Here is a 170,465-nt window from a genome sequence, read left to right on the forward strand (position 1 = left end):
GCGCTTTTTATATTCCGCCGCCATGCCGGGATTGAGATGCATCTTGAAGGCGTGCTTTTCGTAGCCTGAATCTTCGATCATGCTTTGCGCTGCCTCCACATGCGGAACAGAATCGGCAGCGCGATCACCACGATCAGCAGCGCACCGATGAAAATCGACATCACGATCCCCGGCACATTGAGCAGCCCGAGCCCGAAGGTCACAAGGCCCATGATCAGCGCCGCCAGCACCACGCCGACAATGGTGCCCGACCCGCCAAGGATCGACACCCCACCGAGAACCACCATGGTCACCGCTTCAAGCTCAAAGCCCTGCGCGATGGATGGCCGGGTCGAGCCCAGCCGCGCCGTCAACAGCACCGCCGCCATGCCGCTCATCAGACCCGTCAGGCAGAACAGCACGAACTTGATGCGATCGACGCGCACGCCGGAAAACCGCGCCGCCGTCGCATTATTGCCGATGGCAAAGACCCTGCGGCCGAAATTGGTGTGGTGCAGCAACACATAGAAGATGACGGCGCAGACAAGGAACAGCACCAGTTCGAACGAGATCACCCAGAACACATAGCCCTGTCCGAACCAGGAAAAACTGGCCGGATAGCCCTTAAAGCTCTGATCGCCGAGGACGATATAGGCCACCCCGCGAAAGAGGCTCATCGTGCCGATGGTCACGACGATGGAGGGCAGTTTCAGCCCGGTCACCAAAAACCCATTGAACGCCCCGCACAGAATGCCGACGCCAATCCCCACCCCCACCAGCACGGGCGTATCCGCCCCCGCCTGCAGCGCCAGGCCCATGAGCGTTGAGGCCAGCGCGATGATCGAGGCCACCGACAGGTCGATTTCACCGGTGATGATGACCAGCGCCATGGCCAGCGCAATCAGCGCCTTCTCGGTGAAGTTGAACGTCATGTCGCTCAAGCTCCACTCATTGAGGAAGTAGGGCGAGGCAAACGAATTGGCGATGAAAATGGCCAAAGCCACGAGGATAAGCAGGCTTTCCCAGCTCAGCACGGCGGATTTGACGGGGTTGTCGAGCCGATCCGGAAGCTGGCGGCCGGTTGCGGTCTGGTCGGTCATGCGGCGGCTCCCGGCGCGAGAGTGGAAATGGATAGGGTTGAGCGTGCCGCCACCCCCTCCCGGCCTCCCCCATCAAGGGGGAGGTGCAGGGACGGTGTATGAGGCAAAATCTCGCCCCCAACTCGATGCGACACCTCCCCCTTGATGGGGGAGGTTGGGAGGGGGTGATGCGATGTTGCGGCTATGCTCATCATGCCCCCGCCTCCGCCTTCTTGAGAATAATCCGCCCCTTGGTCCGTTCACTCCGGCCATTGAGCACCACGGCGATCAGGATCGCCGCCCCCGAAATCGCCATCTGCCAGAACGGCGAAACCCCAATCACCGGCAGGGCATTATTCACAACCCCGAGGAACAGCGCCCCAAGCAAGGCTCCGGCCACAGTGCCGATGCCTCCAGCAATCGACACCCCACCAATGACGCAGGCAGCAACGATGGTCAGTTCATAGCCGCCGGCCACCTCCACCGAGGCGATCACATAGCGCGAAATCCAGAGATAGCCGCAGAGCCCCGAAATGGCGCCCGCCAGCACGAAAGCCAAAAACTTGGTCCGCCCCACATTGATGCCGGTGTAAACCGCCGCCGTGGGATTGACGCCGATGGCATAAAAGGCCCGGCCCGCCGCCGTGCGGGTCATCAACAGGTAGACGAGCGCCGCCACGACAATGGCAAACCAGCTCAGGATCGGCAGGCCGAGGAAAGAGCCGCGCTGAAGCTGGATGAAATCCTGGCTCATCTGCGCCGCGTTGACCCAGGCGCCGCCCGAAATGACAAAAACGAGGCCACGGAAAATTGTCAGCGTGCCGAGCGTCACGACGATGGGCGGAATATCGAGCTTCCAGACGAGGATACCGTTAAAGGCCCCCAGCGCCGAGCCGATCACCACCGACCCGGCGATCAGCAGCGGGATCGGCACGCCGGGTGCCGCCGCATTGATCATGGCGACAATCATCCCCGTCAGCGCCAGATTGGACGCCATCGAAAGGTCGATGGAGCGGGTCAGAATGACCGCCATCTGCCCCATCGCCAGCATCATCAGAATGGATGTGTCGTTGAAAATCGTAAGCAGGTTGCCCGGCTGGGAGAAGCGCGGGAAGCGCAGGGTCACGAGCGCGATGACGGCTAGAATGCCGAGTGCCAGCCAAAGCTCGCGGGTCTTGAAAAGCCGGGTCATGCCGCTTTCCCTTCAGCGATACCAGCCGCCAGACGCACCAGCGTCTCGGGCTGCAAATTCTTGTTTTCAAGCGTCTCGATAATCAGCCCCTCGCGCATGACAACCACCCGGTCGCTCATGCCCAGAATTTCCGGCAGCTCCGACGAAACCATGATCACCGAGAGCCCCTGGCTCACCAGTTCGCCCATGAATTCATGCACTGCGGCCTTGGACCCGATGTCGATGCCCTTGGTCGGCTCATCGAGAATGATCACCTTGGGCAGCGTCGCGAGCCATTTGGCGATGACGACCTTCTGCTGGTTGCCGCCCGACAGCGTCGACACATTCTGGCTCAGGGACGAAGCGCGCAGGTCCAGCCGCTCGGTATAGGTCCGCGCCAGCTTGTACTCCTCCGCCATGCGGATGAAGCCACGAGAGCTGGTCTTGTCCAAACTCGGCAGCGACACATTTTTGAAGATCGGCTCGCCGGTAATGACCCCCTGCTTGCCGCGCTCTTCGGGCACATAGACGATCCCCGCCTCGACCGCATCGGCTGGCGATTTCGGCGCAATGGCCTTGCCATCGAGCACCATGGTGCCCGACGCAATCTGCGTCATGCCGAACACGGCCTGCATGACTTCCGAACGCCCGGCGCCCACCAGCCCATAAAATCCAAGAATCTCGCCCTTCTTCACGGCGAAGGAAATATCCTCGAATTCGGTCGGATGGCTCAGCCCCTTCACCTCAAGCACCGTCTCGCCAATCGTGGCACTGCGCGGGGGGAAGATATGGTCCACAGAACGCCCGACCATGAGCTTGACGATCTCGTTTTCCGGCGTGTCCTTGATGAACCCCTTGCCCACCATTTCGCCATCGCGGAACACGGTGAACCGGTCGCAGATGCGGTAGATTTCATCGAACTTGTGCGAGATGAAGAGAATGGCTTTTCCATCCTTCTTCAGCAGTTCGACGAGGACATAAAGCTCCTCGATTTCCTTCTGGCTGAGAGCTGCAGTCGGCTCGTCCATGATGACAACCTGCGCATCGACGGAGAGCGCGCGCGCCACCGCGACGAGGTGCTTCTTGGCAATGCCCAGTTCTTTCAGAGGAATACCGGCATCGATCCCCGCCGCCATGGAATCGAGCGTCTTCTGCGCCTCCGATTTCATGGTCTTCCAGTCGATCAGGCCAAACCGATTGCGCGGCGCGTGCCCGAGATAGATGTTCTCGGCAACGCTGAGTTCATCAAACAGCACTGTTTCCTGATGGATCGCGGTAATCCCCGCCGCCGTCGCCGAAATGGCCGTCGGCAGGCTCACGACCTTCCCCCCAACGCGGATTTCGCCTTCGTCGGCCTGGTAAATCCCGGTCATGGTTTTCACCAGCGTCGATTTACCCGCGCCGTTCTCGCCGATCAGCGCCGTCACCTGCCCAGGAAACAGCTCAAGCGACACATTGTGCAGCGCGCGAACACCGGGAAAGCTCTTGGAAATACCCGTCAGGGTCAGGATGGGGTCTGTCATTTACGTGTGTGTCCTTAGCCGCCGGCCGCGGCATCGATCACCACGTCATTCCCGCGAAAGCGGGAATCTCAATCGCCGAAAAAGAGATTCCCGCTTTCGCGGGAATGACGCCGTGGTTTGAGAGGGCCCGGCACCGAAGCGCCGAGCCCAGATTGAAAATTAGTAGATCTTCGAAAACTCTTCGATGTTGGACTTGTCGAACTGGAACGGGGCAGCCATGGCGGCCGAGTTCGTGTCGTCGAGCGTCACTTCGCCGACCTTGCCGATCGAGAAGACCGCACCGGGCTTGGCTTCTTCGCCCTTGATCAGGTCATTGGCGAGGTAGACAGCCGAGTAGCCGAGGTCGATCGGGTTCCACAGAGCCACGGCCTGGCTCGCACCATTGTCGATGAACTGCTTGAACTCGGACGGCAGGGCGAGACCCGTGACGTTGATCTTGCCGATCAGGTTCTGGTCGGTGACAACCTGAGCCGCAGCAACGACGCCAACGGTGGTCGGCGCGATGATGGCCTTGAGGTTGGGATAGGCCGCGATCAGGCCGCGGGCTTCTTCCGTCGACTTCACCGAATCGTCATCGCCATAAACGGTCGCGACGAGGTTGATGTTCGGGAACTTCTCGGGAATGACCGCCTTGGCCGCTTCGATCCAGGCATTCTGGTTGGTCGCGGTGGACGCAGCCGAGAGAATGGCAACGTCGCCGCCTTCAGGCAGGTAGTCCGCCGCCAGCTTGATGATGGTTTCGCCGATCAGCGCGGTTTCAGACGGGTTGAGGTGGATCTGGCGGCCTTCGGGGGCAACGCCGGAGTCCCAGGACACAACCTTGATACCGCGCTGCATGGCACGCTGCAGAACCGGCACCAGAGCGTCGGGATCATTGGCCGAGATGGCGATGGCGTCGACCTGCTGAGCGATCAGCGAGTTGACGACTTCGATCTGGGCTTCGGCCGTCGCGGCGGTCGGGCCGGTATAGATGACCTCGATGCCGCCGAGTTCGGCCGCCGCTTCCTGGGCGCCCTTGTTGGCGGCGTCGAAGAAGCCGTTGCCGAGCGATTTGACGACCAGCGCGATGCGGGTCTGGGCATAGGCCGGCACGGCCAAGAGGATTGCCGCGGCAGCCGTTGCTGCCATCAGTTTGAACAGTTTCATAAGAGTCCCTCCCTGGGATGATCTGCGTTTTTTCTCATGCCACCGCGGCGGCCTGAGCAGTCGTGTCCGCGACGATGAGTTTCACGCCTGCCGTTTCCAGCATTTGGCGATCTTCGTCGCGGATGCCGCTATCGGTAATGACAGCGGCAATTCTATTGAGCCCGCACAAGATAAGACTTGAGCGGCCCATGAATTTGGAAGAGTCGGCAAGAACGATCAGCTCGTCCGCCTGCCCGATCAGCCCAAGCTCGGATTGCACGACCATGGGGTCGGCCTCCATCAGCCCATGGGCGCCGATCCCCTGACAGCCGATGAACATGCGCTTGGCATAAAAGTGTGATGCCACCACCCCGCCAAAGGGCGAGAGGATGACGTTCTGCTCGCGATAGACCGTACCGCCGGGAATGACGACAGGGTTGCGCGAGTTGTGAATGAGGTACTCCGCAATCGCAAAGGAGTTGGTGAAGACGCTGACCCGCTTGTTCGTCAGGTAATGCACCATCTGATAGGTCGTCGTGCCGCCATTGATGATGATCGGCTCGCCATCGCTGCACAAATCTGCAGCAGCGCGCGCGATTGCTCGTTTTTGAGCAATATTGATCGTTTCATTGACGGAGAAGGGCCGCCCCACCAATCCGCCCTGTTCCGGCGGGTTGATCGCCTCGGCGCCGCCACGCACCCGGCGCAGTTTGCCCTGCTCATCGAGCGAGGCGATATCCCGGCGGATCGTGGCTTCCGAAGAGCCTGTCACTTCACACAATTCAGCCACCGTCACCACGGGGTGCGATTGTGCAGCGGCTAAAATAACGCGGTGGCGTTCCGTTTCGTGCAAGGCTGATACTCCCTGAACGCAGTGCTTTCACTCTTTCCAAGCAGAGTCAATCATCAATCGACATGTTTCGGTCATAACCGCGCACGAATGACGATACATGATCGTTTCTGATTGACAGCGTATACCGTTCTATGGCCATCTCCGGCCAAATGTACCTGCGGGCTTCAAGGACTTCTTGAAAGCACCCCACCCCCGATTGTCACCCCGGCGCAGGCCGGGGCCCATCCTGAGATCTCGAGATGGATCCCGGCCTGCGCCGGGATGACAGCGGTGGGTGGGGGCAGAACTCAGCCAACCGGCGCATCCGGTGATGCGCTCACTACCTTCGGGAGGAACTTCCATGTCCACCGCGCCCAAGCGCCTTGAAAACAAGTGGGACGACGCAAAAGCTGCAGCGATGAGCGAGCCGGAGCGTCTGGTCTACCGTTCGAACATCCTCGGTTCGGACAAGCGCGTCACCAATTACGGCGGCGGCAATACCTCCTCCAAGATCATGCAGAAAGACCCTCTTACGGGCGAGATGGTCGAAGTCCTGTGGGTGAAGGGTTCGGGCGGCGATAGCGCCTCGATCAAGCTCGATGGCTTTTCGACGCTTTATATGGACAAGCTCCGCGCCCTCAAGGGTCTCTACCGCGGCCTCGAGCACGAAGACGAAATGGTGGGCTACCTGCCCCACGCGACGTTTAACCTGAACCCGCGCGCCGCTTCCATCGACACCCCGCTCCATGCCTATGTGAACCACCCTTACGTGGACCACATGCACCCCGACGCGATCATCGCCATCGCCGCCTCCAAGAATTCCAAGGAACTGACCAAGCAGATCTTTGGCGACAGCATCGGCTGGTTGCCGTGGAAGAAGCCGGGTTTTGAGCTCGGCCTGTGGCTCGGCAAATATTGCGAAGAGAACCCCAATTCCAAGGGCCTGATCCTTGAGAGCCACGGCCTCTTCACCTGGGGCGATACCCCCAAGGAATGCTACGAAACCACCATCGGCATCATCAATCAAGCCATCGAATGGTTTGAAAAGGAAACCGAGGGCAAGACCATTTTCGGCGGCCCCGCCACAGAGGCGCTCGATGCCGACGCCCGTCGCGCCGTTGCGGCCAAGCTGATGCCAAAAATCCGCGGCTTCATCTCCGAAGACAGCCACAAGCTCGGCCACTTCGACGATAGCGCTGCCGTGCTCGAATTCGTCAATTCCAGGAACCTGCGTCCGCTGGCGGCTCTCGGCACCTCCTGTCCCGACCATTTCCTCCGCACGAAAATCCGCCCGCTGGTCATCGACTTCGACCCGGCCAACCCCGATGTTGACGCCGTCATCGCCGGTCTCGATGCCCAGATCGCCGCATACCGCGTCGACTACCAGGCCTATTACGACCGCTGCAAGCACGACAATTCGCCCGCCGTGCGCGATCCCAATGCCGTCGTTTACCTGATCCCCGGCGTCGGCATGCTGACCTTCGCCAAGGACAAGGCCACCGCGCGTATCTCCGGCGAGTTCTATGTCAATGCCATCAACGTGATGCGCGGCGCCTCGACCGTCAGCGAATACCAGGGCCTGCCCGAGCAGGAAGCCTTCGACATCGAATATTGGCTCCTTGAAGAAGCCAAGCTCGCTCGTATGCCCAAGCCAAAGTCGCTCGCTGGCAAGATCGCCCTCGTCACCGGCGGCGCCGGCGGCATCGGCAAGGCGACGGCCGCTCGTCTCCTCCGCGAAGGCGCCTGCGTCGTCATCGCCGATATCGACCAGACCGCGCTCGACAGTGCCACCGCCGAACTGTCCGGCGTCTTCGGCGCCGATTTCGTTCGCCCGGTGAACATCAACGTCACCAAGGAAGAGCAGGTCCTCGCCGGTTTCGCCCACGCCGTGGTCGAATTCGGTGGCCTCGACATTCTCGTGTCCAACGCCGGCCTTGCCTCCTCGGCGCCGATCGAAGAGACCTCGCTCGAACTCTGGAACAAGAACATGGACATCCTGTCCACGGGCTATTTCCTCGTGAGCCGCGAAGCCTTCCGCCTGTTCCGCCAGCAGAAAATCGGCGGCAATGTCGTCTTCGTCGCGTCCAAGAACGGTCTCGCCGCTTCGCCCAACGCTGCAGCCTATTGCACCGCCAAGGCCGCCGAAATCCACCTGGCCCGCTGCCTTGCCCTCGAAGGCGCGGAAGCACAGATCCGCGTCAATGTCGTCAATCCCGACGCCGTGCTGCGTGGCTCGAAGATCTGGGCCGGCGAATGGCTCGAGCAGCGTGCATCGACCTACAAGACCGACAAGGACGGCCTTGAAGAGATGTATCGCCAGCGTTCCATGCTCAAGCGCTCCGTCTTCCCCGAAGACATCGCCGAAGCCATCTACTTCTTCGCCTCGGAAGCCTCGGCCAAGTCCACCGGCAACATCATCAACGTCGACGCCGGCAACGCCCAGTCGTTCCCGCGGTAAGCACAGAGAGGCCCCCTCACCCGTCTCGGCCTGCGGCCGATCCACCCTCTCCCCAAGTGGGAGAGGAATAGAAGGCAAGCACCGCACCATTCTTCTCCCTCTCGGGGAGAAGGTGGCGCGCAGCGCCGGGTGAGGGGGCCTTCTTCCTAGGAGGAGCAAAAAAATGACCGAACACATCATCGACGCATCCATCGTCGCCGCCGACAACGCCAAGCGCGAGGCCGATCTTCGCCGTGACTACGAAACCCTTGGCGAACGCCTCGACCGCCGCGGCATCGCCATCGACGCCATCAAGGCAAAGGTCGCAAAGTTCTCCGTGGCCGTCCCCTCCTGGGGCGTCGGCACCGGCGGCACGCGCTTTGCCAAATTCCCCGGCAAGGGCGAACCGCGCGACATCTTCGACAAGATCGAAGATTGCGCCGTCATCGCCCAGCTGACCCAGGCGACCAAAACCATCTCGCTCCATATCCCGTGGGACAAGGCCGATCCGAACCGCCTGAAGCAGGCCGCCAGCCGCTTCAACCTCGGCTTCGATGCGATGAACTCGAACACCTTCTCGGACGCCAAAGGCCAGATCCAGAGCTACAAGTTCGGCTCGCTCTCGTCCTACGACAAGGGCACCCGCAACCAGGCCATCGAGCACAATCTCGAATGCATCGAGATCGGCAAGACCGTGGGCTCAAAAGCCCTGACCATCTGGGTTGGCGACGGTTCCAACTTCCCCGGCCAGGTCAATTTCGCCGACCAGTTCGCCGCCTACCTCGACTCTGCCAAGGCGATCTATGCCGCCCTGCCGGACGACTGGAACCTCTATACCGAACACAAGATGTACGAACCGGCCTTCTATTCAACGGTCGTGCAGGATTGGGGCACCAATTACATCATCGCCAAGGAACTGGGCGACAAGGCCCTCTGCCTCGTCGATCTCGGCCACCACGCGCCCAATGTGAACATTGAAATGATCGTCTCCCGCCTTGCCCAGTTCGGCAAGCTCGGCGGCTTCCACTTCAATGACAGCAAGTATGGCGACGACGATCTCGACGCCGGCTCGGTCGATCCCTACCGTCTGTTCCTCGTCTTCAACGAGCTCGTCGATATCGAAAACCGTGACGCAAGCTTCCACCCGGCCCACATGCTCGACCAGAGCCACAACGTCACCGACCCAATCGAGTCGCTGATGCTCTCGGCTTCCGACGTGCAGCGCTCCTACGCCCAGGCACTTCTCGTCGATCGTGCGACCCTCAAGGCCGCCCAGACCGACAATGACGCCCTGACCGCCACCCAGCAGCTGCGCCACGCCTTCCGCACCGATGTCGAGCCCATCCTCGCTCTCGCCCGCTATGAAGCCGGCGGCGCCATCGATCCGCTAGCCGCCTACCGCGCCTCCGGCTACCGCGCCAAAGTCGCCGAAATCCGCCCCGCCGTCGAAGGCGGCTCCGGCGGCATCGTCTAAAGTTTCCAACGCTCCTCCCGAGTGACGGAAGAGAAGGCCCGGTGAGCAATTACCGGGCCTTTTTGTTTGTTGACTATCAACTGCTGTAGCTAGGTGCCTGCCACAGGAGTGGAGCTCCCCTCGCCCCTTGCGGGAGAGGGACAGCAATTCTGCGTCCAGCAGAATTGCAGGGTGAGGGGTTCTATCCTCCGCAATGAGTTCTGCGGTTGCACCGCATTACCCCTCATCCCAACCGAATTCGCGAACGCGAATTCGGTGACCCTTCGGGCACCTTCTCCCGCTAGGGGAGAAGGGAGACCCGGAACGCCAGGGGTGTAAGGCGACCCTAAGCCTTCACCAGCCCCCCAAAATAATCCAACCCATAGGCCTCCACCCCACCGACCAAAATCACCTCGCGCCCCCGAAACTGCCCAACCCCGCCCTCGCTTTTATCGACATATCGCCCATGCGGCCCCGTCCAATCGAACCCACCGAGAAACCGCCCCTCGCCATACATAGCGGTCAGCGCCCCCTTGATCGTCTCCCCGGCCCCCACGGCATCGATCAAATCCGGCCGCAGCACATAGCCATAGTAGCTCATCGCCCAGACCGGCTCGGCGCCGCGCCAGAGCACTTCCTGCCCCAGAAAATCCGTGCCGCCAAAGTAGCTGTCGAGATAGCGCCACGCGCCCTCGGACCAGCCGAGGTCATGGGATCCCATCCGCGAAGCCGGCGCCTTGACGCCGCCCCCGACATAGGTCGCAGCCTTGGCGCGCACGATGACGCCATTGAGTTCGTCGCGCTTCATTTTGCCTCCTCACCAGGTCGTTCGGGGAGGTCTAGCCGCGGTCCGCGACAGCTTGTGTCAGGATTTTCACGCTAGCGGCGCAACGCGCCTCTCGACGGTAACAGTCTGCTAACATTAAGCGGCTTCGCGCATGAAGGCCGTCGCCCCCAGCATCCAGTCACGGAACAGCTTGACCTTGGGCGCATTGCGCCGGTTTTCGGGATAGACGAGGTAGTAGCCGCGCCCCGCCGGCGCCAGCAGCTTGAACGGCTGGATCAGCCGGCCCGACGCGATTTCGTCGCGAAAAAGCGCCGGCGTCAGCATGGTAACACCGCGCCCGGCCATGGCCGCCGTGCCAAGCAGGCTCTGCCAATTCAGCATGCTCATCGGCCGCCCCTCGGCCGAAAAGCCCGGAACGCCGGCGATTTCGAACCACAAGGCCCACCATTCGTCCTGCGGATCGAGCATGGGCAGTTTCAAAAGGTCCGCCGGCTCCTTGACGCCACCGATGCTCTCAGCCAAAGCCGGACTAAGGAGCGGGGTGAAATCGGCCTTGAGCAGAAGGTGCGAGATCACCCCCTTTTCCGGCGCCGCCGCCAGCGTACGAATGCCGATATCGAACTCGTCATTGAGCAGATCGACCATATTGCTGGTGCTGTCGAGCCGCACGGCGATATCGGGATTGTCGATCTGAAACAGCCCCAGATTCTGCGCCAGCCATTGGCTGGCAAAGGTCGGCACGGTGGTGATCGACAATAGGCCATCGACCTCGCCCCGCGTATCGGCAAAGGCTTCGCGCATGATTTCAAAAGCCTGCCGCACCTGCGGCGCGAGGCTGTTCCCCACTTCGCTCAGCGCCACCTGCCGCGGCTTGCGCAGAAATAACGGCGCGCCGACACGCTCCTCAAGCAGCTTGATCTGATAGCTGACCGCCGCCTGAGTCATCCCCAATTCCTCGGCCGCGCGGGTAAAGCTGAGATGCCGCGCCACCGCTTCAAAAGCCCGGATCGCATTGAGGGGAGGCAGGGACATGGATAAATCCTCCTTATGTATTGGTGCTGACGTTTAGTTGGATATCAGCCGCAATCAGGCGCATTTTCTGGTTCATGTCAACCAGACGAGGACGCTGACCATAAGGCCAGCGAATGTATCAAATGTTCGCCCTGCCCAGTTTTCTTGGTTTCCTCCTGCCGCTCCCGGCCCTGCGCGAAAGCAACCGCCCGGCTGCCCGCTCGCCGCATCGCCATCGCGCCATTCATGCCCTGCGGCTCTCCCGGCATATCCTGAAGGATGCCGGCATCGAGGACTATGACACCATTCTCAATGACCCCCGCTGGGTCCAGCGCCCCGATCTTGAGCGCTGAGGCTTGAGCTTTGCCGCGACAGCGGTAAAACAATGCCATGTCCAAGACCACGCCCGCCACGCAGGCCCTCATCAAGGCCGGCATAAATTTCACCCTCGCCAATTACGATTATGACCCGAACGCCGAACGTGTCGGGTTGCAGGCCGCCGAAGCCATGGGCGTGTCGCCGGGCGAGGTGTTCAAGACCCTCATGGCCGAACTCGACGGCAAGCCGATCTGCGCCATCGTGCCTTCCGACGAGGAGGTCAATATGAAGAAGTTGGCCGCCGCGCTCGGCGGCAAGTCCGCTCACATGATGAAGCCCGCCGACGCCGAGCGTCTGACGGGCTACAAAGTCGGCGGCATCAGCCCTCTCGGGCAGCGAAAACCGGTCCCCACCGCACTCGACGAAATGGCCCAGCTCTACGACGAAATCTTTCTCAACGGCGGCCAACGCGGCTTGCAGATCCGCATCAAGCCGGACGATCTGGTCAAGGCGCTTGAGTGTATTGTGGCGGATTTGACGCGGTAAATAGCACGAGCGCCGAAGCACCCCCTCCCATCCTCCCCCATCAAGGGGAGGTGCTGTATCGAGTTTGGGATGAGATTTCGTCAAGACCACCGGCCGGACACCTCCCCCTTGATGGGGGAGGGTGGGAGGGGGTGGAGCAACACGCTCGACACCTACAGAAGGCTCTTCAAAAACGACAAAAGGCGCCCGGGAGGACGCCTTCATCATTACTACCGATTTGCCTAAAGCTTAGGCGGCGTAGGTACCGCGCGCGATCGACTTGATGTCGGAGCGGGTGATGCCCAGGTCGTTCAGCTGGCGCGTGTCGAGCGAGTTGAGCTCGCGCAGGGTGCGCTGGTAACGGGCGAAATCGGCGATCTTCTTGGCAATGTTCATTTTAATTCCCCTTCGTTTGATGACCTCTATGTAGACCGGAGGGGTCGTGATTAGTAGATGGACCTTCTGCACATCCGTTATGCACTCAGCGCACAGAAATAAGGCATATGGTTCATATTCGGTTTAGGTGGATTTCTGACCGAATTCCCCGGCCTAGTCGACCAGCCCCACCCAATCCATTGAATTAAAAAGCAAAAACCGGGTCCTGCTCGCGCAAAACCCGGTTTTGTAATTTTTGACCAAATGGTACGACCCATGCGCTAGCGGGCGATCGGCTCCCGCCCTTCCTCACGCGCTATGCGTCTATCCTCGCGCATTTCGAACCACATGGCGTTGAGAATGCCAAAAGTACAGGCAAGGCCGAGGCCGAGAATCCAGGAAAAATACCACATCGTCTCTCTCCTAGTAGGCGTTGGGGTTGTTGTTGAGGCTGGTCGTCGTCACCGGACCGCGCATCACCCGGAAGACATAGCCGGTATAGAGGATGATGATCGGCAGGAAGAACGCAGTCACCAAGAGCATGATGAACAGCGTCGTGTGGCTCGAAGATGCATCCCACAGCGTCAGCCCGGCCTGCGGCACGCTCGAAGACGGCAGCAGGAACGGGAACAGCGACAGCCCGGCCGTCGAGATAACGCCGAATATACCGGCACTGGTCGCAAGCAGCGGCACCAACTTCCAGCGGGCATTGAGCCCCAACACCGCCATTGCCATGCCGGCAAACCCGATTACCGGCGCGGCAATCATCCAGGGATAGGCGCCGTAATTGCTCAACCAGCCGCCACGCACCAATTCCACCGTCTTGGCGAGTGGATTGATCGGCGCATTGGGATCGACCACGCTGGTAATGACATGACCATCGATACCGAAGGCCACCCAGACGCCGCCGAGAGCAAAGAGAACGATCGTCCCCAGCGCCGCCCAGATGCCGATAGTCCGCGCCCGTTCGGCCAACAGCCCGTCCGTGCGACCCACGATCACCGAAGCCCCCTGCGTCACCAGCATGCCAAGGCTCACAAGCCCACAGAGCAGAGCAAAGGGCGTCAGCAGCAGGAAGAAATTGCCGGTATAGAAAGAGCGCATCGTATCGTCGAAGTGGAACGGCGCCCCGAGGATGACATTGCCCACCGCCACGCCGAAGATCAGCGAGGGCACCGCCCCGCCGATAAACAGCGCCCAGTCCCATGTCGCCCGCCAGCGGGCGTCGGCAATCTTGCCGCGGAACTTGAACCCAACGGGCCTGAGGATCAGAGCCAGCAAAATAACGATCATCGCCAGGTAAAAGCCCGAAAAGCTCACGGCATAGAGCGGCGGGAAGGCGGCAAAAATGGCGCCGCCGCCCAGCACCAGCCAGACCTGATTGCCTTCCCAGGTGGGACCAACCACGTTGAGCAGCACGCGCCGCTCATCATCGGTGCGCGCCGCAAAAGGCAGCAGCGCGCCGACGCCGAGGTCCCGCCCACCCATGATGGCAAAGCCGATCAGCAACACACCGAGTAGCAGCCACCAGATGAGCCGCAGGGTTTCATAGTCGAGTGGAATGGTGCTCACGATCCGAGCTCCTTAGTCGCGGGGGTAGCGGGAAGAGCGGCGACAACGAAGTCGTCGACATCCGGACTATCGATAAAGAAGTGATCCTTGGGCCCGGCTTTGACGATTTTGACCATCAGCATGATCATGATGACGAACAGCACCGTATAAAGCAGCGTGAAGAAGCTGAGCGAAATCACCAGGTCCCAGAAGTTGAGCGTCGAAGCCGCATAGAAGGTTGGCAACACCCCTTCCACCACCCAGGGCTGGCGGCCGAATTCGGCGATGAACCAACCCGCCTCGATGGCGACCCACGGCGTCGGCAGCAGGAAAAAGCTCAGCCAAAGGAGGTTCTTGTTGCTGTCGAGCTTGCCCGTAGACGCCTTCCAGAACCAGAACGCGAAGAAGGCGATAAAGAAGAACCCAAGCCCCATCATGATGCGGAAGGTCCAGAACAGCGGCCAGACATCGGGCACGGTGTCCTCCGCCGCCATGGCGATTTCGGCGTCCGTGGCGTTGCCGACATCCTCGCGATATTTTTTGAGCAAGAGCCCATAGCCGAGATCGGCCCAGTGCTCGTCAAAGATCGCGCGCGCGTCCTGGTTCGTGCCATCGGCGCGGATGTCTTGCAGCGCATCATAGGCAATCATGCCCGAACGGATACGCAACTGCGCATGCTCGGTCAGTTCCTCGATGCCCAGCAATTCCTCGTCCAGCGAACGCGTGGTGATGAGGCCACCGACCCACGGAATCTGGAGCGAAAAGCTCGGCGCGCCGCCATCTTCGCCCGGTAGCGCAATCACCGTCCAGGGCGCAGGCGCCTCTTCGGTGTGATAGCTCGCTTCAAGCGCCGCGATCTTCATCTTCTGGTGCTCGGTTGCGACATAGCCGCTTTCGTCACCCAGCACGACGACCGAGAGAGCGCCGGCCAGACCGAAGCTCGCCGCCACGACCATCGAGCGCTTGGCGATCTCCACATGTTTGCCGCGCGCCAGATAGAAGGCCGAAATGGCAAAGATGAACACAGCGCCGCAGACATAGCCGGCGCTGACCGTGTGCACGAACTTGGCCTGCGCGACCGAGTTGAACAACACCGCCATGAAGTCGGTGACTTCCATGCGCATGGTGTCGGGATTGAATTTCGACCCCACCGGGTTCTGCATCCAGCCATTGGCGATGAGGATCCACAGCGCCGAGAAATTGGTGCCGAGCGCGACGAGCCAGGTCACGACCAGATGGCCCACCTTGCTCATACGGTCCCAACCGAAGAAGAAGAGACCGACAAAGGTGGCCTCGAGGAAGAAGGCCATCAGCCCCTCGATCGCCAGCGGCGCGCCGAAGACGTCGCCGACATAGTGGCTATAATAGCTCCAGTTCATGCCGAACTGGAATTCCATGACGATGCCGGTGGCGACACCCATGGCGAAATTGACGCCGAACAGCGTGCCCCAGAAAATCGTGGCCTTGCGCCAGATTTCTCGGCCGGTCATCACATAGACGCTCTCCATGATGGCCATCAGCATGGATAGCCCGAGCGTCAGCGGCACGAAGATGAAGTGATACATGGCGGTGGCGGCGAATTGCCATCGCGAGAGTTCTACGACAGTCATGTCGATCATGGCAGGTCCTGCCTTGCTGCTGCTATGGGCAGCCACGAACGGACTGCCTCTGCCTCTCTCATCGCGCAACGCGGCAATACGCGCCTTGACCTAGATCAAGGTGCGTTGCACGACATCATCCTAACAAAACCAATAAGACCGAGGCCCCCGAGCCTCGCATCCTAGCCAAGCAAAAACCAAGTGACCCCGCAAGACAAAGCTGCCGGCAAGGCCCTATCGCGATTGCAACGCCATGGCCGTGCGGCCCTATGGCTGGCGATAGCGCTGCCGCTGGTCTCGGGTGGCCTCCTCGTCTGGCAGGCCTCCAGCCTTGCCAATGTCATCGGCCGCGCCATCGAGGGCGGCGAGACCATCGACGCGCTCCTGCCAAGCGTCGCGCTCATCCTCGCCCTCCTCGTTTTCCGCGCCGGCCTTTCGGCACTGGGCGATTGGCTCGGCACCTTGGCCGCCGAAAACATCAAGCGCGATCTCCGCGACTCCCTGTTTTCTTCGCTCCTTGCCCGCTCACCACGCCGTCAGGATCAGCCGGCTTCTGGCGCTGCGGTCACGGCCATTGTCGATCAGGTCGAAGCGCTTGACGGCTTTTTTGCGCGCTATCTGCCTGCCTCGGCTCAGGCCGCGCTCTTGCCGCTGGTCTTTGGCGCCATTATTTTTCCGCTCGATTGGGTCGCCGGCCTCCTGTTCCTCGTCAGCGCGCCGCTCATTCCCCTTTTCATGGCGCTGGTCGGTTGGGGCGCCCAGGCCGCCACTGACCGGCAGGCCCAGGCCCTCACCCGCCTTTCCGGCCGTTTCGCCGACCGCTTGCGTGGCCTTCTCACGCTCAAACTGTTCGGCCGCGAAGCCGCCGAAGTGCATGGCATCGTCTCGGCCAGCGAGACGCTACGCCGCCGCACCCTAAAAGTGCTCGCCATCGCTTTCCTCTCCTCCGCTGTCCTCGAATTCTTCGCCGCCCTCGGCGTTGCCGGCGTGGCTCTTTATCTCGGCCTCACCTTCATCGACTTCCTGCACCTGCGCTCCTCGCCCCTGACTTTGGAGCTGGCGCTGTTCCTCCTCCTGATGGCGCCCGAGGTCTATAATCCGCTGCGTCTCCTTGCCGCGCATTACCACGACCGCGCCTCCGCCAAGGCGGCCCTCGTCGAAATCGAACGCCAGCTGGGCGAACTGCCCGCCGAGCCGACGCCCCTCGCCGACATCGCCCCACAATCGGGCAAGGCCATCGCGCTTGATCTCTCCGGCCTCACGCTCCGCACCCCCGATCGCCAGCGCGTCGTCCTCGCCGATAGCGCCCTCAAGATTGCCGCCGGCCAGCACGTCGCCATTCTCGGCCCCAGCGGCCAGGGCAAATCGACCCTTCTCGAAGCGATTGCCGGCCTCCGCGCCGCCGAAGGCGATATCCTGCTCGATGGCCGCACCCTCGAGAGCTGGCCCGAGGAAGAGCTGCGCGCCCGCACCTTCCTCCTCACCCAAAAGCCGCGCCTGCTTCACGCCAGCATTGCCGAAAACATCGCCCTCGCCCGGCGCGATGCCACGCGGCAGGATGTCGAACGCGCGGCCGAACGGGCCTGCATTACCCAGTTCGCCGCCGCCATGCCGCGGGGCCTCGATACCCTCATCGGCGAAGACGGCATCGGCCTTTCCGGCGGTCAGGCCCAGCGCGTCGCGCTGGCCCGCCTGTTCCTCCGCGATGCCGGCCTCATTCTCCTTGATGAACCCACCGCCCATCTCGACGCGGCGCTCGAAGCCGAAATCATCTCGGCCATTCTCGACTACGCCAAGGGCCGCACGCTTGTCGTCGCGACCCATTCGCATGCCGTCGCCACGCGCCTCGGCAAGGCTTGGCGCATTGCCGGCGCCTCCCTGCTGCCGGTAGTCCTCCCCACGCATCAGCAAGGTGTCGCATGAGTGTCTTTGCCATGCTCGCCCCGCTCTTCCGCCGCCGCCTCGGCGCGCTGTCGCTGGCCCTCCTCCTTTCGGCCATCACCCTTGCTGCCGGCATTGCCCTTCTCGGCACCTCCGGCTGGTTCATCACCGCCACGGCGCTGACGACGCTCGGCCTCGGCTTCAATCTCTTTGTGCCCTCGGCCCTCGTCCGCGCCTTTTCCTTCATCCGCATTCTCGCCCGCTATGGCGAGCGGTTCGTCGGCCACAACGCCACCCTGCGTCTCCTCTCCGATCTACGCGGTTGGCTCTTCGCCGCGCTTTTCCCGCGCCTGCCGCTCTCGGATCGTTCCATTCGCCACGGCGACCTCGTCAGCCGCCTGACCGCCGATGTCGATGCGCTCGACGTCGCCTTCCTCGTCGCCATTGGCCCGATGCTCGGCGCCCTGCTCATGGGCGCCGCGGTCACTGGCGTGCTGATCGTCTTCCTCCCCTCCGCCGCCCTCGTCTATGCCCTTGCCGTCGCCAGCGCCGTCTTCCTCGTCCCTGCCGCTCTCGTCATCTCGGCGCGAAAGGTCGGCCGCGAGGTGGTCAGCGCCGCCGCCGACACGCGCATCTCCGTCTATGACGCCATCAGCGGCCACGCCGATCTCACCATTTTGGGCGTTTTGGGCACCGCGAGAGACCGCTTCTCCGCCTTCGCCCGCCGCCTCTCCGAGCGCCGCCTGACCCTTGCCGCTCTTACCGGCGCTGCCGCCATGGCCGTACAGGTGCTCGCCGCAATCGCTCTCATCGGCACGCTCTGGACCGGCCTCGTCGCCCACGAAGCGGGCGCCCTCGACCCCGCAGTCTTCGTCGGCTTGGTCCTCGCCGTCCTCGGCAGTTTTGAAGCCACCGCCGTCATCATCCGCAGCGTCGGCAAATCCGCCGCCGCCCTCGCCGCCGCCGAACGCCTCACCGCCCTCGCCAACCTGCCGCCGGCCATCGTCGAACCCGACCTGCCCCTGCCCTTCCCCGAAGGCCAGAAGATCGGCTTTTACGACGTGCATTTTTCCTATGATAGCGGCGCGCCTGTTCTCAACGGCGTCACCCTGACCATCGTCCCCGGCGAGCGCGTCGCCATCACCGGCCCCAGCGGCGGCGGCAAATCGACGCTGCTCCGCCTGCTCCTGCGTCTCAACGAACCACAATGCGGCGACATCCGCATCGGCAGCACCGCGCTCCACGATATCGCCAGTGCTCAGGTCCACGCCCATATTGCCCTCCTCAGCCAGGACAGCCCAGTCTTCATCGACACGATCCGCAACAATTTGCGCATCGCCCGCCCCCTCGCCGATGACGAGGCCATCTGGGCCGCGCTCGAAGCGGCAAAACTCGACACATTCGTTGCCGCGCTACCCGAGGGCCTCGATACGGTCCTCGGCGAAGCCGGCCGCACGCTCTCGGCTGGCCAGATGCGCCGCTTGTGCCTCGCGCGCACCCTGCTCTCGGACGCGCCGATCATCCTTCTCGACGAGCCCACCAATGCGCTCGACCGCGCCAATGAACTCAGCTTTTTCGAGACACTCGCCGAAGCCACCAGGGGCCGCACGGTCATCATGGTCACCCACGCCACCATTCCCGACTGCACGGTGGATCGCGTTCTCGAAATGCGGAATGGCAGACTGTCGGGATAACTTACGTCACCGCGCTTGCCGTCACCCCCTCCCATCCTCCCCCATCAAGGGGGAGGTGTCGTATCGAGTTAGAGGCACTGTCTCGCCCCACCCACAGTCCTGCACCTCCCCCTTGATGGGGGAGGATGGGAGGGGGTGCTGGGAGCCCGGATCTCCGTGAAAACCCCTTACCCGCAGCGCAGCCGCAGTTGCGCCAGATCGGCAATCGTCACATGCCGGTAATTGGCGATCTCGATCACCTTCTCGGCCTTGAGTTTGGTGAGCTGTCGACTCACCGTTTCGATGGTCAGCCCCAGAAAGTCGGCAATATCCGCCCGGCTCAACGGCAGGTCGAACGTTACCAGCGCTTCCTCCTCCGTCGGGTCGATATGGGTCGCCAAAAGGTACAAAAAGCTCGCCACCTTTTCGGCCGCCGTCTTGCGCCCCAGCGTCACCATCCAGTCGCGCGCCTCGTCAAGCTCACGTAGCGCCTGCATCATGATCCGGTGCTCGACCGGGCCACCCGCCGTCATCAGCGCCTCGAGCGGCGCCTTGGGGATCATGCACAGTTCAACGTCCGACGCCGTTTCCGCCGTCACCCGGCTTTCGCTGGCAAAGGGACGGCCCAGTAGATCGGGCGCAAACTGCAGCCCCACCACCTGCTGGCGCCCGTCTTCGAGCACCTTTGTCAGCTTCACCACGCCTTTGAGCACATTGGCATAGGCCGCGATCGGCATGGCGTCTGCCATGATCTCCTGCCCCGGCTCGCGCCGCACGCGCCGCGTATGCTTGGAAATGGCAAGCAGCTGCTCGGCGCTCATGGCCCCGCAAATACCCTGATGCCGCGCCTCACAACTCTGGCACAGGATCGGCAATTGCGAATTGTGGATGTCTTTGCGAACCGTCTGCATGGATCAAGCTCCTGACAGCGCATGAAATAGGCTCGCAGCGCTCAGAATATAATCAGGAGATTTGTCGCTGTGCCAACAGGTCGCATCGTTGAAGCCACAATTGTTTTCCCGACGACATCACCGGTGAGGAAAAGAAGTCTCTTCGCCTCTTGACCTTACCATGATGGGAAGGTCTATCTACATGAGGACGGAGTAAGAACCCATGACAGCACACGTCCATCACACCCATTCGCCTACCCCTGTTGCCATCGATATCGAAGGCATGACCTGCGCCTCCTGCGTGTCGCGGGTGGAGAAGGCGCTTCTAAAGGTTCCCGGCGTCGAGGCGGCATCAGTGAACCTTGCGACCGAACGCGCCACCGTGAGCGGCGGGCAAACCGAAGCCTTGCTGAAAGCCGTCGAAAAGGTCGGCTACAAGGGCAGCCTGCGTCAGCCCGATCACGCCGCGCACGATCATAGCCACCACCACGACGAAGACGCGGCCATCCTCCGCCGCGACGTCATCATCGCCGCCATCCCGACCGTGCCGCTTTTCGCGGTCGAAATGCTCGGCCACCTCTACATGCCCTTCCACATGTGGCTGATGTCCGTCGGCTCGATGGACGTCCTCTACGTCACCTATTTCATCCTCGCGAGTTTCGTGCTCTTCGTCCCCGGTCTGCGCTTCTTCAAGGTCGGCATCCCCGCCCTCCTCCGCGGCGCGCCCGAGATGAATTCGCTCGTCGCCCTCGGCGCCGGTGCAGCCTGGCTCTTCTCCACCGTCGTCACCTTCGCCCCCCAGCTCGTGCCGGCCGAAACGCGCTATGTCTATTTCGAAGCTGCCGCCGTCATCGTCACGCTGATCCTTGTCGGCCGCTGGCTCGAAGCCATTGCCAAGGGCCGCACCGGCGAAGCCATCCAGCGCCTCGTGCGCGAACAGGCGAAAACCGCCCGCGTCGAGCACAATGGCATGGTCCATGAAATGCCGATCGAACAGGTGAAGGTTGGCGACATCATCGTCGTCCGCCCCGGCGAAAAGATCGCCGTCGATGGTGAACTCGTTGACGGCACCAGCCACGTCAACGAATCCATGATCTCCGGCGAACCCCTGCCCGTCTCAAAGAAAGCCGGCGACACCGTCATCGGCGGCACGCTCAACACTTCGGGCAGTTTTCGTTTCCGCGCCACCAAGGTCGGCGGCGATACCATGCTGGCCCAGATCATCCGCATGGTCGAAGAGGCCCAGGGCGGCAAGCTGCCGATCCAGCGTACCGTCGACCTCATCACCGCCTGGTTCGTGCCCGCCGTCATGGCCCTCGCCGCGCTCACTTTCATAGTCTGGTTCGTCTGGGGGCCCGATCCCGCAGCAACCTTCGGCTTCGTCAATGCCGTCGCCGTGCTGATCATCGCCTGCCCCTGCGCCATGGGCCTTGCCACGCCGACGTCCATTATGGTCGGCACCGGCCGCGCCGCCGAGCTCGGCGTGCTCTTCCGCAAAAGCGAAGCCCTGCAGCGCCTGCGCGATGCCGATGTCGTTGCCTTCGATAAGACCGGCACGCTCACCGAGGGCAAGCCTGTTCTCACGGACCTCATCCTCGACGATGATTTCGAGCATGACGAGGTTCTGTCGCTGGTCGCCGCCGCCGAAAGCCGCTCCGAGCATCCGATTGCCCTGGCCATCGTTGCCGCTGCCGCCAAGGCAGGCCTAACCCTGCCCGAGTTGGAAAACTTCGACTCCGACCCCGGCCACGGCGTCGTCACCACTATTGGTGGCCGCAAGGTACAGGTCGGCTCCGCCCGCATGATGGCAGGTCTCGACCTGTCCGACTTTGCCGAGACACTTCAGCGCCTCGCCGACGAAGGCAAGACCCCTGTCTTTGCCGCAGTGGATGGAAAAATCGCCGCCGCCATCGTCGTCGCCGACGTCGTAAAACCCTCCAGCAAGGCCGTCGTCGCGCGCCTTCATGCCATGGGCCTCAAAACGGCAATGATCTCGGGCGACAACAAGCGCACCGCCGCCGCCATAGCCGCCCAGCTCGGTATCGACGAGGTGCAGGCCGAAGTCCTCCCCGCCGACAAGGTCGCCGCCATCAAGGCTCTCCGCGGCGGCGGCCGCACCGTCGCCTATGTCGGCGACGGCATCAATGACGCCCCGGCCCTCGCCGAAGCCGACATCGGTATTGCCGTCGGCACGGGCACCGACGCCGCGATCGAAAGCGCCGACGTCGTCCTCCTCGGCGGCAATTTGCAGGGCGTGCTCAACGCCCTGACGGTCAGCCGCGCCACGATGAAAAACATCTGGGAGAACCTCTTCTGGGCCTTTGGCTACAATGCCTTGCTCATTCCGGTTGCCGCGGGCGTTCTCTATCCCGCCTTCGGCATTCTGCTTTCGCCCATGCTCGGCGCTGGGGCCATGGCCCTCTCCTCGGTCTTCGTCGTCGGCAACGCCCAGCGCCTGCGCGCCATCAAGGGAGAACATGCATGAATATCGGCCAGGCCGCCGACGCCTCGGGCGTATCGGCGAAAATGATCCGCTATTATGAGCAGATCGGCCTCATTCGCCCGCCCTCGCGCACCGGCAGCAATTATCGCGTCTATGGCGGCGACGAGGTGCACGTCCTGCGCTTCATCCGCCGCTCGCGCACCCTGGGGTTTTCCATCGAGGAAACCAGCGCCCTCCTCGCCCTCTGGCAGGACAAGACCCGTGCCAGCGGCGAAGTGCGTGACATCGCCTCAGGCCACATATCGGCGCTCGAAACCAAGATTGCGGAACTGGAATCCATGGTCGGGACATTGAAGCATCTCGTCCATTGCTGCCACGGCGACAACCGCCCCGATTGCCCCATTCTCGACGACCTCGCCGGGACACATTCCAAGACCAAAGGACACTGACATGGCCGACAAAACCATTTTCACCGTCAACGACATGACCTGCAGCCACTGCGTCGGCACCGTCCGCAAGGCGCTCGAAGAGGCGCTCCCAGGCGCCGAAATCAGCGTCGACCTCGATACCCACAAAGTGAGTTTTACTGGCGACCGCGCCAAGGGCGAAGAGGCGATCAAGGAGGCGGGCTACACGCCGGAAGCGGTCTGAACCACCGGCCCCAACCGAATTCGCCACGGCGAATTCGGTGCCCCCCTCGCCCCTTGAGGGAGAGGGACAGGATTTTCGCGTTCAGCGAAAATCCAGGGTGAGGGGTATTCTATCCTCCGCAGAGGAGCGAGTGAGGTCACCGCAAGAATACCCCTCATCCTCCCCTTCGGGGCACCTTCTCCCTCAAGGGGAGAAGGGAGAACGCGGCTCCCGTGGTTTACTCCCAATCCCCCTCCACAAACCGCCCAAGCTTATCAAGCAGCTCATTTGTCCCCTCTTCCCTCAGCCGCCCGCCATCATCGAACCCATCGAGATAGGCGCCCATTTCCGTCATTTTCAGCACCGTGAAATCGCCATCCGCGGTCAGCTCAAACGTCGAGACCGACACCGAAATCCGCACGTCGTCCAGCGTCATGAAATAGGAATAGACGATCCGCTCATTGGGCACGATGTCCTGATAAACCGCCCGAAACGCATGCACCGGCCCGCCTACGGGACCACCAATGCTGGTTTCCACCCCGCCAATGCGGAAATCCATGGTCTGTTCGTCCTTGCCCCAGGTCTCGGGCGGGGTGAACCACTGCGCCTTGGCGCCGGGCTCGGACAGCGCGCGATAGACCCGCGCCGCGCTCGCCTTGTAGCGGCGCTCCAGCACAAAGGTCGCGTGGCTGACGCTGCGCTGTTTTTCGCTCATTTGCCCTCTTCCTCGTCGGCCGTCGCCGCCAGATATTCGCCCAGCCGATCGAGCCGGTTTACCCACAGGGTCCGGCGTTCATTGAGCCATTGCTCGGCCTGGCTCAGCGCTTCCGGCTCGATCTTGCAGGTGCGCACGCGCCCCACTTTCTGCGAGGAAACCAGCCCGCTCGCTTCCAGTGCCTGCAGGTGCTGCACGACGGCGGGCAGTGACATGTCGAAGGGTTTGGCCAGTTCACTGACCGAGGCCGGACCGCGGCTGAGGCGGTCGATCATCGCCCGCCGCGTCGGGTCGGCCAGCGCCTGGAACATCAGGTCGAACTTGGGATTTTGGTTAAGCATGGAATTAAGTAACAATTCCGCCAGTTGCGTGTCAACGGCGCTTGACCTTGCCATCTGGCAAGCCCGCAATTGTGTGGGGCATAACCAAAAGGTGGCCCAATGAAAACCGCTTCCCTCGCTCTCGCCTTCGCCCTTTTCGCCCTTCCGGCCCACGCTCAGGACGCCCATGCCGGCCATGGCGCAACCGCCGCCAGCGAGTCGGCCGCAACCATCGGCTATCGCGACGCCAATGCGCGCATGCACGAGGGCATGGACATTGAGTTTTCGGGCGATGCCGACGCTGATTTCATCCGCAGCATGATCCCGCATCACCAAGGCGCCATCGACATGGCCCGCGTCGTGCTCGAACACGGCAGCGATCCCGAGGTCCGTAAGCTAGCCGAAGAGGTCATCACGGCTCAGGAAGGCGAAATCGTCTGGATGCAAGAGTGGCTGAAAGCCAAGGGCCTGTAAGACCGCAAAGCGCCGTCCCCGACACCACGCACAAACTCGATTGTCACCCCGGCGAAGGCCGGGGCCCATCCTGAGATCTCGAGATGGATCCCGGCCTTCGCCGGGGTGACAGCTGGTGGTACCCTACCCCACCCGCGCCACGGAGTTTCGCACGATCAACTCGGCCCTGAGCAGCACCTGTTGCTCGTGCGGCTTTTCGCCCGCCAGCAGTTGCAGCAGCAGTTCCATCGCCGCCTCGCCGATCCGGTGGCGCGGCTGCTTCATCGTCGTCAGTGAGGGCGTCACAAAACTCGAAAACGAAATATCGTCAAAACCCATGATGGAGAACTGCCGCGGCAGATCATAGTGCCGCGCATTGAGCGAGATGATCACCCCGAGCGCCGTCGCGTCGTTGACGCAGAAGAACGCCGTCGGCAGCACATCGCGCACGAACATCAGTTCCGCCGCCGCGCGCCCGCTCTCGGTCGTGCCATCGCCATCGATGATCATGCGCGGATCGACCGCGATCCCGGCCCCCGCCAGCGCCTTGCGATAGCCCTCTTCCCGCAGGCGATTGACCTCGCGGCTGCCTGATCGCCCGACAAAGGCGATGCGCTTGTGCCCCTGCGAGATCAGGTGCTCGGTGGCTATCCGCGCGCCCTCAAAATTGTCGACACCGACAAAGGGCACGTCGGCATTGGGCACCGGCTCGTTGACCGCCACCATGGGCGGCAAGCGCCCCTCCGTCCCATCTTGCCCAAAGCCATAGGGCAAGTGTCCGGTGAAAAGGATCAGCCCATCCGCCTGATTGGAGCTGATGAAGCGCAGATAATCCGTCTCGCGGCTAGCGTCGTTCTGCGTATTGCCGATGAGTACGCCATAGCCGCGCTTGCTGGCCTCGGTTTCGAGCCCCACCAGAATATTGGAAAAGTTCGGGTCGCCCACGTCGGGCGCGAGGATCAGAATCATGTTGGATCGCCGCATGCGCAGCGACCGGGCCATGGCATTGGTGGTGTAGCCGGTGCGGGCGATCGCCTCGGTCACCTTGCGGCGCGTTTCGTCGGCAACCTTGGTGGGCTCGTTGAGGGCGCGACTGACCGTGGCGATGGATACGCCGGCAAGTGCCGCAACGTCTTCTATCGTAGCCAGTTTCTGGTGCTGCACTCGTAAAGCCCCGCACACAACTGGCGCCCGTTTCCCTGCCTCTAGCAGATGCAACGCGGAGCGCCAGACCCTCCCCAGAGGCTTACCCTCTTTTGCCTCTGTGTAAACCTTTACATCATTCATGAAAACCTTTACATCATCACATCAGGGACGAAGAGCCGGGTCAACGGGCCGCGTCCAGGGGAGGGGTTTTGCGATGTCATCAGCCGAAGGCACACTTGCGCCTGCCGTTCTGTCGGCCAATCGCATTTCCAAATCCTTTGGCGAAATCCCGGTGCTGTTCAGCATCGATTTCGACATCAAGCCCGGCGAAGTGCACGCCATCATCGGCGAAAACGGCGCGGGCAAATCCACCCTCATAAAAATCCTCTCGGGCATCGAACAGCCGACCTCGGGCTCCATCACCTATGATGGCGAAACCGTCACCTTGCCGCCCGATGGCAAGGCGGAAGCCATGGGCATCGTGCTCATCCACCAGGAACTGAACCTGGCCGAACACCTCACTGCCTCTGAGTCCATCTTCCTCGGCCGCGAGATCAAGCGTTTCGGTTTTCTCGACCTCGGCGCGATGCGCAGCAAAGCCGCTGAACTGATGGACACGCTGCACGTCCGCGTCGATCCCGATGATCGCATCAACACCCTCTCGGTCGCCGACAAGCAAATGGTCGAGATCGCCAAGGCCATCAGCCGCGATGCGCGGGTCCTGATCATGGACGAGCCCACGGCCGTCCTCTCAGTCGCCGAAACCCAGACCCTTTTCGAGCAGATCCGCCGCCTCACTGCGCGCGGTGTCGCCGTCATCTTCATCTCGCACAAGCTCGACGAGATCATGGAGCTGGCCGACCGCGTCACCGTTCTCCGCGACGGGCAGTTGATCGCCACCGTCGGCACCGAGGCACTGACCCCCGACTCCATCGCCCAGATGATGGTCGGCCGCGAACTCTCCAACCTCTATCCACCCAAGCACGAACCCGATGTCGATGCGCCCGTCGTCCTTGGCGTGCGCAATCTCACCGCCAAGGGCGTTCGGGATATTTCCTTTGACCTGAAGCGCGGTGAAATTCTCGGCTTTGCCGGCCTTATCGGCTCGGGTCGCACCGCTGTCGCCGAGGCCATTGTCGGCCTCACCCACCGCACCGGCGGCGACATAACGCTCGATGGCAAACCGGTCAATTTCACCCAAGTGGCCCAGTCGGTCGATGCAGGCCTTGCCTATATGACCAAGGACCGCAAGGGCAAAGGCCTCTTGCTCAATATGGGTCTGCGGCCAAACCTGACTCTCCTCACGCTCAAAAAACACATCAAGGGCGGCTTCCTCGATGGGGCGAGCGAAGACCGCGCCCTCGAGCGCGCCGTCCGCCGGTTCGATATCCGCGCCCGCGATGCTTCCGTCGCCGTCGGCCGGCTTTCCGGCGGCAACCAGCAAAAGCTTATGCTGGGCAAGACCATGGAGAGCGAGCCCGAGATCGTCATCATGGACGAGCCGACCCGCGGTATCGATGTCGGCACCAAGCAGCAGATCTATCACATCATCGCGGCCCTCGCCGCCGAGGGCAAATCGATCATCCTCATCTCCTCGGAAATGCAGGAAGTGATCGGCCTTAGCCACCGCGTGGTGGTGATGCGCGAAGGCCGCCTGACGGGCGTGCTTGAAGGCGCAGAAATAACCGAAGCAGAAATCATGCGGTACGCCGCGGGCATCAAGCAGAGTGGAAACGATGAGCGTATCAGCGCCTGATATTCCGGCAAAAACCAAGCGCGGGTTTCGCCTCGATCTCAAAACGGTCGGGCCGCTGCTTGCGCTCGCCCTTCTGGTCTTGCTCGGCATCTCGCTCAACGAGAATTTCCTGAGCTACAATAACCTGACCAATGTCCTCGCGCGGTCGAGCTTCATCGGCATCATCGCCATCGGCGCCACCTTCGTCATCACCGCCGGCGGGCTAGATCTCTCCGTCGGTTCCATGGCCGCGGTCATTGCCGGCGTCATGATCATGGTGATGAATTGGCTGATCCCCACCATGGGCATCGGCTGGGGCGTGGTGCTGGCCGGCATGGCCACCGGCATTCTCCTCGGCGGCGTCGCCGGCACGTTTAACGGCATGATGATCACCCGAGGGCGCATCGAAGCCTTTATCGTCACCCTCGGCACGATGGGCATCTTCCGTTCGCTCGTGACGTTCCTTGCCAATGGCGGCACACTATCGCTCAATTTCCAGGTCGCCGACGTCTATCGCCCGGTCTACTACGACGGCCTTCTGGGCGTGCCGTGGCCGATCATCGTCTTCGCGCTCGTGGCCATCGCTGGCGAAATCACCATGCGCTACACCGCCTTCGGCCGCTATTGCGCCGCCATCGGCTCCAATGAGCAGGTGGCCCGCTATTCCTCGATCAATGTCGATAACGTCCGCCTTCTGACCTACATCCTGCAAGGCGTTCTGGTCGGCGTCGCCGTGTTGCTCTATGTGCCCCGCCTCGGCTCGGCCTCCAGCACCACGGGCGTCCTCTGGGAACTCGAAGCCATTGCCGGCGTGATCATCGGCGGCACCACCCTCAAGGGCGGCTATGGCCGCATCTGGGGCACCGTCGTCGGCGTCGTCATTCTCGGGTTGATCGGCAATATCCTTAATCTCCAAAACCTCATCAGCCCCTATCTCAACGGGGCATTCCAGGGCGTCATCATCATTCTCGCGGTCATGCTGCAACGCGGCCGCAAGAACGCCTAGAGCGCTTTCGGCAAAAGTTTACATCGCCCAAAAAGGGCATTTCGGGAGGACTACGAATGAAACTGGCAAAATCCCTTCTGGCATCGGCCGTTATCGCCGGCAGCCTCACGGGCGCAGTCATTGCCCAGGACAAGGTGACCATCGGCGTTTCCGTGCCGGCGGCCGACCATGGCTGGACCGGTGGCGTCAATTACTTCGCCCAGGACGCCATCAAGCGCCTCGGCACCACCTATCCGAACGTCGAGTTCGTCTTCGCTTCGGCGCCTGATGCGCCCAAGCAGATCGCCGATATCGAAGACATGGTTTCCACGCGCGGCATCGACGCCCTCGTCATCCTGCCCGGCGATCCGGACGCCATGACCTCGGCCATCAAGCAGGTCAAGGACGCCGGCAAGTTCGTCACCGTCGTTGATCGCCAACTCTCGATCGATGGTGTCGAAGACCTCTATGTCGCCGGCGACAATCCGGGCCTCGGCGCCAATGCTGCTGCCTATATCAAGGAACAGCTGCCCGAAGGCGGTAACATCGTCATCCTCCGCGGCCTGCCGATCCCGATCGATCAGCAGCGTTTCGATGGTTTCATGTCGGGGATCGAAGGCTCCAACATCACCGTTCTCGACGACGAATTCGCCAACTGGAACCGCGATGACGGCTTTAAGGTCATGCAGGACTTCCTGACCCGCTTCCCCGACATCAAGGCAGTGTGGACCCAGGACGACGACATCTCGCTCGGTGCCATCGAAGCCATCAAGCAGGCTGGCCGTGACAAGGATATGTTCATCGTCGGCGGCGCCGGCATGCAGCAGATCCTGCAGGCCGTGGCCGATGGCTCTGCCCTGACCCCGGTCGATGTTTCCTACAGCCCGGCCATGATCGCCACGGCGATCGAGCTGACGACGTCCCACCTTGTGGGCGGCGTCCACGTCAACGGCCGTTTCGTCCTCGAATCGACCCTGATCACCAAGGACAACGCTGCCGAGTTCCTCGATCCTAACAGCCCGTTCTAAGACGAACTGAAACAGCAAAAGCAAAGGGCGCCTAGGCGCCCTTTGTCGTTTCAGCAGTAGCTCCCACCATGAGGGCTACTGACCGCCAAACACCCCTAGGCAATCGCCGCCAGTTCGCGTTCCTCTTCCCATTCCATCCGCCCCGGCCGGCCCAGCAAAAAGCCCTGCGCCTCGTTGCAGCCTTCGAGCCGCAGCACGTCGAGTTGTTCGCGCGTCTCGACACCCTCGGCTAGCACCGGCACGGAAAGGCTGCGGCCCAGCGCCAGAATGGCGCGCACGATGGCCTTGGACTGCTCGGAATGTTCGACCTCGGCCATGAAGGAGCGGTCGAGCTTGATCTTGTCGAAGGGGAAGCTGCGCAGGGTTTCGAGCGAGGAATAGCCCGTGCCGAAGTCGTCGATGGCAATGGAAACGCCCATGGCGCGAATCTGGCGCAGCGCATTGAGCGCCCGCTTCTTGTCCGAAATGATGGCGGTTTCGGTCACTTCCAGTTCCAGCCGCTCCGGGGCAAGGCCGGTTTGATAAAGCACCATTTTGACGAGATCGACGAGATCGGCCTGGGCCAGTTGCAGCGCCGAAACATTGACTGCGATCTTGTAAGGATCAGGCCAGCTGGCCGCTTCCTCACAGGCCATGCGCAAGACCCAGGCGCCGATGGCATTGATGGCGCCGCATTCTTCGGCCACCGGAATGAAATCGGCGGGCGATACGGGGCCATGCCCCGGCCGGTCCCAGCGCAACAAGACCTCAAAGCCGGTAATAGCGTCCGTCGCGACCGATTTCTGAACCTGATAGGCCAGATCGAAGCCGCCGATATCGATCGCCTCCCAGAGGTCCTTGGCCATGGAGCGGCGCTGGCGCGCGCTCTCGTCCATGCCGCTTTCATAGTAGCAGATACGGGCCTCGAAATCGGCCTTGGCCCGATACATGGCGAGGTCGGCATTGCTGAGCAATTTTGAGCGATCCGCGCCGTCCTGCGGATAGGTGGCGACCCCGATGCTGCCGCTCGTGGCCACTTGAATATCCTGATAATCGACTACGCCGAACAGCACGCCCTCGATGCGATGGAGGAAGTCGCGCAACTGGTCGATGCTGCCAAAGGGCTTTAGCGCCGCAAATTCGTCGCCACCGAGGCGCGCCACGACTTCGCCGGGCTTCAATACGGCGGTGAAGCGTTCGGCGAGAACGCGCAACACCTGATCGCCGGTCGCGTGGCCATAGCTGTCATTGATGTCCTTGAAGCGGTCGAGGTCCACGGCGACCACCCCGACCTGCCCGCCCTCTTCGCCGGCCTCACTCAAAGCCCGTTCAAAGAGATCATCGAACCGGGCGCGATTGGGCAGACCCGTCAGCGTGTCATGCTGGGCGAGATGGGCAATAGCCGCCTCGCTGCGCTTGCTCTCGGAAATATCCTCCATCAGCGTCACCCAGCGCCCGTCGCCGGTCGGGTTGTGCTGCACGCGCAGGAAGCGCTGACCATCGAAGCTATGCACGGTCTGGCCGCCCCGCGCCGCCAGTCCGCGATGTTCGGCGGCAAGGGCCGCGGCGAGATCGGGCCGCGCCGCCGCATCCCCGGATGCGACCCGGCGGCTTGCCACCTCGCAAATCACCTCGAGCGTCCGCCCTTCAAGATCGGTCCCGGCCGGTAGCGAGAGCAGTTCGACCAGCCGGTCATTGTAGAGCAGCACGCGGCCGTCGGCCGAAAACAGCGCCAGCCCCTGCCCCATATGCGTCAGCGCCAGTTCAAGCTTCTGGCTTACCGAGGCAAGCCGGTCAGCATCGGCCTTTTGGCGCAGGTCCTCGCGCTCGGTCCGGCGACGGTCGGCTTCATCGAGCACGATACTGCCCAGCGCCGCGCCCAGAATAAAGAGCGTGATCAGCGCCACGATGACCGACATCACGCCGCCATCGATTTCCGCGCCGTCATGCAGCAGCGGCAGGCAATTGCTGAAATCCGCCGCGCCCATGGCGGTAAAATGCATGGCGCAGATCGCCAGCGTCAGTAGACCCGCGCCGGAAAACAGGCGTGCGCGCCCCGCGCCCATGGCCGTGACTACGGCAAGGCCGGAGATGACGATACCGGCCAGGATCGAGAGCCCCACAAGCCCATTGTTCCAGAGCAATTGTCCCTCGAGCAGCAGAGCCGCGATGCCGACATAGTGCATGGAGGAAATGCCGACGCCGATCACCGCGCCACCCAGAAACCGGTCGGCGGTTCCGGTCGCGCGGATCGCCATGGCAAGGCCGGCGCCGCAAATCCCAATGGCAATCAGCAGCGAAACGCCGGTGAGCAGGATGTCATATTGCAGCGCAAAGCCCGGCCGGAAGGCGAGCATGGCGACAAAATGCGTCGACCAGATCCCCAGCCCCACCGAAAGAGCCGAGACGGTCGTCCAGATCAGCCGCGCCCGCTTCTCCATTCGCATCGCGTGGCGCAACAGGCTTACGCAGGCATAGGCTGAAAGCAGGCAGACCAAAGCGGCAAGCGCGACGAAAACGAGATCATGGCCGCGGAAGAAAAAATCGAGAACGGCAAGCACGGCACACATCCGTAAAGTTACGGAGCGGACACTAGAAAGCCGCCCATTACGGATCGGTTACGCCGAACGCCTTTCGATCGGAATGCTGAACCGCCGGTAAAGTCGCGTTGCTAAACCGTGCCCTCATAGGCAATCACCGGCCCACCTGGCCCCTCGATCAGGCGGGCCCGCACGCCATAGACCTCGGCCAGCAGGTTTTCGCGTAAAACCTCGGCCGGCCGTCCTTCGGCCACCACCTGGCCCATATGCATGACCACCAGCCAATCGCAAAAGCGCAGCGCCAGATTGAGATCGTGCAGCGCCAGCAGCACCGTACCACCGGCCCCGGCAAGCTCGCCCAGAAGGTCCAGCACCTGCAATTGGGCGCGAATATCGAGATGGCTCGTCGGCTCGTCGAGCACCAGCAATTTCGGCTCCTGCGCCAGCGCCCGGGCAATATGCACCCGCTGCTGTTCCCCGCCCGAAAGCGTGTTGAACTGGCGCGTGGCAAAGCCGGCCATATCCACTTTTGCCAGCGCGCCCGCCACCAGTGCCTCGTCGTCGGCCCCGAGCCCCGCGGCCCACGTGGAAATATGCGGAATGCGCCCCAGCGCCACGACATCGGAAACGCTGAGCCGCTCCTCGGTGCTCGCCGATTGCTCGACATAGGCGCAGATACCGGCCCGCTCCCGCCTCCCCATAAGCGCAAGGTCCGCGCCGTCGAAATTCAGCGACCCGGCTTCCGGCCGCTCCAGACCCACGATGGCCGAAATCAGCGTCGATTTCCCAGCCCCGTTCGGCCCCACCAGCCCCGTCACTTTCCCCGCCGGCGCTGAAAAACCAGCATTGCCGACAATGCTCTTGCCGCCGCGGCTGATATCGACACCCGCAATTTTCAGCCCCTCCCTCATGTCACCCGCCTGAAGCGCATGAGGATCAGGAGGAAGGCCGGGGCCCCGACCAGCGCGGTGACAATGCCCACCGGCAATTCGCGCGGATCGAACAGCGTCCGCGCCATGGTGTCGGCCCAGAGCATGAAAATGGCGCCGACCAGCATGGAGAGCGGCAGCAGCCGTCCATGGCGCGAGCCCACCGCCAGCCGCACCGCATGCGGCACGACGAGCCCGACAAAGCCGATGGCCCCGCCAATGGCCACCATCACCCCTGTCAACAGCGCCGAAGCGCCGAGCAGCATCCAGCGCAGCCGCGCCACATCGACCCCAAGGCTCGCCGCCGCCTTGTCGCCAAAGGCAAAGGCATCGAGTCCCCGCGCCGAAATCAGCATGACCGGCGCGCAGACCAGAAGGCTCACCACCACCAGCCCCGCATCGAGCCAGCTCGACCCACTCAGCGAGCCCATGAGCCAGGAGAGGATTTCGCGATAGGAATCCCCCGTCGCCGACCAGAAAATGATGAAGGAGGTCGCAGCGGAAGCCAGAGCCGAAATGGAAATGCCCGCCAAAATGGCCCGCACCGGCGTCGCCCCACCCAACAAATGTGCAATGAACAGCGCCAGCACCAAAGCCGCCAGCGACCCCACAAAGGCCCCGATCGGCACCAGCAGCGCAAAACCCATCACCACCAGCGTCACCGCCCCCAGCGCCGCCCCGGATGACAGCCCCAACAAATACGGATCAGCCAGCGGATTGCGCGTCAGCGCCTGCATCACCACCCCAGCCAGCGCCAGCCCCGCCCCAACCCCCATGGCCGCGATGACCCTTGGCATGCGCAGGTCCCAGACAATAGCATCGCGCAAGCGCGACACCGGGCTGTCGGGCACGAACCCAAGATGGTGGAGGATCGTCGTCCAAACCTCGGTCGGCGTGATGTCGGCCGGGCCGAAGGTGACGGCAATGGTCGCACTTGCGATGAGCAGGAGCCACAGCGCGATATAGGCGGTGGTTTGGAGCGAGCGGGTCAAACGGAGCGTGGGGCAGACACCCCCTCCCAACCTCCCCCATCAAGGGGGAGGTGCAGATCGCGTTTGTGGCAACGTTTCATCGCATCCACAGGTGCGGCACCTCCCCCTTGATGGGGGAGGTTGGGAGGGGGTGACGCCGATCTCGCCCGGATCGCCAAACCTAAAACCTCAACCCAGCCAACTGCCCAGCCATATCCACCACCGCCGGGACATTCCTGATCCCCGCCTCGGACGCCGGGAACGGCACAACCAGATAGCGCTGATTGATCACCGCATCGAGTTTTGACGTAATCGGATTTTCCGCCAGCAGCTTCTTCTTCGCCTCCGCCGAGTTCCAGGCCGCATCGACCAGCACGATCACATCGGGATTGGCATCGACCACCGCTTCCCAACTCGCCGCCGTCCAGCCCTCGTCTACTCCGGCAAAAATATTCGTTAGGCCCAGCGCTTCCAGCATCATGGCCGGCGCGTTGCTCCCCGCGCCCACATAGGGTGCCTTGGTGCCCGAGGAATACCACACGGCGCTCAGCCCGCGCGTATCCCCCGTGACCCCAGCCAATGCCGCCTGCTGCTCTGCCACGAGCGCCCCCGCCCGGTCCTCGACATCAAAAATCGCCCCCATCTCGGCGATCTCGGCAAAGAGATGATCGAAACTCAGCTTTGCCGGTTTCACCGACCGACAGGCCGCTGGCGCCACATAGGACGTTACCCCAAGCTCAGCCAGCATCGGCCGCTCGCCGGCACCGTCGGCAGCAAAATTGCTCTCCCAGCCGCCATAGACGAAGTCCGGCTCGGTTTCGAGCACCACTTCCTGCGAAGGCAGTTTTTCCGACAGCACCGGAATGTCACTCCCGCCCAGCCCTTCGGGCAACGGCCCATCAAGGAACGCGAAGCCCACCACCTTGTCTCCAAGCCCCAGCGACAGCAGCAGTTCCGCCGCCGTCGACTTGATCGCCACCACGCGCTGTGGCGCCGCCTCAATGGTCAGCGGAAAGCCGCAATTGTCGAGGCTCAGCGGATAGTCGGTGGCTGAGGCCGGCACGGCAAGAAATCCGGCCGCCGCGGCGGCCAGCAGAGAAAGTGAATGACGCATGGTTCAGTCCTGCTTCTGCTCTTTCGAGCGTGCCTTTGAAGTATTTTTGGATTTCATCTCCGCCATCGCGGCGTCATAGCCAAGCTGATAGGCCTCGGCCGAGCCAAAGCGGAACATGTCGTCGTCGCCGGTTCGCACCAGGGTTCGCGCGCCCGGCGCATCGAGCCCCAGCACCAGCCGCCCCATGCCGCGGATCACCGCCACGGGAATGCCCGATGTCTTGCCTTTAACCAGATCCGCCGCCCCGGCCAGTTCGTCGGCGACCACCGCCATGGTCACATGCAACGGCCGCCCATTGGCATCATTGGCTCCGCGCAAATCATCGGTCAGCTGCAGCCCCGCCGCGCCGATGGCCAGATCCGTCTGCCCCACCCGCCAGGGCCGTCCCACCGTATCGGTCACGACAATCCCAAGCTCGACGCCAAATCTTTCCCGCAGCCCCGCACAGAGCGCCCGCGCCGAGCGGTCCGGGTCTTCCGGCAATTTCAGCGCAAAGCCCTCGGGCACATTGGACATGTCCAGCCCCGCCGCCGCCATGATCATGCCCTGCTTGGTTTCAACGATCCGCGTCACCCCGCCCGGATGCACTCGCTCGGCCACCACACGCACCGTGTCGTCAGCAATCGCCTTTTCGCGGTCCATGGCCGGCACCATTCGCCCTTCGGCCTTGGACACGATCTTGCTGGTCACCACCAGAATATCGCCGTCGGCCAGAGCATGCCCGGCGCCCATCCCGGCAATCGCCCCGCCGATCAGCGCCACGAGATCATCCCCGGCGGCAATTTCGGGAATGCCCGTCACACCCCAGGCGCTGAATGTTGGCACCGACATTTTGCTCTCCGTTAGCCCAGCGCCTTGAGGCGCGGCAGAATTTCCTTGGCATAGAGCGCCAGGAACCGGCTCTGGTCCGTGCCCGGCGCATGAAACACCAGATGATCGAACCCATAATCCATATAGGTCTTGATCGCGGCCACGTGCTCCTCGGGATCGCTCGACACGATCCAGCGCTTTGCCACCCGCTCGATCGGCAGCGCGTCCGCCAGCTTTTCCATCTCCCCGGCATCCTGCACCGAGTGTTTTTCTTCCGCCGACAGCGACAGCGCCGCCCAGTTCCGCGTATCGTTCAGCGCCCGCTCCGCATCGGTATCGAACGACACCTTCACCTCGATCATCCGCTCGAACGGTTTTCCCGACCGCGCCGATTCCTGCCGGCCTATCGCGACGTTGGGCAACAATTCATCGACATAGAGCGACGCCCCCTTGCCCGAGGTACAGATGAACCCATCGCCCTCGCGCCCGGCAAATTTCGCATTCAGCGGCCCGCCTGCCGCAATATAGATCGGCACCATGTCCTCGGGCTTGTCATAGATGGTCGCATTGACCGTCTTATAATACTGTCCCTCGAAGCTCACCCGATCCTCGCTCCAGAGCTGCCGGATCAATTTGATCGCCTCGCGCAACCGCGCCGAACGCTCCTTCAACTCGGGCCATTCGATGCCCGTCGCCGGCACTTCATTCAGCCCCTCGCCCGTCCCGACGCCGAGAATGACGCGCCCCGGAAACATCGCCCCCAGCGTCCCAAAAGCATGCGCCACCACCGACGGATGCAGTCGGAACGTCGGCGTCAGCACCGAAGTCCCGAGCACGATCTTTTCCGTCCGCGCCAATGCCGCCGCCATCCAGGCCGGCGCAAAGGGCGCATGTCCATCCGTATGTTTCCACGGCTGAAAATGATCGCTGATAAAAACGGAATCAAACCCCGCGCCTTCCGCCTCCACGGCAAATTGCAGCAACTTGTTCGGCCCAAACTGCTCCGCCGAAGCCTTATACCCAAAGCGCATTTTTTTGGTCCTCCAGAGTAGGTGCCAAGGCCACCACCCCCACCTAGCCTCCCCCTCTTAGGGGGAGGAACATATCGAGTTTGCCGCGACGTCCGTAAACCACCGGCAGATCCCTCCCCCTACCAGGGGGAGGCTAGGTGGGGGTCCTACCCCCTACCGAAACGCCGGAATGACATGCCGCCCGTACCCGGCAATGATCTCTTCCTCATCGCCACTATCGAGATAGATATTGAACTGTGTCACGCCCGCCGCTTCAAGCTCGCGGACCTTGGCCACATGCTCGTCCGGCTCGCCCAAAACGCAGAAACTCTCCACCACATCGTCGGTGATGAAATCGAGGAACGGATTATCCGCCTGCCCGTGCTTTGAATAATCATAGCCCCGGCGCTTTTCGATATAGCTCGTCAGGCTCTGCGGAACCTTGCCGCTCTCCGAGCCGTATTTTTCCACGATATCAGCCACGTGATTGCCCACCATGGCCGGGAACCATTTTACCTTCTCGATCGCCCGCTTGCGGTCGCCAAAATAGGCCGGTGCCGCCGCCATCGAGCGATAATTGGACATATCCTTGCCCGCCGCCGTGCCTGCCTCGATGCACTGGTCGGTGAACCATTTGCAAAGCCCGGGATCGGCAATCTGCAACACCACCCCATCGGCGCTCTCGCCCGCCGTCTTCAGCGCCAGGGGACCATAGGCGGCAATCCAGCTCGGCATTTCGTGGCCCACGGCCCAGGGAAATTTCACCGGCGCGGGGATTTCGCCATAGGAAACTTCCTCGCCACGCACCATGGCCTTGGTCTTGTCGATAAACTCGGCCACCCGCGCCAGCGTCGCCGGCTTCTTGCCCATGACGCGCATGGAGCTATCGCCGCGCCCCACCGCCAGATCAAACCGCCCGCCGCTCTGCTTGGAAAGCGAGCCAAAAATAGACGCCGCCACCGACCAGTCGCGCACATCAGGATTGGTCACCAGCGGCCCGAAGCGCAGTTTGCTCGTGTGCTCCATGCACATGGCAATCGCGGCATAACAATCGCGCCAGAGAATGTGCGAGTCATAGAACCAGCAATAATCGAAGCCCGCATACTCGGCCGCCCGCACCAGATAGCGCGCCCGGTCCGCCTCGATGAACCCCTTGAAGGTAATGCCGAATTCCATAGTCCCGTCCCCACGTTCCCTTCGGCCAATAAATTTGACCAGACGATCAAATTTTGACCGGACAATGCCGATTGTCAACGGCCTTTATCGCGGGAAACCGAGCGGCAGGGATCGCGTCTTCCTGGCAAATATGCGACTTGCCGAACCGATATCGCGGCCCTTGGGCTATCCTACGTGAATGCATGGTTGTACACCCCGAAAAAGCGGGAGCACCAATATGGCCTATTCGGTTGACCAGGTTTTGGACGAGGCCGGCGCCGGCCGTTTCCAGCGGCGGCTGCTCGGCATTTTCGGGCTCGTCTGGGCGGCCGATGCCATGCAGGTTCTGGCCGTCGGCTTTACCAGCGCTTCCATTGCAACGAGCTTCGGCATTTCCGTGCCCGAAGCCCTGCAGATCGGCACGCTGTTCTTCCTCGGCATGCTGATCGGCGCCAGTCTTTTCGGGCGCCTCGCCGACCGCTTCGGCCGCCGCCGCGTGCTGCTGATCACCGTTGCCTGCGATGCCGTCTTCGGCCTCCTCTCGGTGTTTGCGCCCAATCTCTTTGTGCTCTTCGCGCTGCGCTTTCTCACCGGCATTGCCGTCGGCGGCACCTTGCCGGTCGACTATGCAATGATGGCCGAGTTCCTGCCCGCTAGGAACCGCGGCCGCTGGCTCGTCATTCTCGAAGGGTTTTGGGCCGTCGGCACCGTGGCCGTCGCCCTCGCCGCCTGGACGGCCAGCCTTTATGTCACGACCGACGCCTGGCGCTGGATTTTCGCGGTCACCGCCCTGCCGGCCCTGATCGGCATCTGGCTGCGCCTCTGGGTCCCGGAATCCCCGCTCTATTTGCAGCGCCGCAATCGCCCGGACGAGCTCAAGGCGGTCCTCAACACCATTCTCGTGACCAACGGCAAGGCCGCGCTGCCGTCCGATGCCGTCATCGCGCCGCCTGCGGCCGAACCCATGGAGGGTATTTTCACCCCGGCTCTCCGCCGCCGCACCATTTCCATTCTGCTGGTCTGGTTCCTGGTGTCGATTTCCTATTATGGCATCTTCACCTGGCTGCCGGCGCGCCTCGCCCAGGATGGCTTTGGCTATGTGCGCGGCTATGGCTTCCTCGTCCTCGTCGCTTTTGCGCAAATCCCCGGCTATGCCCTTGCCGCCTGGGGCGTCGAAGCGGTGGGCCGCAAGCCGACCCTCGTCAGCTTCCTCTTCCTCAGCGCCGCCGGCTGTATCCTCTTTCTCCTTGCCAGCGACACCTATGTCGTCGGCGCCGCCATTCTCCTGATGAGCTTTGCGCTTCTCGGCACCTGGGGCGCGCTCTATGCCTTCACGCCCGAACTCTATCCCACCGTCTCCCGCGCCACCGGCATGGGCGCCGCCGGCGCCATGGCGCGCCTCGGCGGTCTCTTCGCCCCTTCGGTCATGACCCTGGTCTTCGTGCAGAATTTCACGCTTGCCATCGGCCTTTTCGCCGGCCTTCTCGTCCTCGGCGCTCTGGCCGCCACGTTCGTCGATACCGAGACCCGGCAGAAAGCGCTGACCTGACTTGGCGGCATGATTTTCCGGAGTTTTTCACACCGCTGATCATAACGCACAAAAGCTTGCGCGAAGCGCTTGAACCCACCGGCCCCGCCAGCTATAACGCCGCTCGTCGCGCATCGCCCTGGTCCGCCAGAGCATCCCGAGCGACATCCCTGACGGAGTATAGCGCAGCCTGGTAGCGCACCTGCTTCGGGAGCAGGGGGTCGAGTGTTCGAATCACTCTACTCCGACCAATCAAGCCCGGCCTCTCGCGAGGTCGGGCTTTTTCATGCCGACATCGCCCCCGTTCGGGATCAAATCCACCAAATTCGCCTCTACGCTCCCGCTCGGGAGCAAAAGATTGAAAAGGCCGTCGAGACGTGATAATGCTCCCGCTCGGGAACTACAGGACCTCCATATGCCGACGAGCGCCCCACCACAGGTCTCCACCGGAATAACCGGCAAGGTGCATCTCACTGCCAGAACGCTCCCTGACCTCGGAGCGCTCGTCACCCATACCCGCAAAGCCAGGCACTACTCGCAGCAGGACCTCGCCGATATCGCCGGCGTGGGCCGCAGGTTCTTGTCCGAACTCGAAGGCGGTAAGGCAACGGCCGAGATCGGCAAGGTGCTTCAAGTGCTCACCGCCCTCGGCATCGATGTCGAGCTTAGGGTCCGATGATGAAACTCGACGTGCGCCTTGATGGCTTTGACGCCCCGATCGGCCACCTGTCCTCCGACGACAAGGGCGCCGTCAGCTTTGCCTATGAGAGCGCCTACCTCGAGCAAAATGCCCCTGTAGCACTCTCCCTCTCGCTGCCGCTGGGCACGAACCCCTTCGACGACTTCGCCACCCGCGCCTTTTTCGACAACCTGCTCCAGGAGCGCGATACGGCTCGTGCCGACATTATCGCCAGATATCGCCTCGCCAATGACGACATCGCCGGCATCCTCTTCCACCTCGGCAAAGATTGCGCCGGCGCCGTTTCGGTCCTGCCCGAGGGCGCCCCCGCAACCAAGATGCCGGGCCGCCTCGACCGCGATTATCGCGCCTATAGCGACCAGGAACTCGCCGACATCCTAGAGGCCCTCTATAGGCGGCAACCCCTGCCGCAAGAGCTTGTCGACCCCTCCCCGCTTGCCGGCGTGCAAAGCAAGATCGCCGTCACGCGCCTGCCCGATGGGCGGCTTGCCGAGCCCCAAAACGGCGCACCGACGACCCATATCCTGAAAGTGCCGCAGGAAAGGCATGAGCGCGACGCAGCGCGCGAACACGTTGCCATGACCTTGTCAGCGGGCTTCGGATTTGAAACGGCGAAGACTGAGCTCCTGGACGTCTCGGGAATTCCCGCTTTGCTCGTCGAGCGCTTTGATCGCCGGACGCAGAATGGCAGCGTCACGCGCGTTCATCAGGAAGACTTCGCGCAGGCCCTCGGGCTTCCGGCCCGGCTGAAATACCAGCGTCCCGAGCGCGGCGCCAATGGCTTTCATGCAGCAGCCGTGCGCGATATCCTCGATCGAACGACCGATCCCGCCGGCGAACGCCTGAAATTTCTCAGCATCACTCTATTCGATATCCTCATCGGCAATGTGGATGGGCACGCCAAGAACTTTGGCCTGTTCCACCTGCCGGGCGGCCGGCTGATGACGACGCCGCGCTACGACGTCATGCCCACCATGCTCGACAGGCGAACCACCGATGAATTCGCCTACTTCCTTGGCGCCGCGACCGCACTCGACAAACTCGATGGCCCGGCCCTCGACCAATTCATGATCGATCTTGGCTTTGCCTCTGCGGCCGGCCGCAAGAGAATTCTTGGGCAAGCGCTCGACCGAACCATCGATGCGCTCAATGCAGAGATCACCGGGCTTGGACGCGACGACAAGGACTTCGGCGACCTGCTCGGCACCAATATTCGCACGCTCTGTCAAAACCTTCAGCGCGAGGCGCCGATCCCTGCGCGCGACCGGGATACCTTCGTCAGGTAAGCCGATCTCCTCCCGGGGTGTCATCTTCAGGCATCCCGGCTCGCTTCCGTCGCCCGCGCCAACTCAAAGGATTCCTCGTCGGTGAGTTGATTGGGCTTCGGCGCCAGTTCGCCCCATTGCGCCTGCCACAACTCGTCGCTCTGTAGCATGATCGCCACCTCGGAAAATCCATGCAGGGTTTTGGCTGCTTCCGCTGCCGCAAGTGCTTCGGCAGCCGAGGGGTAAGCCACTTCGTCGGCATCGACGTCGCCGCGAGAAGGCCACCAGACCGCCGCCACGATCTTGCCCTCGGCATCCCGCTCTATGCCTACCGTCACCGCATCCGCGGCGTCTTCGCCAATGGCGAGCGTTCGATATGTCGTCATGTCATCCTCGCTTTTGCAGCAACAAGCGCGCGGACAGGCATTTGTTCCCGCCGCACTGACCGCCACGCCGGAACCACCCTGCCCCCGCCCGCATTGCAGGCACACGCGATTGGAGGCCGGAATGCTGCGCCAGAATGTGATTTGGGATCGTATGCGGGCCGACGAGATCAGCGAGGCGCCGGGGCTCCACTATTCCTCCGATGCCGATAGCGGCTGGCACCGTCAGCGGCGCGGCAAGGGCTTTTCCTATATCGACGACAAAGGCCAGGCGCCCTCCCCCGAGCGCCGGAAACAGATCGAGGCCCTCGTCATCCCGCCAGCCTGGACTGACGTTTGGATCTGCGCCGACCCACAGGGCCATATCCAGGCCACAGGACGCGACGAGCGCGGCCGCAAGCAATATCGCTACCACGCCGATTGGACCGCCTCGCGCGCCAATACCAAATTCGACAATCTCGTGCCCTTTGCGCAAAAACTGCCGAGCCTCCGCCAACAGGTCGAGGCCGATCTACGGCGGCGGAGCATGGGCCTTGATCGCGTCGCCGCCTCCGTCGTCTGGCTCCTCGACAATAGCCTCATCCGCATCGGCAACCCGACCTATGCGCGCGACAACAAGAGCTTTGGTCTGACGACGCTGCGCAATCGCCACGTCGCCATTTCCGGCCAGACCCTCAAATTCCGCTTCAAGGGCAAATCGGGCAAGGAATGGAACCTGCAACTGGTCGACCGGCGCATGTCGCGCATCGTCAAATCCTTGCAGGACCTGCCCGGCCAGCACCTCTTTCAATATGAGGACGAGACCGGCTATCGCACCATCACCTCGCGCGACATCAACGATTACATCGCCGAGCATGCCGGGCCCGATTTCAGCTCCAAGCATTTTCGCACCTGGGCCGGTACGGTGCGGGCGTATGGCCTCCTCGCCGGCCAACCGGTGCCCGAAAGCAAGACCGCAAAGACCAAGGTGCTGACCGGCATTGTCGATGTCGTCGCCAATCGGCTGGGCAATACCCGCGCCGTCTGCCGCCAGAGCTATATCCACCCCGCGGTCTTTGAAAACTGGCAGGCCGGCGCGCTGAAGCTGGCGCCGCGCCTTCGCCCCATCGACGGTCTCGATGAAGACGAGCGCGCCGCACTGGCCTTTCTCAAGCGCCTCGGGCCCTGAAACAAAAAGGGCCGGCCCTTAGGCCAGCCCCCAAATTCCAAATATCGAGAGCGCTTAGCGCTTGCGGCCCATCAGGCTCCAGACGCCGGTCACGGTCAGCGCAGCCAGAGCCATCTTCAGCACGTCCCAGATGAGGAACGGCTGCACGGCGCCGGCCCATGCCGAAGCGACGACATTGGTCTGGTCGACCCACTGTGCCTGGCCCGAAAGCAGCAGCAGCCAGGCAAAGCCCAGCGCCAGCAGCACCGCTTCGCCAACCAGCATGGCGCCGAACAGCGTCAGCGGCTTGGCCGAAGCGCCGCGATCGGCGGCAAAGCCGATGATCCCGGCCATGAAGAGGAAACCGAGAAGGAAACCGCCGGTCGGTCCCATGAGATAGGGCAGGCCACCGCCAGCGGCGAAAACCGGCAGGCCCATGGCGCCCTGCGCCAGGTAGAGAGCGACGGTAGCGACGCCGATGCGCGCGCCGAAGGCAGCGGCAAGAGCGGCAATGGCAAGGCTCTGCAAGGTCACCGGAACCGGCCAGACCGGCACGTTGATCTTGGCAGCAATCGTGATCACCAGAGTGCCGAGCACCACGGTCGCGAGGTTGGTCGCGAGCTTTGCTGCATCGGACTTGGGCTGGAAGGCGCCGAGCAACGTATTGGGCGTGGTCAAAGTGACGGCCATTTCATACCTTTCTTGCAGAAGCCACGGTTGCGCCCTTGGGCGCGCCGTGTTCGATCGACATGTTCTAATCTGTCATTTTTGTTGGCGCAATGGTTCCGCTTTCCCCCCTCGCATTCGATACCAGCTTTCGCCCCGCCATCGGCGCCCGCGTGGACCTCGCCCCCGGCCTCGCCCGCATAACCGCGTCCAATGCCTCGCCCTACACCTTTACCGGCACCAATAGTTTTCTCATCGGCGTGGACAAGGTGGCGCTTGTCGATCCGGGCCCCGAAGATGCCACCCATCTCGAATCGCTCCACCGCGCTATCGCCGGCCGCCCCGTGACCGCCGTCCTCCTCACCCACACCCATCGCGACCACAGCGACTCTGCGGCTGGTCTCGCCCAACGCTACGGCGTCCCCCTCTGGTTCGGCGGCCAACATCGCCTCTCGCGCCCCCTCCGCCCGTTCGAACGCAACCCCATCAAGCGCTCCTGCGACTGGGATCTCATCCCCGACCGCACCCTGCACGATGGCGAGACAATTGAAGCCGGCGACTTGACCATCACGGTCCACACCACCCCCGGCCACTGCGCCAATCACCTGGCCTTCGGCCTGCCTGAAACCGATATCCTGCTCTCGGGCGACCATGTCATGGGCTGGAATTCCACCCTCGTCGCCGTCCCCGACGGCTCGATGGCGGATTATTTCGCCTCGCTCGAAAAAGTCATCGCCCTCCCCTACCGGCACTACCACCCCGCCCATGGCGGCCCCATCGCCGACGGCCCAGCTCATGCGGAGGCGCTCAAAGCCCACCGCCAGATGCGCAACGACCAGCTCCTCGCCGCCGTCGGCAACGGCGCGAAAACCCTCGGCGCTGTGGTCAAGGCGATCTACCCGACCCAGCCCCCAAAAATCCGCATGGCCGCAAGAATGACCATGCAGGCGCATGTCGAATACCTCGAAGAACGCGGCGCACTAAAAGTCAGCCGCAGAATTTTCGGAATGCGATTGGGTTTGGCGTAGACGCCGAGCCTTCCCTCGCCCCTTGAGGGAGAGGGACAGATTTTCTGCGTTCAGCAGAAAATCAGGGTGAGGGGTATTCTCTCCTCCGCAGAGGGGCTTGTAGGAGGGGACATAATACCTCCTCCCAACCGAATTGGGGCACCTTCTCCCTTACGGGGAGGAGAACTTCGCAGAGGTGTCAGTTCCGCTGAAACCCAACCGCGCCTTCGCGCCCCGTCTGTCCACGATGCCGCAGCATATGATCTGCCAGCACCAGCGCCATCATCGCCTCGCCCACCGGCACAGCGCGAATACCGACACACGGATCATGCCGCCCCTTGGTGATGATATCGACGTCCTCGTTCCCCACCGTCACCGTCTGGCGCGGCGTGATGATCGAGGATGTCGGCTTCACCGCAAAGCGGCAGACAATCGGGTCGCCATTGGAAATGCCGCCCAAAATCCCGCCAGCATGGTTGGACAGAAAATACGGCTGATCGGCCCCCGCCCGCATCTGATCGGCGTTTTCGACCCCCGTCAGCGCCGCCGCCCCAAAGCCATCGCCAATTTCCACGGCCTTCACCGCATTGATGCTCATCATGGCTGAGGCGAGATCCGCACTCAGCTTGCCATAGACCGGCGCACCCCAGCCCGCCGGCACGCCCTCGGCCACGACCTCGATGACCGCACCCACCGAATTGCCGTCCTTGCGGATGCCATCGAGATAGTCGGCCCAAAACGCTGCCGCCTTGGGATCGGCGCAAAAGAACGGGTTTTCGCCCACCTGATCCCAATCGAAATTGTTATAATCGATCTTGTGCGGCCCGACCTGCACCAGGCTGGCACGAATGGTCACCCCAGCCAGCACCTGCCGCGCCACGGCGCCCGCCGCAACCCGCGCCGCCGTTTCGCGCGCCGAAGTGCGCCCGCCGCCGCGATAGTCGCGAATGCCATATTTCTGGTCATAGGTGAAATCGGCATGGCCCGGACGATACTTGTCGCGGATTTCCGAATAGTCCTTGGAGCGCTGGTCGGTATTCTCGATCACCAGCGAAATCGGCGTCCCCGTCGTGCGCGGCCCATCGGTGCGCTCGTCCTCGAACACGCCCGAGAGGATTTTCACCTCGTCCGCCTCGCGCCGCTGCGTCGTATATTTGCTCTGGCCGGGCTTCCGCCGATCAAGATCGCGCTGGATGATTTCCGGGGTCAGCGTGATGCCCGGCGGGCAGCCATCGACCACCACGCCCAAAGCCGGCCCATGGCTTTCGCCCCAGGTGGTGAAACGGAAAAGCTGCCCGAACGTATTGAAAGACATGACCTGCCCCTTGTTGCCAGCGGTTCTAGGGACGGGAAGGCATCAGGTCAATCGACCTCGACATCCCAGGTGTTTTCCGCCGGATAAAGCGTCATCCGTCCGCCGGCGAAATGGGCAATGACACCCTGCGGAGGCGGCCAGTTCATTACTTCCTTGCGCGATGTGCCTTCCACCAGGTGCCAGAGCACCCGCAAGACGCCCCCATGGGCGACGACCACCGCGTGGTGGGTCAATTCCCGCGCAAAATCGAGCAGCCGAACCGCCACGTCGTCATAGTTCTCGCCATCCTCTGGGCGAAAATGCCAATAGCTCTCGTCGCGCTCGCCCGGCGCAAAGGCGGCCTGTTCGCGCGCGATTTCGGCATGCAACCGCCCCTCGAAAGCGCCGAACGAAATCTCGATCAGCCGCTTGTCGTGGATCACCGGCGGCAATTCCACCGCGAACGCCGCCCGCATGCGGTCCATGGTCTCCGAAGCCCGGCTCAGCGGGGAGGCAAACCAGTTGAGCGAGGCGGGATCGACCCCATCGCGCTCCAGCATTTCGCGCAGCAGCACGCCATTGGCGTCCGCCTGCCTCTGCCCCTTGCGGTTGAGCGGAATATCCTTGCTGCCCTGATAGCGCTGTTCGCGGTTCCAGTCGGTTTCGCCGTGGCGAGCGAAGTAAAAGTCCGGCCAATCGTGGGCAGTCATGTGCATAAACGCGCCAGCGCGGCGCGACCTTCAGCTAGAAGAAAGAGACGCCGCCACCCTAACCAATTTCGCCCGACATACCAGAGGGCAGCAGCGGAAAGCCGCTATGCGGCCAGCCTTGGTCTGGAGTCCTCAGGCGCCTTGTGGCAGAGGTGTGTCACCTGCCTTTTCGAGGTTCCCATGCCGCTCTCATCCGCCGAAATCGCCGCCGCTCTTAAAACCCTCGTTGGCGCCGATGCCGTCATCAGCGACACGGCCAGGATGGGCGCCTGGCTCAACGAACCGCGCAAACGCTTCCACAAGACCGCCGCCGCCGTCGTCACGCCGCCCAGTGTCGAAGCCCTGCAAGCCGTCGTCCGCTGGGCCAATGAAAACCGTGTCGGCATCATCCCCCAGGGCGGCAATACCGGCCTCGTCGGCGCGCAGGTTCCCCTCTATGGCACCGAAGTCATCGTCAGCCTCGCCCGCCTAGACCGCATTCGCTCCGTCGATACCGCCGCCGGCGTCATGACCGCCGAAGCCGGCGTTATCCTTGAAAACGCCCACAAGGCCGCCGAAGCCCAGGGCGCCATGTTTCCACTCTGGCTCGCCTCGCAAGGCTCGGCCCGCATCGGCGGCGTCCTCTCGTCCAATGCCGGCGGCGTCAACGTGCTCACCTATGGCAATGCCCGCGAACTCACCATGGGGGTCGAAGCCGTTCTCGCCGATGGCCGCCTCTACCGGGGCCTCAATGCGCTGAAGAAAGATAATACCGGCTACGACCTCAAGGACCTGCTCGTCGGCGCCGAAGGCACGCTGGGCATCATCACCGCCGCAACCCTCAAAATCTTCCCGCTGCCGGAAGACCACGAAACCGCCCTCGTCAACGTCGCCTCGCCCGAAGCCGCATTGGACGTTTTCCAACTGATGCGCCAGCGCCTCGGCAGCCGCCTCAATGCCTTCGAGCTGATCCCTCATATCGGCCTCGATTTCCAGCTGCGCCACGGCATGCTCGACGCCGACCCCACCGCCAGCCCCTCCTCCTGGTATGCGCTGATCGAGGTTACCCGCATGCCCGGCACGCCACCCGGCGCCCTCCAGTCCGCCCTCGAAGCGACCTTCGAAAAATCCCTGATTTCCGACGCCGTCATCGCCGAATCCCTCGCCGACCGCACCCGCATGTGGGCCTTTCGCGAGCAAATGAGCGAGTGCCAATCCAAGGAAGGCGCTTCGATCAAGCACGACGTCTCCGTGCCCATCGCCGCCGTCCCCGCCCTCATCGCCCTCGGCTCAGCCGCCGCCCAACGCCTCTCCCCCGGCATCCGCCCCGTTCCCTTCGGCCACATGGGCGACGGCAACATTCACTTCAATTTTTCCCAACCCGCCGGCGCTGATTCCAAGGCCTTCATGGCCCAATATGACGAGGCCCTCCACGAGGTCATTTATGAAGTTGTCCTCAAACTCGGCGGCTCCGTCTCAGCAGAACACGGCATCGGGCAGCTGAAAACGGACCTGCTGAAACAGGTAAAAGACCCCGTGGCGCTGGAGATGATGCGCGCCATCAAGACCGCGCTCGATCCCAATGGGATTCTCAATCCGGGAAAGATGCTGGGCTTCGAGCCGTCCTGAAAGGCATATTGCTCCGGTGGAGCGATATGAGGCGAGAAGGCCATGAGAGCTACGCTCGAATGGCGGGGGATCACCAACCGATGATGGTGTCGTCGTAGCGCTGCAGCACGCGATCCACGGTGACCAGCCGAAGCCCCTCCACCCGCGCCTGGGCGAGCATCAGGCGATCAAAGGGATCACCATGCAAATGCGGCAGGCCGCTGACTGCAATTGCATGTTCCGCTAGCACAGGTAGTAGCGCGAACGCGGCCTGCTCGAAATCCTTGCGCGCGAATTCAGCCGTGATTGGCATCCTGTCACCGCGTCCGAGTGAGGACTTGATGGCGATTTCCCAAAGCACCACTACCGAGACGAAAACCTCGTTGGCTGGATCGGTGATTAAATCCTGCACGCTCCCCGGAATGCGGTTTGGGCCGACGATGCTCCAGATCGCTACATGGGTATCAAGAAGAAGACGCATCGTCGTCGCCTTTACCCGGCGGGAAGATGTCGCCCTCCTGCATGATTTTGGCGATCTCGACGCTCGTCCGATCCCACTCGTCCCAGTCGATAGGATCGTATTTGCCCTCGGCCAATCCCAGCCGCCTTGGTTCCAGCCGCTTCTCGGCAATCGGCACGATCCGAGCTGCAGGCTTACCATTGCGTGCAATGATGATCTCAGCCTCCGCGCCGCTTTCGACAGCTTCGACAAGTTTTGAGAGCTGTGTCTTCGCCTCAAGCATATTGACTGTGGTCATCGCCCGACCTTCCTTAGCTAAGCTTAGCTAATGTAGTCCTGCTCCAAGGCTCATGCAAGCCGGTCACCCGAATGTGCCTTCTTGTAGGGCCAAGACGCCTGCCCCATCTCTCCCCCATGCTCCTCAATATCAACTTCCTCGACGACACCACGCGTCCACCCGTTCCGGTTCTCGAAAACCTCACCGAGGCCCAGCGCGCGCCCGGCCAGCATCTGCGCATGATCCACGATCACCTGCGCGACAATATGGTCACCCTCGGAAAACTCATCGAGCGCGCCAATGCCCGCCAGGCCACCCTCGCCGACATCGCCGCCGAGACGGACAATATGGCGATGGTCGCCAATTACCGGCGTTTTGGTAATCTCTGCGGCCAGCACTGCGGCATCGTGAATACCCATCACACGATCGAGGATCATCACCTCTTCCCCGTGCTCGCCCAGCAAGGCCCCGCCTTCAAAGCCATCGCCGACCGGTTGACCGCCGAGCATGTCGTCGTCCACGAACTGCTCGAACGCCTCGTCGATGCGCTCAATGCCCTTGCCAGGGAACCAAGCGAAACCCGCTTCCACGACGCGCGCGAAATCTATCACACGCTCGAACGCGTGCTCCTCTCCCACCTCGGCTGGGAAGAAGAAGCCATGGGCGACGCGCTGGGGTATTTTGAGATCATGTAGGCCCCTCACCCGTCTCGGGCTTCGCCCGATCCACCCTCTCCCCAAGCGGGAGAGGAATGGTGCCCACCTCTTATTCTTCTCCCCCTCGGGGAGAAGGTGGCCCGAAGGGCCGGATGAGGGGGATGTCAAAGCTAAAACAAATCCATCTGCCCACCACCGCCGACAACCTTCTTCGCCTTCACCACCACCGGCTCCGGCTTCTCCTCAGTCACTTCCACGATCAGCCCAGGATCATCATCCCGCGCCGAATTGACCCTTGTGGACACCGGATGAAACTTCAAAATCCCATCCTCGAGCGGCAGCGCCATCTGCGCTGCGTCCTCGGCCCGCACCTCGCGGACATTGAGCCAATCGTCGATCTGCTGGCGCCCCATAAGGATCGCCGGCATCCGGTCATGCACCACCGAAAGCTGCCGATTGGCCGGCACGGTAATGGTCGCAACGCTGTCGACCTCTTCACCCTCCGGCCCGCTCCAGGTCGCATAAAGCCCGGCCAGCGCCATGGGCTCACCGTCGGCGCGGGTGATATAATAAGGCCGCTTCTTCTTGTCGGGCCCCGTGTGCCATTCATAGTACCCACTCGCCGGCACCACGCAGCGTCCATGCTTCAGCGCATCGCGAAAGGCCGGTTTCTCGCGCATGCTTTCGGCCCGTGCATTGATCAGCAGTGGAAATTCGCGCGGGTCTTTCACCCAGCGCGGCACCAGACCCCAGCGCGCAAAATGCCCCTCCCGCCGTCCGCCCTCTTCCCAGATGGCGGCCACCGGCTGGGTCGGCGCCACATTATAGCGCGGCATCATCGGCAGCGTGTTCAGCAGTTGAAAGAGCTGCGCCATCATTTCGGGCGGCAAGGTCACCGCATAGCGTCCGCACATATTTTCTCTCGCTCGATCGCGCCCCCGCTTTCGCGGGAATGACACGGAGGATTAGAAACGGTTTGAGGGTACAAGTAGTGCCAGAAGTTCCGAATCGCAAACCAGCTCCGGCCATGACCGACCAACCAAACGCCGCCAGTGTCGGCATCGTACGCCACGGCAAAATCCTTCTGATCAAGCGCGCCTTTGCGCCCTACCAGAACCTCTGGACCTTTCCGGGCGGCCGCATGGAGCCGACCGAAACCATCGAGCAATGCGCCATTCGCGAGGTGCAGGAAGAGCTTGGCCTCACCGTCCGCAATCCGCGCCACGTCATGACCCAGTCCCTCGGCCGCGACGGCACCTATCGCCTCGCCGTCTTCACCACCACGGACTATGTGGGCACGGTGAAACCCTCCAACGAAATCCTCGACCACAAATGGGCCGATCCGGGCATGCTGATCGCGCTCCGCACCACGTCCCGCCTCGATGACGTGATCAAAGAGTGTTTTAAAACCCTGGGCCAAAGCTGGTAGATGGCCGGGATGATTACCTTGCTTCCGAATGATCGAGCTTGCGGCCCCACCCCCTCCCTCCTCCCCCCTCAAGGGGGAGGTGTCTGGCCGGTGCAAGAGGCGGCATGCAGTCACACACTCGATCGGCACCTCCCCCTTGATGGGGGAGGATGGGAGGGGGTGTCGGCACCAGCAGTTCTCAAGAAACTGCTCCTCCCCCTCCTCCTCGCCCTCTCCCTTTCTACCCCCGCTCTCGCCATCGACCCGCCCTATCAGCGCCAGATGGAACGCCTCGCCGAGGTCATGGGCTCGCTCTATTACCTCCAGCCCCTGTGCAAAACCGGCACTGAGGATTGGCGCGCGCAAATGTCCGAGTTGATCGCCCTCGACGAGCCCGACGAAGACCGCCGCCAGCGCCTCGCCGGCGCCTTCAACTCGGGCTATACCGGCTTCTCGCGCCTCCACCGCAATTGCACGCCGGCCTCGCGCGAGGCCCTCAGCCGCCTGCTCTTTGAAGCCCAGCAGCTTGCCCGCACCATCCATACGCGCTTTGCCGAATAGGCGGAGCGGGAAAAAGCTGCAATTGCCTACCTCCCGTTAACCTTCGGCTTACTTCTGCCGCGCCAATGGATGGGGTGCGTGCTACGGGATCAGGTATGAGCACCACCAAGTCAATCTTCTCGCCCGCCTCTGGCCAGGGTCCGTTCGAACAGGGCCAGGCCGAGCGTCAGATCGCGCTCGAATACCTGGCCGAGGCCTGGAACGAAGCCGAGGAAGATGGGCTCGAAACCGCCGCTTTGGCCCACGCTTCGCTCTTTGCCGCCCTTGCCACTTTCGTGCGCATGCATGGCGATGAAGCGACTGCCGAGCTTATCGCGCAGCTGCCCGACCGTATCCGCACCGGCGAATACAATCTCGAGCGCATCCTCCAGTAACCTCGTCCCGCCCTATTCGCCCATGGCGTGAGCGCGTTCGATCGCCAGCTCTTCCTTGGTCTTTGCCGGCGCGTTCTTGTCCTTCTTGGGTCCGCGCAGCAAGAGGATCAGCGGAATGGACGCCAGGCTCAACAGCAGCATCAGCCAGAAATCGTCGAGATAGGCGAGCATCGCCGCCTGTTTCTGCACGAGCCCGTTGACCATGGCGATGATCTGCCCACTCCCCGCAATCAGCCCCGGCATCTGCGTCTGCACTGCCATGGAATCGACCGTCAGCCGCTCGGCCAGTTCGGCATGGTTCACCTGCATCATATTGGCCAGCACCACCGAGACCAGCGAAATGCCGATCCCCTGCCCCATATTGCGCACCAGCGCGAACATGGCGGTGGCGTCGGCCCGCATCGCCGGCGCAATGGTCGCAAAAGCCATGGTCGAGAGCGGCACGAACAAAAAGCCCATGCCAAAGCCCTGCAGTGCCCCGGTGATGATAACGGGCCAATAGTCCATATCCGGGCTAAAACTGGTCATCTGCCAGAGCGAATAGCTCATCAGCACTGCCCCGATCAGCATCATGATGCGTGGATCGACCTTGCCGCTCGTCCGCCCCACGATCATCATCGAAACCAGCGTCGCCGCCCCGCGCGGCGCCATAAGCAGGCCGGTGAAAATCACAGAATAGCCCATCAGGTTCTGCAACATCGGCGGCAGTAGCGCGAGACCCGAAAACAGCGTGATCCCCATCACACCCATCAGCACCGAGCCGAGCGAAAAGTTGAAATCCCTAAACATTTTGAGGTCGACGAAGGGCTGCTTGGCCGTCAGCGAGTGCACAAGGAATACCCAGAGCCCGGCAATGACGATCCCCAGCTCGATCCAGGTTTCGACCGAATGGAACCAGTCATTCTCTGCCCCGCGATCGAGCATCAATTGCAGCGCGCCGACACCGAGCGCCAGCATGCCAAAACCGAAGAAATCGAAGCGCCGGTTTTTGACTTCGGTCTGGGGCATGAACAGCACCAGCATGGCGACGCAGAGCACGCCCACCGGCACATTGACCAAAAACACCCAGCGCCAGTCAAAGCTCTCGGTCAGCCAGCCGCCGAGCGAGGGCCCGATGATCGGGGCGACCATGATGCCCATGCCATAAATGGCCATGGCCTGGCCGATGCGTTCCTTGGGATTGATGTTGAGCAGCACCGTCTGCGCCAGCGGCGCGATCATGGCGCCGCACACGCCCTGCATCACGCGAAACAGCACCATTTCGGGCAGGCTCGAGGCAATACCGCAGAGCGCCGAGGCCACGGTGAACCCGATGACCGCGAACAGAAACAGCCGCCGCTGCCCCAGCCGGTCGCTCATCCAGCCGGTCATGGGCGTCGCGATAGCCGCCGCCACGATATAGGAGGTCAGAACCCAGGTGATTTCATTCTGCGACGCGCCAAGCGAGGCAGACATATGGGGCAGCGCCACATTGGCGATGGTGGTGTCGAGCACCTGCATAATGGTGCCGAGCATCAGCGCGAGAGTGAGCATGCCCTTGTTCTTGACGACAAGCGCGGGCTGGGAAAGCGTTTCGGCCATGCTGGCCTCCTGAGGGAAAAGGCGGACGGGCCCTTGGGCCCATCACATCAGAGCGGCTTGGCAGAACCGGTCATGCGCTCAAGCGTATTGGCGCCCGTATCGACGCTGACCAGCGCCGACATGCCCGAGCGCAGCAGTTCGGCCGATACGTCCCCATCAAAATCGACGCGCACGGGTATGCGCTGGGTCACCTTCACCCAGTTGCCGGTGGCGTTCTGGGCCGGGATCAGCGAAAATTCCGAGCCGGTCGCGGCGCCGATGCTGGTCACCGTGCCTTCAATGGCGTGGCCGGGAATAGCGTCGACCATCACCTCGGCATGCATGCCGACGTGAATGCCGGAAAGCTGGGTTTCCTTGAAATTGGCCTCCACCCAGCTCGACCGTGTTTCAACGAGGCTCGCAATGGTCGTGCCCGCGGCAACGAACTGGCCGACATTGAGGCTCGCCACCTGGCTGATCACGCCATCGGTCACCGCCACCACCTGGGTCTTGGCCAGATTGCGCTCGGCCAGGCTCACCTGCGCCAGCGCCGTCTTCACCGCCGGATGATCGTCCGTTGCAATATCGGCCTTGCCGCCGAGCGCCGCCGCCGCATTGTTCACCTGCTGCTGCGCCGTCGATACGGCATTGTCGGCCTGCTGCAATGAGAGTTTGGGGGTATCCAGCGTTGCCGTCGAAGCAATGCCCTGCTTGACCAGGCTGTCCTGCCGGTCAAAGGTCGACTGCTGGATGGCGAGCACATCGTTCGCCGCCTTCAGCGCCCGTTCGGCCGTGGCATAGGCCACTTTCAATTGCTCGACATTGACCCGCGCCGTGCCCAGAGCCGCATTGGCCTGTTCGAGCGCGATTTCATAGGGTTCGGCATCGATGGCGAAGATCGGGTCGCCGGCATGGACTTCCATGTTCTCGCTGACATTGACCGCGGTGATGCGACCGGCCACATCGGCCGAAATCGCCACCTTGGCCTGCTGCACATAGGCATTGTCGGTCTCTTCGAACCGGCCACCGGTCAGGTAGAAATAGCCGCCCGCAGCAACGAGCAGCACCGGCACGCTGACCATCAGCAAGAGACGGCCGGAGCGGCGCTTCTTCTTTGCCGGCTCCGCTGCGGTCACGGCGGCATCGACTGGGGTCACCTCACCAGCCTTGGGTTCGGGAGCATGGGCGTTCATCAGACTTCGTCCTTCGTTTCGGCGTCGCCGCCGGCAAGATTGTCTCGAATTTGTGCAAGACCCTCGATCAGGGCCTTCGTCGCCGTCGGCTCCATGCCGGCGATGGCGGTCTTGTAGAGTTCCACCCCGAGGCTCTCGACCATCTGGTAAAGCGCCAGCCCCTCGGCGGTCAGCGTCACGATCTTGGCGCGTCCGTCCTGCGGGTCGGGTTTGCGGCGCACCAGCTTGCGGTCCGAAAGCCGCTTCAAAATCGCGCTCAGGGTCATCGGATCGGTATCGATCGCCGCGGCCAGCGCCACCTGCGACATGCCGTCCTCGCGCCCGAGCTTGGTGATGATCCGCCATTGCGGCAGCGTCAGATCATGGCCGCGCGTCTGCTCCTCGAGCTGGCGGCGAAAAGCCTTCCCAACCTCGTGGATCAGATAAAAGATCGGCGCTGTCTCCATGCTTTTCATCGGGCGGGCCCAAATTTAATAAGCGGGCATATAATACGTCCACTTACTAAATGAAAGCGCGTCTTTGATGAATCAGTCATGCGCGGAACGCGGGGGCGGACGAAGGCCCCCCTCACAGTTGGGGCGCGCCTCTCGCCACCCCCACTCGATGTCACCCCGGCGAAGGCCGGGGCCCATCTCCCGCCGAACGGGAGCCGCGCCAGTGTAGGGAAACCGCTTCATCTCAGGATGGGCCCCGGCCTTCGCCGGGGTGACAACCTGTGAGAGGACCTACCCCAGAGCGGGCAGCGACTCTAAAAACCGCATCGGCTGCCCCTTGCTCGGCGCCGTCAATTCACCCTGCCACATCACCTTGTGCCCGCGCACCACCGTGCCGACCGGCCAGCCCGTCACCTCAACCCCATCATAAGGCGTCCACCCCGCGCGGCTCTTGATCCACTCATTGGTGATCGTCTCGCGCCGCTTCATATCCACAATCGTCAGGTCGGCATCATAGCCCACCGCAATCCGCCCCTTGCCGGCAATGCCAAACAACCGGTTCGGTCCATGGCTGGTCATATCGACAAAGCGCTGCAAGCTCAGTTTTCCCGCATTCACATGATCGAGCATGGTCGGCACCAGCGTCTGCACGCCCGTCATCCCTGAATGGCTGGCGGGATATTCATGGTCCTTTTCCTCGCGCGTATGCGGCGCATGATCGGACCCCAAAATATCGGCCACGCCATTGGCGACGCCCTTCCAGATGCCCTCCCGATGCGCCTTGTCGCGCACCGGCGGGTTCATCTGCGCATAGGTCCCAAGCCGCGTGTAGGCCGTCTCGTCCAGCGTTAGATGGTGCGGCGTCACTTCTACCGAAGCCACATCCTTATGCTCGGCCAGATAAACCATCTCTTCCTTGGTCGAGATATGCAGCACATGGATACGCTTGCCGGTTTTCCGCGCCAGATTGACCAGCCGCGTCGTGCAGCTCATCGCCACCTCGGGCGAGCGCCACACCGGATGGCTCGACGGATCGCCCGGCACGCGCAGGTGCTTACGCTCCTCGAGCATATATTCGTCTTCCGAGTGGAAGGCCGCGCGCCGCGAAATCGCGCGCAAAATGGCCTCAACCCCGGCATCGTCCTGCACCAGCAGCGAGCCCGTTGAAGACCCCATGAACACTTTCACACCGGCACAGCCCGGCAGCTTTTCGAGCATGCCGAGTTCGCCGACATTCTCGTGCGTCCCGCCGATATAGAAGGCAAAATCACAATGCATACGGTTCGTACCCGCCGCGATCTTGGCCTCGAACGTCTCGCGGCTCGTTGTCAGCGGATTGGTATTGGGCATTTCGAACACGCCCGTCACCCCACCCATGACCGCGCCGAGCGAACCGCTCTCCAGATCTTCCTTATGCGTCAGCCCCGGCTCGCGAAAATGCACCTGCGTATCGATCACACCGGGCAGAATATGCAGCCCCTTGCAGTCCACAATCTCTGCCGCATCGCCAGAAACGGCCCCCAGCGCCACGATCTTCCCGCCCTTGACCGCAATGTCGGCAAAACCCTCGCCGTCATGATTGACCACGGTCGCGTTCTTGAAAATCGTGTCATACTGCGCCATGTCTGCGGTCTCCGCTGGTTCCGGTTCAGGGCTGGTTTAGCGGAGGAAAACTCCGTGAGGCAAGGCATCATGACCATTCATCTGCGCAGTGACCGCGTCCTCTTCCGTTTTTCCGGTCCCGATGCGCATCGCCTCATCAACGACGTGGTGACTGGCGAAATCCCAGCCACCGGCAATGGCGAGGGTGAAGTCGCCGCCGCCTGGGCACTCCTTTCGCCGCAAGGCAAGATTCTTGCCGAGGGTCTGGCCGGACATGCGCAGGACGCGCTCTGGCTCGACGTGCATGAGTCGGTTGCCGACGACTTCTTCAAGCGTATGAAAATGTACCGGCTTCGCGCCAAGGTCGACATTGATGACCTGCGCGAAACGCACCGGGTAGGCTTCGCCCAGGATGTAGAACCCGAAGGCTTGCGCCACACCGACCGGCTGGGACCCATCGACATGGGGTGGCGCGTCATTGCACCAATTGAAGCCATTGCAGATTGGGTGCAGGACGACACTGCCTACCATCAGGAACGTATCGGCGTGGGCATTCTCCACCAGGGCAACGACTTCCCCGCCAACGACACCTTCGCCCACGATATCGGCATGGACATCCTCGACGGCATCGACTTCGTCAAAGGCTGCTATGTCGGCCAGGAAGTCGTCAGCCGCATGAAGCACCGCGGCACCGCCCGCCGCCGCCCCGTCATCGTCTCGGGTATCGACGCCCCCGCCGGCACCGCCGTCATCGCCGGCGGCCGCGAGGCCGGCACCATTGGCCAGGTGGTCAACGGAACCGCCGTCGCCATCCTCCGCCTCGACCGCATCACCGATGTCGCGGCAGCGACCGTCGATGGCAAACCGGTCACCCTCGCCCTCCCCATCTGGGCCACCTATCAGTTCGGCGAAGCTGTCACCGAAGACGCCGAATAATTTCGTTCTCCCGGTTAGACGGTGGCTCCCTCACCCCCTCCCATCCTCCCCCATCAAGGGGGAGGTGCAGAAGTGGTGCTCTTGGCGAGATGGTGCCCCAAACTCGATGCAACACCTCCCCTTGATGGGGGAGGATGGGAGGGGGTGTCGGCTCGCCCGGATCTCCAGGCGTAAACACAGAGACACTCCCCACCCTTTCACCAATCCTTCTCGAATCGGCCGCATCTGTTAGTGTCGACGGGAACAGTCTGCTAACGAACTCGACCCCTATGGCCCGCACAAGTTCACGTGCCTGGCAGCGCATGCTGTCGGGTCGTCGCCTCGATATTCTTGACCCTTCCCCCGTCGATGTGGAGCTTTCCGACATCGCGCACGGCCTCGCGCGCGTTGCCCGCTGGAATGGCCAAACCATTGGCGATTATCCCTTTTCCGTCGCGCAGCACTCCGTCCTCGTGCTCGAACTATTCCGCGCTGCAAACCCCGAGGCGGCGCCCGCGCACCTTCTCCAGACGCTCCTCCACGATGCGCCCGAATATGTCATGGGCGACATCATTTCCCCCTTCAAAACGGCGATGGGCGGAAACTACAAAGACGTCGAAAACCGTCTGCTTTCAGCCATTTACCTGCGCTTTTCCCTGCCGGCCACCCAATCTGTTCCCTTAAAGAAACAGATGAAAAAAGCCGATCAGGAAGCCGCCTATTTCGAAGCCACCAGCCTTGCCGGTTTCGACCCGTCCGAAGCGGTAAAATTCTTCGGCGAACCGGGGGTTGCGGCCTTTGAGATCGAGCAGTTCGACCGCCTGATCCAGCCCTGGCCGACGCGTCAGGCGCATGATCGCTTCATCGCCAGTTTCGAAGCCATCGCCGAACTTATCCCCGTCCCCTGAACCTGTGGCAGAATTAACCAAGGCGTAAGGAAAGGGTCGCATTGACGCGCCATCATGGTTACTGATCCGTTAATAGTGTGCGCTCGCACTGGATCAGAATGGGACGCCTGCCATGAACCTGCCGACCCTGCCCACGCTTTTGAGCCTGATCACAGCCGCTTTTGTGCTGTCCCTCGCCTCCGTCCGCGCCGATGGTTTCGACCCCAGCAAGCTGTTGATCCTCGGCGACGACAATGGCGTTCGTTACGAGGATTGGGTGTCTACCGACCCGCTCGACACGCAGGTGGTCAAGAAGATCGAAGGCGGGCGCGTGAGCTATGTCACGATCAAGCGCACCTCCACCGGCACCTATTCGAGCGACGGCATCGAGTCGCCTCACGTGCAGTATCCGGGCGTCATCGAACCCGATAACCCACGGAATAGCTTCAGCTTTTCAAGCTGGAACAATGGCCAATGGACCCGCCTCAAGACCTATAGCGGCAATTCCTACGTCTCGATCTCGACCTACAAGACGCATCGCGGCGAAACGCGGACATCAACCTGCATCTCGACCGCAAGCTATTGGTATTGCTAACCAAATAGCCAGCCGCGCTTGAACTTGTAGAAGACGTGCAGCCCGATCTGGGTCACCTTTTCCATGCGCGGAGCCCAGGTGGGGCGCACATAGGTCGCGTGGTAGTGCGTCGCATTGCCCACTTCGGTCAGATAAAGCTCGCCATTGAGATAGCGATCGGCAATGTCCTCAGCCTGCGCCCATGGTTCGCGCTCGTTGATGACTTCGGGAATACCGTCGCAAGCGAATGAGAACTGGCAGGCATTGCGCTTGCTCTGGTTTTGGTAAACCACGCCGCAAATGGTATCGGGATAGCGATGATCCTTGACCCGGTTCATCACCACCTGCGCCACGGCGACTTGGCCACGATAGGCCTCGCCGCGCGCTTCAAAATAGATCGCCGTCGCGAGGCACCACTTTTCACGATCGGAAACTTCAACCGCCGCCGTCGTCGAAAAAGCCCCGGTAACCGGGGCATTGGCGCGGGCATAGGCCAATTGTTCGGAGGCCATAGCGGGGATCGGATCGGTCGGGGTTAGCGAAGCGGTCTGCGGCGCGATGCCGGCAATGGCGTCGAGCGCCGCGGCGGTCGCCGGATCGATCGAGGCCACCGACATGCGCGGCCCCACTTCTTCGGGCGCATCGCCAATGTCGGCAATCCGCGACTGGCCCATCACGTTGGGGTCGCCCGCAAGATCGCGTAGCGAAGCGATACGGATACGGGCTTCCTCAAAGTTCTGCGTAAAGGCAGCAATGTCGATTGCCGGCTTATAGCGATCGGTCTTTTCGGAGCGATTGGGGCCGGTAAAGCTAATTGAATCAAACAGATGATCGACAGATCCGGTGATCACCGGATCGGCGCCGGAATAGCTCAGGCTCGCAAGGGCGAGTTCAGGTTTTGCGCTTGGGGTCTGTGGCAGATCGCCAGACGGGCCAAAGGCGGCGCCGGCAAGGCCTGCATAAGCCAGGGACGCGACAACGCCCAACGCCATCGTCCTGGCGAGGGGCAATCCCCGGCGAACCGCTCTAGCCGCGTGCTGGCGCACGACCGGCCGGTGTGGATGGGCCATAAAACTCTACTCAACGCTACGCAACACGAACAAGACCGGCAAAAGTGACGCTAAAATGCCGACGTTTGTGATGATCTCTGATTAAGGTTAGCGCCGAGTAAAGAGGCAAACAGGCACGCAAAGGGTCAAAGCGCGGCCATCAGGGGGCAGAAATGTGATTGGCGGATTTGTCGCAGTACCCTGCGCATCGGTGAAAAGCGCGAAGCGATTTTCAGCCCGATGTCGCGGCGCATCTGGCGGAAAGCGCGAAGCGATTTTCGCCAGATGTCGCTTAAGAACAGGCCGCCCTGACGGGCTCGATCTGTTCGAGCACGCCGGCAAGATTGAAGCGCACCGAGAGCGACCGCGAATTGACCGGCGTCACCCGTGTCGTCAGGTTCTGCGCCCCGGCCAGCATATCGAGAAAAGCCAGCGTATCTGCGGTATTGTCGATCACCAGCGCCGTATTGGTCGCATTGACCAGCAGCGTGCGGCTGCGCGGCGATTGCAGATCCGCCTGCAGCGTAATCCCCGCATCCCGCCCCAGCGCCGACATGGTGTTGCCAGCATAGGCAAAGGAAGCGCTCAGCGTGCCCGCGTCGCAGGTAATGGTCATGGTCGCCGGCATGCGGCCGCTCGGCCGGGCCGGAATAAGCTGTTCGGATTCAAAGCTGACGCTCAGCGCATCCCCAGCATCAGCGCCATGGCGGAAAATTCCGTCATAGCAGGCAAGTCTTTCCGCATCCACGCCAATTGGGGCGCATTGGGCACCAGATTGAGCGAAGGCCGGGGCCGCAAACATGGCGCCAAGCACAGTCAACGCCGCGAAAGCCTCAATCCGATTTACCAGCATTATTCCCCCAGTTCTTCTCGCCAGTCTTGTGTCACGTTCTTATATCGTGACCAATACCCGCGATTGAAATGGGCTCATTGAAAAGTGTGCCGCGTCAGGTTGCCGCTTGCGCCAGCGTCAGCCGTGCCACCGGCACGCGATAGGGCGCGCAACTGACATAGTCGACCCCCAGCCCCGAGAAGAACTTTAGGGACACCGGATCGCCCGCATGCTCCCCGCAAATGCCGATTTTCAGCCGTGGATTGGCCGCCCGGCCGCGCTGGATGGCGATGGAAATCATTTCGCCCACGCCCTTTTCATCAATGGTGACAAAGGGATCGCGCTCATAGATGCCCTTGCGCTGATAGACCGTCAGAAAGGTCGGCGCATCGTCGCGCGAAATGCCAAAAGTCGTCTGCGTCAGGTCATTGGTGCCAAAGGAAATGAAATCGACCATGCCGGCAATATCCCCGGCCCTGAGGCAAGCGCGCGGCAATTCGATCATCGTCCCGAAGGAGAATTTCACCTTCTCGGATTTGTTGAGCCCCGAATTGGCGACGATGGCCATGGTGCGTTCGCGCACCCAGGCGACCTCGCTGGCCGTCGAAACAAAGGGCACCATCACTTCCACCGGAATAGGCTTGTTCAGCCGCTCGCTGGCCTCCCGCGCCCCGGCAATCACCGCCTGCATCTGCATCTGCAGAATTTCGGGATAGGTGATGGCCAGCCGCACGCCACGATGCCCGAGCATCGGATTGACCTCGGCAATGCGTTCGAGCCGCAGCCGCAGCGCCCGCACCGCCACACCGAGCGAAGCCGCCGTCTCCTCGATCTCTTCATCGTTACGCGGCAAAAACTCGTGCAAGGGCGGATCGAACAGACGCACCGTCACCGGCAGCCCACCCATCACCGAGAACAGCGCCGAATAGTCGCCGGTCTGGAAATCGACGAGGCCGTTGACCGCCAGGCTACGCGCCTCTTCGTCCTCAGAGAGGATCATGCGCCGCAGCGCCACCAGACGTTCGGGCGAAAAGAACATATGCTCGGACCGCGCGAGCCCTATGCCTTCCGCACCAAAACTCAGCGCCGTTGCCGCGGATTCGACCGTTTCCACATTAGTGCGCACCGCAATCGATCGGCTGGCATCCGACCAGCCAAGCAGCGTCCCGATATTGCCCCCGATATGCGGCTGGGCCAGCGGCAGCGTGCCGAGATAAATCGAGCCATCGCTGCCATCGATGGTCAGTCGATCACCCGGCCGCAATTCGCGCGACCCGATGCGACACACCATCTCCACCGTATCGACCGACAGCGTCCGCACGCCCGCCACGCAGGGTTTTCCGGTGATACGCGCGATCACGCCCGCATGGCTGGTCATGCCGCCACGCGCCGTCAGAATACCCGTCGCCGCCTTCATGCCCTCAATGTCGGCCGGCCCGGTTTCATTGACCACCAGAATGCAATGTTTTCCGCGCGCCCGCAGCCGCGCCGCATCCTCGGCGGAAAATGTAATGATGCCGCTCGCCGCACCCGGCGAGACGCCAAGCCCCGTGGCAATCGGGGTGACATCCTCGGTCGATTTGATGCGCGGATGCAGCAATTGCGGCAGGCGGTTGGGATCGACGCGGCTGACGGCATTGTGCGGCGACCAGATCTTGCTGTGCACGCGATCGACTGCCGCTTCGAGTTCCGCCGCCGCCGAAGCCTGCACTGGCCGCGCCGAGAGAAACTGCACCTTGCCCTTCTGAATGGCGACGAGGCAGGCCATGTGCCGCCCGGCCTTGGCATCGAGCAGCGAAATCAACGACCCCACGGATTCGGGCAAGCGCGGCAGCGGCGCGCCATTGAGCGGCGCCGGGCCCAGCGCGCCGGTCGCGGCATTGCGGGTGAGAAACTGCTCGAGCTCGCCCTCGGCCGTCGCCTGAATGAGCACGATCTGGCGGGCGCGATCGTCTTCGCCGCGAAAATTCGCCCAGCCGCCCTGTGAAAAACCATAGCTTTCAAAGGCCTGCTTGATGGCCTTGGCCAGCGGCCGCGTCGGATCGACGGAGTCTTCGGGCGCCGTCGGTGCGGCAATGCCGATGCGTGCCGGCTGCAAGCCGCTATTGTGGCTACCCGCGGACGTGCGCACCACCAGCAAGGGCGCCTTGCCGTCCTTGGTCACGAGCTTGAAGAGACAGGCGATCCAGTGGGTGCGCAGCCGCGTATCGAGCCGCGTGCGCTCGGCCTGCAAGGCATCCCAGGCCGCCCGGGTAATCGCAATGGTCGGAACGGTCGGAAAACCAGCCTCGCCGACGCGAAAAATCCACCGCGCCTTGCCGGCAAGCAGCTTCAATTGGGCGGCGGTGAGGTTTGCCTTCCCCTCGGCGGGGGCAATCGCAAACATTTCCTGCGCAAGACTCACCGTAAAACCGTCCCTGACATCATTGTGACCTCATACTGCCTCAGGCTTCGGTGCGGCTGCAACAGCACTTGACTTGGCCCGACGCGGAAAGCATCTGATCTCTCATGGAAAAACGGCCACATCTCGATATTCTGTTATGCGCACCGCGCGGATTTTGCGCGGGCGTCGATCGCGCCATCCAGATCGTGGAGCTGGCGCTGCAGAAATACGGCGCTCCGGTCTATGTGCGCCATGCCATTGTGCATAATAAATATGTGGTGGAAGGCCTTAAGGCCAAGGGCGCCGTCTTCGTCGAAGAGCTCGACGAAATCCCCGAAACCGAGGCGCCCGTCGTCTTTTCCGCCCATGGCGTGCCCAAAAGCGTGCCGGCCGACGCCAAATCGCGAAACATGTTCTTCCTCGATGCCACCTGCCCGCTGGTCAGCAAGGTGCATGTGGAGGCCTCGCGCCATTTCGAGGAAGGCCACGAAATCGTGCTTATCGGCCATGCCGGTCACCCCGAAGTGATCGGCACCATGGGCCAGTTGCCCGCAGGCGCCGTCACGCTGATCGAGACGGTCGCCGATGCCAATGTCTTCACCCCGAAAAATCCGGAAACCCTGGCCTTCGTGACGCAGACGACGCTCAGCGTCGATGACACGCGCGAAATCGTCGCGGCGCTCCGCGCGCGCTTCCCGGCGATCAACGGGCCGCACAAGGAAGACATCTGCTACGCCACTACCAATCGCCAGGAATCGATCAAAGCCGTGGCCCCGCTGGTCGACGCGATGATCGTTGTCGGTTCGCCGCACTCGTCCAATTCGCAGCGCCTCGTCGAAGTGGCCCTGCGCAGCGGCTGCAAGGTCGCGACCCTCGTTGATCGCGCCAGCGAGATCGACTGGTCGCTTTATGGCGATATAAGAACTCTCGGCGTCAGCGCCGGCGCCTCGGCACCCGAAAGCCTGGTCGAAGAGGTGATCGACGCCTTTGCCGCGCGCTATGAGGTTGCGGTCGAAACCAAGACCACGGCGGAAGAGAACATCGCCTTCAACATCCCCAAAGTGCTGCGCAATCTCGAAGTGGCCTCGGGGCGATGATCGATCTCTTCGAGACCGAGCGCCTTGTCCTGTCGGGCTGGCGCCAAGATCAGCTTGATGATCTCATGGCGCTGCATGGCAATCCCAACATTTCCCGCTATCTCAGCGTTTCGGGAGCGCCCTGGACGCGCGAACAGGCAGCATCCGCCCTGTCGCACTGGATCGAGCTTTTTGAAAAGCACCAGTTCGGCAAGCTGCGGCTTCGCCGGAAATTCGATGGGGCCTTTGTCGGCAGGGCCGGTTTCGGCATTTATCCCCCTACTGGTGAACCCGAGATAGGCTATGCGCTCCTCGAAGAACATCATGGGCAAGGCTATGCGAAAGAAGCGGCGGCGGGATTGCGAGACTGGTTCTTCGCCAAGAACAAGGGCGAGCATTTCATCGGCATGGCCGACGTCCGCAACGCTCCCTCCCTTGCCATCCTCGGCAAGATCGGGATGCAAAGGACCCATGTCGCAACCGACCATGTCGGCATCACCTGCCAGTTTCATGTCTTGAGGCGCCCCAGCAATGTCTGAGCCGGTCATCATCCACACCGACGGCGCCTGTTCGGGCAATCCCGGCCCCGGCGGCTGGGGCGCCATTCTGCAATTTGGCCAGCACCGCAAGGAATTGAAGGGCGGCGAAGCGCTGACGACGAACAACAAGATGGAGCTGACCGCGGCCATCGAGGCGCTCAACGCCCTCTCCCGGCCCTGCACAGTCGAAATCCATACCGACAGCCAATATGTGAAAAACGGCGTCCAGAGCTGGATCCACGGCTGGAAGAAAAACGGCTGGCGCACCGCCGACAAAAAGCCGGTGAAAAACGTCGAACTCTGGCAGGCGCTCGATGAAGCCACGAGGCGCCACGACATTTCCTGGCACTGGGTCAAAGGCCACGCCGGCGACGAGCTTAACGAGCGCGCCGACGAACTCGCCCGCGAAGGCATGGCCCCCTTCAAGCAGAAAAAGGCGCCCGAAAGCTTCGCACCGCCTTTTTGAGCTGTTTCGCTGCTCCCCAGTAGTCCTCATGGTGAGGTGCGCCGCAGAGCGGCGCCTCGAACCACGAGGGCGTGGCACTACAGCATCGGGACATGCCCTCGCCCTTCGAGGCTCGCCTTCGGCCAGCGCCTCAGGATGAGGACTACTGTACCAACGGCAGCGCCCTAAGCCCGCTTCGGCAACACGCCCTTGATCGCCTTCAAGCCCGGCGCGATCACATATCCCGCCACCGGGATCAGCAACGCGCCGAGGACCAGGCCAAAGAAGAAATCGACGAATGCCGTGGCAAACCATCCGGCCACGGCTGCAATGGCCGGAAACGTATGTTCCGCCCAATGCGCCGCCGTTTCGATGACCACTTCCGGCCCGTTGAGCCCGAACTCGTAAAGCCCATGGGCCACGATCGACCCACCGACCCAGGTCATCGCGGCGGTGCCGATAACGCTCAGTACCTGCATAAAATAGGGCATGCCGACGACGAGCCCACGCCCAAAACCACGACCCACCGGCGTGCGGCCATTGCGGGCCATGAACACGCCAAAATCGTCGCCTTTGACGATCAGCGCCACCGCGCCATAGACGGCGACCGTGATGCCAATGCCGGCCAGTGCCAGAATGGCCGCGCGCGTCCAGAAATCGGGCACTTCGATGGCCGCGAGGATGATGGTCATGATCTCGGCCGAGAGGATAAAATCGGTCTGGATGGCGCCGGCAACCTTGCTGTCCTCAAGGCTCTGCGGATTGAGCGCAGCCGGTTCGAGCCCCGCTTCATGATGCTCCGCCTGATGCGGGGCGAACATATGAAAGACTTTTTCGGCGCCCTCGTAGCACAGATAGGCGCCGCCGATCATCAAGAGCGGCGTAATCAGCCAGGGCGCGAAAAAGCTCAGCAGCAATGCCGCCGGAAGCAAGAACAACAGCTTGTTCTTGACCGAGCCCCACGCGATCTTGCCGACGATCGGCAATTCGCGATCGGCAGAAAAACCCTGAACATAGTTCGGGGTCACCGCCGCATCGTCAATAACGGCGCCCGCCGCCTTGACGCCGGCCTTGGCGGCCTGCCCGGCGACGTCATCGAGTGACGCGGCCGCGACCTTGACGAGGCCGGCCACATCATCAAGCAAAGCAAGAAGGCCGACACTCATCTTTTGGTCCTTTATCCCGCGACTTTACCGAAATCGGCGACGAGGCGCATGGTATCGCGCAGACGCGCCAGAAGGTTGAGGCGATTGGTGCGCACGGCCGGATCGGCATCGTTGACGAGCACGGCCGTAAAGAACGCATCGACCGGCGCGCGCAGCGTCGCCAATTCGCCCATGGCGCCCTTGTAGTCATCCCTGGCGACATGGCTGGCGACGGACGCATGAACGGCATCGACGGCAAAGGCCAGCGCCTCCTCTTCCGGCAGCTTCAGCGCCGTCTGATCGACCGCACCGGCATAGGATTTTCCGTCCTTCTTCTCCTCGGCTGCCAGGATATTGGCAGCGCGGCGATAGCCGGCGAGAAGGTTCTTGCCGTCGTCGCTGGAGAGAAGGCTCGAAAGTGCCTCGGCACGCTGCGTGATCTGCAGGATGTCGTCGCTGTCGGCAGAAATAACCGCATCGACAAGATCATGCCGCGCCCCCGCATCACGCAGCGACACTTTTAGGCGGTCATGGAAGAAGGCGAGGAGATCGGCATCGACCTTAAGCGGGAATTTCAGCCCGTTTTCGGTGATGATGCGAATGACACCCAGAGCGGCGCGGCGCAGCGCGAAGGGGTCTCTTGAACCGGTGGGCTTTTCGTCGATCGACCAGAAGCTGGACAGCACATTGAGCTTGTCCGCCAAGGCAACAACAATCGAAACCGGCTCGGTCGGCACGCGATCCGAAGGGCCGAGGGGCTTGTAGTGCATTTCGAGCGCATTGGCGATTTCGGCCGGCTCGCCCTGCGCGGTCGCATAGTAGCGCCCCATCAGGCCCTGCAATTCAGGGAATTCGCCGACCATGCCGGTGACCAGATCGGCCTTGGCGAGCATGGCCGCGCGCTTGGTCTTGTCGACATCTGCGCCCACAAGCGGGGCGATTTCAGCCGCGAGCTTCACCAGCCGTTCCACCATAGCGAACTGCGTGCCGAGCTTGGCGTGGAACACCATGTCTTCGAGTTTTGGCAGACCATGCTCAAGCGGAATGGCGAGGTCGCCCTGATAGAAGAAGGCCGCATCGCTCAGGCGTGCGCGGATGACGCGCTCATTGCCTGCGATAACAACCGCGCCGCCATCGGACGGAATGGTATTGGCGGTGATGATGAAATTGGGCGCCAGTTTTCCCGCTGCGTCGCGCAGGCAAAAACACTTCTGGTTGGCGCGGATGGTGGCGATGATGACTTCTTCGGGGAGTTTCAGGAATTCGGGATCGAACGACCCCATCATCACATTGGGCCACTCAACAAGACCGGCCACTTCCTCAAGCAGCCCCTCGTCCTGAATGACGGTCAGCCCCTGCGCAAACGCGAGTTGATCGGCATCGCCGCGAATGATGTCCTTGCGCCGGTCGATATCGAGCACGACCTTGGCGCGTTCGAGCGCGGTCACATAGTCATCGAAACGCTTTACGCGGATCGCGCCGGGCGCGAGGAAACGATGGCCAAACGTCGTCTGCCCGGCTTCGATCTGGTTGGATGCAAAAGGGATGACAACCGGCTCGTCGTTCTCGGTGCCAAAGGTCGCGGTGATGGCGCGCAGCGGGCGCACCCAGCTGAAATTGCCCGTGCCCCAGCGCATCGATTTTGCCCAGGGGAAATCGGTCAGAATTTTCGGCAGGATGCCCGAGAGCAGTTCCACCGCATCGGCGCCCGGCTTGTTGATCACCGCGACATAAAAATCGCCCTTCTTGGGATCGCTCTCGACCTTGGCTTCGTCGAGCGCAGAAAGCCCGGCCGAGCGCAAAAACCCGTCCACGGCCTGCTGCGGCGCGCCGACCTTGGGGCCCTTCTTTTCCTCGCGCGTATCGGGCGAGCGCACCGGCAGGCCCGATACGGTCAGCGCCAGGCGGCGCGGCGTCGCAAAGGCGCGGGCGCCCTCATAGACGAGACCCGCATCGACCAGGGCATTGGTCACGGCTTTCTTGAGGTCTTCGGCCGCGCGGCGCTGGAAGCGGGCGGGGATTTCCTCGGAGAAGAGTTCGAGCAGGAGTTCGGGCATGAAGGGCAACCGGAGTTCGAAGGCGTAGGGGTGATTAGCGTGGCGCGGCGGGCCTGTCCACATGGACGAGGCAGGAGAGCGGAAGAATTGGCTTACCAGCCACCACCTCCGCCACCGCCGCCCCCACCACCGGAAAAGCCGCCACCGCCACTACTGGAGCCGGACGAACTGGCCTGCACCGGCTGCGCGGCGATCATGGCAGCCGCCATGCCGGACGAAGCGCCCGCAATGGCATTGGTCAGCGAGCCCGATGAAAAGCCCCCTCGTGGCCCATAATACCAGCCCGGCGAATAGCCTTGACCGGCATCAGCAACCGCATTGCGCGCCAATTCGCCTTCAAAATGCTCAGACCAGGGCTTTTCGACCCCGAGCGCAATGGCATAGGGCAAAATCCGTTCGAACCGATCCACCGTCATGGGCGGCTCGTTGCTGATATTGAGCCGGTTCTTTTCCGCGGTGTCGAGATAGAGTTTGAACCCATCGATCTCGTCCATCACCTTGCGGCCCTGCACCGTCGGCGCCCGCATCAAAACCGCAAAGATGGCTGTTATCAGCACCATCGACCCGGCGGCGAGCGCGGCAGAATTGATGGTGAGGCTTGAAAACGTCTCGATCATGCCACCGACGAAATTGAACGCAAAAATGCCGACGATCAAACCGGTCAGATAGCGCTGCCATCCGCCGGTGCGCAGCGCGTTGAACACGATCGAGCCGATAACCGCTGCAAAAATGCCGCCCACAAACGCGACGACGAGCCAGACAGGCTCCAGCACGTCGAGCGCCACCATGCCGATCAGCGCCAGGATCATCAGCACAACGCCGAGCACGGCAAAGCCGGTATTGTGGTTGAACCAGACATTGCGGTTTTCCCGCTGCAATGCGGCCATGAACTCGTTGCGCTTGGTCGCCAGCCCCGGCCCGCTCGATTTATCGACCGTAACACTGCCCTTGTCGGCAAAGTAGCGAAACAGCACTTCCTCGCCCGCGGGGAGGCGGCCATCGGGCTCTTTCCCCGTCACCTTGACGGTCAACGCGTCTTCGGAATTGTCGATGGTCACAAGGCCACGCACGCCGAGATTGAAAATCGCTGCGGTCATCGCAGTCCAGCCGGAATTGGCAAAACCCCATTTGTGCACATAGTGCGTCAGGGCCGGCGAGAAGTCCTTGGGCGGATGAAAGAGCGGGATGATCGTGCCCTTGGGCGGATCACGTCCCACCCGCCACCAGGCGCCAAAACTATAGGCAAGCAGCAGCAGCACGGCGACGACCGGCAGCCAGACCTCGCGCAGGTCCGACGCCTCCTGTAAGAGTGCATCAACACCCTGCGGATATTGGATCACGCCCTTCTGGAAGGATACGGCAAAGCTCATCCCCTCCCCCGCGCCGAGCGCGCGCTGGGTGCGGAAGGTGGCTTGGCTGTCCGAATTGCGGGTGATGGTCACCGCCTGCTCGGTGGACCCGGCAACGCCGGTATAAGCCGAGAGATCGGAGATCACCGCACCATCAGGCAATGTCACCCGCGCGACTGATTTCAGGATCGGAAAATCCCAGTAGTTCCCGGTGGCGTTCCAATAGAGCTCGTCATGATCGGCAAAGCTCCGCGCCATCCGGTCCATCACATAGGTGATGACATAGCGATGCTCGCCGATCGTCAGCAGGCGATCGGAATCGCCGATCCAGATGCGCTGGAAATTGCCCATGCGCTCGACCCGAAAAGTCTCGGCGACGTCATCGCGGGTCACCCCTTCGACATCGAGCCCGACCCGGATCTTGTTGCCCGAGGGCCCGAGCAGAACGATGGGAATGTCGCGATAGATGCCGCGCCGGATCTGGTTCCCCTCGGCGCGCACATCGACTGTCTCGACCACATGCACCGCGCCATCCGCGCGCAGCGTCACATCCGCGGCAAAAGCGCGAATCTCCTCCCGCGCTGCCGCCGGCAGAGCCAAAGCCAGCGCGAGGACGAGCGCAAAAAACAGTCTGCCGAGGGCGTTCGTCATGCTTCAATCACTTCGCACTTTGCCTGAAACAATCCACGTCGTCCCACACACCGGCTGTCATCCCGGCGAAGGCCGGGACCCATCCTGAGATCTCGAGATGGGCCCCGGCCTTCGCCGGGGTGACAATCGAGTTCACGGACGGTCTATCTGAACAATGAAGCAATTTAGAATTTTACGCTGGGAACCTGCCGGTCGGCTTCGTTCTCGAGCTCAAAGTACTGCGCCTTGATGAACTTGAAGGCATTGGCGATCAGGTTCGATGGGAAGGATTCCACCTGAACGTTGAGGTTCCGCACCGCGCCATTATAGTAGCGCCGCGACATCTGGATTTCGTCTTCCACGGTTTGCAGCGCCGTCTGGAATTCGAGGAAATTGGTATTGGCCTTGAGATCGGGATAGGCCTCCGCCGTCGCGATCAGGCGCCCCAGCGCCGACGACAGCTGGCCTTCGGCCGCAGCGCGCTGTTCCGGCGTCCCATTGGCAGCGGAGGTCGCCGCGGCGCGGGCATTGGTGACGGCTTCGAGCGTTTCGCGCTCGTGGGTCATATAGCCCTTCACCGTTTCAAGTAGGTTTGGAATGAGATCGGTGCGGCGCTTCAATTGCACATCGATGCCCGACCAGCCTTCCTCGACCATCTGCCGGTTTTTCACCAGTCCATTGTAGATCGTGATGGCATAGCCGGCGGCGCCGACCACCAGCGCAAGAATGACCCATTCCATAGCAGCGTCCCTCAAAGCATTTGGGCCGGACACTGGCAGTTTGCTCAATACCTTGCAATGGGCGCAGCGAGCCGGGCTTGACTTCCCCGGCGCAATCCCTAGCTTTAAGGACATGAACAGTTCGCGCCCAAGCCATTGCTGCACCATCCTCCTCGCAGGATAGATTCCCTAGGCATGCGCGCGCCGGAGCCTGCTTAGGGTTTCAGGCACTTTCGCCACCCGGCTCCCCCAGTTCACCTCACATTCAAGACCGCTCCATCCGCTGCGCATTTGCGCGGCCCGGAGCCATTAGGATTTTCTAAAATGAACGAAATTCGCAGGGACCTTGCGCCCGCTATCACGCTCGGCCGCGCGGACCACACAAAACTCAACGCCCTCGCCATGGCCGGCCTTGAGCGTATGCCCGATCTTGCCGACCGCCTGCTCGAAGAGCTTGAGCGCGCCAAGGTCGTCGCCGATGAAAAACTGCCCGAAGGCGTCGTGCGCATGGGCTCGTCGATCACCTATGTCACCAATGAGGGCAAGGAACAGACCGTCACGCTGGTATATCCCGCAGACGCCGATATCGAAGCCGGCCGCGTATCCGTGATGACACCGATCGGCACCGCCCTTGTCGGGCTCAAGGCCGGCCAGTCCATCACCTGGCGCGACCGCGCCGACCGGCGCCACAAGCTGACGGTAGTTTCAGTGCTGGCGCCGCAGGTAGCGTAAAATCAAAGGCGCTGCGATATTTCGCAACGCCTCCAAAAACACCTTCTGTCATCCCGGCGAAGGCCGGGACCCATCTTGAGATCTCAGGATGGACCCAGGCCTTCGCCGGGGTGACATCGAGTTTGAATTGAATGAAGTGGGATAAACCCTACTCCGCGCCGCCGCCCGAGGTCTGCAACCACGCTTCGCCGCAGGCCTTGGCCAGTTCGCGAATGCGCAGGATATAGCTCTGCCGCTCGGTGACCGAGATCACGCCGCGCGCATCGAGCATGTTAAAATTGTGCGAGGCTTTGACGACCTGCTCATAGGCCGGAATGGCCATGGTCTGGCGATTGCCCTCGGCGCCCTTGGCGAGAATGGCGCGGCATTCCTTTTCCGCGTCCTCGAAGTGGCGGAAGAGGATTTCGGTGTCGGACGCTTCGAAATTGTACTTCGACTGTTCCTGCTCGTTCTGCAGGAACACATCACCATAGGTGACCTTTTCATCGCCCTCACGGCCGTTGAAATTGAGGTCGTAGACGTTTTCGACGCCCTGCACATACATGGCGAGGCGTTCGAGCCCATAGGTGATTTCGCCCGGCACCGGGGAGCATTCAAAGCCCGCAACCTGCTGGAAATAAGTGAACTGGGACACTTCCATCCCGTCGCACCAGCATTCCCAGCCAAGGCCCCAGGCGCCCAGTGTCGGGCTTTCCCAGTCGTCTTCGACAAAACGAATGTCGTGCAGCGCCTGATCAAGGCCGATGGCGGCCAGCGAGTCGAGATAGAGCTGCTGGATATTGTCCGGCGACGGTTTGAGGATCACCTGGAACTGATAATAGTGTTGCAGCCGGTTAGGGTTTTCGCCATAGCGCCCGTCCTTGGGGCGGCGCGAAGGCTGCACATAGGCGGCCTTCCATGGCTTTGGTCCCAGCGCGCGCAGCGTCGTCGCGGTGTGGAACGTACCGGCGCCCATCTGCATGTCATAGGGCTGCAGAATGACACAACCCTGCTCAGCCCAGAAATTCTGCAGCGTCAGGATCAGACCCTGGAAGGAATTCTTCGGGTCCATGTGGGCGGGGCGAGAGGTCATCGGGCAAGGGTCCGGCAGGAATAAGCGGGCGGACCGTATTCGCCAGACCCTTTGCGGTCAACGGGTTGCCGCAGCGCAGGCGTGGATTCAGCTGCGCTTGTCGTCTTTCCGCCCATTGGGCCGGAACGTGCCATCGTCACCGCGCTTGAGATCGATGACATCGGGCCGCTGACGCTCGGCCAGATCGCGCTCATGGCGCAGGCGCTTTTCCTCTTCCGCGTCCTTGTCGAACTTCTGCGTCCAGTCCTTCCAGATGCGGCGAATGCCGAAATAGACCATCAGCGCGAGTACGGTGAATATCAGGATGCGCAGCAGCATGGCGGTCTCTGTCTATAGGCCCAGGCGCGCCCAAAGCGCGCGATCGTCGATTGTGGTCGTCACATCGTCTACCATGTTCGCGGCCGAAAAGCCGAGACGCGGTAGCGCAAAGAACGGCCGCTTAGCCGCAATGGGTTTGAGCACGATATCGCGACCATAGCGTTCGCGGAGGGTCGCATGCAGCTCGCCGATACTGTCGACCAGGCCCAGTTCGACGCCGCGCAGGCCCGGCCACCATTCGCCGGTGAACAGGGTATCGTCATCGGCCTTGAGTTTGCCGACCCGATGGCGCTTCACGTGGTCGATAAAAACCTGATGAATATCGAGTTCGAACCGCTTGATGCGCTCCACGTCCTCGCTCTTTTCGGGGAGGAAAGGATCGAGCGTCGATTTGTTGCGCCCCGCGGTATGCACGCGCCGCTCCACCCCGAGCTTTTCCAATGCTCCGACAAAGCCAAACGTCGCCATGATGACGCCGATAGAGCCGACGATCGAAGAAGGGTCAACGATGATCTCGTCGCCCGCCACCGCAATGAAATAGCCGCCTGACGCCGCCGCATCCTCGACAAAGACCAGCACAGGCTTGCCCGTTTCGTCGGCCAATTGCCTTATGCGATTGGAAATCAGCCGGCTCTGCACCGGCGAACCACCGGGCGAATTAACGACAATGGCCACGGCCGGCGCTGCGCGCATGTCGAAGGCGCGTTTGAGCAGCGGCTCGACGGATTCGATATTGAGACGGCCCGGACGCAGCTCGGCGGCAATGACGCCATGGAGGCGAACGACCGGAATGGTGGTGGGACGGCGAAACAAACGGACGAACCAGTTCGGCTTGCGGGCAGATGTTCCAGCCATGTCCTCTCCTTGATTTCCCAGTGATTTAGGCATGGCTGGCGGCAATTACCAGTCGAGCACGGCTGTCCCGCGAAAAACCGCCTCGAATTCGGGCTGGTATTCCCGCCCCGTCGCGCCATGAAGCGCCCTGCTGGCCAACAATGTCAGCGGCACCCGTGACCCCTTCACCCCGCGCACCAAAAGACGCGTGACGTTTTCGCCGGGACGCGGGGAGATCGGCAAAACGGTGAGCGCACCGAATCGCGGCGCAAGCGCTGCAAGCAGCGGCACCATGCCCCGTGCGGGATAGATGATGGTAAAAACGCCATCGCCCGCCGCACAACCCGCCGCGCAGCGCACCCAGGCATCAAGGCTATCTTCGGCCATGTGCCGGGCATCTGCCTTGCTGGCCTCGGGCGCCAGCGTTCCCTGCCCGGCTTCGAAATAGGGCGGGTTGGCGATCACCGCCTCATAGTGATTGCTTTTAAGCCCCGCCGCAGTCCGCGCCGCCGGGCGGTCAAGAATATCGAGAGCCAGTACGTCGGCCCGCGTTTCAAAGCCGTTTTCGACGATGTTCTGGCGCGCCAGATCGAGCGTTTCCGCGTGCCGCTCCAAAAGCGTCGCCGTCTCCGCCCGCCCCAAAGCCAGCGCCGCGAGGGACGCCGTGCCCACCCCGGCTCCAAGATCGAGCAGGTTTTTCGTGCCCGCCCGCACGGCGGCCCCGAGGAGAACGCTGTCCGACCCGGCGCGAAAGCCGTGGCGTGGTTGCGACAGAGTGATCCGGCCCGCCAAAAAGGCATCGCGCGTTGTGGTTTGGTGTTTTACAAAGTCAGTTGGCTGGTCTAGGGACATCGCACCCTGAAAGCTGGTTCTGCGCGAGTTTACATGCGCTGATATGGCGGGCTCAACCGATTTGCCGCCGGTGGCAAACGAGGACGGTAATGGCGGTCTCAGTTCTGACCCAAAAGAAAAACATGCCGACAGGCAATCCGGTCGACAAACTGCTTGTGGCGACCGCCGACGACATGGCCAAGGTCAATACACTGATCCTGAGCCGTGCGGAATCGCATGTCGAAATGGTCCCCGAACTTGCCCGCTATCTCATCGAGAGCGGCGGCAAGCGTCTGCGCCCCATGCTCACCGTTGCCGCCGCCCTGCTTTTTGGCAAGGGCGAAGGCAATGAAGTCAATTTCGCCGCCGCCGTTGAATTCATGCACAATGCCACCCTCTTGCACGACGATGTCGTCGACGAGAGCGACATGCGCCGCGGCAAGCCGGCCGCCCGCATGGTCTGGGGCAACAAAGCCTCCATCCTTGTCGGCGATTTTCTTCTCGGCCAAGCCTTCATGATGATGGTCGAAACCGGCGATATCGGTTCGCTCGGCGTCCTCTCGGCCGCTTCTGCGGTCATGGCCGAAGGCGAAGTGTTCCAGCTCGCCAAGACCGGCGACCTCACCACCACCGAAGCCGATTACGCCGAAGTGATCCGCGCCAAGACCGCAGTCCTCTTCAAGGCGGCCTGCGAAGTGGGCGCCATTTCGGGCGGCGCCGATGCAGAAGGCCGCGCGGCTCTCGCGCAATATGGCCTTGAACTGGGCAATGCCTTCCAACTGGTCGACGATGCGCTCGATTATGGTGGGCAGTCCGGCGCTCTCGGCAAGAATGTCGGCGACGATCTGCGCGAAGGCAAGATGACCCTGCCGGTGATCCTGGCCCTTGCCGAAGGCAGCGAAGCCGAACGCGCCATCATCGCCGGCGCCCTCGGCAAGGTCGATGCATCAGACCTCGAAGTCAGCCAGGTCGTCGCGATCTTCAATCGCCACAACACGCTTGGCCGCACGCTCGACAAGGCCCGCGCCCATGCCGCCGCAGCAGTGGACGCACTAGCGGGCCTCCCGGAGAGCGAGATGAAGACCATCCTCGCCGAAGTCGTCATGCACAGCGTCAGCCGCGCGTCCTAGTCACGGCACGATCAGCGGCGCCGCGGCGACCCAGTGATCGGGATTGCGCTCGCGCATGACCTGCGCCGCCTGATGCGCCTGGCCTTCCGACCCGAAGAGGCCAAACACCGTCGCCCCCGAACCCGACATACGCGACAGGATACACCCCTGCGTCTCAGCCAAATCGTCAACGATATAGCCGATCTCCGGCACCAGTTTCACCGCCGGTGGCTGCAGGTCGTTGCGCGTTTCGGCCAGCCACAGACCGAGTTGCGCCGGCCGCGTCAGCGGTTCGGGCAAGGCCGGCATCGGATAATTGTCGTGCGCCCTGAGGCGCCGGAACACATCGGCCGTCGCCACCGGCACCAGCGGATTGACCAGCACCACATAAGAATTGGGAAAGGCCGGTAGCGGCGAGAGAATTTCGCCAACGCCCCGCGCCACCAGCGGCCGGCTCATGAGGCAGGCCGGAACATCGGCACCGAGCGTCGCCGCAAGATCCGCCAGTTCGCCAAACGGCACTGGCGCGCTCGCCATGCGCACGAGGATGCGCAAGGCCGCCGCCGCATCGGCCGAACCGCCGCCGATCCCCGCCGCAACCGGCAGGCGCTTGACCAGATGCATGCTGAGCCCCTCGGGCACCAAACCCGGCCAGCGCTGACGAAAGGCGCCAACCGCCCGCATCACCAGATTGGTGCCGCCCGTTCCAAGCGCTCCCGCAAAAGGTCCTGAAATTTCGAGACTATCGGCGGATGCCGCTACGGCCTGCAACTCGTCCGCCACATCGGCAAAAACGATCAGGCTTTCGAGGTCGTGATAGCCGTCCTCGCGACGACGCGTGACATGCAGCGCCAGGTTGATCTTGGCTGGCGCTGCTTCGACAAAAACTTCCGTCATGCTGGCGGACTATTCCGTCGCGGTTGCCGGGGTCAGGCCATCGACAAGTTTGGGGCCGACGCGTTGGGCAACATTGCCCACTTCATCGACCGATTTAGCGACCTTCCACTGGAACTGGGCTTCGAGATGCCGCCCGGCCTTCCAATAGGCGTCGCCCAAGTGATCGTTGATCTCGGCATCGTTGGGCCGCAGCATCACGGCGCGTTCGAGCGTCTCGACCGCCTCGTCGATACGGTCAAGCTTGTAAAAAGCCCAACCAAGCGAATCAACGACATAGCCATCTTGCGGCTGCGCCTCGACGGCCTTCTCGATCATCCCGAGGGCTTCATCGAGGTTCATGTCCATGTCGATCCAGGAATAGCCGAGATAATTGAGCACCGAGGGCTGATCGGGATTGAGCTTGAGCGCCTTGAGGAAATCGGCCTCCGCCTGCGGCCAGTGCTTGGCGCGTTCATTGGCAATGCCGCGCACATAGTAGAAGCGCCAGTCGGCCGGTGCTTCGCCACCGGTGATCTCGAGCGCCTTGGTATAGGCCTCGGCCGCGTCCTCATATTGCTCGTCATAGCGCAGCAAATCGCCCAGCACCGAAACGGCGTCGAGATCGCCGGGGCGCGTGGCAACGATATTGCGCAGCCGCCGCAGCGCCTCGGCACGATCGCCCATGGCATCGAGATTTTGCGCAACGCGCACAACCGCCGTCGGCTTCATGGGCGAGGATGACGGCACGGCATCATAGATGGCATTGGCCGCGTCATGCTGGCCTTCGGAATCGAGCAGGAGACCGGCGGCAAGGCCGATGACATCGGCATTGGGATCGAGATAGTGCCCGAGGCGCAGGAAGACCAGCGCCAGGTCCTTGCTGCCATCGCGCGACAGCGCGACGCCAATGCCATGGAACATTTCAGCGGCGCCCAACTGCACATTGGTCGCAAAAACGCCCGGACGGCGCTTGGCTTCGACGGCTTCCTTGACGACGGTGACGAGCGGATGGGTGAGGCCCTGATCCTCAAAGGTGGCGATCACTTCGGCCGCTTCATCGAACCGGCCATCATTGGCCAGCATGCGGGCATAGACTTCCACCATGCGCGCGACATAGGGCTCGTTCTCAAACGCCTTGGCGGCAAGCTCCAGCGCTTTTTCCTTCTTCCCGGCAATCTCGGCCATCAGCGCCCGGTGGAAAACCAGGAAATCCTCAAGCCCGGTATCACCGAGCTTGGCCAGGATCGCATCCGCCTCATCGTAGCGCTTCTCGCCCACCATCGCCCAGGCGCGCAGAATGCTCGCCGTAATGCCGGTAAAAGTGTCCTGCGAAATTGTTTCGAGCGCAGTGCCCGCCGCACTGTAGCGGCGCTCTTTGAGCGCCTCGGTGGCGATCACCAGTTCGGCAAGCTCGTTCTGGCCCACGAGTTCCTTGAGCCGCTTGGCGACCTGGGCCGATTGCCCGATCTGCCCATTGGCGGCAAAGGCAATGAAAGAGCGCTCGACCAGCACCGGATTGTCCCAGTCGCTCTGCGCCGCCTGGTTGAAATAGCGGGCGGCCTCGCCGGTGCGCAATTCTTCGAGGGCCTGGCGCCCGGCGAGATAGGAGCCGGTTGCGCTGGGCTTGAACAGCTGCATCATGTCGAGCAGATTGGTGGCGCTCTTCTGAGCCGAAGCCGTGGGCACCAAAGCCAGTGCGATAACAGTCGCCAGAATGGGCAGGGCCAGTCGGTTCGAAAGCATGGTCACGTTGCAGAATTCTCCCAGAGCATGTCTCCCGAAAGTGGGCGCCGGTTTCGGGGCAAAGACATGCGAAAAACAAACGCCGCTGCCGGCACGCTGTGGTCGCAAAGATTGTCCGTTTTACGACTGCGCCGCAAGGCCGCGCGCGTTATGCGCGGTCACATTCCGCTGTAGTTGGGGCCGCTGCCGCCCTCGGGCGGCACCCAGGTGATGTTCTGGGCCGGGTCCTTGATATCGCAGGTCTTGCAGTGAACGCAGTTGGCCGCGTGGATGCGAAAGACCGGCTCGCCGTTTTCGCTGGCCATTTCATAGACCCCCGCAGGGCAATAGAGTGGCGCCGGCTCGCCATATCGCGGCAGGTTTTCGCGCACAGGAATGCCGGGATCCTTCAGCTTCAAATGAACCGGCTGATCCTCGTCATGCGCCAGATTGGCGAGAAAAACCGAGGAGGCCCGATCAAATGTCAGCTTGCCGTCAGGGCGGGCATAGCGCCGTCCGTTGACCGCAGCGCGCGGCTTCAGTTTTGCAAAATCCGCCGCGCCATGCGAGCGCAGGTTAAGCGGCGAGCGGCCAAAAATAGCCGAAATCCACAGATCGGCCCCAATGGCGAGCGACCCCGCGATCGTCCCCAACCGCGACCAGAGCGGCTTGGCATTGGCGACGCCCTGCAATTCGCGCGCAATTCCCGTGCGCATGATGCTAGGCCCGAAGGCCGCGACCAGATCATGCTGCCGCCCCTTCTCAAGCGCTGCACCCACCGCATCGGCCGCGCCGATGCCGGAGAGAATGGCATTATGAATGGCCTTCAACCGCGGCGCATTCATGAAGCCGGCCGAACAGCCGATCAGCCCGCCACCGGGAAAAGCGAGCGTCGGGATCGACTGCCATCCGCCCGCCGTCACCGCCCTTGCGCCATAGCTGATGCGTGTGCCGCCTTCGAGCAGTTTTGCGACAGACGGATGCAGCTTGAAGCGCTGGAATTCATCGAAGGGGGACAGCGTCGGGTCGGCATAGTCGAGATAGGTGACTTGTCCGACATAGAGCCTGTTGTTCTCGGCGTGATAGACGAAGCCACCGCCCGCGGTCGCATTGTCGAGCGGAAAGCCGAGATAATGATCAACCTGCCCCGCACGGTGTTTTTCCGCCGGAATTTCCCAGATTTCCTTGATGCCGAGGCCATATTTCTGCGGCTCGCGAGCAAGGCTAAAATCGCCAATGATTTGCTTGGCCAGCGATCCGCGCGCGCCCTCGGCGATCAGCGTATATTTGGCTTCGAGCGCAATGCCCTCGGCAAAGCCGGCTTTGGGATTGCCCTCCGCATCACGTCCGAGATCCCCAGTAATGACGCCGCGCACCGGGCCATTGCCCGTGCGCAACACGTCCACCGCCGCCGTCATCGGGAAAATATCGACACCCAGTTCGGCCGCCTGTTCACCCAGCCACTGCACCAACCGCCCAAGGCTGACAATCACCGCGCCGGGCGTCTTGAGCTGTGGGGGCACCAGAAGATGGGGCAGAGCGAAATCGCCCTTTGCCGTCAGATAGTGAAACCTGTCCTCTGTGACACCGGGCCCGACCGGCGCGCCCTTCAGCCGCCAGTCCGGGAGCAGCGCATCGAGCCCTGCCGGGTCCATGACCGCACCCGACAGAATATGCCCGCCGATCTCGGCCGACTTTTCCACCACTGTGACGCTGAGTTCAGGATGGCGCTGTTTGAGCCGAATTGCCGCTGCAAGGCCCGAAGGACCGGCGCCGACAATAAGAACGTCGGTCGAAATCGTCTCTCGATTGCCAGCTTCGGCCATAGTCCAACCCTCAACGTCGGCAGGCGACTGGTCGCCTCCGATGCGGTGTGACATAACGAGCCCCATGTCTCAAGGTCGAGAACTCAACAAGGCTGAACTGCTTGCCGTGCTGGACTGGTATCGCGCCGCCGGCGTGGATCTGGCCGTGGGCGAGGATCCGGTCGATCGCTTCGCGCAACCGGCCCCCGCGCCCTCTCCCGCTCAGGCTCTCCGCCAGGCTGCGGCTGCCCCAGCCCAGCCGCCACAGCCCGCCACCGCCGCCATTATCGGGGACCCGTCCGAAGCGCGCAAACTCGCGGCCTCAGCCGCTACGCTCGATGAATTGCAAAAGCTTCTCGACGCCTATGATGGCTGCAGCCTCAAATTCCGCGCCACCCAGCTGGTCTTTGCCGACGGCAATCCAGAAGCAAAGATCATGCTGATCGGCGAAGCTCCCGGCGCCGAAGAAGATCGTCAGGGCAAACCCTTTGTCGGCCGCTCCGGCCAGTTGCTCGACCGCATGCTCGGCGCCATCGGGCTCGACCGCACAAAAGTCTACATCGCCAACACCGTTCCCTGGCGCCCGCCCGGCAATCGCACCCCGACGCCCGAAGAAATGGAACTGTGCCTGCCCTTCCTCAACCGCCAGGTCGAACTGGTCGCCCCCCGCCTCGTCATGACGCTCGGTGGCCCCGCCATGCAGACCGTCTTCAAGACCACCGCCGGCATCATCAAGATGCGCGGCCGCTGGCAGGACGTCGCCATCGGCACGCATCAGGTCGACGCCCTCCCCACGCTCCACCCGGCTTATCTTTTGCGCAACCCGGCCGCCAAGCAGCAGGCCTGGGCTGATCTGCTGAGCCTGAAGATGAAGATGGTAGAGCTGGGGTTGAGCTGAGGGCCTAACTGGCTTTCGCGAGCGCCGTCACCCCCTCCCATCCTCCCCCATCAAGGGGGAGGTGTCACCGAATTCGCTATAGCGAATTCGGTTGGGGCCGGTGGTTTTGACTGAGCCGTGCCCCAAACTCGATCTGACACCTCCCCCTTGATGGGGGAGGATGGGAGGGGGTGGAGCGGCAACCGCCAAAGCCCAGTCAACTTTTTGCCCCGCCTCCCCATTTCCGCCCTATCGCTCCGCCTATGTCGCGCTATGGTCACCTCTCGGTGATTTGCAACGTTTCGCTGCCACTATTTTAGAGCGCCATGGCTTCCGTCATCAAAATCTACGCCCTGTTCCTCGGCTCGGCCCTGTTGATGTTCGGAGGTGGCCTGCAAGGGCTCCTGCTCTCGGTGCGCGGCGCCGAGGAAGAGTTTTCCCTCCTCGCCCTTGGCTTGATCGGCACCGGCTGGTCGGTCGGCTTTGTCGCCGGCTCCATCGCTGTCCCGATGATCGTGCGCAAGGTTGGTCACATCCGCGCCTTCTCCGTCATGGCCGCCATTGGCACGGTGACGATCCTCCTCAACCTCCTCTGGATCAACGATGTCAGCTGGATCGTGCTGCGCGCGCTTTCCGGCTTTTGTTTTGCCGGCGCCGCCATGATCGTTGAAAGCTGGCTCAATGAGGTCGCCGACAACAAGAGCCGCGGCACCATCTTTTCGATCTATGTGACCATCAACTTGACCGCCTCGACGGTTGGCCAGATCGCCATGTCGGTCACCGGTACCGCCGGCTATATTCCCTTCGTCATCGGCGCCATCGCCTTTATCTGTGCGCTGATGCCGCCGGCTCTGACCTCGAGCCCACAACCGCGCCCCCTCGCCTCCGCCAAGCTCGATCTGCCGCTTCTGATCAAAACCTCGCCCGTCGCCGCCGTCGCGGCCTTCTGCTGCGGCATGGCCAATGGCGCCTTCGGCACGCTGGCGCCGGTCTATGGCTATGAACAGGGGCTCGATGCCTCGGGCATTGCCCTGCTTTTCGCCATCGCCGCCATTGCCGGCGCCGTCGCGCAAATTCCCTTCGGCCGCCTCTCCGACCGCATCGATCGGCGCCAGGTCATGGTGGGCCTTGCAGCCGGCGCCTCCGTCGTCGGCCTTCTTATCGTCATCATCAACCCCAGCGCCGGCTGGCTGATGTATGTGCTGTTCGGCCTTTATGGCCTGGCCGCCAATCCGCTCTATCCAATCGCGGTGGCCCACGCCAACGACTTCGCGCGGGATGGCGACTTCGCCAAGATCGCGGGCGGCATGCTGCTGATCCTCGGGCTCGGCCTTGCTGTCGGCCCGGCGATCGCCTCCATGCTGATGAGCAATATCGCGCCCATGGCGCTCTTCATCATCACCGCCATTTTCCATGCCGCCGTCGCCGGCTTTGCCTTCATGCGCATGCGCGTCCGCAAGAGCGTCGATGCTGCCCATCGCGCGCCGTTCCAGCCGATGGATCGGCAGGCAACGCCCGAATCTATTGTGCTCGATCCACGGGCTGATAGTGATGCCGAGGACGAGGAGATCGTGCGGCACGAGCCGGCGGTCCCCGAAGAGCTGATCGAAACCACGGAGCCAAAGCGTGTTCAAGACGGAACGGTTTGAGGATCGGGCCTTCAAGCCCCTGTCCATCGCAGTCATCGCCGTTTCCGACACGCGGACGCTCGAAACCGATACCGGCGGCGCGCTCCTAAAGTCCCTCCTCGAAGCCGATGGCCACACCTGCTTCGACCGGCAAGTCGTCCGCGACGACATCCAGCTTATCCGCGCCGCCGTCCAGGCCTATGTCGCCAATCCCAAGGTCGATGTGATCCTGACGACCGGCGGCACCGGCTTTTCCGGCCGCGACGTCACGCCTGAGGCCGTCGAACCGCTGTTCGACAAGCGGATGGAAGGCTTTTCCGTGCTCTTCCATCAATATTCCTCCACCACCGTCGGCACGAGTTCGATCCAGTCCCGCGCCACGGCGGGCCTCATCGGCACCACCTTCGTCTTCTCTCTCCCCGGTTCGCGCGGCGCCTGCCGCGACGCCTGGGAAGGCATTCTCACCCAGCAACTCGACTACCGGCACAAACCCTGCAATTTCGTCGAGCTGATGCCGCGCCTCGACGAGCGCTGATACAAAAAGGCCGGGCATTGCCCGGCCTTTTCTCGTTTTATCAGTGACCCATTGCCGGGCCGCCGTGACCGCCTTCCGGCCGTTTCACGAAGAACGCCGCGACGATCATCAGCAGCGACACGATGGCGCCGCAGAGGAAGCCGCCGCGAATACCGGCCGCCAATGCGTCCACACCGTCAAGACCAGCCGCAACCCCCGCCGCCGATTGCAGGCTCATCACCGCCACAAAGAGCGCAATGCCCGCCGCGCCCGCCACCTGCTGCACCGAACCCAGAATGGCGCTGGCATGGGAGTAGAACTTCGGCGGCACCGAGCTCATCGACGCGGTAAAGAGCGGCGTGAAGGTAAAGGCGAGGCCCACGCTGAGGACGATATGCCCGGCAACCACGGCCCAGACCGGGGTATGCTGGCTGACCAGCGTCAACGCCCACATTACGGCCGAAACCGCAATGACGCCGGGCACCAGCAGCGGCCGCGGCCCAACGCGGTCATAAAGACGGCCAACCACCGGACCAAGCACACCCATCAAGAGGCCACCGGGCAGCAAGAGCATGCCGGTCTGCAAGGTATCAAGGCCGAGCACCTTCTGCGTATAGATCGGCAACAGAATGGAACTGCCGAGCAGCGCCACCATGGCAATCGCCATGGTGATCAGCGCAAAAGTATAGTTCCGATGCTGCAGCGTACGCAGATCGAGCAGCGCCTTGTCATCGTTCTGCAAACCGAACTGCCGCCAGACGAAAGCCGCCATAGCCACGACACCAACAGCAATCGGCGCCCAGGCCGGAATGGCCGAACCGTGTTCCGCGCCTTCGCCTAGGCTCGACAGGCCATAGACGATGCCGCCAAAGGCAAAAGCCGAGAGGATCACCGAAAGCACATCAAGCGGCGCATAGCGCGGCGTCGAGACATTGCGGATGCGGCTCGCGCCAATCACCAGCGCCAGGATGGCGATAGGCAGGGTGAAATAGAACATGAAGCGCCAGTCGAAATGGGCGAGAATAAACCCGCCGATCGTCGGGCCGACGGCCGGCGCCACGGACATGACGATTGAAATATTGCCCATGACCTTGCCGCGCCCTTCGGGCGGCACCAGCGACATCACCGTGGTAATCAGCAGCGGCATCATGATGGCCGTGCCGACCGCCTGCACGACGCGGCCTGCGATCAGCAATTCGATCCCCGGCGAGAGCGCGCAGATCAGCGTACCAAGGGTAAACACCGACATGGCGACCATATAGATCGGCCGCGTGTTGAGTCGCTGCAGCAGGAAGCCGGTGATCGGAATCACCACGGCCATGGTCAGAAGAAAGGCCGTCGTCAGCCACTGCGCCAGGCTCGCCGTGATCCCGAGGTCGGTCATCAGATGCGGGATGGCCACGCTCATGATGGTTTCGTTGAGAAACACCACGAAGGTCGAAACGAGCAGCAGCCCGATAACCAGCCGGTTGCGCGCCGCGTTGTCAGGATGATGGGGAGCGCTTTGCTCAAGCGCGTCGAATGTTGCTGTGTCTGTCGTCATGTCCATACCCTCACTAAAGCGCGTGACACCCTTGCGACGCATGGCATCGCTCGAGTTCGACAGCGCTTTCCAATTTCTCTGCGACAAGGCCTGTCAGCAGCCATCAGTTCAGACCGCGCTTAACTAATCCTGGCGGGAATGGTGGTCAATGCTAAATTTTTTGCTTAACTGATGTGCCCCATTTTCGGGGGAAACCTGCATAGGCCCGGCTAAAGCGATCGTCCAGACGCAATTCGCGCAAGGCTGCAATGCGTGCCGAAAAATTGAGAACAAAATATAAACATCGTTCTTGTTGTGTTCTAATTCGGTTGCTAGATTTGAAGGGCGCCAACGAGGTCGATTCCAGACCGCAGCGGCGGCAGCAGGAGATTTGCCATGGCCCTCTATCAGGCCCCCAGCTTCGAAGCGCTCGAACGTCTCAGCCAAAGCCGCGACGCCGATCTTGCGCGCCGCGAATTGCTCGATAGCGATCGCATTCGCGGGCGCGGCGCGCAGACCAACCGCTCCGGGCGCTTCGAAACCCATGCGCGCGAAAATTTCGACGATGGCTGGGGCAGCGTCGAAACCCTGCCGACCTTCGAAACGGTCGAGCACACAGAGCGCGCCAGAAGCATCATCACCACCAATGACAGCCCCGATATCGGCTTTGATCGCTCGATCAATGCCTATCGCGGCTGCGAGCATGGCTGTTCTTATTGCTATGCCCGCCCGTCCCACGCCTATCTCGGCCATTCCGCCGGCGTCGATTTCGAGCGCGAAATCTACGTCAAGACCAATGCCGCCGAGGCCCTGCGCAGTGAATTGGGCGCAAAATCCTATCGCCCCAAGCCCATCGCCATGGGCACCAATACCGACCCCTATCAGCCCTCCGAGCGCAAGCATAAGCTGACCCGGGCCATTCTTGAAGTCATGCTCGAAACCCGCCACCCGGTGATGATCACCACCAAGTCGGCGCTGATCCTGCGCGATCTCGACCTCCTCACCGAATTGGCAAAACTCGGCCTCGCCAAGGTCGCGATTTCAGTGACCTCGATGGATCATAAACTCAGCCGCAAGATGGAGCCCCGCGCCTCCTCCCCCTCCCGGCGCCTTGAAGCCATAAGGCTTTTGAGCGAGGCGAGCGTCCCCACCGCCATCTTTGCTTCACCCATGATCCCGGCCATCAACGACATGGAGCTCGAACGCATCCTCGATGCCGGCAAGGCGCAAGGTGCACTCGCCGCCTCGATGATCCTCCTCCGCCTTCCGGGCGAAGTGCGCGACGTGTTTCGCGAATGGCTGTTGCGCCATTTCCCCGACCGCGTACGCCACGTCCTCTCGCTCGTCCGCGACACCCGCGGGGGGCGGGACTATGACTCGCGCTTCGGCACCAGAATGACCGGCGAAGGCCCCTACGCCACCCTTTTGCGCCAGCGCTTCGAAAAAGCCCGCGAACGCTACGGCCTCGACGTCAAACTACCGGGCCTCAGAACCGACCTCTTCGTCCCCCCGACGCTCGAGAGCAAACAGATGAGCTTGTTTTAGGCTCTTCTGATTTACGCTGACACGTATTCACTCTCGATTGTCACCCCGGCGAAGGCCGGGGCCCACCCTGAGATCGCGAGATGGGTCCCGGCCTTCGCCGGGATGACAGAAGGTGGGTGGAGAAGTATCTGCGACCGACGTTCTGCCGTTGACTGGTAAAACGATCTGACAGATTGCCGGGACAAGCCGGCAATGACGCCAACTAAGCGCTCAGCGCCTCGCTCGCCCCAACACGCTCCGCAATAAACCGCAGCATCTGCGCATCCCGATAATCCCGCGCCGCCAGCGTCGCACCAGCCTCCAGCAACTGCGCCGGTTCCAGCCCCGTCGCCATGCCGATCGTCGCAATCCCCGCCGAAGTCGCCGACTTCAGCCCCGTACGCGAATCTTCAAAAGCCACGCAGTTCTCGGCCCTGGCCCCAAGAATCCGCAGCCCCTCCAGATAGGGCAGCGGATGCGGCTTGCCGTGTGCCAGTTCGTCGCCGATCACCAGCCCCTTGAACCGGTGCCGCGCCCCAATGCTATTCAGCAATTGCTCGGCATTATCCCGGGGCGCATTGGTCACGGCCACCGCCGGCAACCCAATCGCATCGGCCCAATCGAGCAGCGCAAAAAGCCCATGCACCGGCTCGACGCCCTCGGCGGCCAGCGAACGGAACAGGGCTTCCTTTTCCATCATGATTTCCCACTGCCGCTCCGGGGTTTCATGCGGCAAAAACTGCGCGCCAATCGCCTCATTGGCTAGCCCCTGCAGTTCGCGGCCGAAGCGTTCGCGGTCAAAATGGTGCCCATAGGGCGCAAAGGCGCGATTAAAAGCTTCGAGGTGCAGCGGATCGCTTTCCACCAGCGTTCCATCGATATCGAAAAGGAGGCCAGCGCCGGGTAGAAGAGTCATGAACAGTCCTTGCTTGAGCGCGCGCAAAGCACACCAAGAGGGCGCATTCGTCAACACGCAGTTCGCCGCATCAGGCGCTCAGTACTGCTCCACTTTGCGCGCATTGCTCGCCATGAAATCGAGCGACCCCATCACCCCCTGCAGCGACAACCAGATATCGGCCGGCTGCTCCTCTCCCGTCATCGGCACGACGAGTTTGAGCGATGCGCGCTCCTTCATCCGCTCGATCAACCGCGCTTCGAGTTCGGCATCGGCCACGAAATACTGGTTGGTGACATTGAACCGCGTTTCGATGTGCTCACCCATATTGAGCATGACCGGACCATCGCCGGCAAAGAGCAGCCGCATGGGCCGGCTTTCGTCATATGCCCCCTGATCCGCCGCCACGGTGATGGCGAGATCCAATTCGCCATCGAGCCGATTGCGGATCAGCGTCAGTTTGTAAGCCGGCAGATTGGCGCTGTTCAGCGCCTGGCTGCCGGTGCTGGCAAAGCACGAATAGCCATAATAATCCGTGGAATCCTCATTTATGGTGTCAGGACAAGACGCCAGCCAGTCGCGAAAATATTCGCGCCATTCGCCATAGGAATGATGAAAAGGTTCGGCCGCTGCGGGCACGGTCAGCAGCAGCAGGGCGGCAAGGCGTGCGACATAACGCATAAGAGCACTCTCGTCTTTGCCCCCCGGCCAGACTCTTATATCAGTGACCCCGGAAAAATGACCAGAGGACGACAGGCGTGGCTATCGAGAAGATAAACAGCCTCAATGTGATGCTTCTCGACGAGATCGGGCCGCGACTCGGTTCCGAGCAGGACGCGCTCGACGTCATCGGCGCCACCTATGGCCTCGATGTGGATGCCGTTGCCATTCCCGTATCGCGCTTCGCTCCCGATTTTTTCGTCCTCGGCAACAAGCAGGCTGGCCACTTCATCCAGAAACTGCAGAACTATTCCCTGCGCCTCATTATCCTCGGCGATCTCACCGAGGCCATGGCGAACAGCAAAGCCCTCACCGATTTTGTCGGCGAGACCAATCGCATCGGGCACCATTTCTTCGCTGGTGATCGCGCCGCCATGGAGGCCGGCTTCGGCCGGACCCGCTGATGGTTCGCAAAACTGTCATAACGGTCGAAACCACCACCGAACTCTTCGCGCCTGAAGCCGCCTTCCCCGATTTCAGCCATGAGCAAATGGCCTATGACCGCGGCGCCCGCTCTGTCGTCGGCGTCGATGAAGCTGGCCGCGGCCCCCTCGCCGGCCCCGTCGTCGTCGCCGCCGTGCGTCTCGATCCCAATCGCATCCCACAGGGCCTCAACGATTCCAAGAAACTGACGCCCGAACGCCGCGCCGAACTGTTCGAGGAAATTTTGGCCGTCGCCGACGTCGCCATTGTCAGCGCCCCACCTTCCGATATTCTCAATCTCAATATCCGCGGCGCCACCCTCGCCGCCATGACCCGCGCCGTCCGCGCGCTCCCCTGCACCGCCGACTGCGTGCTTATCGATGGCCGCGATATTCCGCCCGGCCTCCCCTGCCCTGGCATTGCGCTGATCGGCGGCGATGGCCGCAGCGTTTCCATCGCTGCCGCCTCCATCGTGGCCAAAGTCATGCGCGACCGCATGTGCGCCATCATGGATTGCGACGCGCCCGATTTCGGCTTTGCCGGTCACAAGGGCTATGGCACCGCGGCCCATCTCAAGGCCCTCAATCGCCACGGCCCCAGCCGCCACCACCGCTCGGCCTTCGCCCCGGTGGCGGCGCTTCTCATCCAAAAAGCCACCGTCACAATCGAGGGTTAACCCCTCGCTAACCCCTTACAAACGCTCCATTAACCCTGACGAAGTACAAAGGCATGGTTAGTACTGCGTTAGGGATAGTTGCATGTTGCGTACCGCGCGTACGGCCCAGTCGGCCGATGCGGAGGAGGCTTCCCGCCTTCCGATCGACACCATTCTCGTGGGCGATTGCATCGACCATATGAATGCCTTGCCGGCCGGCTCCGTCGATCTCATCTTCGCCGACCCCCCATATAACCTGCAGCTGGAACAGGGCCTTACCCGCCCCGACCAAAGCAAGGTCGATGCGGTCGACGACGATTGGGACAAGTTCGATTCTTTCGCCCATTACGACGCCTTTACCCGCGGCTGGCTGAAAGCCGCGCGTCGCCTGCTGAAACCGGATGGCGCCATCTGGGTCATCGGCTCGTACCATAATATTTTCCGCGTCGGCACGGCGCTCCAGGATCTCGATTTCTGGATGCTCAACGACGTCATCTGGCGCAAGGCCAACCCGATGCCGAACTTCCGCGGCACGCGGTTCACCAATGCGCATGAAACCCTAATCTGGGCCTCGAAAAGCCAGAAGAGCCGCGTGACCTTCAATTATGAAGCCATGAAGCTTGCCAATGACGACACGCAGATGCGGAGCGATTGGCTCTTCCCGATCTGCACCGGCTCCGAGCGCCTCAAAAACGAAGACGACGACAAGGTCCATCCGACCCAGAAGCCGGAAGCCCTGTTGTTCCGCATTCTCAACGCCACGACCAAGCCGGGGGATATCGTCCTCGACCCCTTCTTCGGCACCGGCACCACCGGCGCCGTGGCCCGCAAACTTGGCCGCCACTTCATCGGCATTGAGCGCGAAGAGACCTATATAGCCGCCGCCCGCAATCGCATCGCCTCGATCCGCCCCGCGGTATTTGACGCACTGCAATCGGTCACGCCGAAGCGCAAGGAAACCCGCATTCCCTTCGGTTCGCTGGTCGAACAGGGATTGATCGAACCGGGCGCGCAACTTTTCGACTTAACGAAACGTTACTCTGCCATGGTTCGTGCAGACGGCTCGCTCGTCTCGGGTCCGCACCAGGGGTCGATCCACAAGGTCGGCGCGCTGGTTCAGGGTTCCGAGGCATGCAACGGGTGGACCTTCTGGCACCACGACTATCTTGGCGTCGCCGAGCCCATCGATGTCCTCCGGGCCAGTGTTCGCCAAAAACTTGATTTGCTTTCTGCCTGATCCTGACCTCCAATCATGTCTCAGGCTCTTAACTGGCCGCCGGTTTGCCCCGGCGGCCTTTTTGTTTTCTGGGCATTACCTTGTTCCCGCGCTGTGCCGATACTAGGTTAAGGCCACCCAAAGGAACGAGGCCGGACATGAGCAGTTTCAACGATCAGGTGATAGCTGACTTCAAAGAGAGCAACGGCAAGCCGGGAGGCTATTTCAAAGGCTCCCCAGTGCTCCTGCTCCATTCCATCGGCGCCAAGAGCGGCGCTGAACGCACCCAGCCCCTGATGTTCCTCCAGGAAGACAAGGACACCTGGTTCGTTTTCGCCTCCTTCGGCGGCGCCCCCAATAATCCGGCGTGGTATCACAATGTCATTGCTCATCCCGAGCTGGATATCTCCGTTGGCGACGGCACCACCATCACCCGCATACCCGTTCGCGCCCGCATCCTCGAAGGCACCGAGCGCGACACCACCTATGCACGGCAAGCCGCCCTCTTCCCCCAATTCGCCGGCTATGCCGAAAAAACCACCCGCGAAGCCATCCCGGTTATTGAGTTGACAAAGCGCTGAGTTGACGCGCGCCGGGGCGGACGTGCCAGTCGGCCCTCCCCCGGTGCTCGTAATCGTGCTAGGGCGAAATCAGTTCAACCGTCGGAAAATATGTCCGATACCGCCCCGCGTCGCGGGTCAGCAGCGGCAATCGGCTAACCGCCGCATGGGCGCCAATGAAAAAATCGGGCAGGACACCGCTTCGTGCCCCGCCTGCCTTGCGATATTGCGCAAAAGCCTTGCCGGCGAGAAACAGCGCCGGACGCGGCAGGCCAACCATTTCCAGCCCAGCCTTGGAAACGAAGTCATCCAGCAATTCAATCCGCTCATAGCGGACGCCGAGTTCGGCATAGACGACATCATTGATAAAAAGTGGACCGTGCAGGCTAGCCGCCTCTAGCGACGCGATCGACCAATCGACCCATTGCGGGTCGGCGGTTACCAGGTCGAGCAGCACATTGGTATCGACCAATGTCACGGCTCGCCCCGCGTCAACGCCATGATCTCTTCAGTCGCCATCCCCTCGCCGGCATGTCCGCGAAGCTGGGCAAACCGGCTGGATGGCGCGGGCGTCGCCGGCTCGATGACGATGTGACCGTCAGCGGTACGACGGAAATCCACGCGGCTGCCCGGCACGATGCCCAAGTGGTCCCGTACGGATTTTGGAATGGTCACCTGACCCTTGATCGTCACGGTCGTACTCACGGCACACCTCGGTAATACCTATTTCAAAATAGGTATTACATAACCACTCAAAAATCAATGGGGGCTTTCCTTACCCACCCCCGCCTGCGCCATAACTTCCCTGAACAACACCGACACGTCTCTCTGCTCTATCCGACGAGAGCAAAGGTCCATTTTGCGGATGATCCACATACATTATCCAAAACTTAACGACCTCATGTTTTGGTAAGATAAATCATATTCGCGTTTTACTTGCCCACAAAACCTTTGCTCTTTGGGAGATTTATCGGTGTCTATTGTTGGTGGTTTTTCGTCGCAGGGTGAAAGCAGCTGGAGAGTTCTTGTCGATTCTCCCGCTTCCGCTCTGTCCCAAAGCGCACAATCGGGTGGCGGGGGCGCTTCGGCAAAGCCGGCCGGCAGTGCCACGCTTCTGTCCCTTTCCGATGCCGCCAAAGACGTGATCGCCAAGGGCGATGCCTTTGAGGGCCTGAAGCCTGCCCATAGCGACGCGGAACTCGCCGAGATCGGCAAGCAGATGCGGGGACAATTGGTGCTGTCGCGTCTCGAGCGGACCAATCCCGCAGGGGCCGAGGCGCTGCGCGAGGCAATGGCCAACGGAACGGTCAAGACGCAACTCGCCGCCGATGTTCCGGGCGTAAACTACAAGTCGAAGGAAACCTTCACATACGATGCCAGCGGCAACGTGAAGTCGCAAATGGTCGGCGTCGACTATTTCAAGCCGTCGGCCCACATCCAGGCCATCATCGACGCCGGGCGCGGCGCCCCGATGTGGCAGAGCGGCGTCGGCGACGTTTGGATCACCTGGTGATCGAATAGAGCACCGGACTGGCGGCCCGTCCTACCCCAGCCCCGCCTGCGCCAGCACTTTCCTGAACAGCGTCGGCAAGGCCTCGCCCTTGAGCGCCGATGGCTGGCTCCACCAGCCATTTTCGAGACCGTCCGCCGGCACGAGCGAAGACCACACTTCCAGCTCCAGCCGGAAATGGGTGAACACATGCACCACCTGCCCGCGATGTCGCCATTGGCCCGAAACGGGATAGGCAACTTCGGACAGGTCGGATGACCATTCCGACGTCGGCACTTCGGTCATGCCCCCGAGCAATCCCTTGCCCGGCCGCGATTGCAGGTAAACATCGCCGCTCTGGTCCGTCATCACAAAGGCATGGCCGCGCCGCACCGGACGCTCCGCCTTTTCCGGCTTGATCGGATAAAGCGTCGGCGCACCTTCGCGCGTTCCCAGGCAATCACGTTGCAGCGGACAGATCAGGCACGAGGCCACGCGCGGCGCGCAGATGGTCGCGCCGAGATCCATCATCGCCTGGGCAAAATCGCCCGCCCGCTCCGGCACACTTGCTTGCAGGGCCGAACGCAATTCGTCCTTCGCCTCCCGGACCGGCACGGGCAGCGTGTAAAATCGCGCCAAAACCCGATCGAGATTGCCATCGAGCACGGCAATCCGCTCGTCAAAGCAGATCGCCGCGATCGCAGCGCTCGTATAGGCGCCGATGCCCGGCAGGGTCTGCAAACCTTCCGAACTCTTCGGAAACACCCCACCATGGTTTTCAACCACCGCCACGGCGCAGGCATGGAGATTTCGCGCCCGCGCATAATAGCCAAGCCCGGCCCATTCGCGCAGCACCGCATCGAGCGGCGCAGCGGCCAGGTCAAAAACCGTCGGCCAGAGCTGGGTAAACCGCAAAAAATACTTTTGCACCGCCGCAACCGTCGTCTGCTGTAGCATCACCTCGCTGAGCCAGACGCGATAGGGACCGGCATGCACACCCTTGGCCCGATCCGCCGGCGAAACGCGCCAGGGCAAAGTGCGCGCATGGCGATCATACCAGGCGAGCACGGCGTCGGCGTCGATGGGGTGGGGGGCAAGGAGAGGCATGGCGGATGGATATATTTTTGGGGGTAGGGCTTCAAGTCCGACAAAATTGTGCGCGCCGTCACTCCCTCCCATCCTCCCCCATCTAGGGGGAGGTGCAGACCGGTGACCTTGAACATATCGCGCGTCACACTCGATGCGACACCTCCCCCTTGATGGGGGAGGATGGGAGGGGGTGGGGCCACACACCCCGCTTGCGTCTCCCCCGCCCCAGCGCTACTCCCAACCTCATGGCCGAAAAGGAACTGCCCGAACCAAAACGCAGGAACAAGACACTCAGCGTTGCTGACGTGCTTTCGGGCGCGCTCGATCCGGTGCTGAAAAAGCGCGGTTTTGCCACCCGCGATATCATCACCCATTGGCGCGTCATCGCGCCGCCGCCTTATGACCAGACCACCATGCCCGATAAGCTCGTCTGGCCGCGCAGTGCCGGCCATGGCCACGAAGGCGCGGTGCTCTATCTCCGCTGCGGCCCTGGCCAGGCCCTCTTCGTCCAGCATGCCGCGCCCGAAATCGCCCAGACGGTCAACCGCTATTTCGGCTATCACCTCATCAACGAAGTGCGCCTCTCGGCCGAGCTATTCACCCCCGGTTCAGGCGCAAAGGTTCAAAAGAACAGGCAACCGAGCCAGAGCGACATCGCAAAGGTCGGCACCGCGGTCGAAAAGATCGAGGATACTGATCTGCGGGAAGCGTTGCGGGTTTTGGGCCTGGCGCTCTCCGGCAGATCGGACAAAAGCAGATAAGCATCCCTCCGAAAGTAGTTGCCGGTTTCGGGATCAGGACAGGTGAAGCGGATAGAGTGTTCACCCCCAAGTGATAATCATGCCCACTTGCCGACACCAAGCCCATGTGTAGTGTCGCGCATAACAATAATCAGGAGCCTGACACGTGAAGTTCAACCGCCGTGAGACCCTTATCCTTGCCGCTGCCGCCTCTGCGCTGAGCCTTTGCGGCCTGAGCGGGGCGCAGGCCGCCGAAGGCGACGTTGTCGATCAAGCCAAGCTGCTCGCGCCGGCCGGTGGTATCGCCGACAAGGTGCTGGGCAATCCCGACGCTCCGGTCACGGTCATCGAATATGCCTCGCCCACTTGCCCGCATTGCGCGACCTTCCACAACACGGTCTATGAGCCCTTCAAGGCCGAATATGTCGATACCGGCAAGGTGAAATTCATCCTGCGCCCCTTCGTGCGCAATGTGCTCGACGCCGCCATCTTCATGCTGGCCGAGGCCGCGGGCGAAACCAATTACCACAATATCATCGGCACCTATTTCAAGACCCAGGGCGAATGGGGCGTTTCCGAAACCCCGCGCGACGCGATCTATACCATTGCCACCCAGCTCGGTTTTACCAAGGAAAGTTTTGACGCTGCCTTGACGAATCAGGACCTGTTCACTGGCATGGAAGCCATGCGCGAACAGGCGCTGAACGAATTCGGGCTCCAGGGCACGCCGACCTTCTATGTCAATGGCAAGACGCTTTCCGGTGACAAGACGCTCGAGCAGCTCGCTGCCGAGATCGACCCGCTTGTGCCCGCCGATTTCGTCGCTCCTGCCGCTGGCGCTGCTGCAACCCCTGCCCCGGCAACCGACGCAATGGCTCCTGCCCCAGCCGCCGACGCACTGGCGCCCGCGGCTCCGGCCGACACCATGTCTCCGGTCGCGCCGTCCGACACCATGTCGCCGGCCACCCCTGCGCAATAATCTCCGCATACTCGATCGGCACCTCCCCCTTGATGGGGGAGGTTGGGAGGGGGTGTTGGCAAGCTCAGCACCCCGTCTGCTTTTCATGCGGTTGAGCCCATGAAATTCTCCCGCCTCAAACTCCACGGTTTTAAAAGCTTTTCCGACGAAACCACTCTCGTCATGGAGCCTGGCCTCACCGGCATTGTCGGCCCCAATGGCTGCGGCAAGTCCAATCTTGTCGAAGCCATGCGCTGGGTCATGGGTGAAAACTCATACAAGGCCATGCGCGCCTCCGGCATGGACGACGTCATCTTCTCCGGTTCCGGCAATCGCCCCGGCCGCAATTCGGCCGAAGTGACGCTGGTCCTCGACAATGCCGACCGCACCGCTCCCGCCGCCCTCAACACCGCCGACGTCCTCGAAGTCACCCGCCGCATCGAGCGCGAGGCGGGCTCCGTCTATCGCGTCAATGGCAAGGAAGTGCGCGCCCGCGACGTGCAACTGCTCTTTGCTGACGCGTCCACCGGCGCCCATTCCCCCGCCATGGTCCGCCAAGGCCAGATCGGCGAGTTGATCGCGGCAAAACCCACCGCCCGCCGCGCTCTCCTTGAAGAAGCCGCCGGCATTTCCGGCCTCCATTCGCGCCGCCACGAGGCCGAACTCCGCCTCCGCGCTGCCGAGAGCAATCTTGAGCGCGTCGACGATATTATCGGCCAGATCGGCACCCAGCTCGAAACCCTGAAACGCCAGGCCCGCCTCGCCATCCGCTATCGCGGCCTGTCCGGCGACATTCGTCGCGCCGAAGCGACGCTCTTCCACATCCGCTGGGTCGCCACCCGCGCCGCCGAAAAAGACGGCGAAGCTGCGCAGGCCGTTCTCATCCGCAAACTGGCCGACGCCACCCATGCCGAGCGCATGGCGCAGAAAAACGTCGAAGAGGCCGAAGCCGCCCTCGCCCCCTTGCGCGAACGCGAGGCCGTCACCTCAGCCATTCTCCAGCGCTACAAAATTCTCTTCGAGCAATTGAGCGAAGAATCGCGCCGCCTGCAGCAGCGCCGCACCGAACTCGAAGAACGCCTCCGGCAAATCTCGCAGGACGGCAGCCGCGAACGCGAACTGGTCGCCGAAAGCGAAGCGAGCCTTGCCGCTTATGCGGAAGAGCAGGAACGCATCGAGGCCGAAGAAGAAGAGGCCATTGAAAGCCTCGAAGCCGCTCGCCGCGAAGCCGACGAGGCCCGCGCTGCCGCAGCCTCTGCCGAAACCGAATCGCGCCTCCTTTCCGACCGCCTCGCCCAGATGCGCGTCCGCCGCGGCCAGGCCCAGCGCGCCGTCGCCGATGCCGATCTCCGCCTCGAACGCCTGACGCGCGAAATCGCCGGCGTCGAAGCCGACATGGCCAAAATCGCCGAAACCATTGCCGGCGACGAAACCCTGATGCGCCATCAGGACGCGCTCGAAACCGCCCACGAAGAAGCCGAGATCGCCGAAAGCGCGGCTCTCACGGCCGAGGAAGAAGCATCAGCCGCCCAGCAAAAACTCGACGAAATGCGCCCGCGCCTCGCCGAACTCGATGCCCTCGTCACCGGTCTCGAAGCCGAAGCGACCACCTTGGGCAAAATGCTCAATGTCGGCTCCAGCCTCTGGCCCGCCATCGTCGACGAACTAAAAGTCACACCCGGCTACGAAACCGCCCTCGGCGCCGCTCTCGGCGACGATCTCGACGCCTCTTCGGATGCCGGCGCTCCCCTCCACTGGTCCATCGCCATCGAAGGCTATGACGATCCGCCGCTGCCGCAGGGTGCGGAACCACTCTCGCGCTATGTCACCGGCACGCCGCTCCTCAAACGCCGCCTCGATCAGATCGGGCTTGTCAGCGATATCGTCGGTCCCGGCCTCATGCCCGCCCTTTGGCCCGGCCAGCGCCTCGTTACGCTCGACGGCGCCATGTGGCGCTGGGATGGTTTTGTCGCCGCCGCCGATGCCCCAACCGCCGCCGCCCTCCGCCTTTCGCAGCGCAATCGCCTCGCCGAACTCGACGAGGAAGTTTTGCGCGCCAAGGCCGAGCGCAACGCCTTCCGCCGCGACATCGACAGCCAAACGTCCGCCCTCGACCTCGCCCGCCAGGCCGAACGCGGGTGCCGCGAAGACTGGCGCAAGGCCCAGCACGCCATCAGCCTCGCCCAGACCGAACTCGACCGCGCCCTTCGCGCCCAGGGCGAACTCGCCTCCCGCCGCTCCGCCCTCGAAGAAGCTCATACCCGCCTCCACGGCAATCTCACCGAAGCCGAAGCGGTGCGCGAGGAAGCCGCCGTCATCCTCGAAGAAGCAGGGGAAGAAGACGATCTCGTCCATCGCCTCGAAGAAGAGCACGAGCGCCTCGCCGCCTTGCGCGAACGCGCCGATCAGGCCCGCCTGAACCTCGGCAATTTCGAAAGCGCCGCCCGTATGCGCGCCTCCCGGCTCGATCAACTGGCCCGCGACCGCGCCGCCTGGCAACGCCGTTTCGATGGCGCCGCCGCCCAGCTCGCCACCCTCGACCAGCGCACATCAGCGGTAAAAGCCCAGCTCGACGAACTCGACGCCGCTCCCGAAGGCTTCGCCGACCGCCGCGCCCAATTGGAAGACCAGATCGAAGACGCGAACCTCGACCATTCTGAAGCCAGCGACCGCTTCAACGCCGCCCAGACCGCCTGGCGCGACCACGAAAAGTCACTGCGCGGCGCCGCCGATGCCCTTTCCGAAGTGCGCATCGAATTGACCCGCATCGAAGAGCGCCTAAAGGGCACCATGGCGCAGCGCCAGCAGATCGAGCGCCAGGTCGAAGAAAGCCTCGGCATTCCCGCCAGCCGCACCCTCGAAGTTTCAGGCATCCGCCCCGAAGAAGCCCTGCCCCCCGAAACGCCGACCGAACAAAAGCTCGAACGGCTCAAAGCCGAGCGCGAGCGCCTCGGCGGGGTCAATCTCTCGGCCGAAAAGGAAGCCGAAGAGGTTCAGGAAAAGCTCGATACCATGGTCGCCGATCGCGACGACCTCATTGAAGCCATCGCCAAACTGCGCGGCGGTATTGCCGCCCTCAACCGCGAAGGCCGCGCGCGATTGAATGAAGCCTTCGGCAAGGTGAACGCCTATTTCCAGGAACTCTTCACCACCCTTTTTGGCGGCGGCACGGCCGAACTGACCTTTGTCGAAAGCGACGATCCGCTCGAAGCCGGCCTCGAAATCATCGCCCGCCCACCGGGCAAAAAACCGCAGACCATGACCCTCCTCTCCGGCGGCGAACAGGCCCTCACCGCCATGAGCCTGATCTTTGCCGTCTTCCTCACCAATCCCGCGCCCATCTGCGTCCTCGACGAAGTCGATGCCCCGCTCGACGACGCCAATGTCGAGCGCTTCTGCAACCTCCTCGACTCGATGCGCCAGCGCACCAATACGCGCTTCATGGTCATCACCCACAACCCGATCACCATGAGCCGCGTCGATCGCCTCTTCGGCGTCACCATGGCCGAACGCGGCGTGTCGCAACTCGTGTCCGTCGATCTGCAGACGGCGGAAAGTTTCCGCGAAGTGGTTTGAGGCACGCCATAAGCGCTTGACCCGGAAATTCAGCGGTATACGCTGGGATGCATCGAAACCCAATACCGCCCAATGGAGGGATTCATGGCAAACGGCGAGCGCACTCAAATCTCTCTTCGCGTGCCCAGCGACATGATTGACGCCTTTGAACGCATAGCCGGGGCCCTTGATCGCGATCGGACCTGGGTCATGTTGCAGGCGTTCCAGTTTTACCTCGATCGAGAGGGTCAGGAAATTCTATCGGACGCCGAGGGCATTGCATCGGTTGATCGCGGCGAGACCGTGGACTGGAATAGTGCCAAGACGCGCATTGACGCCGCGATCGCCCGTGGTGCGGCCGCTCACGTCAAGAAAGCCGGATAATGCCGCGCGCCATCCGTATCTCGGAAGAGGCGTTGCGCTGGATGGTGCGAGAAGCTGAAAGAATTGCGGAAGATTTCGGCTCGGCGGCCGCAAAGGACTTCCAGACCAGGATCGACAGTGCGCTCCAACAGCTCGCAGAGTTTCCTGGCATGACAGAGCGGGGCAAGATCCCCGGCACTCGGACCTTCGTCGTCAACAGGCGGACGATCCTGACCATTGTCGAGCGCGATGGTGATCTCGTCGTTGCCGCCGCACGCAGTCATCGCCAAGACGAGGACGGCAGGCGGTGAGTTCGGTGATGTAAGCGGGGCGATTCTGGACTGAGGGACGGCGTCCCCATCTCTAGGAATCTCCTTCCCAGCCACGACTCCACCACAATTGAGCTGTGGACAGCATGCCGCACCCTTGGATTTCGTTGAAATCGCACGGCAAATCAAAGACTTACCAGATCGTTACGTGCCTTGACACTATTTGGGGCCGCCACTATGTTGCGCCCGACCTGAATAGGCACCTGGACAAATCCGGGAAAAGGCAGGCCAAGGGGGAGTAAGCGGATGGAAAAACCGCCCAAAATCCAGGGCCAGCCGGAAAATGCCAGCGAGGCGACGCGTGATCTTGCATCGCGCATTGCTTCAGCCAAGCGGGAACGGCACCTTGAGGACAATAGATCCGCGGGTAACGATCCCAAGCAGATGAGCGGAATGGCGCGCGGCATGCGCATCGGAACCGAATTCATCGCTGCAATTCTGGTGGGGACCGGCTTTGGCTACCTCATCGATCTTGGCCTGGGAACCAGCCCCTGGGGATTGCTCATCATGTTCTTGGTGGGCTTTGCCGCTGGAATACTCAATGTCACCCGTGTGGTGGCGCAAATGAACGCCGCTTCGCCTCTCCCGCCCGTTTCGGCCGGGGCAGACGAAACAGAAAAATGATGACGTTTAGAGGGCTCTATCTTGGCCGGTACTGATCCGATCCACCAGTTCGTCATCCAGGACATGTTCCCCATTCACCTCGGTGGTGATGGCACTGCAGGCAGTGGCCTGAACATCTCCTTCACCAATTCTTCGCTGTTCATGGTAGCGACGGTCGCGGTTATTTCGCTGTACCTGATCCTGACCACCTCGGCCAAGCGCGTCGTTCCCGGCCGCGCCCAGCTCGTGAGCGAACTGCTCTATGGGTTTGTGGCCAATATGGTGCGCAGCGCCGCCGGCACCTCGGGCATGGTCTTCTTCCCGCTGGTGTTTTCGCTCTTCACCTTCATTTTCGTCGCCAACATGTTCGGCATGGTGCCCTATTTCTTCACCGTCACCAGCCATATCATCGTCACCTTCGCCCTCTCGATGCTGGTCTTCCTGACCGTCGTCATCTACGGCTTCCTCAAGAACGGCCCGAAGTTCCTAAAGCTCTTCGTTCCCTCGGGCGTGCCGGGCTATATCCTTCCCATCGTGGCGCCGATCGAGTTCATCTCGTTCATGAGCCGCCCGATTTCGCTCTCTGTGCGTCTGTTCGGCAATATTCTGGCCGGTCACATCACGCTCAAAGTCTTCACCGGCTTCATCGTCACCATGAGCTCGCTGGGTTTCCTCGGCATTCTTGGTTCGGCGCTGCCGATGATCATGGCCATTGCGCTCACTGGCCTCGAATTTCTCGTCGGCTCGGTTCAGGCCTATGTCTTCGCGGTCCTGACCTGCATGTATCTCAACGACGCGATCCATCCGTCTCACTAACTACCAGTCACGGCGGGCTGTTCCGCCAGAACCCCGCTAAAGTCGCTTGAAAGGACTAAAAAATGGAAGCTGAAGCCGCAAAGTTCATCGGTGCCGGTATTGCTTGTTTCGGTATGGCCGGCGCCGCTATTGGCGTGGCCAACATCTTCGGTAGCTTCCTGACGGGCGCCCTGCGCAATCCGTCGGCTGCTCCCAGCCAGTTTTCGAACCTGATCTTCGGCTTCGCCGTGACCGAAGCTCTGGGCATCTTCTCGTTCCTGGTTGCTCTGATCCTGCTGTTCGTCGCCTAATTCCGGCGCGACAAATTTTACGCAGCCGGGGCTATTCCCGGCTGCGCCTTCTTGTCCGGCCATGGCCGGTTGACCGGATTTTACGGGACCTCACCTGATGGTAACGCAAGTTTACGCCCAGGAAGCGGCTGCACCGGCCGTAGAGCATGTGGACGCAGCGCCTGGCGCCGCCGATATCCATGCCGATCCGACCGCTGACACCCATGCCACCACCGAAGCTCATGGTGGCGAGCATGATTCAGGCGTTTTCCCGCCCTTCGACCCCGCGACCTTCCCCAGCCAGTTGCTGTGGCTCGCCATCACCTTTGGCCTGCTCTATGTGCTGATGAGCAAGGTTGCCCTGCCGCGCATCGGCAGCATTCTTGAAAATCGCAAGAGCATTGTCGACGCGGACCTCGCGGCCGCCGATGCTTCGCGCCAGAAGACCGACGCCGCCATCGCCGCCTATGAGGCTGCCTTGGCTGATGCGCGCTCCAAGGCCCAGGGTATTGCCAACGAGACCCGCGAAAAGATCCAGGCCGACCTCGCTGCCAAGCGCAGCGCCGTCGAAACCGATCTGACCGCCAAGGTCACCGAGGCCGAAACCCGCATCGCCGCCACCAAGCGCGATGCCCTGACCCATGTCGACGAGATCGCCACCGAAACCGCCCAGACCGTCGTCGGCCAGATCATCGGCGATGTGTCGGCCGACAGCGTCCGCGCTGCCGTCGCCAAGGCCAGCAAGGAGTAAGCGGCAATGGAACTCGATAATTCCTTCTACGCTCTCGTCGCCCTCGTCATTTTCCTCGCGATGGCACTCTATTTCGGCATCCCGCGTATCGTGGGCAAGATGCTCGACGGCCAGATCCAGAGAATTGCCGACGAACTGGCTCAGGCCAAGAAACTGCGCGAAGAAGCTGCCGCCCTCCTCGTCGAATATGAGCAGAAGCGCGTTGCCGCCGAAAGCGAAGCCCAGGGCATCATCGCTGCCGCCCAGGAAGAAGCCACCCGCTTCACCGCCGAAGCCCAGGCGTCGCTCGCCGATCTCGTGACCCGCCGCACCAAGGCTGTGGAAGACAAGATCGCCCAGGCCGAAGCCCAGGCCGTCGCCGAAGTCCGCGCCCGCTCCGCCGACCTCGCCGTCGAAGCTGCCCGTCTCGTCCTCACCGACGAAATGAACAAAAAAGGCAACCAGGTCGTCGACAAAGCCATCGCCGACGTAGCCGGTCGCCTGAACTGATTTTTTGGATTTTTAGAATTTGAAGGCGGGCCCTCGGGTCCGCCTTTTTTGTTTTGAAAGTACCCCTCATCCGCCCTTCGTGCCCCTACTCTCATAAGGGGAGAAGGGGCACCGCGCCTCCCCACCCACCGCACCTCCCCTCGCCCCTTGAGGGAGAGGGACAGGAATTTCTTCGTTCAGAAGAAATTCCAGGGTGAGGGGTATTCTATCCTCCGCAGAGGAGCGAGTGGCTCCCACCGCAAGAATACCCCTCATCCCAACCGAATTCTTGAATTCGGTGACCTTCGGGCACCTTCTCCCTCAAGGGGAGAACGGCTCCCTTGGCACAAAGAAACTCTCCTTCCGTGAACATCGCCACACTCCGCGTTGACGCCACGGCAAAACTTCCCCATGGTGCCCGGGACTGCGGGAGAGACTGGCTGAAAACGCCAGCGCCGAAGGAGCAACCGCCCCGGAAACTCTCAGGCAAAAGGACCGCAGTCGGGTCACAACTCTGGAAAGTAGGCTCTTCGGAGCCTCCCCGAAGGTAGCAACCGGCGCTCAGCTGGGAAATCTCTCAGGGCAAGGACAGAGGGGGCACGCATTCCCGCCGTTTGGCGGAGCCTTGTCGTGTCGCCTTGAACCAGAGAGTGCCCATGGCCGAAGTGCCTTCAGACGATCTCAAGCACACCCCGCTCTATGAGCGCCACGTCACCGCCGGCGGCCGCATCGTGCCCTTTGGCGGCTATGCCCTCCCCGTGCAATATCCCACCGGCATCATGACCGAGCACAAGTGGACGCGCGACAATGCCGGCCTCTTCGATGTCAGCCATATGGGCCCGAGCTTTCTCGTCCTCAACGCCCCAACGGGCGACGCCGAGGCCGATCACGCCGCCATTTCCGCGCTGATCGAGCCCCTCATCTGCGGCGACATTCTCAATCTGAAACCCGGCCAGATCCGCTACACCCTGCTCCTCAACGACAAGGGCGGCACGATCGACGATCTGATGGTCGCTCGCACCACCACGCCGGGCACGCTCTTTATCGTCGTCAACGCCGGCACCAAGGATGGCGACTTCGCCCGCATTGCTGCCGCCGCCGGCGACAAGGCGACACTAAAACGCGCCGACGATGGCGCCCTCCTCGCCCTCCAGGGTCCCGAGGCCGTCAACGTCATGGCCGCCCTGATCCCACCCGCCGCCGATCTCGGCTTCATGCAGTTCGGCACCTTCGAGTGGAATGGCGTTCCCCTCACCATCTCCCGCGCTGGCTATACCGGCGAAGACGGTTTTGAAATTCTCGCCCCCGCCCACATGTCCATCGCCCTCTGGGACGAATTGCTGACCGACCCGCGCGTAAAACCCATGGGCCTCGGCGCCCGCGACAGCCTCCGGCTCGAAGCCGGCTTGCCGCTCTACGGCCACGACCTCGACGAGACCGTTTCCCCCATCGAAGCCGATCTCGGATTTGCCGTCTCGAAACGCCGCCGCGAAGCCGCCGATTTCCCCGGCGCCGAGCGCATCCTCGCCGAACGCGACGGCAAGCTCACCCGCAAGCGTGTCGGCCTCCTCGTCGAAGGCGCCCCGGCCCGCGAAGGCGCCGAAATTCTCGACGCATCCGGCAAAACTATCGGCACCGTCACCAGCGGCGGTTTCGCGCCCTCGCTCGGCAAGGCCATCGCCCTCGGCTTCGTCCCGCCAGAGCTCACCGCCATTGGCACAAAACTTCAGGTGTCGGTGCGTGGTCGCGCCCAGGCCGCCGAAGTCGTGCCGACACCCTTCGTTCCCCACCGCTATTTCCGCAAAGCAGTCTGAGGCCCCCGCCATGACCACGAAATTCACGCCCGATCACGAATATATCCGCGTCGAGGGTTCGACCGGCATTGTCGGCATCACGCCCTATGCGCAGGAGCAGCTCGGCGACATCGTCTTCGTCGAACTCCCCGCCGTCGGCAAGGCGCTCAAGAAGGGCGACGAAGCCGCAGTCGTTGAGTCTGTCAAAGCTGCCTCTGAAATCTACGCGCCAGTAACCGGAACCGTCGTCGAAGTTAACAGTCTGCTAACCAATGAGCCCGGGTTGGTGAACACGGATTCCGAGAATGCCGGCTGGATGTTCAAGATCGCCATCACTGACGCGAGCGAACTCGACACCCTCCTTGATGCCGACGGCTATGCCGAACTAACCCTCTGACGCCCGGATTTTCATGCGCTACCTTCCCCATTCTGCCCATGAACGCGCCGACATGCTCAGCGTCATCGGCGCCGCCGATATCGACGCGCTGTTCTCAGCCGTACCCAAATCGGCCCTCAAATCCTTCGATTTGGGCCTGCCGGCACATCAGCCGGAATTCCTCGTCGAAGCCCATATGCGCGCCCTCGCGGGCAAGAATCACGCGGCCGGCGACGGCCCGTTTTTCGTCGGCGCCGGCGCTTATCGCCACCATGTGCCAGCGACAGTCGATCATTTAATCCAGCGTTCCGAATGGCTTACGGCCTATACGCCGTACCAGCCGGAAATCTCGCAGGGCACCCTGCAGATGCTGTTCGAGTTCCAGACCCAGGTCGCCAAGATCACGGGCATGGATGTCGCCAACGCTAGCCTCTATGACGGCTCCACCGGCACCGCCGAAGCCGTCCTCATGGCCCGCCGACTGACGCGCAAGAACAAGATCGTCCTCTCCGGCGGCCTCCACCCGCACTATCGCGACGTCGTAAAATCCTATCTCAAGGACGATCCCGACCTCGTCTGCCTCTCGCCCTCCCCCGAGGGCCAGGGCGATATTCTCCAGCAGATCGACGGCAACACCGCCGCCATCGTCATCCAGACCCCCGATTTCTACGGCCATCTTCGCGACCTCAAATCCGCAGCCGAAGCCGCCCACGCCCAGGGCGCGCTGCTGATTGTCGTCGTCACCGAAGTCGTCTCCCTCGGCCTCCTTGAGGCTCCTGGCGCACTTGGCGCTGATATCGTCGTGGCCGAAGGCCAGTCGATCGGCAATGCGCTCAATTTCGGTGGTCCCTATCTCGGTCTTATGGCGACGCGGAAGGAATTCATCCGCCAGATGCCGGGCCGGTTGTGTGGCGAAACCGTTGATGCCGATGGTAACAGAGGCTTCGTCCTGACCCTCTCGACCCGCGAGCAGCATATCCGCCGCGAAAAGGCGACGAGCAATATCTGCACCAATTCCGGCCTCTGCGCCCTCGCCTTCTCGATCCATATGGGTCTGTTGGGTGAAGCCGGCTTTGTCCGCCTCGCCCGTCTCAACCACTTCAACGCCATCAAGCTGGCCGACGCCCTTGAAGGCGTGCCGGGCGTAGAGGTGCTCAACAAGACTTTCTTCAACGAAATGACCATGCGCACGCCCCAGCCGGCTGCCAGTCTCGTCGAGCGCCTTGCTCGCCGCGGCATTCTCGCAGGCGTCCCGGTCAGCCGCCTGCTGCCCGCTGACAGAAGCGTCGACAACCTCATCATCCTCGCGGCAACGGAACTGACCACCGACGCGGATATTGCCGCCCTCGCTGCCGCCCTGACGGAGGAACTGGCATGAGCATGAATACGCAAGGCCGCCCCACGGGCGTCGGCACTGTCGGCACCGGCGCTTCGGGCTCGGCGCTCATCCCCGATGAACCACTGCTGTTTGAAATCGGCGACACCGAGCATTCCGGCGTCGATCTGCCCGACGTCACTCTGAGCAATGACCGCCTCGGCGGTTTCGGTCGCAAGACCAAGCTCGATCTCGCCGGCCTCACCGAGCCCGAAGCCATGCGCCACTATGTGCGCCTCAGCCGCATGAACCATTCCATCGATAGCGGCATGTATCCGCTCGGTTCCTGCACGATGAAGCACAATCCGCGCCTCAACGAGAAAATGGCCCGCCTGCCCGGCTTCTCGGACATCCACCCGCTGCAGCCGGTGTCCACCGTGCAAGGCGCGCTGGAAATGATGAACCAGCTCAGTCACTGGCTTCTTACCCTCACCAATACCGCCGCCGTGGCCCTGTCGCCCAAGGCTGGCGCCCATGGTGAACTGCTGGGCATGATGGCCATCAAATCAGCGCAGGAAGCCAGGGGCCAGGCACACCGCAATGTCGTGCTCGTGCCCGACAGCGCCCATGGCACCAATCCCGCGACCGCGGCCTTCCTCGGCTATCTGGTCAAATCCGTGCCGGCCCGCGAAGACGGCACCGTCGATGTGGAAGCAGTGAAATCGGCTCTCTCGCCCGACGTCGCCGCCATCATGCTGACCAATCCCAATACCTGCGGCCTCTTCGAGCCCCAGGTGATCGAGATTGCCAAGGCAGTGCACGATGCCGGCGCGTTCTTTTACTGCGATGGCGCCAATTTCAATGCCATCATGGGCGTCGTGCGTCCGGGCGATCTCGGCATCGACGCCATGCACATCAACCTCCACAAAACCTTTTCGACGCCGCATGGCGGCGGCGGTCCGGGTGCGGGTCCCGTGGTACTCTCCGAGGCCCTCGCGCCCTTCGCGCCGGTCCCCTTCGTCCGCAAGGGCGCCAATGGCCTCGAAATGGTCGAGCACATGGAAGGGGACGCCCTTGGCCGGGTGACTGCCTTCCATGGCCAGATGGGCATGTATGTCCGCGCGCTGACCTATATGCTCAGCCATGGCGGCGATGGCCTCGCGCAGGCGGCAGAGGACGCAGTGCTCAACGCGAACTACATCAAGGCGCGCCTGCAGCACATATTCTCTGTGCCCTTCCCCGATTATCCGACCATGCATGAAGCGCTCTTCGACGACAGCTTCCTCAAGGAAACAGGCGTGTCGACGCTTGATTTCGCCAAGGCGCTGATCGACGAAGGTTTCCATCCCATGACCATGTATTTCCCGCTGGTGGTGCATGGCGCCATGCTGATCGAACCCACCGAGAGCGAGAGCAAGCAGACGCTCGATCGCTTCTGCGACGTGATGGCGGAGCTCGCCACTGACGCCATCGCGGGCAACAAGCAGCGTTTTACCGCGGCCCCGACCAAGGCCCCCCGCCGCCGTCTCGACGAGACCCGAGCGGCGCGCCAGCCGGTGCTGAAGTGGGAAAAGCCAGCGGACCTGCCGCAGGCAGCCGAATAAAGCAAGGGCGGCCGAGAGGCCGCCCTTTTCAATTCCGAGGTTTCAAATCCTTAGCCACGCGTATCGAAGCCAACCCAGATGGTGATCGCTTCACCACCAAGATAGGGAATGGCGACATTTTCCACGACCTTGACGAACTCGGCCGACTGGGCTGGCGGGGTCAGGGCGACGGGGATGGTGTATTTTTCCGAGAACACGGCCTGGCCATCGCGCTCGACCGCAAAGCGGATCGGCGCGTTGACCGAAGTCTGGTTGCCGGCGGGCCCAAGCAACACGCGGCCCGAGGCGCCCATATTGACGGTGATGAGGCCATTCGAGACGACGCAATTGCGCGTCACTTCGTCGATCACGCCCTGATATTGCAGCGCCCTTGCATCGCCGGTGCGGCCGCCGCCATAATAATACATGGCCTCGCCGCCGACGCGCACCTTGATCGGCGGGCATTCGGTGGCAATGGCCGGCAGCGCATTGGTCTGGGCCTGCGCCACGGCCTGCGGCGTCGCGGTTGCGTTCTGCAGGTTGGCGCTGGAACTGCCGCCGCCGCCAAACATGCTGCCCATGGAGCAGCCGGCAAGGGCGACGCTGAGGCCGGCCAGAGCGACAAGTCGGGTGAAGGTCGGCTTGGTCATGGTTATCTCCCGCCTCAATTAAGCGTTTGCCGTTTCTAGCGCCATAAGCACGGCAGGGGCACCGCTGGCGTTGACGCCGGGGGCGTCCTCCACAAAAATATCGCTCACCGCGCCATTGCGCACAATCATGGCAGCGCGCGCATAACGCGTGCCCATGCCGCTGGCGGAAAAATCCTTGGCAAGACCGAGCGCCCTGGCGAGGTCGGCATTACCGTCGGCGATGAATTCGATCGCGCCAAGCGCGTCGGAAGCCTCGGCCCAGGCCTTCATGACATGGGCGTCATTGGCGGCGACGCAGATGATGCGGTCGACACCCTTTGCCTTGAGCTTACTGGCATTGGCGAGAAAACCCGGCAAGTGGTTGACGTGGCAGGTGGGCGTAAACGCTCCCGGAACGGAGAACAGCACCACTGTGCCCGAGCCAAGGACGGCGTCGCTGGTGGTTTCGGCTACGCCGGACGCATTCACCAGCTTGATCCCAACCGAAGGGATCGCATTGCCACGCTCAATCATAAGAGGATTTGCCCCATGCCCATTGGCGACTAGACATCGCCATACTCCAAAAACGCTATCCCGCGATAGGCGGCTTGGCCGCTCGTTACAAGCCCAAAGGGCCTGTCGGGGATTAATTGCTCGCCGGACCAGCACTAATGGTTCGCGAAAGCTCGAAAGCTCCCATACCGGTCATGAACGACACCTGAACGTCCTCGCCCTCGAGAGTACTATTCTCGGTTTTCGTCAGAATAGGAAGCAGCACTAGGCCGTCTTGCGGGCTTTTTTGCGGCACGCCAAAGAGCGGCGTCCCCGTTTCGGTGGCAACGATCAGCGTCGAGATATCGACCGTATCCTCATCGAGCCAAACCGCCAGGGTCTTGTCCTGCGGACGATACTCTATCTTCCCGATGGGCTCTTCGCCCTCGCTCCAGGCGATTGGCGCCTCGGACAGCGCCTGCTTGATCCGCAGAGCATTGGGCCGGTCGGGCTCGGCATCGGTCAGCGGCAGAGCGAAATTGGCCTGGGCCGGCAGGCAGATGTCCGAACAGATGCCGAGCATCGCCGAAACCACGACATTGCCCGTCGGATCATCGGCGTTTACCGCGATGGGCAGCATCGTATTGCCGAAATAGGCGAAATCGACATAGCCCGAACTTGTATCGAGCTTGGGATGCGGCCAGACGATCTCAGCCGATTTGACGCCGTCGGACCCGGCAAAATCAAGTTCGGCCGGAAAACCGGTTTCGCCGGGTACGCGCCAATAGGTTTTGGTATTGTCGGGCATTTCGATTTCAAGACCGAAAAGCGCCGCCCCGTCGGGCCTGACCTGACCCGCGCTCACCAGGCGCAGCTTTACCCCGGGTACAACTTCTTGCCATTCCGTTTCCCCCGCGAGGGGAGCGGAAACAAGCAGCAGCGAAGCGATGGTAGCGAGGGCAAGATTACACATGGGCAAGCCATTAGCGCAGCAGAGGATGAAGGAATAGCTGACGTGAGTTCAGGCCTTCGTGAAGGCTTTGGGTTTACCTCACGGCCTGCAAGCGCTTGGCAGACATGCGCCCGGGGATTAAAATCAAAGCCATGAACACACTTGAAGGACAGTTCCTGGTGGCCATGCCGGGCATGGAGGATGAGCGCTTCGCCGAAAGCGTCATTTTGCTTGTGGGCCATGGCGACGAGGGCGCCATGGGACTCGTCGTCAATCACGAGCTTGCCAATCTCACCTTTGCCGACATTCTCGACGAACTCGACCTCGGCGATCCCGATGCCGTTATCCGCCTGCCCGACCGCATCCGCGATCGCTCCGTGCTGCGCGGTGGCCCGGTGGAAAAGAGCCGCGGCTTCGTGCTGCACACGGCGGATTACCATAGCGGCAATACCTACAAGGTCACCGAGGAGATCGGACTGACGGCAACGCTGGATGTGCTAAAAGCCATGGCCTTTGGCCCGGCGCCGAAGGCGTCGCTGTTCGCACTGGGCTGTTGCGGCTGGAGCCCCGGCCAGCTCGAACGGGAAATTGCCGAGAACGGCTGGCTGACCGTGCCGTTCAACCGCGAACTGCTGTTCGATGTACCGGTAGAAGAGCGCTACGAAAAGGCGCTCGAAAGCCTCCACATTACGCGAGCGACGCTCAGTCCCGACGCTGGGCACGCCTAGGCGTTGCTGCTTTCTTCACCTCTCCCCCAAAGGAGAGGTGAAGAAAGGCTACCGCCCCAATTGCGCCAGCAGCTTTTTCGCCATTTCCGGTCCCGTCATGGCCGTGCCAAAGGCAAAGCCTTGGGCGAAGCGGCAATTGAGCTGGCGCAGGCGCTCGATCTCGTCGAGCGTTTCGACGCCCTCAGCTACGACCATCAGATCGAGATCTTCGGCCAGTCCGACAATGGCGCGGATGATCGGCGCTTGCGTATGGGGAATGCCGGTCTCGGTGCCCATCTTGACGAAGGCGGCCGGAATTTTGATCGTGTCGAAGGGGAAGCGGTGCAGGTAGCCCAGCGATGAGCTACCGGTGCCGAAATCGTCGAGCGCCAGACCAAGGCCAAGGCTGCGCAGGGCTTCGAGCATATAGGCAGAGTGCTCGGGATTGCTCATCACCTGCCCCTCGGTGATTTCAAGCTTCAGGTGCCCCGCCAGGGTCTTGTCCTGCGAAACGAGATTGCGCAGGTCATTGAGCAGGGTTTCGGTCGCCAGCTGCGTCGGCGAAAGATTGACCGAGATGAAGAAATCTTCGGGCAGGCCGATCGTCGTCATCCAATCCTTGGCCTGTGCCGCAGCCTGTTCGAAGGCTAGGCGGCCGAGCTTTTCGATCTGGCCCGAACGCTCCGCGAGCGGCACGAATTCATCGGGGTTGACCACGCCGCGGGTCGGATGGTTCCAGCGCATCAGCGCTTCGGCGCCGATAATCTGGCCCGAACTGATATTCATCACCGGCTGATACTGCACATGCAGTTCGCCCTGCCGCATGCCGCGCTCGAGGTCTTCCTCGCTGGCGCGGTTGTAATTGGCGATGGAGCGGGCCGAGGCGCGATAGGCTTCGATGCGGTCGCCGCCGAGGCGCTTGGCGTAATACATGGCCAATTCGGCATCGCGCAGCACATCGGCCGCTTCCGCCGGATTGCCATCGTAGATGGTAACGCCGATCGAGGCCGAAATGGTGAGATCGCGGTCGCCGAAATTGAACGGGGCCTTTAGCGCCTTGCGGATTTGCTCGGCGTTTTCGGCAATCTTGCCGGCGGTCTGTTCGGAGGCGAGAATCACCGCGAACTGATCGCCTGATATGCGCGCCACGGTATCGAGCGGACGCATGACGCGGGCGATGCGGCGCGAAATGGCGAGCAGCACCGAGTCCGCTGCCGAATGGCCGATCCGCTCTTCGAGCTCCATGAACCGGTCGATGTCGATGAGGAACACAGCCGGTTTGGTGCCGCCGGGCTGGCGCGCACGTACCAGAGCGCGTTCGAGCCGGTCGAGCAACAGTTGGCGGTTCGGCAGACCCGTGAGGCTGTCATGCACAGCGTCGTGGAGCAGGCGCTCGCGGGCGGCGCGGTCCTCGGTGACATCCTGCAAGGTGCCGACGATGCGGTTGACCTGGCCATCGCCGCCCAGCACCGGTTTCACCCGCATGCGGAAGGTACGGTAATTACCGTCGTGGCCGGCAATGCGCATATCGGCCGAAACCTTGCCGCGGCGCAGTTCCACCAGCGTATCGAAGGCGGTGCGGAAACGGTCGCGGTCGTCGGGATGCACGCGATCGAGCCAACGCTTGATGGCGCCGCGCAGAGCGCCGCGCTTTTCCCCAAGCCGGGTGGACAGTTCATCGCCAACGCTGACGCGGTCGCGATCGATATTCCAGTCAAAAACGAAGTCACCCGAGCCGGTCAGCGCCAGCGCGCGGCGCTCGACCTCGCTGAGGGTGCCGATGGTCACCTGCCCCTCCGAGAAGGCATGTTGCACCGCGGTAAAGCCAAGCAGCATGACGACCAGCACGAGACCGCCACCCACGGCGGGTTGAGCGACGTCATTGGAGACCTGACCCGAAATCACCAGCCAGGAATAGAACAGCCAGGCAATGAAGATGATCCAGGTCGGCACCAGCAGCACGGCACGATCATAACCGCGCAGCGCCAGCAAGAGGATCAGGAAGAAGCCCGAAAGCCCCAGCAGCGCCAGCACCAGACGCGAAATGGTCGCGGCAATCTCGGGCTGGAAGAAGGCAAAGCCGAAGAGTGCCAGAAACAGCGCCGAAAGCCCCAGTGCCAGATGGATGAAGCGCAGGTGCCAGCGATGGAGGTTCAAATAAATGAACAGGAACCCGGCAAGGGTCGTGGCTATGCCCGCCTCCGCGGCAGCGCGCAGCGGCTGCAGCCCACCGGCAGAGAGCCCGAACAGGCGACCCAAAATACCGAAATCAATGAGCAGATAGGCCAGCACCGCCCAGGCGAATGCCGCCGTCGCCGGAAATACCCCGCGCCCCTTGACCACGAACATGATGGTCAAAAACACCGCGGCAAGCGAAGCGACGCCCAGCACCACGCCGCGGAAGAGCGTGAAGGAATTGACATAGTCGCGATAGGCGTTCGGCTGCCAGAGATAGAGTTCGGGCAGCGCGCCGGACGACAGCTCGGCAATCAGCGTCACTGTCGAACCGGGGTCGAGCGTGACCTCGAAAACGTCTGCTTCCGGATCGGTCAGTTTGACCGGCCGAATACCGGCGCTTGGCGTCACCGCCGTGATGCGCGCATCGCCGAGATCGGGCTGGAACACGCCGGAGCCCGGCAGGCGATAAAAGGGCGCAACGAGCAGGCGCTCGATCTGCTGGTCGGAATCGTTACGCAGGGCAAAGAGCGCGAAGGAGGGATTGGTCCCCTGCTCGCTCGCCAGCACCTCGATGCGGCGAATAATGCCGTCGGCGTCAGGCGCGGTCGAAAGCTGCACGCGGCCCTCAGTCCCGGGCACGATCTCGATGACATCGGATAGATTGACGGCATTCACGTCCTCGGGGACGGAAATGACTTCGAACGCCTGGGCGGGCAACGCAAAAGCGAGCGCAAGCAAGATTGCGAGGGCAAAAAAGGGACGCATCAAGAGCAGCTAATTCCCACACAAGGCTTCATTGTGGCGGCAGTCGGCCTGTTCAACAGCCAGGCGAACCTACCAAAGTCGTTGGCAACCTCCGAAGGGGCGCACTCTTGGTAAGGGAGATTGCCCCTTGCGGCAAGCCGGGCGGCACTATGCGATGTGGAATCGTGCCCTTTGCCCGCGTAAGTCACGCCACGCGATCGTGCCGGGCAAGCCGAAAACTGTCCCAGCGTTCGCGCGTCAGGCCCATGAGCACATGGTCTTCCCAGCGCCCGTCGATCTGCAGATAGCGCTCGGCGAAGCCTTCTTCGATGAAGCCATTTTTTTCGAGCACGCGGCGCGAGGCCGTGTTGTGGGGCAAGAAGGCGGCGTGCGCGCGATGAAGATCCAGCGTTTCGAAAATGAAGCGCAGCGCCATCTCCACAGCCTCGGTCATCAGCCCCTGCCCGGCATAGGGCTGGCCCATCCAATAGCCGAGATTGACGAATTGCGCGGCCCGCCGGCGGATATTGGAAAGCGTGATACCGCCAACCAGTGTCTCCGTGCCGTCATTGAGGAAGACGAAGAAGGTGTAGTCCGTGACCTGCTCGGCCTCCTGCCGGGCGCGGCGCACGCGCATCGAAAAGACGCGGCGCCCGAGATCGGCCTCGGTCCAGCGCGGCTCGAAAGGTTTGAGGAACTCGTGGCTCTGGCGGCGCAGTTGATACCAGGCGGCATAATCCCGCATTTGCGGCAGGCGCAGCAAAATGCGGCGCCCCTGCAGCTGGATCAACTGTTCTGGCGAGGACCAGGGCCAGAGCATGATTTAGCGCTTGAGCGTCTCGCCGATGCTTTCCACATCGGCAAGCCGGCTGATCGGGCCGATACCGGCCAGGGTCGGAGAGGAATTGGTGAAAATCTGCTCGGCGACTTCGCGGACGCGATGTGCCGTGATGCGATTGATCCGCTCGACCGTCTCGGCCATCGGAATGGGTCGGCCCCAGAGAATCTGCTGGCGCGCCAGCTGCCCGGCGCGAGCCGAAGGGCTTTCGAGCGACATCAGAAGGCCGGCGCGGATCTGGTTGCGCACGCGCGTCACTTCTTCGTCAGTGACGGTTTCAGCGGCCCGCAGAAGCTCGTCAAGCACCACCGGCACGAGTTCTGAAACCTCGTCCTCGCCCGTCGCCGCGGCAACGCCGAAGACGCCGCTATCGGCAAAGGCCCAGTGGAAAGCATAGACCGAATAGCAGAGACCACGCTTTTCGCGCACTTCCTGGAAGAGCCGCGAGCTCATGCCGCCACCGAGCACCGAAGCCAGCACCTGCGCGGCATAAAAACCGTCGGAATTATAGGCGCGCCCCTCGAAACCGAGAACGATATGGGCCTGCTCGTGATCGGAAATCAGCCGTTCCTGGCCGCCCTTATATTCGGCGCGCTGCGGCGCCGGAGCGCCGCTCGGGGCGAGATCGGCAAAGCGTTCCCTCGCGACCTGCACAAGGCCATCATGATCGACATTGCCGGCCGCGGCCATCACCATATGGTCGCCCACATAGTTGCGGCGCATATATTTTCCGACCATTTCCGGCGAGAAGGCGCGAACCGAATCCACCGTGCCCAGAATGGTGCGACCGATGGGCTGGGAGGGATAGGCCGCTTCCTGGAAGAGGTCGAAGACATGGTCATCGGGATTGTCCCGCGCCGCGCCGATTTCCTGCACGATGACCTGTTTTTCGCGCGTCATCTCGCCTTCATCGAAGGTCGAGTTCTGCAGAATGTCGGAGAGAATATCGGCCGCCAGCACCACGTCGTCCTTGAGCACACGGGCAAAGTAGCCGGTGTGCTCGATGGAGGTCGCCGCGTTGAGATCGCCGCCGACATTTTCGATCGCTTCAGCGATTTCGAGCGCCGTGCGCGTCTTGGTACCCTTGAAGGCCATGTGTTCGAGAAGGTGGGAAATGCCGTGCTCGGCCTTGCGCTCGGACCGCGCACCGGCCTTTACCCACACACCGATGGAGGCACTCTCCAGATGCGGCATGTCGTCGGTCAGCACCACCATGCCGTTCTCGAGAGTCGTCGTTTGTACCGTCACACTCGTCCTCCTGAACCGGCGGCGGGGTTTGCATACCCCTTCCGCCCAGGCCCGTTTGTCGTCTTCAGGCCGCGCGGGTGCGCGTCCCGATGAAGTTTTCCAGGACGCGCTGGTCATTGGCCAACACGTCGACCCGTTCGGGCCGTTGATAGAGATCGCTGAGCCAGCCCGGCAGAGCCGGCTCGATACCCGAAGCCGCTTTCACGGCGGCCGGGAATTTGGCGGGATGCGCCGTTGCCAATGTAATCATCGGTTCGGGCCCGCGCGAGAGGCTGCGCGCCACGCTGACGCCGACCGCCGTATGTGGATCGAGCAGGTATTGAGACTGGGCCCAGGTGTCGGCAATGGTCTTGCCCGTCGTCTCTTCGCCCGAGGTGCCGGCAGCAAATTCTGCCCGAATGGCCGATATCGACTTTTCCGGCAGATCGAACCCGCGCGACTGTTTCAGCGCAGCCATCATACGCGAGACCGCGTCGGCATCACGGCCGGCGCTTTCGAACAGCAGGCGCTCGAAATTGGAGGAGATCTGAATATCCATCGATGGGCTGATGGTCGGCGCCACGCCGGTCATTTCATAGCGGCCCGTATCGAGCGTCCGGCGCAGAATGTCGTTGGCATTGGTGGCGATCACCAGCTTTTCGATAGGCAGACCCATGCGCTTGGCGCAATAACCGGCGAAGATGTCACCAAAGTTGCCGGTCGGAACCGTGAAGCTCACCTTGCGATGCGGCGCGCCGAGCGAAACAGCAGCGACGAAATAATAGACGATCTGGGCGACGATGCGGCCCCAGTTGATCGAATTGACGCCGGAAAGACGCACGGAATCGCGGAAGGCATGATTGTTGAACATGGCTTTCACCGCGTCCTGGCAATCGTCGAACGTGCCTTCGAGCGCGATGTTGTGAACATTGGCATCGAGCACCGTCGTCATCTGCCGGCGTTGCACTTCCGAGGTGCGCCCAAGCGGGTGCAGGATGAAAATGTCGGTCGTGTCGCGGCCGCGGAAGGCTTCGATGGCCGCCGAACCGGTATCGCCCGAGGTCGCGCCGACAATGGTCGCGCGCAGGCCCCTCTCGGTCAGGATGTGATCCATGGTGCGGCTGAGGAACTGCATCGCCACGTCTTTGAACGCGAGCGTCGGGCCATGGAAGAGTTCGAGCACGAAATGATTGGTTTCGATCTCGACAAGCGGGGTCACCGAGGGGTGACGGAAGCTCTGATAGGCGCCGTCGATGATCGAGCGCAGCTTGGCCGCGGGGATTTCGTCGCCGGTGAAGCGCGAAATGATTTCGTAGGCCACATCGGCATAGGACTTGCCGGCAAGAGCGGCGATTTCATCGTGGCTGAGTTGCGGCCAAACCTGCGGAACATAGAGGCCGCCATCGGAGGCCAGGCCCGCGAGGACCGCATCGGAGAAGCCAAGCGCCGGCGCCTGGCCGCGCGTCGAAACAAACTGCATCGGAGGGGAAGGCCCTTCTAGAATTGTTGCAACCTAGTGAATGCGGCGGCTGACCGCAAGGTTTTGCCTCGGCTCAGCCTCAAGGGCCACTGGCCGGCCGCTTTGCCTGCCGGGTGAGCCAGAAGCCGAGCATGACCACGGCGACAATGGCAAAGCCATACCAGGTCAGGGCATAGCCGAAATGATTGTTGGGAAAGCTGACTACGGTTTCGCCGGCCTGCGGCAGTTCCCCGGCGGGGCCGGCGGGCAGATCGACATAGAAAGGTGCGATCGGGGCCAAGGCCGGGTCCACCATCTTGGCCAGCCGCGCAGGGTCACGCACCCACTCGATGCGATTGGACATATCCGGTTCCGGGGTCATCATCCCCGCCGCCTCGGGCATCCGGAACAGGCCAGCAATGGTCACTATCCCCGGATCTTCGCCATGGAGATCACCGAGCGCGGCGGTCTCCTGATATTGCTGGGGCACGAAACCGCGATTGACGAAGACCGTGCCACCGTCCTGCAATGCGAAGGGTGTCATCACCCAATAACCCGGCCCGGCATGCTGACCTTTGGGATCGGAAAGGCTGGTGAAGACCGTCATGGTCTGGGTGTAGCGATAGGCCCCTGTCAGCTCGACCGGCTGATAGACGAGGTCCTCTACCGGCAGGTTGGCCCAGCTTTCCTTGGGCGGGACCGGGATAGGTGCCGCCGTCAGGCGTGCATCGACCGCTGCGACCAGCGCCTCCTTTTCGGCCAGGCGATGCATTTGCCAGGAGCCGAGGAAGACGCAAACCGCCGCCAGAGCCAGCATGAGAACTGCAAAGATCCAATCGCTGAGGCGAAGGCGCGCAAAGGGGTTCATTGGTGGCCCTCATGAGCATCGTGGCGATATTGGAGATTGACCAGCACGCCCTTGAAGGGCGGCAACAGGGCCAGCGATAGCAGCAGCGTCGTCGGGATCCAGAGAACCAGATGCATCCATGGCGCGATCGGCACCAGCGCCCCGGTGATCAGCGCAAGCATGACGACCAATGGGGCGACGAGGAAGATCACGAACACCGCCGGACCATCGCCGCTATCGGCAAACTTGAGATCGAGACCGCATGTTTCGCAGCTTTGGGCCACCTTCAGGTAGCCGGAAAACAGCTTTCCCTCGCCGCAACGCGGGCAGCGGCAGAGCAGACCGGCAAGAACAGGATTTGGCTGGCTCATAGGGTCCCGAGAAGCAAAAAGGGGCGCAGCCATGCCGCGCCCCATATTCACTATGCCTGTGCCTAGTGGCTCAGGGATACGCCCCAGCTGCCCCAGACATAGATCGAGGCAAAGAGGAAGAGCCAGACCACGTCCACGAAGTGCCAGTACCAGGCGGCAAATTCGAAGCCCAGGTGACGCTCGGGGGTGAAATCACCCCGCTCGGCGCGGATCAGGCAGACGGCGAGGAAAATCGTGCCGATGATGACGTGGAAGCCGTGGAAACCCGTCGCCATGAAGAAGGTGGCGCCATAGAGGTTGCCCGAGAACGAGAACCCGGCATGGGTGTATTCGAGATACTGCACATAGGAGAACAGCACGCCGAGCGCCACGGTGAGGGCAAGACCCCAGCGCAGACCCTGGCGATCGTTTTCAAGCAGCGCGTGGTGCGCCCACGTCACGGTCGTGCCCGAAGTGAGCAGGATCAGCGTATTGAACAGCGGCAGGTGGAAGGGGTCGAACAGCTCGATGCCGGTCGGGGGCCAATGGCCGCCGGTAAAGGCGACGCGGGCATATTGCTCGACGTCGTCGAAGCGGAAGAAGCCGTCGAAATAGGCCCAGAACCAGGCAACGAAGAACATCACTTCCGAAGCGATGAACAGCATCATGCCATAGCGGTGATGCATCTGCACGACCGGGGTATGGCTGACCCCGTCATTGGCTTCCTTCACCACATCCGCCCACCAGGCGTAGAAGGAATAGATCACACCGGCGAGGCCCATGAAGAATAGCCAGGGCGTCCACTGCTTCATGAAGAAGACGGCGCCCACCATCATGACCAGCACCGCGGCCGACATCACGAATGGCCAGGGTGACGGCTCTACCATGTGGTAGTCATGGTTCTTTTCAATGGCGGCCATGTTCAGCTTCCCTCATTGTCTGAAGCGTAGAAGGTATAAGAGAGCGTAATCTCTTTGATGGTTTTGAGTTCGTGGTTCTGGTCGATATCGGGATCGACGAAGAACACGATCGGCATTTCCACCGTTTCGCCCGGCTGTAGGGTCTGCTCGGTGAAGCAGAAGCACTCGATCTTGTTGAAGTAGACGCCGGCCTTTTCGGGCACGACGTTGAAGATCGCCTGCCCGGTGAGCGGCTTGTCGGAATTATTGGTGGCGATGTAGTTGACCGTATCGACGCGACCGATCTGGTCGGTGATCGCGGCGGCCGGCTTCACGGTCCAGTTGAGGCTATGCTCGATATTGACGTCGAAGCGCACTTTCATCTCGCGGGCGATGACGCCCTTGGGATTGGCTTCGGCGGTCTGCGTGGTGCCGCCATAGCCGGTCACCTGGCAGAAAAGCTGGTAGAGCGGCACGGACGCAAAAGCGAGGCCGACCATGCCGACGGCGACGCCCATAAGCGTCAAGCCGACGCGGCGATTGCGCTTTTCGGCATTGGGATGCGTGGTTTCGGCGGTGAGCGTCATCAGAGCCCCCGATCGAACAGCGCCGGGCCCATCTTGACGATGGTCAGCACGTAAAAGGTCAGCGCAAAGAGCGCGAGGGCGCCGGCCAGCGCAATGGAGCGGCGACGGCGAACGCGCTTCAGCGTTTCGGCGGCCTGGTCTTCAGGAGGCATGGTTTCAAGCGCCTGGTTTTTCTCGGTCATGACCAGAACCCACCGAGGCGCGCAATGAAGCTGTCCGTAAGAAGGCCAAGGAAAAGCACGAAGAGATAGCTCAGCGAATAGGTGAAGAGACGACGCGCGGCCTTGCGCATGTCGACATTGGTCGGCGCGCGCAGCAAGCGCACCGCCAGATAGACAAAGCATGCGCCCGTGATGGCGGCGACGGCGCCGTAAATCCAGCCACCCGTACCGAGATAGACCGGCACGAAGGCGGAGACGGCGAGGATGACCGAATAAACGAAAATCTGGCGCTTGGTGGAGGCTTCGCCCGCAACATTGGGCATCATCGGAATGCCGGCGGCGGCGTAATCACCCTGCTTATAGAGCGCCAGCGCCCAGAAATGCGGCGGGGTCCAGAGGAAGACGATGAGGAAGAGCGCGAGGCTTTCGAGAGAGATTGTTCCGGTCACAGCGGCCCAGCCGATCATGGTGGGGAAAGCGCCGGCCGCGCCACCGATGACGATGTTCTGCGGCGTCGAGCGCTTGAGCCAGATCGTGTAGACCACGGCATAAAAGAAGATGGTGAAAGCCAGCAGCCCGCCAGCGACCCAATTGGTCGCAAGGCCGAGGAGGGCCACCGAAAAGCCCGAGAGAACGAGGCCAAAGGTGAGCGCCTCGCCCGAGGAAATCCGGCCGGCCGGAATGGGCCGGTTCTGCGTGCGGCTCATGATGGCATCGATATCGGCATCGTACCACATGTTGAGCGCGCCCGAGGCGCCGCCGCCGATGGCGATGCAGACAATGGCGATGAGGCCGACGACCGGATTGATACCGCCCGGAGCCACCAGCATGCCCACAAGGGCGGTAAACACCACCAGCGACATGACACGAGGTTTCAGCAGCGCGAGGTAGTCTTCTACCCGCGCCTCGCCTGCCAAAGCAGGCATCCTCTTGCTGTCGTCGATATAGGTCACTGGACTGTCCTTACTGTGCGGACCGCACTAAAGCGCGATCCGCTGATCTTGTCGCCGCGACTTAATGCGCGTTGGTCGAATCGATCTTGGGCAGGGTCGAGAACTGGTGGAACGGCGGCGGAGAGCTCAGCGTCCATTCCAGTGTCGTTGCGCCATCGCCCCACGGATTGTCGCCGGCCGGGCGCTTCTTGCGGCTGGCTTCCCAGGTTGCATAGAAGAAGATGATCATTGCAACGAAGGTCACGTAGTAGCCGATGGAGGACACGCGGTTCCACAGCGTAAAGGCATCCGGATAGTCGATGTAACGACGCGGCATGCCAGCAAGACCGAGGAAGTGCTGCGGGAAGAAGATCAGGTTCACGCCGACGAACATGGTCCAGAAGTGCAGCTTGCCCAGGAACTCGTTGTACATGTAGCCGAACATCTTTGGGTACCAGTAGTACCAGCCCGCAAAGATCGAGAACACGGCGCCGAGCGAGAGCACGTAGTGGAAGTGCGCCACGACGTAATAGGTGTCGTGAAGGGCACGGTCGGCACCGGCATTGGCGAGCACCACACCGGTCACACCACCAACGGTGAACAGGAAGATGAAGCCGATGGCCCAGAGCATGGGCAGGCGGAAGGTGATCGAGCCGCCCCACATGGTGGCGATCCAGGAGAAGATCTTCACGCCCGTCGGCACGGCAATGACCATGGTGGCGGCAACGAAATAGCGCTGCACGTCAAGGCTGAGGCCGGTCGTGTACATATGGTGCGCCCACACGACGAAACCGACAAAACCGATGGCGACCATTGCATAGGCCATAGCCATGTAGCCGAAGATCGGCTTGCGGCTGAAGGTCGAGACGATGTGCGACACGATGCCGAAGCCCGGCAGGATCATGATGTAGACTTCGGGGTGACCGAAGAACCAGAACAGGTGCTGGAAGAGGACGGGGTCACCGCCACCTTCGGGCGCAAAGAAGGTCGTGCCGAAATTGCGATCGGTCAGCAGCATGGTGATGGCGCCAGCCAGAACCGGCAGAGCCAGGAGCAGCAGGAACGCCGTCACCAGCACCGACCAGGCAAAGAGCGGCATCTTGTGAATGGTCATGCCCGGAGCGCGCATGTTGAGGATCGTGGTGATCAGGTTGATCGCGCCAAGGATCGAGCTGACGCCCGCAACGTGCAGCGAGAGAATGGCGAAGTCCATGGCCGGGCCGGGGTGACCCACGGTCGAAAGTGGCGGATAGACGGTCCAGCCACCACCAAAACCGGTCGAACCCGGCGCACCTTCAAAGAAAAGGCTCATCAGCAAGAGGATGAACGCCACCGGCAGCAGCCAGAAGGCGATGTTGTTGATGCGCGGGAAAGCGGTATCGGGCGCACCCACCATCAGCGGAGCGAAATAGTTGGCAAAGCCGCCCATGGTCGCGGGCATGACCATGAAGAACACCATGATCAGGGCGTGGGCGGTGGTGAAGACGTTGAACATCTGCTTGCCGGCATCGATCGAGCCTGACGGATCGGAGATGCCATAGACCATGGACGCAAGGCCATGGAAAATCTGAATGCCCGGCTCCTGCAGCTCCATGCGCATGAAGCCCGAGAGCAGGCCGCCGATGATACCGGCGATGATCGAGAACACGAGATACATGATCCCGATGTCCTTGTGATTGGTGGACAGAACCCAGCGCCGCCAGCCCGTGGGCGTATGGTGGTCGTGCGCGGCGTGGTCATGCCCGGTGGCATGGGCCTCGAGGTTTGCTGTTTGCGACATTATAGTCTCCCCTGACCCTATTACTGAATAGCCGGCAGCACGGCGACGGCGCTGGCATAGTCACGGCTTTCCTTGAAGGCCGTGATGAAGGCTTGATATTCTTCGGCGGTGACGACGCGCACGGCGATCGGCATGAAGGCATGGTCCTTGCCGCACAGTTCCGAACACTGGCCATAGAAGAGGCCGGTTTCGCGCGAGTTGAACCAGGTTTCATTGAGGCGGCCCGGCACGGCGTCGATCTTGATGCCGAAGGAAGGAACCGCAAAAGCGTGGATCACGCCCGAGGGGCTCGAGGTCACCTGCATGCGCACGGTGGTATCGACCGGCACGATAAGTTCATTGTCCACGGCCAGGAGGCGCGGCTGGTTGGGCTTGACCGTCTGGACGTAGCTGTCGACGGCGGCACCAAGAATATTGGAGTCGAAGGCAACGCCTTCATCGACATATTCATAGTTCCAGTACCACTGTTCGCCCGAGGCCTTGACGGTGACGGAGGCGGCCGGAACTTCGACTTCGCCGAACGAGAAGATATTGGCGCCGAGATATTTGCGCTCGCCATCCGGCGTCGTCAGCTGGTCGGACAACACGCCGAAGGACGGGATGGCGATAATGATCAAAACAACGATCGGCAGGACCGTCCAAACGATTTCGATCAGCGTATTATGCGTGAAACGCGCCGGCACGGGATTGGCCTTGGCGTTGAAGCGCACGACGATCACGATAAGCAGTGCAAGCACGAAGAGCACGATAAGCGTAATCGTCCACATCAGCGGACCATCGTGGAAAGCCACGATCGAATCCATGATCGGCGTAACCGATTGCTGCAGGTGGAACTGGCCCGGCTCCGGATGGCCCTTACCGATTTCCTGGGCGGAAGCGAAAGCGGGCATTAGCGCCAGCATGGCCGTCGCGGCGGCACCCAACTTCCTCACGAACTGACCGGTCACCATAAACCCCCTGTTAACCAATTCTGGTGCGCACACCGAGAAAGAGAGTGGAAAACAGCGGCATAGCTCACGCCGCCCCGACTCAACCTCGGAGCGCAAAACTCGAATTTGACCTAAATCACATTGCTTGGACCGAGTCTATCGCGGCGTCGCACACTTCCGCACTGTTTAAAACTGGACAAAATCGGACGCCTTTGCCTCAAGCGCGCCGCAGTTTCGCTGCCAGATCGCTTCAACCACGCCTTTGGTTGACAGGCCTTTGCGGATAACCCAAACAGGTCCCAAACGCCCCGCGCCCGCAATTCGGCAGGAGACGAACAAGAGTGATGCAATTTTCGAAGCGGCTGATGGGTCTGGCTCTGGCCGTAACCGCACTTGCAGGCGCAAGTCCTGCCCTGGGCCAGGGCACTGTCCGCGGCGAATATGGCGACTGGCAGATGAGCTGCGATACGCCGCCCGGCGCCAGCACTGAACAATGCGCCATCATCCAGAACGTCATGGCCGAAGATCAGCCCAATGTCGGCCTCTCGGTTATCGTGCTGCGCACGGCCGATCGCGAAGCCCGGCTCCTCCGCGTCCTCGCGCCGCTTGGCGTACTGCTGCCGAACGGGCTTGGCCTTAATGTCGATGGCACCGATATGGGCCGCGTCGCCTTCGTGCGGTGCCTGCCCAATGGCTGCGTTGCTGAAGTCGAGCTCGATGATGGTTTGATCGACGTGCTCTCCAAGGGCACGAATGCCATTTTCGTCGTATTCAAGACCCCCGAAGAAGGCGTCGGCATTCCGGTGTCGCTCGAAGGGTTCTCCGAAGGCTTTGCCGCCCTGCCCTAATAGGACAGAGTATGGAAGACGAACGACGCAAACATCACCGCAGCCGCACCCTCAAGGGCGGACGAATCGTGACCAATGACGGGCACTCGACCTTCGATTGCACGGTGCGCAATCTTTCCGAAGAGGGCGCCAAGCTCGTTGTATCAAGCATTGTCGGCCTGCCGCACCGCTTCCGGCTGTCCATGATCGACGGACGCAATTTCGATTGCGAAACGATCTGGCACACCGAAACCGAACTCGGCGTGCGTTTTCTTTAAGCCCCCCCCCCCAAAAAAAACGAAAAAAAACCGGGCGAGTGCAAGCACAAGCCCGGTTAAGTTTTCAGGAAACGGGACCAGTGGCAAAACTGGCCCGGGAGATGGAACGATCACATCGTGTTCGGTCCAAGGGAGACGTCCGCGCCGGGCGCAGACGAATGCGTTACCGCAGAGCCTGGCGGGCCCGGGCGGCGTTGAGCACCATGGTGGAGGCACGCGAATTGCGCGCCGTCATGGCGTCGTGGATATCGGCATGGGAGAGGCCCAGATCGCGCAGGCGATCTGCATCGAGATTGAGCAGGCTCTTGAGCACGGTCCGGCGTTGACGATCAGCATTCACCCTGGCGACAAAGGCAAAAAGAGCGCGCAAGGGCGTAGTCGGCATGGCGGCCGCAACTGACCGCTCGCCGGGTAGCGAGAGAGCCATTTCAAGTCTCCGAAATGTTGTTGTGCCGAAGGGAGGTCGGCGGGAGGGACGCCTTTTACGGCGATAGTGATGAGATAACGCACTGGACTTCCATTCGTCCAACAAATAGATTTCATCCATTCAATCAAAATGAGTGATGGGAGACCTCCGATGGCTGCTCCGCTCGATCTCGACCAATTGCAAAGCTTCTGCGCCATTGCCGATTGCGGCAGTTTCACCGAAGCGGCCCGCCGCGTGAACAAGACGCAATCCGCCGTTTCGATGCAGATCAAGCGACTCGAAGAGCGGCTCGGGCATGCTCTCCTGTCGCGCGAAGGCCGCACGGTCACCCTCACCCACCACGGCGAAGTACTTTACGAACGCGCGCGAAAAATGCTGCGCACCAATGCCGAAATCCTCGACCGTTTTTCCGATGGCGACCTTGCCGGCTCCATCCGCTTCGGCGTGCCGGACGATTATGCCGTGCGCCTGTTGCCGGTCATTCTCTCCAGCTTTCAGCGCACCCATCCCAAAATCGTCGTCGATGTCTCCTGCATGGCCTCGGAGCACCTCCTCGAAGGCATGCGCGCCGGGCGCTATGACCTGATCGTCTTCACCCAGGGCACCGAGCAGAACTTTGGTGAACTGTTCCGCACCGAAAAGATGTTCTGGGTCGCAAGCCACGGTGGACGGGCGCTCGCCAGCGAACCGGTCGCCATCGCCTGCGGGCCGCAATATTGCATCTGGCGCAAGGATGCGATGGACGCGCTCGACCGCACCGGCACCGATTATCGCATCGCCTATACGTCCTCGAACGCCACGGCCATTTCCTCGGCCGTGCTCTCCGATCTCGCCATCGGCTTCCTGCCCGAAAGCGCCCTGCAGCCGGGCATGCGCGTGGTTTCCGACGAACACGGCCTGCCGCACTTGCCCGACGCGCAAATGGCCCTGATGCGCGCCAGCCACGCCTATGGCGGCATCTATGACGCGCTCGCCAACCACATCGTCCAGTCCATGGGCAATCTGGAGCATCCGCACCAGGCGGAAGCGGCAGAATAGCCACTGGCCCTTCCCTGGCCCCCTGTGGGAGAGGGAAGGTAAGGCTGGGCAAGCGCCCCTTGACCCGGCGCGGCATTTCCCGCACCAAGTCACCATGCCAGAAGTCCTGACCAACGCTGCCGAATTTACCGTTTCCGAAATCGCCCAGGCGGTGAAACGAACGGTCGAAGATGAATTCGGCCATGTCCGCGTGCGCGGCGAAATTTCCGGTTTTCGCGGCCAGCATTCCTCCGGCCACGCCTATTTTACCCTCAAGGACGATGCCGCCTCGATTGATGCCGTCATCTGGAAGGGTAGCTTTGGGCGCCTCGCCTTCAAGCCTGAGGAAGGGCTCGAAGTCATCGCCACCGGGCGCCTGACTACCTTTCCGCGCTCGTCAAAATACCAGATCGTCATCGAGCAGATCGAACCGGCCGGGGCCGGCGCGCTCATGGCGCTTCTCGAAGAGCGCCGCAAGAGACTGCTGGCCGAGGGGCTGTTCGAGCGCGAACGCAAGCGCCCCCTGCCCTATCTGCCGCGCGTCATTGGCGTGATTACTTCGCCGACTGGCGCCGTCATCCGCGACATTCTCCATCGCCTCGATGATCGCTTCCCCAGCCACGTTCTCGTCTGGCCGGTGCGCGTGCAGGGCGAAACCTGCGCCCCTGAAGTCGTCAATGCCATAGAGGGTTTTAATGCCTTCCTGCCCGATGGCCCCATCCCGCGCCCCGATATTCTCATCGTCGCCCGCGGCGGCGGCTCCATCGAAGATCTCTGGGGCTTTAACGAAGAAGCCGTGGTGCGCGCCGTTGCGGCATCGGGCATCCCGGTTATCTCCGCCGTCGGCCACGAAACCGATACGACGCTGATCGACTACGCCTCAGATATGCGTGCTCCGACGCCCACCGCCGCGGCCGAAGCCGCTGTGCCGGTGCGCGCCGAACTCATCGCTTATGTCGACGACCAAGGCAGCCGCCAGCGCCAGGCTGCGCGGCGCACTCTCGCGAGCTTGAAGGATCGCCTCCGCGCCGCCAGCGCCGGCCTGCCGCGCCCGGCCGATCTCATCGCGACGCAGCGCCAGAGCCTCGATTTGTCGGGAACGCGTCTGTCAGGCGCGCTGCGTCATTTCGTACAGAGCCGCCGCGTGGCTTTTTCGAAGGCGGCAGCAGAGATGCAACCACGTCTGGTGCGCCAGCGTCAGTCGGAATTGGCCGCCCGTCTGGACACTCTGGATCAACGCGCACTTCGCGGCCTCCACAAAACCGTAGAGCGCGCCCGCCTCACCTTCGATCCGCGCTCGGCACGTCTTATCAAGGTTGTCGATCAGGCGCTCGAGCGCAAGCGCACGCAATTTGTTCGCCTGGCACCTCGCCTCTCAGCGCAACCCCTTCGTGCCGAACTCCGCCAGTTGCAGGGCAAGCTCGGGCCGCTGGTCCAGCGCCTCGCTCAGGCGCCAGACCGGATCACCGTTGAGCGCAGGCAAAAGCTGGAACAGCTGGAAAAACTGCTCAAAACCCTAAGCTATCGCAGCGTTCTGGCCCGTGGTTATGCGCTGGTGCAGAATGATGCCGGCGATGTGATCAGCAGCGCAAAGCCGCTCAATCCCGGCGATGCCATCAAGCTGACCTTCGCGGATGGCGAAGTCGGCGCCAATGTAGCCGGTGCTCCGCCGCAGAAGCGCAAAGCACCGCGTTCACCATTAGACGACGGGTCGCAGGAAAGTCTCTTTTGATTGTCCGGTTTCCGCTCTATATCGGAATAATTCGGAAGGAAACGGACGATGAATATCTTCGACAAGGGGTTTTCACCCTCCGAAGCGACGGTACGCTACCTGGACGGGGACTACGTGGTTCTCAAACAGGGGACGTTCGTGCGCTGCGCCATATCAGGCAAGCCCATTCCCCTCGATGAACTCTTCTATTGGAGCGTCGACCGACAAGAGCCCTATGTCGATGCAACGACCGCTCACGAGGCCTTTCTCCGCTACGGTCGAGGCAACTGAGCGTGATGGAGGCAGCGACGCGTCAGCGCTACCTCGTCATTTCCAATGGTCATGGAGAAGATGCTATCGCCGCCGCTCTGGTGCGGCGCCTGACCGGTCAGGCCCACGTCGAAGCCTACCCCATGATCGGCAGCGGCAAGTCCTATGAGGGCGCCTGCCGCATTGTCGGCCCCCGCGCCACGCTCGCCTCCGAAGGCTGGCGCAATGTAAAGGGATCGCTGCGCCGCGATGTCGTCAGCGGCGGCCTGCTCACCGTTCCCCCGGCGCTGAAATTCCTCCGCTCGGTGCGTGGGCACTATGACAAGATCATCGTCATCGGCGACATGGTCGGCATTCTCGCCGCTCTCCCGACGGGCCTACGGGACCTCATCTATCTCGACGTCTACAAGACCGGCGCCGCCCGGCTTTATTCCGCGGCCGAGGTCTGGGCCATAAAACAGACCTGCCGAACGGTCTTCTGCCGCAGCGACAGCCTCAGCGAAAAGTTGCGCGCTGCCGGCGTCGATGCGCGCTGCGTGGGCAATATCATGATGGATGCGATCCCCCATGGTGACTATGACGCCATGGCCCGCCGCCGCGCGCCATTGGCCGTCACTTTACTGCCCGGCAGCCGGGCGCTGACAGCCGAAAGTTTTGCCCTGCAGATCGGGGCCCTGCGCCTGATCCCCGAAGAAGAGCGGCCTGATGTGTTCCTCGCGGTCGCCGGCAGCGTCAATGTCGAGGAATTGGGCAAGGCGGCGAGCCTCAGGCGTACATCGCTCCTCAGCACCGAATCCGATGATCTGGGGGAATTGAGCGACGGCAATCTCACCGTCCACATGGCCCGCGGCGTCGCCATGGGCAATCTCGTCGAAGCCTCGGACGTGGTTCTCAGTCAGGCCGGCACCGCGACCATCCAGTCGCTCGGCCTTGGCCGGCCAGCCATCACCTTCATCAATCCGCGCGACCGGCGTTCCCGCTTCACCGACGAGCAGAACCTTTTCGGAGAAGCCCGCACGGTAACGGAAGCAAAAGTCGCCGACATATCAGCGGCCCTGCGCGGCCTTCTTACTGATATGTCCGAGCGCATGCGCCTTGCGGAAATCGGCCGTCAGAGGATTGGCGGCCCCGGCGCCATGGAGGCGATCGTGGCCGAGATAACGCAGTAGCCCTCATGGTGAGGTGCTTTGCGGAGCAAAGCCTCGAACCAAGAGGGCGTGGCACTAGCATATCCAGGCGCGCCCCCGCCCTTCGAGGCCGCTTCGCGGCACCTCGGGGTGAGGGCTACTAAAATCAGGCCCCAGTCGCTTCCGGATCGAGCAGGCGATGCAGATGCACGATGAAATAGCGCGTCTGTGCGCTATCGACGGTCATCTGCGCCTTCTGCCGCCAGGCGACGAGCGCCGAGGCATAATTGGGATAGAGGCCGACGATATCGACCTTGTCGAGATCGGCGAAGGTGACGTGCTCGATGCTCGAAAGCTCGCCGCCGATCACCAGGTGAAGAAGTTGCTTGTCAGTCGCTTTGCTGTCAGCCATCGCTTAGGGGTCCACTGAGTTGGGAGGAGGAGGAAATCTCGGCCTCTGCCAGGGTATCGGCTGGGCAGCCATAGACCTTGATCAGTGCCGCATGGACGAGAGGTTTTAGGCTCATGTCGGAAAGCGCCGCAAGCGCCCCGTGGCGCACATCTCGTTTGTTAAATTGTGGGAACCCGCTGCAGACATCGGCGAGGTCATGCCCGGCTTCCTTAAGGATCACGGCCGCCGCCGCAATATCCCAATCCTGGCTGCCGCGCCGCGCCACGGCCGCGTCGAGTTTCCCCGTCGCCACCTGCAAGAGCCTATAGGCGAGCGAGGGATACATCGGCCCGCGCGTATAATTGAGCCCGCCGACCTGCAATTCCTGATGCACCGCGCCCGGCGCGGGGATCAGCGGCGGCGCTCCGGCCCGGCGATGGCGCACCAGCGCCTCCCCATTGAGCCGCGCCCCACCGCCCAGCGAAGCCTCGTACATTTCATTGCGCGCCGGCGCATAGACGACGCCGGCCACCGGCACGCCGTTTTCGACCACCGCCAGGCACACCGTCCAGCAATCCTCGCCCCGAAGAAAGGCGCGTGTGCCGTCGATGGGATCGACGATAAACACGCGATCGCAATCGAGGCGGCTCGGATTATCAGCGGTTTCCTCGCTCAGCCAGCCATAGGCCGGGCGGGCGCTGAGGAGACTCGCGGCCAGATAGCGGTCGACAACGATATCCGCTTCGCTGACCGGGGACGCATTGCCCTTGGTCCAGCTCTTTATGTCGCGGCGAAAATAGCCCGAGGCAATGATGCCCGCTGCCACGGCAGTGGCGCGAAGCAGTTCGAGATCATCCTCATAGGGCGGTGCAAAGGCTGGCATGGGCGGCTTTTATGCCCCGTACGACTTTTGGACAAGACCCGAGCGGCGATGGCCCATTCTCGGATGGCGAAACCCCCAAATATGGCAGGGTAAACAACCTCACACGCGATTGGGTAAACTGCTCGTTGCAGTGTGCAACACCCTGCTAACCACCCGCTGAAGACAAGATAAACTTAACCGAACACATTAAGGGGCTGGGTAAGGGGACGCGGTAGATTGCCCTCACAAACGGAGCGCAAAAAACAGCTCTCGAAGTTACAGGAAGGCTACAAAATGGTTCATGGCGTTGCGATGGAAGGATCGTCAGTCGTCCTTGCTTTCGGTAAGCCCGCCCTGGCGGAACGCCGCTTCATTGCGGCAAACGACAATGGGCCCCGCGATCCGGTAAAGACCGTGACAGTGCGCAAGCAGCTCGAACAGAGCGGCGTTGCCATCAAGATCAAGGTGCCGGTTACCGAATTCATCGGCGTGGCCGTGGCCACCCGCATTTCAGAAGAAGGCGTTCTTACCAGCGCCATCGAACTCGTCCATCCCGATGGCGAGCTGACCTACAAGGTCTTCGAAGAAGAGGGCAATCACAACGTCGTCGCCGAATGGCAGAACTGGGGCAAGAAGCTCCGCCTGCCGCTCTTCATCAAGGCCGGCGACGGCTCCTATCTCCCCTATAGCCAGCAGGTCGATGGCGTCATGGTCGGTGAAACCGCCCCGCGCCGCAAACTCGCCGCCGACGCCGCCCGCCGCCCCCGCTTCCTCAATCGACGGAAGCCCGGCGAAGTCGAACACAACTAAGAATCCCCCTCCAAGGGCAACGTCGATGGGACCAGCTGGTGGTGCGGCTGGTCCCTTTGGCGTTTTGGGTCACTGTTTTCCCACCATCGAGCCGGTGCTTGCCAATCACCCCCTCCCATCCTCCCCCATCAAGGGGGAGGTGTAAGACCGAGTGTTTGGCACGATCTCACCCAGGCCACAGTCCCTTCACCTCCCCCTTGATGGGGGAGGATGGGAGGGGGTGGAGCCACACGCACCGCTTCAAGCCAAGGCGACTACCAGGCCCAATCCGCCAGCAGCGCCAGCGTCAGGGCGATCCCCACATAGTGGTTGTTCTTGAAGCGCATGAGCGGGTTTTCCACCACCTCCGCATCAAGCGTATAGACCTGCCAGGCGAGCAGCGCCGCCGGCACCAGCATCAGCACTACCGCGATCAACCCGCCCCCCGAGGACAGCACCGCCGCCAGCCAGAAAGTCACCGACCCCACGTAAAGCGCCGAAACCGCCGGCTTCACATTGGCGCCAAAGAGCCGCGCCGTCGATTTGACGCCGACCAGCGCGTCATCCTCCACATCCTGCAGCGCATAGATCGTGTCGTAGCCAATCACCCACAGAATGGTGCCGAGATAGAGCAGGATCGGTGGCCAGGAGAGACCGCCGGTTTCGCTGGTCCACCCAATCAGCGCGCCATAGGAAAAAGCCAGGCCAAGGAAAAATTGCGGCCACCAGGTGATCCGCTTCATAAACGGATAGATCGCCACCAGCACCAGCGAAGCGACGCCCGCCCAGACGGTGAAGCGATTGAACTGGAACAAAATGATCGCACCAAGCAGCGCCTGAGCGATTAGAAAAGCCAGCGCCTGCTGCGAGGTCACCTGACCCGAGGGGATCGGCCGCAGCCTTGTGCGCGCTACCTTCATGTCGATGTCGCGATCAACGATATCGTTGAAAGTGCAGCCCGCCCCGCGCATCAACACCGCACCGACGAACATGAGAATGACCGACGTCCAGCCAAAGCCACGCTCGGGGATCTCCACCGCAGCCAGCGCCAGCCCCCAGGCGCAGGGCCAGAACAGCAGCCAGAAGCCGATCGGCCGGTCCCAGCGCGCCAGCCGCGCATAGGGTTTTAGCCAATCGGGCGCATGGCGATCCACCCAATTGTCCCTTTGGGCGTCAGCAACGGGGGCGGAATGAATATCGGACATGGTGCCACGACCTCGCGGTTCGATTCACCTGAGGTCTACTCCAATCGCTCAAGACAAAGTAGACCTGATCCAAGCCCACCCAAAGAGGAAGGCGCGGCACGCTGCCGCGTCCCAAGAAAAATGCCTCGTAGCCACGCCAGCCTGCCCCGCCTTTTCGTTGACGCCGACCTCGCCGGGGGTGACGCACTGAGCCTTAACAAGGACCAGTCGCTCTATCTCGCCGCCGTGCTGCGCAAGAACGTCGGCGACGAAGTCGTGCTCTTTAATGGCCGCGACGGCGCCTGGCTCTGCCGGTTGACCAGTGATTCGAAAAAGTCCGTCACGCTGGCGATCGCTGAGGAAGTCGCCGCCCAGACGGAAAAATCCGAACTCTGGTATGGCTTTGCCCCGCTCAAGACCGAGCGTCTCGACTATGTGATCCAGAAAGCGGTCGAAATGGGCGCCGGCACGATCCAGCCGGTGATGACCCAATATACCCAGGTCCACCGCCTCAAGACCGAGCGCCTCCACGCCAATGCCGTTGAGGCCGCCGAGCAATGCGAAGTGCTCTCGGTCCCCACCATTGCAGATGAAATCACCCTCGAACGTCTCCTCTCCGACTGGCCCACGAGCCACGAAAACCGCAAGCTGATCTTCGCCGATGAAGGAGAAGCCTCGTCCTCGCCCGTCGAGGCGCTTGCTGCCCTCAAGGGCCAAAAGATCGGGCTTCTCATCGGTCCCGAGGGTGGTTTTTCCGATGCCGAGCGCGAAAAACTGCGCGGGCTCCCCTTCGTCGTTCCCATTAGTCTCGGCCCGCGCATCCTCCGTGCCGACACTGCCGCCGTCGCCGCAATGGCCGTCATTCAAGCTATCATCGGTGATTGGCGATAAAAGCCGATTGCATTCCGGCTTGCGCTCGTTATGGTGCCGGCCCAATTTACCCCTCATAGTTTAGACGAGGATCACATGGCCGGCGCCGACACTGCTTCGCCTCTGATTGAATCGCGCGCAGACCTGATCGAAGCAATGGAACGCGGCAGCAAACCCGCTTCCGAATGGCGAATCGGCACCGAGCACGAAAAGCACGTCTTCCACACCAATCCCCTTCGCCCCGTCGCCTATGAGGGCGAAAACGGCATCCGTGCGCTGCTCGATGGCATCGAGAAGGAGACCGGCTGGCATCCCTTCTACGATGGCGAAAACCCCATCGGCCTGCGCAATAACGAAGTCGCGGGCGGCATTTCGCTCGAACCCGGCGGCCAGTTCGAACTTTCAGGCGCGCCCATGGAAACGCTCCATGGCACGGCCGATGAAATGGCCGAGCATATGCGCGTCGCCAAGAAAGTCGCCGCCCCGCTCGATATTCATTTCCTCGGCCTCGGCGTCACTCCGCTCTGGGCGGTCAATGAAATCGAGGTCATGCCCAAGTCGCGTTATGGCATCATGACGCCCTATATGGAAAAGGTCGGCACGCTCGGTACCTCGATGATGTACCGCTCGTGCACCGTCCAGACCAATCTCGACTTCTCCAGCGAAGCCGACATGGTCAAGAAGCTGCGCGTCTCGCTGGCGCTGCAGCCCGTCGCCACCGCGCTCTTTGCCAATTCGCCCTTCGCCGATGGCCGCGACACCGGCTATCTCAGCTTCCGCAGCCATATCTGGCTCAATACCGACAATGCGCGCACCGGCATGCTTCCCTTCGCCTTCGAGGAAGGCTTTGGCTTCGAGCAATATGCCGACCACGCGCTCGACGTGCCGATGTATTTTGTCATCCGCAATGGCCAATACGTGAACGTCGCCGGCGAAAGCTTCCGCGCGTTCCTCAAGGGCGAACTGCCGCAGCTTCCCGGCGAAAAGCCCACGGTAAAGGATTGGGAAGATCACCTTTCCACCCTGTTCCCGGAAGTGCGCCTGAAACAGTTCCTCGAAATGCGCGGCGCCGATATGGGCGACGAAGCTCATGTCACCGGCCTCTCCGCCTTCTGGACCGGCCTTCTCTATGACGAGGTTTCGCTCGAAGCCGCCTGGGAGTTGACGCGCAACTGGACCCAGGAAGATCGCGATTATCTCCGTCGCGAAGTCCCGCGCCTCGGCCTCACCACCCCCTTCGACCGCTCCAGCATTTTCGACGCCGCCGCTCAGGCCGTCGGCATTGCCGAAGCCGGCCTCGTCCGCCGCAACCGCCTCAATGCTCGGGGTCAAGACGAGACCATCCACCTCGCCTGCCTCGAAGAAACGGTCCGCACCGGCAAATCCCAGGCAGGCCGCTGGCTCGACAAATTCCGCAATGAATGGAACGGCGATGTGACCCCGATCTTCAAAGAAGCAGAGATGTAGGGGTAGAGGCCTACTATCTTCCTTCTCCCCTTGCGGGAGAAGGTGCCCCGAAGGGGCGGATGAGGGGTATTCGTTGGCAAACACCACGTCCTCTGCGGATGAAAGATACCCCTCACCCTGATTTTCTGCTGAACGCAGAAAAATCTGTCCCTCTCCCGCAAGGGGCGAGGGGAAGAGCCTTGCCCTTCCCTCCACTCTCGTGCATCACGCCCGCAACACGGCATGGAGGCACGATATGCGGGTTCTGGTCATCGGTTCGGGTGGGCGCGAGCATGCCCTCGCCTGGAAAATCGCCCAGTCGCCCCTTCTTACAAAACTCTTCGTCGCCCCCGGCAATGGCGGCACTGAAGCCATCGCCGAAAACCTCCGCATCGACATCACTGACCACGCAGCCGTCATCGCCGCCGCCAAAGCCCAAAACATCGACTTCGTCGTTGTCGGCCCCGATGCGCAGGTGGTTGCCGGCCTCGGCGATGATATTCGCGCCGCCGGCTTCGCCTGCTTCTGCCCCTCAAAGGAAGCCGGCCAGTTGGAAGGCTCCAAAAGCTTTACCAAGGCCCTCTGCGACGAATTCGACATCCCCACCGCCGGCTATGCCCGCTTCGAAGATGAAGCCTCGGCTCTCGCTCACATCTACACCCATGGCGCGCCCATCGTGATCAAGGCCGATGGCCTTGCTGCCGGCAAGGGCGTCACCGTCGCCATGAGCGTCGAGGAAGCCGAAGAAGCCATCATCGACTGCTTCTCCGGCGCCTTTGGCGCTTCCGGTGCCGCTGTCGTCATCGAAGAATTCATGGAAGGCGAGGAAGTCAGCCTCTTCGTCCTCTGCGACGGCGAAACGCTTCTCCCCCTCACCACGGCGCAAGACCACAAGCGCGCCTTCGATGGCGATACCGGCCCCAATACCGGCGGCATGGGTGCCTATTCGCCCGCTCCGGTAATGACCGAAGAGCAATATGACTTCACGATGAAGCACATCGTCGAGCCCACCGCCCGCGGCCTTGCCCAGCGCGGCACCCCCTATCAGGGCGTTCTCTATGCTGGCCTCATGCTCACCGATCAGGGCCCAAAACTCGTCGAATACAATGCGCGCTTCGGCGATCCCGAAACGCAGGTGATGATGATGCGCATGGAAAGCGACATCCTGCCCCTTCTCCACGCCACCGCCACCGGCATGCTTAAGGGCCACGATGTGACCTGGAAAGATGCCTATGCGTTGACGGTTATCATGGCGACCAAGGGCTATCCGGGCGACTATGGCAAAGGCAGCGAGATCAGCGGCGCCGACGGCCTCGATACGGATGATCTGACCGTGTTCCACGCCGGAACCTCGCGCGACGGGGGCCGTTTACTCGCCAATGGTGGGCGCGTGCTCAATGTCACGGCGCTCGGTAATTCGGTGAAAGAGGCACAGGACCGTGCTTATCGAGGCGTTGACGCAGTGGATTGGCCAGAGGGCTTCTCCCGAAGAGATATCGGCTGGCGTGAAATCGCCCGCGAGCGGACCTGAACCTTTCCTCAATCTTGCAGGCCTACACTTCCGGCGGACCGTCTTCGAAGAGACGCCGCCGGAACGCAAGCTGACCCCGCTGCAGATGCGAGGTCAGGTGCTGATAGACCGGCTGCGCTCCAAGGGAAGGGAGCGAAGCGGAATGAACATTGCGTCTGGCCCCAAGATCGGCGTTGCCCTCGGCGGCGGGTCTGCCCGTGGCCTCACCCATATCCCCTATATCGAGGCGATGGACGAGCTTGGCATCAAGCCTTCGGTCATTTCCGGCACCTCAATCGGCGCGCTGATCGGCTCCGGCTGGGCCGCCGGCATGACCGGCAAGGAACTGCGCGAACATTCCTTCGAAGTCCTCGGAACGCTGCGCACCATTGCCAGCAAACTCTGGTCGACCCAGATCAAGGGCCTCGGCGGGCTTTTGCGCAACGGCATTTCCATGCAGCTCGACGCCACCCATATCGTCGATGCCTTCACCCCACCGAATTTTCCCAACAGTTTCAGCGACCTCAAAATCCCGCTCTACGTCGTCGCGACCGATTTCCAGTCCTGGCACCAGGTCGTGTTCAATTCGGGGCCCCTGCGCCCAGCCATTGCCGGCTCCATCGCCATGCCGAGCGTTTTCAAGCCGATCGTGCATAACAACCACATTCTGGTCGATGGCGCAGTGGTCAATCCGCTCCCTCTCGACCAGGCCGATATCGGCACCGATTTCCTCATCGGCATCGACGTCAACGGCGACCCATCGGTCGGCATCAACAAGACCGACCACCGGCCCCTCGATATCTGGTTTGGTTCAGCCCAGATCATGATGCATTCGCTGATCGCCCATTCGATGGCCGCCTATCCGCCCGACATTTATGTCCGGCCCCATGTCGCCAATTTCGGCGCCATGGAGTTCTGGCGGGTGCGCGAAATGATCACCCATGTGGAAACGGAAAAGGACCGGTTCAAACATATTCTGACCCGCAAGATCGAAGACTATATCCAGAACAAGGTCGAGCCGATTCAGAGCAATCCGCGCCGCCGTTAGCCGCGCAGTTTCCTGAAAAAATCCACCAGCATGGCCTCGGCCCGCGATGCCGAAACGCCGCCGATGACTTCGGGCTTATGGTGACAGGTCGGCTGCTCGAAGAGCCTGATCCCATTTTCCACCGCGCCCGCCTTGGTGTCTTCGGCCGCAAAATACACCCGCCGCAACCGCGCATGCGCAATGGCTCCCGCACACATGGCGCAGGGCTCGAGCGTCACATAGAGATCGCAGCCATCGAGCCGCCCCGTGCCGCGGACCTTCAGCGCCTCGCGGATCGCCAGCATTTCGGCGTGTGCCGTGGGATCGCCCAAAGCCTGCATCTGATTGCGCGTAGCGGCAAGCACGCGGCCGCTCTCCATCACCACCGCCCCCACCGGCGCCTCCCCAAGCGCCGCCGCTTCTTCGGCGAGGCGCAGGGCAAGATCCATGGGGGCGAGAAGGTTGGTCATGGCGGAGATTTAGCGCTCAGCAGTGGGCGGAGCAAGGACATGCACTTTCTTCACCTCTCCCCTGGGGAGAGGTGAAGGCGGGCTCCCGTTCGCCCTCCCCCTCCCCTATATTGGTCCCAAGGAGAATCGCTCTTGCCCATTCGCCAGCTACCCGAAGACCTGATCAACCGCATCGCTGCCGGCGAAGTGGTCGAGCGCCCCGCCAGCGTCGTCAAGGAACTGGTCGAAAACTCCATCGATGCCGGCGCGCGCCGCATCACCATCGCCACATCAGGCGGGGGCGTCGATCTCATCCGCATCACCGATGACGGCCACGGCATGGACCGGGAAGACCTGATCCTCTCGGTCGAGCGCCACGCCACCTCGAAACTCAGCGAAGACGATCTCGACGATATCCGCACCCTGGGTTTCCGCGGCGAGGCGCTGGCCTCCATCGGCTCGGTCTCGCGCCTCTCCGTCGCCTCGCGCCCCGCCGATGCCGAAACCGGCCTTGCCGTCGTCGTCGATAATGGCCGGCGCACCGGCCCCATGCCGCAGGCGATGAACCGCGGCACAGTGATCGAAGTGCGCGATCTCTTCTCCCAGGTGCCCGCCCGGCGCAAATTTCTCAAAAGCGCCCGTTCGGAAACAGCCGCCATTACCGATGTGGTCAAGCGCCTCGCCATGGCCAATCCGGAAATCCACTTCATCCTTGAAGGGTCAGACCGGATGATGTCGAACTGGCCCGCCATATCAGGCGAAGGCGCTCTCGCGGCCCGGCTCGGCCAGGTCATGGGCGCCGATTTCATCGACAATGCGGTGCCGCTCGCCATGGCCCGCCATGGTGTGGTCGTCGCCGGCCTTGCGGGCCTGCCGACCTATACCCGCGCCAATTCCCTGTCGCAGTTCTATTTCGTCAACGGCCGCTCGGTGCGCGACAAGGTGCTGGTCGGCGCCATTCGCGCCGCCTATGCCGACTATATCTTCCGCGACCGCTTCCCGGTCGTCGCCCTCTATGTCGCCATTGACCCCGCCGAGGTCGACGTCAACGTCCACCCCGCCAAAGCCGAACTGCGCTTCCAGGACCAGGGCGCCATTCGCGGCGCCGTCATCCGCGCCATCGGCACCGCCCTTGCCGCCGCCGGCTTCAAGGCCTCCAATAGCGTCGCCGAAGACATCATCAATGCCTTCACCGCCCCGGAAATGGCCCAGCCCCCCGAGCCAACTGGTCAAACGCCAACCTTGGCCCCGCCGCGCCCCATGAGCTATGGCTATGCGCCAAGCACGGCCCCGCTCAATTTCGACCGCTCCCCCGGCCGCCTCAGCGGCTTCACCGAGCCGAGCGCCCGCGTCGAAACCCTTCCCGAAGCATCTGAAGCCGTCGACTACCCCCTCGGCACCGCCCGCGCCCAGTTGTTCGACAATTACATCATCGCCCAGAGCGACAAGGGCCTGCTCTTGGTCGATCAACACGCGGCCCACGAACGCCTCGTCTATGAGCGCTTCAAGGCCCAACTCGCCTCCGGCCCCGTCGCCAGCCAAGCCCAGCTCATTCCCATCGTCATCGAGCTGCCCGAGGAAGACTGCACCCTCCTCGAAGATGCAGCGCCCGAACTCGAAAAATTCGGCCTTTATCTCGACCGCTTCGGCCCACGCGCCATTGCCGTCAGCGAAACCCCGGCAATCCTCGGCAATAGCGATGTCGAAGGCCTTATTCGCGACCTCGCCGATGGCCTTGCCGAATGGGAAAGCGCTGCGGCATTGACCGACCGCATGGAAGCCATCATCGGCCGCATGGCCTGCCACGGCTCCGTCCGCTCCGGCCGCCGCCTCCGCGTCGACGAAATGAACGCCCTCCTCCGCGACATGGAAGCAACGCCGCATTCCGGCCAGTGCATTCACGGCCGGCCCACCTATGTCGAGCTGAAAAAGGGCGACATCGAGCGGTTATTCGGACGGAGCCGATGAGACCCCCACCCAACCTCCCCCTGTCAGGGGGAGAGGTCTTTCTGTGGCCCTCTCATCTCACCACACACTCGATAGATCCCTCCCCCTACCAGGGGGAGGTTAGGTGGGGGTCTGTTTGCCCTCCGAACAGGACAACGACATGACCTCCGGCATCCACCACGTCACCCTCATCACCGGCGACGTGCAAGCCAATGTCGATTTCTACGTCGGCTTTCTCGGCCTGCGCCTGGTCAAGCGCACCGGCGGCTACGAAGACGCGCGGCAACTCCACCTCTTTTACGGCGACTACGCCGCCTCCCCCGGCTCGCTCATCACCTTCCTCGTCTGGCAGGGCGGCTCAACGGGCCAGGCCGGAGCCGGCCAGGTCAGCGAATTGGCGCTCGCCATCGCGCCTGAATCTATCGGCTATTGGCTCGAACGCGCACTCACACATCAGGTCAGGAACGAAGGCACGGCGCAGGAATTCGGCGAAACCGTCCTCCGCCTCCGCGATCCCGATGGCGTGGTCATCAAACTCGTCAGCGCGAACCTGCCCGCCCTCGCCATGCCCGAAAGCAGCATCCCGCCCGAGCACGCGATCCGCCGCATTCGTGGCGTCACCCTCCTTTCCGAGGTGCAGGAAGAAACCACCGCCTTCCTCACCCGCTATTTCGGCTTCCGTCCCGGCCCCGTCGAAGGCCCAATTCACCGCCTTGTCTCCGATATCGGCGATGTCCTTGACATTCGCGATGCCGCCGGCTTCTGGCCCGGCGCACCCGGCACCGGCACCGCCGATCACGTTGCCCTCCGCGCCAGCGATGAAGCCGAGGTCAAAACCGTCGAAACCGAATTGCGAAAACTCAATTCGAGCATCACCAATATCCACGACCGGCATTACTTCACCTCGCTTTATGTCCGCGAGCCCGGCAATGTTCTCATCGAGATGGCCAGCGACGGACCCGGTTTCACGCTCGACGAGACGCTGGAAAAGCTCGGCAACACGCTGTTCATGCCGCCCGACACGCCCGACCCCGAAGCTGTGAAAGTCATGCTCCCCCAGTTCGACCTTCCCAACGAAGAGCGCGTCGTCTACCGCGACCTCATCTACCATCACCGCTTCTTCACGCCGGAAAATCCCGATGGCACAACCATCGCCCTCCTTCACGGCACCGGCGGCAACGAAACCGACTTGATGCCGCTGGCGCATCGCGCCGCGCCAAACGCGACCCTCCTCGGCTTGCGCGGCCGCAGCACCGAAAGCGGTACCCAGCGCTGGTTCCGCAGCTTTGGTCCATCGATCTTCGACCAGAAAGACATCCGCTTCGAATCCGGCGCGCTCAACGCCTTCTTCGACGAGGTCCGCTCGGCCTACCACCCGGACCCAGAAAAGCTCGTCACCCTCGGCTATTCCAACGGCGCCAATCTCCTCGGCGCCGCGCTATTGCTCCACCCCGGCATCGTCAACCGCGCTGTGCTCCTGCGCCCCGTCATGGTGCTCGACGAGGTGCCGGAGGCAGATCTGAGTGGCACCAGAATTCTGGTGATCCTCGGCGAAACCGACGCTTTCCGCACAGCAGGCGAAAAGCTGGCCGACACCCTCAAGAGCCGCAGCGCCGATGTGACCGCGCGCGTCCTCGCCGAAGGCCATGCCCTCGGCGACAAAGACGCTCCTGCTATCAGCGAATGGCTCGCTGGCCTCTAGGCCGCCTTGGGCCCGACATAGCGCGATTGCGGACGGATCAGCCGTCCGTTCGCCACCTGCTCATGGGCGTGGGCCAACCAGCCGCCCACGCGGCCCGCAGCAAAAACCCCGGTAAAGGCATCGCGCGGAAAGCCCAGCGCTTCGAGCAGGAGCGCGGTGAAAAACTCGACATTGGTATCAAGCGCCCGATCCGGCTTCTTTGCGCGCAACAGCACCAGCGCTTCGCGCTCTACCGCCTCGGCCAGTTTCACCCGTCCTGCATCCATACCGCCTGCATCACCCAGCCGCGTCAGCGCCCCTTTCAGCGCATCCGCCCGCGGGTCGCGCACGCGATAAATGCGGTGCCCAAAGCCCATCAGCCGCTCGCCGCGCGCCAATTCACCGGCCAGCCACGCGTGTGCCCGCTCGGGCACACCCACCCCATCGAGCATGTCGAGCACCGGCCCCGGCGCCCCACCATGCAGAGGCCCCTTGAGCGCGCCCAATGCTGCCAATACGGCCGACGTATAGCCCGCCCGCGTCGAAGCCACGACCCGCGCCGCAAAGGTCGATGCGTTAAGTCCATGGTCGCTCACGGTCACGAGATAGGTATCGAGCGCTGCCACCTCCGCCTTGCTGGGTGCTTTTCCCCCAAGCATGGCCAGCATATCAGCCGCATGGCTCAGCGCCGGATCCGGGGCAACCGCCGCCAGCCCAGCCTTGCGCCGTACCAAAGCCGGCACGAACACTGCGGGAGCAGCGATCAACACCAGCGCGGTATCCGCATCCTCGCCATCGGGCAGCCGCGCCATCAGCGCCCGTAACCCTTCGGTGATCGAGAGCGCCAAAATGGCCTCGTCAAGCCAGGCGACCTCGGCAAAGGCGCGCAGCCGCGCCATGCCCAGCCGGGTTTTGAGCGCCGTACCCCGCGGCAGCACCTCGCCCGCCAAAAGCGCCAACACCTCCTCGTAGGATTTGACCCCGGCCAGTTCGTCGAGCCTATAGCCGCAGATCACCAGCCGCCCATTGGCGCCATCCACCTCGGACAGCGTGGTTTCGGCGGCAATGACATCATCCAGTCCAGACATATTGCGTCTCCTTCGTCTTTACCGCTAGATTGGCCTTATCAAGATTGACGTCAATCTTGATGAAATTGATCAATGTGAGGCGCCATGAGTTGGATATCAGCGGAGACCGCCCTTGCCCTCCTCGGCACCAAGCCGCAGACGCTCTATGCCAATGTCAGCCGCGGCCGCATCGCCGCCCGGCCGGACCCCGCTGATCCGCGGCGCAGCCTTTATCGCCAGGACGATGTGGAACGTCTCGCCGCGCGTCAAAAAGGCCGCCGCCCGGCGACGACAGTCGCGGCCGAAAGCATCGCCTGGGGCGAGCCGGTGCTCTCCACCGCCATTTCCACTGTTGCTCATGGTCACTTTTACATTCGCGGGCAGGACGCTGCAGCGCTTTCAAAAACCGCCACGCTCGAAGACATGGCCGCGCTCCTCTGGGACACGGCGGAGCCAGTCGATTTCGGCACCATGACCACCACGGGCGCCGATGCCGGCCTCATCGCCTGCTATCGCCACGTGGCAGAGCTGGCGGCGACACAAATGCCGCCCATCGGCCGCGCCCGCGCCGTGCTTTTCAGAGACGCAACGCTGGTGGTGTCCTTGATTGCCTCGGCGATCACCGGCGCCCGCCGCGGCCCGGTCCACGAACGCCTCGCGGCCCAATGGCAACGCCCCGAAGCGGCAAACGCCCTCCGTTGCGCTCTGGTCCTCCTCGCCGAACACGAGTTGAATGCGTCCACCTTCGCCGCCCGCGTTACCGCCTCCACCGGCGCACCACTGGCCGCAGCCGTGCTCGCGGGCCTCGCCGCCCTCTCAGGCCCGCTGCACGGCACAGCCAGCCTCAGCATGGGCGCGCTGGTCCGCGATGCAAAACGCTATGGCGTCGAAACTGCTGTCTCCGGCCTCCTCCGGCAAGGCCGGCCGTTACCTTGCTTCGGCCACCGCCTCTATCCCGATCATGACGTGCGGGCACCCGCCCTGATGGCGACGTTCGAAGTCCCTGAACTCTTCGCGGAATTGGCCGAAACCGGCGAAAGACTGAGCGGGGAAAAGCCCAATATCGACTTCGCCCTCTCCGCCCTCGTTGCCGCCCACGACCTGCCCGACGATGCGCCGCTACAGATTTTTGCCCTGGCCCGTTGCGTCGGCTGGCTGGCCCATGCGCTTGAACAGATCGAGACGGGCGCGCTGATCAGGCCCAGGGCGAGATATGTGGGGGTGATGCCGGAGACACCCCCACCCAACCTCCCCCTCTAGGGGGAGGAGTGCATTGGGGCTCACCAATATCGCCGCAAACTCGATAGATCCCTCCCCCTATCAGGGGGAGGCTAGGTGGGGGTACCAGCGCCTCAGCTAAAAACGCTCGCCCCGCGATCCGCGACGCCGACCAGGCTCCGGAACCCGGCGAACAACTCACGCCCCATGCCATAGTGCGAGGGACGCAAATCCTCACTTGCCGGGGTGCGCGAGAAGAACTCCTTCTCGTCGCCCAAAAAGGTCAGCGTGCCTTCATTGGCATCGAGCCGGATCATGTCGCCATCGCGAATTTTGCTGATCGGGCCACCATCAATGGCTTCCGGGGTCATGTGGATCGCCGCCGGCACCTTGCCCGAAGCGCCCGACATGCGGCCGTCGGTGAGCAGCGCCACCTTGAAACCACGATCCTGCAAAATGCCCAAAGGCGGGGTCAGTTTGTGCAGTTCGGGCATGCCGATAGCTTTTGGGCCGGAAAAGCGAACGACGGCGATGACATCGCCGGTCAGTTCGCCCGCCTTGAAGGCGGCCAGCATACCGTCCTGATTGTGGAACACGCGCGCCGGCGCTTCCACCACGCGATGCTCGGGTTTTACCGCCGAAACCTTGATCACCGAGCGCCCGAGATTGCCGGTGAGCAGTTTCAGGCCACCGCTCGTCTGGAACGGCGTCTTGGCGCTTGCCAACACTTTTGGCAGCGCGCTTTCGGCCGGAGCCGGCTCAAAGGCCAGCTTGTCCTCGATCAGCTTGGCCTCAACCGTGTAATTATAAAGCCCACTGCCCCAGACGGTTTTTACGTCTTCATGCAGATACCCATCGTCGAGCAATTCGCGCATGAGGAACCCCATGCCGCCCGCCGCGTGGAAATGGTTCACATCGGCGACGCCGTTGGGATAGACCCGCGCCAGAAGCGGGGTTGCGTCCGACAGATCGCTCATGTCGTCCCAGGTGACATGGAGGCCCGCCGCCGCCGCCATGGCGATCAGGTGCATGGTGTGATTGGTCGAGCCGCCCGTCGCATGGAGGCCGACAAGGCCATTCACAAAAGCCTTCTCGTCCATGATGTGGCCGATGGGCGTATAGTCATTGCCCTGCGCCGTCAGCGACAGCGCGCGCTTGGTCGCTTCGCGGGTCAGCGCGTCGCGCAGCGGCGTGCCGGGATTGACGAAGCTGGCGCCCGGCAGATGGAGACCCATGATTTCCATGAGCATCTGGTTGGAATTGGCCGTGCCATAGAAGGTGCAGGTGCCGGCCGAATGGTAGGACCTGCTCTCGGCTTCGAGCAGTTCCGCACGACCAACCTTGCCCTCGGCATAAAGCTGGCGAATTTTGCTCTTTTCGTCATTGGGCATGCCCGAGGGCATAGGCCCGGCCGGAATGAACACCGCCGGCAGATGGCCAAAGCTCAGCGCCCCGATGACAAGGCCGGGCACGATCTTGTCGCAGATGCCCAAAAACACCGCGGCGTCGAACATATTGTGCGAGAGCGAAATGGCCGTCGCCATGGCGATCACATCGCGCGAGAACAGGCTCAGGTCCATGCCCGGCATGCCCTGGGTGACGCCGTCGCACATGGCCGGCACGCCGCCCGCCACCTGCGCCGTCGCGCCGATTTCGCGCGCCGCCTGTTTGATGATCTCGGGATAGAACTGATAGGGCTGATGCGCGCTCAGCATATCGTTGTAGCTGGTGACGATGCCGAGGTTCAGCGTCTTGTTGCCGGCCAGCGCCGCCTTTTCCGATGGCGTACAGGCGGCAAAGCCATGGGCAAGGTTGCCGCAGGACAGGGTCGATCGATAAACGCCGGCTTCGCGCGCAGCATCGAGGCGGTTGAGATAGTCGCGGCGCGAGTCGCGGCTGCGGGCCGCAATGCGGTCGGTCACGTCCTGGATTGCCTGACGGACGGTCATGGTTCTACGCTCCTATAGGGGCAAGGACGCGCCAAAGGGGGGCCGCTGGCGCGGATATTCCTTGCATCGATGACCAGTGGACGCTCAACGGCCAGGGCGGTCGATTGGGGACCGCCCCAGGGGTTTTACGGACACCAGTAAATAGCTAGCGGCGCTCCAGCGCGCAGCACGGCGCGAATGGGCATGTCCTCGACGGGACCGTCGCCCAGCGCCTTGTCCAACACCGCGGCCTTTTCCTCGCCTTCGATGTGGAGATAGAGGCCGTCGGTCTCAAGGAGACGCGGCAGCGTAAAGGTTATGCGCGGTTCCCCCGCGCCGGGCGCGTGAATGGCCAGCGTCGGCCCCTCCGCCTTCAACGCCTCATCGAGCGTGTCGCCACCGGGGAAGAACGAGGCCGTATGCCCGTCATTGCCCATGCCAAGGATCACGGCCGCGAATGGCTTCGGCAGCGTCGAGACCAGTGCATTGGTCTTGGCGACCTGCTCTGCGGTCGGCTCATCGCCACCCGAATAGAGCGGAAAAAACCGCGCCACGGCCGCCGGGCCCTGCAGCATCTTTTCGTTGACCAGCATGGCATTGGAGCGGTCGCTGGTCTCATCGACCCAGCGCTCGTCCACGAGCGTGACGATCACCTTGGACCAATCGATGTCCCGCATCTTGCCCAGCGCCATGAAGAATTTGCCCGGCGTCGAGCCACCGCTCACTGCGATCGCGGCTTCGCCACGCTCGGCAATGGCAGTGCGGATGCGGTCGGCAATGGCCTCGGCCAGTTCCTTGGCAAGGGTCGGCTTGTCGGCAAAGCTGCGGCGGTCGATGCTCATGAGAGGGGACCCTCATACCAGGAGCGGCCATCCCTCTCGATCAGCGCCACGGCGCCGCTCGGGCCCCAGGTGCCGGCGGTATAGCTCTGCGGCGGTTCGCTCGAACGGTCCCAGGCTTCGCGGATCGGATCGACCCAGCTCCAGGCCGCTTCCAGCTCGTCACGACGCATGAACAGCGTTTGGCTGCCCCGCACCACGTCCATCAAGAGGCGCTCATAGGCTTCCGGCGTGCGCTCGTTAAAAGCCTCGGCGAAGGAGAGGTTCAACGGCACTTCGCGGAGGCGCATGCCGCCCGGGCCCGGGTCCTTGATCATCATCAGGAGCTTGACGCCCTCGTTGGGCTGCAGGCGCATGATCAGCTTGTTGGGACGCGGCGCGCCTTCGGCATGATCGAAGATGGAGTGCGGAATGGGCTTGAACTGAATGCAGATTTCCGAGACGCGCTCGGCCATGCGCTTGCCGGTGCGCAGATAGAACGGCACGCCGGCCCAGCGCCAGTTGTCGATATTGGCCTTCAAAGCCACAAAGGTCTCGGTGCGGCTGCCCTTCTTGTCCTCGGGCAGTTCGTCCTGATAGCCGGCCACCGACACGGTTTCCGACTTCACGCCGCGATATTGGCCGCGCACCGTCGATTTGGCGACTTCGCCATTGGTGATAGGCCTGAGGGCGCGCAGCACTTTGAGCTTTTCGTCGCGCAGCGCATTGGCGTCGTCCGAAGCCGGCGGCTCCATGGCCACGAGGCACAAAAGCTGCAGCATATGGTTCTGGATCATGTCGCGCAGCGCGCCGCTCTCGTCATAATAGCCGCGCGTACCAGCGCCGACGCTTTCGGCCACGGTCAGCTGCACGTGGTCGATATGGGCCGAGTTCCAGACAGGCTCGAAGAGCGTATTGGCAAAGCGCAGGGCGAGCAGATTCTGCACCGTCTCTTTGCCGAGGTAATGGTCGATGCGGTAAACCTGATCTTCCTGGAAGATCTTGGATACGCCGTCATTGATCTCCATGGACGAAGCAAGGTCATGCCCAAGCGGCTTCTCGATCACGACGCGCGCGTCGCGGCGATAAAGCTTCTTCTTATGGAGATATTCCGCGATCGGCTCGAAGAGATCAGGCGCCACGGCGAGATAGAAGGCACGAACGATTTTGGGATCGTCGCGCAAAGCCGCGCCGAGATCGCCAGATTCTTCGGGCTTAGAGGCATCGACCGGCACATAGGTAAATATCCTGATGAAGCGGTCGATCACCGCCTGATCCTGATATTCCTTCTCGACGAACTGCAGGATGGCCTCGCGCGCCGTCTTCTGGAAATCGGCCTCGCTGAGCTTAGAGCGCGACGCGCCGATGAAACGGCTGTTCTCGTCGAACTGGCCGTCCTTGAAGCGGTGATAGAGCGCAGGAATGAGCTTACGCTTGGTCAGGTCGCCGGTGGCGCCGAACACCACATAGTCGAAAGCGGGGACAGGAATGATGCGGCTGGACACGAGGCGTAGTCCCTAGTTTGAGGCGAAGTTTTGCTTGGCGAGAAGGACCGCGCCATGAAGCGGTTCGAATTGCGGCAACGCAACGAAAGTGCCGTAGCGCTCGGTCAGGCGCGGAAACAGCCGCTGCCCGAGACCGCCGACAATGGCCATCACCTCGGCGCCGTGGCTTTTGAACCAGCGCACATAGGTGTCGATATAGCCCATCTGCACGTCGAGGAGTTTGAGCGCCACCGGATCGTTCTGTTCGAGATAGTCGAACCAGAGCGGCATCAGCTTGCCATATTCGCCCGGCGCGCGGCCGATCAGCGCGTCGTCGCACCCTTCGGTGCCGTCGTCGCTCAAAAGTTTGAGATCCATCGCCGTTGCAAACGACCAGGTCATAATGGCCTGATTGTCGCCACCCAATGCCTTGGCCACCGCCTTGGTCAGCGGCGAGCCTTCGGCAAGGCCATCTTCGGCCTCGACCGTGTAGCGCGCGAGTTCACGGCCGAGGATAGCGCCCGACATCTGATCGCCGATATGAAAGCCCCAGCCGCCGGCCTGATAGCGCGTACCGCCAACGATCGACATGGCGGCCGACCCGGTGCCGATGATGACGACCCCGCCTTCGCCGCCACCGAGGGCGCCCGCATGGGCAATGTCGATATCGTCGTAAACTTTGACGCCCGCAAAGGGCCAGGGCCGCGCGGCAAATTCGGCGCGCGCCGTATCCATGCGGCCACCCGCCATGCCGAAGCAGGCATAGGTATTGGCCGTCTCGGCATAGTCGATACCAGCGGCCCTGAACACATCGCGCGTGCCGTCGCTGATCGCCTTATAGGCGGGATCACCGGCATCGATCTGCAGGTTGGAACGGCCGTTCTTCACTTCGGCCAGCGTCACCAGATTCTCGTCGGCCAAACGCACGCGGCAATTGGTGCCACCGCCGTCGACGCCAAGATAATATCGGGGCACGCAGTCTCTCCATAAGGGGGATGGGCTACGGGGGAATCGCCGGGGTGGACATTGCCCTACCCGACGCAGAGCCACACCCTAAGGTGTCGTTTCGGCGCGGACCATAATGCGAAAGACGCTAAGACGAAAGTAGCATATCGGACAAAATCGACCAGCCAAGGGCAGGTTTCGCATGGCTGGTTCACGCTTGAGCGCAATCGATATGGCAACGCTCTGCCTTTGAGCGGACTTTATTTGGCCCGCACCACGCGCCAAGGTATAATGCTCGAACCGCCGATGGCGGACGCCTGAGAGAAGAGTCTGCGCAATCAAGGGCTTGCCCGGTCGCCGCGCAGATACAAATGCTTCTGAAAATCACTCGCAAATACAACGACTTGCGAGACTCTGCCATTGCCGCTATGGCGGGTGACAATCCTTTGCGGAGTCCTCCCATGGCCATCACCGACCGTACGATCGCCATTGCCGCGGCCAGTCTGGGTATCGGGCTCGTCGTTCTCGGGCTGAAATTCTTCGCCTGGTATCTCACCGGGTCGATCGCGCTCTATTCCGACGCGCTCGAATCGATCGTCAACGTCGTCACCGCCATTGCCGCGCTGATCGCCGTCCGCCTCGCGCAGCGCCCGGCCGACGAGTCTTTGCCCTATGGCTATCACAAGGCGGAATATTTCTCGGCCGTGCTCGTCGGCGTCATGATCATCGTCGCCGCCATCCTGATCCTGCGCGAAGCCTATTTCGGGTTTTTGGCGCCGCAACTGCCCGAAGCGCCGGTCGAAGGTCTCGCCGTCAGCGTGGGCGCCACGCTGATCAACGTGTTCTGGGCCCTCTATCTCAGGCGCTATGGCCGCCGCGTACGCTCACCGGCCCTCGTCGCCGATGCCAAGCACCTGATGACCGACGTTATCTCCACCGTCGGGGTGATCGTCGGCCTCGTGCTCGTCTACTTAACCGGCATAGCCGCGCTCGATTCGGTGCTAGCCGCGCTCGTTGCGCTCAACATCCTCTGGTCCGGCTGGGGCGTCATCCGCGAAAGCGTCGGTGGCCTGATGGATGTCGCCGTGCCGCCCGAAACGCAAAAGACCATCCGCGAGGTCATTGCCCAGAACGCCGATGGTGCCATCGAGGCCCACGACATTCGCACCCGCCAGGCCGGCAAGCTGACCTTCATCGATTTCCACCTCGTCGTCCCCGGCGCCATGACCGTCGAGGCCGCCCACACGATCTGCGATTGCATCGAAGCCAAACTGCGCGAAGCGGTCAGCGATCTGCAGATCACCATCCATGTCGAGCCCGAAAACAAGGCCAAGCACGCCGGGATCGTGGTGCTTTAGGTCGCTAGTTTCACCGGCCCCTACCCTTTTAAAGACCTCATGGTGAGGTGCGGAGCGCAGCGAAGCCTCGAACCACGAGGTCGAGTGAGTGGAGCCATCGCGCCACGCCCTCGTGGTTCGAGGCTTTGCTCTGCAAAGCACCTCACCATGAAGGCTACTGGAAGGACCGCCGCGGGGAACAACCCCCTTGCCGCCCACCCACGACGCAGGCAGTCTCCAAACCATGCGCACCATCCCCGCCCTTCTCGCCGCCCTCCTCCTTGCCGCCCCGGCTTTCGCCCAGGCTCCTTGGGGCTATTATGCCAATGCCCGCTATGGCTACGAGCTCGACATTCCGCCCGGTTTCGAGGGCCAAGGCGAAAGCCAAAATGGCGACGGAGAGGTGTTCCTTTTCGACGGCCGTGTGGGAAAGCTCACGGCCTGGGGCGGTAATTTCGTCGCCGAGCCGGATTTCGAAGCCGAAGCCAATGCGCGCTTTGCCTCGGACACAAACGATGGCTGGGGCGTCCTGGCGCAATCGGCGACGCCAAGCTGGGCCACATGGTCGGCCAGTAAATCCGGCCGCGTGCTGCAGCACCACATGATCCAGCTTTGCGACGGCGCGGGCTATGCCGCCATCCGCCTCGAATATGCGCAGGTGGACCGCCCGCGGCTCGACGCATTGGTCGAGCCGCTGATCGTTTCGCTCAAATCGACAGCATGTTGAGCGCACGCCGCTCGGCATGCGCAATCACCCGCAGCGCCGCTTCGTCCGCGGGCAGATCGGTGGTGTCGAGATCGAGCCGATTGGCGTGATCGACGGCGAGAAGCGCCCGCGACTGCCGGACCAGTTCCGCGCCGGCGGCATCGGTCATCTTGAGCCGGGCCTCACGCTCGGCTGAGGGGATACGCTCGGCATGCGCCGCGTCCGAAGCGGACAGGAACACCGGCACAAACGTGCTCCCCCGCCGCGCCGCCGTCGCCATCACTTCGTCATAGGCCTCCCGATCCATCGGATCGCCCTCCATCAGGGCATTGGTCAGCACGAAACTCGCCTCTGGCGAAGCAATCTCGGCCATGGCCGTCAGCGCCTGACGCCGGATAGTCATGATCAGATCCCAGGCGCGTTCAGGAATCTTTGTTTTCCCGTCCTCGCGGATCAGCGAAAAGATGACGTTATTGGCCAGATGATTGTCGAACAGCCGCGCTCCGGTCGCAGCCGCGATCGCCTTTCCGATGGTGAGTTTGCCCACGCCATAATGGCCGATGAGATAGATGATCGTGTTGTGCATGCCGCTCCGGTTGTCCTCCTCAAGCCGCGGCATTGTGGCCGAGCTAGCACGTGCCCACAATTGGCGACTCGCGCTATGAACCGGGACTGAAGGAGTTTTTCGATGAAACCGATCAAGTTCGACCGCGACGAGACCAAAGCCATCGTTGGCGAGATTCAGGACTATTTTCGCCTGGAGCTGGACCAAACCATCGGCTCCATCCCGGCCGAAATGCTGATGCAGTTTTTCGCCGACAAGATGGGGGCCTATTATTACAATCGCGGCCTCTATGACGCGCAGGCGCTGATCCGCAAGCAGGTGGACAATCTCAGCGACGAGATTTTTGCGCTCGAGCAGCCCACCAAGCATGTGCGCTAGGCCGAGCGCCCCATGTCAGGTTTCGCATAGGGCACCCGCAAATTGTCCACTTCTCCGAGCCAGCGGCAGTGCTAATAGAGGCAGCCGGAATTATCCGGCCTGCCGTCGGAGGAAGCCTTGGGCTTCAATTTTGCCACCTTCGCCCCCATCGGGCTGCTGATCGCCTCCAATATTTTCATGACCTTCGCCTGGTACTGGCACCTGAAATATCACGGCATGGTGCTCTGGGCCGTGGTGCTGATCAGCTGGGGCGTGGCGTTTTTCGAATATTGGCTGGCCATTCCGGCCAACCGTATCGGCAGCGCCGTCTATTCGGCGGCCGAGCTGAAGACCATTCAGGAAGTCATTTCCCTCTCGGTCTTCGCGCTCTTTGCCGTCTTCTATCTCGGGGAAAAACTCACCTGGAACCACGCCATCGGCTTCGGCTTCATCGCCGTGGGCGCCCTGTTCATCTTCAAGGGCCCGCTGAAATAGTCAGGACCAGGCCGGAAACGGATCGGGCAGTCGCGCCCAGGCGTCCGGCGTCATGGTGCGCGCCGGCACGAGGCAGGCATCGAGCCGCCGCCTGATGTCGGCCTCGCTCATCGGGTCGGTCCCGATGAAAACCAGTTCCTGCCGCCGGTCGCCCCAGATTGCGTCGAGATAGGGCGCCATGGCATCGCGCCATTCCTTGTTGTCCGGCCAGCGCTGCGCCGGCACGGCAGCCCACCAGTGGCCACGGCGCTCTGTGCGCACCAGCGCTCCGGCCTGGCTCAACTCCCCGACAAAATGCGGCCGCGTCGCGAGCCAGAAAAAGCCCTTGGCCCGAATGACGCCCGGCCAGGCCTCTTTCAGAAACCGATCGAGCAGCAGCGGATTGAACGGCTGGCGCGCCCGATAGACGAAAGAGCGCACCCCATACTCTTCGGTCTCGGGCACGTGGTCCCTAAAACCGTTGAGTTCCTTGAACCAGAGCGGATTGGTTTCTGCCACTTCGAGGTTGAACAGCCCCGTATCGAGCACATCTTCAAGCGCCACGACGCCAAAATCCGTCTCGATAATCCGCGCCGCCGGATTGAGCGCCTTGAGGATGGTGTGGGCCGCGCGCCGATCAGCCTCGGAAGCCGTCGAAATCTTGTTGAGCACAATCACGTCTGAAAACTCGATCTGCTCAACAAGCAGATCGACCAGCGCCCGCTCGTCGCCCTCACCCGCCGTCTCGCCCCGATCGCGCAAAAAGTCCGATGAGGCATAATCCCTAAGCAGGTTCGCGCAATCGACCACCGTTACCATGGTATCGAGCCGCGTCAGGTCCGAGAGCGAAAAGCCGCGCTCATCGCGAAAATCGAAGGTGGTCGCGACCGGCAGCGGCTCGGAAATGCCGCTCGATTCGATCAGCAGGTAGTCAAACCGCCCTTCCGCCGCGAGCCGCGTCACTTCGGCCAAGAGATCGTCGCGCAGGGTGCAGCAGATGCAGCCATTGCTCATTTCGACGAGGGTTTCCTCGGTGCGGCTGAGATCGGCGCCGCCAGCGCGCACCAGCGCAGCGTCGATATTGACCTCGCTCATATCGTTGACGATGACCGCGACCTTGCGGCCCTCACGATTGTTGAGGATGTGGTTGAGCAGCGTCGTCTTGCCGGCGCCGAGAAAGCCGGACAGCACGGTGACGGGAAGTTTCTTGGGGGCCATGGGTTCTATCCAAACGGAAAATGCCCTGCCACCACGACGGTAGCGGCAGGGCAGATGGTCAGTGCTGGTTGCCCGAGCCGCCAACGGCGACGACATTATAAGGCGCGCCTTCGACTGCGATTTCGCCCGCCAGGGCAAAATCCGCCACATCGACCAGATGCACCACGCCCTTCAGCGGATCGGTCACGGCAACCTGATCCCCCGCCACCGCGATGCGCGGCCGCGGCAGGCTCCATTCGCCATCCATGGAATAGGGCTCGGTCACTTTCACGGCCTGAACCAGTTCCCCGCTCACCACATCGAGCTGTCGCAAAAAGCCGTCCTCGGTGAAGATGTAAGCGAACTTAGGCCGCACCGGGTCAGTCACGAAATGCACGCGCCGCGTCGGCAGCTCGACCAGGCGATAGGGCGCCGCTTCAGCGGGATCGATGATCACCACCTTATCGGCCCCATAATTGCCAAGGAAATACTGCATCCCCTGCCCGCCGATCAGCGTCGTGGTCTTGCCTTCCGGCAGGCCTGCATAATCGAGCTTTTTCACCTGCGGCTCGCCCGAACCCGAAACGACAAGCACGCCATCGCCACAACCGACGATCAGCAGATTGCCCGAAGCCGCCTCACCATGGAGATCGGGGCAGGCATGGGTCTCGCCCACCAGCTTGCCCGAAGCGTCGAGCACATTGAGCCCGATCCGCGGCTTCTTCTCATCCTCGGCATTGGCGGTCGAGACGAGCGTAAAATCGCCCCACGGCACGGCCAGCCCATGATGCGGCGTGCCGCTGTCGAGCTGGGTCGCCGTGATCTTGCCATCATCCGCCCATTCGTGCGGGCTGAACAGGTCAACCTTGCCCGAGCCGTCAAAGAACAGCGCAACCTTGCCGCCGTGCTCGACGAAATGCGCCGGTTTTTCGCCCGAGATTACCGCATCGACCAGAGCCGGCTGGGACAGTTCGATATCGCCGTGATCGCCATGGTCATCAATGGCAATGCCCGAGCGAATGGCGGAAACCTGACCGCCCGCGCCCTGCACGGCAAAAACCGCTTCGCCCGATTGACTGGCAACGAGCGAGGCCGGGCTCTTCAGCGCAAAGGTGCCGAGCGTGTCGCCGCTCACCGCATCGATCGCGGTCACCTTGCCCTCGGCATGATCCCCGACAAACAACCGCCACGCAGTGACATCATCGGCCAAAGCCGGCGCGGTCAGCGCCGTGGCAAGCAGCAGAGAGATAAAGAAAGGACGCACTTTTTTGCTCCGATATGTTAGAACGTTACGTTTTGGATCAAAATTCGAGTGTGCGAATACCTTCCCGGCGCTCCGATTCAAAAGAGTGGCCAGGCCAACGCCTTGTGGCGCTGTTCAATCACACACGCGATGCAACACCTCCCCCTTGATGGGGGAGGATGGGAGGGGGTGATTTCGGCAGACGCCGAACTAACCCAAACAGTCCACCAGCCCAGCCGCGATCCCCCGCAGCAGATCGCCATAAAGCCCCGGTCCCTCGGCCAGCGTGCTCCCCTCAGGATCGAGCACACCAGCCTTGGCCTCGCTGCCCTCAACAATGGTCCTGACAATCGCTGGCTCGAAATTGGGTTCGGCAAACACACAGGTGGCGCCAAGTTCGCTCACCTTGGTGCGCAGTTCATCGACCCGCGCCGCCCCCGGCATGGCCTCGGGCGAAACCGTGATCGACCCGGCAACCTCGAGCCCGAAACGCTTCTCGAAATACTGGTAGGCGTCATGGAAAACGATGAACGGCTTGTCCTTCACCCCAGCCACCGTCGCGGCGATCTCCGTCTCAAGCGCCCCTAAAGCGGCAATTTCGGTTTCGGCATTGGCATTGTATGTCGCCGCATTTTCCGGGTCGGCCTTGCTCAAAACCTGCGCAATATTGGTCACCATCAGCTTGGCATTTTCCGGATCGAGCCAGAAATGCATGTCGCCTTCTTCGTGCTCATGCGCGTGGTCGTGGTCATGGTCGTGATCCTCGTCCCCATGGGAATGCGGCTCGAACGCTCCGCCTTCGCGCATGGGCAGGAGTTCGATCCCCGGCGATTCCGCCAGTTCCACCGTCTCGGCCTTGGTCGAGAGCGTTTTGAGCGCATCGGCGAGGAACAGTTCCATGCCGTGTCCGGTCCAGAACACGATATCGGCACTTTCGAGCGCCGAGGCATCAGAAGGCCGCAGCGAATAGGTATGGGGCGAGGCCGCGCCCTTGACGATCAGGGCGGGTTCACCAACCCCGGCCATTACCGCCGCAACCAGCGAATGCACAGGTTTGGTGGAGGCCACGACGCTCGGCGCTGCCATGGTAGTCCCGGTCAAAAGCAGGCTCGCGAGAGTGGCAAAGGAGATCAGCCGGTTCATAAAGGCACCTCTTGTCGGCAGCATATCGCGAATGATATGTTATGTTATTACGCTTGCGGCAGTGTTATGCTATAACGTAAATGACAGCGTCAAGTGCACTTGTGGAAAGTTTCATGGACATGCGCATGAAGGGCGAAACGCTCATCACGCTCACCAATGCCAGCGTTAAAAGTGGTGGCCGCGTTCTCGTCGAGGGCGTCGATCTCTCCATCGCGCGCGGCGAAATCGTCACGCTTATCGGCCCCAACGGCTCGGGCAAATCGACCACCGCCAAGATGGCGACAGGCGTCCTGAAACCGTCCACAGGCACGGTCTCGCGAAAGCCCGGACTCAAAATCGGCTATGTGCCGCAAAAACTCAGCATCGACTGGACGCTGCCCCTGACGGTCGAGCGGCTGATGACTTTGACCGGCCATTTTTCTCGCCCCGAAATCGAAAATGCCCTCGCCGCGGTCGGCGCCGGGCGCCTCCTCCATGCCGCGGTGCAGGAGCTTTCGGGCGGCGAATTCCAGCGTGTGCTCTTTGCCCGCGCCATGATCCGCAAGCCCGATCTCCTCGTTCTCGACGAGCCGGTGCAGGGCGTCGATTTCTCCGGCGAAGTGGCGCTTTACGAACTGGTTCGCCAGATTCGCGACACCACCCAGGCCGGCATCCTGATGATCAGCCACGACCTCCACGTCGTCATGGCCGAAACCGACACCGTCATCTGCCTCAACGGCCACGTCTGCTGCCGCGGCACCCCCGCCGCCGTCAAACGCAGCCCCGAATACCTCGCCCTGTTCGGCACCCGCGCCGCCGAGACGCTGGCGATCTATGAGCACCATCACGACCACGAACACCACGAAGACGGGTGCGTCGTCGGCAAGGGCGGCACGCACGAGCATCACCATGATCATGCGGGGCATAGCCATGGGTGAATATTCACACGCCAATAGTCACCCCCTCCCATCCTCCCCCGTCAAGGGGGAGGTGCAGATCGCATTTGGGGCAGTATCCAGTCTAACCCACCAGCCCAACACCTCCCCCTTGATGGGGGAGGATGGGAGGGGGGGCCGGCAAGCACCGGCCCCCAGCCGGAGCACCCCCCATGCTCGGTGATTTCTTCTCCCGCGCCCTCGTCGCCGGCGTCGGCCTTGCCGCTGTTACCGGCCCCCTCGGCTGTTTCGTCGTCTGGCGCCGCATGGCCTATTTTGGCGACACCATGGCCCATTCGGCCCTGCTCGGCGTCGCTATTTCCATCCTCTTGTCCATCAACATGACCCTCGGTGTCTTCGCCGTCGCCGCCCTCGTTGCCGGCGCACTCCTCCTGCTCCAGCGTCAGAACACGCTCTCCACCGACGCCCTCCTCGGCATTTTGAGTCATTCCTCCCTCGCCGTCGGCCTTGTGCTCGTCGGCTTCCTCACCCAGGTCCGCATCGACCTCATGGGCTTCCTTTTCGGCGATATTCTCGCCGTCTCGATGGAAGACATCTTTATCATCTACGGCGGCGGCGTCGCCATTCTCGTCATTCTCGCGCTCAACTGGCGCCCGCTCCTCGCCGCCACGGTCAGCCCCGAACTCGCCGAAGCCGAAGGCCTCAAACCCGAGGTCAGCCGCATTCTCCTCATGCTCTTGATGGCCTCGGTCATCGCCATCGCCATGAAGCTTGTCGGCGTGCTGCTGATCACCTCGCTCCTGATCATCCCCGCCGCCACCGCGCGCCGCCTCAGCGCCACGCCCGAAATCATGGCGCTCGTCGCCGCTATCCTTGGCGCCGTATCCGTCATCGGCGGCTTGTACGGGTCGCTCACCTGGGATACCGCTTCGGGACCGTCCATCGTCGTCGCGGCGCTGCTGATTTTCCTCGTCTCGCTCACGGTACCGACCGCAAGATTATTCGGCAGGAGAGAAAGCCATGGCGCATAGTCACGACATTCCGACGGATCTCACCCGCAATCAGGAACTGGTGCTATCGACGCTGACCGCTTCGATGGGCCCGCTCAGCGCCTATGACATTCTGGACAAGCTGCGCGGCGATGGCCTCCGCGCGCCCCTGCAGGTCTATCGCGCCCTGGAAAAACTCGTCGATCGCGGCCTCGCGCATCGCCTGGAATCGCTCAACGCCTTCGTCGCCTGCGCCGACATGCACTGCCACCGCAAGGGCCTCATCGCCTTCGCGATCTGCGAAGGCTGCGGCAAGGTCGACGAATTCGCCGACGAAATCATAGAACAGCGCCTGGGAAGCTGGGCGAAAACCGGCGGCTTCAAAGTCGAGCGCACCACCATGGAAATCCGAGGCCGCTGCGCCGATTGTATGCAGAAGGCAGCTTAGTGCCACGCCCTCGTGGTTCGAGGGTCGCTTCGCTCCCACCTCACCATGAGGGCTGTTGCAATATCTCAGTCCCAGTAGCCCTCATGGTGAGGTGCTTTGCTTTGGCAAAGCCTCGAACCACGAGGGCGTGGCACTAAACCTGCCCAAACCTCAAAAACCGCACCGCCGCAGCGCCATATTCGCGCTCGTCATCGAGCTCAAAGCCCTCCGGCACCACAACCGGCACATCGGCGCTTTCTTCCCAGACCAGCGTCGCGCCCGGCTTCAGCCAGCCATTCCCCGCCAGTTCGGCCAGCGCTTTTTCCCCCAGACCCTGCCCATAGGGCGGATCGAGAAAAACCAGGTCGAACTGCCCAAACGTGCCCGGCGTCCCCAAGCCCGTCGCATCGCGGCGCAGGAGCTTGGTGATCCCCGCCACGCCAAAGGCCTGGATATGGTCGCGGATCAGTCCGCGCGATTCCGCGCCGATATCGACAAAGGTGACATGCGCCGCGCCACGCGACAGCGCCTCGAATCCCAGCGCCCCGGTGCCGGCAAAAAGGTCGAGCACCCGCATGCCATCGAACACCGGCCCGAGCCGTGACCCCAGAATATTGAACATGCTTTCGCGCACGCGGTCCGCCGTCGGGCGAATGGAATCGTCCGACGGAGACGTGAGCTGCTTGCCGCGAAATTTACCGGCAACAATCCGCATGACTTAGCCGCGCGGCTTGCGCGGACCGGAAGGACGGCCACCCTCAGGGCGGCCACCGGGGCGGCCACCTTCAGGGCGGCCACCTTCAGGGCGGCCACCGGGACGACCACCACCGCCCGGCTTGCCACCAAACGGCTTGCCGCCAGTGGGACGGCCACCGGCCGGGCGTGCACCACCGGGACGACCGCCCTCGGGGCGACCGCCACCCGGACGGCCTGCGCCGGGACGACCACCGTCAGGACGCGCGCCGCGCGGCTTGTCGCCAAATGCGGGCCGGCCACCCTGCGGGCGGCCCTGAGCGGGACGATCATCGCGGCGCGGCGGACGGCTGTCGTCAAAGGCGCGCTGCGGACGATCCTGACGCGGACCGCGCGCCGGCTTGTCGCCATAGGGCCGTGCCGGACGCTCGTCACCACCACGAGCGGGACGGTCACCAAAGCTACGCGCTGGCTTGTCGCCAAACGAACGCGCTGGACGATCGCCGAAGCTCCGCGCCGGCTTGTCACCGAAACCGCGCTGCGGGCGTTCGCCGCCACCACGCCGTTCGTCATCGCGACGCGGCGGACGATCATTGAAGCTGCGGGCCGGACGCTCATTGCCATCCGGACGGCCGCCACGCTGCGGCCGCTCACCAAACGGCTTGTCGCCATAAGGCTTGCGATCGCCATAGGGCTTCTTGTCGCCAAAGGACGGGCGTTCGCCGTAAGGCTTTTTGTCCCCATACGGCTTTTTGTCCCCATAGGGCTTTTTGTCACCATAGGGCTTCTTGTCGCCAAACGACTTGCGGTCACCCGCCGGGCGATCGGCACGGTCGGGCTTGGGCGCGCGGATCGGCGGGCGGCCATAATTGCTGGCGGGCTGATCGTCGGGATCCACACGCCCACGCGCCGGACGAGCCGGTGCCTTGGGTTCGTATTCCTCCGGCGCGCGACCATCGTCGTCAAAATGCACGCGGCGCGGCCGCACCGGACGTTCATCCTCACGAGCCGACCGGCGGTCATCACCGCGCGCATCAAAGCGCCCACCGCCGGGACCACGGCTGCGTGGCGATTCGCTGCTCGGACGCGGCGGCGGGAACAGGCCTTCGGGCATTTCGCTGTCGAAATCGACATTGGCGGCCTCGGCCAGCTTCTTGCCGAGCTGGTCCTTGAGCATCTTGGCCTTCACCACCTCGATCTGGCCTTCCTTGAGGTCGCCGAGCTGGAACGGACCATAGGAAACGCGGATCAGGCGGTTCACTTCAAGGCCAAGGGCGCCGAGCACATTCTTGACTTCGCGGTTCTTGCCTTCGCGCAAGCCGACGACGATCCACATATTGTGGCCCTGCTCGCGCTCGATCGTCGCTTCGATCGGCCCATAATTGATGCCCTCGACGGTAATGCCGTCCTTGAGCGCATCGAGCTGGGCCTGCGTCACATAGCCATAGGCGCGCACGCGATAGCGGCGCAGCCAGCCGGTGGAGGGCAGTTCGAGCACGCGCTTGAGCCCGCCATCATTGGTCAGCAGCAACAGGCCTTCGGTATTGATATCGAGCCGTCCCACGGTGACGACGCGCGGCAGGCCCTGTTCTTCGACGGCCTCGAAGATCGTCGGGCGGCCTTCGGGGTCCTTCTCGGTCACCACGAGCCCGGCGGGCTTATGATAGAGCCAGACGCGGGTGCCCTGGCGCTCGGCCAGTTGCTGGCCATCCACCGTGATCTTGTCGCGGCTCGTGACGTTGAAGGCGGGGGTAATGACCTTCTTGCCGTTGACCATGACGCGGCCGGAGGCAATCCAGCCTTCGGCATCGCGACGCGAGCAGAGCCCGGCGCGGGCCATGACCTTGGCAAGACGATCGGCGGTTTCGGGTTTTGGTGTGTCGCTCATGCGAACATGACTTCCATAACATGCGGGACCCATTTTGGGCGGCGCGGAGAAAGCGAAAGGCGGCCGGATTGTCCGGCCGCCAGGAGAGTCGTCGAGATGCCGGACGAGGCTGTTAGAGTTTTACGTCCGAAGGCTTGAGGGTCACGTCGGGGCCACCGCCCAGAACGCCGCTGCTGGTCGGACCCTGGGTCCGCAGCGCCTTGCGCACGGCTTCGGGGCAACGCGGGTCGCTGAGCGGAACCAGTTCGCCGGCCGGCGTGCGGCAGACGAGGTTGGCATCACCCACGCGGGTAAAATATTCATCCGGCGGCAGATAGAGCGGGCGGCCCGCGGTCGCGGTCACCTGCATGCCGGCAGCGCTCATGCGCGCCGTCAAAGCGCGCGCCTCTTCGGGTGTCAGCGGACGGCCCGAGAGCGAACGCAGGTCCACGACCTTGGCATTGCGCAGGCGCTGGATATCGGCTTCGCTCAGCTTGGAGGTGTCGATCTGCACGGTATTGCTATTGGCCGGCAGCTGCGCCGCGGCGACCTGCGTGCTCGGCGCCGGCAAGTTCTTGCCGTCGCGCGGCAGCACCAGCGGGGCGCGCGCCGCAGTCAGATCTTCCTTCGGCGCATCGCCGGGGATCAGACCGACGCCACGCGCCGTGGTGTTCAGCACGTCGCGTTCAAAGGTGCCGAAATCGGTCAGCGCATTGGTGCCTTCGACCGTGGTGCAGGCGCCAAGTGCCAGCGTCGCCGCCAAGGCCAGCCCAGCCAGCACTGCACGCGCCGCGGCCGAAATACGGCCATTGTGGCCGGTCAATCCAATACGCATGAAACGTCCCTTACGATAATGGCGGCGCTTATAGCGCATTTGAGGCCCTAAGGCCAGATTTGGGCAGCACAATGATGCGCGAGCCTTAATCGGCCGGCTTGGCTCGGCTCTTGCCAAGGCCAACAAGGTCAACCAGCAACAGGATGACCCCGAGCGTGATCGCCATATCGGCAATATTGAAGATATAAAATGACCAGCTTCCCCAATGAAAATGGAAAAAGTCGGCCACGGCCCCAAAGATCAGCCGGTCGAGCGCATTGGAGAGCGCTCCCCCGATGGCAAAGGCCAGACCCAGCCGCACCAGCGGCGCATCTGTGCGCCACCACCAGACCGAAAGCCCGAGGATCGCCACCATCATGATCGCGCCCAGCGTCCACACCGGCAGCCCATCGAGCAGCCCATAGGAAATGCCGGTATTCCACACCAGCACATAATCGAAGAACGAGCTCACCGGCACGATTTCGCCGCCGCGCCAGCCGGTCATCGAAAACGGCACATAGTTGGAAAAAATCTCGACGCAGTTCGCCTGCCCGATGGCATAGCACTCCGCCGCGATATGATAGCCCTTTTGCGCCCGATCGAGCCCGAAGGCCAGAACGGCCGCAACGAGGGAGGTGTAGATGGCGGAATTTGCTTTCACGACGCTCTCCGTCTTCCCTTCTCCCCTTGCAGGAGAAGGTGGCGCGAAGCGCCGGATGAGGGGTATGGGTTCGTGCGGTCGCTGAGATCGTCAACTGCACTACAGAGATTTATCAACGACCACCGGTTGTCATCCCGGCGAAGGCCGGGACCCATCCTGAGATCTCGAGATGGGCCCCGGCCTTCGCCGGGGTGACAACCGAGAGCGGGATGGGCCCGCGACCGCTTAAGCCTCAACCGCCGCCAACTCACGCAAAGCCTGCGCATCACGCAGCGTTACATCCGGATATTCGGCATCGGACCCAACTTCGGGCAACACCTTCCACGAGCGGGCGCAGCGCGTGCCCTCGGCCAGCGCTGGCACAACCGATACGTCCGGCACATCATCGAGCGTGAACGCTTCAGCCGGACCATCATTGTGCGACATTGCAATCGCCGAAGTGATGGCGATCTCGGCCAGGTCCTGCCCTTCGAGCGCTGTGATATAGCGCGCGTCCGACACAAACACCTTTGGCGCGGCTTCGAGCGAGGAACCGATGCGCTTTTCACGCCGTTCGATTTCGAGCGCCCCGGTTACCACGCGCCGCACGCCGCGAATGAGCTGCCATTTGTTGGCCAACTCGTCATCCAGCCATTCCGCCGGAATCTCGGGGAAGAGCCGCAGATGTACGCTCTCGTTTTCGCCCGGATGCCGTTCCAGCCAGCACTCTTCCATGGTGAATACGAGGATCGGCGCGAGCCAGGCGGTCAGCGCGTTGAACAGATGGTCGAGCACGGTCAGCGCCGAGCGACGCTTCACGCTCGAAATCGGATCGCAATAAAGCGCATCCTTGCGGATATCGAAATAGAACGCCGAAAGCTCGATGTTCATGAAATTGGTCAGGAGCGAGACGACCTTGCGGTAGTCGTATTCCTTATAGGCCGAACGCACCCCGGCATCGAGCTGCGCCAACCGGTGCAGCATCAGCCGTTCAAGTTCGGGCATATCCCGGAAATCAACGACGTCGTCGGCCTTGAAATGGGCGAGATTACCAAGCAGCCAGCGCAGCGTATTGCGCAGCTTGCGATAACCATCGACCGTTGTCTGGATGATTTCCTTGCCCAGACGCAGGTCTTCCGAATAGTCGGACGAGGCCACCCAGAGCCGCAGGATATCGGCGCCGTATTGCTTGATGATGTCCTGCGGGGCAACCGTATTGCCCAGCGATTTGCTCATCTTCTTGCCGTCACCATCCATGGTGAAACCATGGGTGAGAACGCTGTCATAGGGCGCATAGCCATTGGTCGCGCAGCTTTCGAGCAGCGAGGAATGGAACCAGCCGCGATGCTGGTCCGAGCCTTCGAGATACATCGAGGCCGGGAATTTCAGATGCGGCCATTTTTGTTTATTGCGCAACACAAAGGCGTGGGTCGAACCACTGTCGAACCACACGTCGAGCACGTCAGTCACCATCTCGTAGTCGGCAACCTTATAGCCCTCGCCGAGATAGCGTTCGGCAGCGCCCGGCTTGAACCAGGCGTCGGCGCCCTCTTCCTCAAAGCTCTGGGCGATGCGGTGGTTGACCGTTTCATCGCGCAGGATTTCCGAAGTTCCCTTGTGCACAAAAACCGTGATCGGCACGCCCCAGGCGCGCTGACGGCTCAGCACCCAATCGGGACGATCAGCGATCATGGCACGCAACCGGTTCTGCCCGGCCGAAGGATAGAATTTGGTCTTGTCGATGGCATTGAGCGCCCGGTGACGCAGCGTATCGCCCTCGGCGCCCTCGATGGCCTTGTCCATATAGACAAACCATTGCGGCGTGTTGCGGAAGATCACCGGCTTCTTCGAGCGCCAGGAATGCGGATATTGGTGCTTTACGCGGCCACGGGCAATGATATTGCCTTTTTCGGCCAGCGCCGCGATGACGCGATTATTCGCATCGCCCTTCTTGCCATTGTCGTCGATGACGCGCGCGCCATCAAAACCAGGCGCTTCGGACGTGTAGAACCCATCGTCGCCCACAACATAGGGGATGGACGGGTCGATGCCTCGATCCTGCAACAGGCGCGTCGATTCCATCCAGATACCAAAGTCATCAAGACCATGGCCCGGCGCGGTATGCACAAAGCCGGTACCGGCATCGTCGGTGACGTGTTCGCCATCGAGCAGCGGCACGTCGAAATTGTAGCCGTCGGCATGGCCGCGCAGCGGGTGCTCGGTCAGCGCACCGGCAAGCATTTCCGCGCTAACGGGGAAGACCTTTTCGTAGGCTTCGACCTTGGCCTTCTTCATCACGTCTTCGGCCAGGTTGTCCGCGAGGATATACTGGTCGCCGACAACGGCCCAATTGCCATCGGGCGCCGCCGTCACGCGGTAAAGGCTGTAGGCGATCTTGCTCGAAAACGAGATGGCCCGGTTTGCCGGGATGGTCCAGGGCGTGGTGGTCCAGATCACGACGCTCGGCCGAACAAGCTTGCTGCCCGGAGCCGGTTCGACCCCGCCAAACCGTGTGACCGGGAATTTTACCCAGATCGTGTCGCTCTCATAATCGGCATATTCGATCTCGGCCTCGGCCAGCGCCGTGCGTTCGACCACCGACCACATCACGGGTTTTGACCCGCGATAGAGCTGGCCAGTCATGGACACCTTCATCAGCTCGCGCGCGATCTGCGCTTCGGCGTCAAAGCTCATGGTGAGATAGGGATTATCCCATTCACCCAAAATTCCCAGACGCTTGAATTCCTCGCGCTGGATATCGACCCAGCTTTCGGCAAAGGCGCGGCATTCCTGGCGGAATTCCACCAGGGGGACTTCGTTCTTGTCCTTGCCCTTGGCGCGGTACTGCTCTTCGATCTTCCATTCGATGGGCAGGCCGTGACAATCCCAGCCGGGGATATAGGCAGCGTTGTGGCCAAGCATCTGCATGGACCGGCTCACCAAGTCCTTCAGCGTCTTGTTCAGCGCATGCCCGATATGGATATTGCCGTTCGCATAGGGAGGGCCGTCATGCAGCGTAAAGAGCGGCCGGTCCTTGGCCTGCTCGCGCTGCAGCGCATAAATATCCATGTCCTGCCAGCGCTTGAGCCAGATCGGCTCGCGATCGGGCAGGCCCGCGCGCATCGGAAATTCGGTTTGCGGCAGAAAGAGCGTGGCCGAGTAATCTGTTTCGGTCGCGCCTGGAGCGGTATCGGTCATGGATCGGCAATCGGTACGGGAAGAATGGCGTGCCTTTTAGCAAGGCAAGGCCAATGGGGCAAAGGTTGATTTCAGCCGAAAAACCCCAGCGTCTCGTCCAGCGCCCCGATCGGCCGCGCTTCGGCGATCATCGCCCGCGCCTTACGGCTGTCGCGATCCATGGCCGCGATGAGATCGTCGAGCCCCTTGAACACTTCCTGCCCGCGGATATGGCCGATCAGCGCCACGCAGATCGTCTGCCCATAAATATCGGCGTCGAAATCGAAGAGATGCGTCTCAAAGGGCGGAAGCTGATTGTCGAACATCGGCTTGCCATAGGCGGCAACGCCATCGAGCAGCTTACCGCCCACCTTGGCCCGCACGGCATAAACGCCCTGCGCGAGCTGAAAGCCGGTCTGCGTCATCGTATTAGCCGTCGGATAACCCAGTTCGCGCCCGCGCTGGTCGCCCTTGACCACGCAGCCTTCAAAAAACCAGTGATAGCCCAATAGCCGATTGGCCGCGGTCACCGCGCCTTCGGAGAGCGCCGCGCGAATGCGCGAAGAGGAAATCACCTCGTCGCCCTCATCCATCAAATCCAGCGTTTCCACCGCGAAGCCCAGCTCATTGCCTTTTTCGCGCAAAAAGCTCGGCGTACCCCGCCGCTGGCGGCCAAAATGGAAATCCGACCCGATGATGACGCCCTTCACATCGAGAGCGCCAACCAGAAAATCGGCGACAAAAGTCTCCGCCTCGATCTGCGAAAACGCCGTATCGAAGGGCAGGACGATGATGCCATCGAGCCCCAGCGCCTCGGCCAGCGCCGCCTTGGCATCGCCCAGCGTCAGCCGGAACATGAACGGAGTTGGCGCAAAAACGTCGCGCGGATGCGGCTCGAACGTCAGGATCAGCGCCGGCACGCCCGCCGCGTGCGCCCGCTCGCGCAAAGCCGCGATGACCCGCTGATGGCCGCGATGCATGCCGTCGAAATTGCCGATGGCGACATAGGCGCCTCTCAGCGCCGCTGGGAGTTCCGAAAAACCGGAAAGACGAACGAAAGCGCTCAATTCATGACGCCCAATTGAGACGCGGCAGAAAGCCGGCCACCTGCGCCCCGCTCGGCGCGATCAGGTCGGCAATCGCCTGCGGATCGGGCTTGCCGAAAGCATCGAGTTCGGCCGCATGGATCGACCCGGTAATAAATAGGAGATCAATGCCAAACTGCGCCGCGCCCGTCGCATCGGTGCGCACGCTGTCGCCAATGGCCAGCACCCGGCTCTTGTCGAGCGCCTTGCCCGCCGCCAGTTCGCCGAGGCGAAACGCCTCTTCATAGATCGGCTGATAGGGCTTTCCCGCCATCAAGACCATGCCGCCCATGGCCGCATAAAGATCGCCCAAGGCGCCGCCGCAATAGATGATCTGGTCGCCATGCTCCACCACCCGGTCAGGATTGGCGCAGATCATCGGCAGCTTTCGCTGTAGCCACAGCTTGGCGCGCTCGCGATACATTTCCGGGGTGTCTTCGTCGGTATCGAGATCGGTCACGACGACGACTTCGGCCTCTTCGGGCCCCGTGCGCTTGAGATCGAACCCGTCGTAAAGCGCATCGTCCTCGGTCAAGGGACCGACGTGATGAATAGCGCGCCCGCGATATTTGGAAATCATCGTCCGCGTCGCGTCCCCCGAGGAGACGATGGCATCATAGGCCTCGCGCGGCACATTGAGCCGGTCGAGCATGGCAACGATCGGCGGCGACGGCCGCGGCGCATTGGTGATGAGAACCACCTTGCCCCCGGCGCGGCGATATTGCACCAGCGCATCCACCGCCTCGGGAAAGGCCGAGATGCCGTTGTGGATGACACCCCAGACATCGCTCAGCACCGCATCGTAGCGCCCCGCGAGATCGGCGAGGCCGGAAATGATGGGCAGGGGCGCGGCTGCGGACATGGGTCAGTTCCCGTCTAAAAATGTCTCAGGCTGCTATGTGGCAGTTCGGTCCGGGCGATCAAGTCCGAAACCGATGGAATTGCCGATTTCAGAGCTCGGCGCGACGGCGTGCCGCTTCCGGACGCTGCGGGGCGGGCGGCGCCACAGTGCGGGTCGGCTCGAGCAGCAGGTCGGGACGCACCGGGCCCGGCGGGGCGACATGATTGCCCTGCACCAGCGTGATTTCATTGTCGAGCAGCTCGACGATCTGCCGCTCGTCGCTTACCCCGGTCGCGAGGAGGGTAATATCGAAACGCCCCACATAGCTCGCGATATCGGAGAGGTGGAAGTCGGTATAGACTTCCGGCGAATTGATCAGCTTGCCCGCATTGACACGGATCGTGCGCACGCCAAGTTCGGAAAGATCGGCAAAATTGAGCCGCAGCGAGGAGGCATTGGACAGCGAGAAACCCGCGCCGCGCCGCTGGATCGCCTGCAGCGCCGTGCGCGCCGTCTGCATCAGTTCCTGGAATTCCACCTCGCCAATGGTGAAGATCAGGCCCGTCGCAATGACGCGATTGGCATCGAGAATAGCGAGCAACTGCTCCACCGCCGCGCTGTCGCGCAGCGTCGCGCCGCTCAGAGGAATATAGAGCGAAATGGCCTGGCCGCCGGTACGGGCGCGACGGGCAATGGCTACCGCTTCATTGAGCGCAGTGCCGTCCACGCGCTGCAACACATCCTCGCCGCCATGGCGCGGCAGGAAGTCGACGGGTTCAGCCACATCGCCATCTTCGAGCATCAGGCGCGGAATGAGATCGTAGCCGGCAGGGCGGCGCTGCGGCAGACGCGCCACGGGCTGGATATGATAAACAAGGCGCTGGTCGCCCAGCGCCTGACGCACCATGTCGAGGGGAATGATCGGTTCGATATCATCATGCCGTTGCGGCGGCGAAACCGCACGCGGCGCTTCCCCGGCAAACCGATCGGGTGAAGCCACCACACCGGCCGCAGCGGCCTTTTCCTCGATTTCCGCTACCGCTTCGGCCACCTGGCGAATGACCGTGCCAAGCACGGAAATATCAGCCTCGATGGTTTCGAGACGCTGGCCGGGATTGAGTTCGGAAAGGGCATTGATGCGGCGGCCGAGAACCGAGCCAGCCTGCGCGTCGGTCGCAAGCAGTCGCGACAAATCCTCGATACCGCGTTCGAGACGTTTTTCCGCACGCAGCCGCAAACGGCGTTCGGTAACCAGTGTGGCAATGCAAACAACGACCAGCGCAACCAGGATCGCTTCGGCAAGCGTAAAGGACAAGGCGAAATAGGTCATTGCGCCAATCGCAAAACCAGCAAGCGCGATAAAGAGATAGACCAGAGCCTGCATGGCATCCAAGGTTCAGATTGTGGCTAGATTCGACATGCAAGTCATATCATTGCCTCTCCTCGGGAAAAAGCGCTGAGACGCGATCCTACAGGTAAAGAACGGATTATTTACCCTGTTCGTCAACACTCCCCGTGAGCGTCATAGCTGTCCGGCACACGTCGGACGCATGGCGAAACACTAGGATTTAGGCGTAATGGCAATGATTTCCGGCCTCGACAACGCGCTGAGCGGGCGACTTCTGCTCATCGACGGCGACGTTGAAGCGGCCTCCCAGATTGGCGAATCATTGAGCCAGGCTTTGCTCTGCACGCCTGCCGTTACCCTCGTTAAGTGCGGCCGCGAGGCTCTCGACACCCTGCGCGCCAACCGATTCGACATTATTTTGGCCGATATGCCGAGCCTTGCCGACATCGCCGATCGCGATGACGAAGGCATGGGGCGCGTCGTTCGCCATGCCGAAGGCGCGCTTGTCGTTGCCATGGCCGGCGGCGCCTCGGTTACTGCCGCCGTCAGCGCCATGCGCTCGGGCGCCCATGATTATGTGACCAAGCCTATTGCCGGCCCGACCCTTGCCACCCGGATCGGCGAACTGGCCCAGCGCCATGGCAGGCCGCGCTCGCTCGGGCTCGATACCAGCCTGCCCCAGGCCGTCCCCGATTTCGCCGGCTTTGTCGGCGCCTCGAACGCTATGCAGTTCATCTACGATCAGATCGGGCGCGTCGCCACATCAGCCGCCCCGGTCTTCATCACCGGCGAAAGCGGCACCGGCAAGGATGTCTGCGCCGAAGCGCTCCACTCTCAGGGTCCGCGCGCGGGAAAACGCTTCGTCGCCATCAATTGCGCCGCCATTCCGCGCGACCTGATGGAAAGCGAATTGTTCGGCGTTGCCCGCGGCGCCTTTACCGGCGCGCATGAAGACCGCAAGGGCGCGGCCGAACTGGCCGATGGCGGCACGCTGTTCCTCGATGAGATCGGGGAAATGGATCTTTCCCTGCAATCAAAACTGCTGCGGTTCCTGCAAACGGGCACCATCTCCCGCGTCGGCGAAGCCAGCATGCGAAAAGTCGATGTGCGCGTCATCTGCGCCACCAATCGCAATCCCTTGCAGATGATTACCGAGCGCAAGTTCCGCGAGGATCTGTTCTATCGCCTGCATGTCCTGCCGATCCACCTGCCCCCGCTCCGCCAGCGCCCCACCGACATCATGGTGCTGGCCCGCCATTTCCTCGAGCGCTACGCGCGCGAAGAACACAAAGTCTTTGGCGGCTTTTCGGGCGAGGCGGCGCAGCAACTGACCGCTGCCGATTGGCCGGGCAATGTGCGGCAATTGCAAAATCTCGTGCGTCGCATCGTCGTCATGTTCGATGGCGGTGATATCGACATCGGCATGCTCACGGCCGCCGACATCGAGTCCCAGGCTTTCATCCCGGTCGAAGCCCCTGCCCCCCGCGCCGAAGGCCGCCGCGCCATCCTGCCGATGTGGCAGCAGGAACAAAAAATCATCGAAGACGCCATCGCCGCCTTCGCCGGCAATATCTCCATGGCCGCCGCGGCGCTGGAAATTAGCCCCTCGACGATCTACCGCAAACGCCAAAGCTGGGCGGAGATGCAGAAGGCGGGCTGACAAGGGTGCTCGCGGCCGAGTGCCCTCAYCCAGTAACCCTCATGGTGAGGTGCTTTGCAGAGCAAAGCCTCGAACCACGAGGGTGTGCCCCTATGCTGCGACGCCACGCCCCTTGCAAACCCCGGCGTCA

General features: G+C 62.3%; 168 protein-coding genes, 1 tRNA gene and 1 riboswitch (1 of these 170 cut by a window edge). Of the genes, 78 read left to right on the plus strand and 91 right to left on the minus strand.

Going from position 1 to position 170,465, the window contains the following annotated elements:
• From rhaM to ASD83_RS07890, 6 genes are all read right to left on the minus strand, one after another.
• Positions 1–81 carry the 5' end (the start) of an L-rhamnose mutarotase gene (rhaM, locus tag ASD83_RS07865; RefSeq protein ID WP_056309446.1) on the minus strand. 252 nt of this gene lie to the left of the window's left edge, so only the first 81 of its 333 coding nucleotides appear in the window; the start codon lies at positions 79–81; its stop codon lies off the left edge, out of view.
• A complete protein-coding gene (locus tag ASD83_RS07870) occupies positions 78–1,079 on the minus strand; it encodes an ABC transporter permease (protein ID WP_056309448.1) in 1,002 nt (333 codons plus the stop codon). The genes rhaM and ASD83_RS07870 overlap by 4 nt, the downstream gene beginning before the upstream one ends.
• A gap of 190 nt (positions 1,080–1,269) precedes the next feature.
• Positions 1,270–2,250 (minus strand): ABC transporter permease, encoded by a 981-nt coding sequence (locus ASD83_RS07875; RefSeq protein ID WP_056309449.1) that lies wholly within the window; start codon positions 2,248–2,250, stop codon positions 1,270–1,272.
• Positions 2,247–3,752 (minus strand): sugar ABC transporter ATP-binding protein, encoded by a 1,506-nt coding sequence (locus tag ASD83_RS07880; protein ID WP_056309451.1) that lies wholly within the window; start codon positions 3,750–3,752, stop codon positions 2,247–2,249. Before ASD83_RS07880 ends, ASD83_RS07875 begins: the two co-directional genes overlap by 4 nt.
• 159 nt (positions 3,753–3,911) lie before the next feature.
• Positions 3,912–4,898: a rhamnose ABC transporter substrate-binding protein gene (rhaS, locus tag ASD83_RS07885; RefSeq protein WP_056309452.1), complete on the minus strand. Its 987-nt coding sequence runs from the start codon at positions 4,896–4,898 to the stop codon at positions 3,912–3,914.
• A gap of 34 nt (positions 4,899–4,932) precedes the next feature.
• Positions 4,933–5,730 carry a DeoR/GlpR family DNA-binding transcription regulator gene (locus ASD83_RS07890; RefSeq protein ID WP_056309455.1) on the minus strand — a complete coding sequence of 266 codons (798 nt, stop codon included), beginning with the start codon at positions 5,728–5,730 and terminating at the stop codon, positions 4,933–4,935.
• Positions 5,731–6,070: 340 nt separating this feature from the next.
• On the opposite strand from ASD83_RS07890, the gene ASD83_RS07895 reads away from it, so the two are divergent.
• Complete coding sequence (locus ASD83_RS07895) at positions 6,071–8,167, plus strand: bifunctional rhamnulose-1-phosphate aldolase/short-chain dehydrogenase (RefSeq protein WP_056309457.1); 2,097 nt, start codon at positions 6,071–6,073, stop codon at positions 8,165–8,167.
• A gap of 163 nt (positions 8,168–8,330) precedes the next feature.
• A complete protein-coding gene (gene rhaI / locus ASD83_RS07900) occupies positions 8,331–9,620 on the plus strand; it encodes an L-rhamnose catabolism isomerase (RefSeq protein ID WP_056309459.1) in 1,290 nt (429 codons plus the stop codon).
• Positions 9,621–9,945: 325 nt separating this feature from the next.
• On the opposite strand, the gene ASD83_RS07905 is transcribed toward rhaI, so the two are convergent.
• Positions 9,946–10,407 (minus strand): DUF5680 domain-containing protein, encoded by a 462-nt coding sequence (locus ASD83_RS07905; RefSeq protein WP_056309461.1) that lies wholly within the window; start codon positions 10,405–10,407, stop codon positions 9,946–9,948.
• A 114-nt stretch (positions 10,408–10,521) separates the two neighbouring features.
• Positions 10,522–11,418, minus strand: a complete 897-nt coding sequence (locus ASD83_RS07910; RefSeq protein ID WP_056309463.1) for a LysR substrate-binding domain-containing protein — start codon at positions 11,416–11,418, stop codon at positions 10,522–10,524.
• Positions 11,419–11,540: 122 nt separating this feature from the next.
• Here ASD83_RS07910 and ASD83_RS07915 point away from each other — a divergent pair, with 122 nt between their 5' ends.
• Positions 11,541–11,750, plus strand: coding sequence for a hypothetical protein (locus ASD83_RS07915; RefSeq protein WP_056309466.1), 210 nt, complete (start codon positions 11,541–11,543; stop codon positions 11,748–11,750).
• Between the two features lie 37 nt (positions 11,751–11,787).
• The gene (gene ybaK / locus ASD83_RS07920) at positions 11,788–12,261 is read left to right on the plus strand and encodes a Cys-tRNA(Pro) deacylase (protein ID WP_056309468.1); all 474 of its coding nucleotides are present in this window, start codon (positions 11,788–11,790) and stop codon (positions 12,259–12,261) included.
• A 228-nt stretch (positions 12,262–12,489) separates the two neighbouring features.
• On the opposite strand, the gene ASD83_RS20610 is transcribed toward ybaK, so the two are convergent.
• The 4 genes from ASD83_RS20610 to ASD83_RS07930 all read right to left on the minus strand — a co-directional run bounded on the left by ASD83_RS20610 (position 12,490) and on the right by ASD83_RS07930 (position 15,782).
• Entirely contained in the window at positions 12,490–12,636 is a 147-nt protein-coding gene (locus tag ASD83_RS20610) for a DUF1127 domain-containing protein (RefSeq protein ID WP_082561012.1), read from the minus strand.
• Positions 12,637–12,896: 260 nt separating this feature from the next.
• Complete coding sequence (gene cydX, locus ASD83_RS20615; RefSeq protein WP_082561013.1) at positions 12,897–13,028, minus strand: cytochrome bd-I oxidase subunit CydX; 132 nt, start codon at positions 13,026–13,028, stop codon at positions 12,897–12,899.
• A 10-nt stretch (positions 13,029–13,038) separates the two neighbouring features.
• On the minus strand, positions 13,039–14,187 hold the full coding sequence (gene cydB, locus ASD83_RS07925; protein WP_056309470.1) for a cytochrome d ubiquinol oxidase subunit II: 1,149 nt from the start codon (positions 14,185–14,187) through the stop codon (positions 13,039–13,041).
• Positions 14,184–15,782, minus strand: a complete 1,599-nt coding sequence (locus tag ASD83_RS07930) for a cytochrome ubiquinol oxidase subunit I (RefSeq protein ID WP_200946486.1) — start codon at positions 15,780–15,782, stop codon at positions 14,184–14,186. Before ASD83_RS07930 ends, cydB begins: the two co-directional genes overlap by 4 nt.
• Positions 15,783–15,965: 183 nt before the next feature.
• On the opposite strand from ASD83_RS07930, the gene cydD reads away from it, so the two are divergent.
• Both cydD and cydC read left to right on the plus strand, forming a co-directional pair.
• Positions 15,966–17,687: a thiol reductant ABC exporter subunit CydD gene (cydD, locus tag ASD83_RS07935; RefSeq protein ID WP_200946469.1), complete on the plus strand. Its 1,722-nt coding sequence runs from the start codon at positions 15,966–15,968 to the stop codon at positions 17,685–17,687.
• Positions 17,684–19,339 carry a thiol reductant ABC exporter subunit CydC gene (cydC, locus tag ASD83_RS07940; RefSeq protein WP_056309475.1) on the plus strand — a complete coding sequence of 552 codons (1,656 nt, stop codon included), beginning with the start codon at positions 17,684–17,686 and terminating at the stop codon, positions 19,337–19,339. Before cydD ends, cydC begins: the two co-directional genes overlap by 4 nt.
• 167 nt (positions 19,340–19,506) lie before the next feature.
• Here the strand turns inward: cydC and ASD83_RS07945 are convergent, their stop codons facing one another.
• Positions 19,507–20,229: a Crp/Fnr family transcriptional regulator gene (locus ASD83_RS07945; protein WP_056309477.1), complete on the minus strand. Its 723-nt coding sequence runs from the start codon at positions 20,227–20,229 to the stop codon at positions 19,507–19,509.
• A gap of 202 nt (positions 20,230–20,431) precedes the next feature.
• On the opposite strand from ASD83_RS07945, the gene ASD83_RS07950 reads away from it, so the two are divergent.
• The 3 genes from ASD83_RS07950 to ASD83_RS07960 are packed head-to-tail and all read left to right on the plus strand — an operon-like array spanning position 20,432 to position 23,302.
• Positions 20,432–22,693 carry a heavy metal translocating P-type ATPase gene (locus tag ASD83_RS07950; protein ID WP_056309479.1) on the plus strand — a complete coding sequence of 754 codons (2,262 nt, stop codon included), beginning with the start codon at positions 20,432–20,434 and terminating at the stop codon, positions 22,691–22,693.
• Positions 22,690–23,100 (plus strand): Cu(I)-responsive transcriptional regulator, encoded by a 411-nt coding sequence (gene cueR, locus ASD83_RS07955; protein WP_056309481.1) that lies wholly within the window; start codon positions 22,690–22,692, stop codon positions 23,098–23,100. Before ASD83_RS07950 ends, cueR begins: the two co-directional genes overlap by 4 nt.
• A 1-nt stretch (position 23,101) precedes the next feature.
• Positions 23,102–23,302: a heavy-metal-associated domain-containing protein gene (locus ASD83_RS07960; RefSeq protein ID WP_056309482.1), complete on the plus strand. Its 201-nt coding sequence runs from the start codon at positions 23,102–23,104 to the stop codon at positions 23,300–23,302.
• A 217-nt stretch (positions 23,303–23,519) separates the two neighbouring features.
• Here the strand turns inward: ASD83_RS07960 and ASD83_RS07965 are convergent, their stop codons facing one another.
• Positions 23,520–23,996: an SRPBCC family protein gene (locus tag ASD83_RS07965; protein ID WP_056309483.1), complete on the minus strand. Its 477-nt coding sequence runs from the start codon at positions 23,994–23,996 to the stop codon at positions 23,520–23,522.
• Entirely contained in the window at positions 23,993–24,337 is a 345-nt protein-coding gene (locus tag ASD83_RS07970; protein WP_056309484.1) for an ArsR/SmtB family transcription factor, read from the minus strand. Before ASD83_RS07970 ends, ASD83_RS07965 begins: the two co-directional genes overlap by 4 nt.
• A 99-nt stretch (positions 24,338–24,436) precedes the next feature.
• Here ASD83_RS07970 and ASD83_RS07975 point away from each other — a divergent pair, with 99 nt between their 5' ends.
• On the plus strand, positions 24,437–24,790 hold the full coding sequence (locus ASD83_RS07975) for a DUF305 domain-containing protein (protein WP_056309486.1): 354 nt from the start codon (positions 24,437–24,439) through the stop codon (positions 24,788–24,790).
• 123 nt (positions 24,791–24,913) lie between these two features.
• Here ASD83_RS07975 and ASD83_RS07980 read toward each other — a convergent pair whose 3' ends face one another.
• The gene (locus ASD83_RS07980; RefSeq protein ID WP_056309488.1) at positions 24,914–25,933 is read right to left on the minus strand and encodes a LacI family DNA-binding transcriptional regulator; all 1,020 of its coding nucleotides are present in this window, start codon (positions 25,931–25,933) and stop codon (positions 24,914–24,916) included.
• Positions 25,934–26,129: 196 nt separating this feature from the next.
• Between ASD83_RS07980 and ASD83_RS07985 the strand changes: the two genes are divergently transcribed.
• The 3 genes from ASD83_RS07985 to ASD83_RS07995 are packed head-to-tail and all read left to right on the plus strand — an operon-like array spanning position 26,130 to position 29,663.
• Positions 26,130–27,671, plus strand: coding sequence for a sugar ABC transporter ATP-binding protein (locus ASD83_RS07985; RefSeq protein WP_056309490.1), 1,542 nt, complete (start codon positions 26,130–26,132; stop codon positions 27,669–27,671).
• A complete protein-coding gene (locus tag ASD83_RS07990) occupies positions 27,652–28,656 on the plus strand; it encodes an ABC transporter permease (protein ID WP_056309492.1) in 1,005 nt (334 codons plus the stop codon). Before ASD83_RS07985 ends, ASD83_RS07990 begins: the two co-directional genes overlap by 20 nt.
• 56 nt (positions 28,657–28,712) lie before the next feature.
• Positions 28,713–29,663, plus strand: a complete 951-nt coding sequence (locus ASD83_RS07995; RefSeq protein ID WP_056309494.1) for a substrate-binding domain-containing protein — start codon at positions 28,713–28,715, stop codon at positions 29,661–29,663.
• A 95-nt stretch (positions 29,664–29,758) separates the two neighbouring features.
• Here the strand turns inward: ASD83_RS07995 and ASD83_RS08000 are convergent, their stop codons facing one another.
• From ASD83_RS08000 to ASD83_RS08030, 7 genes are all read right to left on the minus strand, one after another.
• Positions 29,759–32,203, minus strand: coding sequence for an EAL domain-containing protein (locus tag ASD83_RS08000; RefSeq protein WP_162249135.1), 2,445 nt, complete (start codon positions 32,201–32,203; stop codon positions 29,759–29,761).
• Positions 32,204–32,313: 110 nt separating this feature from the next.
• Positions 32,314–33,093, minus strand: coding sequence for an ABC transporter ATP-binding protein (locus ASD83_RS08005; protein WP_056309498.1), 780 nt, complete (start codon positions 33,091–33,093; stop codon positions 32,314–32,316).
• A complete protein-coding gene (locus ASD83_RS08010; RefSeq protein ID WP_056309500.1) occupies positions 33,090–34,103 on the minus strand; it encodes a putative F420-0 ABC transporter permease subunit in 1,014 nt (337 codons plus the stop codon). The genes ASD83_RS08005 and ASD83_RS08010 overlap by 4 nt, the downstream gene beginning before the upstream one ends.
• A 160-nt stretch (positions 34,104–34,263) precedes the next feature.
• Entirely contained in the window at positions 34,264–35,196 is a 933-nt protein-coding gene (locus ASD83_RS08015) for a putative F420-0 ABC transporter substrate-binding protein (protein WP_056309502.1), read from the minus strand.
• A 3-nt stretch (positions 35,197–35,199) separates the two neighbouring features.
• Positions 35,200–36,027 (minus strand): coenzyme F420-0:L-glutamate ligase, encoded by an 828-nt coding sequence (cofE, locus tag ASD83_RS08020; RefSeq protein ID WP_056309504.1) that lies wholly within the window; start codon positions 36,025–36,027, stop codon positions 35,200–35,202.
• A gap of 11 nt (positions 36,028–36,038) precedes the next feature.
• A complete protein-coding gene (gene fgd, locus ASD83_RS08025; RefSeq protein ID WP_056309506.1) occupies positions 36,039–37,037 on the minus strand; it encodes a glucose-6-phosphate dehydrogenase (coenzyme-F420) in 999 nt (332 codons plus the stop codon).
• Positions 37,038–37,190: 153 nt separating this feature from the next.
• Entirely contained in the window at positions 37,191–38,192 is a 1,002-nt protein-coding gene (locus ASD83_RS08030) for a TIGR03842 family LLM class F420-dependent oxidoreductase (RefSeq protein WP_056309508.1), read from the minus strand.
• Between the two features lie 217 nt (positions 38,193–38,409).
• Between ASD83_RS08030 and ASD83_RS08035 the strand changes: the two genes are divergently transcribed.
• The 4 genes from ASD83_RS08035 (at position 38,410) to ASD83_RS08050 (ending at position 41,685) form a co-directional block, all read left to right on the plus strand.
• Complete coding sequence (locus ASD83_RS08035) at positions 38,410–39,720, plus strand: MFS transporter (protein ID WP_056309510.1); 1,311 nt, start codon at positions 38,410–38,412, stop codon at positions 39,718–39,720.
• A gap of 153 nt (positions 39,721–39,873) precedes the next feature.
• Positions 39,874–39,950: transfer RNA gene (locus ASD83_RS08040), tRNA-Pro, on the plus strand.
• A gap of 164 nt (positions 39,951–40,114) precedes the next feature.
• Positions 40,115–40,378, plus strand: a complete 264-nt coding sequence (locus ASD83_RS08045) for a helix-turn-helix transcriptional regulator (RefSeq protein ID WP_082561071.1) — start codon at positions 40,115–40,117, stop codon at positions 40,376–40,378.
• Positions 40,375–41,685 (plus strand): HipA domain-containing protein, encoded by a 1,311-nt coding sequence (locus tag ASD83_RS08050; RefSeq protein ID WP_082561015.1) that lies wholly within the window; start codon positions 40,375–40,377, stop codon positions 41,683–41,685. The genes ASD83_RS08045 and ASD83_RS08050 overlap by 4 nt, the downstream gene beginning before the upstream one ends.
• A 26-nt stretch (positions 41,686–41,711) precedes the next feature.
• On the opposite strand, the gene ASD83_RS08055 is transcribed toward ASD83_RS08050, so the two are convergent.
• Positions 41,712–42,050, minus strand: a complete 339-nt coding sequence (locus ASD83_RS08055) for a hypothetical protein (protein ID WP_056309512.1) — start codon at positions 42,048–42,050, stop codon at positions 41,712–41,714.
• A gap of 121 nt (positions 42,051–42,171) precedes the next feature.
• Here ASD83_RS08055 and ASD83_RS08060 point away from each other — a divergent pair, with 121 nt between their 5' ends.
• Positions 42,172–43,215, plus strand: a complete 1,044-nt coding sequence (locus ASD83_RS08060; protein WP_244489120.1) for a DNA topoisomerase IB — start codon at positions 42,172–42,174, stop codon at positions 43,213–43,215.
• A gap of 54 nt (positions 43,216–43,269) precedes the next feature.
• On the opposite strand, the gene ASD83_RS08065 is transcribed toward ASD83_RS08060, so the two are convergent.
• Positions 43,270–43,884 carry a biotin transporter BioY gene (locus tag ASD83_RS08065; RefSeq protein WP_056309514.1) on the minus strand — a complete coding sequence of 205 codons (615 nt, stop codon included), beginning with the start codon at positions 43,882–43,884 and terminating at the stop codon, positions 43,270–43,272.
• A gap of 89 nt (positions 43,885–43,973) precedes the next feature.
• On the opposite strand from ASD83_RS08065, the gene ASD83_RS08070 reads away from it, so the two are divergent.
• Entirely contained in the window at positions 43,974–44,888 is a 915-nt protein-coding gene (locus ASD83_RS08070; protein WP_056309516.1) for an MBL fold metallo-hydrolase, read from the plus strand.
• Positions 44,889–45,066: 178 nt separating this feature from the next.
• Here the strand turns inward: ASD83_RS08070 and aroC are convergent, their stop codons facing one another.
• Both aroC and ASD83_RS08080 read right to left on the minus strand, forming a co-directional pair.
• On the minus strand, positions 45,067–46,182 hold the full coding sequence (gene aroC, locus ASD83_RS08075; protein WP_056309518.1) for a chorismate synthase: 1,116 nt from the start codon (positions 46,180–46,182) through the stop codon (positions 45,067–45,069).
• A 47-nt stretch (positions 46,183–46,229) separates the two neighbouring features.
• A complete protein-coding gene (locus ASD83_RS08080) occupies positions 46,230–46,871 on the minus strand; it encodes a histidine phosphatase family protein (RefSeq protein ID WP_162249136.1) in 642 nt (213 codons plus the stop codon).
• Positions 46,872–47,051: 180 nt separating this feature from the next.
• Here ASD83_RS08080 and ASD83_RS08085 point away from each other — a divergent pair, with 180 nt between their 5' ends.
• Positions 47,052–48,479, plus strand: coding sequence for an FAD-binding oxidoreductase (locus ASD83_RS08085; RefSeq protein WP_056309521.1), 1,428 nt, complete (start codon positions 47,052–47,054; stop codon positions 48,477–48,479).
• A gap of 70 nt (positions 48,480–48,549) precedes the next feature.
• Here ASD83_RS08085 and ASD83_RS08090 read toward each other — a convergent pair whose 3' ends face one another.
• Both ASD83_RS08090 and ASD83_RS08095 read right to left on the minus strand, forming a co-directional pair.
• Positions 48,550–48,939 carry a type II toxin-antitoxin system VapC family toxin gene (locus ASD83_RS08090; RefSeq protein WP_056309523.1) on the minus strand — a complete coding sequence of 130 codons (390 nt, stop codon included), beginning with the start codon at positions 48,937–48,939 and terminating at the stop codon, positions 48,550–48,552.
• Positions 48,923–49,216, minus strand: coding sequence for a type II toxin-antitoxin system Phd/YefM family antitoxin (locus ASD83_RS08095; protein WP_056309525.1), 294 nt, complete (start codon positions 49,214–49,216; stop codon positions 48,923–48,925). The genes ASD83_RS08090 and ASD83_RS08095 overlap by 17 nt, the downstream gene beginning before the upstream one ends.
• Before the next feature lie 71 nt (positions 49,217–49,287).
• Between ASD83_RS08095 and ASD83_RS08100 the strand changes: the two genes are divergently transcribed.
• Positions 49,288–49,890 carry a hemerythrin domain-containing protein gene (locus tag ASD83_RS08100; protein WP_082561016.1) on the plus strand — a complete coding sequence of 201 codons (603 nt, stop codon included), beginning with the start codon at positions 49,288–49,290 and terminating at the stop codon, positions 49,888–49,890.
• Positions 49,891–50,021: 131 nt separating this feature from the next.
• Here ASD83_RS08100 and ASD83_RS08105 read toward each other — a convergent pair whose 3' ends face one another.
• Complete coding sequence (locus tag ASD83_RS08105; RefSeq protein WP_082561017.1) at positions 50,022–50,765, minus strand: SOS response-associated peptidase; 744 nt, start codon at positions 50,763–50,765, stop codon at positions 50,022–50,024.
• A 113-nt stretch (positions 50,766–50,878) separates the two neighbouring features.
• On the opposite strand from ASD83_RS08105, the gene ASD83_RS08110 reads away from it, so the two are divergent.
• The 3 genes from ASD83_RS08110 (at position 50,879) to ASD83_RS08120 (ending at position 52,194) form a co-directional block, all read left to right on the plus strand.
• The gene (locus ASD83_RS08110; RefSeq protein ID WP_056309529.1) at positions 50,879–51,280 is read left to right on the plus strand and encodes an NUDIX hydrolase; all 402 of its coding nucleotides are present in this window, start codon (positions 50,879–50,881) and stop codon (positions 51,278–51,280) included.
• A 159-nt stretch (positions 51,281–51,439) separates the two neighbouring features.
• Complete coding sequence (locus ASD83_RS08115; RefSeq protein ID WP_056309531.1) at positions 51,440–51,820, plus strand: TIGR02301 family protein; 381 nt, start codon at positions 51,440–51,442, stop codon at positions 51,818–51,820.
• Between the two features lie 95 nt (positions 51,821–51,915).
• Entirely contained in the window at positions 51,916–52,194 is a 279-nt protein-coding gene (locus tag ASD83_RS08120; RefSeq protein ID WP_056309532.1) for a hypothetical protein, read from the plus strand.
• 12 nt (positions 52,195–52,206) lie between these two features.
• On the opposite strand, the gene ASD83_RS08125 is transcribed toward ASD83_RS08120, so the two are convergent.
• The 4 genes from ASD83_RS08125 to ASD83_RS08140 form a co-directional block, all read right to left on the minus strand.
• On the minus strand, positions 52,207–53,775 hold the full coding sequence (locus ASD83_RS08125; RefSeq protein WP_056309534.1) for a DHA2 family efflux MFS transporter permease subunit: 1,569 nt from the start codon (positions 53,773–53,775) through the stop codon (positions 52,207–52,209).
• A 47-nt stretch (positions 53,776–53,822) separates the two neighbouring features.
• Entirely contained in the window at positions 53,823–54,947 is a 1,125-nt protein-coding gene (locus tag ASD83_RS08130; protein ID WP_056309535.1) for an HlyD family secretion protein, read from the minus strand.
• Positions 54,947–55,393 (minus strand): MarR family winged helix-turn-helix transcriptional regulator, encoded by a 447-nt coding sequence (locus tag ASD83_RS08135; protein ID WP_162249137.1) that lies wholly within the window; start codon positions 55,391–55,393, stop codon positions 54,947–54,949. Before ASD83_RS08135 ends, ASD83_RS08130 begins: the two co-directional genes overlap by 1 nt.
• A 279-nt stretch (positions 55,394–55,672) precedes the next feature.
• Positions 55,673–57,004, minus strand: a complete 1,332-nt coding sequence (locus ASD83_RS08140) for a dihydroorotase (RefSeq protein WP_056309539.1) — start codon at positions 57,002–57,004, stop codon at positions 55,673–55,675.
• Positions 57,005–57,073: 69 nt separating this feature from the next.
• Between ASD83_RS08140 and ASD83_RS08145 the strand changes: the two genes are divergently transcribed.
• The 3 genes from ASD83_RS08145 to ASD83_RS08155 all read left to right on the plus strand — a co-directional run bounded on the left by ASD83_RS08145 (position 57,074) and on the right by ASD83_RS08155 (position 59,380).
• Positions 57,074–57,919: a YgfZ/GcvT domain-containing protein gene (locus tag ASD83_RS08145; protein ID WP_056309540.1), complete on the plus strand. Its 846-nt coding sequence runs from the start codon at positions 57,074–57,076 to the stop codon at positions 57,917–57,919.
• A 269-nt stretch (positions 57,920–58,188) separates the two neighbouring features.
• Positions 58,189–58,806, plus strand: a complete 618-nt coding sequence (locus ASD83_RS08150) for an HD family hydrolase (protein WP_056309542.1) — start codon at positions 58,189–58,191, stop codon at positions 58,804–58,806.
• Positions 58,807–58,918: 112 nt separating this feature from the next.
• Positions 58,919–59,380 (plus strand): hypothetical protein, encoded by a 462-nt coding sequence (locus ASD83_RS08155; RefSeq protein ID WP_056309543.1) that lies wholly within the window; start codon positions 58,919–58,921, stop codon positions 59,378–59,380.
• Here ASD83_RS08155 and ASD83_RS08160 read toward each other — a convergent pair.
• The 3 genes from ASD83_RS08160 to ASD83_RS08170 form a co-directional block, all read right to left on the minus strand.
• A complete protein-coding gene (locus ASD83_RS08160) occupies positions 59,377–60,351 on the minus strand; it encodes a cell wall hydrolase (RefSeq protein ID WP_056309545.1) in 975 nt (324 codons plus the stop codon). The two genes, ASD83_RS08155 and ASD83_RS08160, sit on opposite strands and share 4 nt — an antisense overlap.
• Positions 60,352–60,700: 349 nt before the next feature.
• Positions 60,701–61,261, minus strand: a complete 561-nt coding sequence (locus ASD83_RS08165; protein ID WP_056309547.1) for a hypothetical protein — start codon at positions 61,259–61,261, stop codon at positions 60,701–60,703.
• Positions 61,262–61,355: 94 nt separating this feature from the next.
• Positions 61,356–63,644, minus strand: a complete 2,289-nt coding sequence (locus ASD83_RS08170; RefSeq protein WP_156385827.1) for a putative PEP-binding protein — start codon at positions 63,642–63,644, stop codon at positions 61,356–61,358.
• 104 nt (positions 63,645–63,748) lie between these two features.
• Here ASD83_RS08170 and ispH point away from each other — a divergent pair, with 104 nt between their 5' ends.
• The 3 genes from ispH to rnhA are packed head-to-tail and all read left to right on the plus strand — an operon-like array spanning position 63,749 to position 65,704.
• On the plus strand, positions 63,749–64,720 hold the full coding sequence (ispH, locus tag ASD83_RS08175) for a 4-hydroxy-3-methylbut-2-enyl diphosphate reductase (protein WP_056309550.1): 972 nt from the start codon (positions 63,749–63,751) through the stop codon (positions 64,718–64,720).
• Complete coding sequence (locus ASD83_RS08180; RefSeq protein WP_056309552.1) at positions 64,717–65,238, plus strand: GNAT family N-acetyltransferase; 522 nt, start codon at positions 64,717–64,719, stop codon at positions 65,236–65,238. The genes ispH and ASD83_RS08180 overlap by 4 nt, the downstream gene beginning before the upstream one ends.
• On the plus strand, positions 65,231–65,704 hold the full coding sequence (gene rnhA, locus ASD83_RS08185; protein ID WP_056309554.1) for a ribonuclease HI: 474 nt from the start codon (positions 65,231–65,233) through the stop codon (positions 65,702–65,704). The genes ASD83_RS08180 and rnhA overlap by 8 nt, the downstream gene beginning before the upstream one ends.
• Before the next feature lie 164 nt (positions 65,705–65,868).
• Here the strand turns inward: rnhA and ASD83_RS08190 are convergent, their stop codons facing one another.
• The 4 genes from ASD83_RS08190 to ASD83_RS08205 form a co-directional block, all read right to left on the minus strand.
• Entirely contained in the window at positions 65,869–66,849 is a 981-nt protein-coding gene (locus ASD83_RS08190; protein WP_056309556.1) for a DUF808 domain-containing protein, read from the minus strand.
• A gap of 11 nt (positions 66,850–66,860) precedes the next feature.
• The gene (glyS, locus tag ASD83_RS08195) at positions 66,861–68,885 is read right to left on the minus strand and encodes a glycine--tRNA ligase subunit beta (RefSeq protein WP_056310007.1); all 2,025 of its coding nucleotides are present in this window, start codon (positions 68,883–68,885) and stop codon (positions 66,861–66,863) included.
• A gap of 92 nt (positions 68,886–68,977) precedes the next feature.
• Positions 68,978–70,885 (minus strand): DUF2207 domain-containing protein, encoded by a 1,908-nt coding sequence (locus tag ASD83_RS08200; RefSeq protein WP_056309558.1) that lies wholly within the window; start codon positions 70,883–70,885, stop codon positions 68,978–68,980.
• A gap of 164 nt (positions 70,886–71,049) precedes the next feature.
• Positions 71,050–71,604, minus strand: coding sequence for a LemA family protein (locus ASD83_RS08205; RefSeq protein WP_056309560.1), 555 nt, complete (start codon positions 71,602–71,604; stop codon positions 71,050–71,052).
• 303 nt (positions 71,605–71,907) lie between these two features.
• On the opposite strand from ASD83_RS08205, the gene rnk reads away from it, so the two are divergent.
• Entirely contained in the window at positions 71,908–72,315 is a 408-nt protein-coding gene (rnk, locus tag ASD83_RS08210; RefSeq protein WP_056309562.1) for a nucleoside diphosphate kinase regulator, read from the plus strand.
• A 148-nt stretch (positions 72,316–72,463) separates the two neighbouring features.
• Here the strand turns inward: rnk and ASD83_RS08215 are convergent, their stop codons facing one another.
• From ASD83_RS08215 to ASD83_RS08230, 4 genes are all read right to left on the minus strand, one after another.
• Positions 72,464–73,387, minus strand: coding sequence for a glycine--tRNA ligase subunit alpha (locus ASD83_RS08215; RefSeq protein ID WP_082561022.1), 924 nt, complete (start codon positions 73,385–73,387; stop codon positions 72,464–72,466).
• Positions 73,388–73,474: 87 nt separating this feature from the next.
• A complete protein-coding gene (locus ASD83_RS08220) occupies positions 73,475–73,705 on the minus strand; it encodes a hypothetical protein (RefSeq protein WP_056309565.1) in 231 nt (76 codons plus the stop codon).
• Positions 73,706–73,717: 12 nt separating this feature from the next.
• On the minus strand, positions 73,718–74,560 hold the full coding sequence (locus tag ASD83_RS08225; protein ID WP_056309567.1) for a S49 family peptidase: 843 nt from the start codon (positions 74,558–74,560) through the stop codon (positions 73,718–73,720).
• Positions 74,561–74,605: 45 nt separating this feature from the next.
• The gene (locus ASD83_RS08230) at positions 74,606–75,391 is read right to left on the minus strand and encodes a tRNA1(Val) (adenine(37)-N6)-methyltransferase (protein ID WP_082561023.1); all 786 of its coding nucleotides are present in this window, start codon (positions 75,389–75,391) and stop codon (positions 74,606–74,608) included.
• Positions 75,392–75,480: 89 nt separating this feature from the next.
• Between ASD83_RS08230 and ASD83_RS08235 the strand changes: the two genes are divergently transcribed.
• Positions 75,481–76,500, plus strand: coding sequence for a polyprenyl synthetase family protein (locus ASD83_RS08235; RefSeq protein WP_056309571.1), 1,020 nt, complete (start codon positions 75,481–75,483; stop codon positions 76,498–76,500).
• Here the strand turns inward: ASD83_RS08235 and ASD83_RS08240 are convergent, their stop codons facing one another.
• The 3 genes from ASD83_RS08240 to ASD83_RS08250 form a co-directional block, all read right to left on the minus strand.
• Positions 76,501–77,376, minus strand: a complete 876-nt coding sequence (locus ASD83_RS08240) for a 4-(cytidine 5'-diphospho)-2-C-methyl-D-erythritol kinase (RefSeq protein ID WP_056309572.1) — start codon at positions 77,374–77,376, stop codon at positions 76,501–76,503.
• A gap of 9 nt (positions 77,377–77,385) precedes the next feature.
• Entirely contained in the window at positions 77,386–79,098 is a 1,713-nt protein-coding gene (locus ASD83_RS08245) for a tetratricopeptide repeat protein (RefSeq protein ID WP_056309574.1), read from the minus strand.
• Between the two features lie 158 nt (positions 79,099–79,256).
• Entirely contained in the window at positions 79,257–80,957 is a 1,701-nt protein-coding gene (locus tag ASD83_RS08250; protein WP_320409098.1) for an electron transfer flavoprotein-ubiquinone oxidoreductase, read from the minus strand.
• Between the two features lie 10 nt (positions 80,958–80,967).
• On the opposite strand from ASD83_RS08250, the gene ASD83_RS08255 reads away from it, so the two are divergent.
• From ASD83_RS08255 to moaB, 3 genes are all read left to right on the plus strand, one after another.
• Positions 80,968–81,780: a uracil-DNA glycosylase gene (locus ASD83_RS08255; protein WP_056309578.1), complete on the plus strand. Its 813-nt coding sequence runs from the start codon at positions 80,968–80,970 to the stop codon at positions 81,778–81,780.
• A 305-nt stretch (positions 81,781–82,085) separates the two neighbouring features.
• Positions 82,086–83,408, plus strand: coding sequence for an MFS transporter (locus ASD83_RS08260; protein ID WP_082561024.1), 1,323 nt, complete (start codon positions 82,086–82,088; stop codon positions 83,406–83,408).
• The gene (gene moaB / locus ASD83_RS08265) at positions 83,386–83,922 is read left to right on the plus strand and encodes a molybdenum cofactor biosynthesis protein B (protein WP_056309579.1); all 537 of its coding nucleotides are present in this window, start codon (positions 83,386–83,388) and stop codon (positions 83,920–83,922) included. Before ASD83_RS08260 ends, moaB begins: the two co-directional genes overlap by 23 nt.
• A 40-nt stretch (positions 83,923–83,962) precedes the next feature.
• On the opposite strand, the gene ASD83_RS08270 is transcribed toward moaB, so the two are convergent.
• Positions 83,963–85,444, minus strand: a complete 1,482-nt coding sequence (locus tag ASD83_RS08270; protein ID WP_056310009.1) for an MDR family MFS transporter — start codon at positions 85,442–85,444, stop codon at positions 83,963–83,965.
• 375 nt (positions 85,445–85,819) lie between these two features.
• Between ASD83_RS08270 and ASD83_RS08275 the strand changes: the two genes are divergently transcribed.
• On the plus strand, positions 85,820–86,968 hold the full coding sequence (locus ASD83_RS08275) for a PA0069 family radical SAM protein (protein WP_082561025.1): 1,149 nt from the start codon (positions 85,820–85,822) through the stop codon (positions 86,966–86,968).
• Positions 86,969–87,170: 202 nt separating this feature from the next.
• Here ASD83_RS08275 and ASD83_RS08280 read toward each other — a convergent pair whose 3' ends face one another.
• A complete protein-coding gene (locus ASD83_RS08280; protein ID WP_056309581.1) occupies positions 87,171–87,863 on the minus strand; it encodes an HAD family hydrolase in 693 nt (230 codons plus the stop codon).
• Between the two features lie 78 nt (positions 87,864–87,941).
• Entirely contained in the window at positions 87,942–88,523 is a 582-nt protein-coding gene (locus ASD83_RS08285) for a hypothetical protein (RefSeq protein ID WP_056309582.1), read from the minus strand.
• 77 nt (positions 88,524–88,600) lie between these two features.
• On the opposite strand from ASD83_RS08285, the gene ASD83_RS08290 reads away from it, so the two are divergent.
• The 4 genes from ASD83_RS08290 to ASD83_RS08305 all read left to right on the plus strand — a co-directional run bounded on the left by ASD83_RS08290 (position 88,601) and on the right by ASD83_RS08305 (position 91,437).
• Positions 88,601–88,966, plus strand: coding sequence for a DUF4180 domain-containing protein (locus tag ASD83_RS08290; protein WP_056309584.1), 366 nt, complete (start codon positions 88,601–88,603; stop codon positions 88,964–88,966).
• Positions 88,966–89,661 carry a ribonuclease HII gene (locus ASD83_RS08295; RefSeq protein WP_056309586.1) on the plus strand — a complete coding sequence of 232 codons (696 nt, stop codon included), beginning with the start codon at positions 88,966–88,968 and terminating at the stop codon, positions 89,659–89,661. The genes ASD83_RS08290 and ASD83_RS08295 overlap by 1 nt, the downstream gene beginning before the upstream one ends.
• Before the next feature lie 82 nt (positions 89,662–89,743).
• On the plus strand, positions 89,744–90,877 hold the full coding sequence (locus tag ASD83_RS08300) for a site-specific DNA-methyltransferase (RefSeq protein WP_056309588.1): 1,134 nt from the start codon (positions 89,744–89,746) through the stop codon (positions 90,875–90,877).
• Positions 90,878–91,014: 137 nt separating this feature from the next.
• Positions 91,015–91,437 (plus strand): nitroreductase/quinone reductase family protein, encoded by a 423-nt coding sequence (locus tag ASD83_RS08305; protein ID WP_056309589.1) that lies wholly within the window; start codon positions 91,015–91,017, stop codon positions 91,435–91,437.
• Between the two features lie 58 nt (positions 91,438–91,495).
• Here ASD83_RS08305 and ASD83_RS08310 read toward each other — a convergent pair whose 3' ends face one another.
• On the minus strand, positions 91,496–91,894 hold the full coding sequence (locus tag ASD83_RS08310; protein WP_056309591.1) for a type II toxin-antitoxin system VapC family toxin: 399 nt from the start codon (positions 91,892–91,894) through the stop codon (positions 91,496–91,498).
• Positions 91,891–92,121, minus strand: coding sequence for an AbrB/MazE/SpoVT family DNA-binding domain-containing protein (locus ASD83_RS08315; RefSeq protein ID WP_056309593.1), 231 nt, complete (start codon positions 92,119–92,121; stop codon positions 91,891–91,893). Before ASD83_RS08315 ends, ASD83_RS08310 begins: the two co-directional genes overlap by 4 nt.
• A gap of 268 nt (positions 92,122–92,389) precedes the next feature.
• On the opposite strand from ASD83_RS08315, the gene ASD83_RS08320 reads away from it, so the two are divergent.
• Complete coding sequence (locus tag ASD83_RS08320) at positions 92,390–92,929, plus strand: hypothetical protein (RefSeq protein WP_056309594.1); 540 nt, start codon at positions 92,390–92,392, stop codon at positions 92,927–92,929.
• Positions 92,930–92,959: 30 nt separating this feature from the next.
• On the opposite strand, the gene mutY is transcribed toward ASD83_RS08320, so the two are convergent.
• Positions 92,960–94,012, minus strand: coding sequence for an A/G-specific adenine glycosylase (gene mutY / locus ASD83_RS08325; RefSeq protein ID WP_056309596.1), 1,053 nt, complete (start codon positions 94,010–94,012; stop codon positions 92,960–92,962).
• A gap of 227 nt (positions 94,013–94,239) precedes the next feature.
• On the opposite strand from mutY, the gene ASD83_RS08330 reads away from it, so the two are divergent.
• The 14 genes from ASD83_RS08330 (at position 94,240) to gcvPB (ending at position 107,934) form a co-directional block, all read left to right on the plus strand.
• Positions 94,240–94,755 (plus strand): DUF721 domain-containing protein, encoded by a 516-nt coding sequence (locus tag ASD83_RS08330; RefSeq protein WP_056309598.1) that lies wholly within the window; start codon positions 94,240–94,242, stop codon positions 94,753–94,755.
• Positions 94,756–94,900: 145 nt separating this feature from the next.
• Positions 94,901–95,713 (plus strand): DsbA family protein, encoded by an 813-nt coding sequence (locus ASD83_RS08335; protein WP_056309600.1) that lies wholly within the window; start codon positions 94,901–94,903, stop codon positions 95,711–95,713.
• Positions 95,714–95,812: 99 nt separating this feature from the next.
• Complete coding sequence (locus tag ASD83_RS08340) at positions 95,813–99,268, plus strand: AAA family ATPase (RefSeq protein WP_056309601.1); 3,456 nt, start codon at positions 95,813–95,815, stop codon at positions 99,266–99,268.
• 84 nt (positions 99,269–99,352) lie between these two features.
• The gene (locus tag ASD83_RS08345) at positions 99,353–99,631 is read left to right on the plus strand and encodes a CopG family ribbon-helix-helix protein (RefSeq protein WP_082561073.1); all 279 of its coding nucleotides are present in this window, start codon (positions 99,353–99,355) and stop codon (positions 99,629–99,631) included.
• On the plus strand, positions 99,631–99,921 hold the full coding sequence (locus ASD83_RS08350; RefSeq protein WP_056309605.1) for a type II toxin-antitoxin system RelE/ParE family toxin: 291 nt from the start codon (positions 99,631–99,633) through the stop codon (positions 99,919–99,921). The genes ASD83_RS08345 and ASD83_RS08350 overlap by 1 nt, the downstream gene beginning before the upstream one ends.
• A gap of 264 nt (positions 99,922–100,185) precedes the next feature.
• Entirely contained in the window at positions 100,186–100,563 is a 378-nt protein-coding gene (locus ASD83_RS08355; RefSeq protein ID WP_056309607.1) for an AtpZ/AtpI family protein, read from the plus strand.
• Between the two features lie 21 nt (positions 100,564–100,584).
• Positions 100,585–101,358, plus strand: coding sequence for a F0F1 ATP synthase subunit A (locus tag ASD83_RS08360; protein ID WP_413813484.1), 774 nt, complete (start codon positions 100,585–100,587; stop codon positions 101,356–101,358).
• 62 nt (positions 101,359–101,420) lie between these two features.
• A complete protein-coding gene (locus ASD83_RS08365; protein ID WP_046171556.1) occupies positions 101,421–101,648 on the plus strand; it encodes a F0F1 ATP synthase subunit C in 228 nt (75 codons plus the stop codon).
• Between the two features lie 94 nt (positions 101,649–101,742).
• Positions 101,743–102,378, plus strand: a complete 636-nt coding sequence (locus ASD83_RS08370) for a F0F1 ATP synthase subunit B (protein WP_413813491.1) — start codon at positions 101,743–101,745, stop codon at positions 102,376–102,378.
• Positions 102,379–102,384: 6 nt separating this feature from the next.
• Entirely contained in the window at positions 102,385–102,867 is a 483-nt protein-coding gene (locus tag ASD83_RS08375) for an ATP F0F1 synthase subunit B (RefSeq protein WP_056309610.1), read from the plus strand.
• Positions 102,868–103,263: 396 nt separating this feature from the next.
• Positions 103,264–103,354: riboswitch (glycine riboswitch) on the plus strand.
• Between the two features lie 148 nt (positions 103,355–103,502).
• A complete protein-coding gene (gcvT, locus tag ASD83_RS08380) occupies positions 103,503–104,660 on the plus strand; it encodes a glycine cleavage system aminomethyltransferase GcvT (protein WP_056309612.1) in 1,158 nt (385 codons plus the stop codon).
• A gap of 10 nt (positions 104,661–104,670) precedes the next feature.
• Entirely contained in the window at positions 104,671–105,036 is a 366-nt protein-coding gene (gene gcvH / locus ASD83_RS08385) for a glycine cleavage system protein GcvH (protein WP_056309614.1), read from the plus strand.
• Positions 105,037–105,049: 13 nt separating this feature from the next.
• Positions 105,050–106,393 (plus strand): aminomethyl-transferring glycine dehydrogenase subunit GcvPA, encoded by a 1,344-nt coding sequence (gcvPA, locus tag ASD83_RS08390; RefSeq protein WP_056309616.1) that lies wholly within the window; start codon positions 105,050–105,052, stop codon positions 106,391–106,393.
• The gene (gcvPB, locus tag ASD83_RS08395; protein WP_056309617.1) at positions 106,390–107,934 is read left to right on the plus strand and encodes an aminomethyl-transferring glycine dehydrogenase subunit GcvPB; all 1,545 of its coding nucleotides are present in this window, start codon (positions 106,390–106,392) and stop codon (positions 107,932–107,934) included. Before gcvPA ends, gcvPB begins: the two co-directional genes overlap by 4 nt.
• A gap of 50 nt (positions 107,935–107,984) precedes the next feature.
• Here gcvPB and ASD83_RS08400 read toward each other — a convergent pair whose 3' ends face one another.
• From ASD83_RS08400 to ASD83_RS08410, 3 genes are all read right to left on the minus strand, one after another.
• Positions 107,985–108,563: a hypothetical protein gene (locus tag ASD83_RS08400; protein ID WP_056309619.1), complete on the minus strand. Its 579-nt coding sequence runs from the start codon at positions 108,561–108,563 to the stop codon at positions 107,985–107,987.
• Positions 108,564–108,581: 18 nt separating this feature from the next.
• Positions 108,582–109,076 carry a peroxiredoxin gene (locus tag ASD83_RS08405; protein ID WP_056309620.1) on the minus strand — a complete coding sequence of 165 codons (495 nt, stop codon included), beginning with the start codon at positions 109,074–109,076 and terminating at the stop codon, positions 108,582–108,584.
• A gap of 112 nt (positions 109,077–109,188) precedes the next feature.
• A complete protein-coding gene (locus tag ASD83_RS08410; RefSeq protein ID WP_056309622.1) occupies positions 109,189–110,007 on the minus strand; it encodes a protein-disulfide reductase DsbD domain-containing protein in 819 nt (272 codons plus the stop codon).
• A 131-nt stretch (positions 110,008–110,138) separates the two neighbouring features.
• Between ASD83_RS08410 and ASD83_RS08415 the strand changes: the two genes are divergently transcribed.
• Positions 110,139–110,714 carry a YqgE/AlgH family protein gene (locus ASD83_RS08415; protein WP_082561074.1) on the plus strand — a complete coding sequence of 192 codons (576 nt, stop codon included), beginning with the start codon at positions 110,139–110,141 and terminating at the stop codon, positions 110,712–110,714.
• Positions 110,715–110,762: 48 nt separating this feature from the next.
• Here the strand turns inward: ASD83_RS08415 and ASD83_RS08420 are convergent, their stop codons facing one another.
• The 12 genes from ASD83_RS08420 to coxB form a co-directional block, all read right to left on the minus strand.
• Positions 110,763–113,636 (minus strand): EAL domain-containing protein, encoded by a 2,874-nt coding sequence (locus ASD83_RS08420; RefSeq protein ID WP_056309626.1) that lies wholly within the window; start codon positions 113,634–113,636, stop codon positions 110,763–110,765.
• A 184-nt stretch (positions 113,637–113,820) separates the two neighbouring features.
• Complete coding sequence (locus tag ASD83_RS08425; RefSeq protein WP_056309627.1) at positions 113,821–114,435, minus strand: GNAT family N-acetyltransferase; 615 nt, start codon at positions 114,433–114,435, stop codon at positions 113,821–113,823.
• 3 nt (positions 114,436–114,438) lie between these two features.
• Entirely contained in the window at positions 114,439–115,701 is a 1,263-nt protein-coding gene (locus ASD83_RS08430) for a M16 family metallopeptidase (RefSeq protein ID WP_056309629.1), read from the minus strand.
• Between the two features lie 64 nt (positions 115,702–115,765).
• Complete coding sequence (thrC, locus tag ASD83_RS08435; protein WP_056309630.1) at positions 115,766–117,160, minus strand: threonine synthase; 1,395 nt, start codon at positions 117,158–117,160, stop codon at positions 115,766–115,768.
• Between the two features lie 79 nt (positions 117,161–117,239).
• A complete protein-coding gene (locus ASD83_RS08440) occupies positions 117,240–118,007 on the minus strand; it encodes an SURF1 family protein (protein WP_056309632.1) in 768 nt (255 codons plus the stop codon).
• Positions 118,004–118,357, minus strand: a complete 354-nt coding sequence (locus ASD83_RS08445; RefSeq protein ID WP_056309634.1) for a DUF983 domain-containing protein — start codon at positions 118,355–118,357, stop codon at positions 118,004–118,006. Before ASD83_RS08445 ends, ASD83_RS08440 begins: the two co-directional genes overlap by 4 nt.
• A gap of 62 nt (positions 118,358–118,419) precedes the next feature.
• Positions 118,420–119,256: a cytochrome c oxidase subunit 3 gene (locus ASD83_RS08450; protein ID WP_056309636.1), complete on the minus strand. Its 837-nt coding sequence runs from the start codon at positions 119,254–119,256 to the stop codon at positions 118,420–118,422.
• Between the two features lie 2 nt (positions 119,257–119,258).
• Positions 119,259–119,822: a cytochrome c oxidase assembly protein gene (locus tag ASD83_RS08455; RefSeq protein WP_056309638.1), complete on the minus strand. Its 564-nt coding sequence runs from the start codon at positions 119,820–119,822 to the stop codon at positions 119,259–119,261.
• Positions 119,822–120,004, minus strand: a complete 183-nt coding sequence (locus ASD83_RS08460; protein ID WP_056309639.1) for a hypothetical protein — start codon at positions 120,002–120,004, stop codon at positions 119,822–119,824. Before ASD83_RS08460 ends, ASD83_RS08455 begins: the two co-directional genes overlap by 1 nt.
• Entirely contained in the window at positions 120,001–120,936 is a 936-nt protein-coding gene (locus ASD83_RS08465; RefSeq protein ID WP_056309641.1) for a heme o synthase, read from the minus strand. Before ASD83_RS08465 ends, ASD83_RS08460 begins: the two co-directional genes overlap by 4 nt.
• Positions 120,937–120,997: 61 nt before the next feature.
• A complete protein-coding gene (ctaD, locus tag ASD83_RS08470; RefSeq protein WP_056309644.1) occupies positions 120,998–122,695 on the minus strand; it encodes a cytochrome c oxidase subunit I in 1,698 nt (565 codons plus the stop codon).
• A gap of 20 nt (positions 122,696–122,715) precedes the next feature.
• Positions 122,716–123,645, minus strand: a complete 930-nt coding sequence (gene coxB, locus ASD83_RS08475) for a cytochrome c oxidase subunit II (RefSeq protein WP_056309646.1) — start codon at positions 123,643–123,645, stop codon at positions 122,716–122,718.
• Between the two features lie 323 nt (positions 123,646–123,968).
• On the opposite strand from coxB, the gene ASD83_RS08480 reads away from it, so the two are divergent.
• Together ASD83_RS08480 and ASD83_RS08485 are read left to right on the plus strand one after the other, a co-directional pair.
• Entirely contained in the window at positions 123,969–124,472 is a 504-nt protein-coding gene (locus tag ASD83_RS08480; RefSeq protein ID WP_056309647.1) for an invasion associated locus B family protein, read from the plus strand.
• Between the two features lie 11 nt (positions 124,473–124,483).
• Positions 124,484–124,729 (plus strand): PilZ domain-containing protein, encoded by a 246-nt coding sequence (locus ASD83_RS08485; RefSeq protein WP_056309648.1) that lies wholly within the window; start codon positions 124,484–124,486, stop codon positions 124,727–124,729.
• A gap of 163 nt (positions 124,730–124,892) precedes the next feature.
• Here the strand turns inward: ASD83_RS08485 and ASD83_RS08490 are convergent, their stop codons facing one another.
• Positions 124,893–125,156 (minus strand): DUF1127 domain-containing protein, encoded by a 264-nt coding sequence (locus ASD83_RS08490; RefSeq protein WP_056309650.1) that lies wholly within the window; start codon positions 125,154–125,156, stop codon positions 124,893–124,895.
• A 150-nt stretch (positions 125,157–125,306) separates the two neighbouring features.
• On the opposite strand from ASD83_RS08490, the gene ASD83_RS08495 reads away from it, so the two are divergent.
• The 4 genes from ASD83_RS08495 to ASD83_RS08510 all read left to right on the plus strand — a co-directional run bounded on the left by ASD83_RS08495 (position 125,307) and on the right by ASD83_RS08510 (position 129,323).
• Positions 125,307–126,194 carry a LysR family transcriptional regulator gene (locus tag ASD83_RS08495; RefSeq protein WP_056309652.1) on the plus strand — a complete coding sequence of 296 codons (888 nt, stop codon included), beginning with the start codon at positions 125,307–125,309 and terminating at the stop codon, positions 126,192–126,194.
• Positions 126,195–126,288: 94 nt separating this feature from the next.
• Positions 126,289–127,905: an exodeoxyribonuclease VII large subunit gene (xseA, locus tag ASD83_RS08500; protein WP_056309654.1), complete on the plus strand. Its 1,617-nt coding sequence runs from the start codon at positions 126,289–126,291 to the stop codon at positions 127,903–127,905.
• 48 nt (positions 127,906–127,953) lie between these two features.
• Positions 127,954–128,175: a DUF2093 domain-containing protein gene (locus ASD83_RS08505; protein ID WP_056309656.1), complete on the plus strand. Its 222-nt coding sequence runs from the start codon at positions 127,954–127,956 to the stop codon at positions 128,173–128,175.
• A gap of 2 nt (positions 128,176–128,177) precedes the next feature.
• The gene (locus ASD83_RS08510) at positions 128,178–129,323 is read left to right on the plus strand and encodes a hypothetical protein (protein WP_156385833.1); all 1,146 of its coding nucleotides are present in this window, start codon (positions 128,178–128,180) and stop codon (positions 129,321–129,323) included.
• Between the two features lie 124 nt (positions 129,324–129,447).
• Here ASD83_RS08510 and ASD83_RS08515 read toward each other — a convergent pair whose 3' ends face one another.
• Positions 129,448–129,693 carry a DUF4170 domain-containing protein gene (locus ASD83_RS08515; RefSeq protein ID WP_056309659.1) on the minus strand — a complete coding sequence of 82 codons (246 nt, stop codon included), beginning with the start codon at positions 129,691–129,693 and terminating at the stop codon, positions 129,448–129,450.
• Positions 129,686–130,555, minus strand: a complete 870-nt coding sequence (locus ASD83_RS08520; protein WP_082561029.1) for a 3'(2'),5'-bisphosphate nucleotidase CysQ — start codon at positions 130,553–130,555, stop codon at positions 129,686–129,688. The genes ASD83_RS08515 and ASD83_RS08520 overlap by 8 nt, the downstream gene beginning before the upstream one ends.
• 273 nt (positions 130,556–130,828) lie before the next feature.
• Here ASD83_RS08520 and ASD83_RS08525 point away from each other — a divergent pair, with 273 nt between their 5' ends.
• Positions 130,829–131,344, plus strand: coding sequence for a DUF6101 family protein (locus tag ASD83_RS08525; RefSeq protein WP_156385835.1), 516 nt, complete (start codon positions 130,829–130,831; stop codon positions 131,342–131,344).
• Between the two features lie 254 nt (positions 131,345–131,598).
• On the opposite strand, the gene ubiA is transcribed toward ASD83_RS08525, so the two are convergent.
• Positions 131,599–132,528: a 4-hydroxybenzoate octaprenyltransferase gene (gene ubiA / locus ASD83_RS08530; protein ID WP_056309662.1), complete on the minus strand. Its 930-nt coding sequence runs from the start codon at positions 132,526–132,528 to the stop codon at positions 131,599–131,601.
• Between the two features lie 120 nt (positions 132,529–132,648).
• Here ubiA and ASD83_RS08535 point away from each other — a divergent pair, with 120 nt between their 5' ends.
• From ASD83_RS08535 to ASD83_RS08550, 4 genes are all read left to right on the plus strand, one after another.
• Positions 132,649–133,398 carry a 16S rRNA (uracil(1498)-N(3))-methyltransferase gene (locus tag ASD83_RS08535; protein ID WP_056309664.1) on the plus strand — a complete coding sequence of 250 codons (750 nt, stop codon included), beginning with the start codon at positions 132,649–132,651 and terminating at the stop codon, positions 133,396–133,398.
• 75 nt (positions 133,399–133,473) lie between these two features.
• Complete coding sequence (locus tag ASD83_RS08540; RefSeq protein ID WP_056309666.1) at positions 133,474–134,844, plus strand: glutamate--cysteine ligase; 1,371 nt, start codon at positions 133,474–133,476, stop codon at positions 134,842–134,844.
• A gap of 235 nt (positions 134,845–135,079) precedes the next feature.
• Positions 135,080–136,354, plus strand: coding sequence for a phosphoribosylamine--glycine ligase (gene purD, locus ASD83_RS08545; RefSeq protein WP_056309667.1), 1,275 nt, complete (start codon positions 135,080–135,082; stop codon positions 136,352–136,354).
• Positions 136,355–136,496: 142 nt separating this feature from the next.
• Complete coding sequence (locus ASD83_RS08550; RefSeq protein WP_056309670.1) at positions 136,497–137,381, plus strand: patatin-like phospholipase family protein; 885 nt, start codon at positions 136,497–136,499, stop codon at positions 137,379–137,381.
• Here the strand turns inward: ASD83_RS08550 and ASD83_RS08555 are convergent.
• Positions 137,378–137,830 (minus strand): nucleoside deaminase, encoded by a 453-nt coding sequence (locus ASD83_RS08555; RefSeq protein WP_056309671.1) that lies wholly within the window; start codon positions 137,828–137,830, stop codon positions 137,378–137,380. The two genes, ASD83_RS08550 and ASD83_RS08555, sit on opposite strands and share 4 nt — an antisense overlap.
• A 132-nt stretch (positions 137,831–137,962) precedes the next feature.
• Here ASD83_RS08555 and mutL point away from each other — a divergent pair, with 132 nt between their 5' ends.
• Together mutL and ASD83_RS08565 are read left to right on the plus strand one after the other, a co-directional pair.
• A complete protein-coding gene (gene mutL / locus ASD83_RS08560) occupies positions 137,963–139,777 on the plus strand; it encodes a DNA mismatch repair endonuclease MutL (protein WP_056309673.1) in 1,815 nt (604 codons plus the stop codon).
• A 139-nt stretch (positions 139,778–139,916) separates the two neighbouring features.
• The gene (locus tag ASD83_RS08565; protein WP_056309675.1) at positions 139,917–141,458 is read left to right on the plus strand and encodes a VOC family protein; all 1,542 of its coding nucleotides are present in this window, start codon (positions 139,917–139,919) and stop codon (positions 141,456–141,458) included.
• Here the strand turns inward: ASD83_RS08565 and ASD83_RS08570 are convergent.
• On the minus strand, positions 141,455–142,525 hold the full coding sequence (locus ASD83_RS08570) for a citrate synthase/methylcitrate synthase (protein WP_056309676.1): 1,071 nt from the start codon (positions 142,523–142,525) through the stop codon (positions 141,455–141,457). The genes ASD83_RS08565 and ASD83_RS08570 overlap by 4 nt on opposite strands.
• Before the next feature lie 84 nt (positions 142,526–142,609).
• Between ASD83_RS08570 and ASD83_RS08575 the strand changes: the two genes are divergently transcribed.
• Positions 142,610–143,764, plus strand: a complete 1,155-nt coding sequence (locus ASD83_RS08575; protein WP_056309678.1) for a citrate synthase — start codon at positions 142,610–142,612, stop codon at positions 143,762–143,764.
• A gap of 92 nt (positions 143,765–143,856) precedes the next feature.
• Here ASD83_RS08575 and edd read toward each other — a convergent pair whose 3' ends face one another.
• The 4 genes from edd to ASD83_RS08595 form a co-directional block, all read right to left on the minus strand.
• On the minus strand, positions 143,857–145,671 hold the full coding sequence (gene edd, locus ASD83_RS08580; protein WP_056309680.1) for a phosphogluconate dehydratase: 1,815 nt from the start codon (positions 145,669–145,671) through the stop codon (positions 143,857–143,859).
• Positions 145,672–145,796: 125 nt separating this feature from the next.
• Positions 145,797–146,492, minus strand: a complete 696-nt coding sequence (gene pgl, locus ASD83_RS08585; RefSeq protein WP_056309682.1) for a 6-phosphogluconolactonase — start codon at positions 146,490–146,492, stop codon at positions 145,797–145,799.
• A complete protein-coding gene (gene zwf / locus ASD83_RS08590; RefSeq protein ID WP_056309684.1) occupies positions 146,489–147,973 on the minus strand; it encodes a glucose-6-phosphate dehydrogenase in 1,485 nt (494 codons plus the stop codon). The genes pgl and zwf overlap by 4 nt, the downstream gene beginning before the upstream one ends.
• 12 nt (positions 147,974–147,985) lie before the next feature.
• Positions 147,986–148,927 carry a BadF/BadG/BcrA/BcrD ATPase family protein gene (locus ASD83_RS08595; RefSeq protein WP_056309686.1) on the minus strand — a complete coding sequence of 314 codons (942 nt, stop codon included), beginning with the start codon at positions 148,925–148,927 and terminating at the stop codon, positions 147,986–147,988.
• Between the two features lie 431 nt (positions 148,928–149,358).
• On the opposite strand from ASD83_RS08595, the gene ASD83_RS08600 reads away from it, so the two are divergent.
• Both ASD83_RS08600 and ASD83_RS08605 read left to right on the plus strand, forming a co-directional pair.
• Complete coding sequence (locus ASD83_RS08600; protein ID WP_056309687.1) at positions 149,359–150,255, plus strand: cation diffusion facilitator family transporter; 897 nt, start codon at positions 149,359–149,361, stop codon at positions 150,253–150,255.
• A gap of 223 nt (positions 150,256–150,478) precedes the next feature.
• Positions 150,479–150,961: a hypothetical protein gene (locus tag ASD83_RS08605; RefSeq protein WP_056309689.1), complete on the plus strand. Its 483-nt coding sequence runs from the start codon at positions 150,479–150,481 to the stop codon at positions 150,959–150,961.
• Here ASD83_RS08605 and ASD83_RS08610 read toward each other — a convergent pair.
• Positions 150,942–151,526, minus strand: coding sequence for a hypothetical protein (locus ASD83_RS08610; RefSeq protein ID WP_156385837.1), 585 nt, complete (start codon positions 151,524–151,526; stop codon positions 150,942–150,944). The two genes, ASD83_RS08605 and ASD83_RS08610, sit on opposite strands and share 20 nt — an antisense overlap.
• Before the next feature lie 102 nt (positions 151,527–151,628).
• On the opposite strand from ASD83_RS08610, the gene ASD83_RS08615 reads away from it, so the two are divergent.
• Positions 151,629–151,883 carry a DUF2164 domain-containing protein gene (locus tag ASD83_RS08615; protein WP_056309692.1) on the plus strand — a complete coding sequence of 85 codons (255 nt, stop codon included), beginning with the start codon at positions 151,629–151,631 and terminating at the stop codon, positions 151,881–151,883.
• Between the two features lie 117 nt (positions 151,884–152,000).
• The gene (locus ASD83_RS08620) at positions 152,001–152,357 is read left to right on the plus strand and encodes a DMT family protein (protein ID WP_274532571.1); all 357 of its coding nucleotides are present in this window, start codon (positions 152,001–152,003) and stop codon (positions 152,355–152,357) included.
• On the opposite strand, the gene ASD83_RS08625 is transcribed toward ASD83_RS08620, so the two are convergent.
• The 3 genes from ASD83_RS08625 to ASD83_RS08635 all read right to left on the minus strand — a co-directional run bounded on the left by ASD83_RS08625 (position 152,358) and on the right by ASD83_RS08635 (position 155,919).
• Positions 152,358–153,554, minus strand: a complete 1,197-nt coding sequence (locus tag ASD83_RS08625; RefSeq protein ID WP_056309694.1) for a GTP-binding protein — start codon at positions 153,552–153,554, stop codon at positions 152,358–152,360. It abuts the gene before it with no gap.
• Between the two features lie 58 nt (positions 153,555–153,612).
• Positions 153,613–154,797: a zinc metallochaperone AztD gene (gene aztD, locus ASD83_RS08630; protein ID WP_056309696.1), complete on the minus strand. Its 1,185-nt coding sequence runs from the start codon at positions 154,795–154,797 to the stop codon at positions 153,613–153,615.
• Between the two features lie 189 nt (positions 154,798–154,986).
• Positions 154,987–155,919: a zinc ABC transporter substrate-binding protein gene (locus ASD83_RS08635; protein WP_056309698.1), complete on the minus strand. Its 933-nt coding sequence runs from the start codon at positions 155,917–155,919 to the stop codon at positions 154,987–154,989.
• A gap of 113 nt (positions 155,920–156,032) precedes the next feature.
• Between ASD83_RS08635 and znuC the strand changes: the two genes are divergently transcribed.
• The 3 genes from znuC (at position 156,033) to ASD83_RS08650 (ending at position 158,231) form a co-directional block, all read left to right on the plus strand.
• Positions 156,033–156,836 carry a zinc ABC transporter ATP-binding protein ZnuC gene (znuC, locus tag ASD83_RS08640; protein WP_082561033.1) on the plus strand — a complete coding sequence of 268 codons (804 nt, stop codon included), beginning with the start codon at positions 156,033–156,035 and terminating at the stop codon, positions 156,834–156,836.
• Positions 156,837–157,006: 170 nt separating this feature from the next.
• On the plus strand, positions 157,007–157,825 hold the full coding sequence (locus ASD83_RS08645; protein WP_056309699.1) for a metal ABC transporter permease: 819 nt from the start codon (positions 157,007–157,009) through the stop codon (positions 157,823–157,825).
• Positions 157,815–158,231: a Fur family transcriptional regulator gene (locus ASD83_RS08650; protein WP_056309702.1), complete on the plus strand. Its 417-nt coding sequence runs from the start codon at positions 157,815–157,817 to the stop codon at positions 158,229–158,231. The genes ASD83_RS08645 and ASD83_RS08650 overlap by 11 nt, the downstream gene beginning before the upstream one ends.
• A 133-nt stretch (positions 158,232–158,364) precedes the next feature.
• Here ASD83_RS08650 and rsmD read toward each other — a convergent pair whose 3' ends face one another.
• From rsmD to ASD83_RS08690, 8 genes are all read right to left on the minus strand, one after another.
• The gene (gene rsmD / locus ASD83_RS08655) at positions 158,365–158,925 is read right to left on the minus strand and encodes a 16S rRNA (guanine(966)-N(2))-methyltransferase RsmD (protein WP_056309703.1); all 561 of its coding nucleotides are present in this window, start codon (positions 158,923–158,925) and stop codon (positions 158,365–158,367) included.
• Positions 158,926–158,928: 3 nt separating this feature from the next.
• A complete protein-coding gene (locus ASD83_RS08660) occupies positions 158,929–160,791 on the minus strand; it encodes a pseudouridine synthase (protein ID WP_056309705.1) in 1,863 nt (620 codons plus the stop codon).
• A gap of 112 nt (positions 160,792–160,903) precedes the next feature.
• Complete coding sequence (locus ASD83_RS08665) at positions 160,904–161,605, minus strand: hypothetical protein (RefSeq protein ID WP_156385839.1); 702 nt, start codon at positions 161,603–161,605, stop codon at positions 160,904–160,906.
• A gap of 85 nt (positions 161,606–161,690) precedes the next feature.
• Positions 161,691–162,245, minus strand: coding sequence for a signal peptidase II (gene lspA, locus ASD83_RS08670; RefSeq protein ID WP_056309710.1), 555 nt, complete (start codon positions 162,243–162,245; stop codon positions 161,691–161,693).
• Between the two features lie 225 nt (positions 162,246–162,470).
• Complete coding sequence (gene ileS, locus ASD83_RS08675) at positions 162,471–165,422, minus strand: isoleucine--tRNA ligase (protein WP_056309711.1); 2,952 nt, start codon at positions 165,420–165,422, stop codon at positions 162,471–162,473.
• A 71-nt stretch (positions 165,423–165,493) separates the two neighbouring features.
• Positions 165,494–166,468, minus strand: a complete 975-nt coding sequence (locus ASD83_RS08680) for a bifunctional riboflavin kinase/FAD synthetase (protein ID WP_056309713.1) — start codon at positions 166,466–166,468, stop codon at positions 165,494–165,496.
• A 1-nt stretch (position 166,469) separates the two neighbouring features.
• Positions 166,470–167,348 carry a TIGR01459 family HAD-type hydrolase gene (locus ASD83_RS08685; RefSeq protein ID WP_056309715.1) on the minus strand — a complete coding sequence of 293 codons (879 nt, stop codon included), beginning with the start codon at positions 167,346–167,348 and terminating at the stop codon, positions 166,470–166,472.
• Between the two features lie 88 nt (positions 167,349–167,436).
• A complete protein-coding gene (locus ASD83_RS08690) occupies positions 167,437–168,711 on the minus strand; it encodes an EAL domain-containing protein (RefSeq protein WP_156385841.1) in 1,275 nt (424 codons plus the stop codon).
• Between the two features lie 193 nt (positions 168,712–168,904).
• On the opposite strand from ASD83_RS08690, the gene ASD83_RS08695 reads away from it, so the two are divergent.
• Positions 168,905–170,335 (plus strand): sigma-54-dependent transcriptional regulator, encoded by a 1,431-nt coding sequence (locus ASD83_RS08695; RefSeq protein ID WP_244489122.1) that lies wholly within the window; start codon positions 168,905–168,907, stop codon positions 170,333–170,335.
• The last annotated feature ends 130 nt before the right edge of the window (positions 170,336–170,465 follow it).

This window comes from Devosia sp. Root685 (assembly GCF_001427875.1).
In the GTDB taxonomy this organism is placed as follows: Bacteria; Pseudomonadota; Alphaproteobacteria; order Rhizobiales; family Devosiaceae; genus Devosia.

Excerpts from the sequence above, each read along its gene's own strand:
- ASD83_RS07870 (WP_056309448.1), bottom strand. The coding sequence starts at position 1,079 with ATGACCGACCAGACCGCAACCGGCCGCCAGCTTCCGGATCGGCTCGAC.
- ASD83_RS07875 (WP_056309449.1), bottom strand. The coding sequence starts at position 2,250 with ATGACCCGGCTTTTCAAGACCCGCGAGCTTTGGCTGGCACTCGGCATT.
- ASD83_RS07880 (WP_056309451.1), bottom strand. The coding sequence starts at position 3,752 with ATGACAGACCCCATCCTGACCCTGACGGGTATTTCCAAGAGCTTTCCC.
- rhaS (WP_056309452.1), bottom strand. The coding sequence starts at position 4,898 with ATGAAACTGTTCAAACTGATGGCAGCAACGGCTGCCGCGGCAATCCTC.
- ASD83_RS07895 (WP_056309457.1), top strand. The coding sequence starts at position 6,071 with ATGTCCACCGCGCCCAAGCGCCTTGAAAACAAGTGGGACGACGCAAAA.
- rhaI (WP_056309459.1), top strand. The coding sequence starts at position 8,331 with ATGACCGAACACATCATCGACGCATCCATCGTCGCCGCCGACAACGCC.
- ASD83_RS07905 (WP_056309461.1), bottom strand. The coding sequence starts at position 10,407 with ATGAAGCGCGACGAACTCAATGGCGTCATCGTGCGCGCCAAGGCTGCG.
- ASD83_RS07910 (WP_056309463.1), bottom strand. The coding sequence starts at position 11,418 with ATGTCCCTGCCTCCCCTCAATGCGATCCGGGCTTTTGAAGCGGTGGCG.
- ASD83_RS07915 (WP_056309466.1), top strand. The coding sequence starts at position 11,541 with ATGTTCGCCCTGCCCAGTTTTCTTGGTTTCCTCCTGCCGCTCCCGGCC.
- ybaK (WP_056309468.1), top strand. The coding sequence starts at position 11,788 with ATGTCCAAGACCACGCCCGCCACGCAGGCCCTCATCAAGGCCGGCATA.
- ASD83_RS20610 (WP_082561012.1), bottom strand. The coding sequence starts at position 12,636 with ATGAACATTGCCAAGAAGATCGCCGATTTCGCCCGTTACCAGCGCACC.
- cydX (WP_082561013.1), bottom strand. The coding sequence starts at position 13,028 with ATGTGGTATTTTTCCTGGATTCTCGGCCTCGGCCTTGCCTGTACTTTT.
- cydC (WP_056309475.1), top strand. The coding sequence starts at position 17,684 with ATGAGTGTCTTTGCCATGCTCGCCCCGCTCTTCCGCCGCCGCCTCGGC.
- ASD83_RS07945 (WP_056309477.1), bottom strand. The coding sequence starts at position 20,229 with ATGCAGACGGTTCGCAAAGACATCCACAATTCGCAATTGCCGATCCTG.
- ASD83_RS07950 (WP_056309479.1), top strand. The coding sequence starts at position 20,432 with ATGACAGCACACGTCCATCACACCCATTCGCCTACCCCTGTTGCCATC.
- cueR (WP_056309481.1), top strand. The coding sequence starts at position 22,690 with ATGAATATCGGCCAGGCCGCCGACGCCTCGGGCGTATCGGCGAAAATG.
- ASD83_RS07960 (WP_056309482.1), top strand. The coding sequence starts at position 23,102 with ATGGCCGACAAAACCATTTTCACCGTCAACGACATGACCTGCAGCCAC.
- ASD83_RS07965 (WP_056309483.1), bottom strand. The coding sequence starts at position 23,996 with ATGAGCGAAAAACAGCGCAGCGTCAGCCACGCGACCTTTGTGCTGGAG.
- ASD83_RS07970 (WP_056309484.1), bottom strand. The coding sequence starts at position 24,337 with ATGCTTAACCAAAATCCCAAGTTCGACCTGATGTTCCAGGCGCTGGCC.
- ASD83_RS07975 (WP_056309486.1), top strand. The coding sequence starts at position 24,437 with ATGAAAACCGCTTCCCTCGCTCTCGCCTTCGCCCTTTTCGCCCTTCCG.
- ASD83_RS07985 (WP_056309490.1), top strand. The coding sequence starts at position 26,130 with ATGTCATCAGCCGAAGGCACACTTGCGCCTGCCGTTCTGTCGGCCAAT.
- ASD83_RS07990 (WP_056309492.1), top strand. The coding sequence starts at position 27,652 with ATGAGCGTATCAGCGCCTGATATTCCGGCAAAAACCAAGCGCGGGTTT.
- ASD83_RS07995 (WP_056309494.1), top strand. The coding sequence starts at position 28,713 with ATGAAACTGGCAAAATCCCTTCTGGCATCGGCCGTTATCGCCGGCAGC.
- ASD83_RS08005 (WP_056309498.1), bottom strand. The coding sequence starts at position 33,093 with ATGAGGGAGGGGCTGAAAATTGCGGGTGTCGATATCAGCCGCGGCGGC.
- ASD83_RS08015 (WP_056309502.1), bottom strand. The coding sequence starts at position 35,196 with ATGCGTCATTCACTTTCTCTGCTGGCCGCCGCGGCGGCCGGATTTCTT.
- cofE (WP_056309504.1), bottom strand. The coding sequence starts at position 36,027 with ATGTCGGTGCCAACATTCAGCGCCTGGGGTGTGACGGGCATTCCCGAA.
- fgd (WP_056309506.1), bottom strand. The coding sequence starts at position 37,037 with ATGCGCTTTGGGTATAAGGCTTCGGCGGAGCAGTTTGGGCCGAACAAG.
- ASD83_RS08030 (WP_056309508.1), bottom strand. The coding sequence starts at position 38,192 with ATGGAATTCGGCATTACCTTCAAGGGGTTCATCGAGGCGGACCGGGCG.
- ASD83_RS08035 (WP_056309510.1), top strand. The coding sequence starts at position 38,410 with ATGGCCTATTCGGTTGACCAGGTTTTGGACGAGGCCGGCGCCGGCCGT.
- ASD83_RS08045 (WP_082561071.1), top strand. The coding sequence starts at position 40,115 with ATGCCGACGAGCGCCCCACCACAGGTCTCCACCGGAATAACCGGCAAG.
- ASD83_RS08050 (WP_082561015.1), top strand. The coding sequence starts at position 40,375 with ATGATGAAACTCGACGTGCGCCTTGATGGCTTTGACGCCCCGATCGGC.
- ASD83_RS08055 (WP_056309512.1), bottom strand. The coding sequence starts at position 42,050 with ATGACGACATATCGAACGCTCGCCATTGGCGAAGACGCCGCGGATGCG.
- ASD83_RS08060 (WP_244489120.1), top strand. The coding sequence starts at position 42,172 with ATGCTGCGCCAGAATGTGATTTGGGATCGTATGCGGGCCGACGAGATC.
- ASD83_RS08065 (WP_056309514.1), bottom strand. The coding sequence starts at position 43,884 with ATGGCCGTCACTTTGACCACGCCCAATACGTTGCTCGGCGCCTTCCAG.
- ASD83_RS08070 (WP_056309516.1), top strand. The coding sequence starts at position 43,974 with ATGGTTCCGCTTTCCCCCCTCGCATTCGATACCAGCTTTCGCCCCGCC.
- aroC (WP_056309518.1), bottom strand. The coding sequence starts at position 46,182 with ATGTCTTTCAATACGTTCGGGCAGCTTTTCCGTTTCACCACCTGGGGC.
- ASD83_RS08080 (WP_162249136.1), bottom strand. The coding sequence starts at position 46,871 with ATGACTGCCCACGATTGGCCGGACTTTTACTTCGCTCGCCACGGCGAA.
- ASD83_RS08085 (WP_056309521.1), top strand. The coding sequence starts at position 47,052 with ATGCCGCTCTCATCCGCCGAAATCGCCGCCGCTCTTAAAACCCTCGTT.
- ASD83_RS08090 (WP_056309523.1), bottom strand. The coding sequence starts at position 48,939 with ATGCGTCTTCTTCTTGATACCCATGTAGCGATCTGGAGCATCGTCGGC.
- ASD83_RS08095 (WP_056309525.1), bottom strand. The coding sequence starts at position 49,216 with ATGACCACAGTCAATATGCTTGAGGCGAAGACACAGCTCTCAAAACTT.
- ASD83_RS08100 (WP_082561016.1), top strand. The coding sequence starts at position 49,288 with ATGTGCCTTCTTGTAGGGCCAAGACGCCTGCCCCATCTCTCCCCCATG.
- ASD83_RS08105 (WP_082561017.1), bottom strand. The coding sequence starts at position 50,765 with ATGTGCGGACGCTATGCGGTGACCTTGCCGCCCGAAATGATGGCGCAG.
- ASD83_RS08110 (WP_056309529.1), top strand. The coding sequence starts at position 50,879 with ATGACCGACCAACCAAACGCCGCCAGTGTCGGCATCGTACGCCACGGC.
- ASD83_RS08120 (WP_056309532.1), top strand. The coding sequence starts at position 51,916 with ATGAGCACCACCAAGTCAATCTTCTCGCCCGCCTCTGGCCAGGGTCCG.
- ASD83_RS08125 (WP_056309534.1), bottom strand. The coding sequence starts at position 53,775 with ATGGCCGAAACGCTTTCCCAGCCCGCGCTTGTCGTCAAGAACAAGGGC.
- ASD83_RS08130 (WP_056309535.1), bottom strand. The coding sequence starts at position 54,947 with ATGAACGCCCATGCTCCCGAACCCAAGGCTGGTGAGGTGACCCCAGTC.
- ASD83_RS08135 (WP_162249137.1), bottom strand. The coding sequence starts at position 55,393 with ATGGAGACAGCGCCGATCTTTTATCTGATCCACGAGGTTGGGAAGGCT.
- ASD83_RS08140 (WP_056309539.1), bottom strand. The coding sequence starts at position 57,004 with ATGGCGCAGTATGACACGATTTTCAAGAACGCGACCGTGGTCAATCAT.
- ASD83_RS08145 (WP_056309540.1), top strand. The coding sequence starts at position 57,074 with ATGACCATTCATCTGCGCAGTGACCGCGTCCTCTTCCGTTTTTCCGGT.
- ASD83_RS08150 (WP_056309542.1), top strand. The coding sequence starts at position 58,189 with ATGGCCCGCACAAGTTCACGTGCCTGGCAGCGCATGCTGTCGGGTCGT.
- ASD83_RS08155 (WP_056309543.1), top strand. The coding sequence starts at position 58,919 with ATGAACCTGCCGACCCTGCCCACGCTTTTGAGCCTGATCACAGCCGCT.
- ASD83_RS08160 (WP_056309545.1), bottom strand. The coding sequence starts at position 60,351 with ATGGCGTTGGGCGTTGTCGCGTCCCTGGCTTATGCAGGCCTTGCCGGC.
- ASD83_RS08165 (WP_056309547.1), bottom strand. The coding sequence starts at position 61,261 with ATGCTGGTAAATCGGATTGAGGCTTTCGCGGCGTTGACTGTGCTTGGC.
- ispH (WP_056309550.1), top strand. The coding sequence starts at position 63,749 with ATGGAAAAACGGCCACATCTCGATATTCTGTTATGCGCACCGCGCGGA.
- ASD83_RS08180 (WP_056309552.1), top strand. The coding sequence starts at position 64,717 with ATGATCGATCTCTTCGAGACCGAGCGCCTTGTCCTGTCGGGCTGGCGC.
- rnhA (WP_056309554.1), top strand. The coding sequence starts at position 65,231 with ATGTCTGAGCCGGTCATCATCCACACCGACGGCGCCTGTTCGGGCAAT.
- ASD83_RS08190 (WP_056309556.1), bottom strand. The coding sequence starts at position 66,849 with ATGAGTGTCGGCCTTCTTGCTTTGCTTGATGATGTGGCCGGCCTCGTC.
- glyS (WP_056310007.1), bottom strand. The coding sequence starts at position 68,885 with ATGCCCGAACTCCTGCTCGAACTCTTCTCCGAGGAAATCCCCGCCCGC.
- ASD83_RS08200 (WP_056309558.1), bottom strand. The coding sequence starts at position 70,885 with ATGACGAACGCCCTCGGCAGACTGTTTTTTGCGCTCGTCCTCGCGCTG.
- ASD83_RS08205 (WP_056309560.1), bottom strand. The coding sequence starts at position 71,604 with ATGGAATGGGTCATTCTTGCGCTGGTGGTCGGCGCCGCCGGCTATGCC.
- rnk (WP_056309562.1), top strand. The coding sequence starts at position 71,908 with ATGAACGAAATTCGCAGGGACCTTGCGCCCGCTATCACGCTCGGCCGC.
- ASD83_RS08215 (WP_082561022.1), bottom strand. The coding sequence starts at position 73,387 with ATGACCTCTCGCCCCGCCCACATGGACCCGAAGAATTCCTTCCAGGGT.
- ASD83_RS08220 (WP_056309565.1), bottom strand. The coding sequence starts at position 73,705 with ATGCTGCTGCGCATCCTGATATTCACCGTACTCGCGCTGATGGTCTAT.
- ASD83_RS08225 (WP_056309567.1), bottom strand. The coding sequence starts at position 74,560 with ATGGCTGGAACATCTGCCCGCAAGCCGAACTGGTTCGTCCGTTTGTTT.
- ASD83_RS08230 (WP_082561023.1), bottom strand. The coding sequence starts at position 75,391 with ATGTCCCTAGACCAGCCAACTGACTTTGTAAAACACCAAACCACAACG.
- ASD83_RS08235 (WP_056309571.1), top strand. The coding sequence starts at position 75,481 with ATGGCGGTCTCAGTTCTGACCCAAAAGAAAAACATGCCGACAGGCAAT.
- ASD83_RS08240 (WP_056309572.1), bottom strand. The coding sequence starts at position 77,376 with ATGACGGAAGTTTTTGTCGAAGCAGCGCCAGCCAAGATCAACCTGGCG.
- ASD83_RS08245 (WP_056309574.1), bottom strand. The coding sequence starts at position 79,098 with ATGCTTTCGAACCGACTGGCCCTGCCCATTCTGGCGACTGTTATCGCA.
- ASD83_RS08250 (WP_320409098.1), bottom strand. The coding sequence starts at position 80,957 with ATGTCACACCGCATCGGAGGCGACCAGTCGCCTGCCGACGTTGAGGGT.
- ASD83_RS08255 (WP_056309578.1), top strand. The coding sequence starts at position 80,968 with ATGTCTCAAGGTCGAGAACTCAACAAGGCTGAACTGCTTGCCGTGCTG.
- ASD83_RS08260 (WP_082561024.1), top strand. The coding sequence starts at position 82,086 with ATGGCTTCCGTCATCAAAATCTACGCCCTGTTCCTCGGCTCGGCCCTG.
- ASD83_RS08270 (WP_056310009.1), bottom strand. The coding sequence starts at position 85,444 with ATGACGACAGACACAGCAACATTCGACGCGCTTGAGCAAAGCGCTCCC.
- ASD83_RS08275 (WP_082561025.1), top strand. The coding sequence starts at position 85,820 with ATGGCCCTCTATCAGGCCCCCAGCTTCGAAGCGCTCGAACGTCTCAGC.
- ASD83_RS08280 (WP_056309581.1), bottom strand. The coding sequence starts at position 87,863 with ATGACTCTTCTACCCGGCGCTGGCCTCCTTTTCGATATCGATGGAACG.
- ASD83_RS08285 (WP_056309582.1), bottom strand. The coding sequence starts at position 88,523 with ATGCGTTATGTCGCACGCCTTGCCGCCCTGCTGCTGCTGACCGTGCCC.
- ASD83_RS08295 (WP_056309586.1), top strand. The coding sequence starts at position 88,966 with ATGGTTCGCAAAACTGTCATAACGGTCGAAACCACCACCGAACTCTTC.
- ASD83_RS08300 (WP_056309588.1), top strand. The coding sequence starts at position 89,744 with ATGTTGCGTACCGCGCGTACGGCCCAGTCGGCCGATGCGGAGGAGGCT.
- ASD83_RS08305 (WP_056309589.1), top strand. The coding sequence starts at position 91,015 with ATGAGCAGTTTCAACGATCAGGTGATAGCTGACTTCAAAGAGAGCAAC.
- mutY (WP_056309596.1), bottom strand. The coding sequence starts at position 94,012 with ATGCCTCTCCTTGCCCCCCACCCCATCGACGCCGACGCCGTGCTCGCC.
- ASD83_RS08330 (WP_056309598.1), top strand. The coding sequence starts at position 94,240 with ATGGCCGAAAAGGAACTGCCCGAACCAAAACGCAGGAACAAGACACTC.
- ASD83_RS08340 (WP_056309601.1), top strand. The coding sequence starts at position 95,813 with ATGAAATTCTCCCGCCTCAAACTCCACGGTTTTAAAAGCTTTTCCGAC.
- ASD83_RS08345 (WP_082561073.1), top strand. The coding sequence starts at position 99,353 with ATGGCAAACGGCGAGCGCACTCAAATCTCTCTTCGCGTGCCCAGCGAC.
- ASD83_RS08350 (WP_056309605.1), top strand. The coding sequence starts at position 99,631 with ATGCCGCGCGCCATCCGTATCTCGGAAGAGGCGTTGCGCTGGATGGTG.
- ASD83_RS08355 (WP_056309607.1), top strand. The coding sequence starts at position 100,186 with ATGGAAAAACCGCCCAAAATCCAGGGCCAGCCGGAAAATGCCAGCGAG.
- ASD83_RS08365 (WP_046171556.1), top strand. The coding sequence starts at position 101,421 with ATGGAAGCTGAAGCCGCAAAGTTCATCGGTGCCGGTATTGCTTGTTTC.
- ASD83_RS08375 (WP_056309610.1), top strand. The coding sequence starts at position 102,385 with ATGGAACTCGATAATTCCTTCTACGCTCTCGTCGCCCTCGTCATTTTC.
- gcvT (WP_056309612.1), top strand. The coding sequence starts at position 103,503 with ATGGCCGAAGTGCCTTCAGACGATCTCAAGCACACCCCGCTCTATGAG.
- gcvH (WP_056309614.1), top strand. The coding sequence starts at position 104,671 with ATGACCACGAAATTCACGCCCGATCACGAATATATCCGCGTCGAGGGT.
- gcvPA (WP_056309616.1), top strand. The coding sequence starts at position 105,050 with ATGCGCTACCTTCCCCATTCTGCCCATGAACGCGCCGACATGCTCAGC.
- gcvPB (WP_056309617.1), top strand. The coding sequence starts at position 106,390 with ATGAGCATGAATACGCAAGGCCGCCCCACGGGCGTCGGCACTGTCGGC.
- ASD83_RS08400 (WP_056309619.1), bottom strand. The coding sequence starts at position 108,563 with ATGACCAAGCCGACCTTCACCCGACTTGTCGCTCTGGCCGGCCTCAGC.
- ASD83_RS08405 (WP_056309620.1), bottom strand. The coding sequence starts at position 109,076 with ATGATTGAGCGTGGCAATGCGATCCCTTCGGTTGGGATCAAGCTGGTG.
- ASD83_RS08410 (WP_056309622.1), bottom strand. The coding sequence starts at position 110,007 with ATGTGTAATCTTGCCCTCGCTACCATCGCTTCGCTGCTGCTTGTTTCC.
- ASD83_RS08415 (WP_082561074.1), top strand. The coding sequence starts at position 110,139 with ATGAACACACTTGAAGGACAGTTCCTGGTGGCCATGCCGGGCATGGAG.
- ASD83_RS08420 (WP_056309626.1), bottom strand. The coding sequence starts at position 113,636 with ATGCGTCCCTTTTTTGCCCTCGCAATCTTGCTTGCGCTCGCTTTTGCG.
- ASD83_RS08425 (WP_056309627.1), bottom strand. The coding sequence starts at position 114,435 with ATGCTCTGGCCCTGGTCCTCGCCAGAACAGTTGATCCAGCTGCAGGGG.
- thrC (WP_056309630.1), bottom strand. The coding sequence starts at position 117,160 with ATGCAGTTTGTTTCGACGCGCGGCCAGGCGCCGGCGCTTGGCTTCTCC.
- ASD83_RS08440 (WP_056309632.1), bottom strand. The coding sequence starts at position 118,007 with ATGAACCCCTTTGCGCGCCTTCGCCTCAGCGATTGGATCTTTGCAGTT.
- ASD83_RS08445 (WP_056309634.1), bottom strand. The coding sequence starts at position 118,357 with ATGAGCCAGCCAAATCCTGTTCTTGCCGGTCTGCTCTGCCGCTGCCCG.
- ASD83_RS08450 (WP_056309636.1), bottom strand. The coding sequence starts at position 119,256 with ATGGCCGCCATTGAAAAGAACCATGACTACCACATGGTAGAGCCGTCA.
- ASD83_RS08455 (WP_056309638.1), bottom strand. The coding sequence starts at position 119,822 with ATGACGCTCACCGCCGAAACCACGCATCCCAATGCCGAAAAGCGCAAT.
- ASD83_RS08460 (WP_056309639.1), bottom strand. The coding sequence starts at position 120,004 with ATGACCGAGAAAAACCAGGCGCTTGAAACCATGCCTCCTGAAGACCAG.
- ctaD (WP_056309644.1), bottom strand. The coding sequence starts at position 122,695 with ATGTCGCAAACAGCAAACCTCGAGGCCCATGCCACCGGGCATGACCAC.
- coxB (WP_056309646.1), bottom strand. The coding sequence starts at position 123,645 with ATGGTGACCGGTCAGTTCGTGAGGAAGTTGGGTGCCGCCGCGACGGCC.
- ASD83_RS08480 (WP_056309647.1), top strand. The coding sequence starts at position 123,969 with ATGCAATTTTCGAAGCGGCTGATGGGTCTGGCTCTGGCCGTAACCGCA.
- ASD83_RS08485 (WP_056309648.1), top strand. The coding sequence starts at position 124,484 with ATGGAAGACGAACGACGCAAACATCACCGCAGCCGCACCCTCAAGGGC.
- ASD83_RS08490 (WP_056309650.1), bottom strand. The coding sequence starts at position 125,156 with ATGGCTCTCTCGCTACCCGGCGAGCGGTCAGTTGCGGCCGCCATGCCG.
- ASD83_RS08495 (WP_056309652.1), top strand. The coding sequence starts at position 125,307 with ATGGCTGCTCCGCTCGATCTCGACCAATTGCAAAGCTTCTGCGCCATT.
- xseA (WP_056309654.1), top strand. The coding sequence starts at position 126,289 with ATGCCAGAAGTCCTGACCAACGCTGCCGAATTTACCGTTTCCGAAATC.
- ASD83_RS08505 (WP_056309656.1), top strand. The coding sequence starts at position 127,954 with ATGAATATCTTCGACAAGGGGTTTTCACCCTCCGAAGCGACGGTACGC.
- ASD83_RS08515 (WP_056309659.1), bottom strand. The coding sequence starts at position 129,693 with ATGGCTGACAGCAAAGCGACTGACAAGCAACTTCTTCACCTGGTGATC.
- ASD83_RS08520 (WP_082561029.1), bottom strand. The coding sequence starts at position 130,555 with ATGCCAGCCTTTGCACCGCCCTATGAGGATGATCTCGAACTGCTTCGC.
- ASD83_RS08525 (WP_156385835.1), top strand. The coding sequence starts at position 130,829 with ATGGTTCATGGCGTTGCGATGGAAGGATCGTCAGTCGTCCTTGCTTTC.
- ubiA (WP_056309662.1), bottom strand. The coding sequence starts at position 132,528 with ATGTCCGATATTCATTCCGCCCCCGTTGCTGACGCCCAAAGGGACAAT.
- ASD83_RS08535 (WP_056309664.1), top strand. The coding sequence starts at position 132,649 with ATGCCTCGTAGCCACGCCAGCCTGCCCCGCCTTTTCGTTGACGCCGAC.
- ASD83_RS08540 (WP_056309666.1), top strand. The coding sequence starts at position 133,474 with ATGGCCGGCGCCGACACTGCTTCGCCTCTGATTGAATCGCGCGCAGAC.
- purD (WP_056309667.1), top strand. The coding sequence starts at position 135,080 with ATGCGGGTTCTGGTCATCGGTTCGGGTGGGCGCGAGCATGCCCTCGCC.
- ASD83_RS08550 (WP_056309670.1), top strand. The coding sequence starts at position 136,497 with ATGAACATTGCGTCTGGCCCCAAGATCGGCGTTGCCCTCGGCGGCGGG.
- ASD83_RS08555 (WP_056309671.1), bottom strand. The coding sequence starts at position 137,830 with ATGACCAACCTTCTCGCCCCCATGGATCTTGCCCTGCGCCTCGCCGAA.
- ASD83_RS08565 (WP_056309675.1), top strand. The coding sequence starts at position 139,917 with ATGACCTCCGGCATCCACCACGTCACCCTCATCACCGGCGACGTGCAA.
- ASD83_RS08570 (WP_056309676.1), bottom strand. The coding sequence starts at position 142,525 with ATGTCTGGACTGGATGATGTCATTGCCGCCGAAACCACGCTGTCCGAG.
- ASD83_RS08575 (WP_056309678.1), top strand. The coding sequence starts at position 142,610 with ATGAGTTGGATATCAGCGGAGACCGCCCTTGCCCTCCTCGGCACCAAG.
- edd (WP_056309680.1), bottom strand. The coding sequence starts at position 145,671 with ATGACCGTCCGTCAGGCAATCCAGGACGTGACCGACCGCATTGCGGCC.
- pgl (WP_056309682.1), bottom strand. The coding sequence starts at position 146,492 with ATGAGCATCGACCGCCGCAGCTTTGCCGACAAGCCGACCCTTGCCAAG.
- ASD83_RS08600 (WP_056309687.1), top strand. The coding sequence starts at position 149,359 with ATGGCCATCACCGACCGTACGATCGCCATTGCCGCGGCCAGTCTGGGT.
- ASD83_RS08605 (WP_056309689.1), top strand. The coding sequence starts at position 150,479 with ATGCGCACCATCCCCGCCCTTCTCGCCGCCCTCCTCCTTGCCGCCCCG.
- ASD83_RS08610 (WP_156385837.1), bottom strand. The coding sequence starts at position 151,526 with ATGCACAACACGATCATCTATCTCATCGGCCATTATGGCGTGGGCAAA.
- ASD83_RS08615 (WP_056309692.1), top strand. The coding sequence starts at position 151,629 with ATGAAACCGATCAAGTTCGACCGCGACGAGACCAAAGCCATCGTTGGC.
- ASD83_RS08625 (WP_056309694.1), bottom strand. The coding sequence starts at position 153,554 with ATGGCCCCCAAGAAACTTCCCGTCACCGTGCTGTCCGGCTTTCTCGGC.
- ASD83_RS08635 (WP_056309698.1), bottom strand. The coding sequence starts at position 155,919 with ATGAACCGGCTGATCTCCTTTGCCACTCTCGCGAGCCTGCTTTTGACC.
- znuC (WP_082561033.1), top strand. The coding sequence starts at position 156,033 with ATGGACATGCGCATGAAGGGCGAAACGCTCATCACGCTCACCAATGCC.
- ASD83_RS08645 (WP_056309699.1), top strand. The coding sequence starts at position 157,007 with ATGCTCGGTGATTTCTTCTCCCGCGCCCTCGTCGCCGGCGTCGGCCTT.
- ASD83_RS08650 (WP_056309702.1), top strand. The coding sequence starts at position 157,815 with ATGGCGCATAGTCACGACATTCCGACGGATCTCACCCGCAATCAGGAA.
- rsmD (WP_056309703.1), bottom strand. The coding sequence starts at position 158,925 with ATGCGGATTGTTGCCGGTAAATTTCGCGGCAAGCAGCTCACGTCTCCG.
- ASD83_RS08660 (WP_056309705.1), bottom strand. The coding sequence starts at position 160,791 with ATGAGCGACACACCAAAACCCGAAACCGCCGATCGTCTTGCCAAGGTC.
- ASD83_RS08665 (WP_156385839.1), bottom strand. The coding sequence starts at position 161,605 with ATGCGTATTGGATTGACCGGCCACAATGGCCGTATTTCGGCCGCGGCG.
- ileS (WP_056309711.1), bottom strand. The coding sequence starts at position 165,422 with ATGACCGATACCGCTCCAGGCGCGACCGAAACAGATTACTCGGCCACG.
- ASD83_RS08685 (WP_056309715.1), bottom strand. The coding sequence starts at position 167,348 with ATGTCCGCAGCCGCGCCCCTGCCCATCATTTCCGGCCTCGCCGATCTC.
- ASD83_RS08690 (WP_156385841.1), bottom strand. The coding sequence starts at position 168,711 with ATGCAGGCTCTGGTCTATCTCTTTATCGCGCTTGCTGGTTTTGCGATT.
- ASD83_RS08695 (WP_244489122.1), top strand. The coding sequence starts at position 168,905 with ATGGCAATGATTTCCGGCCTCGACAACGCGCTGAGCGGGCGACTTCTG.